Raw genomic sequence first — 222,138 nt, 5'->3', positions numbered from 1 at the left:
ACGATCACGCTCGCCTCGACCGGTGTGCCGTCGACCGTCAGTGTGCCATGGCTGTTGGCGTTCAGCGACACTTTCACCTCGACCTGTCCTTTGGGCAGTTCGGGAATATGCATCCATTCGCCATAAAGCCGGGCCAGTTTCACGCCATTGGCATAGACATGGGCATGACCCTCACCGGGCTGATCCGTAGCCGAGGCATTTTCCGGGGCAAAGCGAAAGTTGGTCGGCGTCACATGCAGGTTCCACCCGGCCATCGGATCCTTGAACACCTCGACCGCCAGACCGGGCGCGTCGGCGCCTGCGGGCAGGTTTACCGCGCTGCCGTGTGAATGCGCGGCAGCCTCGGAATGGCTCGCGCCATGCTGGGCCGGGTCGGCATGGTCATGACCGTCAAAACTGATGCCATAGGCGCCTGCCGTGACGAAGCCGGCACCGCCGCCAAACACCAGTCCGATGGCGAACAGGGCAAGAGAACGGGACATTTCTGTCTCCTCACAAGAAATGGGAAACCCCGCCAGCAATGCCGGCGGGGCGAAAAGGCTGTCACAAGGTTCAGGCGTGCGCTTCGGCGCGCTTGCCTTCGGTCTGCCAGAAGTATCCGGCCAAACCACCCAGCAGCACCCAGGCCGCCATGCCGACACCAAAGGCACGGGCGGCGAACAGGGCACCCAACTCGGTCGGCACCGGGCCGCTGAAGCTTTCAGGCTCGGGCGCTCCGATCAGATGTGGCGCCAGCAGCAACAGCGCGGCGGCGCCATAGGCCATCGCGTTGCCGCCAAAGGCGATCAGCCACATGGCTACACCCGTCGCGGCCACCGTTGCGGTCCACCAGATCTGGCGAACCTCGACATCGGCGGCTGCCACGCCGGGAACCTCGGGCGCCAGAGACAGGCCGGGGGCGAAGTGAAAGGTGATGAACCCCGCCAATCCCCAGAGCAGGCCGGCGCGCGCGGTCACAGCGTGCCCCATCTTATCGGCCGTCGACATCAACGCCACCATGACCAGCGCATAGCCGGTATAGGTGAACATTGTGAACACGACGCTCAAACCATCCCGCATCGGGTCTGCGAAGAGACCGGGCAGTTCGGGACGGGCGCTCACCGCCTCGGCGCCGAAATGCACCAACTCGCCGGATTCATACAGTTCGGCATGCAGCAACACGGGCTGCACGAACACAAACTGCAGCAGGGCGGCAATCAGCCCTGCTGCAGCGCCAGCGAACAACGCGCTGGTCAGAATGCGACTGAACATGGTTCAGTGGCAGGGAAAGCCGGTTGCGTGGCGCACGTCGTGGGCGGCGTCATGCAGTGCGGATGCCTGCACATGGCCAGCCAGAGTGATGATGCCCAGGCCCAGGATCACGGCGAACAGGGCCGGAAGGATCGCGGAACCGGTGGCCGATGCCTTGAGAGTTTTGGTCGTCATGTCTATTCCTCCTTGCCGCCGCACCCGACGGCCGGTGTTTCATTGCCTGTCTGGCAGGTCTCCTGGCTTGCGGGTCAGTGCCTCTGTTCGCCTTCCCCCCGGGGCGAACCCGGGAGTGGCTGGTTGAACAGAGGCTCACCGCTTACAGTCGCGGGGGCGGCTTTGGCCTGAACCGACGGGCGGTCGCACCAAATTCCCTCTTAGCATCCGGATTGCTCCGGCAGGACCAGACCCCTCCATTTAGCCGCGAACGCGCGTCCGGCGCAATCGTCATTTGCGACCTTTCGGGTCAGTTTCCGCGCTTTTTCAAAAGATAGATATCCATGATCCAGCCATGATCGGTCCGCGCGCGGGCGCGGGTTTCGACGATCTGGTCTGCCACCTCGGCCAGCGGTCCGGCCACCAGAATCTGTTCCTCCATACCCACATAGGCGCCCCACCAGATGTGATAATCGGGCATAATCAGCGCCTGGAACGAGCATTCCCCGTCCAGCATCACGGCAGCGGTATCCACGGCGGGCGGCCAGCCTTCGTCCCGAAGGCGCCGCCCGGTGGTGACAAGAAACGGCGCGCCCAACTCGTTGATCGGAATGCCATGTGCCGCCGTCAGCGCCTGTAGCGCGGTGATGCCCGGAATCACCCGCACCTTGGGCTGTGGGTCGAGCCGCGCCGCGATTCGCAGCGAGCTGTCATAGAGCGATGGGTCGCCCCAGATCAGCAGCGCCACCCGGGCCGCGCCGGGGTTTTCCTCCATCGCCGCCTGCCAGCGGAGCGCAATGGCATCGTGCCAGTCGTCGACCCCCTTGAGGTATCCATCCTCGGCCCGGCGCGCGGGGATGTCGAAATAGGCGATTTGCGGCGGCGTGTCGGTCGCCTCGGCGATGATACGCTCACGCAGCCCCGCCAGATCGGATTTGCCTGCCCCCTTGCGCGGGATCAGGATCAGATCGGCGGCGCGAATGGCGGCGATGCCTTCGCGCGTGATATGGTCAGGATTGCCGGTGCCGATTCCGATCAGGAGCAATTCAGTCATCGCCGAACTCTGCCAGCGGACCATAAAGGATCAGGGCGGGTGCGGTGCCCACCTCCTTCGCCAGCTGTTTGGACAGTTCACCCATGGTGGCGCGGGTCAGGCGCTGTTCGGGGGTCGAGACGCTTTCGGCCATCAGCGCCGGTGTCGACCGCGGCAGCCCATTCGCCTCGAGCGCGTCCAGCAGCAGTGGAAAGGTGCGCTTGCCCATGAACACGACCGTGGTGGCCTGCGGATCGGCCAGCGCGGGCAGATTCAGGTCGGGGGGCAATTGGCCGCTGACGTCATGGCCGGTGACAAATTGCACCCGCCGCGCGGTCAGCCTGCGGGTCAGCGGGATGCCCGCCGCTGCTGCCGCCGCTACTGCCGAGGGGATGCCGGGGATGATCTCGTAGCCAATCCCGGCCACGCGCAGGGCGACCAGTTCCTCCTCCAGCCGGCCAAACAGGCCGCCATCGCCGGATTTCAACCGCACGACCCGCGCGCCGGTCTGGGCGTAATCGACCAACAAACGGCTGACGTGGTCCTGCTTGGGAGAAGGGCGGCCCGCCCGCTTGCCCACACCCACGAGGTCGGCATCAGGACGAACATGCGTCAGGATCGGGCCGCTCGACAGATCGTCGAACAGCACTGCATCTGCCTTGCCCAGCCGGTCCACCGCCTTGAGCGTCAACAGTTCCGGGTCGCCCGGCCCCGAACCGACAAAAGAGACAAAGCCGCTCATGATCCCGCCTCCGCGATCAGGTGAAAGAATGTGCCGGTCACATGTCCGCGCAGCGATCCAGTCTGCGGTCCCTCGATACCCTCGGCGTCGAACACCCGCGCCAACGGCGCGTCGGGCTGTTCCAGGATCGAGGAATAATGGAATTCGTGCCCACGCAGGGTGGCGCCGGTGCCATAACCGGGCAGGGGCGCCAGCAGTTCGGCCCGGCGATAGCCCAGGTTGAACTTGCGCTTTTCATAGGATGTGACCAGGCCCAAGAGGCCCGCCATCCGGTGGCGGGTGCCGTCCTTGTCGATCAACGCCTCGCCCAACGCCATATAGCCCCCGCATTCGCCGTGGACGGGCCGGGTCGCGGCATGCCGTCTCAGCCCCGCGCGAAAGGTATCGGCGGCGGCCAGCGTGCCCGCATGCAGTTCCGGATATCCGCCGGGCAACCAGACCAGGTCGGCATCCGGCGCGGGTGCCTCGTCGGCCAGCGGCGAAAACGGCAGGATCTCGGCCCCGCCCGCGCGCCAGCCTTCCAAGAGATGCGGATAGGTAAAGGAAAATGCCGCATCCCGCGCCAGCGCGATACGCTGCGCCGGGGGGGGCGGCAGCGCGGCCGACGATGGCCCCTGCAGGCGTGAGGAGGCCGCCGCCCCCTTGATCGCGTCCAGATCCACATGTTCGCGCAGGAATGCGGCATAGCCCGCGATGGCCGCCTCCAGGTCGGGGTGTTCCACCGCCTGAATGAGGCCCAGATGCCGCTCGGGCAGGGTCAGATCGCCACGCCGGGGCAGCACGCCCAGCACCGGCAGGCCCGCGCGCTCCATCCCCAGCCGCGTCAGCCGTTCGTGCCGGGGGCTGGCGCAGCGGTTCAGGATGACCCCGGCAAAGGGCAGGTCGGGATTGTACATCCGGAACCCCAGCGCCGTGGCCGCCGCCGATTGCGCCTGTCCGCCCACATCGAGGACCAGCACCACCGGCCAGCCCATGCGTAGCGCGGTCTCGGCGCTCGACCCGTGGCCAGTCTCACCCGGTTTCGCCACCCCGTCAAACAGACCCATCGACCCTTCGGCCACCACGATATCGGCGCCCGACGCCTGCGCGGCCACAGCATCCAGCAGACCCTTGCCCATCGCCCAGCTGTCGAGGTTGAACGAGGCCCGCCCCGCGGCCGCCAGATGAAAGGCCGGGTCGATATAATCGGGCCCGCTCTTGAAGGGTTGCACGGTCAAACCGTCCTCGGCCAGCGCGCGCAACAACCCCAGCATCACCGTGGTCTTGCCGGTGCCAGAGGCCGGGGCCGAGATCATCAGGCCGGGAGGGTTAGTCATCGCCATGGCTCCAGCTCGACCAGGGGCTGTCGGCACTTTGCGGCCGGTAACGGCGGTCGTATTCCCGTGAATACAGGCAGCTTTCGTCGAATCCCTCGCCCTTCAGCACCGGTCCCACCAGAATCAGCGCGGTACGCGAGATGCTTTCGTCCAGCGCCTCTTTCAGCGTCTCAAGCGTGGCGCGGATGATCCGCTCGTCTGGCCAGCTGGCGCGATAGACCACCGCCACCGGGCAATCGGCGCCGTAATGCGGGGTCAGATCGGCGATCACCTTGTCCAGATTGCCGATCGACAGGTGAATGGCCAGAGTGGCGCCGGTGCGGGCGAAGTTTTCCAGGCTCTCGCCCTCGGGCATGGACGAGGCGCGCCCGGGCGTGCGGGTCAGCACCACCGATTGCCCCAGCCCCGGCAGGGTCAGCTCGGTCCCCAGCGCGGCGGCGGCGGCGGCAAAGGAGGGCACGCCGGGCGTCACGCTGACCGGGATGCCCATCTGTTTCAGCCGCCGGATCTGCTCGCCCATCGCCGACCAGACCGACAGGTCGCCCGAATGCAGCCGCGCCACATCATGGCCCGCCTTATGTGCGGCCTCGATCTCGGTCATGATCTGATCCAGATCCATCGGCGCGGTGTTGACGATCCTTGCGCCCTCGGGGCAATGGCTCAGGATTTCCTCGGGTACCAGCGACCCGGCATAAAGGCAGACCGGGCAAGAGGCGATGATATCGCGGCCGCGCAGGGTGAGCAGGTCGGCAGCGCCAGGTCCAGCGCCGATGAAATGAACGGTCATGTCTTGTCTCCGATGGCGAGGGCGCAGGTGGCGCGCCGGTCGTCCGATATCTGTCTGGGGGTGATCAGCCGCGCGCCTGGCCCGGCGGCGACCAGCGCCGCGGCCTCGGCCACGCTGCCGGTGCCATAGCTGGCGCGGCTTTGCGGCGAGCAGGTGAGGGTGCGCTGCCCGGCAAGCTCGCTCGCCGGAATCAGGTGCAAGGGCAGCGCCAGCTCTGCCGCTAGTGCCTCCAGCGCCGGGTGCCCGGCCTTGTCGGCGACGGTGGCGAGCGCGGTCACCGCCTGTCCGGTGGCGGCCCTGTCATAGGCCGCGCGCAGGCTGGTCGCCTCTGCCGTGGTGGTAAAGCCCAGTCCCGCGACGATCATAGCGTCACGCTCCACTGCACCACCGGATAGGCCGATTTCCAGCCCCGGCGCGGGCCCAGAGGGGTGGCTTGCGCCAGTTCGATCCGCAGCAGATCGCCACCCTTGTCGGCCTGCCATTGGGCCAACAAAGCCTCGCTTTCCAGCGTCACCGCATTGGCGACAAGCCGGGTGCCGGCGGGCAGTTCGGCAAAGAGCCATTCCAGCAGCGCCGTGCTGAGACCGCCGCCGATGAACACGGCATCGGGTCGGTTGAGGCTGCCCAGAACCTCGGGCGCGCTGCCCTCGACCACGCGCAGGTGGTCCTGCCCCAAGGCGTCGGCATTGGCGCGGATGCGCGCGGCTCGGTCGGCGCGGGGTTCGATGGTGGTGGCGCTCAGCGTCGGATCGCACATCAGCCATTCGATCCCGATCGAGCCGGTGCCGCCGCCGACATCCCACAGATGTTCGCCCCGCTGCGGCGCCAGCGCCGAAAGCGTCAGCGCACGCACCGGGCGCTTGGTGATCTGCCCGTCGGTCTCGAAGATCGCATCGGGCCTGCCGCTTGCCTTGGGGATCGCCCGACCTTGGCCCGCCACTTCGACCCCGACACAGACGGGGTGGGTGAAATCGCCCGCTTGCGCCTCGGCCAGCGACAGGGTTTGCAGGCGCTCGCGCGGCCCCCCCAGCGCCTCCATCACGTGCAGGCGGCTGGCGGCAAAGCCGGTCTGATTCAGATAGCAAGCCAGCTCGGCCACCGCCGCACCGTCGCGCAGCAGGATCAGCGCGCGCAGGCCGGATGCCAGACAGGGCCGCAGCCGCGTCAGGGGCGCGGCATGCAGGCCAAGTGTCAGGGTCTTTTCCAGCGACCAACCCAGCCGTGCCGCTGCCAGCGAAAAGGTCGAGACCCCCGGCAGCGCGCGCCATTCGCCCGCATCGAAATGCCGGGCAATGACCGCGCCCGCGCCAAACCAGAACGGATCGCCCGAGGCGAGCACCGTCACGCGGCGCCCGCGCAGCCCGGAGAGAATCTCCAAGCCGTCGGAATAGGGGACTGGCCATTCGATCCGCTCCTGCGGCCCTCCGGGCAGCAGCGACAGGTGCCGGGGCGGCGCCATGATCACCTCGGCCGCGTCCAGGGCTTGACGGCTTGCGGGCGGCAGGCCATCCAGTCCATCCTCGCCCATGCCGATCACGCTCAGCCACGGAGTATCAGACATGTCCCACCTCCTGATCCTGGGCGGTACCACCGAAGCCAACGCATTGGCGCGCGCCGTGGCCGAAACCGGGCTGCGCGCCACGTATTCCTATGCGGGCCGGGTCGAGGCGCCGCGCGACCAGCCGATCCCGATGCGGGTCGGCGGCTTTGGCGGCGTGACCGGTCTGGTGGATTACATTCACAGTAACAACGTCACGCATCTTGTTAATGCAACACATCCTTTTGCCGCACAGATGAGCGCCAATGCCTGCGCTGCCTGCGCTAAAACGGGTGTGCCGCTGGCCGCGCTGACGCGGCCCGCCTGGCAGCCCGTCGATGGAGACAACTGGCGCCACGTTCCGGATATCGCCGCCGCTGTGGCCGCGCTGGAAGGCGCATCGCAACGTGTCTTCCTTGCGGTGGGCCGGATGCATCTGGACGACTTTGCGGCCCAGCCGCAGCACGACTATCTCTTGCGCCTTGTCGATGCGCCCACCGATCCGCTGCCCTTGCCCAAGGCGCAGGTTGTGGTGTCGCGGGGACCCTTCACAAAAGAGAGGGACAAGGCCCTGATGGAACAGCATAAAACGCAGCTTGTGGTCAGCAAAAACGCCGGCGGTACCGGGGCGCGGGCCAAGCTGGACGCGGCGCACGACCTGGGTCTGCCGGTGCTGATGATCGACCGCCCCGTTCTGCCGCCCCGGACCGAGCTTGCCACCCCCGCCGATGTGCTGCGCTGGCTGCGTCATTCCGGCGTGAACCTCGGCGTGTAAACTATTGGGGTGCCATCTCTTTCGATGATACGGGTGCGGGACGAGCCAACCAGAACCACGGTCTGCATATCAGCCATATCGGGTGTCGCGTCGGCCAGTTGCGCGATGCGCAGCGCCTCGTCCGGGCGCGACACCGCGCGGGCAAACAGGATCAACCGCTCGGGCTCGCATTCCTCACGCAGGATTTGCAACGTCTTTTCAAACCCTTCGGGCCGAGACTTCGAGCGCGGATTGTAGAAGGCCATGGCGAAATCCGCCTGTGCCGCCAGCCGCAGCCGCCGTTCGATCAACGGCCAGGGTTTCAGGTTGTCACTGAGATTGATGCAACAGAAGTCATGGCCCAGCGGCGCGCCCGCCCGTGCGGCGGCAGCCAGCATTGCAGTGATCCCCGGCAGTACCTGAATGTCCAGATCGCGCCAAGACTTCGGCCCGGCCTCGACCGCCTCGAACACTGCCGAGGCCATGGCAAAAACGCCGGGATCGCCCGACGAGACCACGACTACCCGACGTCCCTCGGCGGCCATTTCCAGCGCGTGGCACGACCGGTCGATCTCGACCCGGTTGTCGCTGGCATGCAGCGTCAGGCCGGGCCGCTCGGCCACCCGGGCGACATAGGGGATGTAGCCTACCACATCTGTCGCCTCGGCCAGCACCGCCATCACTTCGGGGGTGACCAGCGCCTCCGAACCCGGGCCAAGGCCTGCGATCCGCAGCCAGCCGCTCATGGCCGCCGCCCCTGTCCATGCACGAGGATGATCGAGAAATAGGGGGTTACATCGGAATGGTTCTCGCTCAGCTTCGACACCCGCTGGTTGGCCATCTGAGCATATTCGACGATCCAGGCCCGCTCATACAGGCCCGCAGTCTTCAGCGCCCGTACCACCTTGTCGAAATTGCGCCCCAGCTTCATCACCACCAGAGCGTCGGTATCGGCCATGCGGCGCGCCAGCACATCCTCGGGCAGGGTGCCGGTCAGAACCGTCAGGATGTCGTCGCCCCAGGTGATCGGGTCGCCGGTGGCCGACCAGGCCCCCGACATGCCGGTGATCGCGGGCACCACCTCGACCGGGGCCAGTCCGCGCAGACGGGTATAGAGATGCATGAACGAGCCGTAGAAGAACGGATCGCCTTCGCACAGCACCACCACGTCCTCGCCCGCCTGAGACAGCGCGTGCAGATGCGCGGCGGCCGCCTCATAGAATTCGGCCAGCAGGGCGTTGTATTGCGGATCGGTCACCGGGATCTCGGTCGTCACCGGGTATTCCATCGGAAACTCGACCGCGCCCTCGGGGATCATCCCGTTGACGATCTTGCGCGCCTGACCGCTGCGGCCGGGCTTGCGGAAATAGGCCACATGGCGGGCGCCGCGCAGCAGGCGGTCGGCCTTGACGCTCATCAGGTCAGGATCGCCGGGGCCAAGGCCCAGACCGTATATGGTGCCCATGCTCATTCCGCCCGGCTCGCGATGGCGTTGATCGCCGCGACGGTGATGGCACTGCCGCCCAGGCGGCCCTTGACGATGCAGCAGGGCACCGGCTTTGCCTCCCACAGGGCGTCTTTCGACTCGACCGCGCCGACAAAGCCCACCGGGCAGCCGATGATCGCGGCGGGGCGTGGGCAGTCGGGGTCCTCCAGCATGTTCAACAGGTGAAACAGGGCGGTGGGCGCATTGCCGATCGCCACCACCGCGCCCGCCAGATGCGGCCGCCACAGTTCCAGCGCGGCGGCCGAGCGGGTATTGCCCATTTCGGCGGCCAGAGGGCGCACGCGTTCGTCATGCAGGGTACAGATCACCTGATTGTCTGCGGGCAGGCGGAACCGGGTCACGCCCTCGCTGACCATGCGCGCGTCACACAGGATCGGCGCGCCCGCCTCCAGAGCGGTGCGTGCGGCGGCGACGAAGCCGGGTGAGAAATGAACGAACGCCTCCAGCCCGACCATGCCGGCGGCATGGATCATCCGCACCGCGACCTGCTCCTCGTCCGCGTCAAAGCGGGCCAGATCGGCCTCGGCCCGGATGGTGGCAAAGGACTGTTTATAGATCGCCGCGCCATCGGTTTCGTATTCATAGGGCATCAGGTCAGGTCCATCGTCTTCAGTGTTTCGGGTGTCAGGCCGCGCTGGCAGGGCTCATCCCCCGCGCGGCCCTGTTTTACAAGGTCAAATCGCCCGCCATTCCCGACCAGCGTGATATCGGCGGCTCCCATTCGGGCGCAGCCCTTGGCGCAGCCAGAGATATGCAGGCTGCCACTCACGCGCCCGGCCAGAACGCGGGCCAGATCGCGGGTTTCGGCCTGGGCCTGCGGGCAATAGGGCGCACCGGGGCAGGCATCGGTGGTCAACAGCGGATCGCTGGCGTGGGTGACGAAATCGGGGGCAGGGACGGCCCGCGCGCCTTCCAGTAGGATCAGCCGCCAGGGCGTGACCCGCAAGCGGGTGGCGCCGCTGTCGCGCAGCAGAGCCGCCAGTGCCTGTGCGGGCAATTGCCCAAAAGCCGCGCCGTAGAGCGGGCCAAGCGCGGTCTCGCCGGGCGCAAGCGGTTCAGCAACCCGCACCGGTTCCACACCCTGCCAAATCGCGGGCAGGGGCACGGCCTGCACGAGCCGCGCCATGCGGCGGGTATCGGGGTCAAATCGGTCGGCAAACCAGCGCGCCAGTTCGATCAGGCGGTCGATCGCCTCGCCCTCGGTCACTTCGCGTCCCGCGGCCTTACCATCGGCGCGCAGGATCAGGCCGTCCATGCTCCGCTCCAGCCGGATATCCGCCGAATCCGTGCTCAGCAGACGGCCCGCCCCGGTGTCGATGGCAAAGCCGAACTTTGCGGGCAGTGCTGGCAATTCGTCCAGTCGCGCGGTCAGTTCGCATCCCAGTCGGTCGGTCATGTCACCGTCGCGGTAGAGCGGCGAGAACAGGATATTGCGCCGCACCTCAATCCCCGGTTCAGCGTCCAAGAGATCGAGCGCCGCCAGTTCCGCCAACAGCGGCTGATGATCCGCCTCAGTCACCCCGCGCAGTTGCAGGTTGGCACGATTGGTCAGGTCGATAGTGCCATTGCCGAACCGGTCTGCCAGCGCGCACAGCCCCAGCGCCTGCGTTACTCGCAGCCGGGCCAGACGCGGGCGCACCCGCACCACCAGCCCGTCACCCGACATCATCGGGCGATGCGCGCCGGGGCACCAGCCCTGAACGATGGGTGCCGTCATGTCAGACCCTCCAGATCGGCCCGGATCGAGTTGCGCCGGGTCTGCCACAGCCCCGCCTCGTACAGCGCGCGGAACCGGTCCAGCATGGCCTGATAGGCCTGCGGGTTGGCCTCTTGCAGGAACGCGGCGACCTCTGCGTCGCCCAAAGTGGCATCGTGGTAGAGGTCAAAGAGATGCGGCGCCACGCTGTCGGCCAGATGCGCGAACGAGGCCATGTGATCGAGCGTCGCCGCAATCTCGGCCGCGCCCCGGAACCCGTGCCGCATCATCCCTGCGATCCAGCCGGGATGGGCCGCGCGGGCGCGCACGACGCGGGCGATTTCCTCGGGCAGGGTGCGGGCGCGCGGGATGTCGGGATTGGTGTTGTCCAGATGATAGAGCTGCGCTTTGCCCCCGGTCACGCGCTTGGCGGCGGCAAAGCCTGCCTCATGCGTGGCATAGTCAGCCGCCAGCAGCAGATCGGTCTCGGCCAGATCCTGCAAATGCACGAACCCGTCGGCATTGGCGACCCGGTCGCGGATGCCTTCGGCATCGCGGGCGATGTTCTCGCCTTCGAGCGCAAAGGAACTGGCGGCCAACCAGGCCTCTCCCGCCTGGTGCCGGGCCTCGTCGGTATAGGTCTCGGGCAGGTGCCCCATGCCCAGCCCATAGCTGCCCGGCGCCGGGCCATAGACGCGCGCGGCGGGCGCGTGCCCGGCATAGGGGTTCCAGTCGGGCGCCTCGTCACGCGCGCTGAGCGCGCGCACCGCCTGACCGAAGAGTGCCGAAAGGGTCGGGAACACATCGCGGAACAGGCCCGAGACACGCAGCGTGACGTCCAGCCGGGGTCGGTCCAGATCGGTGATCGGCAGAACCTCGATGCCCGAAACCCGTTCCGAGCCCTTATCCCACACCGGTTTCACGCCCAGCAGATGCAGCGCCATGGCGAACTCCTCGCCCGCCGTGCGCATGGTGGCCGAGCCCCAGAGATCGACAATCAGCCCCTTGGGGTAATCGCCCTCTTCCTGCAAATGCCGGCGCACCAGCTCCTCGGCCAGTTTCACCCCCTGCGCATAGGCCGCGCGCGTCGGGACCGACCGGGGATCCGTGGTATAGAGGTTGCGCCCGGTGGGCAGCACATCGGTGCGCCCCCGATAGGGCGAGCCGGACGGCCCCGCCGCGATCCGCTTGCCCGCCAGCGCGTCGATCAGCGCGCGCGCTTCGCCCTGAGCTGAAGGGGCCGGATCAAACGCGCCGGTAACCTCGGGCAGGCGGCCATAGACATGCAATCCGTCGCCATACTGGCTTTCCTTCACATCGCAGACAAAGCGGTCGATGCGGGTGATCGCCTCGGCGGTCGAGGTCGCGCGGTCCAGGCCCAGATCCTCCTCGAGCCCCAGCGCCTGTGCCTCGGCCCGGATATCTCCCTGCAAGCGGTCACGGCGCTTGGGGTCCAGCCCGTCGGCATTGGAAAACTCGTCCAGCAGTGCCTCGAGTTGCACCATCCGGTCCGGCGTGCCGCTGACGCGCAGGGCCGGGGGGATATGGCCCAGCGTCACCGCGCCGATGCGGCGCTTGGCCTGCGCGGCCTCGCCCGGATCGTTGACGATGAAGGGATAGATCACCGGCAGATCGCCGATCAGAACCTCGGGCCAGCATTGCCCTGACAGCGCCACCGCCTTGCCCGGCAGCCATTCCAGCGTGCCATGGGCGCCGATATGGATCAGCGCGTCGGCCCCCAGCGCCTGCCGCAGCCAGAGGTAAAAGGCGACATAGCTGTGGCGTGGAGTACGGGAGAGGTCGTGATAGTCGTCGTCGCGCGCCTCGGGCGTGCCCCGTTCCGGTTGCAGGGCGATCAATGCCTTGCCACGCCGGATGGCGCGAAACTGCAAATTGCCTTGCGAAAATGCCGGATCACTCTCGGGTTCACCCCAGACATCTTGCAGATTTTGGCGCAATTGTGGCGGAATGCTGGCCAAAGCTTTGCGGTATTCACTGATTGGCCACGAAATCGACACAATTTGCAAGTCTTCCGCAATTGGCCGCCCCGATGCGATGTCATAGTCTTCATCCTGCAAATCGCTCAGGATCGCCTCGGCCGAGGCCAGCGCGTCCAGACCCACCGCATGGGCCATCTGCCAGTCCTTGCCGGGATAGGTGGACAGAACCAGCGCCAGCACCCGCTCGGCGGCGGGTTTCGCGGCCAGCCGCAGCCAGCTCGACACCCGGTTCACCACCGCCTCGATCCGGTCTGGCTCGGGGCGGTGCGCAAAACGGGAATATTCCAGCGCCGGGTCGCGTTTGCCCGGCTCCTTGAACGAGATCAGGCCTGCGTCGATGCGCCCGTCGACCTCGGGCAGCACCACATGCATGGCCAGATCGGCGGGCGACAGGCCACGTTCGGCCTCGGCCCAGGCCCTGCGGCGCGAGGTGGCCAGCGCCACCTGGAACACTGGTACACCGGCGGCATCAAGCGGCGAGGCGCCATTGGCACCCTTGCCGGAGAAAGAGGTGGCGTTGACGATGGCCGCCGGGGCCAGCCCCGACATCTGCCCGGCAATCCAGTCGGCGGCGGCGGGCGCCTTCAGCGAGGGCGCGAACATGCCCATCGCCTGAAATCCGCGCGACCGAAAGGCCCGGATCAGCGCCGCGACCGAGGCCGTGTCGGCCGAAGTCAGATAGGCCCGGTAAAAGGTCACCAGAATGCGCGGGGCGTCGCCCTCGAACACGGTCTCGGGCGCGATCACGCCGCGCTCGGGGCACCAGAAGCCGCATTCCGGCAGTATCTTTGATCCGATCACCGGCCCGGCATAAAGCCCGGTCGCCAGCGCCATCTGCGCCAGTGCGGCCTGTGCCGCCACCTCGCCGCCGGTATCGCAGAGATGTTGCAGCCGCCGCAGGGTGGACACAGGCAGGGTTGAATAGGCGTCAAGGCGCGTATCCTCGCGCCCATCCGCCGGCAGAACCGCCAGCGCCAGCCCCTTTTCCTGCGCCAGCGCCAGCACCTGTTGCAACCCATAGGCCCAGTAGGGCACCCCGCCGATCAGCCGGATCAGAATGCCCTTGGCCCCTGACAGGGTATTCTCGACATAGGTATCGACGGACAGGGGATGTTTCAGCGCCGTCAGGTTGGCCAGACGTAGGGTGGGCATTCTGCCCACCGCCCCGCCGCCGCGATGCCAGCCCGCCGCAAAAGCCCCCAGGTCACTGTCCGAGAACGACAACACCACCAGATCGGCCGGGCTTTGGCCCAGGTCGGTCGGGGTCTCGGTCTCTTCCAGCCCGTGGCTTTCGCGGAAAACGACATGCATGGCGGGTGCTTACTCCGCAGGCTCGGAAACGCCGGTCAGGATGGCACGGATCGCGGCCTCGTCGATGTCGTGGTGCTCGGCGATCACCACCATGCGCGAGCGGCGCTCCTCGCCCGGCTGCCAAGGGCGGTCATATTGGTGACGCACCCGTGCGCCTACCGCCTGCACCAAGAGGCGCATGGGCTTGCCCGCAACGGCGGCATAGCCCTTGACCCGCAGGATGTTCAGCTCGTTGGCCAGCCGCTCGATCCGCGCGACCAGTTCGGCCGGGTCGGATTGCTCGGGCAGTTCCACCACGATGCTTTCGAAATCGTCATGCTCGTGGTCGTCATGGCCGTCATGATGGCTGGGACGGGCGTCCATGTCGTCCTCGGCGGCGGCGCCAAGGCCCAGGATGACGCGCACATCCACGGCGCCCTCTGCCACTTCGACCACCGGCAGCGGGCGGGGGGCCTCGGCCGCGATCACCTCGCGCGCGCGGGCCACGCCCTCGGGGCCTGCCAGATCGGGTTTGGTCAGCAGGATGATGTCGGCACAGCTGATCTGATCCTCGAACACCTCGGACAGAGGCGTTTCATGGTCGATGGACTCGTCTGCCATCCGCTGGGCATCCACCGCTGCCACGTCGGGTGCGAAACGGCCTGCCGCCACCGCCTCGGCATCGGCCAGCGCGATCACGCCATCCACGGTGATCTTGGACCGGATATCGGGCCAGTCGAACGCCTTCAAGAGCGGCTTCGGCAGCGCCAGGCCCGAGGTTTCGATCAGGATGTGATCGGGGCGCGGCTCCAGCGCCATCAGCGCCTCGATGGTGGGGATGAAATCATCGGCCACGGTGCAGCAGATGCAGCCATTCGCCAGTTCCATGATGTTTTCCGCGGGGCATTCCGGGATGGCGCAGCTTTTCAGGATCTCGCCATCGACACCCACATCGCCAAATTCGTTGACCACCACGGCCAGCCGCTTGCCCTGCGGGTTCTGCATCAGGTGGCGGATCAGCGTGGTCTTGCCCGAGCCGAGAAAGCCGGTGATCACGGTAACGGGAAGTTTTTCAAGGGTGCTCATGGCTCAGGCTCCGATCGGGGGGATGCGCGCGGCGCAGTTCTTGCGGAAATGGACGGGACGCTCGCGCCAGGGGACCAGCCCGTCTGCGGTGGCGAGGTATTTGGTGACGCCCTCGACGATTGTGGCGATATCATCGGTCTCATCAAGGTTCTCATAGACAAAGGTCCAGCGCGCCGGACCGCCGCGCAGCACGATGGAACAGCCCTGATCGCAATTGGACAGACATTCGACCGGTTTAAGAATGACCCCTTCGGGCAACTCGGCCGCGCTCAGCGCGCGGTGCAGCAGGGCGCCGGGGCGCTGGGCATCGTCCTCGACCGGCAATCCGCGGCGGCAGGTGGTACAGACCAGCAGTTCGACTGGTGCAGCTTCGCTCATGTCTCTCATCCCCCCTCGTCAGGTGCGGGGGACGGGGTTTGCGCGGGCCACGCTCTCGGACATGGACCCGACACCGGAACACCCCGTCCGGTCTTGTCTTCGGGTGTTGGCAGGTCTCCCGGCTTGCGGATGTCAGGGTCTTGCCCTGTCGGGCGTCCCGCCTTCCCGGCCTTTCGGCCAGTGGCTTGGGCACCCTCTCCGGTCACGGTCGCGGGGGCGGCTGCGCTTGACGCCCGGCCTCTTGGCCGGTCCGCTGGCACATTCCCTTTTCATCCGGTTTCCCGGACACCAACAGCAGGCACATGCGGCAAGCGCGGGGGACTTGTCAAGCACGCCGGACCGGGGGACACAGGGCTTTGCTGAAAAGCGACCGCTGGGGATCACCCAGCGGCATCCGCCCCGGCCCGCGTCCGCAGCCACGATAGAAAGAGCTGCGCCCGCGCCGGGGAGGCGGCCGCCCGTGGCGGCCGGATCAAGTAATGCGACTGGGAAAAGGGAATCGGTTCGCCCGCCAGGCGCAACGGCATGCCCTGCGAGATGGCATTGCGGGCAAAGCGGGTCAGGATGGTGGCATAGCCCGCCCCGGCGAGCACCAACTGGATGGCCGAGACCGTGGTATCCACAGAAAACAGCGCCGCACGCTCCGCCGGTGGCAGCCCCTGCGCCTCGAACCAGCGCGCCCAGTTGTCCTCGTACCCTAAGATATGGATCTGCGGTGCGGCGCGCAGCGCCTCGGGCGACAGGTGCGGCCCGTCGGCGCGGCCGATCGGCACGATGGTCTCGTCGCACAACTTTTCGGCCAGCAGTCCGGGCCAGTCGCCGTGACCCAGGCGGATGTCCAGATCGACATCCTCGTTTTCGGGTCCGTCGCCCCAGATGTTCGACACCAGCCGCACCGGGATATCCGGATAGGCCGCCGCAAACGCGGGCAATTCCGTGGCAATCCAGTAGGTCGCGGTTGAGATCGGCGCGCGAATCCGCAGGGTCTGACGGGTCGCAGGCCCGAACAGGCTGTTGGTGGACAGGGCGATATCGGCCAGCGCCCGGCGTACGGTCAGCGCATAGGATTGCCCCAGCTCGGTCAGCCCCAGCCGCCGGGCCGCGCGCGAGAACAGTCGCTCGCCCAGGTCGGCCTCGAGCGAGCGGATATGCAGCGACACTGCGGTCTGGGTCAGCCCAAGCTCTCGCGCGGCTTCGGTGAAATTGAGATACCTGGCGGCGGCCTCGAATGTCCGCAGCCAGGTCGGATTAGGCAGCCTGTCCAAATAGGTTCCTCCACTGTCCCTTCGCGCGCCGCCCAGAAAATTTCAAATTTTCTGGACCAAAATTCTGTTCAGAATTTTGTCAGTTTCCGAGGTCAGGTCAATTATCGCAAAAATATTTTTGGTATTTTCCCCGTTATTATTCGTTTCTGTTGGTGTCTCTCTCAGCAGATACTGCGCCCGAAACAAATCATCCGGGGTGTTCCCCGTTGGGAGGACAATATGAAAGTAGGGTTCATCGGACTGGGCAATGTGGGTGGCAAGCTCTCGGGCTCGCTCCTGCGCAATGGCGTCGATCTGACGGTGCATGATCTAAATTCCGACCTCGTCGCGGGGTTCGTGTCCCGTGGCGCCCAGGCCGCCCAAGGTCCGGCGCAGATGATGCGCGATTGCGACGTGGTGATCACCTGCCTGCCGTCGCCCGCCGCCAGTGCTGCGGTGATGCAAGAGATGCTGCCCGAGGTGAAGGACGGCAAGATCTGGCTCGAGATGTCGACCACCGACGAGGCCGAGGTGAAGCGTCTCGGTGCGCAGGTGATCGAACGGGGCGGCGCCGCCGTCGACTGCCCGGTTTCGGGGGGGTGCCACCGGGCCGATACCGGCAATATCTCGATCTTTGCGGGCTGCGACCGCGCCACCTTTGAACGCATCCTGCCCTTCCTCACCATCATGGGCCGCCGCATCCTGCACACCGGCCCGCTTGGCTCTGCCTCGGTGCTCAAGGTGATGACCAATTACCTCGCGACCGCCAACCTGCTGACCTGCTGCGAGGCGCTTGTGACGATGAAGGCCGCAGGAATGGACATGAACACCACCTATGAGGCGATCAAGATCAGTTCCGGTACCTCCTTCGTGCATGAAACCGAAAGCCAGGTGATCCTGAACGGCAGCCGCGACATCAATTTCACCATGGATCTGGTGAAAAAGGATATCGGACTGTTCCAGACCATCGCCGATCGCGCTGGCGTGCCGCTGGAAATCTCGCCGCTGATGATCGAGATCTTCAACGACGGCATCCGCCGCTATGGCGAGCGGGCGCAGTCCGACGATATCATCCGCCGCCTCGAAGAGGCGACCGGCCTGTCGATCCTGGCCCCCGGCTTCCCGGCCGAGATGGTCGATGACGAACCGGAGGAACCCGGTTACGAGGTCGTGCCGCAAGGCGCCGAATTGCGCGCCGCCGAGTAACGGCGGCACCCGGACAAGGTCGCGCCGCCCGCATGTTGATCGGGCGGCGCCAACCACGACGCGTCATTGATTGACGGATCAATATAAAAAACCTAGCCTTTCCCCAGACGTCGGTCGCGGGGCAAGGGAGGGTGCATGCCGAAAACTGGAATGGAGCCGATCCGGCGCGACGCCATCGTCAAGGCGACGATCGCCGAGCTAGGCGTCCAGAAAAGCCTCGACGTGACCGTCAGTCAGATCGCCAAGCGGGCGGGGATATCCAGCGCGCTGGCGCATCACTATTTTGGCGGCAAGGACCAGATCTTTCTGGCCGCCATGCGCCATATCCTGACAGAGTTTGGCGATGAGGCCCGCAGCGAACTGCAAAACAGCGCGACCGAACGGCGGCCGCATGCCATTGTGCGCGCCTGTTTCGCGCATTCCTGCTTTACCCCGGATGTGATTGCCGCCTGGATGACCTTTTATGTGCTGGCCCAGACCAACACGGACGCTCTGCGGCTGTGGCGGATCTATCAGGCGCGGCTCTATTCGAACCTTGTCCATGCCTTGCGGCCGGTCGTTTGCAACCCGCTGGAGGTCGCCCGCGACATGCGCGCCTTGATCGACGGGCTCTATATTCATGCTGCTCTGGATGCGCCCGACGCGCCCGAGATCGCTTGTGACCACGCCTTGCGCGTGCTCGACACCCTGTTAGAGGCCGGTAAATGACCCAACCCAATATCCTGATCCTGATGGTGGATCAGCTCAACGGCACCCTGTTTCCCGACGGACCCGCCGACTGGCTGCACGCACCCAACCTGAAACGGCTGGCGGCACGCTCGACCCGGTTTGCCAATGCCTATACCGCCAGCCCGCTTTGCGCGCCGGGGCGGGCCAGCTTCATGTCGGGGCAGTTGCCCTCGCGCACCGGGGTCTATGACAACGCCGCCGAGTTCCGCAGCGATATTCCGACCTATGCCCATCACCTGCGCCGCGCGGGCTATTACACCTGCCTGTCGGGCAAGATGCATTTTGTCGGCCCCGACCAGTTGCACGGGTTCGAGGAGCGGCTGACCACCGATATCTATCCGGCCGATTTCGGCTGGACGCCCGACTATCGCAAACCGGGCGAACGCATCGACTGGTGGTATCACAACATGGGGTCGGTGACTGGGGCAGGTGTGGCCGAGATCACCAACCAGATGGAATATGACGACGAGGTCGCCTATCACGCCAAGGCCAAGCTTTACGATCTGGCACGCGGCAAGGACGACCGCCCCTGGTGCGTCACTGTCAGCTTCACCCATCCGCATGACCCCTATGTGGCGCGGCGTAAATACTGGGACCTCTACGAGGATTGCGAGCACCTGCTGCCTGAGGTGGGCGATCTGGGCTACGACAATCACGATCCGCACGCCAGGCGCATCTTCGACGCCAATGACTGGCGCAGTTTCGACATCACCGAGGACGACATCCGCAAGTCGCGCCGGGCCTATTTCGCCAATATCTCCTATCTCGACGACAAACTGGGCGAGATCCTCGACGTGCTGGACACCACACGGCAAGAGGCGATCATCCTCTTTGTCTCGGATCACGGCGACATGCTGGGCGAGCGCGGGTTGTGGTTCAAGATGAACTTCTACGAAGGCTCCGCCCGAGTGCCGCTGATGGTGGCCGCGCCGGGCATGGCCCCGGGGCGCATCGATACGCCGGTTTCGACCATCGACGTGACGCCCACGCTGGGCGAACTGGCCGGTGTCGACATGGCTGAGATCGCCCCCTGGACCGATGGCTCCAGCCTGGTGTCGCTGGCCAACGGAACCGAGCGCACCGCGCCGGTGCTGATGGAATACGCCGCCGAGGCATCCTATGCGCCGCTCGTGTCGATGCGCTATGGCAAATGGAAATACAACCGCTGCGCGCTTGACCCCGACCAGCTCTTCGATCTGGACGCCGACCCGCACGAGCTGACCAACCTCGCAGACCACCCCGATCATCAGGGCACGGTGCAAAGCCTGCGCGCCAAGTCGCAGGCCCGCTGGGATCTCGACCGGTTCGATGCCGAGGTGCGCGCCAGTCAGGCCCGCCGCTGGATCGTTTACGAGGCGCTGCGCCTGGGCGGCTATTACCCCTGGGACTACCAGCCGCTGCAAAAGGCCTCGGAACGCTATATGCGCAACCACATGAACCTTGATAATCTGGAGGAAAGCCAGAGGTTCCCGAGGGGGGAATAGGGGCGCGAAAAGGAGGCCTGAATGGCCAAGGTTTACGTGCCATCAACCGGGGTCGAGGACTGGAAACGCTTTCTCGCCAACCCTGAGACCCAATGGCAACGCGGCTATTCTGCCATGGCCGCCGCCCTTTCCTGGGAGGCGGCGCAGGGTTTGCCGCCCGAGATATCGGACCTTGTCGGCGGTTCACCGGAACTGTTGCTGGCGATCCCCGAACACAAGGTCGCCTTGCCCGGTGGCCGTCGCGACAGCCAATGCGATGTCTTTGCCCTTGTCAGGGCCGGCGAGGAAACCCTCGCAATCGCCGTCGAGGCAAAGGTCAACGAGACCTTTGGCCCCACAGTCGGCGAGTGGATGAGCAACGCCAGCGACGGCAAGTTGGAGCGCATGCGCTTCATCCGCGACCTGCTCGGGCTGAGTGCACCGCCGCCTGACGATCTGCGCTATCAGCTGCTGCACCGGACCGCCGCCGCGATTCTGGAAGCCCGGCGGTTCAAGACCGACCGCGCGGCGATGATCGTGCAATCCTTTTCGCAGAATCACCGCTGGTTCGAGGATTTTGCGGCCTTTGCACGGCTGTTCGGGCTCAAAGCCCGGCCAGGGCAGGCTATGAACCACATTCTGCCCTCGAGCATGCCGCTGTTGCTTGGCTGGGCGGTCGGATCGCCGGATTTTCTCTGAGGTACCGTTCGTTTTGGATGTCGTCGTCTCTTTAAGGGCGCATAGCAAACTCTTTGGCTGAAAAAGCTGCCATCCAAGCTTTCAAGCGCTCCACAGGTTGCCGCGGCCATCCAGAGCGTTGCGGAGGAGGTAGTGCTTCGACTTTGGGCACGCAATCGGGGCCCTGATCGGCTAATCTCTTGTCCAAAAGGGGGAGATCATGACGACATCAGAACACATCGCGGCGTTGACCGCTCTTGTCGAAACCTATGTCATAGCGATGACCCGGGGCGACCGGCCCGCGCTGGAACGGATCTTCTTCGACCGGGCCAGCGAGGTGGGCCATTACGAAGGGGAGTTGCTCTGGAACTCCCGCGACGCGTTCATCGCCATGTGCGAGGACGCGGCGGATGCGGAAGCGGCCCCGTTCTGGGCCGTCCGCGCAATCTCGGTTCAAGGCGACATCGCGATGATCCATGTCGAAAACGACTGGGCTGGCATGCGCTTTGACGATTTTCTCACGCTCCTGTTGCACGAGAGCAGCTGGCGCATCGTGTCAAAGGTCTATCGCATCCGCTGAATGGCCCGGATTGCCGGACCTTACCCGTTCAGCAAAGCCTCAACCTCGGCCACACTGGCCGCGCCCTTCAGCATGGTAAAATCGCCGCGCTCCAGCATGGCGCGGGTGCCGTCCAGCAGAATCTGTTGCGTCACCCGGGCCAGCCCGCCACCGATGGAGATCCGGGCAACCCCCAGCGCGCCCATCTGCGCGGCCGTCAGATCCCGCATTTCCCCCGCCGCCAGCAGGTTGACCGGCGTCCCGGTGTCGACCAGTGCGCGGGTGGTGTCCGCATCGACAAGCGGGGCATAGATCACGTCCGCACCCACCTGGGCAAAGGCCAGGCACCGGCGTAAGGCCTCGGCTTGATCATAGTTTCGCATCAGCCAGCCATCGGCGCGGGCGGTCAGCACGATCCCCGCCTGGCGGGCCGCCGTCACCGCCGCTTCGATCCGGGCCAGGGCCAGGTCGAAGGGATACGATCTCTTGGACGGCATTTCGGTATCCTCGATCGACACCCCGGCCAGTCCCGCCTCCGCCGCCAGCCGCACCGTCTCGGCCACGGTTTCGGGACTGTCGCCGAACCCGTTCTCGAAATCGCCATTCACCGGCACATCGACCGCGGCGCAGATATCGGCCGCGTGCAGCAAAGCGACCTCGCGCGCGATTTGCCCGCCATCCGCCAGACCCAGGGTAAACCCATGCCCGGACGAGGTCGTCGCCAGCGCCTGCGCCCCCAAACCGGCCATCACCTTGGCCGACCCGATATCCCAAGGGTTCGGCGTCACCACGGGATTGCCGGGAACATGCAGGGCCCGGAAACGTTCAGTCAGTTCGTCGCGGCGCATGACACGGCCCCTTCCATGATCTCTCCGCTCAACCCCGAGCTTTGCCGAGCATAGCCAAAGTCGGGAGCGAAAGGAAAAGCAATCCTTTCAGAAGGTCGTGATCATCCCTGACGCAACAGTTGGTCTTCCATTCCGTCTCCGGCTCCGATCCAACAGCCCAAGCACGGGCAAATCTGTTCAGAATTCGGTAGATGTGATAGTGTTCACGGGGTCATCCCTGACCAGCCATTTGCGGGAGACTGCCATGCCCCAGGGCTTCTACGACGCAGAAATGAGCCGTAAACAGGAGGCTCTCGCAGCCACGCCCGACATGCAGGCACAGCGCCGGGTCATACTGGATCACCTGGCACTCAAGCCCGGAGAGGCGGTGCTCGACATCGGCTCGGGCAATGGGATCATGGCAAGGGACATGCTCGGCATTGTTGGACACTCGGGATCGGTGACCGGTCTCGATGCGGCGGAGCCGATGATCGCGATGGCCCGCGCGCTGTGCCCCGGTGGCAAATTCGTTCAGGGCGATGCCTGTGAATTGCCGTTCGATGACGACAGCTTTGATGTGGTCACAGCCGCGCAACTTCTCTGTTTCCTGCCCGATCCCGAGGCTGCGTTACGGGAAATGCGCCGGGTGCTGCGCCCGGATGGGCGCCTTGTCATTCTGGATACCGACTGGGGCTCGCTTGTCTGGAACGCCCGGGATCCTGACCTGATGGCAAAGGCGATGCGTATCTATATCCGGCCCTATGCAGACGCCTATCTGCCCCGGACGCTGTCACGGCGACTGAGCGCGGCCGGGTTCGCCGTCACGGCGCGCGAAACCCTGACTGTGCTGAACTGGACGCCCGGTCCGGACAATTATGCCCACCTCACGGCAAGTTTCATGGAATCGATCATGGCGGCGGCAGCAGATTTCTCGGATGAGGACTGGCGACGCTGGCAGGACGATCAGAAAGCCGTGGCAGAGGCCGGAGACTACATGTTCTCGCTCAATCGCTATATCTTCGACGCGCGGCCGATCTGACGCCCAACCATAGTGCGGGTCAGGACCCCAAAGACTGACGGCTCTGGTCCAGCAACAGTTCCGCAAGCGCCCGGGCATCGGCCCGCGCTGCGGCTGCATCCGGCACCGTTTCCCCCTGCGCCGCTTCGATCCAGACCCCGTCCATATAGGCCTGTATCGTCGTCTGCACCCGGTCCAGAACCCGCTCCGGCACCAGTTGCCGCAGTTCCCCGCGAATGTTGCTTGCCACCCGCGCCCGGTTGATCCGGTGCAGCCGGGACAGCGCGGGCGCATAGGGCGCATTGGCCCAGAACTGGATCCAGACGGAACATTGCGCGGGCGTGAACAGCGTATCGTCGAAATTCGCCTCGATCATCGCGATCAACCTGTCGCGCGGCGTCGCGGCCTCGGCCAACCGCGCCAGGGTCGCGACCTTCAGCACCGACAGCAGGCGGCGCATGGTCTCTTCCATCAGCCGGTCCTTGGAGCCGAAGTAGTAATTGATCGACGCCGCCGACGCCCCGGCCTCGCGCGCGATCTCGGCCATGGTCACGCCGGCGAATCCCTTGCCATGGATCGATCGGATCGCGGCCACGACCAATTCGTCATTACGGATATCGCGAATGCGTTTTCGTCCCATGGCGCCATATTGGCCAAACTGAGAGGGCAGGCAAGATTAAAGGGTTACGCAAAAAATTGAATGACCATACAAGAATTTGTTTTGCTGAACAGATAATAGTGGTATCTGCCATGTTCATTCGGCCAACCCCGGAGGAGGGAGGCCGGAAACAACTCCCAGGGAGGGGCAATGATACTGAACGGAATTCTGAGCTTCGGCTTGATCCTGACCTTTGGTCTGGTGGCCTTCTGCGTCATCAAATGGCGCAATGTGACCTGTATCGGCCCGACGCCGGTGCCCCTGTTCACCTTTGTCGCGATCCTGTTCACCTCCGGCCTCGATGTCGGACTGATCATGTTTCCGCTGACCGAATTCGGCGGCTATGCCGAGGATCCGGCCTATGCCTTTGCCAACCCACTGGCGATCGAGTTCGGTTTCTGGGGCTTTCTGATCTGGGCCTTCTACTTCCTGACCGCCTTCTATTTCTGCGTCATCGAACCCCGCGTCGGGTTCTTCGAGATCCCTCTGGTCAAGCTGATCAACAACGTGGTGATTATCGGCACCTGCGCCTTTACCGCCAGCCTGTTCCTGATCTACCTGCCCGGCTATATCCCCGAGATCGGCGATGGGCAGACGGTAGTTACCACCTTCTATCTGATCGTCTTCGTCACCATCCTGGCGGCGGCTTACAGCTCGACCGACCTGAAATATGTCCGCGTGCTGTCGGTGGGCTCGACCCTTCTGTTCATCGCGCTGATCCTGGGCATGTGGGTCTATTCCGGCATGGGGGCCAGCGCCCTGGGGGCCAATGTCGCGCTTCTGGGTGACTACTTCACCAACCTGGACAAGTTTGCCCTTCCGCTGACCGACTATCACGCCTTCTACCTGTTCTGGTGGTTCGCCTGGTCGATCATGATCGGCCAGTTCACCTCGCGCTTTGTCGGTGGGCTGAAGACCTGGCAATTGCTGATCGCGCTTCTGGTGTTCCCCTCGATCCCGCTCGGGATCTGGTTCGCGGTGCTGTACTACTATCACACCGCCGCCATTCCCACCGCCGGGTTGTTGAACCTGGCCATGATCATTGTCGGCGTCACATTCGTGATCAACTCGCTCGACTCGCTGATCCGGCTGTACACCGACAACCTGTCGCTGACGGTCGCGCGGCTGGGCAAGACCCCATATGTGGCGCTGAACGTCGCCGTCCTGTTCACGCTGACCCTGCTGTTCCAGAGCCAGTGGCTCCAGATCCAGTGGATCGGCTCGATCGTGATCGGCCTCTATCTGGCCTGCATCGCCTATATCGCGCTGCGCCACAGGGGCGCGGTCATGGCGATCAGGACATCTCCCGAAGACAACACGCTCGATTTCCACAAGGTCGAAAGCGTGCACTGACACAACCGGACCCGGCCCTCGCGCGCCGGGTTCCTTTCGCGCCACCGGCGCAGACACAAACAGAGAGTAAGACGGATGGAAGCGGATTTTGTCATCGTGGGGGCCGGCAGCGCGGGCTGCGCCATGGCCTACAGGCTCAGCGGGGCGGGGGCCTCGGTGCTGGTAATCGAACATGGCGGTACCGATGCAGGGCCGTTCATCCAGATGCCGGCGGCGCTCAGCTATCCGATGAACATGTCGCGCTATGACTGGGGTTACCTGTCCGAGCCCGAACCGCATCTGAACAACCGCCGCCTGGTCTGCCCGCGCGGCAAGGTGATCGGCGGGTCGTCCTCGATCAACGGCATGGTCTATGTGCGCGGCCATGCGATGGATTTCGACACCTGGTCCGAGATGGGCGCCGATGGCTGGGCCTATGCCGATGTGCTGCCCTATTTCAAGCGGATGGAGACATGGCACGATGGCGGCCATGGCGGCGATGCCGCCTGGCGCGGCACTGACGGGCCGTTGCATGTCACCCGAGGCCCGCGCTCGAACCCGCTGTTCCAGGCCTTTGTCGAAGCCGGGCGGCAGGCCGGTTACGAGGTGACCGGCGACTATAACGGCGAGAAACAAGAGGGCTTTGGCCCGATGGAACAGACCGTCTGGAAAGGACGGCGCTGGTCTGCGGCCAATGCCTATCTGAAACCGGCGCTCAAGCGCGAGAACTGCGACGTGGTGCGCGGCCTGGCCGCCCGCGTGGTGATGGAAGAGGGCCGCGCCACCGGGGTCGAGATCATCCGGGGCGGCAAGGCCGAGGTGATCCGCGCCCGGCGCGAGGTGATCATCGCCGCCTCCTCGATCAACTCGCCGAAACTGCTGATGCTGTCGGGCATCGGCCCTGCGGCGCACCTGGCCGAACATGGCATCGCGGTTGTGGCCGACCGCCCCGGTGTGGGCGCCAACTTGCAGGACCATCTGGAACTTTATATCCAGCAGGCCGCAATCCAGCCGGTGACGCTTTACAAATACTGGAACCTCTTCGGCAAGGCGGCCATTGGCGCGCAATGGCTCTTTACCAAGACCGGCCTCGGCGCCTCGAACCAGTTCGAAAGTGCGGCCTTCATCCGCTCGCAGCCCGGCGTGCCCTATCCGGATATCCAGTATCACTTCCTGCCCATCGCGGTGCGCTATGACGGTCAGGCCGCGGCCGAGGGCCACGGCTTCCAGGCCCATGTGGGGCCGATGCGCTCGCCCTCGCGCGGGGCGGTCACGCTGCGTTCGGACCGGCCCGAGGATGCGCCGGTGATCCGCTTCAACTACATGAGCCATGAAAAGGACTGGGCCGATTTCCGCACCTGTATCCGGCTCACGCGCGAGATCTTCGGGCAGGAGGCGTTCAAACCCTATGCCGGAAAAGAGATCCAGCCGGGTGCTGCGGTGCAGAGCGACGAGGAACTCAATGCCTTTATCGCCGAACATGCCGAAAGCGCCTATCACCCCTGCGGCACCTGCCGCATGGGCCGGGCGGATGACCTGAACGCCGTGGTCGACGGGCAGGGCCGGGTGATCGGGGTCGAGGGGCTGCGGGTGGCCGACAGCTCGATCTTTCCGCAGATCACCAATGGCAACCTCAACGCGCCTTCGATCATGGTGGGCGAGAAGATGTCGGACCATATCCTGGGCCGCGACCCGCTGCCGCGCGCCAATGACATCCCCTGGATCAACCCGCGTTGGGAGGCCTCGCAACGGTAAGGTTGGGGCAGAGATTTTTCGTCGAAAAATCTCGCGCAGGGCCAGCCATTTGATCCCTGTCAATGTCGGTCCCGTGGTGGGCGGCTAGCCTCTGGGCTGACATTGAAAAAGGAGCGAACGGATGTCCCATACCCCGCATGAACTGGCCGAGGAATTTCCCGAAAAAATCGACCTGATGAGCCAGCTCAAGCAGACGGATGCGCATTTTTCCCGGCTGGCGGATGAGTACCACGATGTGAACCGGGCAGTGCACCGGGCCGAGACCAACGTGGAGCCGATGGAGGAACTGGCCGAGGTCGAGCTGCGCAAGAAACGCGCGGCCCTGAAGGATGAGATCTGGGGCATCCTGTCCAAGGCCTGACCCAAAGGGGCGGGGGCGCTGCCCCCGTCGCCTGTCGGCGACTCCCCCGGAGTATTTTCAGCGAAATGAAGATCAGTTGACCTCGTAGGGCAGGGTGCCGCGCCGGTCGGTGTTGATCGTCAGGCGCCGCTCCAGCGGCGGGACAGACCGCTGGTGGCAGGTCTTGCGCTCGCAGATGCGGCAGGAAATGCCGATCGGCTCGAAGGCAGAGGCATTGCTGACATCGAGATTGTCCGCATAGACCAGCTGGTCGGCATGGCGCACCTCGCAGCCCAGACCGATCGCATAACGGCGCACCGGTGCCCCGAACGACCCGCCTGTTTTCGACACGTCACGGGCCAGAGAAATGTAGCGCACGCCATCGGGCGTTTCCGCCAGTTGCCGCAGGAAATGGCCGGGGGTCTCGAACGCGCGATGCACGTTCCAGAGCGGGCAGGCGCCGCCGAAGCGGGCGAATTGCAGCCGCGTGGCCGAGTGGCGCTTGGTGATGGTGCCCGCCTGATCGACCCGGACGAAGAAAAACGGTATGCCCTTGGCGCCCGGCCGCTGCATCGTCGACAGGCGATGCGCCACCTGCTCGATCGAGGCGCCAAAACGCGTGCTCAGCAGTTCCAGATCGTGGCGCGTCTTTTGCGCTGCATCCAGGAACGCGCCATAGGGCATCAGCGCCGCCCCCGCGAAATAGTTGGCAAGCCCGATCTTGGCGATGGCGCGGGCCTCTTCGCTGTGGAACCGGGCAAAATCGAGCGTGGCCTCCAGCAGCGAATTCTGGCTCAGCAGCGCCACCTGCAACAGCAATTGGAACACCTGAGTCTGAGGCGCCGACCGAGAGGACAGACGCAGTTTACGCTCGGCGGCGTCGTACTGGCGCAAGGCTTCGATATCGGCGATTTCGACCGTCACGCCGCGTTCGGTCAGCGCGGCCAGCGCCGCGCCGCGCACACCCTCGGCCTGGGCCCGGGCCGCGAACCGCTCTGCCGCGTGATCGACCGCGTCGATATAGTTGTCGCAATAGTGGAAGAAATCGCGCACCTCTTCCCAGGGGCTGGCCTGGATGCGGGCATCCTCGCGCCCCAGCGCCTCGTCCAGCGAGGCCAGCCGCTCATGTGTCTGCCGGTATGTGCGGTGCAACTCGATAAAGGCGCGCGCCAGCGCCGGTGCGTTCGACGCGGTCAGGCGCAGATCGGCCAGCGGCGGCATCGCATCGGCGAAAATGGGATCGGCCAGCGCCTCACGCATGTCGCTGACCAGCCGTTCGCTGTCGCCGGTGCTGAGCTCGGTCACATCCAGACCAAATTCCTGCGCCAGCGCCAGCACCACCGAGGTCGAGACCGGGCGGTTATTGTTCTCCATCTGGTTCAGATAGGGCAGCGATACCCCCAGCTTGGCGGCGAAATCCTTTTGCGTCAGCGACAGGCGGTTGCGGATCTCGCGCAGCTTGGCGCCGGCATAGAGTTTCTGGGTGGCCATCGGGTGCCGACTCTTTGCAAATTAACCTTGTCGAGAGGTTACGTTTGCAAAGCGCGCGCCGCAAGCTCAACCGGCTGTCCGTCGCGAAAGACCTGGCGCCATTCCAGGATGCTGACGCTCTGGCGCAGGCCCGTGGGCCAGAACGGGTCTTTCTCGACAAGGGTCTGGACATCGGCGCGGGTCGCGGCCTCGACCAGCCACATGCCGCCACGCCCCTGGGTTCCGTCGAGCAACGGTCCGGCGCCAAGAATGGCCGCGCCATGCCGCGCCAGAAACACAAGGTGTTCGGTCATATGCCTTTGGCGCAGATGTTCCTTGCCGGGATTATCCTGAAACGTGACACGGTAGAGCATGATCTGTCCTTTCGGTGCTAAGGCGGACAGGATGGCATGCTGCAAATCTGCTGTTCAGGGTGGAATAATGCAGCCAGGAAATGCAAGATTGCCGCGATGAACTGGGATGACATGCGGTTTCTGCTGGCGGTTGCGCAGGCGGGCAGCCTCAAGGGGGCAGCTCGCTCCCTTGGCGTGGACAAGACCACGGTGTCGCGGCGCCTGCGGGCGCTTGAGGCGGCGTTGGGACGCCAGGTGGTCGAGGTGCGCGGGCAGGGGCTGACCCTCACCGATTTCGGGCGCCGACTGCACCGCCATGCCGAGGTCATGCGGGACGAGATGCAGGCGGTGGATGCTCTGGCCGGGGCGGACACCGGCGGTGCCCTCGGAACGGTGCGCCTGTCGGCGGTGCCCATGGTGATCAACCAAATCCTTGTGCCTGCGCTCGGCACCCTGCGCACGGCGGCTCCGGGACTGCGACTGGAGTTGATTGCCGAGGCGCGGGATCTGAGTCTCTTGCGTGGCGAGGCCGACATTGCCCTGCGCCTCGCGCGCCCGACAGAGGGCGGGCAGGGCGTGCTGGCGCGCAAGCTGGGCGATCTTGACTATGCCGCCTATGCCCTGCGCGGCGCCGCCGGGGATTTGCCCTGGATCGGTTATGAGTCGCGCATGTCCTACCTGCCTCAGGCGGCAGCGATTGCGCGGGCGGCCGCCGCCGAGGGTGCGGCCCATATCTCGGTCAACGATGCCGAGACCCTGTTCCGGCTTGTGTGCTGCGGCCACGGCAAGACGCTGCTGCCCCGGATCGTCGGCGATGCCGAGCCATGTCTGGTCGAACTGCCATTCACACATGGTGCGCTGCCCAAACGTGAGTTTTGGCTGATGGTGCGTCGCGAATTGCGAGAGCTTGAGCGGATCCGTCTGGTCGTGCAGTGGGTCGAGCGCACCCTTGCCCCGCTGCCTTCACAGACCCAGCCGACGCGCCCGCCAGATCACCGCGACAATGGCGGCCACCCCTAGCAGGGCGGTGGCAAACATCAGCCACAAGAGCGGCATCGCCCCGGTTTCAGGTGTGAGCAATGCGCCCGCCAGCGCGCTCAGCGCCGCGCCCAGGCCCAGCATGATCGACCCGTTCAACCCCGAGGCGCTGCCCGCCAGATGCGGGCGCACTGACAGGGCCCCGGCGGTGGCATTGGGAATCGACATGCCGTTGCCGACGCCCACCAGTGTCATAAAGCCAAAGAACGTGTATTCGTTGCCGCCCCCCGCGAGCATGATCACCAGCGACAGGAAGATCCCCAGCGCGTTCATCAAGCTGCCCCCAAGGATCATCCGGTTGACCCCCACCCGGGTAGAAAACGCGCCACTCAGGAAGTTCCCGGCAAAATATCCGATCGCGGGCGCGCCGAAAAACAGGCCCATGCGCCCCGGCTCCATCCCGAACACCTCGGTGCTGACAAAGGGCGCCCCGCCCAGATAGGCAAAGAACGCGCCCGAGGAAAACCCGCAGGCCATCGAATAGCCCCAGAACCGGGGCGAAGTCAGCAGCGCGGGATATTCCCGAAACTGCTGTGCCAGCGTCTTGCCGCTTTTCAGCGCGGTTTCCCCGAAATCGAAATAGGTCAGCGCCAGCGCCAGCCCGCCCAGTGCCAGGAGCAGCCAGAAATTCGCCTGCCAACCAAAGATCTGGTCCAGCTGCCCGCCCACGGCCGGGCCGATCATCGGCACCACCGCCATGCCCATGGTCACCCAGCCCAGCATCGACGCCGCCTGATCCTGCTCGTACATGTCGCGCACCGCGGCGCGGCTCAGCACGATGCCGACCGCGATCACCGCCTGACACATGCGAAAGAACAGAAAGATCTCGGCCGTCGGCGCCACGATGCAGCCCAGCGTCGCCGCCATGAACAGGCCCAGCCCCCACAGGATCACCGGCCGCCGCCCGGCCTTGTCCGCCATCGGGCCGATCACGATCTGCATCGCCGCATTCACCGCCAGGTAAAGCGCGACAGAGAGTTGCATCAGCCGATAGTCGGTTTCGAAATATTCGGTCATGTTCGGCAGGCTGGGCAGAAAGATATTCATCCCCAGCGCCGACAGGCCCGACAGCAGGATCAGCGTCACCAGCTTGGGCGGAGTCCGTTGCGAAGGGGCCGAAGTGAACTGCATGGTTTACATCTATGGCTGCCTACATGGGGAGTCCATGTCGGCCGATAGAGTTAAGGTGTTAATTAACAAGTTTGCATTTAGCAAAACATGTCTTGCCAATACTTTGCAAATTTGCCGAATAACGCTTTGGACAGACGCCCGGACACTCTATTGTCCGTACAAATTTCACAAGGGACAATCGCCATGAAAGACATCCTTTCCGAGCTGGAAACCCGCCGCGAAGCCGCGCGGCTGGGGGGCGGGCAAAAGCGGATCGAAGCCCAGCACGCCCGTGGCAAACTGACGGCGCGCGAACGGATCGAACTCTTGCTGGACGAGGACAGTTTCGAAGAGTTCGACATGTTCGTCAGCCACCGCTGCACCGATTTCGGGATGGAAAAACAAAAGCCTGCGGGCGATGGTGTGGTCACCGGCTGGGGCACGATCAACGGCCGCATGGTCTATGTCTTCTCCCAGGATTTCACCGTCTTCGGCGGCTCGCTCAGCGAAACCCATGCGCAGAAGATCTGCAAGATCATGGATATGGCGGTGCAGAACGGCGCGCCGGTGATCGGGCTGAACGACTCGGGCGGGGCGCGAATCCAGGAGGGCGTCGCCAGCCTCGCGGGCTATGCCGAGGTGTTCCAGCGCAACATCATGGCGAGCGGTGTGGTGCCGCAGATCAGCGTGATCATGGGCCCCTGCGCCGGCGGCGCGGTCTACAGCCCGGCGATGACCGACTTCATCTTCATGGTCAAGGACACGTCTTACATGTTCGTGACCGGCCCCGACGTGGTGAAAACAGTCACCAACGAGGTGGTCACCGCCGAGGAGTTGGGCGGCGCCTCGACCCATACCCGCAAATCCAGCGTTGCCGACGGCGCCTTTGAAAACGATGTCGAGGCGCTGGCCGAGGTTCGCCGTCTGGTCGATTTCCTGCCGCTCAACAACCGTGAAAAGCCGCCCGTTCGCCCCTTCTTCGACGAGCCGGGCCGGATCGAGGCCAGCCTCGACACGCTGGTGCCGGAAAACGCCAACTCGCCCTATGATATGAAGGAACTCATCCTCAAGATCGCGGACGAGGGCGATTTCTACGAGATCCAGGCCGATTACGCCAAGAACATCATCACCGGTTTCATCCGGCTCGAAGGCCAGACCGTGGGCGTCGTGGCCAACCAGCCGATGGTGCTGGCGGGCTGTCTCGACATCGACAGCAGCCGCAAGGCCGCGCGCTTCGTGCGCTTCTGCGATTGTTTCGAAATCCCGATCCTGACCCTGGTCGACGTGCCGGGCTTCCTGCCGGGCACCAGCCAGGAATACGGCGGCGTCATCAAGCACGGCGCCAAGCTGCTGTTTGCCTATGGCGAGGCCACCGTGCCAAAGGTCACCGTGATCACCCGCAAGGCCTATGGCGGCGCCTATGACGTGATGGCGTCCAAGCATCTGCGCGGCGATTTCAACTATGCCTGGCCCACCGCCGAGATCGCGGTGATGGGCGCCAAGGGCGCGACCGAGATCATCCACCGCGCCGACCTGGGCGATGCCGAAAAGATCGCGGCCCATACCAAGGACTATGAAAACCGCTTCGCCAACCCCTTCGTGGCCGCCGAAAAGGGCTTCATCGACGAGGTGATCCTGCCGCGCAGCACCCGCAATCGCGTCAGCCGCGCTTTTGCCTCGCTGCGCAACAAGTCGCTGAAAAATCCGTGGAAGAAGCACGACAACATCCCGCTCTGACCCTGTAGGGTGGGCAATTTGCCCACCCCAACCCGAAAGGTGGGCAAACTGCCCACCCTACGGAACCCGCGCCTGAATGACTTGCCGAAGACGCCTGACGTGCTTTCACTCTGGGAGGAGGTTGAACATGGACAAGACCCACGCCGGTGGATGCCTGTGCGGCGCGCTTCGCTACGAAGTGAGCACACCGCCGCTGCGCCTGACATGGTGTACCTGCCGTTTCTGCCAGAAGATGACAGGGACGCCGATGAACGCGCTGGCCGGTTTCACCCGCAGCGCGCTTCGCCTGGTGCAGGGGACGCCCGCCATCTACACCCATGTCTCCGAAGGCAGCGGCAAGGAGATCCACCTGAACTCCTGCCCGACCTGTTCCACCACCGTGTTTCTGGAGCTGGAGCGGTTCCCCGATTTCCTGGGCGTCATGACCGGCACGCTCGACGATCCAGACTGGTTCGACCGGACGCCGGACAACGCCAAGTACATCTTTACCGAATGCGCGCAAAAGGGAACGCTGGTACAGGCCGGGTTCCCGGTCTACCCGCAACACGCATCCGATACCGAAGGCAACCCGCAAATCCCGGCGGTGTATGACCATCACCATCTGGTGCACCCATGACCCAGCTTTGGAAAAATCAGGCCTTCACCGTCTCCCATGCCGACAATTCCGCCTTCGTCGGGCAGGGGCTGCGCGCCTTCTTCGAATACCGCGACCTGGGTATAAACGACGCCACCAAGGGCAAGTTCGGCGCCCATGTGATCCGCGCGGTGCCGGGTATGGAAAGCCCTGGCGCCTGGCACAGCCACGACCTCGATTTCCAGATGGTCTATGTCACCAAGGGCTGGGTCGTCTTCGAATACGAAGGCCAGGGCGAGCACATCCTGCGGGCCGGATCCTGCGTTCTGCAACCGCCGGGAATCAAGCATCGCGAGGTCCGGCATTCCGACGACATGGAACTGATCGAGATCATCTCTCCGGCTCAATTTGACACAAAGGACGAATCAGCCCCATGATCCGCGCCAGCCGACATGGAACAGCGCACGCCGCGTGCGTCGCGCAAGCAACCCCGGCCGGAGGAGCCCGCTTTGCGTGGGGTCGGGGTTGCATTTATGTCCTGGCATCTCTCGCTACCCTTGCCCTGCCGGTCCGTGCCCAGGCGCTGCTGCCGGTGCCCTCGGGCCAGCCGGTCGAACTGGCCGATGTCCTGCTCGACAACAACCCGGGCGAGTTGTGGGTGCGATTCCGCTTCCTGGCCCCCAGGATCGGCGATCTTGCCGGGCAGATCGGCTATGACGTGGCCGCCATCGACATGGCCCATCTGTGCCAGATCCTGGCGGTTCCCTATGTCGAAACCCGGGGCATCACACCGGCGCGCGTGGTGATCTCGATGTCGGACCGCCCGATCGAGTTCGGCACATCGCAACCGGGCGCCACACAGTATTTTGAGGCCTATCGCCTCCAGGACTCTCGCTGTATCTGGGAGGAGTTTTGACGATGCCACAACATGTTGCGGGTCAATCTTCACACCAGCGGAGTTTTGCGACTTTGGAGTCACAGGCCATGAACTTACCCTATTCCGGATGTATTTCCGGCCCGAATTCAACTATCCTCTGGCACGGTTGCCAACGCGCAACCAACCCCAAAAGGGTGAGGCAATCAGGAGCAACGACTCCTGTAGGTTTCAGTAATGTCAGTAGGAGAAACAGATGTCGAAATGCATCAAGTTCGTGGCAATGGTCGCCTTTGTCGGCGCCGTGGCTGCGTGTGACAACTCGCCGAAAGAAGAATTCGTCATCATCGAGCCCATCTCGACCGAGCCGACCTTCACCGGCAAGTACAAATAAGCTTTCCGCGGGATCGGCTTTCGGGCCGGTTCCGCACCCCGTGGTCCGCTCTGTCCGGGAGGGCGCGCCATGCTGAAACATCGCGGTTTCCCCAGCCGCATGCCCGGCTCCGATCACCAGTTCACGATTCGCCGCGCCAACCCAAAGGGCGTGACGCCGCTCATCCGGCGCGAACGCTACCGCGACCGCAAGGCGGTGGACCGGCGCGCCGACGAGCTGTTCATGCGCGCTCTGTGGGAGCAGTTCGGCGACCAGCCCTTTGAACGCGGCAACCTCGACGCGGGCCGGCTCGGCTGGCTGTTCGGACGCGAGGTTCTGGCCGCCGAAGAGCCGTTCGATCCGGAAAGCTACGAGGCCCTGCTGGTCATTTCGGTCGAGACGGCCCGTGTCTCCTTCCCCGCCGTGTTCGACGAGGATTGATCGGCATGAAACCGCAACAGGTCATCGGTTTTCGGCAGAAAGCAGCCCAATCGTTCCGGGCCCCGAATGAGGGCTTGGCCACGCGTCGCGTTTGCGCCAGCGTGCGGGGTGTGGCCGGCTCCGAACTGCCTGCGTCGGTCACACACCTACTATTCCGTACCCCTTCCCTAAGCAGGCGGTCCGATCCCCCAAGTATCGAACCGCCTGCCTTTTTCCCTGCTGCGCCTCGGGCCGGATCGGCGGAAATCCCCCAGCTTAAGCAACAAGTTGCGCAATCTTTTCAGGCGCAGTTCTTGGGCTTGCGCGCGCCTGCCGTCCGGATAGAAGATCAGTCCGAAAAATCGGAGCAAACCGAAGGAAGGGCAGGATGTACATACCGAAATTCTTTGCCGGCCTGGCGCTGTGCGCAGGCCTTGCCGCTTGTGGCGAAACCCAGACCGAACAGGCGCTTTACGGCGGCAGCGCGGGGTTGCTCACCTCGCTTGTCCTCGATGGCAACCCGGTCGTGGGCGCCGCTGCCGGCGCCGCGGGCAACCTTCTCTATTGCAAGGTGCAAAACACCTGCAACTGATGCCGTAACCATCACCCGGGCCACATCCGGCCCGGCCGCATTCGCGTGGAACGCCGCACCTGACCAAATGGTCCGGGGCGGCGTTTTGCGTTCCGACCTTCCCAAGACAGAGGACATCGCATGTTCAACAAGATCCTGATCGCCAACCGGGGCGAGATCGCCTGCCGGGTCATCAAGACGGCGCGCAAGATGGGTATTTCCACCGTCGCCATCTATTCGGATGCCGACAAGCAGGCGCTGCATGTGCAGATGGCCGACGAGGCGGTGCATATCGGCCCGCCGCCCGCCAACCAGTCCTATATCGTCATCGACAAGGTGATGGCCGCCATCAAGGCGACCGGCGCCCAGGCGGTGCATCCGGGCTATGGCTTCCTGTCCGAGAACTCGAAATTCGCCGAGGCGCTGGATGCCGCTGGTGTCATCTTTGTCGGCCCTCCCAAAGGCGCGATCGAGGCAATGGGCGACAAGATCACCTCGAAGAAGATCGCGCAAGAGGCGGGCGTGTCCACCGTTCCCGGTTACATGGGCCTTATCGCCGATGCCGACGAGGCGGTGAAGATCTCGAACGAGATCGGCTATCCGGTGATGATCAAGGCCAGCGCCGGGGGCGGCGGCAAGGGCATGCGGATCGCGTGGAACGACCAGGAGGCGCGCGAAGGCTTCCAGAGCTCCAAGAACGAGGCGGCGAACTCCTTTGGCGATGACCGGATCTTCATCGAGAAATTCGTCACCCAGCCGCGCCATATCGAGATCCAGGTGCTGTGCGACAGCCACGGCAACGGCATCTATCTGGGCGAGCGTGAATGCTCGATCCAGCGCCGCAACCAGAAGGTCGTCGAAGAGGCACCCAGCCCCTTCCTGGATGAGGCCACCCGCCGCGCCATGGGCGAACAGGCCGTGGCATTGGCCAAGGCGGTGGGCTATGCCAGCGCGGGCACCGTGGAATTCATCGTCGACGGGCAGAAGAACTTCTACTTCCTCGAAATGAACACCCGCCTTCAGGTGGAACACCCGGTGACCGAACTGATCACCGGCGTCGATCTGGTGGAGCAGATGATCCGCGTGGCGGCGGGCGAGCCGCTCAGCATCACCCAGGACGATGTGAAACTCACCGGCTGGGCCATCGAGAACCGGCTTTACGCCGAGGATCCCTATCGCGGTTTCCTGCCCTCGATCGGCCGCCTGACCCGTTATCGCCCCCCGGCGGAAACCGCCGCCGGTCCGATGCTGGTCAATGGCAAATGGCAGGGTGATGCGCCCACGGGTGAGGCAGCGGTGCGCAACGATACCGGCGTCTACGAGGGCGGCGAGATTTCGATGTATTACGACCCGATGATCGCCAAGCTCTGCACCTGGGCACCGACCCGTGCCGCCGCGATCGAGGCAATGCGCATCGCGCTGGACAGTTTCGAGGTCGAAGGCATCGGTCACAACCTGCCCTTCCTCAGCGCGGTGATGGATCACCCGAAATTCATCTCGGGCGACATGACCACCGCCTTTATCGCCGAGGAATATCCCGAAGGCTTCGAAGGCGTGACCCTGCCTGAAACCGACCTGCGCCGCGTGGCCGCCGCCGCCGCCGCGATGCACCGCGTGGCCGAAATCCGGCGCACCCGCGTCTCGGGCCGGATGGACAACCACGAGCGCCGCGTCGGCACCGATTGGGTTGTCAGCCTGCAAGGTGTCGAGTTCCCCGTGCATATCGACGCCGATCACGACGGCTCCACCGTCACCTTCCAGGGCGGCGGCGCGATGCGGGTTACCAGCGACTGGACCCCGGGCGACCAGCTGGCCAAGCTCAGCGTCGATGGCGCGCCTCTGGTGCTCAAGGCGGGCAAGATCCCGGGCGGGTTCCGCATCCGCACCCGCGGCGCCGATCTCAAGGTCCATGTGCGCACCCCGCGCCAGGCGGAACTGGCGCGTCTGATGCCCGAGAAGCTGCCGCCCGACACCTCGAAACTGCTGCTCTGCCCGATGCCCGGCCTGATCGTGAAGGTCGATGTCGAAGTGGGCCAGGAAGTTCAGGAAGGCCAGGCGCTCTGCACCGTCGAGGCGATGAAGATGGAAAACATCCTGCGCGCCGAGAAAAAGGGCGTGGTCGCCAAGATCAACGCGGGCGCCGGCGACAGCCTTGCCGTCGACGACGTGATCATGGAGTTCGAATAACTCCATGACCGGGGCACGCCCATATCCTCGCGGTCTCTGGCGCCCTGCGGCGCTGGCCCTTCTGGGGCTGGCGGCCTGTGCGCTCGACCGCGAGGCCGAGGTGCGTGCCCAGCTCGGCGGCTGGATGCCGTTGGGCGATACGCTCTATTTCGAGTCCAAGCTGGAATGCACCGCCGGGGTCTTCGCGACCCAGGCCGATTTTCTCCAGGGCAAGGTGCGCACCGTTTCGACCCTGCACGACGGTCTGGCCGCCTTGGGAAAAGAGGCTACCGTCGCCTTCGAGCTCGAGGGAATGACCCCCGACCAGGTCTCGCAGGCGGTGATGTCGGCGGATCTGCCCAAGGGGCTGGGTGTCCTCTCCTCGGGTCTCAGCGCCCGGGCCTGCATGGACGAGGACACCAAATCGGCCTATCTGGGCGCCCTTAAATCGCCTGCCGCATTGCTGGTTTTTGCCCCGGAAAACAACGCGCTGGTGATCCTCGATCGGGACCGGCGGCAAGTCTTCTTTGCCCGGGGGGATGTGTGATGACCGCCCGCGCGCCTCAGTTCAGGCCGCGCCGCTCGCGCACTTCCTGCTCGCGGGTCGGCATCTTGTCGATGGTGCGGGTCAGCTCGCGCACGCTCCAGGGCGTGGGCTTGCGCAGCTTCACGCCGCCGTCCTTGTCGATCACCACCAGCGCAAATCCGCGCGGGCGCAGCTTTTGCCGTAGTGGTGCGCGCGCCGACGGGTCGGTATCGGTCAGCACCACGACATCACGCTCCTCCAGCATCGCCAGCCCGTCGCGCAGCATTTCCATCTGCTGGTGGAACCGCGGATCCGCATCGGTATCGGCAAACACGACGATGGGCCGCTTTATCCATAAAAATTCGCTCAAATCGCTGTCACCGGCAGGCCGGATGAGGTCCTGCTCGGCAGGTTGCGCGGCATCCGCGGCCCAACCCGACACCGGAAGTAAGGCAAAGAAAACAAGGGCGAATAGTCGTTTCATGCGGTCTCCTGTCCCGTTCAATATAAACGTGGGCGGGGCGATTGCGACCGTCCAGATGCGCGGGGGCCGCAAAAAGTTTAACGTTAATCGCTTCGTCAGGGGTTCGGCATGACTGTCATCGCATTCCCCAACCCGCGACCGGCCCGTCTGGCCGGCCAGAAAGGCGAAGCCATGGACGTCATCCTGCATCTCGGCGCGCACCGCTGCGCGACCACCACTTTTCAGCATTACATGCGCCAGAACGCCGAGCGTCTGGCCCGCGATGGCACCGGCTTCTGGGGGCCGCACCGCACACGCGCGGGCCTGTTTCGCGGCATCCTGCCCGGACCATCCATCGCCACCGGCCGCGACCCGCGCCGCCGCGCCGTGGGCCGGATCCGCCTGAACCTGACGCGCAGCGCGCTTTCGGGCACCCGGCGGCTCTTGGTCAGCGAAGAGAACATGCTGGGCTCCATGCGCGAGAACCTGCGTCAGGCCGCGCTCTATCCCTCGGCAGGCGAGCGGCTGGCGCGCTATGGCCAGGCCTTTGACGGGCAGGTGACCGATGTGCTGCTCAACATCCGCTCCCAGGACCTGTGGTGGGCCTCGGCGCTGGGTTATGGTCTGGCGCGGGGCTTCGGCCTGCCGTCGCAGGTGGCGCTGGACTGGATCGCGCGCAATCCGCGCGGCTGGCGCGACGTGATCACCGATGTCGCCTGCGCCCTGCCAGGCGCGCGCATCTGGGTCTTGCCGTTCGAGATCTTTGCAGGCCGCCCCGAGGCGCAGCTGGCCACCGTCACCGGCCGCCCGGCGCCGCGCGAACACAGCCGCGAGCGCCTGAACCCCACGCCGGACCTGGCCGCGCTGCGGGGCCTGCTGCCCTCCGCTCTGGCGGCACAACTGCCCAAGGGCGAGGGGCGCTGGACCCCGTTCACCCCGGACCAGGCCACCGCCCTGCGCGAGGCCTATGCCGACGACTTGATGTGGCTGGCCGCCGGGGCTGATGGCCTGGCCTGGCTGGTCGACGATCTGAACAAGAAATCGGCGGGGCAAACCCCGCCAACCCCCGATTTGACAAGAGGAAAACGCAATGACCAAGACCGACGATTGGCGGGCGCTGGCTGAGAAAGAGCTGCGCGGACGCCCCGTTGACGACCTGACCTGGAATACGCTCGAAGGCATCGGGGTCAAGCCGCTCTATACCGCCGAAGACACCGCGGACCTGCCGCACATGGCCTCGCTGCCGGGCTTTGCCCCGTTCACCCGCGGCGTCAAGGCGACCATGTATGCAGGCCGCCCCTGGACCATCCGGCAATATGCCGGTTTCTCCACCGCCGAGGAATCGAACGCATTCTACCGCCGCAACCTGGCCGCCGGTCAGCAGGGTGTCTCGGTCGCCTTCGACCTCGCCACCCATCGCGGCTATGACAGCGATCACCCCCGCGTGGTGGGCGACGTGGGCAAGGCCGGTGTCGCCATCGACAGCGTCGAGGACATGAAGATCCTGTTCGACGGCATCCCGCTCGACAAGGTCTCGGTCTCGATGACGATGAACGGCGCGGTGATCCCGATCCTGGCGAGTTTCATCGTCGCGGGCGAGGAGCAGGGCCATGACAGATCGGTGCTGTCGGGGACCATCCAGAACGACATTCTGAAAGAGTTCATGGTCCGCAACACCTATATCTACCCGCCCGAACCCTCGATGCGGATCATCTCGGACATCATCGGCTATACCTCCGACCACATGCCGAAATTCAACTCGATCTCGATCTCGGGCTACCACATGCAAGAGGCCGGGGCGAACCTGGTGCAGGAACTGGCCTATACCTTGGCCGACGGCCGCGAATACGTGCGCGCCGCCATCGAGGCGGGCATGGACGTGGACAAGTTCGCAGGACGCCTGTCGTTCTTCTTCGCCATCGGCATGAACTTCTTCATGGAGATTGCCAAGCTGCGCGCCGCGCGCACGCTCTGGCATCGCATCATGACCGAGTTCGGCGCCAAATCCGAACGCTCCAAGATGCTGCGCACCCATTGCCAGACTTCGGGTGTATCGTTGCAAGAGCAGGATCCCTATAACAACGTGATCCGCACGGCGTACGAGGCGATGAGCGCGGTCTTGGGCGGCACCCAGTCGCTGCATACCAACGCGCTGGACGAGGCCATCGCGCTGCCCACCGATTTCTCGGCCCGCATCGCGCGCAACACCCAGCTGGTGTTGCAGGAGGAAACCGGCGTGACCAAGGTGGTCGACCCGCTGGCGGGCTCTTACTATGTCGAGAGCCTGACCAACGACCTGATCGAAAAGGCCTGGGCGCTGATCCAGGAGGTCGAGGAGATGGGCGGCATGACCAAGGCCGTAGCCAGTGGCATGCCCAAGCTCAGGATCGAGGAAAGCGCCGCCCGCCGCCAGGCGATGATCGACCGCGGCGAAGAGGTGATCGTGGGTGTTAACAAGTACCGCAAGGACAAGGAAGACCCGATCGACATTCTCGACGTCGACAACATGGCGGTGCGCGACGCCCAGATCGCCCGGCTGGAGCGTATCCGCAGCAGCCGCGACGAGGCGGCCTGTGCTGCCGCGCTGGAAGAGATTAGCCGCCGCGCAAAAGAGGGCGGCAACCTGCTCGAGGCCGCCGTCGAGGCGGCCCGCGCCCGGGCATCTGTCGGAGAGATCAGCATGGCGATGGAAAAGGAATTCGGCCGCCACCGCGCCGAGGTGAAAACGCTCGCGGGCGTGTACGGGGCTGCCTACGAAGGCGATGAAGGCTTTGCCGCCATCCAGCGCGATGTCGAGGCCTTCGCCGAGGCCGAAGGCCGCCGCCCGCGCATGCTGGTGGTCAAGATGGGGCAGGACGGCCATGACCGGGGTGCCAAGGTGATCGCCACCGCATTTGCCGATATCGGCTTCGACGTCGACGTGGGCCCGCTGTTCCAGACGCCCGCCGAGGCGGCGCAGGACGCCATCGACAACGATGTGCACGTGGTCGGTATCTCCAGCCAGGCGGCGGGCCACAAGACGCTGGCGCCGCAACTGGTCGAAGAGCTGAAGAAGGCGGGCGCCGAGGATATCATCGTGATCTGCGGCGGGGTGATCCCGCAGCAGGACTACCAGTTCCTTTACGACAAGGGCGTCAAGGCGATCTTCGGCCCTGGCACCAACATTCCCGAGGCGGCGCGCGATATCCTGAAACTGGTGCGCAGCTGAGGTTATTGAGGGCAGGGAGCGCTCCCGCGCCCGCAGGTGCCTGCCCTGCGGGCAACCCCCCTGGCGGCCTTGGGCCGGGCAGCCGGCTTTGCCGGCTGCGGCATCGCGCGCCAGCGCGATGCCATGCCCAACGGGCGCAGCCATGCCTCTAGCATGGCTGGCGCCGGGCGGGAGGGCCTGTGTGCAGAGAAAGCCTGGGCGATCCCTGCAAGATGACCGCGACACGGGCCCGACCGGTCTTGGCAAAACGCGCGCTCGGTGATTGAGTGGCGCCATGCTGCGATCCAGACGTTCCACGATCCTTGTCGGAATGGCCGCGGGCCTCCTCTGGGCGATTGTCCTGGTGGGCGGTCCGCAATGGGCCGGCTTGCCCTATCTGCCCGCGGCACTTGCCTTGCCCGGGGCCTTTCTGGCACCGGGCCTGGTTCTGGCCCTGATGATCGGGCGACTGGCACAGCGGCGGTTTTTCGACGATGCGATCATCGACGGGCAGCCCTTTGCCCCCGGTTCTGCGGCCGATATCGACCAGCGGGTGCTGGTCAATACTGTCGAACAGTTGGTGTTGGCGCTGGCGATCTGGCCCTTTGCCGCGGTGACCCTGGGGGGCGCGGTGACCATCGCCCTGGGTCTCGGCTTTGCGCTGATGCGGCTCCTGTTCTGGCTTGGCTACCATCTGTCGCCACCGCTCCGAGCGCTGGGCTTTGCTGGAACCTTCTATCCCAGCGTGCTGGCTGGCCTCTGGTCGCTGGTGGCCTGGCTGGTGTAGGGGCAGGGGGCTGTCTGCCCCCTCTTGCCCCTGCGGGGCAATTCACCCCCGAGAGTATTTCCGACCAGAAAGAAGCGCAAAATCTGGCAGACGGCTTGCACCAAGCGCGCGATTGCCGTTTCTGGGGGGCGTGAAACCTGGGGGAGGAGCGGATGGAACTGGATCATTTCGCGGTGGCGGGGACGACGCTGGAGGAGGCTGTCGCCCATGTCGAAGAGGCGTTGGGGGTGGCGATGCAACCGGGCGGCCAGCACGCGCGCTTCGGCACCTGGAACCGGCTTCTGGGGCTGGCGGACGGTCTCTATCTGGAGGCGATCGCCATCGACCCGGCCGCGCCGCCTCCGGACCGGCCCCGCTGGTTCGATCTCGACCGTTTTCAGGGTGCGCCGCGGCTGAGCAACTGGATCTGCCGGGTGCCTAACCTCGACGCCGCACTGGCCGGGATGCCACCGGGGGCGGGCGCGCCGGTGGATCTGGAGCGCGGTGCGCTCCGATGGCGCATGGCGGTGCCCGCAACCGGTATCCTGCCCTATGACGAGTGTTTTCCGGCTCTGATCCAGTGGCAAGGGGCGCTGCATCCGGCGGCGATGCTGGCGCCCTCGGGCTGTGCGCTGGAACGGCTGATCGTCACCCATCCGCAGGCCGCAGACCTGGCGGCGCTCTGCGGGTCGCTGCAACGGGTGGTGTTCGAGCCGGGGGCATCGGGCCTCAGGGCCGAGATCAGGACGCCGCACGGGCTGAGGCATCTCGAATGACCATCCGTCCCGCGACCGTGGAGGACGCCGCAGTGATCGCCGCGATCGCTAACCACTATGTGCGCGACACGCTTGTGACCTTCACCACCGATTTGCGCGCGCCCGAAAGCGTCGCCGCCGATATCGCCGCCCGTGCGCCTGCCTATCTGGTGGCCGAGGCAGAGGGCGGGGTCACCGGCTTTGCCACCTATGGTCTGTTCCGGACCGGCCCCGGCTATGCCCACACCCGCGAGCATACCATCCTGCTGGACCCCGATGCGCGCGGGCGCGGGCTGGGCCGGGCGCTGATGCTGGCATTGGAGCGCACAGCCCGCGAGGCGGATGTGCATGTCCTGGTGGGCGGTGTCTCGGGCGCCAATCCCGAAGGCTTGGCCTTTCACGCGACCATGGGGTATCGCGAAGTGGGGCGCATGCCGCAGGTCGGTCGCAAGGCAGGGCAATGGCTCGATCTTGTGCTGGTGCAGAAAATTCTGCGCCCCAGCGACACCGCGCCCCCTGACACCGGCGGCCACACGGGTTAGGTTGAGCGCATGTCACTCTGGACCCGCATCACCGAGGCGCTGAGCGCGCTGACCCAGGGCGAAAGCCTGAGCGCCGTTTTCGAACGCCTGCGCACGCCGCCCGAGAAATCCGTGGCCTTTGCCATCGCCGTCATCGCGCTGGGCGCCAAGATGGCCAAGGCCGACGGCCAGGTCACCCGCGACGAGGTCACCGCCTTTCGCGAGGTATTCCAGATCGCCCGCGATGACGAGGCCGGCGCCGCGCGCGTCTTCAACATGGCCCGGACCGATGTCGCCGGGTACCAGGATTATGCCCGCAAGATCAAAGGCATGTTCGCCGAGGACAGCAGCGTGCTCTGCGACCTGATGGAGGGGCTGTTTCACATCGCCCTGGCCGACGGGTTCTATCACCCGGGCGAGAACGAGTTTCTCGAGGATGTCGCCCATATCTTCGGCCAGACCGACCAGCAGTTCAGCGCGCTCCGGGCGCGCTTTGTGCCGGACGCACCCAAGGACCCCTATACCGTGCTGGGCGTGTCCCGCGACATGCCGATGGACGAGATCCGCAAGGTCTGGCGGCAGCTGGTGCGCGACACCCATCCCGACGCGATGATGGCGCGCGGCGTGCCCGAAGAGGCGATCCGCCTGGCCGAGAAAAAGATGATCGACATCAACCGTGCCTGGGACGAGATCAAGGGCGCAAGGGTCTAGGGCGATGCGGCTGGCCACCTGGAATGTCGAGTGGTTCGCCAACCTGTTCGATCGCAACGATAAACTGCTGGTGGACGACGAATGGTCGGGTCGCCACGACGTGACCCGCGCCCAGCAGATCGAGGCCATCGCCAAGGTGCTCACCGCGCTCGATGCCGACGCGGTGCTCATCGTCGAGGCGCCCAATACCGGGCGCACCCAGGACAGCGTGCGGGCGCTGACCGGTTTTGCACGCGCCTTCGACCTGCGCACCAGCGCCGCCGTTATGGGGTTCGCCAACGAGACCCACCAGGAACTGGCGCTGCTCTACGATCCGGCCAGGCTGAGTGCGGTACACGATCCGCAGGGTGAAGAGACCGGCAAGCGCGGCAGCGCCACGCCGCCCCGCTTCGACGGCACCTATCGGATCGACCTCGATATCGACGCGACCGAGGATCTGGTGCGCTTCTCCAAACCGCCGCTGGAACTGGCCATCACCAGCGCCACTGGCAACCGCTTTCGCCTGATCGGGGCGCATCTGAAATCCAAGGCGCCGCACGGCGCCGAAACCCGCGACGAGGCGATCCGCATCTCGATCCTGAACCGGCGCAAGCAACTGGCTCAGGCGATCTGGCTGCGCGAACGGGTCGAGGCGCATCTGGCCCAGGGCGAGGATGTCATCCTGCTGGGGGATCTGAATGACGGGCCGGGGCTTGACGAGTTCGAACATCTCTTCGGCCGCTCCTCGGTCGAAATCCTGCTCGACGCCGGGCTCTTTGACCCCAACGCCGACAAGGCGCGGCAGGTACGGCCCGGCGCGCTGCCCAGTACCGCGCGCTTCCAGCTGCCCGGCGATGGGCGTTACCTCTCGGCGCTGCTCGACTATGTGATGATCAGCCCAGGGCTGATGACCCACCGCCCCGCCTGGCGCATCTGGCACCCGTTCGAGGATGCCGAATGCTGGCGGATCGAAGAGTTGCGCGACGCGCTGCTGACCGCGTCGGACCATTTCCCGGTGGCGCTGGATATCGACATCTGAGCTTTGAAATCGCGCGCGCCAATGCCTATCTTGAGCGTATGAGACCGCTCCTTGTCCTCGCCCTGGGCTTCGGCCTGACCGTCCCGCTCTTCGCCACCGCGCAGGAGAAGGACGAAGGCCGCTCGCTGATGGAACGCGGCGCGGAACTGTTCCTCAAGGGCCTGCAACAGGAAATGGAACCGGCGCTACGGGACCTGCGCGACATGGCGGGCACCGTCGGCCCGTCGGTCCTGAGTTTCCTCGAACAGATGGGCCCGGCCATCGCCGACCTCGCGGACCGGGTCGAGGACTGGTCCGTCTACGAGATGCCCGAGATGCTGCCCAACGGCGACATCCTCATCCGCCGCAAACCGCCTGTGCCCGAGGCGCAACCGGAGCAGCCGGTTGAACCCGCGGACCCGACCCCGCCGGGGATGACGGACATCTAACCCAGTATCGGCTAAAACGGACGCTTGCCCATCCGGCGTCATTGACTGTTCTACGGGAAAAACCAGCCACTCGTATGGAAACGATCTTGTCGGCGGCGGCTGCCTGAAGAGAACGGCGCTGTTGTTACCGACCCGGCTGCGGATTGCATTTACGGCGAACTGGATCGAAAGGCCGTCGGTGTCATCCCGGTTTGGGATTTAAAGAATCGCGTGAAATGGGCCTTGTCCGCATAACCCAACTTCGCGCCAATTTCAGCTGCGGTCCTGTCGCTGTTACGCAAGAGGTCTTCGGCAAGATCGATTTTTAGGCGCTTGATTTCGCGAGGCAAGGTCGTGCCATGATGCTTCAGGGCCTTGTGCAAACGATTAGTCTGAATACCCAGAAAACCCGCGATGGCGTCAGCGCTAAGATCTGGCTCATCCAGCTTGTCCCTCAGGATGGACCGCATGGCCGCAACGATCGTTACCTCATCGTCAAGGCCCAGCCGTTTCGACGGCGTGTTATCAGGCATCTTCGACACGTCTCGAAACAGCCAATCGACCGGAAAATTCAGCTGCATGCCAGGGTCAGGCATGAACCGGGTTTGGACGCCGGCATAGCGTGGCGGCAGGCCAGCAATATAGCGGGTTTCCCATACAACCTCTCCGGGGTTCCATGCGTCGCCGGCCACAGATTGCAAAAGCCGTACATATACAGCCGCTCCGAAACCAGTGACTTGGACAGGAGCGACCGCGGGTTCCTGAAGTCGCGCGATGCGGTAGATCGCGCGCTCTGCCTCCACGATCAAGCTATGTCGCACAGAACTCGACTCTTGTGGGACAAGGCGTACAAAACTGGCCATGAACTCGAACAGGGTAGTCGCTGATTGCAGGGATGTCGCGAAAGGAGGCCAGGCTTGCAGGTCGAACGCTTCGCCCACGCGAAGGCCGAGATACCTGTCGCCAGCCAGATCCGAAAACCCGTTCAAGAGCCCGAAGACGAGCTCGGAGTGGACATAAACGCTCGTGTCATTGATTTGATCGGCACTTAATCCAACCGTGTCCAGCGCCGGACGCGGGTCGATACCGCGCTCTTTCAGGTAGTTCAGAAAGGGAGCCACCAGCGCGAGGCGAATGAAGCCTTCCCGGTGCAATTCGTGGTCGGTCTGAAGTGGCATTGGCGTCTCCTAAGCTAAGCCTAGCATGCATGGCTGAAAGAGTGTTGCCACTATTGGGGTCAAGAATCGACTTTTTGGAATCGAAACTGGCAACCGGCTTGAGCGCTTTGTCGTCTATCCTCTTTGGAATTCGCCACAAGGGAGGCCAGAGTCATGTCCAGTTCAATCAAATCTGTTTTGCTCGCGACCGTTTTCGCTTTTTCCCCTGTCGTCGTCGCGCATGCGCAAGAGGGGCCACCGCCGATCCTGTTCACAAATGTGGATGTGTTCGACGGGTTCGGTCCGGACCTGATCGAGGATGCCAACGTGCTTGTCGAGGGTAACGTCATCACGCAGGTCTCGACCGATCCGATCGAGGTCGAGGGCGCGTTCGTCATCGACGCAACTGGAAAGGTGATGACGCCCGGTCTAATCGATATGCACCAACACGTGATGCTCAACCCGCCCGAAGGCACAGCAGCCTATCAGACCCGCTGGGACGGCGCGGCTGGTGGAGCAATAGCCATCCAATACATGAACGATCACATGCTGATGAAGGGGATCACGACGGTTCGGGACATCGCCGGCGATCCGCTGGATGTCGCCAAGGCCATCGACATGGGCCTCATTCGCGGCCCGCGGGTATATTCCTCCGGTGGCGCCATTGGCCAGACTGGCGGTCACAGTGACTGGGCGGGAAGGAACGTACCGCCCCACATACTCGAAAACGGTTTGGATATGGGACAGGCGACCGGCAACACCTGGGTGGTCGACGGAGTGGATGATGTCACGCGTGCTGCGCGTCTGAACTTGCGCCGGGGCGCGGCCTTTCTCAAGGTCATGGGTGGCGGAGGAGTTGCAAGCGAGTTCGATCCACTGGAGATTCTCGGACTTGCCGAGGACGAGGTTGCCCGGGCCGTCGAAATCGCACGTGACAACGGCACTTATGTGGCCGTGCATGCGTACCACGACGAAAGCTACGAGAGGCACCTGAGGCTCGGTACCCGCTCTTTCGAACATGGCTTCCTGATCTCGGAGGACATGGTGAAGAAAATGGTCGCAAAATACAATGAAACCAAAGACATCGTCTGGAGCTTCCAGTGCTTTATGAGCGTCAAGTCCTTCGGTAGCTATGATTCCATGCCGGCATTCTTCACACATGAACAGAAGCTCAAGGGCGTAGCGGCCGGTGAAGGCGTGCGCCGGATGTCCAAGTGGATGAATGAGTACGGCATGTTCATTGTGGGAGGGTCGGACATGTTCAGCCCTGGACTGGTCGAGAAGATCAAGGAGGACATCACCTGCAACGTCGATGCAGGTTTCAGCCCTGCGCAGGCCTTGAAACACTGGACCGGCAACGCTGGGATCGTGCTGAAATGGTCCGGCCCCAAAGATCCTTATTCGACCTATCACCTCGGCCAGATCGCGCCCGACAGCTATGCCGACATCCTGATCTGGGATGGCAACCCGCTTGAGGACATCAACCTGATTCTCGACGAGGACAGGCTGCAACTCGTGATGAAAGATGGCCGCGCCTACAAGAACACGATGGTCGAAAGCGACAGCATCATGTACCGGCCAGCGGTTCGTGAGCCGAAAACTTATCCATGATTGCCTGATCTGGATATTGCGGGGCGGCTTTGTTTACCTCGGGCCGCCCCGTTACACGATAACCTGTAAAAAGACTGGGAGATCGACGTGCGCGCAACGCTCTTGGCGCTACTGGCGTTTATTCCTGCACATGCAGCCACTGCTCAAACACCGATTACCTGGGCCGACCTGATCGACCCAATCGCACAGGTCTATGAAGACCCTTTTCGAGAATTGGGCTACGAACAACTCGAGAAACTGCGTATCGTCGCAAAAGCTCAGCAGCGGCTTGAAGATGACGTTTCTGCGACCAAGACCCGCGATGAGATCGAAGCTCGGCTGAATGCGGCCGAGGCTTCATTGGCTGAACAGGGCATCGACGCCCAAAACCTTCTTTCGCAACGTTGGGCGGTGGCGGAACGCCGCAAAAGAGCTGCGGTTTCCGGAAATACTGAACTCAACGGCAAGTTGGTCGTGCTGACGGGTTACGCCATTCCTGCACCGCCGACGGATGACGGCACGCCGGTGGCGTATCTGGTCCCTGAACGCGGGATGTGCAGCCACACGCCACCGCCCAACCCCAACCAGATGGTGCGGGTATTGATCAAGGGAGGCTGGCAACCGACGACCATGCACGAACCGGTGCGGCTCACCGGACGCCTCAGCCTGTCCGACACAACACATGACATTCAGGTCGTCGACGGCATGGTACCCATGCGCGCCGCTTACGAGATGGAGGCGAACGGGGCTTTGACGACGCAGGATATGCAGGACGCCGCCGGCTCCCGGCAAGAAAACGCGTGGGCAGCGACCATTGCGGAGCGCCTGCGCGCATCGGGAAAACTCCCGCGCAAGGAAATTGGAGAAACGAATTGATGCGTTGCGGAAGCACTGGGCGCGTCGTCTCAGGAATGTCCCACGCCTCCCCTGCAATGCCATGGAATAACCGCGCAATCTGCAAGGAGGCGTTGATCCAATGCTGACAAGACGTCTTTTCCTGTCATCCGCAGCTGCCGCAAGCATGTCTGTGGCCCCGCTTTCCCGAGCCATGGGACAACATGCCAACCAGACGATATCGCGCATTGCCTTTGGTTCATGCGCCAAACAGTGGGAACCGCAGCCGATCTGGAACGCAATCGCGCGTCGCGAGCCGGACCTCTTCCTCTCACTGGGAGACGCGATTTATGGGGACTGGCACGGAGACGAGGTCTTTGAAGCGACGAAAGAAAGTCTCCGTGCAGATTGGGATCAGTTGGCAGCGATCCCGGAATTCGCGGCATTTCGCGAACAGTTTAAGATTCTTGCCACATGGGATAATCACGATTTCGGCAAGCATGACGGCGGCGCCGAGTTCGAACTCAAGGAACAATCGAAGAAGCTTTTCCTCGATTTCTTCGGCGAGCCGCAGAACACGGAAAGACGCAACAGGCCGGGGATTTACGACGCGATGACCTACGGCCCTGAGGGTCGCCGCGTCCAGATCATTCTGCTCGACTCCCGGACGTTCAAATCGCCCTATACCCCTGATCTGCGCAGTGCGGAGGAAAAGGCCGCCATGAATATCCGCGGCCAGTATCTGCCTTCAACCGATACCAACGCGACCCTGCTTGGTGCGGCGCAATGGCAATGGCTGGAAGAACAATTGCAGGAACCCGCAGAGCTCCGATTGATCGCATCCGGCACCCAGATCGTGGCCGACGAGAAGGCGATGGAGGAATGGGGAAATTTTCCTGCTGAGCGTAGGAAACTGTTCGACCTGATCGGAAAAACAGGTGCGGAAGGCGTGATCCTCCTGTCGGGCAATGTGCATTTCAGCGAGGTGTCGAGGACGGATGAAGGTCCTTATCCCCTGACCGATTTCACCTCCAGCGGCTTGACACATTCGACACCGGCCTATGCCGAGCTGAAAAACTCGAGACGGGTGGCCGGTCCATTCACGGGGTTCAATTTCGGAGAGGTAAATATCCGGTGGGAAGACACTGAAGGGACGATTGTCGAATTAAACTGTCTCGATTCTGAAGGCTCAGTCCAGTTCGAACACACAGTGCAACTCTCAGCGCTGAAAGTGACCTAAAACGCCATCGGTCGGAGGAAACACGTTTGAAAGCCATTCGCATCACGGCGTTTATCGTGGCGGCACTCGCGCCAGTAACCGTTTTGGCACAAGGCCTCGCGGGCCCGTCCTCTGCCGCCGCCGAACTGAAACCTGGCGACGGGTTGTCGGACCCGCAACCGCGTTCGGACTTCCCGCGAAACGTGGCGCCGGGCTGGTTTGTCTGGAAGGACGGACTGGCAGAGAACGGGTTCCGCTTCAGCCTTGATTACCTGTCATTGTGGCAAGGCTCCTCCTCAGACCTTGGAGCGGGCGAGGCGGGGGGCGGGATCGCGCGGTTCTATGGCAGCTGGCAAGCGACCGAGCATGGGTCGCTGACCTTCAAGTTGGAAAACCGCCATGCCTACGGCGCCGTAGCGCCGCAATCTCTGGGACTGGACGGAGGTGCGCTCTCTATCACCGGTACCGCGTTCAATGATAACGGTACGATGCTGACCAACCTGTTCTGGACCCAGCGCGCAGCCGACAGTAGCTGGACACTACAAATCGGTCAGATCGACGTGACCGACTTCGTCGACGTTTACGGTCTCGTAAGCCCCTACAGCGCATTCCAGAACCTTGCGTTCAACACCAACCCGACAATTAACGCTCCTAATCCCGGTCTTGGCATCGCCGGAGGCATCAAGCTGGGATCGCATTTCTACGCTGTTGCCAGCGTGGCGGATGCCAACGCAGATCCAACATCGCCAGATTTCGATGTGTTCTCACATGGTAACCTCTTCAAGAGCCTCGAGATCGGCTACACCTCCGGGTTTGACCGACTGTATTTCGACAATGTCCACCTGACGCTCTGGCACGCGGACGCAGCCGAAGACGGCAGCCGGGCCGAGGACTATGGCGCCGCGTTTTCTGCCGCGTGGTTTATCGACAACCGGTGGATGCCGTTTTTTCGGGCCGGGATATCCAAGGGTACGGCGGCGCTATACGAAAAGTCTGTTTCCGCCGGGATCGGCTACTTTGGCCGCAATACAGATCTTGCTGGCCTAGGGCTGAACTGGGCCGAGGCGAATGGTATTCCCGGCAGCCAGACAACGCTGGAAGCATTCTATCGCTTCTCGATTTCCCCTAGCCTCCAGATCACACCGTCGGTCCAGTTCATCAACAATCCGCTGTTCAATCCGGGGCAGTCCAGCATCACGATCGTGGGTCTGCGTGCACGGGTTGTCTTCTAGGGTCAGGATGCATTGATTTCGGTCGCACGGCGTGATTCACGGCTCAGAAAATGGAGCGGTGACATGAGCGACCTTTACTGGCTGACTGACGAGCAGATGGCCAAGCTCGCCCCTTTCTTCCCGAAGTCTCACGGCAAGCCGCGGGTTGATGACAGGCGGGTTCTGAGTGGGATTATCTTCATCAATCGCAATGGGTTGCGCTGGCGGGACGCGCCTGCCGCCTATGGTCCGCACAAGACGCTCTACAGCCGGTGGAAACGTTGGAGAGAGAAAGGAATTTTCGCGCGGATGATGGCGGGGTTGGCTACGAAACACGGTGAGAAGACGGCCGTGATGATCGACGCAACATACCTGAAGGCACATCGAACGGCGACCAACATGGCCGCCAAAAAAGGGGGCGCGGTCGCCTGATCGGTCGCACCAAGGGCGGCATGAACACCAAGCTTCATGCCATCTGTGACAGCCTGGGACGACCGCTCGATCTGTTCGTCACCGCTGGACAGGTGAGCGACTACATCGGCGCGCGGGCGCTTCTCGGTAGCCTGCCAAACGTCAAATGGCTGCTGGGAGATCGCGGCTATGACGCCGACTGGTTCAGGGAAGCGTTGAAAGACAAAGGCATACGCGCCTGCATTCCCGGCCGGAAGCAACGCAAGACGCCGATCAAGTACGACAAGCGCCGCTATAAGCGGAGAAATCGTATCGAGATCATGTTCGGCAGGCTCAAGGATTGGCGGCGTGTTGCGACCCGCTATGACCGATGCCCCGAGGTGTTCCTATCGGCCATCGCCCTCGCCGCGACCGTCATCTATTGGTTATGAATCCTGACCCTACAACTCGTGCCGCAATCGACACTGCCCAAAGTGCCAGGGGGCCGCGTCGCGGGACTGGATGGCGGCGCGCATCGAAGACCTGCTGCCGGTCGAATACTTCCACGTCGTATTCACTCTCCCGGCCGAGGTCGCGCAGATCGCCTATTGGAACAAGGCGGCGGTCTATGGCCTGCTGTTTAAGGCGTCGGCTGAGACGCTCCTGACCATCGCCGCCGATCCGAAGCATCTCGGCGTGCGGATCGGCATGACATCGGTGCTGCACACATGGGGCTCGGCGATGACCCACCATCCGCATGTGCATGTCATCGTGCCAGGGGGTGGTTTGTCGCCTGACGGCACCCGATGGATCGGTTGCCGCCCGGGGTTCTTCCTGCCGGTGAAGGTCATGTCACGGCTGTTCCGGCGCCTGATCCTCGAAGGGCTGATGAGGTTGCACCAGACCGGCAAGCTGCGCTTCTTCGGGGAATTGGGGGGATTAGCTGATCCCAACCCCTTCGCTGCCCATCTCGCGCCACTGCGCAAAACGGAATGGGTCGTCTATGCAAAACCGCCCTTCGGCGGACCCAAAGCCGTGCTGGCCTATCTCAGCCGATATACGCATCGCGTCGCCATCTCCAATCACCGTCTGATCAGCGCCGATGGCAACACCGTGGCCTTCCGCTGGAAGGACTATCGGATCAAGCGGGGAGACCGGATGAAGGTCATGCGCCTGCCCACGGACGAGTTCATCCGCCGGTTCCTGATCCACGTTCTGCCGTCGGGCTTCCACCGCATCCGCCATTCGGGATTCCTGGCCAACGGCATCCGCCGCGACAGGATCGAGAAGATCAGGCGTCTGCTTGATGCGGCACCGGAGCCAGGCCGAACGCCGGATGAACCTGCGGCCGCGGGACCCGACGACCCGAACGCGCGTCAGCCCTGTCCCATCTGCGGCGGCACCGTGATCGTCATCGAGACATTCCTGCGCGGCGAAACTCCGAAATCCCGCGCCCCGCCTTGGGAGGAAGCCGCATGACCTACCGATCCCACCCGGCCCCGCGGTACGCAGGTGTCGGACCGATCACTACGGCCAGACTCATGACGTCGCAGCGAGATGGGCCATCGAAGCCGGAAAGACACACCAACCGGCGGCATCAGACCGTGGAAACCAACTGGCCGGCCCGCCCCGTGACCAACGCGGCCGCCAAACGGTTCCTCGACTGACGCAAAGGTAACGCACAATCCCCATAGCTGCGATAGCCCCCCGTGCTTTCCTCCTTGTCAGATTTGTCGCCGCTGCATGGCGAGCATCCAGCAGCCACAAACCTTGGACAAAGCACCATTTCGCTGCGGTTACAGCAATGACCGCATTGGCGAAACGGCCGAGGTGAGTTTCTTGATCAGCAATCTCATTGGCCAAGATCGACGCCCGGAGCTTAAGGACATCGCTTGCCCGTCAGCTTCGCGATGTCCAAGTGGCTAATCAAGAAGTCCATGAAGCACCTGACTTTCGGGGTAAGCACATTCGACTTCGGGTAGATCAGCCAAAGAACGGATTGGTCGTGCAAGCACCAGTCCGGCAGCACGCGGATCAAACGTCTCGTCTCGATGTCTTCAGCGACGCTCCAGAGCGAGTTTATGGAAATCCCTAACCCCTCCAGCGTCGCCAACCGTTGAGATGTTCCGTCGTCAAGGATCGTTCGACACATCATTTTTGCAGGATCCAGCAGGGCTGTTCGACCATCTGCATGGATGATTTTACGGGGAGCCGTGTTCGCCCATGACAAGAAGTGATGGGCCGCAAGATCATCCGGCGCTGCCGGTTGTCCTGAAAGTTCGAGGTAGGCAGGGGATGCGCACAGAATGCGCGTGTCATCTGCCAGTTTCCGCCCCAAGAGGCTGCTGTCCTCCAGCGGCGCATTGCGCAGGGCCAGATCGAAGCTGCCTTCGATGATGTCCTGACGGGTGTCGGACAGCCGCAGGTCGAGGGTGATGTCAGGATAGAGTGCCTGAAACTCCGGCAAGAGCGGAATGATGTGCAGTTGTGCGAAGCTGCTAGGGGCCGCGAAACGCAGTGTGCCGCTCGGGTGAAGCGTACCTGCGCCCAAGGCGGCGCGACCTGCATCCACTTGGGCGAGAACTTCCCGGGCATAGGGAAGGAACGCGGCCCCCTCCTGGCTGATTGAGATCTTACGCGTTGTGCGATGCAAGAGCTCCGTGCCCAGTTCCCGCTCCAGCTTTGCGAGGCGGTTACTGGCCATAGCGGGGGCAAGGCCAAGATCGCGACCAGCGGCGGTGATGTTCAGCCGTTCAGCGGCGGCGACGAAAAGGCGAAGAGCGTCTGTGTCCATGCACTCTTATTATATAAAAAATCAGAATTCTGAAATAAAAATATCGCTGTTTTTATAAAGAATCATGGTGATATATCAGCTTCAACACAGAATTCTGGAGCATTAAACATGAAATCTATCGGCTACATACGAAACGGTCCTATCGACGCTGAAGGTGCGCTGAGCCTGCTTGATGTGGACAAGCCGACGCTTGGTGCGCGCGATATTCTGGTCGCGGTCAAAGGCATTTCGGTTAACCCCGTTGACGTCAAATTGCGCGCGCTACGTGCGCCTGAAGGCGGTCATGGCATTCTGGGGTATGACGCAGCGGGTAAGGTCGTTGAAACCGGTTCTGACGTCACGGGTTACGCTGTCGGCGACGAGGTGTTTTACGCGGGAGATGTGACCCGCGACGGCACAAACGCAGAGTTTCACGCCGTAGACGAACGCATCGTCGGCAAGAAACCATCGTCTCTTGATTTCGTCGAAAGCGCGGGCCTTCCGCTGACCTCCATCACTGCTTGGGAAATGCTGTTCGACAGTTTCCGCCTGATTGAAGGCCAAGGCGAAGGCCAGAGCCTCTTGGTGATCGGCGGCGCGGGCGGCGTGGGTTCGATCCTGATCCAGCTTGCCAAGACCCTGACGAACCTGACCGTGATTGCGACAGCTTCGCGCCCCGAGACCGAAGACTGGTTGCGCAAGATGGGCGCGGATCATGTGGTCAATCACCGCGGCGATCTGGTGGCGCAAATCAAAGATTTAGGCCTCGCGCCAACCCATGTCGCCGCGCTGACGGCGACGGATCAACACTGGCCTGCGATTGTCGACCTCATCGCGCCGCGCGGCCACGTCTCGCTCATCGACGATCCTGTAAACCTCGATATCTCAATCGCCAAACCCAAGGCGCTGACGATCTCTTGGGAGTTCATGTTCACCCGTTCGATGTTCGCCATGGACGACATCACGGCACAGCGGGATCTGCTGAACCGCGTGTCCCAGATGATCGACGCGGGAACCCTTCAATCCACAGTCACCGAACGCGCCGAGGCGTTGACGGTGGAAACGTTGACCGAAGCGCACAAGCGTCAGGAAAGCGGCCGCGTGATTGGCAAACAGGTCCTTCCTGGACTGTCTTCTTAACCAAACCCTCAAAAGGAAAACCACAATGGCTTATTATTCTGTACTCGACGTAACCCCCACCGACGATGCGTGGATCCCCGGTTACCTGCCAACAGCCAATGAGCGCGTTGCAGCTCATGGCGGCAAATACATCGCTCGCACGGCCAATCACGAGCAGGTGGAAGGCGACACGCAAGATGCCGGTCTGCGCATCATCATCGAATGGCCGTCCAAAGAGGCGGCAGAGGCATTCATGGCCGATGAGGCTTATGCCCCCCATCTTGCAGCACGCACAGCCGGTTCGGTGAGCCATCATTTCCTGATCGAGGGCAAAGACGATCTTGCCTAAATCACTTGTGCCGCCCTCACCGAAGGGCGGCGCATACTTTTCCGGAGAGCAGCCATGCGCGACGAGACCAGTATGCCGTTTGAGCGAATCAATCGCGGCTACAATGCAACGTTTCAGAACGGGCGTCTGAGCATCGGGCTTGTGGTACCAATCGCGCAATACGGGCAGAGCCCTGTGCCCGACATGGCCGACCACCTCGACCGCATTCAACTTGCCGAAAGGCTCGGTTTCAAGGCTGTCTGGCTGCGCGATGTGCCTTTCAACGTCCCAAGTTTCGGCGATGCGGGACAACTTTTTGATCCCTTCGCCTATCTTGGCTATCTGGCGGCTAAAACAACCGATATCGCCTTGGGCGTCGCCAGTATCATCCTGCCGCTACGCCACCCCGCCCATGTGGCCAAGGCCGCAGCAACTGCCGATGTTTTATCAGGCGGTCGGCTGATCCTTGGCGTGGCGTCTGGGGATCGCCCCGAAGAATACCCGGCAATGAACAGCGATTTTGATGCGCGGAGCGAAGCTTTCCGCGACAGCTTTGATTACATTCGAGCCATGGGTACGGGCACCCCGCAGATCGAAAATGGGTTCGGCAAAGTCGACGCATCAATCGATATGCTGCCCAAGCCGGTCGGACCTAAGCTTCCTATGCTGATCACCGGATCAAGCCGCCAGTCGCCTGACTGGATCGCGCGGAATGGCGACGGTTGGATGATCTATCCGCGCCCCGGCGTGGCACAGGATCGCGTGTTGCAGGATTGGCGGGCGCGGTCGGCTGATCTAGGCCAGGCGCCGAAACCTGTCCTGCAACCGCTTTACATCGATCTCGCCGAAGATCCCGACGAACCGCCCAGCCCCATCCATCTTGGATTCCGGTCTGGCCACCGCACGCTCGTGCAATATCTCAGGCAGCTTGAGCACATCGGCGTGAGCCATGTGGCACTCAACTTGCGGTTCAGTGCCAGCCCCGTCGAACAAACTCTTGATGACTTGGCCGAACATGTCCTGCCAGTATTCAAATAAGGAACAGATCATGACAAAGACAATTCTTATTACAGGTGCGACCGATGGCCTTGGCCGTGCAACCGCAATCGCATTGGCGCGCCAAGGGCACAACATCATCGCGCATGGTCGAAATGCTCAGAAACTCGAGCAGCTGAAAGCCGAGGTTGGCGCGACCCTATCAACCGTTCAGGCGGATATGTCGGAACTGTCGCAAGTCGCACTGATGGGGCGTGATCTGATAAAGACCTATGATCGGATTGACGTGGTGATCAACAACGCTGGCGTCTTCAAGACATCGCAGCCGCTTTTGAGCAATGGCATGGACGTGCGTTTTGTCGTCAACGCCTTTGCACCAGCTCTTTTGTCAAACCTCCTGCTGCCGATCATGCCAGAGGACGGCCGTTTGGTGCATCTGTCCTCCGCGGCTCAAGCGCCGGTGGATTTTGACGCCTTGGCAGGCAAGCGAAAGCTGCAAGATATGGAGGCCTATGCCCAAAGCAAGCTCGCTCTGACGATGTGGAGCCAAGAATTTGCATCGAAACATCCCCACGGGCCGGTTTCGGTCGCGGTCAATCCCGGCTCGCTTCTTGCGACCAAGATGGTCCGCGAGGGGTTCGGCACATCCGGCAACGACCTGAATATCGGCGTCGATATTCTCATACGTGCGGCTTTAGCAGATGAGTTCGCGACCGCGTCGGGGCAGTATTTCGACAATGATAGTGGGCAATTCGCCCAGCCCCATCCAGACGCCGCCGTTGCCGCGAAGGTCGCGGGCGTAATTGAGGGTATAGAAGCAGAGATTGCCGATTAGACAGGTCAAAGGTTTGGCTTTCCTCTACCATCTGTCGAAAGCGTAGCGATATCGCGGATGGGCCTCGGCATCACCGACATTCGTGCGCCGCGCAGCATTTGTTACTTTGGGCTCGAGGCCGACTTTCGCGGCAAGTCGCTGCAAGGTCCGCTGTAACGCAATCCGGCCGCGCGGTTCACTGTCCTGGGCGCTCCGGCGTCTCGGCCAAACGCCCCTCACTCCTCGATAAACACCTCGGACGTCGCCCCCAGCGCAGAAACAAGCGACTGGAACCGCGCCTCGGCCACTTCGCCAAAGAGCGCCGCCGCCTCTTTCGGCAGGTGCAGTTCCAGCCTGCGTTTCTTGGGGAACCAGGTCAGCCGCCCCATCCTCGCGTCGCGCTTCAGCCACAACATCGCTCCGAACCGCATCGCCTTGCCCAGGGTCTCCGCCTGGGTCTGGCTCCGCTCGTCCAAGAGCGCATAGATCGGGTCGAACCGGTTGCCCTCGCGCTTGTTGCGATAGCGGTGTTGCAGCGCCAGCCCGATGAACACCCGTTCCGAATGTTTCAGCCCCCCCAAGTTGGCACGGGTGACGTTGTCGAAACAGATCTCGGCGCGGTAATCGGGATGCGCCCGCCAGCTGACATCATGCAGCAGGCAGGCCGCCTTGATCAGCCGCACCTGCGCGGGCGGGGCGGATTTGAACAGCGGCATCACAAATTCGAACAGCTGCTTGCCGAAGCCGGGCAGGCGGGCATCCTTGGCCTCGGCGAAATAGCTCGCCTCGATCAGCGGATCGCGGTCGCGCAGCCGCTGCGGCATCTGCTCGAACAGCAGCCCCTCGCGGATCCCATAAGAGGAAATCGCGATATCCTTCGGCTTGAACTCGCGGATCAACCGGGTCAGCACGTCGATCGCATAGGGCACCAGCGATATCCGGGACGAGGACAGCCCGGTCTTGCTCCGCAGCTTCTCCAGGTCCGAGTTCTCGATGAACTTCACCGTCTCATGCACGTCGCGCACGGTCATGCGGTATTCGTGCAGCACCTTCAGCGGATAGTTGCGCCGCAGCATGTCGATCCGCGCGATCGCCCGCCAGCTGCCGCCGACCAGGAACAGCCGGTCGCGCTGCGGCCCCAGCTGCGCCTTCAACTCGCCCATCACCTGCTTGATATGCGCCTTGCGCCCCTTGCGGCCGCCCTTGATGTCGCGCAGCTTCAGCGGACCCAGCGGCGAGGTCACCCGCCGCCCCACCTGGTTGTTGGCGATCTCGGCCAGTTCCATCGATGACCCGCCGATATCGCAGATAAGCCCATAGGCGCCGGGCCAGCCCAACAGCACCCCCTGCGCCGACAGCCGCGCCTCCTCGTCGCCGTCGATCACCTGGATCTTCAGCCCCGTCTCGCGCAGCACCTCGGCGCAGAAGTCGTGCCCGTCCTCGGCCTCGCGCACCGCTGCGGTGGCCACCGCGGCCAGCGGCGGCAGGTCCAGATCGCCGGCCAGATGCTGGAACCGGCGCAGCGCCGCCAGCGCCCGCACCCGGCCCTCGGGGTTCAGCCTGCCGGATTCGGACAGGCCCGCACCCAGGGCGCACATGATCTTCTCGTTGTAGAAATAGGCAGGCGACCGGGCGGCGCCATCGAACACCACCATCCGGACCGAGTTCGAGCCCACATCGACCACCCCGATTCGCGACAGGGCGCGGGCGCTGGGATCATTGAACAGGGGGCGGCCAAAGGGCCCCCACTCCGGGAGGGTCGCTTCCGTAGGTTGGTTCATCTGGCCCTCAGTCTTGCTTGCCGCAGGATGCGGGATCGCTCCGCCCCGGTCAATTGCGCTCTCCCGCCGCACCTTCGTTCAGCACCCGCACCGCCAGCGCCCGGGTGATCTCGCGCCGCTCGGCCAGCGCCAGCCGGTCCAGCGCCGCGACCGTGCGTGCGGCGGCCTCGAAACTGCGGTCCATGTGCTTGACCAGATAGGCGATCACTTCCGGCCCGGGATAAAGCTGGCGGTCGATGAACAGCTTGGCCAGCACCGCACCCAAAAGTGCATCGTCGGGCGGCTCCAGCGCCACATGCTGGGCGCCCTCGATCCGGCTTGTCAGGTCGGGCAGGGTCAGATTCCAGAACCCCGGCGCCGACTGTCCGGTCATCAACAGCGCATGCCCCTGCGCCAGCGTCATGTTGTGCAGGTGAAACAGCAGCGCCTCGCGCCCCCCGTCCCCGGCAATCGCGGGCACGTCCTCGACCGCGACCGGCCCCGCGGCCAGATCGGGAATCATCTCTTCGGTCAGTTCGGCCGCCGCCACGATCCGACCGCCGGTCTCGGCCGCCCAGACATGCGCCAGATGCGTCTTGCCCGCGCCCACGGGGCCGCTCAGCACCAGCTTGCCGCCGGGCCAGACATGGGCCGAGATCATTGCCACCGCAAGCGCGTTGGCGGGCGAGACGAAAAAATCTTCCCGCCCCAGCGCGGTCATCGCAGGGAGGTCGAAGCTGAGTTGTCGGGCCATCTATTCCGTGTCCTGTCCCGCCAGCCCGCGATACAGGCGGCTCCCCAGATATTGCGCGGTGGCAAAGCGGGCCAGAACGCCCAGCGCGGCGGCCACCGGCACCGCGACCAGCATGCCGACAAAGCCAAAGAGCGCGCCAAATACCGACAGCGCCAGCAATAGCCAGACCGGATGCAGTCCGACCGAACTGCCCACCAGCTTGGGCGTCAGCAGATTGCCTTCGACCACCTGCCCAATGGCGAAAATCGCGGCCACAAGCCCGATGGAAAACCAGTCGCCCCAGAACTGGAACAGCGCCAGACCGATGGCCAGTGCGCCGCCGATCAGTGCGCCCAGATAGGGGATGAAGGTCACCAGACCGGCGATCAGCCCCACCACCAGGCCGAATTGCAGCCCCACCAACATCAGCGCCACCGCATAATAGGTGCCCAGGATCAGACAGACCGTGCCCATGCCGCGCACGAACGAGGCCAGCACCGCGTCGATCTCTCCGGCCAGGCGCCGGATTACCGGCGCATGGTCCAGCGGCAAAAGCTGGTCGATCCGGGCGATCATCCGGTCCCAGTCCAAGAGCAGATAGACCGACACCACCGGCACGATGACCAGCAAGAGCACGACGTTGACCGCAGATCCGACCGATCCGGCGATGGTTTGCAGGAACTCGCCGGTGCGCGATTTCAACATCTCGCCGACCGATGCGATGATCTGATGCGCATTCGACCCCCGGTCCAGGACCGAGGGGAAATGGGTGCTCACAAAAGTGCGAAAATCCTGGAACAGCTGCGGCAGCGTATTCACCAGGTCGATCATCTGCGCCACCAGTACCGGCACGATCATCACCATGGTCAGCACGAACAGCAGGACCGAGGCGATGGTGATCACCGCCGTGGCCGCACTGCGCGACAGGCCCCATTTTTCCAGCCGATCGGCGACCGGATCGACGAAATAGGCGATCGCCCCGCCGATCACGAACGGCAACAGCACGTCGCCCAGCAGATACAGCACCAGGACGATCACCACCGCCACGATGCCCCAGTATCTCAGTTGGTCCTTGACTGGCAAAGACATGCCGCCTCCGGTTCGATGGGTCCGATTTCGGTTTTCGCCGATGCGGGCGGGGCTTGCAAGCATTCCTTCCTTCGGGAACCATGACCCTGGCCGCCCGGATCGCGGCGTTTCGGGTAACGGGTTGAGGAGAGGGAATGAGCAGCCGCGCAGACCGGCAGGCAGAACAGGCGCAAGACGTTCTGGACCAGGTCAACAGGATCGCAATGGCAACCGATATCGGCACCGTCTGGGAACTGCTGGTCGCGGGCCTGCGGCGGTTCGGATTCGAGCGGGTGAACTATGGACTCACCCGGGGCCGGGTGGGCACCAGCATCGGCGATCCGCAGGACGTGCTGTTTCTCAGCACCCACGCGCTGGACCGGGTGCGGGCGCATCACACCTCGGGCCTCTACCGCAGAACCGCCGAATACCGCTGGGTGCTGGAAAACGTGGGTGCGGTGTCGTGGGGCTGGGTCCATGCCGAACGCGCCGCCGGTCGGCTCTCGCCCGATGAATGCGCGGCGATGGACGAGATGGCGACCAGCCGCCGCCGTGCCGGCATCTCGGTCAGCTTCGCCGAGGGCGGCCGCCGCTGCAAGGGCGCCATGGGCCTCGCCGCCGGGGCGGGCGAAAGCCAGGCCGCGCTCGACGCCCGCTGGCCCGAGGTTTCGGCCGCGGTGCTGGCGCTCTGCAACATGGCCCATCTCAAGATCTCGCAACTGCCGCTGCCGGTGCCGGGCGGCCGCCTCAGCCGACGCCAGCGCGAGCTGCTGGACTGGGTGGCCGACGGCAAGACCATGCAGGACATCCAGGTTCTGACCGGCCTGTCGCTCAGCGCCATCGAGAAACACATGCGCAAGGCGCGCGACACGTTGGGGGTCGAAACCACCGCCCAGGCCGTGGGCAAGGCGGCGCTGCTGAATCAGATGTTCGCCGGTCCCGACCATGACCCCGCCCTGTCACGATGAGGATTTCCGCACTCGCCCGGGGCCATGCGCCCATGCACCTTGTCACGGCTTCGTGAGTGAACTCAGGACCCACGGGTGCCCGGCAGGACATTACCGCCTGTCTCCGGGTGCCTTCCCCTTCGGGTCTTGAGAACCGGGACATTTCCCCGGTGAGGCAACAGCGCCGGTCCTTCCCCAGGGACCGGCGCCTTATCCGCCCCGAACCGTGCAAAAAACACCCAAACCCGCGCCCCGAAGTACCGCACGGCGATTGCCTGTCGCGGACCTTTGTCTTAGACCGCTCTGCAACGTTCCTTCACGAAAGACACTGCCCGATGCGCCTGTCGCGATACTTTCTGCCCGTTCTCAAGGAAAACCCCTCCGAGGCCCAGATCGTCAGCCACCGCCTGATGCTGCGCGCCGGCATGATCAAACAGGCCCAGGCCGGCATCTATTCCTGGCTGCCGCTTGGCTTCAAGGTGCTGCGCAAGCTGGAAAACATCGTGCACGAGGAACAGATCCGCGCCGGTCACATCCCGATGCTGATGCCCACGCTGCAATCGGCCGATCTCTGGCGCGAAAGCGGCCGCTACGATGACTATGGCGAGGAAATGCTGCGCATCACCGACCGCCACGGGCGCGACATGCTCTTTGGCCCCACCAACGAAGAGCTGATCACCGACATCTTCCGCGGCCATGTCAGCAGCTACAAGGACCTGCCGCTGACGCTTTACCACATCCAGTGGAAATTCCGCGACGAGATCCGCCCGCGCTTCGGCGTCATGCGCGGCCGCGAGTTCCTGATGAAGGACGGCTACAACTTCGACCTCACCAAAGAGGACGCGCTGCATTCCTACAACCGCCACCTGGTCAGCTATATCCGCACCTACGAGCGGATGGGCCTTCAGGCGATCCCGATGCGCGCCGACTCCGGCCCGATCGGCGGCGACGACACTCATGAATTCCTGGTGCTGGCCGAGACCGGCGAGTCCGAGGTCTTCTATGACAGCAAGGTGACCGATATCCGCCTGGGCGAACGCGAGATCAACTATGACAGCGTCGAGCAGTGCCGCGCGGTGATGGAGGAGTTCACCTCGCTCTACGCCCGCACGGATGAGACCCATGACGAGGCGGTGTTCAACCAGATCCCCGAGGAACGCCGCCGCAGCGCGCGCGGCATCGAGGTTGGCCAGATCTTCTATTTCGGCACCAAATATTCCGACCCGATGGGCGCCACCGTACAAGGCCCCGATGGCAAGCCGGTTCCGGTCCACATGGGCAGCCACGGCATCGGTGTGTCCCGCCTGATCGGTGCGATCATCGAGGCGAGCCATGACGACAAGGGCATCATCTGGCCCGAGGGCGTGACGCCGTTCCATTGCGGCATCGTCAACCTGAAACAGGGCGATGCCGAGGCCGACGCCGCCTGTGATCAGCTTTATGCCGCGCTGACCGCCATCGGGCTCGAACCGCTCTATGACGACACCAACGAGCGGGCCGGGGGTAAGTTCGCCACCATGGACCTGATCGGTCTGCCGTGGCGCATCACCGTCGGTCCGCGCGGGCTGAAAAACGGGGTGGTGGAACTGACCAGTCGCAAGACCGGCGAAAGCGTCGAGCTGAGCCCGGAAGAAGCGGTGAAGAAGGTGGCCGAGATCTATGCGCCGCACCATCCGCATCTCGCGCGCGAGGAACCGATGGCGGGCCGGTCCTTCCACACCTGGCTGTAAAACGCTCAAGAGAAGGGGGCGGGCCGCCAGCGGCCCGGATCCTCAGTGCATTGCGGCGCGGACGGGCGGGTTACGCATCAGGTACCCGTCCGCCGTTCCGCCCGGGGCGGCCTTGACACAAGGCCGGCCCAACCGGTCGATCAGGTGTTCCATGGTCAGGCCCAGAAATCGCAACCCGCACAGACGGGCACCGGTTTCCGATTCAGTGATGCAAAACGCACCTCCACGAAACGCCAGGCCATAGCCGCGTTTCTGCATGGCGTCGATCAGTTCAGGCCAGGATTGCGCGGCCTCGAACAGCGGCAACATCACCGCCCGGATCAGCGCCGCGGTTTCGCAGTCGATCATTGCGGACCCGTTCGGCGCCGCCACTGGCATGGTCTTTATCGCGTTCATGAGCACCTCTCTCGCGATGCCCCCCAAGTCTTGCAATGCTGGCAGTGTTGGATTGCTGATTCAAAACCTGCCTGTCCGGCGTGTTAATTTTGGTTAAAATCCGGGGTATTTCGGTGGCAAATTGCGACTTGTTGGCCACAATGTTTCCAACCCGGAAACGGCCGCCGAACCCCGAACCATGGCTTACGCCGGTAATTCGCGCCGCAGCGGCAGCGATTGCAGGATCGCAAAACTCACTTCGATGACGAGAAACAGCCACAACAGCGGGCTTGCCCCCGCCCAGAGCGCGTTCAGCATCCAGGCCGAAAACAGCCAGCGCCCGGCTGCATCGTACCGCGCAAATCGCGGGTCGTCATGGACCAGCCGCACCAGCGACCAGACCACCACCACGCTGCCAAAGAAGTTTCCAAACAGCACCGCGTAGACGGACAGGGCGGGCAGAGCGGCCAGCCCCAGTTGGTCATGCGCGACGCTCAGCAGGTTCCAGAACAGCGACAGGGTCAGCGGCGTTGCATAGGGCCAGCTGACGGCCAGGTCATACCAGGCCGACAGGCGATAGATGTGGTGGAAACGGGAAGGGGTCAGCATTCGTCAGATCCTTTGCATATGGACGTTGAATGCGCCGGTCTCTAAACCTTGGACCTAGATCCAAGGTCAAGAGGGTTTCATGCGGATCGGAGAATTGGCGGAACGCACCGGCGTCAGCTGTGACGCCTTGCGGCTTTACGAGCGGCAAGGGCTGATCCAGGCCGACCGCTGGCCCAACGGCTATCGCGATTTCTCTGACGAGGCCGAGGCGCTGGTCCGGCTGATCCGCCAGGCACAGGGGCTGGGGTTTTCGCTGGCGGAAATCGGCGGGCTGTTGCGCGGACTTTCCGGTGGATTGAGCAGCGACCAGGTGGCCGAGGTACTGACCGCCAAACTGGCCGAGATCGACGGGCGCATCTCGGCCCTCACCGATCTGCGCGCGCTGCTGGCCGCCCGCCTTGCCGATGCCTGCCCGTTGGGGCTGGACCGGCCGCGCGCGCCCGCTCTCCGCCGCAGGCGCACGTTGCGCGGATGACCGCCGTGGGGCTTTGTGAACCCTGCATTCGCGACGTACAAAACGGCACATTGCGGGTTCAGACCATGTACAAAACGGTCAAAACGCCGTACATCGCCCGCAAACGAGCAGGAGCCAGACATGGCCAGACAACCGGCACCCTTTGCCCCTTTCGAGTGGAAGATCGCCTGGCGCTACCTCCGTGCCCGCCGGGCCGAGGGCGGCGTCAGCGTGATGACCTGGATCAGCCTGATCGGTATCACACTGGCGGTGTTCGCGCTGATCGCGACACTGGCGGTGCGTTCGGGCTTTCGCTCCGATTTCGTGGGCACCATCCTGGGGGCAAATGCCCATGTAACCGTTTATAATGGCGGGGTAATCCGGGAAAATGGCCAGGTCGACCGGACCATTGCCGACTATTCGGAAATGGCCGCGCGGGTAGCTCAGGTGCCCGGCGTGACCCGTGCCGCACCGCTGGTCAAGGGCCAGGTGATGGCCTCGGCCCAGTCCCGCAATGCAGGCGTCGAGGTCTTCGGCATCGCCGCCGCCGACCTCGCCGGCCTGCCCGGCATTGTCGGCAACGACCGCTCCTACGGCGACCTCTCCCGCTTCGATCAAGGCATCGCAATCGGCTCCGGCATCGCCCGCGAACTCGGCATCACCGTAGGCGACCGCATCAAGCTCATTTCGCCCAACGGCGCCCGGACACCGATGGGAACCTCGCCCCGGGTGAATGCCTACGAGGTGGTCTATGTCTTCTCCGCCGGGCGCTATGATATTGATAGAACACGGGTTTATATGCCCTTTGCCGAGGCGCAGAGCTACTTCAACCGCGAGGGCGTGGCCGATGAGATCGAGGTCATGGTGACCGAGCCCGAGGCGCTTGACCGGGTGCTGATCCCGATCCTGACCGCCGCAGGCGAAGGCGCGCAGGTCTGGACCTGGCAGGATGCCTCGGGCGGTTTCCTGCGCGCGCTCGAGGTCGAGGACAACGTGATGTTCATCATCCTCTCGATCCTCGTGCTGATCGCCACCATGAACATCGTCTCGGGCCTGATCATGCTGGTCAAGAACAAGGGCCGCGACATCGGCATCCTGCGCACCATCGGACTGAGCGAGGGTTCGGTCCTGCGGGTGTTTTTCATCTGCGGCGCCTTCACCGGCATCATCGGCACCGCTTTGGGCGTGGCGCTGGGCTGCCTCTTCGCGATTTATATCGACCCGATTTTTTCCTTTGTAAACTATGTTATGGGCGGCGGCGTCTGGGACCCGGCCATTCGCGGGATCTATGCCTTGCCCGCCGAATTGCGGCTTGCCGACGTGCTCAAGGCGGCGGGCCTGTCGCTGGGGCTTTCCTTTGTCGTGACCTATTTCCCGGCCCGTCGCGCGGCCCGGCTGAACCCGGTGGAGGCGCTGCGCTATGAGTGACGTGACCCTGCGCCTGAGCGGTATCGAGAAGACCTATCTGCCCGGCACGCCCGGCGAGGTCCGGGTGCTGCGCGGTGCCGATCTGGAGTTGCACGCGGGCGAAATGGTGGCCCTGGTGGCCCCCTCTGGCGCGGGTAAATCAACCCTTCTGCATATCGCGGGCCTGCTGGATGTGCCTGACGCGGGGCAGGTCGAAATTGCGGGACAGGACATGTCCGGCCGCGGCGACAGGGCGCGCACCATCGTGCGGCGGCAGGACGTGGGCTTCGTCTATCAGTTCCACCACCTGCTGCCTGAGTTTACGGCACTGGAGAATGTGACCCTGCCGCAACTCGCCAACGGGGTCTCGGAACGCGCCGCGCAGGCCCGCGCGACCGATCTGCTGACCCGCGTCGGCGTGGCCGAACGGGCCACGCACCGCCCGGCCGCCCTGTCTGGCGGCGAGCAACAGCGCGTGGCCTTCTGCCGGGCGCTGGCTAATGCACCGCGCCTCTTGCTGGCGGACGAACCCACCGGCAATCTGGATCCTGCGACCTCGGAGCAGGTGTTCGATGCACTGCTCGAATTGGTGCGGGGCACCGGTCTGTCGGCGCTGATCGCGACGCACAACATGGATCTCGCGGCCCGGATGGACCGGGTACTGCGGCTGGACGATGGACGGCTTACGCCTGCTGGGTAAGCCAGACCCCGGCCGCCATCAGGGCGATGCCACCCGCGCGGGTCAGGCCCAGCGGGCTGACTTGAGCGCCGAACAAGCCAAAATGGTCGATGGCGGCGGCCGAGATCAGCTGTCCGAGTAAGACAAAGAACACCGCGTTTCCCACTCCGAAATGTGGGGCGACATGGGTGATCGACAACACGTAAAAGGCCACCAGAAGCCCCGCCAGAAACAGGTGACGCGGCGCGCCGCCCAGTTTGGTCAGCGCCTGCGGCCCGGGAACCAGCAGCATCAGCGCCGCCGATGCGGCAAAGGCCACCGCAAACAGCACGACCCCGGCCGTGGTCGGAGACCCGATGATCTTTCCCAGCGCGGCATTCAGCGCGGCCAGAACCGGGATGCCGATCCCGGCGATCAGCATGAGGGCAGCATAGTGGGGCATGGTTCGTTCCGCGTCTGAGACAGGTGTTGATCTGGATCATTGCCTTGGCAGCAGGGATGCACAAGGCTGAACATGGGTGCGGGCGGAAACGGTATTGCGATGCGGATTGCTGTTCTGATGACAGTCTTGCTTGCGGCCTGCGCGCCCACGCCCGATGATCGTGGCGCACGCCTGTTTGCGCGAAACTGCACCTCCTGTCACGGAGTGACCGGATCGGGAGATGGGCCACAAAGCGCCGGACTGCCGGTTCCTCCGGCAAACCTGCGCGGGTTGGCAGCCGCCAACGAAGGAGTCTTTCCGGCAAAGCGGGTGATGGCGGCGATTTTTGGGTATCCGGGCAAGACGCATACGGAAACCATGCCCGATTTCGCCGGGGAACTGGCGGGGCCGACCGTCTTGTGGGAGGCGCCGGATGGCGAGAGGATCGAAACACCGGTTCCCTTGCTTGATCTGGCGCAATACCTTGAAACGATACAGGACCTGTGATCTCGAAAAGGGAGTGATCTGACCAAATGAAACAAGCTTTGATGGCGGCCTTGGCCGTGATGGTATCGGGGACAGCGGGTCTGGCGCAGGATGCGGCAGAAGGCGAACAGCTCTATCTGCATCACTGTGCAACCTGTCACGGGATCGAAGCGACCGGGCAGGGGCCGATGGCCGGGGTTCTTGTGATACAACCCGCCGACCTCACCGCCCTTCAGGGTGATGGCGCGTTTCCCGTCGCGCGTGTGGTGCGCCGTATCGACGGACGCGATCCGCTGGTCAGCCACGGCAGCCCGATGCCGGTCTATGGCCCCTATTTCGAAGGCCGCGATATCGCGGTAAAGACCGAAACCGGACAGCCGATGTTGACCAGCCAGCCGATTGTCGATCTGCTGGCGTATATCCAAACACTACAAGACCGCTGAAGAGGGGAAACGGATGCGCAGAGTTGTCGGAGTACTGATGCTGACTGCGGCGGTGGCGGCCTGTTCGGTTCAGGATACGATGCCCGGCCCGGCAGAGGGAGAGGCAATTTTTGCCGCCAATTGCGTGGCCTGCCACGACTACCGGGGGCAGGGCGCGACGCTCTCTGGCGGGCAGAGTGCTCCTGATCTGACCGGAATCGCGGCGCGGCGGGATGGCGAGTTTCCGCGTGCCGAGATCCTGTCCAAGATCGACGGCTACGGGCATGGCAAGGTTTCTGCGACCGTGATGCCAGAATTCGGGTCCCTGCTCGAAGGCGAACTGGTGCCCGTCGATATCGACGGGGTGCCGACCCCGACACCCAGACCGCTGGCGGCGCTGCTGGCTTATCTGGAAAGCATTCAGGTCGCAGACGCAGGGTAACAACATCCGCCGGGGGTGGCGCGGGAACCCCGATGACCTCTGCATGGCGGACACGGCTCAAGGCTCAGTCGCAGATTCCTTTGAGCTCCGCCCCCTTCCAGGGCAACAAGACATCGCTTTCACGGGACGACCGCGGCAGGTCGGATACCGGAAAGGCTGCGGACAGCATGCCATGCAGCCGCTTGGTGCGGGCCGCCTCGGGCGCCAGTGCACGACAGCAGACGTATTCTTCGACGATTGCGCCTTGCTGTTCGTACCCGTAGTCCAGAAAATCGGGCGAGGTCTCTAGCTCGAACAGGTAAGGATCGTCACTGGCGCCGTGTTCGGCGGCAGCCCGCAGCGGGTGGTACCCCGTCACATGCCGGTTCTGCCATTGCCAGACATGGGTCAGTTCGTGGGCCAGCAGCATCGCGGCAACGAGGTGCATGCGTTCGGGATAGTTCGGGAGGTAGTCTTCCAGATACCAGTCCTTGGTGAAAAACACCTTCTGGAACAGGGTCACGGCCGCCGGTTTGGCGGTCACGATCTCTTCTTTTGTTGGCGGCAGGATACGTTCACGGCAGGTCACACGGGGACGTGGTTTGCGATGGAAGGTGACCGCGCCCACCGGTGCGCCCTCGACCAGGCGGACCCGGTCCAGATCCAGTGCTGTCCCATGCAGGCGGGACGCAAAATTGCGCTCGGAATCGGTCAGCGGGCGGCCGCAGGCCGCAACCAGAAGGATCAGGAAAAGCGCACGCAGCATCATGGTTCAGACCCTAGTCGCAAGCGTGATCCCTGCAAGATGTTTTTCCATTCCGCTCAAAAAGCAGGCATTGTCGGAAGCCGGACACGTCGGACAAAGGATGCTCCGTCCAGTTTGGTTGGCCTGCCGAAAGGAGACGGAAAATTCTTCTCGTTCCATATGGAAGTCCATGAAGCGTGCGCTAACGTTTTTTCATTGAGCCTCGATTTGATGTCCAAAAACTGAGAGTTATGCCAATGAGAAAGCCGCTTCGAAGTATCGCGACACTGGCCCTGATTTCAATGGTCCACCTGGTTCCCGCGTGGGCACAGGAAAACAGTGCCAAACCCAATATTCTCGTCATCTGGGGTGATGATATCGGATGGCAGAACGTTTCCGCCTACGGGATGGGAACGATGGGATACACTACACCCAACATAGACCGGATCGCCGCAGAGGGAGTTCGGTTTACCGACCATTATGCGCAACCCAGCTGCACGGCTGGCCGCGCCGCATTCATCACGGGCCAATACCCAATTCGGTCAGGCATGACGACGGTTGGCCAGCCGGGCTCTCCGCTGGGGCTTCAAGCTGCCTCGCCGACTTTGGCAGAACAGTTAAAGCAGATCGGGTACCGTACCGGCCATTTCGGCAAGAACCACCTTGGTGACCGTAACGAGCACCTGCCGACGGTCCACGGTTTCGACGAATTTTTCGGCAACCTTTATCACCTGAACACGCAGGAAGAAGCCGAGCAGCGTGACTATCAGCGTTTCGGCAAGGAATTTTCCGGCAGTCTGGAAGAATACGAGGCGCAATTCGGGACGCGCGGCGTGATCCACAGCTTTGCCAGCGAAACCGACGATCCGACGGAACAGCCCCGATTTGGCCGCGTGGGGATGCAGACGATCGAAGACACCGGACCGTTGACCCAGGAACGGATGAAAAACTTCGATTCAGCCGAAGTCATCCCGCTTGCACAGAACTTCATGGCAAGTGCGAAAGAGGCCGACGAGCCGTTTTTTGTCTGGCTGAATACGAGCCGGATGCACCTGTATACCCGGCTGGACGACAAATGGCGGTATGCGGCCGAAGAGTATACGTCGGAATCCGACTACCACGGATCGGGCATGCTTCAGCATGACCATGATATCGGGCTCGTGCTCGACTGGCTCGAAGAGCAGGGCCTCGCCGAGAATACCATCGTCTGGTATTCGACCGATAACGGGCCCGAGCACTCCTCGTGGCCGCACGGTGCGACGACACCATTCCGCGGCGAGAAAATGACGACATGGGAGGGGGGCGTTCGTGTGATCTCGATGCTGCGCTGGCCCGGCGTCATTGAAGCAGGCAGGGTCCTGAACGGTATCCAGGGCCACCAGGACATGTTCACGTCTCTGGCGGCGGCCGCGGGTATGGAAGATGTGGCCGCCGAAGTGATGGAAGAAAAGCAGCAGGTCATCGACGGGGTGAACAACCTGCCGTACTGGACAGGCGAAGCGGCGGCCTCGGCCCGCAACCATATCTTTCACTATTACGAAGGGATGCTGGCAGCCGTTCGGATGGGGCCGTGGAAGTTCCACTTCATCACCCGCGAGGATTATTATGGAGACATCGTCGCCCATTCGATGCCGCGCGTGTTCAACCTGCGTATGGACCCGTTCGAAAGTTATGACAGCACGGATTCCTACGGTCACCTGATCCAAAAGGTTTCGTGGCTGTTCCAGCCCATGAACGTGCTGTTGGGGCAGCATCTACAGTCTCTGGCAGAGTATCCCCCGGTTCAGGGCGGGGCGTCCTTTGACATGTCGAATGTGGTTGAGGATTTCTTGTCCAAGGCGTTGCAGTAAACGCCAATAGAAACAGACAGAAGGGCGGCCAACCTGCGTCCGCCCTTTCTGTTGGTCAGAGGCTCATCGCCAGAACGCGGCTAATCTCGGTCAGCGACCGTCCGGATTGCTCCATCCAGGTGTTGAAGGCCGCTTGCACCTGCGCCATCGCCTTCTTGGAGCTTGGCGGCTTGTCGACCACCCCTTCGGCGAACAGGCGGGCGGTCACGTCCCGCGACAGGATGAAACTGTCGCGGCCGGCAAAGCGCATCGCGTATTGGGCCGTTGTTCCGCCCAGCCGCGCACCGCGGGTCTTGAGCATGTCGAGCAGGCCGACATAGTCAGATGAGGGCCAGGTCCCCAACACCTTGCCCGCGCCGCCGTCCTGGCGCAGCTCAAGGAGAAAGGCGGCGTTGTCCCGCACAGTGGCGATCTTTGTTCCGTTACGCACGATCCGGGAGTCGACGAGCAGCGCATCGAACTTCTCGTCATCCATGAATGCGCACCGGCCGATGTCGAACCCGTCAAAGGCCGCCTCGAACCCGTCCCATTTGGCTTCGATCACTTTCCAGTTGAAGCCAGCCTGAAAGATGCACTTTGTAATGACCGAGAGCCAGCGGTCATCCGGCATTGCGGTCAGCTCATCCGGGCTTTTCGGCTTTTGCAGTCTTCCTTCCAGCGCGGCCTTGCCGCCGTGGCGCGCAGCGGCCAGGTCGTAGATTTCATCGAAATGGTGCATGTCCGATCTCCTTTCCTGCTCTTTTCGCCACAGTGCCGACCGTAGTTCTGCTCAAGGAGCGTAAAAAGTGGCGGTCGCCGTCGCCACAAGCTTGCCGCTGGTCTCTTCGGTCATGTTGGCGCGGGCAAAGACCAGCGCCTTGCCAGCACGCACAACTTCGGCCCGGCACAGGATAGCCGTACCCGTGCCCGGACGCAGAAACTGGGTATGAAGGTCTGTGGTCGCATAGAGTTTGAAGCTATCTCCATGCGCGACTGCGGCCAGCACCATCGTGGTGTCGGCCAGTGCCGCCAGAGCCTGGCCTGACACGATCCCACCCACCCGCGCCAGATGTTCGGCAAGCGGCATCCGCATCAGCGCATGTGTCTTGTCGATGGAGATCACGGTCAGGTCCAGCGCACGGACCCATTTGGCGAAGTTCTCGTCGAGAATTTGTTCGGCGGATTCGACGGTTAGCATACCGTGGGTGTTCCTTTAATCGGGGTCATGTCCTGCCTCTGAAGAGTGACGTTTTGCGCAGGATAGGCGCCCATCGCGATCAAGCCAAGTTGCGTTTCCGGGGTCCTCAAGGCGGGCATCTGCAAAAAAATCTCGACAAAAGTGCCTGAAACCATGTTATTGACTGGTCAATCAATAACCGACTGCAACATCTGGCGTGACAGCTGGCGATGCAGGACGGATACTTAGCGAACCAAAGAAACAGGGAGACTGAGGATGAAGACCATCGGACTGGGAATCGCGCTGACCGCGTTGGCTGGTGCCGTGCAGGCCGCCGACATGGGCGCTGCAGACGAGCCGATCAAGCTGGCGATCAATGAATGGACCGGACAGCACGTCACCACCCATGTCGCGGGCGAGATGCTCAAGGCGGCGGGATACAAGGTCGAATACGTGACCGCAGGCATGATGAACCAGTTCCAGGCGCTGGCGGATGGCGACATTCACGCGACGCTGGAAATCTGGTCGTCGAACGTGTCCGACGAATACGCAAAGAAAATCTCGGAGGGGACCGTTGTCGAAATCGGCGACCTCGGCCTGAATGCGCGCGAAGGCATTGCCTATCCGGCGCATGTTGCCGACCTGTGCCCGGGACTGCCCGCGTGGGAGGCACTGAAGGATTGCGCGCAGGTGTTTGCCACCGCCGAAACTATCCCGATGGGCCGGCTGGTCGACTATCCCGCAGACTGGGGCACGCCGGGGGCTGACCGGATGACCGGGTTCGACCTGCCGATCAAGGCCGTTCCGGCAGGGTCCGAAGGGGCGTTGATTGCCGAGTTGCGCGCCTCGACCGAGCGCAAGTCGCCGCTGCTCATCACCTTCTGGCAGCCGCATTGGGCGATGTCGGCCTATGACGTCAAATTCGTCGATCTGCCGGTGGGCAACGAGGAATGCTTCAACGATCCGGCCTGGGGCCCGAACCCGAATGCCGTGAACGACTGCGACTTCGCGCCCAGCCGTATCTTCAAGGCGTCCTGGTCCGGCTTTGCCGAAAAATGGCCAGCGGCCTATGAAATCCTGTCCAACTATCAGCTGAGCGTCGAGGCGCAGCAGCCGATGATGGGCAAGATCGACGTCGATGGCGGCTCGGTCGAGGATGTGGTCGCCGCATGGATGGCCGAGAACGAGGGCAGCTGGCGCCCCGTCGTCGATGCGGCAACCAAGTGAGCCGCTGACGTGAGTACGTCGGATACGCCGGCCATCGCCTGCCAGAGTCTCTGGCAGGTTTTTGGCCCGAGCGCGGACAAGGCCCTGACCGAAGCGCTGGCCCGGTCAGGGGGCAATGCTGATGCAGCGGCCGAGGATCTGCGCGCACGGGGGTATATCCCTGCGGTGCAGGACGCCAGTTTCGAGGTGCGCGAGGGCGAGCTGTTTGTGATCATGGGCCTGTCCGGTTCGGGCAAGTCCACGCTGATCCGCTGTATCTCGCAACTGTTGCCGGGCACTGGTGGCGAGATCCGCATCGACGGCGAGAACGTCATTGGCGCGAGCAAGCAGAAGCTCACCGAATTGCGGCGGCGAAAGCTGGGCATGGTGTTTCAGCATTTCGGCCTTTTCCCGCATATGACTGTGGCCGAAAACGTGGCCTATCCGCTCAAGGTGCAGGGAGTAGGGCGCAAGGAACGCCGCGCCCGCGCGCAGGAGGTGATCTCGCTGGTCGGGCTGGACGGGCGCGAGGACAGTTTCCCGCGCCAACTGTCGGGCGGACAACGCCAGCGCGTGGGTATTGCCCGCAGCCTGGCGGTGAATCCTGACATCTGGTTCCTGGACGAGCCGTTCTCAGCGCTTGACCCGCTCATCCGGCGGCAGTTGCAGGATGAATTCCTGCGCATTCAGGCGACGCTCAGGAAATCCATCGTCTTTATCACCCACGATATCGCCGAAGCGCTGAAACTGGCCGACCGGATCGCCATCATGCGAGATGGCAAGATCGTACAGATCGGCACGCCGACCGAAATCGTGTTGCAGCCGGTTGACGACTATGTGCGCGAGTTTTCCAAGGATGTGGCCAAGGGCCGCCATGCAAGGGTAGCCTCGGTCATGCAGGCGGGGGATGGTGAGCGTGGTCCTGACGATCCGGGCCTGACCACCAACATGACGCTCGACGCGGCGTTGGCGCGCTGCATGGAGCTTTACCAGCCGGTACCGGTACGGGATGCGGGCGGCGCGATCGTCGGGACGGTCAATCCTTCGGATCTTGCCGCCGCCTTGCAGGTGGACGAGGCATGAGTGCGGTTGCGGATGTTGCGGCACCGCACGCAACGCGACTGACGGTGGGGGCAAAGGCCGCCCTGATCACCGCGCTGGTGGGCGCACTCTGCCTGGCGTTGGAACCGGTCGTGCCCTGGCTTGGCGCCTGGCCCAAGACCTGGGTCTTGCCGATGACCGATTGGGTCGGTACCGCGCTGACCTGGCTGTTGGGCTGGATCAAACCGGTGGCCCGGCTGTTCTCGGACGTCATGGTCTATCCCATGGACTGGGCGAACACCGCCCTGAACGCCACGCCCTGGCCGATGGTGATCGGTATTGTGACCGCGCTGGGCTGGTACCTTGGCGGGCTGTCGATGGCTGCCCTCGGTTTCTTTGGACTGGGGCTGGTACTGGCCTCGGGGTATTGGCACGAGGGCATGAACACGCTGGCGCTGGTCGCCGTGTCGGTGCCTGTGGCGCTGGTTGTCGGTGGCGGTATCGGCATCCTTGCCAACGAAGTGCCGAGGGTTAAGGGTGCGGTTCAGGCGGTGCTGGACATCATGCAGACGGTGCCGACATTCGCCTATCTCACGCCCTTGTTGCTGCTCTTCGGGTTTGGCCCGGTCGTTGGTTTGATCGCCTCGGCGATCTATGCCGCGCCGCCGATGGCGCGCAACGTGATGCTGGGGCTGGAGCGGGTCGAGGCCGAGATCAAGGAAGCCGCGATCATGTCCGGCGGCTCCCGCATGCAGCAACTGTTTCAGGTCGAAATCCCCTCGGCCTCGCGCCAGATCATGGTGGGCTTCAACCAGTGCCTGATGGCCGCGCTCAGCATGGTGATCATCGCCGCCGTCATCGGGGGGTTCAACGACATCGGCTGGGAAGTGCTGTTGACCATGCGCAAGGCACAATTCGGCCCATCGCTGCTGGCCGGCATGGTGATCGTGATCTTTGCCGTGGTGATCGACCGGATGAGCGCGGTGCTGGCGACAGAACGCAAACGATATGACCTGCGGGTTGTCTGGGCGGTTCTGGCCTTTGCCGTGGCATTCACCGTGCTGTTCTGGTCCAGCCTGCCGGGTGCGTCCGAGGTGGCAATGCTCGACGGGGTGGCCGACAGCATGGATCGCGGGCTGACCCGCTTTACCCAAGCCAATGGCATGGCGCTGGAGGCGTTGAAGAACAACACCCTCTTTTACATCCTGCTGCCGCTCAGGATCGGGCTGGATCAGGCTGTTCTACCCTTTACCTGGGGGTTCATGTGGTCCCCGGCGATGAGCGCCCTGGTCTTCGGCCTGGGGGGCGCGCTGGGTCTCTTGCTGGCGTGGCGCGGTAACGTGACAGGCGGCATCGTTGTCCTGATCGCCTTTGGCATGATCGAGACCGGGGTGACCAACCTGCCCTGGCCCTTTGTGCTGACGGGGGCGGCGGCGCTGGGATATGTGGCAGGCGGTCGGCGGCTGGCCATCTTGGTGGTGGTTCTGCTTTGCACGATCCTGGTCTCGGGCCTGTGGGACCGGGCGCTTCTGTCGCTCTACCTCTGTGGCGCCTCGGTGTTTGCCTGTGCTGTTGTGGGCGGGGCTATTGGCGTGGCCAGTGCCATATGGGCACCGGTCTGGCGTGTTGTGCGGCCGATCTGTGACATGCTGCAAACCATTCCACTTTTCGTCTTTCTGATCCCGGTGCTGATGCTGTTCCAGATTGGAGAGTTCTCGGCCTTTCTGGCGATCTGCGCCTATGCCATCGTGCCGATGATCCGCTATACCCGCCACGGTTTGGTGGATACGCCGGATGAGATGATGGAGGCCGCCATCTCCAGCGGTGCGACTGAGTGGCAGATCCTGCGCGATGTGCGCGCCCCCTATGCCGCGCCGACCATCCTGCTGGGGCTTAACCAGACCATTCTCTATGCCTTCTCGATGCTGGTGATCGCGGCGCTGATCGGGACGACCGGTCTGGGCCAGTCGATCTATCTGGCACTGGGGCAGGCGGATGTGGGGCTGGGCATTTCAGCGGGGGCGGCCATGGCCATTCTGGCGCTGATTGCGGACCGGTTGGTGCAGGGCTTTGCCGAGGAGCGGCGCAAGGCGCTTGGCCTGTGATCCCGTCTTGTGGTCCGGCTTGACTTTGCGCAAGGCCGGACCGCAAGCGCCGATCTAGGATCGGTCGGAATGTGACGGAGGCAAGAGATGGGCGGATGGGGTGCGTTTGCGGCGGCTTTGGCCGTGTTCCTGCTCAGCCACGCCATCCCGGTCCGGCCGCCTGTCCGGCCCTGGTTGGTTGCGCGACTGGGGCTGCGTGGCTATCTGGTGGCCTATTCCCTGTTGTCGCTTGCGGTGCTGTATTGGCTGATCGTGGCCGCGGGCGCGGCGCCCTATGTCGAGGTGATCCCGCCCTTGCCCATCCTGCGCTGGGTTCCGATGATCCTGATGCCGGTTGTTTGCCTGATTGCCGTTGCGGGCATGCGCGTCTGCAATCCGCTGTCCTTTGGCGGAATGGGGCCGGGGCCGTTCGACCCGGCCGCGCCGGGCGTTCTGGCGTTTTCGCGCCACCCGCTGCCCTTGGCGCTGGCACTCTGGTCGTTGGCCCACATGCTGGCAAATGGCGATTTGGCACATGTGCTGCTGTTCGGCCTTTTTGCGGGCTTCGCAATGTTGGGCATGCGGCTGATCGACCGTCGCAAGCAGCGGGACATGGGTCGCGACTGGCACCGCCTTGCCGCGAACACACGGCTTCTGTCTCTGCGGCATGGTGCCGAATTGTTGCGCCCGGTCGATATGATGTTGGCCGGGGTGCTGTTTGGCATCCTTCTGTTCGGCCACGCGGCGGTCATCGGCGTGTCACCGATGCCCTGAGGTGGCCGAAAGGGGGAGGGCGTGCTAGATGATGCGTGATGTTGGAAGAAAGGATGGTTGGGAATGAACCTGGCCTATGTAACGACACAGGCGCGCGGCGCCACAGACCGGCTGCTGAGTGCCGTCGCCGAGCGGCTGGAGGCTGAGGGTGTACGCTTGGCCGGTGTGGTGCAGACCAATACCGAATGCGCCGACAATGCCCATTGCGACATGGATCTGCGGGTCATGCCGACGGGTGAAGTGATCCGGATCTCGCAATCGCTGGGGGCCGGTGCGCGAGGGTGCCGTCTGGATCCGGGCGAGCTGGAACGCGCGGTGGGGCTGGTCATGGGCGCCTTGGGCAATGGACCCGATCTGCTGATCGTGAACAAGTTCGGCAAGCACGAGGCCGATGGCCGGGGTTTTCGTCCCCTGATCGCCGAAGCACTGGCGCAAGACATTCCGGTTCTGCTGGGGGTTAACGGTCTGAACGAGGAAAAGTTTCTCGACTTCACCGAAGGGGCTGCGGAAAAGCTTGAACCCGAAATCGACAGGCTCGTCCAATGGATGCGTCGGGTTTTGGCAGAAAGAAGTCAGGCGGCCTGAGCGATACCGGGGCGGGAATTCCTGTCCTGGCGCGTCTGGCTTGGTTGTGTCAGCTTCGATCCCTGCACATGCAGGACGCGCGCGTGTTTCAAACGATGGTTGCCATCCACCATCCGTTCCGTTCATTTGTCTGGAAAGAGATGGTGGGCGACCCTGGAATCGAACCAGGCGTGCGTCTCCGCGAGGGAGTTACAGTCCCCTGCCACACCTTGCGGCCTGTCGCCCACTGTCAGGCGTTGCACCTGACGTGGAGGCGTGATTACAAGCGCGCCAAAGGAGCGTCAACAGGAAAAAACCGCTTTGGCGCAGGAAACTTTCGCAGGCCCCGGAGGGCGCACAAATGAAGAAACCGAAATGGGTTGTCGAGAAGGAACAGGCCCGCAAGGCAGCGGCGGCGGAAACCGTCTGGCTGTTCGGACTGCACGCTGTTCGCGATGCTCTGGAGAACCCTGACCGGGTGAAACTGCGCCTGATCGTGACGCTGAACGCAAAGGACAAACTAGCCGAAGCGATCGCCGCCGCAGGGATCGAGCCGGAGATCGTCGACCCGCGGAAATTCAACGCGCCGATTGATCCGGGCTCGGTTCACCAGGGCGCGGCGCTGGAAGTCAAACCATTGGACTGGGGGCGGCTGGAGGATGTCTGCGTCGGGCAGGAATGCCCCCGGGTGATTCTGCTCGACCGGGTGACCGATCCACACAACGTGGGCGCCATTTTGCGGTCGGCCGAGGTTCTGGGCGCCAGTGCCGTGATCGGGACCCGGCACCATTCGGCGCCTGAAACCGGCGCGCTGGCAAAGACGGCCAGCGGCGCGCTGGAACGCCAGCCCTATCTGCGTGTGCGCAACCTGTCCGAGGCAATCACCGAATTGCAGGGCATAGGTTACATCGTACTGGGGCTCGATGGCGAAGCCGAGGAAACGATCGAGACGGCGCTGGCAGGGCGGCGCGATCGGGCCGTTGCGCTGGTCCTGGGGGCCGAAGGGCCGGGGCTGCGGCAAAAGACCAAGGACACCGTCGACAAACTGGTCAAGATCGACGCAGCGGGCGGATTTGGCTCTCTCAACGTCTCGAACGCCGCGGCGATAGCCCTATATGCGTCAAGAGAACACTAGCCGCACGTGGAGAGTTGCTTGAACGCTGAAATTGTAACCTGTTGCTACTGCGGCAGCCGGATTGGGGTATCGCGCAACGAACCCGGACGGCTGCGGTGCGATAGCTGCGGAGCGCCCGTAAAGCGTCCTGTTGCAGTTTCAGTGGCGCCCGTGGCCAGCGCCGCTTTTCCCTCCATGCGCAACGATGCCCCCAAGCCGGATAACAAGGCTTTAAAGAAGCAGAAGAAAAAGAAGAAGAAAAAGAGCCTGGCCCATCGGCTGTTCGACGGCGTGTCAGATGCTATCGAAGACCTTTTCGACTGATCGCCGCAACCCGATCAGTGCACGTTTCGTTCACATATACGTCAGCGGTCTTTTCCAAAATGGTTGGAAAAGGCATTCTGATCCGATCTTGAATGGGTTCCAAAGGAATGGAGCAGGTCTGTTGCTGAACCGCCGACTTTTCATCACTGGCCTTGCGAGTGTCGCGATCGGCTCCGCCGCCCGGGCAGATGCGCCGATGTTTTTCACTCAGGGCGGGGTTGCGATTCGCGGGTTCGATACGGTGGCGTACTTCCGGAACGGTGCACCGAAACGGGGGTCGCCCGATATCTCGGTCATGTGGAAGGCTGCCTCCTGGCATTTTTCCAGCCACGAGAACCGCGAAGCTTTTGAAGCCAATCCGCGCGCGTTCGCACCCCAGTTCGGCGGGTATTGCGCCTATGCTGTGGGGCGAGGCTATCTTACGGAAACGGACCCTTCGACCTGGCGTATCGTTGAGGACAAGCTGTATCTGGTCCACTCGCCTGACGTGGCCCGCCTGTGGTTGCAAGATATCCCGGGTAACATCGCGCTGGCTGAAGAGAATTGGCCTGGCGTCCTGTTTCATTAGGGGCGGAACGGCGGATTCTTGCCGTGGATCAGCATGTCATCACAAATTTGAGCGGCGCCTCTTTTTTTTCATTCACGCATGCCTAAATGTCACAGTGACCGCGGAACGGAACTGCCGCGGGTCATTTCACTGTCCCTCGTTCCACACCTAATGCCCAGGCGAAAGCCTGGGCTTTTTTTCACGCCTGTCCGGGATGGGGCTCGAAGGGTCGCGAATGTGGCTTGCAGTGCGCGCGTCTGAAACTAATCTGCGGCCATGCAAGAGTATTCCGATGAATTTCTGAAACAGGTTTTGACCAGGACCAAAGTCATCGCGGTCGTGGGTGTCTCGTTGAACCCGGTCCGCCCGAGTTATTATGTGGCGCGATACCTGGGGCTCAAGGGGTACCGGGTGATCCCGGTCAATCCAGGGCATGCAGGGGCGACCTTGTTTGGCGAAACGGTGCGCGGCAGTCTGGGCGAGATCGAAGAACCGGTCGACATGCTGGACATCTTCCGCCGGTCCGAGGCGGTTCCACCGATTGTGGAAGAGGCCCTGAACGTCTTTCCGCATCTCAAAACCGTCTGGATGCAGATCGGGGTCGAGAATGCCGAAGCCGCCGCTATGGCTGAGGCACGCGGGGTGGACGTGGTTCAGAACCGCTGCCCCAAGATCGAGTATCAGCGGCTGTTCGGCGAGTTGCGCATGGGCGGCTTTGCCACCGGTATCATCTCGTCCAAGCTTTGAGGCTCAGGATGGCTGGCGGGCCAGTTTCTCGGCAGCCTTCTCTTCCAGAACTTCGCGTTGCGGACGCCAGTTGTACACGGTGTCGGCGCGTGTCGGGGACCAGAACAACTCTCCCGCATTACGCCACGGGTCGAGCACGACGCCCTCGTACATGTTGTCGCCCCGGCGACTGATGACGACCGTGCTGTGGTCGATGCGCCAGATGTTGTCAGGGGTGGCAATGGCGCGGTGAATGACCAGAGTGCGGAAGTTCTCCTGGTTCAGGCGCTTTTGCATGTCCTGGGCGTAGTGCACGCACAGCCCCCGTTCACGAAAGCCGTTCAGAACCTTGGCGTTATGGATAATAGGGCTGCTGGTGACGTTATATTCGCGCGCCAATTGTCGGCCATAGCTATAGGAGATCTCGGCGGCGCGCTGCGCCTCGGCAGGGTCCACTTCCGGCCCGAGTGCGCGCAATTGTTGCGCCAGAGCGTTCACGTCCTTTTGGCTGACGGCCTGCGTATCCGTGCAGGCCGCGATGAACAACACCGCCAGGATGGCGAGCAAGGCCCGGAATTTGGTCATGGGATGCCTCGGTTGGGTGGTCGGTTCAAGTGGTTGGATCGTACCGCTCAGCGCCGGTGGGTCAACCTTTGGGCCGCGCGGCCTTCTCGGCGATACCGCTCAGACCCTGTCGGCGGGCCAGTTCGGCCAGCACATCGTCGAGCGCCACATCGCGGGCGGCCAGCATGACGAGGAAGTGATACAGCACATCCGCCGCCTCTGAGGTGAGTTTGGCCCGGTCGCCCTTCACCGCTTCTATGATCGCCTCAATCGCCTCTTCACCAAATTTCTCGGCACATTTTTCGGGGCCTTTTGCCAGCAGCTTGGCGGTCCAACTGCTGTCCGGGTCAGCGCCCTTTCGGGCCTCGATAGTTGTGGCAAGGTCGTGCAGGATCATGGATGTAACTCCGTTAGCCGGTCATCTTTCATGAATACCGCATCGAACATGGCAAAGGCTTCGGCAGCGAAACTCGATCCCACCCAATTTTGGCGGTCAAGGTAGGTCGCGCTAGTGCCTTTCTGTTCGAAATCAACGGCATGGAAGCCTTCCAGATCTTTATGGTATTCGACAGCAACAACCCACCTGTCCGAAACATCGGCGGTGTCGGACCAGTTGCCGGTACCGAGGTGAAAAATCGGGAGGACATCCGGGTGACCTTCGGTCCAGCGAACCCAATAAAACCCTATCCATTCGTCTGCCAGGACCAAGTCGCCTTTGACCAGCCGGGTCTTGGTTCCGCAGCAGTCGCAGGGTGTCGTTTCGACACCTCCTTGTTTGACGACGATATCTTCCAAATTCACCATCATGTCAGCCTCATCGGGATGCCGGCGGCGGCCATGTGTTCCTTGGCTTCGCGGATGGTGTACTCGCCAAAGTGAAAGATCGAGGCGGCGAGCACCGCGCTGGCGTGTCCCTCGGTCACGCCCTCGACAAGGTGATCCAGCGTGCCAACCCCGCCCGATGCGATCACCGGCACGTCGACCGCATCGGCGATGGCGCGGGTCAGCGGCAGGTTGAAGCCCGATTTGGTGCCGTCCCGATCCATCGAGGTCAGCAGGATCTCACCGGCCCCCTTTGCAGTGACCAGACGGGCAAACTCTACCGCGTCGATCCCGGTGGGCTTGCGCCCGCCATGGGTAAAGATCTCCCACCGTCCCGGCTCTAACGTCTTGGCGTCGATAGCGCAGACGATGCACTGGCTGCCGAACCGGTCGGCGGCCTCGGCGATGACATCCGGGTTGGCCACGGCGGCCGAGTTGAAGCTGACCTTGTCGGCGCCTGCCAGCAGCAGGGCGCGCACATCCGCATGGGTGCGCACGCCGCCGCCCACGGTGAGCGGCACGAAACACTGTTCTGCCGTACGGCTGACCACATCGAACATGGTGCCGCGGTTTTCATGGGTGGCGTGGATGTCGAGGAAACAGATCTCGTCCGCGCCCGCCGCGTCATAGGCGCGCGCGGCATCCACCGGGTCGCCCGCATCGCGCAGGCCAACGAAATTCACGCCCTTGACCACGCGGCCATCGGCCACGTCGAGACAGGGGATGATGCGGGTCTTCAGCATGGCGGGCTCGCGGGTTGCCGGGGTCGCCCGTCTTTACTGTGCCCCCGGCGTGGATGCAATCGTGCCGCCCTGCCTGGCGATGCGGCGCATGGCCCCGCGCACGATCAGGATATGGAACGGCATCACCACGGTCAGATAGACCCGCCCCAGCAGGTTGTTGCGATGCACCCAGGTCGCCATGTGCAGCCGCCCGGCCTGTTGCATCAGCGAGATGCGAAAGTTCAGGTGGCTGTCATCGGCGCCCAGGATCAGCTCGTCCGCATCCTCGTAGGTGACCGGAAAGATCGCGTTGTCGCCGCTGTCGGATACCTCGGTCTTGAGGCCCAGGGGCCGCACGATCCAGTTGCGCAGGCGCAGCAGAGCATTGGCCCAGCCGGGCAGGGACAGCCCGATCTCTGCCGCCTCGCGCGGCGATATCCGGCTCTCTACCGCATAGCCGTCGATGAAATCGCCGGGTTCTACGGCCCGCCAAAGCTGCGCGGTTGCGGGCAGCGGGGTCTTTTCGACAATAGGGTAGGTGCGGGTCATGGGCGGTCCCCTTGCGGTCTGCCCGGATCACACAGCAAAGCGCCCGGCATAGGAACCGGGCGCGGTGTCGCATTCCTCAGCCCTTGAGCGCGCTCAGCGCCTGTTTCAGGTCTAGCGCCCCGTCATACAGCGCCCGGCCCGAGATCGCGCCGTTCAGCGCAGCGCCACAGTCGCGCAGCGCGATCAGATCCTCCAGCGAGGACACCCCGCCCGAGGCGATGACCGGGATCGACACCGCGCGGGCCAGATCGGCAGTTGCCTCGATATTGGGCCCCTTCATGGCGCCATCGCGCAGAATGTCGGTATAGATGATCGCGGCCACGCCCGCGTCCTCGAACGACTTGGCAAGGTCTGTGACCATCACATCGGTCTCTTCGGCCCAGCCCTTGGTGGCGACGCGGCCATTGCGGGCGTCGATGCCCACTGCCACCTTGCCGGGAAAGGCGCGCGCGGCCTCGCGCACCAGATCAGGGTTCTCGACCGCCACGGTGCCCAGGATCACCCGGGCCAACCCCTTGTCCAACCACCGTTCGATGGTGGCCATGTCGCGGATGCCGCCGCCCAGCTGCGCAGGTACCTTGCATTGTTTCAGGATCGCCTCGACCGGGGCGGCATTGACCGGCTCACCGGCAAAGGCGCCGTTCAGGTCGACCAGATGCAGCCATTCGCAACCAGCCGCCACGAATTCCAGCGCCTGCGCGGCGGGATTTTCATTGAACACGGTCGCCTGGTCCATCTCGCCATGTACGAGACGCACGGCCTGGCCGTCCTTGAGGTCGATTGCGGGGTAGAGGATCATGGGCAAGCGGCTTTCTGCTGAGTGACGGCCGCGATATGGCACAAGACAGCAAGGCGATGCAACGCGACCCAAAGTCAGCCTTGCTCGACTGGCGCCGGGCGCGCCACACTGGCTGCAAACAGGAGGGAATACGAATGAACAGACTGATTCTCGCCGCTGCGCTTGGTCTTGGTGCCGCGAGTGCCGCCCTTGCCGATCCGGCGGCAGGTACCTGGAAAACCGAACCGGGCGATACGGGCGGCTATCTTCACGTTGCTGTCGCGCCTTGCGGTTCGAATGTTTGCGGGACCATCAAGACTGCTTTTGACAAGGATGGGGCCGAGCAGACAGATTACGAACACAAGGGCAAGCGTATGATCTGGGACATGCAGCCGGGTGGCGGCGGGTCCTATTCGGGGGGGCAGATCTGGGCGCCCGATTCCAACAAGACCTACAGCTCCAAGATGTCGCTCGATGGAAACGCGCTGACCGTCAAAGGCTGTGTTGCCGGTGGACTGATCTGTCGCGGCCAGACCTGGAAACGCGTCAACTGATCCTAGTAACAGCAGGGGCTGTTGCCCCTGCCTTCAACGGGCGCATTCAGACGGCGCCGGTGTATTCGCCCCGCGCCGGGTAATTGTTGGGGATTGCGAAATCCAGCGCCGCTACCAGTTCCGCGAAATGCGGACGCACAAAGGGCATGGTCTGCACCGCGCCGTAATAGAGCGTCCGTTCGGGCGTGACCAGGAACAGGCCCGGTTCCGAGAACAGCGCCGGCTCCTCGATCCCGATCGAGGTCTTGCCGCGCGAAGTCGAGATATAAAGCCCCCAGTCGCGTGCTTCGGCCAGGGGCAGGTCATAGGCAAAGCGCAAGGCGCGCTCGCCGCCGACCTTCTCGGCCATCGCCTGCGCCCGCTCTTCGCTGTCCGAGCTGACGGCCACGCAGGCAACCCCGCGTTCGGCGAAATCTGCCACCCGCTTCTCCAGCTCTTTCAGATAGGTGGCGCAGATCGGGCAATGCAGGCCGCGATAGAAACAGATCAGCGTCCCGCGCGTCGAGGTTTCGGCGGACAGATCGAAGCTGCCACCGCCCACCAGCGGCAGCGACAGGGGCGGGGTGGTCTGGCGGGGCATCAGCATCGAAGATCTCCTTGGGATGTGAGTTGCTCCACCTTGTCGCAGGGTTTAGTGTTCGGGAAATCCGAATTTTCTGATAGAGACTCCGATACTCGCATGGACAGGCTGACAACATTGATGGAGCGGTTCCAGCTGCGGGTCGAGGCCGCAGCTCTGGCTGAGGCCAATCTGCTGGCTCTTGCCGGGTCGGACGGAGAACCGACCGAGCTGCTCTTCTTTCCATCTGGCAACTGCACCGAGGGCGATCCGCTGTTTGCGGCGCGCGTGAGCTGGTCGGGAGAGAGCAACCCGTTTCTGGCCGCGCTGCCCGAAGTGGTGCGCTTCGATCTGAGTGCCGATCCCGAGGCGCGCGCGGTGGTCGAGTTGATCCGGGTTGAGGTGGCGGCACGGCGTTGTGGCGCGCAATCGGTGATCAACCGGTTGGGCGAGGTGCTGATGGTCCGTCTGTTGCGGGACCAGATCGCGCAGGGGGCGACCCGCCCGGGCCTGTTGGCCGGGCTCGCCGATCCGCGCCTCAGCCGGGCCATCGTGGCGATGCATGATCACCCGGGCCGGGTCTGGAGCAATGGTGATCTGGCGGCTGAGGCCGGTCTGTCATTGTCACGTTTCGCCGAGCTATTTGCAGCACAAGTGGGCGAGACTCCGATGGGCTATCTCAGGCGCTGGCGGCTGATCCTTGCAGCGCAGGATCTCGGTCGCGGCGACCGGGTCGACCGGGTGGCACGGCGCTATGCCTATGGCTCGCCAGAGGCCTTTGCCCGCGCCTTTCGCCGCGCCCATGGGGTGGCGCCGATGTCGCTGCGCGCCGGGTGAGGCGAAGCCAGTAAAAGGCATCTCTTTCAGGGGCGCCAGGTCAGGAAATTACCGATCATTCGCAGGCCGATGGCCTGGCTTTTCTCGGGGTGGAACTGCAGGCCAACCATGGTGTCGCGCCCGACCACCGCAGTGACAGGCCCGCCATAATCCACATGGGCCAGCCGCTCGGCGGGGTTGGTGACACGGAAGTGATAGGAATGCACGAAATAGACGTGATCGCCTCCGGTGATCCCATCAAAGATCGGGTGCTTTGCCTCGATCACCAGATCGTTCCAGCCCATATGCGGCACTTTCAGCGCCGCATCCGCAGGCGTAATCCGCACCACATCGCCCGCGACCCAGTCCAGACCCGGGGTCTCTTCGTATTCATGACCGGTGGTGGCCATCAGTTGCATGCCGACGCAGATGCCCAGAAAGGGGCGACCCTTCTGCTCCACCGCCTCGACCATCGCGTCATAGAGCCCCTTGTGGCCGCGCAGTTCCGCCGCGCAGGCGGGGAAGGCACCATCGCCCGGCAGCACCAGCCGGTCGGCGCGGGCCACCACATCGGCGTCCGAAGTCACCACCACCTCGCCCGCGCCGGTCTCGCGCGCCATGCGTTGAAACGCCTTTTCGGCCGAGTGCAGGTTGCCCGACTCGTAGTCGATGATGGCGGTCAGCATCAGAGCGTGCCTTTGGTCGAGGGGATGGCATCGCCCTTGCGCGGGTCTGCCTCGGCCGCTTGACGCAGGGCACGGGCCACCGCCTTGAACGCGGCCTCGGCGATGTGGTGGCTGTTCAGCCCGTGCAACTGGTCGACGTGCAGGGTGATGCCGCCATGGGTGCTGAGCGCCTGAAAGAATTCGCGCACCAGCTCTGTATCAAACGTGCCGATCTTGGCTGTCGGCAGGTCCACGTTCCATACGAGGAAGGGCCGCCCCGACAGGTCGAGCGCGCAGCGCACCTGCGCATCGTCCATCGGCAGGTGGCATTCGCCATAACGGCGGATGCCCCGCTTGTCGCCCAGGGCGGCGCTCAGCGCCTGACCCAGCGCGATACCGGTATCCTCGACCGTGTGGTGGTCATCAATGTGATAGTCGCCCTTGGCGCGGATCGTCATGTCGATCAGCGAATGGCGCGCCAGTTGGTCCAGCATATGGTCGAAGAAGCCGACACCGGTCTGGTTGTCATAGGCTCCGGTCCCGTCGAGATTGATTTCGACCGAGATCTCGGTCTCGGCGGTCTGGCGGCTGATGCTGGCACGGCGCATGGGCGGGTTCCTTCTGGTCTCGGCTGGCTTTTGGCACGGGGCGCGCGCAAATGCCAGAGTGCCGCGACACGGGCACGGCGATCTGTTGCGCGAAAACAGGGGATTGCACCCGGTCGCAGCGCGTGTCAGCCTTTGGGCGAACCAGCTTAAGTGAGGCGGCATGACCACCTGTGTATTCATCCAGATCCGCTGCAAGCCCGGCAGCACTTACAAGGTGGCCGAAGATATCGCGCTGCGCGAAATTCATTCCGAGCTTTATTCAACCAGCGGCGAATACGACTTGTTGATGAAGCTCTACATTCCGGCGGGTGCGGATGTGGGCAAATACATCAACGACCATCTGCTGGTGATCCCCAATATCGAACGCTCGCTGACCACGATGACCTTCAAGGCGTTCTGATCGGCGCCAGTGCCCCGTAAAGCGGGCAACCCAGCGTCTGGTTCAGGGCGCGGATCAGCTCTTCGACGGTCTCGGTCGAGACATACTCGCCACCAGTGGCCTGAGCCAAGCATTCGGCCGGGCTGATCGTCTCGGGCACGGTGGGGTTGCCGTCGCCCCCTTCCCAGCCAAAGAATTTCGAGCGTACGCGGAAACCGATCACATGCACGGTCAGGCCGGGCGCGGTACGGGCCAGATCGGCCGCCAGCGCGCAGGGCGTGCCGCCGCAGGTCTCTTCGCCATCGGTGACCAGCACGATGACGCCGGGGCGGGGGGGCTGCTCAAACACGCGGGCGGCCAGGTCGACGGCATCGGTCAGCGCCGTGTTGCCGTCGGGTTCGATCCCGTCGATGAGATTCAAGATGGGTCCCGCCGCGTTGGGGCTGGGCGTGAATGGCATCGTGACCCGCTTGCAGAGATCTCCGTCCGCTTCGCCGTTGATGGCGGCACCATATGTGACCAGACCCAGCCGGCGCAGCGCGGCAATCCGGGGCAGGGTGTCATGCATCGCCTCGCGCGCATCCAGGATTCGGGGCCGGTCGAGGCCATTGTACCCCATCTCGGCCATCGAACCTGAGGCGTCGAACACGATCATCGCATCGCTGGTGCAATCGACCTCGCCAGTTGCTGACGCGGGAAGCAGGCCAGCAAAAAGAAGCGCCGCCACAAGGGCGGCGCGTCCAGGAGTCCTGGTTGCCGGGATGTCAGATCCGCGCGCCATGCCTCAGCTTGGCCGGGCGCGCGCGATCTGTCCATGCGCCAATGGTCGAAGGGTCAGGCGGCGAGCAGCCCCTTGTCCTTCAACTCGGCATAGGCGCTGTCCACGGCTTTCTTGAGGCGGCGCAGCATCTCGTCCACCTCTTCCTTGGTGATGATCAGCGGCGGGCAGAGCGCGGCAGAGTTCCCCGCGACCGCGCGGATCAGCAGACCGTTCTCCTGTGCCAGCCGCTGCACTGTGGCGCCGCCCGCGCCCTTTTCGATGGTGGCGCCAGTGGTCTTGTTCGACACCAGTTCCAGCGCCGCGATCAACCCCTTGCCGCGCACCTCGCCTACCAGCGGGTGGTCGGTGAAAATGGCGCGCAGCTGTTCCTGCATATAGGCGCCCACCTCGGCGGCATGTTCGAAGGTCTTGTCGCGTTCGTAGATCTCCAGCGTTTTCAGCGCCGCGGCACAGGCCACCGGATGCCCGGAATAGGTATAGCCATGGCCGAACACGCCAACCGCCGCCGAAGGTGCGATCATCTTTTCATACATCCAGCCGGGGATGACCGAGGCCGAGATCGGGAAATAGGCCGAGCTGAGCTGCTTGGCAAAGGTCATCAGGTCGGGCTTGATCCCCATGGTGGTACAGCCGAAATCGGCGCCGGTGCGGCCAAAGCCACAGATCACCTCGTCCGCCCAGACCAGAATGTCATGCTTGCGCAGTAGCGCCTGGAGCTTTTCGTAATAGCCCTCGGGTGGCACGATCACGCCCGAGGCGCCGGTGATAGGCTCGACGATCATCGCGGCAATGGTATCGGCGCCCTCGGCCAGGATCTGCTGTTCTAGATTGTCGATGATGCGGTCGACGAACTGCGCCTCGGTCTCGTTGCCCTGACGCCCGGTATAGTAATGCGGCGCGTCCGAGCGCAGGATGTGCAGCGCCTCGACCGGCGCATCGAAATGCGCCAGGTTCGCCGGCAGCGAGGTCAGCGAGCCGGCGGCCACGGTCACGCCGTGATAGCCGCGCTCGCGGGTGATGATCTTGCGCTTTTCCGGCTTGCCGATGGCGTTGAAGTAATAACGCAGCATCTTGTAATGGGTGTCGTTGGCATCAGAGCCTGAGTTGCCGAAGAAGAAATAAGCATCCTCGACCGGCACCATCGCCTTGAGCTTTTCGGCAAGCTTCATGATCGGTTCATGGGTCTTGCCGCCAAAGGTGTGCGAGAAGGGCAGCTTGTTCAGCTGATCGGTGATCGCGCCGATCACTTCGGCATTGTCATAGCCGAGCGAGGTGCACCAGAGACTGGCCAGCCCTTCGATGTATTCGTTGCCGTCAGCGTCGTAGACATAGATGCCCTTGCCGTGGTCCAGCACAAGCTGTTCGGTGGCGGAAAGGTTGGTGGTGGGATAGATCACAGGGGCCATGGCCAGATACCTCCGGTTAGCCGCGTGGCGCGGCGATTCAGTTGCGCCAAGCATTGCCGCAGATCGCGGGCCGCGTCAAAATTTTTGATCAAAAAAAATGCGCGACGGAAAGACGGGCCGGAACGCGAAAGGCCGCCCATCGGGCGGCCTTGTCGGTGTATCTGGAGCGGGCGATGAGATTCGAACTCACGACCCTTACCTTGGCAAGGTAATGCTCTACCCCTGAGCTACGCCCGCATCCGTTTTGCGGTCAATAGTCGGGCCTTCTTCGCCCTGCAAGGGAAAACATGCTTTGAACCGGAGCGCCACTGGCCCTCTTTCCGGCCATGTTGTTGAAAAACATTGATGCAGTGCCACAACGCGGACCATGCTGGAGGGGACAAAGGGGGAGGTCCAAATCATGAAACTTGCCGCAATTGCGCTGGCGCTCGGGTCGGTGGCCTATGGTCCTGTTCTGGCTCAGTCGCTGGAACACTGGGGCTCGTCGGATTATTGGGACGTGCTGATCGATCCGACATTGGGAAACGGGTGTCTGATCCAGTCCACATTCACCGACGGCTCGACCGTGCGTATCGGGTTCGACCGGGTGCAGGGGGCGGGATACGTGACCGCTTTCAACGAAGCCTGGGGAGATATCGTCGAAGGCGAGTGGTATCCGGTCCTGTTTGCGCTCGACGGTGAGGAATATGAGGCCGAGGCCCGTGGGATGTATCTCGAAGGCGTGCCAGGTGCGGATATTCTATTCGACAATCCCGATTTCCTGTATGACATCGCGGCCAAGTACACGATGACGCTGTACAACGAAAACGGTGAGGTGATGTCGATCGACCTGACCGGCAGCATGGCCGCGCTTGAGGCGGCGATCGCGTGTCAGGAAGAAATGGGGTAGTCCCCTTCCGGGACGGATCGTTCCCATTCCACAGAAGAATGAACCGTTCCGAAGAAATCTGGAGCGGGCGATGAGATTCGAACTCACGACCCTTACCTTGGCAAGGTAATGCTCTACCCCTGAGCTACGCCCGCATCCGTTTGGCCATCCGGCCTGAGGTCTCAATCTGGAGCGGGCGATGAGATTCGAACTCACGACCCTTACCTTGGCAAGGTAATGCTCTACCCCTGAGCTACGCCCGCCCCGTTTGAGTGAGGAGGGAGATATAAACTACTGTCGGGGCCTGCAAGTGGAAAATGCGGGCGGGGCGGAAAATTCTTTGTCCGGTTTTCCGGGCCGTGGCGCCGGCAGGGGCGGGCACGAAAAAGCCGCGCCCCGGGTGAGGGCGCGGCCTGTTTCCGATGGTGGAAGTTTGCTTATTCCAGCTCGACCAGAAGGTCCTTGGCGTCGATCTGGCCGCCGGGCTGGACATGCACCGCCTTGACGGTGGCGTCGCGCTCGGCATGGATGCCGGTTTCCATCTTCATCGCTTCGATGGTCAGCAGCAGATCCCCCGCCTTGACCTTTTGCCCGGCCTGCACCGCGACCGTGGCCACCACGCCGGGCATCGGTGCGCCCAGGTGGTTGGCATTGCCCGGTTCGGCCTTGGGTCGCTGCATGGTGGTCGATTTCACCAGCCGGTTCGGCACCCGGATCACCCGGGGCTGGCCGTTGAGTTCAAAGAACACCTTGACCTCGCCATTCTCGTCGGTCTCGCCGATGGCCTGGCAGCGGATTTCCAGCGTCTTGCCAGGGTCGATCTCGGCGGCGATCTCCTCGCCCGGTTCCATCCCGTAAAAGAAGGTGCGCGTGGGCAGGGTGCGGACGGGGCCGTATTGGCGGTGGCGACCCATGTAATCCATGAACACCTTGGGATACATGAGGTATCCGTTCAGGTCCTCGTCATCGACCTCCTTGCCCTCCAGCTCCTTGGACACCTGGGCGCGGACGGCTTCCAGGTCGACAGGCGGCAGATGTGCGCCGGGGCGTTCGGTATTGGGCGCCTCGCCCTTCAGAACCTTGGACAGGATCGCGGCGGGGAAGCCGCCCGGCGGCTGGCCCAGATTGCCCCGCATCATGTCGATGACCGAATCCGGGAAGGCGACGTCGGTCTTGGGGTCTTCGACCTGGGTGCGGGTCAGGCCCTGGCTGACCATCATCAGCGCCATGTCGCCCACCACCTTGGAGCTGGGGGTGACCTTGACGATATCGCCGAACATCTGGTTCACGTCGGCATACATCTGCGCCACCTCGTGCCAGCGCTCCTCCAGCCCCATCGAGCGCGCCTGCGCCTTGAGGTTGGTGAACTGGCCGCCCGGCATCTCGTGCAGATAGACCTCGGAGGCCGGGGCTTGAAGCCCGCTTTCAAAGGCCGCGTATTGCGCACGCACCGCCTCGAAATAATCGCTGATCTCGCGGATGGCCTTGACGTCCAGCCCGGTGTCGCGGTCGGTATGGCGCAGCGCCTCGACCACGGTGCCCAGCGTCGCCTGGCTGGTATTGCCCGAGAAACTGTCCATCGCGCAGTCGACCGCATCCACCCCGGCCTCGGAGGCGGCGAGAATGGTGGCGCAAGCGATGCCGGCGGTGTCATGGGTGTGGAAATGGATGGGCAGGCCCACCTCTTCCTTAAGCGCGCGGATCAGCACCCGTGCGGCGGCGGGTTTCAACAGGCCCGCCATATCCTTGAGGCCCAGCACATGGGCGCCCGCGTCGCGCAACTGCTTGCCCATCGCCACATAGTATTTGAGGTTATACTTGGCCCGATCGGGGTTCAGGATATCACCGGTGTAACAGATTGTGCCTTCGCAAATCTTGTTCTGCTCGACCACCGCATCCATGGCGACGCGCATGTTCTCGACCCAGTTCAGGCTGTCGAACACACGGAACACGTCGATCCCCGTGGCTGCCTGGCGCACGAATTCACGCACCACGTTGTCGGGATAGTTGGTGTAACCCACCCCGTTGGCACCGCGCAGCAGCATCTGGGTCATCAGGTTGGGCATCGCCTCGCGCAGATCGCGCAGGCGCTGCCACGGGCATTCCTGGAGGAAGCGGTAGGCCACGTCAAAGGTCGCGCCGCCCCAGCATTCGACACTGAAGAGCTGCGGCAGGTTGGCGGCATAGGTGGGCGCCACCCGGATCATGTCGATCGAGCGCATCCGGGTCGCCAGCAGCGACTGGTGCCCGTCGCGCATGGTGGTGTCGGTGATCAGCAGCTGGCGCTGCGCCTTCATCCAGTCGGCCACGGCCTGCGGGCCCTTCTGCTCCAGCAGGTTACGGGTGCCCATGCGCGGCTCGCCGCGCTTGGCGGGCGCTTTCGGCGCGCGCGCCTCGGCGGCGGGCATAGGGCGGTCACGGGTCTCGGGATGCCCGTTCACCGTGATGTCGGCGATATAGGTCAACACCTTGGTGCCCCGGTCGCGCCGCTTCTTGAACTGGAACAGGTCCGGCGTCGTGTCGATGAACTTGGTGGTGTATTCGTTCGACAGGAAAGTCGGGTGTTTCAACAGGTTCTCGACAAAGGCGATATTGGTGCTGACCCCGCGGATGCGGAATTCGCGCAGGGCGCGGTCCATCCGGGCGATGGCCTTTTCCGGCGTCGGTGCCCAAGCCGTGACCTTGGTCAGCAGTGAGTCATAATAGCGCGTGATCACGCCCCCCGCATAGGCCGTGCCGCCATCCAGCCGGATGCCCATGCCGGTGGCCGAGCGATAGGCGGTTATGCGGCCATAATCGGGGATGAAGTTGTTGAGCGGATCCTCGGTGGTGATCCGGGTCTGCAACGCGTGGCCGTTCAGCGCAATCTCGTCCTGGCTGGCCTTGCCGGTGGCCTCGGCCAGGGACTTGCCCTCGGCGATCAGGATCTGGGCCTGCACGATGTCGATGCCGGTGACCTCTTCGGTCACCGTATGTTCGACCTGCACGCGCGGGTTGACCTCGATGAAGTAGAAATTGCCGCTGTCCATATCCATCAGGAATTCGACGGTACCGGCGCATTCATAGTTCACATGGGCGCAGATGCGGCGGCCAAGCTCGCAGAGCTCTTCGCGCTGGGCCTGGCTCAGATAGGGGGCGGGGGCGCGTTCGACCACCTTCTGGTTGCGGCGCTGGACCGAGCAGTCGCGCTCCCAAAGGTGATAGATCTCGCCATGCTTGTCGCCGAGGATCTGAACCTCGACATGACGGGCGCGGATAATCATCTTTTCCAGATAACCCTCGCCATTGCCGAATGCGGCCTCGGCCTCGCGGCGGCCTTCCATGACCTTTTCGGCAAGTTCCTTTTCGCTGTTGATCGGGCGCATGCCGCGCCCGCCGCCGCCCCAGGACGCCTTGAGCATCAGCGGATAGCCGATTTCGGCGGCCTCCTTGCGGATCGCGTCCATGTCATCGCCCAGAACCTCGGTCGCGGGGATCACCGGCACGCCTGCGGCAATGGCCACCCTGCGGGCGCTGGCCTTGTCCCCCAGCGACCGCATGGTCTCGGCGCGCGGCCCGATGAATGTAATACCGTTCTGAACACAGGCATCCACAAAATCAGGGTTCTCGCTGAGCAGGCCATAACCCGGGTGGATCGCGTCGGCGCCACATTCCTTGGCCACCCGGATGATCTCGGGGATCGAGAGATAGGCCGCGACCGGCCCCATGCCTTCGCCAATGCGATAGGCCTCGTCGGCCTTGAACCGGTGCAGGCCCAGCTTGTCCTCTTCGGCATAGACGGCAACCGTCTTCTTGCCCATCTCGTTGGCGGCGCGCATCACCCGGATGGCGATTTCGCCCCGGTTTGCGATGAGGATCTTCTTGAATTCGGTCATGGCGGGTCCCGGTGTCTGGTCAATTGGCCGTGGGTTTTAGGCGGACAATAGCGGCATGAAAATTGGTAGTTCTGGGTAGAACCGGCATGTTACCGCTCGCAACCGCCTCTTTTCGAGCTTTCTGTTTTCACATCTGGATACTGGGCGGCGGCAGCCCCCGGATCGGAGGCAGGTCGTGCAGCGTACGCGCGCCCAGTTGCCCCATGTTCGCTTCCATATCCTTGCGCAGGACGTCTATCACATGTTCAGGTCCGGCCGCTCCAAGCGCGGCCAGTCCAAAGTGGAACGCGCGCCCCAGCATGACGAAATCGGCACCAAGCGCCAATGCCCGCAAGATATCGAGACCGCCTTCGACGCCACTGTCAAAGACCAGCGGCAGGCGCGTCGCGTCGCGGATCTCGGGCAGGGTTTCGACCGTCGCCGGTGCGCCGTCAAACTGGCGCCCGGCGTGATTCGACACCCAGATGGCATCGGCGCCCAGCCGCTCCAGCCTGTCGGCGTCTTCTGCCCGCGACACACCCTTGACGATGAACGGACCCTGCCAATGATCGCGCAGCCATTTCACGTAGTCTGCTGTCGGCGATGTCCGCAGGATATAGCCGATATGGGCGGTGGGCGGCAGGTTGGCGATTCCTTGGGTGTACTTGTCGAGAGTTCGCATGTGCGGCATTCCTGCCCACGCCATGCCCAGTGCCCAGGCGGGACGCAGTGCCACCTGCGCCAGCAGGCGAGGTGTCAGTTTCGGGGGCTGTGTCAGACCGGACCGGATCTGCCGCTCGCGCCGCGAGGCGACCGGAACGTCAACGGTCAGGACCAAGGTTTGAAAGCCCGCGTCCCGCGCGCGATCCAGCAGGTCCTTGCGAATACCTTCGTCTTTTGGCGGGTATAGCTGGAACCAGGCTTTCGGGCCGATATGCGGGGCAAGATCCTCGGGGCTTTGGCTGGCGACCGTGGACAGGCAATAGGGAATATTGGCTGCCGCAGCCGTGCGGGCCAGGTGCCCCTCGGCGTCCGGCCAGATCAGCCCGGACATGCCAACGGGAGCAACCCCGAATGGAAGGTTGTATCGCGTTCCCAAGAATTCGGTTGCCAGATCGTATTCAAGCGGACCGTGCAGGATTGATGGCAGGAACCCGACCTGATCCAGCGCCGCGCGATTGCGGGCCTTCGTGGCCTCGACTCCTGTACCGCTATCCAGATACTCCCAAACGAATTTGGGCAGGCGCCGCTTTGCGCGCCACTTCAGATCCATGATGCCGGGATAAGTGCTGTGCAGATCCATGCGGCGCATTAACCTGTGACGTTGCGTAATTGTCCAGTCCTGCCGGGCATCCTTGACAAAAAATTCTGCAACGCAGCGAATGCACTGTGTTTGCGGGAATTTTCGGGAACTTGCGAACAAGTCGTGAACGTCCTCTTTTATTTCGCGCGGGCCCGAAGTAGTTTGGTGCCATGAGCAGTTACGACGAAATGGACGCCTTTGAAGGCGCATCATTGTCGGCACGGGCCATGGCGGCGCGGCCGACCCCTTATCTTGACGACCTGAATCCGGCCCAGCGCGAGGCGGTGGAGCGGCTGGACGGTCCTGTCCTGATGCTGGCGGGCGCGGGCACCGGCAAGACCAAGGCGCTGACCGCGCGCATCGTGCATCTGCTGATGACCGGCCGCGCCCGGCCCAACGAGATCCTTGCCGTGACCTTCACCAACAAGGCCGCGCGCGAGATGAAGAACCGTGTCGGCCGCCTGCTGGGCCAGCCCGCCGAGGGCATGCCCTGGCTGGGCACCTTTCATTCGATCTGCGTCAAGCTGCTGCGCCGTCATGCGGAACTGGTCGATCTGAAATCGAACTTCACCATTCTCGACACCGACGACCAGCTGCGCCTGCTCAAGCAACTGGTGCAGGCCGCCAATATCGACGACAAACGCTGGCCCGCGCGGCTGTTGGCGAACATCATCGACGGCTGGAAGAACAAGGCGCTGACGCCCGACAAGCTGCCCGCCGCCGAGGCCGGCGCCTATAACCATCGCGGGCCCGAGCTGTATGCCCAGTACCAGACCCGCCTGCGCGAGTTGAACGCGGTCGATTTCGGCGACCTGCTGCTGCATATGGTGACCATTTTCCAGACCCATCCGGATGTGCTGGCACAATATCAGCGCTGGTTCCGCTATGTGCTGGTGGACGAGTATCAGGATACCAATATCGCCCAGTATCTGTGGCTGCGGCTGCTGGCGGGCGGGCATCGCAACATCTGCTGTGTCGGCGATGACGATCAGTCGATCTATGGCTGGCGCGGCGCCGAGGTGGGCAATATCCTGCGGTTCGAAAAGGATTTTCCCGGCGCTCATGTGGTGCGGCTGGAACAGAATTACCGCTCGACCCCGCATATCCTAGCAGCGGCGTCCAACGTCATTCGTGGCAACGAGGGGCGGTTGGGCAAGGAGCTGTGGACCGATGCGCAAGAGGGCGAAAAGGTCCGCCTGATCGGCCATTGGGATGGCGAGGAAGAGGCCCGCTGGATCGGTGAAGAGATCGAGGCAATGCAGGGCGGCACGCGGGGCGTGCGGCCGATCTCGCTAGATGAAATGGCGATTCTGGTGCGCGCGGCGCATCAGATGCGCGCGTTCGAGGACCGGTTCCTGACCATCGGCCTGCCTTACAAGGTGATCGGCGGCCCGCGCTTTTATGAGCGGATGGAGATCCGCGATGCCATGGCCTATTTCCGGCTGGTCACCAGCCCCGAGGACGATCTGGCCTTTGAGCGGATCGTGAATACCCCCAAACGCGGCCTTGGCGACAAGGCACAACAGGCCATTCGTGCCGTCGCGCGCGAAAACGGGGTGTCGCTGGTCGAAGGCGCCCGGATCGCGGTGGAGAACGGCCTGATCAAGGGCAAGGGTGGCAAGGCGCTGGGCGAGTTGACAGACGGGCTGGCCCGCTGGGCCGCACTGACGCGCGGACCCCGGATCGAGATCGACGACGACTCGGTGATTGAGGACGGCGCCGCACCGATGCAATTCGCTGCGCCCGAAGTGTCGCATATCGAGCTGGCGCAGATCATCCTGGACGAATCCGGCTATACCGCCATGTGGCAGAACGACAAGACGCCCGAGGCGCCGGGGCGGCTGGAAAACCTCAAGGAACTGGTAAACCAGCTCGACAATTTCGAGAACCTGCAAGGGTTTCTGGAACATGTCAGCCTTGTCATGGACAATGAGAAGGACAGCGATGGCGCCAAGGTCTCGATCATGACGCTGCACGCGGCCAAGGGGCTGGAGTTTCCCGCCGTCTTCCTGCCGGGATGGGAGGACGGGCTGTTCCCTTCGCAGCGTTCGATGGATGAAAGCGGCCTCAAGGGGCTCGAAGAGGAGCGGCGGCTGGCCTATGTGGGCATCACCCGCGCCGAAGAGGTCTGTACCATCTCCTTTGCCGCCAACCGGCGGGTGTTCGGCCAATGGCAGAACGCGTTGCCTTCGCGGTTCATCGACGAACTGCCCGAGGATCATGTCGAAGTGCTGACGCCACCGGGCCTCTATGGAGGCAACATAGCCTCATCTCAGGGCATCGAGAGCCGCGCCGCAGCGGCCGATGGCTATAACTCTCCGGGATGGAAGCGGTTACAGGCACGGCAAGGGCAATATGGCCTGTCGCAGCCGCGTGAGACCAGACATACGGTCATCGATCTCGACGCGGTTGCCAGTTTTGTTCTGGGGGAACGCGTGTTTCACCAGAAATTCGGCTATGGCAAGGTAATCGGCATCGAAGGCGACAAGGTCGAAGTCGATTTCGACAAGGCCGGCCTGAAAAAGGTCGTGGCTCGCTTCCTCTCTGCAAAGGATGACGTGCCGTTCTGAGCGCGACCGCGCCTTCTGCTTCTTTCTGGTTGAAAGCACTTCGGCGGAGCAGCCACCGCCGTCGGGGGGCAGCGCCCCCAGTTTTCCATGTCCTGTGACAAAAAACAAAAACGGCGGTTCCCAGGGAGGAGAAGGGGAACCGCCGTTCTTTGCAACACCGGAGCAGGGAGGAGGAGGCCCCGATGTATCCGAACCCGGGATCGACGCCCGGTATGAGGGTCGCGGCGGTGCAGGGAGGAGGAGAGCACCGCCGCGCGCTTTCTACACCAGGCAGGGAGGAGGAGAGCCCGGTGTATCGGCATCCGGCTTTCTTTGCCGGTATTGATGCGGCGGCATCAGGGAGGAGGAGGATGCCGCCGCCTTGTTTCAGGCCCCAGGGAGGAGGAGAGAGGCCTGATCCGTAAAACTCTTGCGCTTAGCGCGCGGTGTATTCTTGCGCCGCCTGAAGAGCGACGCGTTTGATCATCGACCGGTGAAGGCCAAGATCCGCCAATTCACGGCCGGAGAGTTTCGACAACTCATTGACCGTCTCGCGGTACACGCGGTACCGGGCGAAGCGCGCCATCGCTGCTTCGATCATCGCCGAAATGCCGAACCCTTGTTCGACCTTCACTGCGGTATGTTCGCTTGCCATCGCCATCGTCGTATTCCGTATCTGTTCCTTGAGCGCCTCGTGGTGGCGCCCTGTTGAGAACGAAGATAGGCGAATGCTGCATCTGCACAATAGTTTTTCGGATCAATGCTGCTATGCAGCAAACGCATACTTGCCACGAAACCCTATGGAATCGCGTAATTTTCCTTTTTTCATTGACGTTTCTGCGGTGCCGGTATGGAGCGTCGGCCATGCTGGAATGAACGTTAAAGCTTTGGCGCCCGAAAGTTACGCCACGTGACTTATTTTGCGGCGCAAAAAAATGACGGGCAATGACGAGATCCATGGCGAGTATGGGATCACTCCGTTGGAACGCCCTGGTGAACTCCAAAGATTCGGTCGCGGACGTCGCGCCTCTTTCATGCGCGTCACGCGGGTAGGGTCATTCCATGGGAAATCGTGGGTCGCTGCGAGGGGCGCGTCAAATTCGGTCCATAGCCTCAGGTATAAAATGGTGATTCGGAGTAGAAAATCTGGAACATTTAGTGAACATGTGCTGAAGTGGAACAGCCATTGAAAATTTTCTGGGAATTTCTGGGAAATCGGGGGGACGAATTTTTGACACTACATATGGTTAGTGAGAGAAAATAACTTCCAACTTATGGTGAAGAACCTGCCTTTCACATGATATTGTGTGTGTCTCTCCGTTGTTGATTCCAGAAAAGGGCCGCAGAATGCTGTTGATTTCCATGAATTCCCATGGCATCCCTTGTTCATCCGATGAGGACGAGGCGACAGGGGCACCAAACGACCCCAACCAATAAAAACAAGGTTTCATACAGGCATCTCGCTTTCATCGAACCAAGAGATCCGGCGCGCGAGCGAGCAGACATCCCCCCAGGTGGCGCGCGCAGTCGGACACCCCGCAAGGCGGGCAAAGTCGGCGGGTTGATCAGTGGCAGCAGATCAACCCGCCGTTTTCATTCTGGGGGACGGAAAGACAATGGGGGCGCAAGCGAAAGGGACAGTCAGCTTGGCGCGCAGGTTCAGAGGCGAAAGCCACCACAAGGTGGATGCTAAGGGGAGGGTGTCGATACCCGCCTCGTTTCGTCGTGTCCTGGAGGCAGGTGACCCCAACTGGCAATCCGGCGGCAACCCCGAACTGGTCATTGTCTATGGCGACCATCGCCGCAAATACCTTGAGTGCTATACCATGGAGGCGATCGACGAGGTCGATGCTAAGATCGACGCGCTGCCGCGCGGCTCGATGGAGCGCAAGATGCTCCAGCGCATGTTCCACGGTCAGTCCTTTCCGACCTCGGTCGATGAAACCGGTCGCCTGGTTCTGCCCGCCAAGCTGCGCCAGAAGATCGAGCTGAACGACGAGGCGTTCTTTATCGCCGCGGGTGACACGTTCCAGATCTGGAATCCCGCGACCTACGAAGCCGAAGAGCTGGCGGCGGCCGAGGAATGGCTCGATGAGTTGCCAGACGACTTCGATCCGATGCAGTTTCTCGACGGGGCCGGGGGCACCTGAGGTCATGTCCGCTGCCGCTGCCCCCCCTTCCAACGATCCCCACATTCCGGTTCTGCTGCGCCCCCTTCTGGCGGCGGTGGCACCGGTGTCCGGCGTCTGGCTGGACGGTACCTTTGGTGCTGGCGGTTACACGCGGGGCCTGCTCGCGGCCGGGGCCGACAAGGTCATCGCGGTCGACCGCGACCCGCTGGCCTTCACAATGGCCGCCGATTGGGCCGCCCAGTATGGTGACCGCCTGGTGATGCAGCCCGGCGTGTTTTCGCGTCTGGACGAATACGCCTCGGAGCTGGATGGGATCGTGCTGGATCTCGGCGTCTCCTCGATGCAGCTCGATCAGGCGGAACGCGGGTTTTCGTTCATGAAAGAGGGTCCGCTCGACATGCGGATGAGCCAGGACGGGCCAAGTGCCGCCGATCTGGTCAATTCCGCCGCAGAAAGCGACCTGGCCGACATCCTGTTTCACTATGGCGAGGAACGCGCCAGCCGCCGCATCGCACGCGCAATCGTCAGGGCCCGGAGCGAAGCTCCGATCGAAACCACATTGCAACTGGCGGGGATCGTCGAATCCTGCCTGCCGCGCGCCAAACCGGGCCAGTCGCATCCGGCGACCCGCAGCTTTCAGGCGCTCAGGATTGCCGTGAACGCCGAGTACGAAGAGCTGTTCCAGGGCCTGATGGCTGCTGAACGCGCCTTGAAGCCCGGCGGTAAACTGGCTGTGGTGAGCTTTCATTCGGTCGAGGACCGGATGGTCAAGAGGTTCCTCCAGGACCGTGCCGGGCGCACCGGTCGCGCAAACCGGTATGCACCCGAGACAATCGAGGATCTCCCGCGGTTCGTGCTGCTGACCCGCAAGGCGGTTGGTCCCGACGATCAAGAGCTGTCGGAAAACCCAAGGTCGCGCTCGGCCAAGTTGCGGGTCGCGGTGCGCACCGAAACCCCGGCCGGGGAAATCGACGCAAGGGCCATTGGAATGCCGCAACTCAAGGGGGCGACGCGGTGAAAAGCGTGATCTATGTGCTGACCGCATTGGCGGTTCTGGGATTGGCGCTCTGGGCTTATCAAGAGAATTACCGGACGCAGGAAGTGCTTAACGAGACCCAGCGGCTTCAGCGCGAGATTGGCGCGGCGCAGGTGCGCCTGAGCGTTCTGCGGGCAGAGTGGGCCTATCTCAACCGCCCGGACCGGCTGCGGGAACTGGCGGATCTGAATTTCGAAAGCCTAGGCCTGTTGCCGATGCGCCCGGACCAGTTCGGCCGGGTGGCCGATATCATGTTTGCCGTCGATCCCGAATTGCCGATTGTCGACGGTGTCGATGTGTCGAACTTCTCCGATCTCGGAACCCTGCCGCCGGAGCAACAACCATGATCCGCACGCCCCTCCGCCCGCTTGCCCGTATTCTGGATGCCCGCGCCAAGGGGGAGAACCCCGACCTGATCGAGCGCGAGAACATCCGCCGCAGGCATGACGAGATGCAGGACCGCGCCCGCGCCCGCGCCGAAGGCCGGCTTCTGGTTCTGGGGGTCTTCTTCTTCTGCGCGTTTTCCGTGGTGGGCGCCCGCATGGGAATTCTGGCCTCGTCCGAGGCGCAGGAACCGATGGCCAGCGCGACCGGGGCGGCAATCGCGACCCAGCGCGCCGATATCATCGACCGCGAAGGGCGGCTTCTGGCCACGAATTTCGAGACCCATTCGCTCTATGCCCAGCCGCCCCTGATGGTCGATCCTGTGGCCGCAGCCGAAGGCCTGGCAAGGGTGTTTCCCGATCTCGACAAGGAGCGGTTGATCCGCGATTTCACAGGCAAGCGGAAATTCATCTGGATCAAGAAACGCATCAGCCCCGAGCAGAAGCAGGCGGTGCATGACATCGGCGATCCGGGCCTGTTGTTCGGCCCGCGCGAGATGCGGCTTTATCCCAATGGCCAGCTTGCCGCGCATATCCTGGGCGGGGCCGGGTTCGGTCGCGAGGGGGTCGAGGCCGCCGAAGTGATCGGTGTTGCCGGCGTGGAGAAGCAGTTCGACGGCTATCTGCGCGATCCGGCAAATGGTGACAAGCCGCTGCAACTGTCGCTGGACCTGACCGTTCAGGCCGCGATGGAGCAGGTCCTCTACGGTGGCATGAAGATCATGAACGCCAAGGGTGCCTCGGCGGTCCTGATGAACGTTCACACGGGCGAAGTGGTTGCGGCGGCATCGCTGCCTTCGTTCGACCCCAACGACCGGCCGCGTCCGCCCGCCACCGGGTTCGATCCCTCGGACAGCCCTCTGTTCAACCGCTATGTGCAGGGGGTCTATGAGTTGGGTTCGGTGTTCAAGATATTTGCCGCGGCGCAGGCGGTCGACCTTGGGCTGGTCAATTCCGAAACCGTAATCGACACCTCGGGACCGATGCGGATCGGCAAGTTCCCCATCGGCGAGTTCAACAACAAGAACTATGGCAAGATCAGCGTCGCGGACGTGATCGTACACAGTTCGAACCGGGGCACCGGGCGGCTGGCGCTTCAGATCGGGTCTGAACGCCAGCAGCAGTTCCTTGGCAGCCTGGGCATGTTCGATCCCACCCCGTTCGAAATCGTAGAGGCTGCCGGTGGGCAGCCTTTGAAACCAAAGAATTGGGGCGAGCTCAGTACCGTGACCATCTCTTATGGCCATGGCCTGTCGACCAGCCCGATGCACCTGGCTGGGGGCTATGCGGCGATTGCCAATGGCGGGCAATATGTCAGCCCTACGATCCTGAAGCAGAAAGGGCCGCAATACGGCCCGCGCGTGATGTCGGAAAACGCGGCGCAGCAGGCGCGCATGATGCTGCGCAAGGTCGTCACCAGCGGCACGGCCAGCTTTGGCGAGGTGCCTGGATACGCTGTCGGCGGCAAGACCGGCACCGCCGACAAACCCAAGCCGCGCGGCGGATACTACGAGGACAAGGTGATCGCGACCTTTTCCAGCATCTTCCCGGCCAACGATCCGAAATACGTTCTGGTGGTCACGCTGGATGAACCCTGGATCGTGGCCTATGGCGAAAAGCGCCGCACCGCCGGTTGGACCGCGGTGCCCGTCGCCGCGGAACTCATCGGCCGGGTCGCACCGTTGCTGGGTCTCAGGCCACAGCTTGAGCCCGGCCAAGGGGCTGGCTATACGCTCACCTCGAACTGAACAGGGGTAGGTGCGCCATGGGCGATACGGCAAAGACACTCGGTCAACTGGCCCTGACCGCGCGGGGCGGCCGGGATCCGGCGATTACCGGGCTGGCGGTGGACAGCCGCCAGGTCAAGGATGGCTATCTTTTCGCCGCTCTGCCCGGGACCCGCATCCATGGCGGGGAATTCATACAATACGCGCTGCGCATGGGCGCGAGCGCCGTGCTGACCGATGCCGAGGGCGCCCGCATCGCCGCCGATGAACTCGCCGCCTCGCAGGCCGCGCTGGTGGTGGTCGAGGATCCGCGCCAGGCGCTGGCGCTGACGGCGGCGTTGTGGTTCGGGGCGCAGCCCGCCACCATGGTCGCGGTCACCGGCACCAATGGAAAGACGTCGGTCTCGACCTTCGTGCGCCAGATCTGGACCGAGCTGGGCCATGACGCCGTCAACCTTGGCACCACCGGGGTAGAGGGCGCCTGGACCGCGCCGCTGGCCCATACTACGCCCGAGCCGATTACCCTCCACCGTTGTTTGGCCGAGGCGGCGGCAAACGGCGTCACCCATGCGGCGATGGAGGCCTCCAGCCACGGGTTGGAACAGCGGCGGCTCGATGGCGTGGTGCTCAAGGCTGCCGGGTTCACCAATTTTACCCAGGACCATCTGGATTATCACGCCACCTTCGAGGCCTATTTCGCCGCCAAGGCGGGGCTGTTCCGCCGGGTGCTGCCACCTGACGGTGTGGCGGTGATCAACATGAACGACCCAAAGGGCGCCGAGATGCGTGCCATTGCCGCCGCGCGCGGTCAGGATGTGCTGACCGTGGGGCGTGGCCCCTGCGACCTGAGCCTGACCAACCAGCGGTTCGACGCCACCGGTCAGGACCTGCTGTTTTCCTGGCGGGGCAAGCCCTATCAGGCGCGGCTTGACCTGATCGGTGGTTTCCAGGCGGAAAACATCCTTTTGGCCTGCGGGCTGGTCATCGCCAGCGGCGATGCACCCGAGCGCGTCTTTGAAACCCTGCCGCATCTGGGTACGGTCCGGGGTCGGATGCAGCTGGCCGCGACCCGTGCCAATGGTGCGGCGGTCTTTGTCGATTACTCCCATACCCCCGATGCTGTGGCCACTGCGCTCAAGGCGCTGCGCCCGCATGTGATGGGTCGGCTGGTGGCCATTGTCGGGGCCGGTGGCGACCGTGACCCCTACAAGCGTCCGCTGATGGGCAAGGCGGCGGTGGAAAATGCCGATATCGTCATCATCACCGATGACAATCCGCGCAGCGAGGACCCCGCCCTGATCCGCGCCGCCGTGATGCAGGGCGCGCCCGGTGCGACCGAGGTCGGCGATCGGGCCGAGGCAATTCTTCGCGGTGTCGATACGCTGGAACCGGGCGATGCTCTGCTGATCTGCGGCAAGGGGCACGAGACCGGGCAGGTGGTGGGCGACCAGGTGCTGCCCTTTGACGATGTGGAACAGGCCAGCATCGCCGTGGCCGCGCTGGAAGGACGGCTGGCATGACGCTCTGGACCGCAGCCGAGGCCGCCGAGGCCACAGGGGGCCGCGTCACCTGCGACTGGCAGGTCACCGGCATCTCGATCGATACGCGCACCATTGCGCCCGGCGATCTCTTCGTTGCACTGACCGCCACCCGCGACGGGCACGACTTCGTGGCACAGGCGCTGGAAAAGGGCGCGGGCGCCGCGCTGGTCTCGCGCATTCCCGAGGGGGTATCCCCGGATGCGCCACTATTGCTGGTCGAAGATGTTCAGACCGCGCTTGAGGCTCTGGGCCGCGCCGGGCGCGCCCGTACGCAGGCGCGGGTGGTGGCAGTGACCGGCAGTGTCGGCAAAACCTCGACCAAGGAGATGCTGGCCGCCATGCTGGGCGCGCAGGGCCGCACCCATGCCAGCGTCGCCAGTTACAACAACCATTGGGGCGTGCCGCTGACCCTGGCGCGGATGCCGCGCGACACCGATTACGCGGTGATCGAGATCGGCATGAACCATCCCGGCGAGATCGCGCCGCTGGCCCGCCAAGCCCGCCCGCATGTGGCGATGGTCACCACCGTCGCGGCGGTACATCTCGAGGCCTTTGACGATGTGGCCGGTATAGCCCGCGAAAAGGCGGCCATTATGGAAGGGTTGGAACCCGGCGGCGCTGCGGTGCTGAATGCCGATATTGCCGAGGCAGATATCCTGCGACAGGTCGCCACCAGCGTCGGCGCGCGTCAGGTCACCTTTGGCCGTACCGCCCGGGACTATTGCCTGAACGCAGCCGAAGTTGCGGGAACCGAGACGCGAGCAGAGGCAAAAACGCCCGAGGGTGGCATCCGCTTCACCCTGCAATCGGCGGGCGCCCATTTTGCGATGAACGCCCTGGGCGCGCTGGCCTGTTGCGATGCAATGGGCGCGGATCGGGCGCAGGCGCTGACAGGTCTCGAAAGCTGGACGCCCTACAAGGGACGCGGCGCACGCGAGAGCATCGCGCTGGAGGGTGGCGCGATCACCCTGCTTGACGACAGCTACAACGCCAACCCGACATCGACAGGGGCGGCTTTGGACGTCCTGGCCTTGGGTTCCGGCTCGCGCCGCATCGCCTTTCTGGGCGATATGAAGGAGTTGGGCCCCGAAGCTGAAGCATTGCATGCAGAATTGTCGATGCATCCCGCGATGGCGCAGATCGACCGCGTGCATTGCATCGGCCCGCTGATGCAGGCCCTGCACGCAGCGCTGCCCGAAGGCAAACGCGGGCTGTGGTCCGAAACCAGCGCCGAGATGGCGGTCAAGGTACCGGACCTGGTTGCGGTCGGCGATATCGTGCTGATCAAAGGGTCGCTCAGCATGGGATTGGCGCGGCTTGTTGACGCGCTGCGTGAAATCGGCCATGGGGCCAGATCGAAAAAATCGGCAAACGATTAGGGACAGCGGCGCATGTTGTATTGGTTGACGGCCTTGTCGGACGGGGGGGATGTCTGGAACCTCTTCCGCTATATCACCTTCCGGGCGGGCGGCGCCTTTATGACAGCGCTGATCTTCGGCTTTCTGTTCGGACGTCCGCTGATCAACGTGCTGCGCCGCAAACAGGGCAAGGGCCAGCCGATCCGCGATGACGGTCCCGAGGGGCATTTTTCGAAGGCGGGGACGCCTACTATGGGGGGGTTGCTGATTGTCGGGGCTTTGATGACTTCGACGCTCCTTTGGGCGCGTTGGGACAATCCGTTTGTCTGGATGGTACTTTTCGTCACGCTGGCCTATGCGCTGATCGGCTTTGCCGACGATTACGCCAAGGTCTCGAAACAGAACACCAAGGGTGTCTCGGGCCGCATGCGGCTGGCGCTGGGCATCATCATCGCGGTGATCGCCGCCCTCTGGGCGAGCTACAACCACCCCGAGGCGCTGCAAAACCAACTGGCCCTGCCGGTCTTCAAGAACACCTTGATAAACCTCGGCTATTTCTACGTCCCCTTCTCGATCTGCGTGATCGTCGGCGCCGCCAACGCGGTCAATCTGACCGACGGTCTGGACGGTCTGGCGATCATGCCGGCGATGATCGCGGCCTCGACCCTGGGCGTCATTGCCTATGCGGTGGGGCGGGTCGATTTCACCGAATATCTCGATGTACATTATGTACCGGGGACCGGAGAGATCCTGATCTTCACCGCCGCGCTCTTTGGCGCCGGGCTGGGCTTTTTGTGGTATAACGCGCCGCCTGCGGCCGTGTTCATGGGCGATACCGGCTCGCTGGCGCTGGGCGGCGCGCTGGGCGCGATTGCGGTGGCCACCAAGCACGAGCTGGTGCTGGCCATTGTCGGCGGGCTTTTTGTTGTGGAAGCTCTAAGTGTTATCATCCAGGTGCTCTATTTCAAACGGACCGGCAAGCGGGTCTTCCTGATGGCCCCGATCCATCACCATTACGAGAAAAAGGGCTGGGCCGAACCCACCATCGTGATCCGCTTCTGGATCATCTCGCTGATCCTGGCGATGATCGGGCTGGCCACACTCAAGGTCCGCTGAGGCGGGCCTTTCGTACTCCGAATTGACCGTTTTGTACCCGCTCCGAGAGGGGGATTGACCGTTTTGTACGGGGTGGTAGGGGGTGTTTTTCGGTTTCCTTGGTCTTCTCTCAGGTCGTACTGCCGAGGCGGCCGACCCTCGGCGCCACGCTGATGGGCGATGGTGTGAAGGTTGATCATGGCCACTGGTTAGGGACGTGGTTTTGATGGCAGTTAAGCGGACTTTGCTGCTGTTCGAATCTGTCAGGTCAAACTCCGCTTTTTTAAGCCGGCAGCGAATAGAGTGAAACCTGCACCGCCTTCATGCACCATGTGCAGCTAGTTGCATTGTCCACAAACTGCTCGCTTGATACCCAAGGGCTGCGGTGCCCGAAAAGAGGGAAAAATACCGAGAAGGAACTACTCCCATCAGCGTTCTCCCGCAACGTCTGCCAATGCTGCCTTTAACACTTGGAAGCATACCTTGGCCGTGTGCTGGTCTGGAGTGAAACCAGAGGTGAGTTGCTGATATGGGTGAATGTAGTTGCGGAAATCACGAAGACCGTGCCCAAACTTTTTCACATCGGGCTTGAGCAGCCCGATTTCACAAGCTACGTCGATGAATTGCGCAAGGTTCCATTCATAGAACTTCTTCACGCTACCTGTGTTATCTGTTGGACTGGCCTTCGCATTATTGAACTTAGCCGGGTGTTTTTGCGCAGCGCCTAGTAAAACAGCTTCTAAGACGCTGCCGCAAAGGAATATTACAGACAGGTATGCTCCAGCTTTCAAGGCTGCCCGTGCTTCTGTAAGCCGTTTTTCGATGATCGGCACAACAGGCGCATCGACAGGCAGCTTGTGGATGTTTGGGATCGAAAACTCGGTGTCAAGGAAACTGCTTTCGGTAGGCGAACTCTTTGGCTTTGTTGACTTGCTCAAAAGACGATCAACAGCAGCACGCCCTTTTTCAAATACCGGTTTGTCGACTTCAGTGCCACCAAGCTCGCAACTCGCGACATAGGAATCCAGCATCTCAGAAAGGACCTTGCCAACGATCGGATCGGGTTCCTGATCCCAGAAGGCACGCATCTTCTTGGCCTTAGAGGTGCCATAGAATTGGTATTTCGGACCATGAATATCAATGCCGTGTTTATTGAAAAACGCGCCATAGTTCACGTCCGAGTAGTCCAACACGTACCCGCTGCCCATCTCAAGCAAGCGTTCCAAGTATCGTTTTTCGATGTCCGTAAGACTGCTCATCGTCAGCTTTATTGTACCGAAAACGATGACATTTCAACCTTGCGAATAAATGTTTGTGAACTTCGACAAAACGCACACAAGACCTTTCTATCGGAAGCCTCGGCGGGTTACTCCAAAGGCGTCATTCGTGACTTCGCAGTATTTGGTCACTCAGGCTCGATGCAGACATTCTCCGCTTGCGGAAACGATCGGCTGATGCCCGCCGCAAGTGAAATCATCCTCGCTGTGTTCCGTGCATGGTTCTTGGCAAAGTAAGGCAGCGCATGTTTCGTGAATAAGTACGGGAACGCGGGTTTGGCTCTCTCCCCGTACTGTAGCTAGCCCCGCTTGCAATCCGCCAGAGCCTCGGTACAGGGTGGCGGCATATGGGTTTGAGGGGGAGCAGGCATGATCCCGGTCAGAGGCTTGCGGTTGGGTCAGTGGAGCTTGCCACCATACTCCTTCCTTGCTCGGTGACCCAAGCTGTTGCAGACTTTCGCGCGGAAAGGGACGCGTGTTTCGAGCCCGGGGTCGCGTGAGGGGCGGGCCGGGGCGATGCCTTGGTTTGGGAGGAGGGAGATATGACAACCGGTACGCCGGACCTTGCACCACCGGACGAACCGGCGCCGCGGCAGCCGGCGCCGCCCGAGGTCAACAGGCTGACGGCCGATGATATCGCCGCCTCGCTGAAGGCGGGGTTTGCCGACTTTCTGGCGCGGCCTGTGATGAGCGGGTTCTTTGGCCTGTTCTATGCGGTGTTCGGAATCCTGTTCGTCTGGTGCCTGGTCTGGCTTGGGGCGGTCTGGATGGTCATTCCCGCCGCCATCGGCTTTCCGCTGGTGGCGCCTTTTGCCGCCGCAGGGCTTTACGAGATGTCGCGCCGGCTGGCGCGGGGGGAAGCTTTTGGCTGGAGGGACATCCTTGGCGTGATGACCGCGCAGCGCAATCGCGAAATGGGATGGATGGCCTTTGTCACCCTGTTCATCTTCTGGGTGTGGTTCTATCAGTTCCGAACGGTTCTGGTGATCGTCCTTCAGGATGCGTCGTTTTCCAGTCTGGACGGGTTTCTGAACACCGTGTTCTTCACGCCCGAGGGCTGGATATTCCTTGCGATCGGGACCTGTGTCGGTGGCTTTCTGTCGGCGGTGCTGTTCACGGTGACGGTTGTTGCCATGCCCATGCTGCTGGACCGGGAGGTGGATTTCATTACCGCGATGCTCACCTCTGTACGCGTGGTGCGGGAGAACCCGGCGGTGATGCTGGGGTGGGCGGCGATCATCACGGTGACGATGGCGGTGTCGCTGGTTCCGGCGTTTCTGGGGCTGGTGTTTACCCTGCCGATCCTTGGCCACACGACATGGCATCTCTATCTGCGGGCGGTGGCGCCGGTGGAGGGGTGATTGTCCGGTCGTCCGCCTGGGCGGTCGGGGGACGGTCCGGCGGGCGGGCAAAGCCGGTATCAGTCAGAGCATCGCCCAAGAAAGGCCGGCCGGCCTTTTCCTGTTGTCTGCGGGCGCTTTTCAGGCGTCGCATCGCCCGGATCGAGCCGGTATCACAGGTCCATGGACATCTCGTGCCAGGCCATGCCGCCGTGGTCGGAGGCTGACGGCCTGATGTATCCGTATCCGAACTTCTCATAGAGCGGCACATGATGTTCCTTGCACATGAGATGGATCGTGGTCTTGCCCATCCGTTTCATCCGCTCGACAAACTCGACCATCAACGCCTTTGACAGACCCTTGCCCTGGTGCGCGGGGGCAACGACGACGGACATGATCACGACGTTCGACGCTTCGGGGTCGTGTCCAACAAGCTCCTTGAACTCTTCGTCGGACATTTCGACCTCATGCGCACAGCCGGAATTGATGAACCCGACCAGCTCTCCGTCTGCCTCTATGACGAGGAACCCCTGCGGATAGCTTTCGATCCTTTTGGCGATTTTCTCGCGGGTCGCCGCTTCGTCCCCTTCGTAGGCTGAAGTCTCGATCTCAAAGCAGCGATCTGCATCACACGGGCGGGCATTTCGAAACATGTGCATGGTCCGACACTAGTCCGGTCCTGTCCTGATTTCCACTTCGTTGCGATACACACGCCTGGGTTCGCATGTGAAAAGCGATGCGAGACGTGCGGCAGCTTTATGATCAGGGACGACCAAACATAACATCTCGTCAGATAGCATGGTGTAGAGTAGCATCCCCGAATGTCGTCAAAACCATCTGATCTGGCGCCGCAGGCCGATCGTCTTGTGTTCTCGCGTTTCACACAAACCGACGCGCCCGCGTTTGCGTGTGTGCTGTCTGACCCCGAGGTGACGCGGAGCATCATGGCCAAGGCGACGACGCCGGAGCAATGCCTGGAATGTGCGCAGCAAAGGATCGCCTGGCACAACTCGAACTGGGACACAGAGGGTTATGGCGTTTGGGCGCTTCGTGAACAGCTGCCGGATGGTTCGCCGTCGGACACGATAATCGGCTGGTGCGGCCTGACTTCGACATCCCATGGGCCGACGCCGGAGATCCTCTATGGCTTTGCGCGAAGCCATTGGGGAGGCGGGTTGGCGACCGAGGCTGCGCGGGCAACGATCAACTGGGCCTTTGAAGGCGACATCTGTGACAATATTGATGCGGTGATCTTCGGCGTGTTGAATCCGGGGTCCTCTGCCGTTGCCGGAAAGCTTGGCATGACTCGGACCGGAAAGATGCGGTTCGCTGACTTCCTGCCAGAGCAGCAACTGGGCCGGGATGTTCTTGATTACGAGATATGGAGGCTGGGCAAGGGCGCTTGTCTGGATTTCCGGTCCCTGTTGTTTCAGGCGCCGTTCAAGGCCGGTCTGTTGGTGAGCGCAGGTGTGGCGGGCGAAACCGGGACTCTGACCGACTTGCTGGCCGCGGCCCATAAGCATCCAGATGGCGGCGATGTCGATGACACCGAGATCGACCGGATTGTCTCTGAGGCTTTCGGGCGCGGCATCAGGGACTGCGACCTTGATGTCTTTCGTATCTCGCGTCTGGATTGGGCCGAAGGGCGCGGTGTCTGACGAGATCGCACCTGCGCCGAGCGGCGCTCTGGTCGAACGGGAAAGGCGGCAGAACCGGCCGGGTATCGACACCGCCGCCAACCGGGCGTGAAAAGACGGGGAGCAGCCGGAGGGCAGATACCGGCAGTCTATTGCCGCCAGAAATTGCGATGCGGCGCGACAAGCTCGTCTTCGATTTCCGGGAAGGGCCCGTGCACCTCGATCTTCTTTTGCCCGGATGCGAGCACGGTCCGCGAGGGCATGTTCAGGGTCGGATTCTCGGCGTGGTCTCCGGTAAGGGCAAGAAGCGTGGTCTCTTCAAAACCGTAGATCAGCCGTCCGATATTGGCCCAATAGAGCGTACCGGCACACATGGCGCAGGGCTCGGCTGTGGTGACCAGCGAGCAGGTCCAGAGAAACTCTGGCGTATAGGCCGACGCGGCACGCCGGGCGAGTTCGGTTTCGGCATGGTGGACGGTGTCGATATTGCCCTGGCGCATGAGGATCGTATCGTCGGGACCGACGAGCACCGCGCCGAAGGGGTGATGGCCATGTTCAGCGGCGCCTTTGGCAACGGCATTGGCGGCGAGAATATGGGCGATCATCTGATCTCGAGTCATGACGAACGACCTTTGCTGGAGCGGGTGAGACGGGGGGCGTGCCTGTGCCGAATGAAAATGCGATCAGGTCCATCATTCTGGGTTCAATATCACGGCCCGGTCTGTCCCGCACTGGAAAACGACCGTGTGCGTCGAGATCATGGCTCGACCGCACGGACCGGAACAGGTTCCTTTTCCGGATCCCCGACAGGCCCCGCTTGCAAATCGGCAAGGCCTGGGTACAGGGTGGCGGCGGATGGATTTGAGGGAGAGCAGGCATGATCCCGGTCAGAGGATTTGCGGGCGCGAAGGTGGCGGTATTGGGCTTGGGCCGGTCGGGGCTGGCCACGGCGCGGGCCTTGCGCGCGGGGGGCGCCGAGGCGCTGTGCTGGGATGACAGTCCCGCTGCGCGCGAGACGGCCGAGGGCGAGGGGTTTGGCCTGCGCGATCTGCGCAAGGCAGGCGTCTGGGACGACGTCGCCTGCCTGATCGTGTCGCCGGGCATTCCGCATCTTTACCCCACGCCGAACCCGGTGATTGCCGCCGCGCTGGAGGCCGGGGTGCCGGTGGATAACGATATCGGCCTCTTCTTCCGGTCCTTCGCGGGCCCCGAGTGGGACGGGTTCGACACGCTGCCGCGGGTGGTGGCGGTGACCGGGTCGAACGGCAAGTCGACCACCTCGGCGCTGATCCACCACATCCTGAGCGAGGCGGGGCGGCCCTCGCAACTGGCGGGCAATATCGGGCGCGGGGTGCTGGATATCGAGCCGGGCGAGGAGAGCTCGGTCGTGGTGCTGGAACTGTCGAGCTATCAGACCGATCTGGCCCGGGCGCTGACCCCGGATGTGGCGGTGTTCACCAATCTCTCGCCCGACCACCTGGACCGGCATGCCGGCATGGGCGGCTATTTCGCGGCCAAACGGCGGCTCTTTGCCGAAGGCGGGCCGGATCGGGCGGTGATCGGGGTGGACGAGACCGAAGGGCTGTACCTGGCCGGGCAGATGTCCGAGGGGCCGGGCGATGACCGGGTGATCCGGGTGTCGGTGAGCCGCAAGCTGACCGGGCCGGGCTGGCAGGTGTTTGCGCGCAAGGGGTATCTGAGCGAGTACCGCAAGGGGCGGCAGGCGGGGGCGATCGACCTGCGCGACATTCGCGGGCTGCCGGGGGCGCACAACCACCAGAACGCCTGTGCGGCTTATGCCGCCTGCCGGGCGCTGGGGCTGAGTCCCAAGGCGATCGAGGCGGGGATGCGCAGCTATCCGGGCCTGCCGCATCGCAGCCAGATCGTGGCCGAGGCGGGCGGGGTCACCTATGTCAACGACAGCAAGGCCACCAATGTGGACGCGGCGCTCAAGGCGCTGGGCGCGTTCAAGCGGATCCGCTGGATCTGTGGCGGCTTGCAGAAAGAGGGCGGCATCGCGGCGCTGAACGATGGGCTGGGCGAGGTGCTGAAGGCCTATGTGATCGGGCGTGAGGCGGCGCAGTTTGCTTTGCAGCTGGAGGTCGAGGCCGAGGTCTGCACCACCATGGCGCAGGCGGTCGAGCGGGCGATGGAAGAGGCGGAGCCGGGTGATACGGTGCTGCTGGCGCCTGCGGCGGCGAGTTTCGACCAATACGACAATTTCGAGCGGCGCGGCGAGGATTTCATGGCCGAGGTGCGGGGGCGGCTGGGGGGGTAGGGGGCGCTGCCCCCGTCACCTGCGGTGACTCCCCCGGGATATTTGGGGCAAGAGGAATGAGCGCAGGCCTGCTCCTTCATTTCGCCGCAAATACTCCGGAGCGCGAGGCAGCGCCTCGCATCTGCGCTTGCGGTCAGCGTTGCTCTTTGGCGATCGCGGTGCCGGCGGCGTGGCCCGAGGACCAGGCCCATTGGAAATTGTAGCCGCCGAGCCATCCGGTGACATCCACCGCCTCGCCGATGGTGTAGAGGCCGGGGAGGGATTTTGCCGCCATGGTGCGGGCGTCGAGCGTGTCCGTGTCGATGCCGCCGAGCGTGACCTCGGCCGTGCGATAGCCCTCGGTGCCCGAGGGGGTCAGGCGCCAGTCGTGCAGCGCCTCGGAGAGCGCGCGGAGCGCGCTGTCGGACTGGTCGGCGAGTCGGCCTGACAGGCCCAGGTGCGGCGCCAGCGCCTCGACCAACCTTGCGGGCAGGAGGCGGGCCAATTCGGTGCTCAGGTCGCGGCGGCCCGAGGTCTGCCGCTGGTCTCGCAGCGCGGTGTAAAGGTCGCGGTCGGGGGCGAGATCAACCCGGATCTCCTCGCCCTCGCGCCAGTAAGAGGAGAGTTGCAGCACCGCCGGGCCACTGAGGCCGCGATGGGTGAAGAGCAGCGCCTCGTCAAACGCGGCGCGTGCGTTCGACAGGCGGGCGGGCAACGAGAGACCTGCGAGCGGGGCAAACCGCCCCTCGGGGAAGGTGAAGGGGACAAGGCCCGCGCGGGTCTCAATCACTGTCAGGTCGAACTGCCGGGCAATGTCATAGGCCAACCCGGTGGCGCCCATTTTGGGGATCGACTTGCCGCCGGTGGCCAGCACGAGATTACGGGCGGTGAGGCGTTCCGTCCGGCCCTCGCGTTCGACCGTCAGCGCGAACCGCCCGTCGGCATGGGACAACTCCCTGAGACTGGTGTTCAGCCAGAGGGTCGCGCCCGCGTGCTCCATCTCCGAGAGCAGCATGGCGACGATCTGTTTCGCCGAACCGTCGCAGAAGAGCTGGCCCAGCGTCTTTTCATGCCAGGCGATGCCGTGGCGGTTCACCAGGTCGATGAAATCCCATTGGGTGTAGCGGGCCAGCGCCGATTTGCAGAAATGCGGGTTTTGCGACAGGAAGTTCTCGGGGCCTGCGTACATATTGGTGAAGTTGCAGCGGCCACCGCCCGAGATGCGGATCTTTTCTCCCGGCGCGCGGGCGTGGTCGAGCACCAGCGTGCCCGGTCCCGCATGGGCCGCGCACATCATGCCGGCGGCACCGGCGCCCAGGATGATCGTGTTCAATTGCATCCGTCGGGGGTGCCGTACCGCGCGCGATTTGGCAAGGGGGCAGCTGAATGGGGGGTCAGGCCATCGGCGGCATCACCGGTTTGCGCCGCATGCCGCTGACTGCGTTGAGCGCCACGGCGGCGAGGATGATCGCGCCGCCCCAGAGGGTGCCTGCGCTGGCCTCTTCGCCAAGGACCAGCCAGACCCAGACCGGCGCCAGCATGGATTCGATCATGGTGATCAGCGTCAGTTCGGCGGCGGGCACAACCTGGCTGCCGAGCGTGTAGAGCGCCATGCCCACGGCCAGCAGGCCCGCGCCCATCGCCATGGCAATGGCGATGTCGCGCGAGGGCACCAGGAGCGGCTGGCCGGTGAACCCGAGCATTCCCAGCGCCACGACCATCGACAGCATGCCGCCGATGGCGACGGCGGGCATCATGTCGCCCAGCCGCCCCCAGCGCAGCGACAGGGTGAAAAGCGCAAACCCCATGGCCGAGGCAAGCGCCGCCAGATTGCCCGCCAGCGCCCCCAGCGCCAGCCCTTCGCGCACCATCACCACCAGACCGACCAGGGCGATGGCGATGGCGGCCCAGGTGGCGCGCCGCACGCTTTCGCGCAGCACCACCCAGCTGAGCGCGGCGGCGAGAAAAGGGGAGGCCGCGAAGAGGAACACGGCATTTGCCACGGTGGTGGACTGGATGGCAAAGATCGCGCCCGCAAAGGCGACCACAAGGCCGAGGCCCGCCATCAGCCCGGCCCGGCCGGTGGCGCGCAGGGCGGGCAGGATGGGCTTGCGCCTGCGCCAAGCGAAAAAGGCCAGAAGCGCGGGCACCATCGCCGCCGAGCGCCAGAACAGGATCGCCCAGGTGCCGGCCTCGTGGATCTCGCGGATGGCGAGGCCCATGAGCGACCAGAGCACGGCGGCGGTCGCCACCAGAATGACACCTGTCGAATAGCTCATGCGCCGCGCCCTCTGCCCGATTTTCCGGGCGATGGTGGCGGCGGGGCAAGGGCGCGTCTGTTCCGTTCGCGACGCGATGCGCCGCAAAAGGCTGGTGTCTCAGGCGGTTGCGCCGTCCCGCTTCTTGAGCCGGTGGCCCACGGCGACGATCGCCTCGATCGCGGGAACCAGGTCCTGGCCGAGGTCGGTGAGGGAGTATTCGACCGAGGGCGGCGAGGTGGGCCGCACCTCGCGCAGGATCACGCCCTTGTCTTCGAGCTCGCGCAGGCGGGTGGTCAGCATCTTGGCCGAGATGCCGGGAATGTCGGTCTTGAGCTCGTTGAAGCGGCGCGCGCCGCCGCTGAGATACCAGATGACATTGGGCGTCCAGGCGCCGCCGAGAATGGCCATGCATTCGCTGAGCGGGCAGGTTTCGGGCAGCGGGGCGGCCTTGTTGCGGGTGATCTTGAGCGCCATGGGAGTTTACCTGGTAACCATGGGGTAACCCGATAATTCAGTTACAAGTAGAAATCAAGTTTACTTTGGTAACTGCATTCTTACCTGTTGCCCACGGAGCTTTCCGAAACAGGAGAATGACAGATGAAACTCTACTACAAACCGGGCGCATGTTCGCTGGCCAGCCATATCGCCCTGATCGAGGCGGGCGAGAAATTCGAGCTGGAACAGGTGGATACGGCTGAGGGCAAGACCGCATCGGGCGGCGATTTCCGGGCGATCAACCCCAAGGGATATGTGCCCGTGCTGACGCTGGACGGGGGCGAGACGGTGACCGAGGGCGCGGCCATCCTGCAACTGATCGCCGAGCGCAACCCGGACGCCGGGCTGGTTCCGGCGGCCGGTGGGCTGGGGCGCACGCGGGTGCAGGAGCAGCTGAACTTCATCGCGTCCGAGCTGCACAAGGCGTTTGGGCCGTTCTTCTCGGGCAAGCCGCTGGAGGGCGAGGCGCGCGACGCGGCGGTCGAGCGGGTCAATGGCCGGATGCAGCTGGTCGAGGCGATGCTGGGCGATGGCCGCGCCTATCTGAACGGGGCGCAGTTCAGCGTGGCCGATTCCTATCTGTTCGTGGTCACCAACTGGGCCAATTTCCTGGGCCTGTCGCTGGACGGCGTGCCCAACCTCAAGGCGCTGGTGGCCCGGGTGGCCGAGCGCCCCGCGGCCCGTGCCGCGATGCAGGCCGAGGGGCTGTTGGGATGAGCATGACGACCGGAGAGGCGCCCTTTGCCGCCGTTCAGGCGGTGATTGGGACCTATTTCGACGGGCTGCACCATGCCGACAGCGCCCGGCTGCGGCAGGTGTTCCACCCGCAGGCGATCTATGCCTGTGCCAGCGGCGGAGACTGGCTCTATCGCGACATGGAGACCTATTTCGGGGTGGTCGATCAGCGGGTGTCGCCTGCCAGCAAGGGCGAGGCGCGGCGGGATCGTATCCAGTCGATCGACTTTGCCGGGCCGGATACGGCGCGGGCGGTGGTGAACTGTGCCATCGGCGACAGCTATTTCACCGATTTCCTGACCTTTGTGCGGCAAGGCGGGCGCTGGCAGATCCTGGCCAAGGTGTTTCATGCCGAGCCGCTGACATAGTGCTCTGAACAGGCGGGCGGCGCGTCCCGGCGCGCCGTTCCTTAGAACCTAGAGGAGGGTTTTCATGCCTTACGTCAATATCAAGATCACCCGCGAAGGGGCCACGCCCGCGCAAAAGGCCGAGCTGATCGCCGGTGTCACCGACCTGCTCAAGCAGGTGCTGGACAAGAACCCCGAGACCACGGTTGTCGTCGTCGACGAGGTGGAGATGGAGCATTGGGGGATCGCCGGGCTGCCGGTCGAGGAGTACCGCCGCCGCAAGGCGGTCTGACCCCCGGTTTCCGCCCCGGTTGCCCCGGGGCGGAGATATGCCGCCTGCCGACAAAGAGGCTGGCACGATTGGCGCCTTTGCAGTACTCTGCCCCCAGATCCGGCGCGAACCGGGCACGAAGACCCCGAACAGGGGCGCGAACGAGGCAGCAAACGGCAGTGGTGTCATGACCGACATGGTGTATGGGGCCGTCCCGGAACGGGGCGGCGAACCGATTCTTCCCAAGTGGTGGCGGACGCTCGACAAATGGTCGATGTCCTGTGTGCTGATCCTGTTCGGGATCGGGCTGCTGCTGGGGCTCGCGGCCTCGCCGCCGCTGGCCGCGCGCAACGGGTTCGACCCGTTCCATTACGTGCAGCGGCAGGCGTTCTTTGGCGGGCTGGCCATTGTGGCGATGCTGCTCACCTCGATGATGTCGCCCACGCTGGTGCGGCGGCTGGCGGTGCTGGGGTTCCTGGGCGCTTTCGTTTCACTGGCGCTGCTGCCGGTCTTTGGCACCGATTTCGGCAAGGGCGCGGTGCGGTGGTACAGCCTGGGTTTTGCCTCGGTGCAGCCGTCGGAGTTCCTCAAGCCCGGGTTCATGGTGGTGGCGGCCTGGCTGTTTGCCGCCGCGCAGGAGATCAACGGTCCGCCGGGGCGGCTGTGGTCCTTTTCTCTGTGCATGGCGATTGTGCTGATGCTGGTGATGCAGCCCGATTTCGGCCAGGCCTGTCTGGTGCTGTTCGGCTGGGGCGTGATGTATTTTGTCGCCGGGGCGCCGATGCTGCTGCTGGTGGTGATGGCCGGTGTGGTGGTTCTGGGCGGCATGGTGGCCTATTCCAATTCCGAGCATTTCGCCCGCCGCATCGACGGGTTTCTGAACCCCGATGTCGATCCGACGACCCAGTTGGGCTATGCCACCAACGCGATCCGCGAGGGCGGGCTGTTCGGCGTCGGCGTCGGCGAGGGGCAGGTCAAGTGGTCGCTGCCGGACGCGCATACCGATTTCATCATCGCGGTGGCGGCCGAGGAATACGGGCTGGTGCTGGTGCTGATCATCATCGCGCTCTATGCCTCGATCGTGGTGCGTTCGCTGTTGCGGCTGATGCGCGAGCGGGACATGTTCATCCGTCTGGCCGGAACCGGGCTGGCCTGCACCTTTGGCGTGCAGGCGATGATCAACATGGGGGTGGCGGTGCGTTTGCTGCCGGCCAAGGGCATGACGTTGCCATTTGTCAGCTATGGCGGCTCGTCCCTGATCGCGGGCGGTATTGCGGTGGGCATGCTTCTGTGTTTCACCCGCTCCCGCCCGCAAGGAGAGCTTGGCGATCTGTTGCGCGGGCGCGGATAGACAGGCGGTTGAGATGACGCGGAAATACCTGATGATCGCGGCGGGCGGAACCGGGGGGCATATGTTCCCCGCGCAGGCGCTGGCCGAGACGATGCTGCGCAAGGGCTGGCGGGTGCGCCTGTCGACCGACGAGCGCGGCGCGCGCTATACCGGCGGGTTTCCGCATTCGACCGAGATCGTGCAGGTGTCGAGCGCGACATTTGCGCGGGGCGGTCTGCTGGCCAAGGCGATGGTCGCGCCCCGGATTGCCGGGGGCGTGCTGTCGATGGCGATGCAGATGCGGCGCGACCGGCCCGACGTGGTGGTGGGCTTTGGCGGTTATCCGTCGATCCCGGCGCTGGCGGCGGCGACGCTGCTGGGCGTGCCCCGGATGATCCATGAACAGAACGGCGTGCTGGGTCGGGTGAACCAGATCTTTGCCAAACGGGTGGCGCAGGTGGCCTGCGGTGTCTGGCCGACGGATCTGCCCGAGGGCGCCAAGGGGATCCATGTGGGCAACCCGGTGCGGGGCGCGGTGCTGGAGCGCGCCGGTGCGGCCTATATCGCGCCCGGTCCCTATCCGATGTCGGTTCTGGTGATGGGCGGCAGTCAGGGCGCGCGCATTCTGAGCGATGTGGTGCCCGAGGCCATCGCGGCGCTGCCCGACGAGCTGCGTCAGCATATCCGGGTATCGCATCAGGCGCGGGACGAGGACGGTCAGCGGGTGACCGAGTTCTATGCCGCCCATGGGATCGACGCCGATGTGCAGCCTTTCTTCAAGGATATTCCCCGGCGCATGTCCGAGGCGCAGCTGGTGATCAGCCGAGCGGGCGCGTCGAGCGTGGCCGATATCAGCGTGATCGGGCGGCCGTCGATCCTGATCCCCTATGCGGCGGCGGCGGGCGATCACCAGACCGCCAATGCGCGCGGGCTGGCGGGCGCCAATGCCGCGATCCTGATCCCCGAAAGCGCGCTGACGCCTGCGGCGCTGGCCGAACAGATCACGGCGGTGCTGTCGAACCCGGATGCCGCCTTGCAGATGGCGAATGCGGCCCTGTCGGTGGGCGCGCCGGACGCGACCGAACGATTGGTGCGGCTGGTCGAAGAGCTGACCGGGAAGGAGACATGATGAGCGCAGCGACCAAACTGCCGCCCGAGACCGGCCCGATCCATTTCGTGGGCATCGGCGGTATCGGCATGTCGGGCATTGCCGAAGTGCTGCTGCGGCTGGGGTACCAGGTGCAGGGTTCGGATCTGAAGGCGTCGAAGATCACCGATCGTCTGGCCGAGCTGGGGGCGCAGATCTTTGTCGGCCAGCGCGCCGAAAACCTGGGGCAGGCGGAGGTTGTGGTGGTGTCATCGGCGATCAAGCCGGGCAACCCCGAGCTGGACGAGGCGCGCAAATGCGGTCTGCCGGTGGTCAGGCGGGCCGAGATGCTGGCCGAGCTGATGCGGCTGAAATCCAACGTCGCCATTGCCGGAACACATGGCAAGACCACGACGACGACGATGATGGCCGAACTGATGGTGGCGGGCGGGTTCGATCCGACCGTGGTCAATGGTGGCATCATCCATGCCTATGGTTCGAACGCGCGGCTGGGGCAGGGCGAATGGATGGTGGTCGAGGCCGACGAAAGCGACGGCTCGTTCAACCGGCTGCCGGTGACCATTGCCATCGTGACCAATATCGACCCCGAACATATGGAGCACTGGGGCTCTATCGAGGCGTTGCGGCAGGGGTTTTTCGATTTCGTGTCACATATCCCGTTCTATGGGCTGGCGGTGTGCTGCACCGATCATGCCGAGGTGCGGGCGCTGGTGGGCCGGGTGACCGACCGGCGGGTGCGCACCTATGGGTTCAACGAAGAGGCCGACGTGCGCGCGGTGAACCTGCGCTACCAGGGCGGGGTGGCGCATTTCGATGTGGCGCTGCGCTACGAGGGCGCGGTGATCGAGGGCTGTACCCTGCCGATGCCGGGCGATCACAACGTGTCGAACGCGCTGAGCGCAGTGGCGGTGGCCCGTCATCTGGGGATGAGCGCCGAGGATATCCGCACGGCGCTGGCGGCCTTTGGCGGCGTCGGGCGCCGGTTCACCAAGGTGGGCGAGGTCGGCGGCGTGACCATCATCGACGATTACGGCCATCACCCGGTCGAGATCGCAGCCGTGCTGAAGGCGGCGCGGCAGGCCAGTTCGGGCCGGGTGATCGCGGTGCATCAGCCGCATCGCTATACGCGGCTGCATAACCTGTTTCAGGAGTTCTGCGCCTGTTTCGACGCCGCCGACGTGGTGGCGATTGCCGAGGTCTATGCCGCGGGCGAGGACCCGATCGAGGGCGCCGACCGCGACGCGCTGGTCGCCGGGCTGATCCGTCGGGGCCACAAGCATGCCAGCGCGCTCCTGAGCGAGGATGACCTGGAGCGGCTGGTACGCGAACATGCGCGCTCGGGCGACATGGTGGTTTGCCTGGGGGCTGGTACAATCAGCGCATGGGCCAATAACCTGCCGGAGCGCTTGAAAGGATAGCGAGATGACGGAACCCCCGCTGAAACGCCGCATCGGTCTGGGATTGCTGACCGCCTATGGCGTCGGCGTGATGGTGGGGGCCGGGATCTATGTGCTGGTGGGCGCGGTGGCGGCGGATGCCGGGATCTGGGCGCCGCTGGCCTTTGTCGTGGCCGGGCTGATCGCGGCGCCGACGGCGCTGAGCTATGCCGAATTCTCGACCCGGCTGCCCGAGGCGGCGGGCGAGGCGGCCTATGTCGGGACCGGGCTGAACAGCCGGGCGCTGGCCCTGCTGGTGGGGCTGGCGGTGGTCTCGGCGGGGACGATATCGGCGGGGGCGGTGTTGCGCGGCGGGGTCGGGTACCTGACCGGGATCGTCGCGATCGATCCGGTCTGGGCGATGGTGGGCCTGGGCGTGGCGCTGATGCTGGTGGCAGTGGCAGGCGTGCTGGAGAGCCTGGCGCTGGCCGCCGTGTTCACCGCGATAGAACTTGGCGGGCTGATGCTGGTGATCTGGGCCGGGCTGGGAGCCGAGGCCTCGCCCGACTGGGTGATGCCGGTGGCGCCGGTCTGGAGCGGCATCGGGCTGGGCGGCATCCTGGCGTTCTTCGCCTTTATCGGCTTCGAGGATATCGTCAACATGGCCGAAGAGGTCGAGGACCCCGAGCGCACCCTGCCTCGGGCGATCCTGATCTCGTTGGTGATCACCTCGCTGCTTTACGGTCTGGTGGCGCTGGCGGCGGTGCGGGCGGTGCCGCTGGATCAGCTGGGCGGGTCGCGCAGCCCGCTGGCGCTGGTCTGGCAGACCGCGCGGGGCGGCGATGCGGCGTTTCTGTCGGCCATCGCGGTCTTTGCCGCGCTGAACGGGATCCTGGCGCAGATCGTCATGGCGGCGCGGGTTCTTTACGGGCTTGGTGGGCGGTACCCGGCGCTGGGCCGGTTCCACCATGCGCATCCGCGCTTTGGCACACCGGTGCTGGCGACGGTGCTGGTCGGGGCGGCGGTGATCCTTTGCGCGCTCTACGTGCAGCTTGAGACCCTGGCGGGGACCACCTCGTCGATCCTCTTGGCGGTGTTTGCGCTGGTCAACGCGGCGTTGATCGTCCAGAAAAGACGCGAGCCCGAGGCCCGGTTCCGGGTGCCGATGGCGGTTCCGGTGGTGGGGTTGGTGCTGTCGCTGGCGGCGCTGGCGGTTGCTTTGAAAGGGATGACATGAGCTGGTCAATCATTCTGGGCGCGTTCTGGGTGCTCGCTTCGACCGTGGTCGCGATGCTGCCGCTGCGGCGGCAATATGTGCCGGGAGTTGCGCTCTTGATCCTGGCACCGGTGCTGATCGTTCTGATCGGGTATGAGCACGGGGTGCTGCCGGGGCTGCTGGCGCTGGGGGCTTTTGTGTCGATGTTCCGCAACCCGTTGCGGTACCTCTGGCGCAAGGCCACGGGCAGAAGCCAGGAAGCGGCGGAATGAGCCTGTCGCTGATCCTGGCCTGTGTCTGGGCGGTGGCCGCGAATGTCATCGCGATGCTGCCCAGCCGCGACCATCATTGGCGCAATGCCTATATGCTGATCGCGCTGGGCATTCCGATCCTGGGCTATGTCACCTATGAGAACGGGCCGTGGATCGGGCTGATTGTGCTGGCGGGCGGCATGTCGGTGCTGCGCTGGCCGGTGATCTATCTGGGCCGCTGGCTGCGGCGCCCAAGGCCCTGAGCGGTGGAGCCGGAGTTTCTGATACCGGTCGGTTTGCTGGCGCTGGGCCTTGCGGCGGGCGTTCTGCTGGCGCGGATCGGGGCAGCGATCTGGGCGGTGCTGGCCGCGCTGGCGGCGGTGGTGATGGCCTGGTTGCTGCTGTTCCATTCGCAGCTTTTCGGCTGGGAGGGCATGGGCCCCGGTATCGTGGGCGTCCTGTTCTGCCTGCCGTTGGCGCTGGGGCTGCTGGGCGGCGCGGGTTTCGGCTGCTGGAGGCGCAGGCGTGGGTGACAATCTGCTGCTCTATATCGTGCCGCTGACGATCTTTGGCGGCGCGGCCTGGTTGGGCCATTGGCTGGGCCGGACCGGGCGGATGCGGCGGGTGTTGACGCTGGGCCTGATGTCGAGCGCCGCGCTGGCGCTGTTGCTGCTTTACGCCGAGGCGATGGACGATCCCTGGGCCGGGATCGCAACCGCGGCGCTGACGGTTCTGGGGCTGGGGCCTGTGGTGGTCGGTGTTCTGGTCGGCGGGGCGCTGGGCTGGCTCAGGGCGCGGCGCTGAGCTTTGCCGTTGTTCGCGGAGGGCGATCCGGGTTACATGCCCGGTGCGAACAAGACGGGCGGGCAGAGATGATCGACACCAGCAACATCAGGGGCAGGCTGACCCCGAACCGGGCGCTGTCGGAGCTGACCTGGCTACGCGTGGGCGGACCGGCGGACTGGCTGTTTCAGCCGGCCGATGTGGCGGACCTGCAAACCTTTCTGCGGCTGCTTCCGCCGGATGTGGCGGTGTTCCCGATCGGGGTCGGGTCCAACCTGATCGTGCGGGATGGGGGCATTCGGGCCGTGGTGATCCGGCTGGGGCGCGGGTTTAACATGATTGAGGTGGCGGGCGACACGGTCACCGCCGGGGCGGCGGCGCTGGATGCGCATGTGGCGAAGAAGGCGGCGGATGCGGGCATTGACCTGACGTTTCTGCGGACCATTCCCGGATCGATCGGCGGGGCGGTGCGGATGAACGCGGGCTGCTATGGCAGCTATGTGGCGGATGTGTTCCGCAGCGCGACCGTGGTGATGCGCGATGGCGAGCTTGCGGAACTGGGCGCCGGGGATCTGAATTTCCGCTATCGCCAGTCGGACCTGCCCGAGGGCGTGGTGCTGGTCTCGGCGGTGCTGCACGGGCCCGAGGGCGACCCCGAGGAGCTGCATGCGCGGATGGAGGCGCAGTTGCAAAAGCGCGACGAAACCCAACCGACCAAGGAGCGCAGCGCCGGATCGACCTTTCGCAATCCGGCCGGGTTTTCCTCGACCGGGCGGTCGGATGACACGCATGAGCTGAAGGCGTGGAAGGTGATCGATGACGCCGGGATGCGCGGCGCGCGCAGGGGCGGGGCGCAGATGAGCGAGAAACACTCGAACTTCATGATCAACGCCGGTGGCGCCACCGCCGCAGATCTGGAAGGTCTGGGCGAAGAGGTGCGAAAAAAGGTTTACGACAACAGCGGCATAACGCTAGAGTGGGAAATCATGCGGGTCGGTGATCCGTTACAAGACTAAAACCCCGAAACCGTTAACCCTTTCAGGCAAGTACAGGGGCGGATTCCGGGGATCAGGACAGCAACGGGTCACACAATAAGACCCGGAAAACACTGAGGCACTGAGTTGGGTAAGTCGAGCGGGACACACCCCAAGGTGGCGGTATTGATGGGCGGACCTTCGGCCGAGCGCGAGGTTTCGCTTGTCAGCGGGCGTGAATGCGCCACTGCGCTGCGGGGAGAAGGGTTCGAGGTGGTCGAACTGGATGCGGGACCGGACCTGTGCGACCGGTTGCGCGCGGTCGCGCCCGACGTCGTGTTCAACGCATTGCATGGCCGCTGGGGCGAGGATGGCTGCGTTCAGGGGCTGCTGGAATGGCTGCGCATTCCCTATACGCATTCCGGTGTGCTGGCGTCGTCGCTGGCGATGGACAAGCAGCGGACCAAGGACGTGTACCGCGCCGCTGGCCTGCCGGTGGTCGAGAGCATCATCGCGGAACGGGAGGCCGTCGAGGCCGCGCATGTGATGGCGCCGCCCTATGTGGTGAAGCCGAATAACGAGGGATCCTCGGTCGGGATCTATATCGTGCAGGAAAGCGCCAACCGGCCGCCGCAACTGTCGCAGGAGATGCCGGCGCAGGTGATGGTCGAGCAATATGTGCCGGGGCGCGAGATGACGACCACGGTGATGGGCGACCGGGCGCTGACAGTGACCGATATCATCACCGATGGCTGGTATGACTATCACGCCAAATACGCGCCCGGCGGTTCGCGCCATGTGGTGCCCGCGGAAATTCCGCAGGAGATTTTCGACCTCTGCCTTGACTATGCGCTGAGGGCGCATCGGGCGCTGGGGTGCCGGGGGGTCAGCCGGACCGATTTCCGCTGGGACGAGGCGCGCGGCGCCGAGGGGCTCTACCTGCTTGAGACCAACACGCAGCCGGGCATGACGCCCACCTCGCTGGCGCCGGAACAGGCGGCGGCGCTGGGCATGACATTCGGCCAGCTTTGCGCCTGGCTGGTGGAGGACGCCTCGTGCAATCGCTGAAGCGTGTCCTTTTGCCGGTGCGGTTCCGGCCGCAGCTGCCCGCGGGGCAGGATGCCGCGTTCGAGGCGGCGGGCGGGGTGCCGCCCACGGGAACCGGGATTCGGCTGGAGGGGTTGTCGCGGCTGAAGCAGAGCCCGAAGAAATCCGACCCGGCGCCGTCGCGGCTGAGCTACCGGATGCAACGCTGGATGCTGACGCCAGGGATCCGGCTGGGCATGCGGATCGGGGTGCCGTTCTGCCTGGTGTTCGCCCTGGGCAGCGGCTTTCTGGCCAGCGAAAAACGCCGCGATGCGCTGAACGCCTTTGTCGCTGACGTGCGCGCCTCGATTCAGGAGCGGCCTGAGTTCATGGTCAAGCTGATGGCGATCGACGGGGCGGGGACCAACCTGGCCGAGGATATCCGCGAGGTGGTGCCGCTCGACTTTCCTGTCAGCTCGTTCGATCTGGATGTGGAGCAGATCCGGCAGGTGATCACCGGGCTGGACCCGGTCAAGAGCGCTACGGTCCGGATCCGGCCCGGCGGCGTGTTGCAGGTGGATGTGGTCGAGCGCCAGCCCGCCGTGACCTGGCGGACACGCGGAGGGCTGGAAATGCTGGACGAGACCGGCGCCCATGTGGACGACCTGGCCAGCCGGGCCGAGCGGCCAGACCTGCCGCTGATTGCTGGCGAAGGCGCGGACAAGCATGTGGACGAGGCGCTGCGGCTGATCCGGGCGGCGCGGCCGCTGGGCGAGCGGATGCGGGGCCTGGTGCGGATCGGCGAGCGCCGCTGGGATGTTGTGCTGGATCGCGGACAACGGATCCTGCTGCCTGTGGAACGGCCGGTTCAGGCGCTGGAGCGGGTGCTGGCGGTGAACGAAGTGCAGGACCTGCTGGAACGCGGCGTGGCGGATATCGACATGCGGCTGGGCGCGCGGCCCACGATCAAGATGACAGAGGCGGCCGCCACCGAGTGGTGGCGGGTGAGAAGTACGAGCGGAAACGGGCAGTAAGACAGATGATGACGGATCTTTATCAGTCGCAGCGTGCGATGCGTCAGATGCGCCAGCAGGCCATTCAGCGGGGCGTGGTGGCCATTCTGGATGTCGGAAGTTCAAAGATTTCCTGTCTTGTCCTGCGGTTTGATGGAACCGGACGGCTCAGTGACGACGCCTCGGTGGGCTCGATGGCGGGGCAGACCGGGTTCCGGGTGATCGGCGCCGCGACCACCCGGTCGCGCGGGGTGCAGTTTGGCGAGATCACCGCCATGCAGGAGACCGAGCGTGCCATCCGTACCGCGCTTCAGGCGGCGCAGAAGATGGCCGATATCCGGGTCGATCACGTGATCGCCTGTTTCTCGGGGGCGAACCCGCGCTCGTACGGGCTGGATGCCAAGGTCGAGCTGGAAACCCAGGTGGTGACCGAGGCCGAGATCGGCCGGGTGCTGAACGCGTGCGAGGTGCCGGAATATGGCGCCGGGCGCGAGGTGCTGCATGCGCAGCCGGTGAATTTCTCGCTCGACAACAGGTCGGGCCTGATCGATCCGCGGGGACAGCTGGGTCAGACCCTGTCGGTGGACATGCATATGCTGACGGTGGATTCCACCGCGATCCGCAATCTGGCCCATTGCATCAAGCGTTGTGACCTGGAACTGGCAGGGGTTGCCAACTCGGCCTATGTGTCGGGGGTTTCGGCGCTGGTCGAGGACGAGCAGGAGCTGGGCTCGGCCTGTATCGACATGGGCGGCGGCACCACCAGCGTGTCGATCTTCCTCAAGAAACACATGATCTATGCCGATTGTGTGCGCATGGGTGGCGATCATGTGACCGGCGACATTTCCATGGGGCTGGGCGTGCCGATGGCGGCTGCCGAGCGGATCAAGACCTTTTCCGGCGGGGTGCATGCCACTGGTGCGGACGACCGCGAGATGATCGACATCGGTGGCGATACCGGCGATTGGGAGCATGACCGCCGTTCGGTCAGCCGGGCGGAACTGATCGGCATCATGCGGCCCCGGGTCGAGGAGATCCTGGAAGAGGTGCGGGTGCGGCTGGATGCGGCCGGGTTCGACCATCTGCCCAGCCAGCAGATCGTCCTGACCGGGGGCGGCAGCCAGATCATGGGGCTGGACGGGCTGGCGAGCCGGATCCTGGGGCAGCGGGTGCGCCTTGGCCGGCCGCTGCGGGTTCACGGGCTGCCGCAATCGGCGACCGGGCCGGGGTTCTCCTCGGTGGTGGGGCTGAGCCTGTTTGCCGCCCATCCGCAGGATGAGTGGTGGGATTTTGAAGTGCCGGTGGATCGCTATCCGGCCCGCTCGCTGCGGCGGGCGGTGAAGTGGTTCCGCGACAACTGGTAAGGTGTCTTCGGGGGCTTTTGCTGCGATTTGTGCGGGAAAACGGCCCCACTTGCCGGTGACAAACGATCCGGGCCGTGATAGATTGAATACAAGCGCCCGGCACGTGGCGCCATATGGGGCGAGCAGGTCCCTCGGAACTATCAAACTTGTGATTCCCGCCGTCGGACGGCGTGCGGGGATCGGCTTTGTTGTGTCTGTCCGACAGTTTTCCGCAATATCTGTGACGATCGGCGAAATACCGCGTCCGAGCGAAGAATCTTTCCATATTTTGTATTGATTTTACGTTTTGCAGGTGACGAAGCCGGTCGAGAACGGTAGGATTGCCTGTGGATAGGTAAAAAAAATCCCGCAAAGGCGGGGTGTAGAACAGGCGGACAGAGCATGACATTGAACCTTTCGATGCCCGGACAGGACGACTTGAAGCCGCGGATCACCGTTTTCGGGGTCGGGGGCGCTGGTGGCAACGCTGTCAACAACATGATCGAGAAACAGCTGGAGGGCGTCGATTTTGTCGTCGCCAACACCGACGCGCAGGCGTTGCAGCAAAGCCAGGCGCCGTTGCGGATCCAGTTGGGTGTCAAGGTCACCGAAGGGCTGGGCGCGGGCGCACGGGCCTCGGTCGGGGCTGCTGCCGCCGAGGAGAGCATCGAACAGATCGTCGATCATCTGGCGGGCGCGCATATGTGTTTCATCACCGCCGGCATGGGCGGTGGCACCGGCACGGGGGCGGCCCCGATCATCGCGCAAGCCGCGCGGGAGCTGGGTGTGCTGACCGTCGGCGTGGTGACCAAGCCGTTCCAGTTCGAAGGCGCCAAGCGGATGCGCCAGGCCGAGGACGGTGTCGACGCGCTGCAAAAGGTGGTCGATACGCTGATCATCATTCCGAACCAGAACCTGTTCCGCCTGGCCAACGAAAAGACCACCTTTACCGAGGCGTTCTCGATGGCCGACGACGTGCTGTACCAGGGCGTCAAGGGCGTGACCGACCTGATGGTGCGGCCCGGCCTGATCAACCTCGACTTTGCCGACGTACGCGCGGTGATGGACGAGATGGGCAAGGCGATGATGGGCACCGGCGAGGCCGAGGGCGAAGACCGCGCGGTGCAGGCGGCCGAAAAGGCCATCGCCAACCCGCTGCTGGACGAAATCAGCCTGAACGGCGCCAAGGGCGTGCTGATCAACATCACCGGCGGTCATGACCTGACCCTGTTCGAACTGGACGAGGCGGCCAATATCATCCGCGAGAAAGTCGACCCGGACGCAAACATCATCGTCGGCTCGACGCTCGACACCTCGATGGAAGGGGCGATGCGGGTTTCGGTGGTTGCCACCGGGATCGACGCGGTCGACGTGAATGCCGACATGCCGGTACCGCGCCGGTCGATGAACGCGCCGCTCAAGCAGAAGGTCGCCGCCGAAGAGAGACCGGCGCCGCTGACCCTGGAACAGCCGGCGCTGGCCCCGGTTGCCGAAGCGGCGGAGGAACCGACGCTGTTTGCCGGAATGGAAGTCGAGCAGGTCGCCGCCCATGATCTGGGCGAGGATATCTTTGAGGCCGATGAGCCGGAGCTGCTGGATGACGACGGTCTGCCGCCGCCGGCCTATCAGCCGCAGGTGCCCGAGTTTGCGCCGCGCGCCTACGAGGAAGAGGAACTGCCGGCCGAAACCTTTGTCGCACCGCGCGCCCCGGCGCCCGGCACGCCCTCGCCCGAGGCGCTGCGCCGTCTTCAGGCCGCCGCCCAAAAGGCGCCGCAGGCGCCGCAACAAGGCCAGCGCCCGGCACCGCATGGGACAGCCGAAAAGCCGCGGTTCGGCTTCAACCGGCTGATTGACCGGATGACCGGACATGCCGCCGACGTACCGCCCGAACGCGCCGCCGCACCGGCGCGGCAGCAGCCGATGATGCGCCAGACTGACGCTACGGCACCCGCGCGGGCAGAGAGCGACCCGGACCAGGAGCGCATCGAAATTCCCGCCTTCCTGCGCCGTCAAGCCAACTGATAGCGGTCACAATACTTCAGGATAGGGTCGCCTCTGGGCGGCCCTTTTCTGTTGTAAAACAGTGGATTGCAAGGTAACGGGCGGAGTTTTGCCGATCTGTTACAGACTTGTTTCAATCGGTTACAAAGATTGAGTTGAGCCTTTGGGGGTGGTCGCTTACCTGAGATGCAACACAGCTCACAGAGGCTGTAAACAGCTGGCAGAGGCCTATCTTGCAACATACGCTGAAAACCTCGGTGACCTTTCAGGGGAATGGTCTGCACAGCGGAGCCCCCGCGAGACTGACCCTTCGCCCTGCCGCCGCCGGCCATGGAATCTGGTTCAAGCGGACGGACATCGAGATCGGCGACTCCATGATCCCTGCGATCTATGATCTGGTGGAGCGCACGCCGCTCTGCACCCGTCTGGTCAACGAGGCCGGTGTTTCGGTTTCGACGGTCGAGCATATCATGGCGGCGCTGGCGGGATGTGGCGTCCACAACGCGCTGATCGAGATCGACGGGCCCGAAGTGCCGATCATGGACGGATCGGCCGTGGAGTTCGTGCGCGGCATCATGGCGCGCGGTGTGCGGCGGCAAGCGGCGCCGGTGCTGGCCTATCAGGTGCTCAAGACGGTGACGGTCGAGAAGGATGGCGCCCGGGCGACCCTGATGCCGTCGGACCGGTTGGAGATCGAATTCACCATCGACTTTGCCGATGCGGCGATCGGTCGCCAGACCCGCCGGATGGACATGCGCAACGGCAGTTTCGCCCGCGAGCTGAGCGACAGCCGCACCTTCTGCCGCCGGGCCGATGTCGAGGCGATGCGGGCCAACGGGCTGGCCCTGGGCGGCACGCTGGACAACGCGGTGGTGGTCGATGGCGCCGAGGTACTGACGCCGGGCGGGTTGCGCCATGCCGACGAGGCGGTGCGCCACAAGATGCTGGACGCGCTGGGAGACCTCTATATGGCCGGTGGTCCGATTCTGGGCCGTTATGTGGGTGAAAAGGCGGGGCATTCGCTGACCAACACCTTGCTGCGGACGCTGTTCGAGGAGCCGGGCGCGGTGCGCCCGATCCTGTGCACCCCGGAACAGGCGGCGCTGTTGCCGGGCCAGGGGCTGGTTTGGGCTGAAATTCCCCAGGTTGCCTGAGTTCTTGTCCATGCGGGGCATGGTACGAACGAAATTCGCGAACGCCCGGCCAACAGGCCGGGCGATGCGTTTAGGGCGTTTTGCAGCGGAAATTAATGTGCTAGACCGAGGCGCAACCGGGGGACACACTCCGCTCGCAAGACGACAAGGACAAGCGGCATGATGGGCATCAGGGCAGGGGCCAGGATATTCGGCGCGTTACTTCTGGCGACGGTTCTGGCGGCATGTAGCGGAGGCGGATTCCGCCCTGCGGCGGATCGGACCCAGAACCTTGAAACCTATACGCCGGAACAGATTTTCGAGCGTGGTGAATACGAGCTGTCGCAGAAGCGCACCGACGACGCCGCCTTTTACTTCTCTGAGGTCGAGCGGCTTTATCCCTATTCCAACTGGGCCAAGCGGGCGCTGATCATGCAGGCGTTCTCGTTCCATGCGGGCAAGGATTATCCCGAAAGCCGGGCCGCCGCGCAGCGCTATATCGACTTTTACCCGGCGGACGAGGATGCGGCCTATGCGCAGTACCTGCTGGCGCTGAGTTATTATGACCAGATCGACGAAGTGGGCCGCGATCAGGGCCTGACCTTCCAGGCGCTGCAAGCGTTGCGGACGGTGATCGAGGTCTATCCGGACAGCGAATACGCGACTTCGGCGATTCTGAAATTCGACCTGGCCTTTGATCACCTTGCGGCGAAAGAGATGGAGATCGGCCGGTATTACCTGCGCCGTCAGCATTATACCGCCGCGATCAACCGGTTCCGCGTCGTGGTCGAGGATTTCCAGACCACCACCCATACCGCCGAGGCGCTGCACCGTCTGGTCGAGGCCTATCTGTCGCTGGGGCTGGTGAACGAGGCGCAGACCGCGGGCGCCATCCTGGGCTACAACTATCAGTCCTCGGAATGGTACGAGGCCAGCTACAAGCTGTTGACGGCGCGGGGCCTGAAGATGCGCGATCCTGGCAATAACTGGCTGAGCCAGATCTATCGCCAGTCGATCAAAGGGCAGTGGTTGTAAGGGAATGGCGGGCCGTCCGGCCCGCCTTGCGAGGCTGCCGATGCTTCGGGCGCTTGAAATCAGGGACATGCTTATCATCGACCGGCTGGAGCTTGAGTTCCAGCCGGGTCTGAACGTGCTGACCGGCGAAACCGGGGCGGGCAAGTCGATCCTGCTGGACAGTCTGGGGTTCGTGCTGGGCTGGCGCGGTCGCGCGGAACTGGTGCGGCAGGGCGCGGCGCAGGGCGAGGTGACGGCGGAGTTCCATCTGTCGGACGGCCATCCGGCGCATGAGATCCTGGCCGAGGCCGGGTTGCCGGGTGGCGACGAGCTGATCCTGCGGCGGGTGAACACGGCGGATGGCCGCAAGACTGCCTGGGTCAACGATCGGCGCTGTTCGGGCGAGGTGCTGCGGGCGCTGTCCGAGACGCTGGTGGAACTGCATGGCCAGCACGACGATCGCGGGCTTCTGAACCCGCGCGGTCATCGCGCGATGCTGGATGCCTATGCCGGTCATTCCGAGCTGACGGAGGCGGTGCGCCGGGCCTGGACCGCGCGGTCGCAGGCGCGGCGCCGGGTCGAGACGGTAGAGGCCGAGCTGGCGGCGGTGCGGGCCGAGGAAGACTTCCTGCGCCACGCGGTGGCAGAGCTGGACAAGCTGGAGCCGCAGCCGGGCGAAGAGGCGGCACTGGATGCGCAGCGCCGGATGATGCAGGGAGCCGAGCGCATTCGCGACGACGTGGCCCGCGCTTTCCAACTGCTGGGGGCCGAGGGGGCCGAGGGGGCGATGGGCGATGCCCTGCGCTGGCTCGAAGGGGTGAGCGACAAGGCGGGCGGCAGGTTGGAAGCGCCGGTCGCGGCGCTGGCGCGCGCGATGATCGAACTGGGAGAGGCGCAATCGGGGGTCGAGGATTGCCTTGAGGCGCTCGATTTCAACCCTGTCGAGCTGGAACAGGCCGAGGAGCGGCTGTTTGCCATCCGGGCGCTGGCGCGCAAGCACGAGGTGTTGCCAGACGAATTGGCGGGTTATGCCGATACGCTCCGTGGCAAGCTGGCGGCGCTGGATGCGGGTGATGCCGACCTGGCGGATTTGCAGAAGGCGCTGGCGCAGGCCGAGGCGGAGTATGACACCTCTGCCGGGGTGCTGTCGCAGGCGCGGCTGGTCGCGGGCCGGGAGCTGGATGCGGCGGTGATGGCGGAACTGGCGCCGCTGAAGATGGAGCGCGCGGTGTTCCAGACCCGGATGGAACCGACAGAGCCGGGCCCGGAGGGGCGGGACACGGTGACCTTCGAGGTGGCGACCAACCCCGGTGCGCCTGCGGGGCCGCTCAACCGCATTGCCTCGGGCGGCGAGCTGAGCCGGTTCCTGCTGGCGCTTAAGGTCTGCCTGCATGGCGATGACCGGGGCGTGACCATGATATTCGACGAGATCGACAGGGGTGTCGGCGGCGCGACGGCAGATGCGGTCGGGCGGCGGCTGGCGGCGCTGGCCGAGGGCGGGCAGGTTCTGGTGGTGACCCATTCGCCCCAGGTGGCCGCACGTGGCGGGCATCATTGGCGGGTGCAAAAGGACGTCGCCGAAGGCGCCACCCTGTCGACGGTGGTGCCGCTGGACGCCGAGGACCGCGTTGACGAGATCGCCCGCATGGTGGCCGGAGACACGATCACCGAGGCGGCCCGGGCCGCGGCCCGGGCGCTGCTGACCTCCTGACCCGGGCGCAACACCTGGGCACTTGCAGGTGAGCCGAGGGGCAAAGCGTCTTTCCTGACGGGGCTGGCTGTCCTACTAAGGGGAAAAGGCATCCCGGGCGCAGAATGATCCAGTCCATCCGTACCGTTCTGGTGCAGCAGATGATGCAGGCAAAGGCGGAACTCGCCGATGCCTGGAAAGTGCTGCGCCATCGTGGCCCGAGCCAGGTGCAGTTCTGGTTCATCGCCCTGGCCATCGGTGTTGCCGCCGGGGCGGCGGCGGTTGCCTTTCGCAAGGGGATCAACGGGTTGCAGGCGGCGCTTTACGGCACCGAGGATGTGCATTTCCTGCACAGTTTTGCCGAGCATCTGCACTGGTCCTGGATCCTGCTGATCCCGACCGTTGGCGGGCTTGTGGTGGGTGTGGTGTTGCACTGGACAACGCCCGATGGGCGGGTTCGCTCGGTCGCGGATGTGATCGAGGGCGCCGCGCTGAGCGATGGCCGGGTCGAGGTGCGCGCCGGGATCGGGTCGATGATCGCCTCGCTGATCACGCTTAGTTCCGGCGGGTCGTCCGGTCGCGAGGGGCCGGTGGTGCATATGGCGGGGGTGATCTCGACCTGGGTCTGCCGCAGGATCGACGCCGACGGGATCACCGGGCGCGACCTGTTGGGCTGCGCGGTGGCGGCGGCGGTGTCGGCCAGTTTCAACGCGCCGATCGCGGGGGCGCTGTTTGCGCTGGAAGTGGTGTTGCGCCATTTCGCGGTGCACGCCCTTGCCCCGATCACCATCGCGGCAGTGGCGGGGACGGTGGTCAACCGGCTGGAACGGGGCGATGTGACCGAGTTCGTGCTGGAGACGCCGGGCTCGCTGCAATTCTATGTGGAACTGCCCGCCTTTCTGTTGTTGGGGCTGATTTGTGGCCTGGTTTCGCTGGCGCTGATGCGGGCGATCTTTTTTGCCGACAGTTTCGGCACCCTGGTGCAGAACCGGCTGCGGTTTCCCCGCTGGCTGCGCCCGGCCGTGTCGGGCGCGCTGCTGGGGCTGATGGCGATCTGGTTCCCGCATATCATCGGTGTGGGCTACGAGACCACGATCCTGGCGCTGAGCGGCGAGCTGGCGCTGGGCACGGCAATCCTGTTTGCAGTGATGAAGACGGCGGCGCTGGCGATCACCATGGGCGGGCGGATGGGCGGCGGCGTGTTCTCGCCCTCGCTGATGATCGGGGCGCTGACCGGGCTGGCCTTTGGCCTGATCGCCACCAGCCTGCTGCCGGATGTGTCTGGCACGCACGTTCTCTATGCCTTTGCGGGCATGGGGGCGGTGGCGGCCGCGGTGCTGGGGGCGCCGATCTCGACCACGCTCATCGTGTTCGAACTGACCGGGGACTGGCAGATCGGGCTGGCGGTGATGGTTGCGGTCAGCATGTCGACGGCGCTGGCCTCGCGCCTTGTGGACCGGTCGTTCTTTCTGACGCAACTGGAGCGGCGCGATGTGCATCTGGCCGCCGGTCCGCAGGCCTATCTGCTGGCGTTGCTGCGGGCAGGTGCGGTGATGCGGCCGCTGGGCGATGCGCGCTGTATCTCGCGCGAGGAATGCGAGGCGCTGATGGCCGATGGTGTGTCGATCCTGGCAGGCGCGACGCTGGAGGCGGCGATGCCCTGGTTCGACCGGGACGAGATGCGATGCATTCCCGTGGTGATCCGGGACGAGGATGGCGGTGAAACCCCGGTCGGGGCGCTCTATCACGTGGACGCGCTCAAGGCCTATAACCGGGCGCTGGCGGCGACTGCGGCAGAGGAACATTCCTGACAAAGGTGCCTGCCAATGCGCCGGGGTCCGGTCTTGTAAGGTTGGCGTAAGCGGATTTGTGCATCTGGGGGCATCCGGAACTCCTCAACCGCAAAGGAAACTCTCGTGCGCGCTCTCATACCTCTCGCCCTTCTGGCTCTTTTCGCCGCCGCCGCGCCTGCGTTGGCGTCTTCGCTGCCCGATCAGGGCAAGCTGCGGTTCGATGTCATTCGCAAAGGCAAGGACATCGGCGATCATAGCTATGTCTTCTCCGGTTCGCCCGCGCATTATTCCGTGCAGGTGGCGACCAGGATCGCGGTCAAGGTGCCGCTGATCCAGCTCAACGCCTATGTCTTTGAACAGCAGAGCACCGAGACCTGGGCGGGCGGCAAGATGACCGCGATCGCCTCGGACACCAATGACAACGGCACGCCGCACCAGTTGAGCCAGCCGGGACAGGGCCTGTTGCCCGCCAGCCTGTGGAACGATGACATCGTCCACAGCCGCAAGCTGCTCAACACCATCGACGGCAAGGTGATGTCGGTGCGGGTGACGGATCTGGGCATGCAGGCGGTGCCCTCGGGCAAGGGCGAGGTCAACGCGCATCATTTCCGCATCTCGGGCGATCTGGAGCGCGATGTCTGGTATGACGACGCGGGCAATCTTGCGCATGTTTCGTTCAAGGCAGATGATGGCTCGACTGTGACTTACGTTCGCAAATAAGGCGGGGCCATGCGGCTTCTTTATGTGGAAGACAATGACAGGCTGGCGCGGAACACCTGTGCCAGTCTTCAGGCGCATGACTTTGTGGTCGATGCGGTGTCGACCGGGGCCGACGCGGTGCATTCGGCGCAAAGCTATCTCTATGACGCGATCATCCTGGATCTGGGACTGCCGGACATGGATGGGCTGGAGGTGCTGGACAGTCTCAAGCGGGTAAATGCCGATACGCCAGTGATCATCTGCACCGCGCGGGACACGCTGGATGAAAGGATCACCGGGCTGGACGCGGGATCGGACGACTATATCGTCAAGCCCTTCGATGTGAGCGAGCTGATGGCGCGCATCCGTGCCGTGTTGCGGCGGCCGGGTGGGGCGCTGGGCGTGCAGCTTGTGGTCGGCAATATCCGGTTCGACAGTGCAGACCGGTCGGTTCTGGTGGCGGGGCAGCCAGCGAAATTCTCGCGCCGCGAACTGGCCTTGCTGGAGCTGTTCATGCGGCGCAAGGGGCGCATCCTGTCCAGGGATGTGATCGATAACGCGCTTTACGGCTTCGACGAGCCGCCGACCCCCAATGCGATCGAGGTAGCGATCCACCGTCTGCGCAAGAAACTGGCGGATATCGGGGCTTCGAGCACCATCCACACCCTGCGCGGTATCGGCTATCTGATGGAAGATGACGGCCAATGAGGCACGTGCTGGCGATCCTGAAGGCGCCGGTCGGGGCGGCGGGATCGCTGCAACGCAAGCTGACGGTCAATATCCTGGCAGCGCTGCTGTTGACCATCCTGATGTCGGTGACAGTGCTGATCTTTGAATTCTTCGAGCATCTGGAGGAAAACCAGGAAGAGGCACTGTACGGCGAAGCAAAGGAAATCCTGGTCCAGATCGACCCGGACCTGCCGGGCCTCGGTTTTGATCCGCAGGCGCTGCGGTTTCGCGGGGTCGAGGGGGCCTATCGCTATACGATCTTCGGGCCCGCAGGACATGCGGTAGTCGGCGGCGAGGACATGGCGACGCTGCGCGCGCAGATCGCGCAGCTCGCCCTTGGGCAGGCGGCCGAGATCGCGGTTCCCAATGCGCGCCGGGGCGTGGCGCTTTGCGGGTTGATCAAGGCGGAGCGATATTGCGTACTGGCCTCGGCCTATCTGCCGTCGACGGACCGGCCGGTGCTGGATACCATGTGGCACGAGGTGCAGGAACAGACCCAGTGGATCCTGCTGGGCTCGCTCATCGTGTTCGCGGCGGCGGTCGGTGCGGTGCGCCTGTCGCTCTCCTCGCTCGACAAGGTGCGCCGCGAGGCGCTGGAGATCGGGCCGGATGCGCCGGACGGAAGGTTGAGCGCGGATGATCTTCCCGCCGAGCTGGTGCCGCTGGCACAGGCGGTGAACACCGCCTTTGCGCGGCTGCAACAGGGCTACAAGGCGCAACGTGCCTTTGCGGCGAACGTGGCCCACGAGGTGCGGACGCCGCTGGCGGTGCTGCATTCCAGTGTCGACACGATTCACGATGCGGCGCTGCGGGAGAGCCTGAAACCGGATGTCACCCGGCTGGAAGCGATCTTTGAACAGCTTGTCGATCTGGCGCGGGCGGATGCGCTGATGCCGGAGGCGTTTTCCAAGGTCGAATTGTGCAAGCTTGCGCGCCAAGTGTCCGGGGCACGTGCGATGGCGGCGCTGAAGGCGGGCAAGATGCTGGCAGTGACGGGCGCCGACACCGCGACGGTCGCCGGGCACGAGGGCTTGCTGGCAATTGCGCTGGACAATCTGGTGCGCAACGCGCTGGCGCATGCGCCAGCGGGCAGCGAGGTGGAGATCGACGTGCGGGACAACCCGCCCGTCCTGCGGGTGCAGGACCGGGGGCCAGGGGTTGCGGCCGAGGATCGCGATGCGATCTTTGAACCGTTTCACCGTGGGCGGCGCCCGTCGGGCGATGGGTCGGGTATCGGGCTGGCCATCGTGCGTGCGGTGGCGGCGGCGCATGGGGCCGATGTACAGGTCGAGGACCGGCCCGGTGGCGGCAGCGTGTTCTCGATCGCGTTCAGGTGACGGGCCGGGATCGCGCCGGGTGTCGAGATTTCGCCCGGCTGTAAGCGAACTGTAAGCCGGGGCGGGCATCTCCATGGGCAAGCAAACAACGCGAGGCAGCCCATGCGATTCGAGTTTCTTCCGGCGGACGATCCGCAGCGGTCCCAAGCCGAGAGGCATATCGCCGAGGTTTATCGCCGCTGTTACGGCGCCGAGGTGACGCAGTTCGCCCCGCTGCTGGCGGCGGCCTTTGGCGCCGATGGCCAGGTCCTGTGCGCGGCCGGGATACGCACAGCGCAGGACGGGTTCTTTTCCGACTGCTATCTGGAGAGCGGCTTTCCGGCGGCGCTGGCCGAGGCAACCGGTCTCGACATCGGGGCCGGGCAGATCATGGAGGTCACCTCGCTGGCCTCGATCTCGCCCTTTCCGGTACTGCCGCTCTTGGACTGGATGATCGGCTGGGGCCGGGCGCGCGGCATCGTCTGCGGTGTCTTTACCGCAACCCATCCCCTGCGCCGGCTGCTGACTCGGGCCGGGCTGGGGTATAGCGCGCTCTGCGCCGCAACGGTGGACAAGGTGGCGGCGCCGGATGCCTGGGGCCGGTATTACGAGGCCGATCCCTGGGTCTGCGCCTTTGTCGAGGGGGAGGGTCGGCGCGCCGACCTGGTGCCGGGCCGCAAGCCTGCCGGATTGCGGGAGGCGATGGCATGAAGGGCGTCTTTGACACTTTGCGGCACCATGCCCGGACGCGGCCCGATGCGCTGGCGTTTTCCGGCGACGGCGCGGCCCTGACATGGGCACAGCTTGCGGGCCGGGTCGCGGATATGGCGCGGCGTTTGGAGGGGGCGCCGCGCCGTATCGCCATCGGTCTTGCGGGCGGGTGCGACTATGTGGTGGCCGATCTTGCGCTGGCGCTGACCGGGCGTCGACAGGTGCCGCTGCCGTTCTTCTTTGTGGCCGAGCAGTTGGGCCATGTGCTGGCCGATGCGCGGGTGGAGGCGGTGATCACGGATCGGCCAGAGGCATTTGCCGATGCGCCAGGGCTGCGGGTGATTTCATCGGCAGCCGAAGGGGGCGAGAGGCTGGAGTTGCCGCGTTACCAGCCCGGCGGGGACCGGGTGATCTATACCTCGGGGTCGTCGGGGCGGCCCAAGGGCGTGGTGATCGGCGCGTCGCAGATGGCGGCCTCGCTGGCGGCGCTGATGCCGCTGGTAGGGGCGACCGAGGCGGACCTGCACCTGTCGGTGCTGCCGCTGGCGCAGCTTCTGGAACAGATCTGCGGTATCTACCTGCCGGTCCTCGCCGGGGCCGAAACCCGGTTCGACTTTGCTGCCACCCGGACCCTGTTTCAGGCGGATATCGCGCCCCTGACCGAGGCCTTCGCGCGGGTGCGGCCGACAACAAGCCTGTTGGCCCCCGGTATTCTGGGGCGGTGGGTTGCCGATCTGGGCCAACGCGGTTTGCACGCCCCCGCCAACCTGCGCTTTGTCGCTGTCGGGGGGGCGGCCAGCGCGTCGGCCCTGCTGGAAGCGGCCTGGCGCCTGGGCATCCCGGTGCACGAAGGATACGGGCTGTCGGAATGTTGCGCGGTGGTGGCGATGAACCGGCCCGGCGCCAATGTGATCGGCAGCGCGGGCGAGATCCTGTCCGGTCTCGATGTACGGATCGAGGCGGGCGAGATCACGGTCGCCGGGCCAACGGTGATGACGGGCTATCTGAACGGCGATCCCGCGCCTGCGCGCTGGCGCACGGGCGATCTGGGCCGGATCGAACAGGGCCGCCTGATCGTGGAGGGTCGAAAGGATGCGCTTTTGGTCACGCCGAACGGGCGCAATATCTCGCCCGAATGGATCGAGCAGCGGGTGAACGCCGATCCGCGGGTGCTGAGTTCTGGTCTGGGCCTGCGGGCAGACGGGGCGTTGGTGCTGGTCGTGGCAGCGGTTGCGCTGGTCACTCCGGACGAGATTGCGCGCCTTGTGTCCGATCTGCCCGCCTATGCGCGGCCTGTCGGGATGATCGTGACTTCGCCGTCCGAGCCGGGGCTGCTGTTCCCGGCCGGAACCCCGAACCGCAAGACCGTGGCAGCGCTGGTCAATGAGCGCGCGGCGGTTCCCCTGTTCCCTACAATCGAAAGCCTTGCCTCATGACCGACCCCAAATCTGTCCTTATCACTGGCGCCGGGTCCGGCATCGGGCGGGACCTGACCATCGAGGCCGTGCGCCTGGGCTATGCGCCGTTGATTGTCGGGCGCACCTGGTCGTCTCTGGAGGAAACGGCACAGATGGCCGGTTCGGACAAGGTTGCCATTCTGACCGCGGATGTGACGCGGCCCGAGGACAGGCGGCGCATCGCCGAGGCCGTGGGCGGCCGTCTGGACGTGCTGATCAACAATGCGGGTTGCCTGACGGTCGGCCCGGTGGGCGATCTGGATGACGATGCGCTGGAGCGGATGGTGCGGACCAATCTGCTGGCGCCGATGGCGCTGACCCGCGAGATGCTGCCAGCGTTGCGGGTGGCGCGGGGGCGGATCGTCAATATCGGTTCGGTGTTCGGGGATATCGCCTATCCCTATTTCGCTGCCTATTCGGCGACGAAATTCGGTCTGCGCGGGTTTTCCGACGCGATCCGGCGGGAATTGTCGGGAACTGGCGTGGGCGTGACCTATGTGGCGCCGCGCGCCACCCGGACGGCCGCCGAGGCGGAATTCGGGGCGTTGATCGAGCCGCTCGACATGGTGCTCGACAGCGCCGAGCGTGTCGCGACCGAGGCCTGGGAAGCGATCCAGGCCGGGCGGCGCGAAAGCTTTCCACGGGGCAAGGAGCGGTTCTTTGTCAAGGTGCAGCGCCTGTTCCCGTCGCTGGTCGACCGGTCCGTGGGGGCGCAGGCACGCGCCGAAAACACCCTTCAAGCCATCGAAACACTGCGCCGAGCGTGAGCCCGGGCAATCGGATCAACAAGGATAAGAGCATGACGTATAATATCGTTCGGGCAGAGATGCCGCGGGCCGCCATTGGCGCGGCGGAAATGGATGCGGTGCGCAGCCATCTGGAACGCGACGGCTGGGCGCTGTTGCGCGGGTTCGAGGTGGACATGAGCGTTTTCAGCGCGCTGACCGCGCAGTTCTGCCGCACGATCACTTTTGACCCGGCGCGCGCCTTCTCGGAGAAGAACACGCAGAAGGTCGATGCCGGAACCGGGCCGATCGGGTTGCATATCGAGAACGGCAACACGCCTGTCTGCCCCGATCTGGTCGCCTTTTACTCTGCCCGCGCGGCGTTCGAAGGATCGCAGACCACGGTCTGTGATGGCCGCAAGGTTCTGGATGCCATGAACGAGGCCCAGCGGGCGCGCTGGAGCCAGCCGATGACCGTGTCGCGCCGTCTGCCCGAGGAATTGTGGAAACGCTACCTGGCCAATGAGCACCCGGCGATTTCCGGCCCCGAAGAGGTGACTGAGGAGCATATCCTGCAATTCAAGGCGGCAATCCCGAACCAGGATTTCGAACTGCATGAAGACGGGTCGCTGACCTATCACATCACGCTGAACCCGGTGCGGCCCTCGGCCTTTTCCGGCGGGGCCGGGTTTGCCAACGCCGTTCTGGGGCCGTCGCACAATTACGAGGCGCCGGTCTATCGCTTTGCCGATGGGTCGGTCGTGACGGCGGAAGAGATCGAGGAAATGCGGGCGCTGGCCGAGACCTGCACCACCGAGATCAACTGGCAGGACGGGGACGTCGCGATCCTCGACAATACCCGCGTGATGCACGGCAGGCGCGCGATCAAGGATCAGGACCGCCAGTTGTTCATCGGGATGGGACGGGTCTAGGTCATCGGCCCCGAGCCGCGTCGGCAATCCCTGGTGTCGAACCGTTTGGCCGGGGGGCGTCCATTGATGGCACCCCCTCCAAGTTTCCGGATCTGGCACTAAGTGATTGCGAAGGAAGCCTTGTTGCCCGATGATACCGGGACAGTTTGGCAACCACGGCAGGTTCGGGGCACAGAAATGAAGGTTCTGCTGGCAGACGATCACGATCTGGTTCGGGACGCTTTGAAGGCATACCTGGAAAGCGAGAAGGACATTGCCGTCACGACTGTGCCGGACTTGTCCTCGGCCTGTGAAGCGGCCCGCAAAACATTGTTCGACGTGGTTCTGCTGGACTATGCCATGCCCGGGATGAATGGCCTGGAAGGAATGAAAAAGGCGATGGAGGCCGGGGACGGGCGCCCGGTTGCGATCATGTCCGGCACCGCCAGCAAATCGGTCGCGCAGGATGCGCTGGCCGCTGGTGCGGCGGGCTTTCTACCCAAGACGATGGGGGCGAAATCGCTGGTCAATGCCGTCCGTTTCATCGTAGCGGGAGAGACTTACGTTCCGGTCGATTTCCTGAATTCGGCCGATGTCGAGCGGAATCATCCGCTCGCGGCAGGTCTCAGCAGTCGCGAACTGGAGGTTCTGGAACGGCTGTGTCTGGGGCTGGCCAACAAGGAAATCGCCCGGGAGCTTGATCTTCAGGAGGTCACGATCAAGCTGCATGTGAAAACTCTGTGCCGCAAGCTGAACGCCAAGAACCGGACACAGGCGGCCCTGATCGCAAAAGATGCAGGGTTGTTCTGACGGGCCGGGACGGGCGCGTGATCCTTGCCGGTAAACCGGACATTCCACCGGTCCGGGCGCGGCTGCGGCGGACACTTGGACCTATTCTTTGGGATAGGACAAATACCTGAAAGGGCTGCTTTCGGAAAATCAGGATATATCCATAATTTTCCAGACATGTTTGGGTGACGAGGGGGAGAAAAGCTTGAAACGCGCGAAGGGGATCCTGTGGCTTGCGCTTGCCCTGTTTGGGGCTGGTTCGGTCTCGGGTGGAGAGCTTCCGGTTCCATCTCAGGACGTGGTGCTGGTGATATCGGGCAATATCGGGCAGACGAATTCGGGGGAAGACGCCCAGTTCGACATGGCGATGCTGCGAGACATGCGGCAGGTTTCCTTTGAGACAACGACCCTGTGGACAGATGGCGTCATGCGGTTCACCGGGGTGCCTTTGGCGGATATCCTCGAACGTGTTGGCGTGACTTCGGGGACGGTCCGGGCCCAGGCGCTGAACGATTACATCGTTCACATCCCCGTCGCTTCGGTCGAACCGGACGCGCCGGTGGTGGCTTATGAGATGGACGGGCAACCCATGTCGCGCCGGGACAAGGGGCCGTTGTGGATCGTCTATCCATACGATTCCTCCGATCGTTTCAGGACGGAAACGATCTATACCCGCAGCATCTGGCAGCTGGACCGGATGGAAATCACCGAATAGGCCTGTTTCCGGGGCCGCTCAGAGACCCGATACGGGGAGACAGATTGCGCGTTTGTACAGGACCTCGTAAACCGAAAGAATGATGTTCCAGCGCAAACGAGAGCGTGGCAGCACCGTTCTGGGTGTGATTGTCGGCGGTGGACTGGCGGTACTGGTCCTGCTGGTGGCGTTGCTGACCAGGCAAGCTTTGCGGGATGTCGAAAGCCTGAAATCCGCCATGTCCGACAATGTTCAATGGACGCTGTCGCAGACCGAGGTCGATCACGTACATCTGGTGATTGCGCTGAAGAACGCCCTGGCAGTTCAGGGGCGCGACCTGACCGCCGCCGAGGTGGAGGAGATCCGCAAGGGTTTTGACATCTTCTTCAGCCGCAGCGACATGCTGAAAGACGGCAGGCTGTTCGCGACGCTCAATTCCCAACCCGAATTCGCCGTCCCTCTGCGCCGGATCCAGTCTGTGCTGACCGCGAATCTGCCGGTGATCGACGGCCCGGATGATCGTCTGATAGAGGCGCTTCCGGGCCTGATGGCGGAAATCGACGAGCTGCGCCCTCAGGTGCGCGAGATTTCGGTTCAGGGTCTTGCGTTGCTTGCCCGGCAGTCGGACATGCGCAGAGAAGCGCTGGTCACCACGATTACGCGTTTGATGGCATTGGTTGCGGGGCTGTCGGTGGCGCTGGTCACGGTCAGTACATATCTGCTGATCGTCAATCGAAAGACGCACAAGCGGGGGATTCAGATCCAGCAGGTCAGCGAACGGATCAAGACCGTTCTGGCCACGTCGCAGGATGCTGTCGTGGTGCTCGACATTTCGTGGAAAGTGACCGAGTTCAACGCGGTGGCAGAGCGGATGTTCGGGTTCCGCGCCGGCGATGTGATCGGACGGCCGGTGTCAGAGAACGTCATTCCGCTGAACATGCGGGATCTGCTGCACCAGAGAGACCGACGCAGTGCCGGCAAGAAACAGATTGTGACCGCCGGGCCCAGGCTGGAGCAGTATTCCGCCACGCGCAAGGACGGCACTGTGTTTCCGGCGGAATTGACCCTGCAATCGGCCTTTGACGGGACCGAAGAGATCATCGTCGGGTTTATCCGGGACATCTCGCGCCAGGTCGCGGACGAACAGGAACTTGTCGAGGCGCGCGACCGGGCCCTGACCGGTGAAAAGGTGAAAGCCGAGTTCCTGACGGTGATGAGCCACGAAATCCGCACGCCGCTGAACGGGATCCTTGGAAATCTCTCGCTTCTGGAAGAGACGGAACTGTCCGAAGAGCAGTCCGCGTTTGTCCGCAGTATGGAGATATCGGGAAAGCTGCTGATGGGGCATGTCAATGCCGTGCTGGACATCGCCAGTCTCGAGGCGGGCAAGATGGCGGTTGTGCTGAGCACGGTTAATATCAACGAGGTCTTGCAGGAATGCGTCGAAAGCCAGTTCGGGAGCGCCGCCGCCCGCGGCAACAGCCTGGAATGGCATTGGGTCGGCGAGCGCAGGCCCTGGGTGATCACTGACCGGCGACATCTGCAACAGATCCTGTTGAACCTGCTGGGCAACGCGATCAAGTTCACCGAAAACGGCCATATCGCAATCGAGGTGGAGCAGAGCCCGCTGCCATCGAACGGGACGCAGGCACAACCGGGGCTGGAGTTCCGGGTGGTCGACACGGGCATGGGTATTCCCGAAGAGCAATTTGACCTGATCTTTGATGATTTCCGGACAACGGATGCCTCGTTCAGGCGGTCGGCGGGGGGGACCGGCCTGGGGCTGGGGATTGCCAGACGGTTGGCGCGCAACCTCGGTGGCGAGATCGCTGTCGAAAGCATGCTGGGTGAGGGCAGCGTCTTTCATTTTCACATCCCGGTGAAAATTGCCGCGGCGCCGGATGCGCACGGGGGCGAGGACAACAGGGTCTCGGACTCGGCGACGCTCGATATCCTGGTTGTCGAGGACAACGAGATCAATTTGCAGGTCGTGAGTACCATGCTTAGAAAGCAGGGGCACCGGGTGGCGGCCGCGGTGAACGGGCAGGCGGCTGTCGAACAGGCGGCCGACCGGCGTTTCGATCTCATCCTGATGGATATCAGCATGCCGGTCATGGACGGGTTGGAGGCAACCCGGTTGATCCGCAGGGGTACCGGCGCCTCGCGCGATTCCGTGATCGTTGCGTTTTCGGCCAATGTTCTGCCCGGTGACAGGCAGAGCTTTCTTGCCGAGGGCATGAACGGATTTCTCGGCAAGCCGCTGGTTCTGAAGGACTTGCGCCGCCTTTTGCTGGAACATGTGCCAAAGGCGCGTGCAAGGCGGGCAAACGGTGCGGCGGATGTGGCGGAGACGCACGGATCCGAGCTGGTTCGGACCCGGATCTCAGAAATGCGCGAGGTACTGGGGGACGACGGGACCGGACAGCTGTTGCAGCGTCTCACCTGCGAGTTCGACGATCTTCTCGCAGGTATCGAGGACGATTTGCGGGCTGGTGGCGGATGGCCCGCGCTGGCGGACAGCATACACAAGGCAGCGGGCAGCGCGGGGGCGTTCGGGCTGGTCGAGATGCAGACGCTGCTGGCCGAGATGGAGGATGCGGCGAAGGCATCGGATGCCGCAGCGATCCGTGTGGGCAAGGCGCGGCTAGAGGGCGCGTGGTCGGAAAGCCGCCCGTTGCTGCGGCTCTGACGCGAGAGGCCCGGTGGCACCGGGGCGCCGGTGCCGGTCAGATGTGGTTCAGACGATGGCGTTCGAGCAGCGCGACCATCATGTCGCCGGCGGCCCGGCGGTGCTGGTGGTGGATGTCACCCGCCAGATAGGGGTGGCCGGCGCGGATGGCCTCGTAGACGCGGCGGTGATCGGCGTTCGATTGCACCGGTTTGGGCCGCATGAACAGGGTGACCGCACGCGCCCGGCGCACCTGGTCGGTCATCAGCATGACCATCGCGCTGAGGCGGGTGTTGCCCCCGAGACGGACCAGTTCCAGGTGAAACCGGTCGTCCGCCTCGGCCCAGGCGTCGAGTTCGTTCCTGTCGAGCGCCGCGTCCATATCCGAGATCGCCTTTGCCAACCCGGCCAGTTCCGCGTCGTCGGGCCGCCGCTCGGCGGCGCGCCGTGCGGCGAGGCTTTCAAGCTCGGTGAGGATGTCATAGATCTCGCGCATGTCGGCGGGGGAGACGGGCAGGATGCGCACCCCCTTGCGCGGGCGCAGTTCCAGCAGGCCCTGGCCTTCGAGCAACAGGGCGGCTTCGCGCACCGGGGTGCGCGACATGCCCAGCCGGTCGGCCAGTTCGGTTTCCAGATGGTCGGACCCTGCGGCAAGGGTGCCGTCGAAGATCATCCGGCGCAAGTCCTGCACGGCGCGCTGGGTGTTGGACAGAGGTTTGGCGTCGGGCTGTTTCACGGGGTCTCCAACGTGATCTTGCGGCCGGTTTCGGCCGAGGTGTAAATCGCGGCTTCGATTTCGAGCACGCGCAGATAGTCGCGGGCGCGGTTTTCCGGCGGGGTTTGGGCCAGAAGGCTGGATACGACATGGGTTTGCAAGGCGTGCACACAGTCGCCGCCGAACCCGGTCCAGTTGTCGGGGGGCAGGATACAGGTGAGGTCCCGCGCGCCGAAGCGGCGATGCCAGAGGGAACCGTCGCCGCGCAGGGACAGGCTGCCGCCCGCGCCTTCGGTCAGCGCCTCTCCCATGGTGCGACGCAGGTTGTCGGCGGCATGATCCAGGCAGCGGTTTCCGTCAAAGAGCGCCCGCACGCCGTCGGGATGGTCGAAGAAGATCAGGCCTGCATCCTCGCCCGCGATCACCGGGTTGACGCGGCGCAGGTCGGCGTAGACGGCTGTTGGCTCGCCAAGCAGGTAGCGGAACGTGTCGATCCAATGCACGGCGGTTTCATGGATCAGGAAGCGCTTCATCGTCTGGAAATAGGGTTGCCGGTCCAGATAGGCATCGGGCCCCTGTCCGTCGCCGGGACGCAGGCGAAACGTGACCTGCTGCACCGGGCCGATCAGCCCATCGTCGAGCGCCCGTTTAGCGGCGCGGTACCAGGGCTGGAACCGGAAGTTTTCATGCACCACGAGCAGGGCGTCGGCGGCTTCGGCCTCGGCCGTGATTTGTCGCGCCTCGGCCAGATCGCGGCAAAAGGGTTTCTGGCAGATCATCGTCTTGACCCCGTGCGCCAGCGCGGTGCGGATCGCTTCGGCCTGAGCCTCGGGCGGCAGGATGATGTCGAGCAGATCCGGTTGCGTTTCGGTCAGCATCCGGGCGAGGTCATCAAAGGCGGGCAGGCCGGTGGCCCGGGCGCGCGCGATATCGCGGTCGCAGGTGCCGACGAGGTCGACATTGTCCATCCGCGACCAGCTGCCAAGATGGTACTGGCTGAAATATCCGGCACCGGCACAGGCGACGCGCAGCCGGGTCATGGCAGAGACAAAGCTCGGGCGACCGCATCCGCCGCAGCCCGCGTTCCGGCGGTGCCGCGCAAGTCGCGGGTCAGGGCAGCCCCCTCGGCGATCACCTGTTCGACCGCCTGACGCAGGCGATTGCCATCGCGGCGCAGTCCGTCATTGTCGTGTTTGTCGCCCAGCCAGTCGAGCATCATCGCCGCCGACAGCAGCATGGCAAACGGGTTGGCAAGACCCTGGCCCGCAATGTCGGGCGCGGTGCCATGGCAGGGCTGGAACACCGCATGCTCCAGCCCGATATCGGCCGAGGGTGCCATGCCCAGGCCCCCCATCAACCCGGCGCCAAGGTCGGACAGGATGTCGCCGAACATGTTCTCTGTGACCAGAACGTCGAAATCCCAGGGCCTCTGCACCATCCACAGCGCCATCGCGTCGACATAGGCGTGATCTGCCGTCATGTCCGGGTGGCGTGCGGCCTCCTCGTCAAAGATCTTGCGGAAGAAGGCGAAGGCGCGGAACACGTTGGCCTTGTCGACGCAGGTGACCCGCCCCTTGCCGCGCCCCGATGCCTTGCGCCGGGCGGCCAGGTCAAAAGCAAAGCGGAACAGTTTTTCGGAGGTGTCGCGGGTGATGCGCAGGGTTTCGCGGGCCTCGGTGTCGGTGACCTCGCCCCGGCCCTTGGTAAAGAACAGCCCCTCGGTGCTTTCCCGGATCAGGACAAAGTCGATGGTCTTGCCCGGCGGCAGGGTCAGCGGCCCGGGCTGGCCCGGGCGCAGCGTCACCGGCCGCACCCCGGCAAAGAGCGACAGCTCCATCCTGAGGTCGATCTGCGGAGTGATCTCGGTGCCGTCGGGATAGCGCACGTCGGGCAGGCCCATCGCCGACAGCAAGATCGCATCCGAGGCGCGGGCCAGCGCCAGCGATGAAGCGGGCAGGGCGGTGCCGGTGTCGCGATAATGGCCTGCCCCGGCGGGCGCCTCGGCAAAGTTGAGCGCGTAGTCGGGGGCGGTATCGGCAAGCGATTGCAGGATCTCCACGGTTGGGGCGGTGATCTCAGGGCCGATACCGTCGCCCGGAAAGACCGCGATCTGATAGGAGTTTCGCATCTGGGTTCGGTCCCTTTCTGACGGCGTCCGCGACAGGGGCGCGGGTGGTTTTCTGAAATGTTGACAATGTATACGTTAACGCATACGAAAAGAAACGCGGTATGTCTACCGTCAATCGACAAGACAAAAGCTTTGCCAGGCCGGAGCGGGGAGGCGGGATGTTCGCTGTCACTGTAACCTTCAGGATTCATCTCGAGAGGATGGCTGCCTTTCTGCCCCTGATGATCGAGAATGCGCGCGCGTCGCGGACACTGGAGCCGGGGTGTCGCCAATTCGACATCTGCCGCGACGGCGGCGAGATATTCCTCTATGAAATCTATGACGACCGGCGCGCCTTTGACGCGCATCTGGTCAGCGCGCATTACATGGCCTTCGATGCCGCCGTCGCGGGCATGGTGGCCGAAAAGACGGTGCGGTTCTACGAGGAGGTGATCCGATGAGCGATTGGGAAGTGCATGCGGTGAAATACGCCGATCGCGACAACCGGACCCGCGCGGACAGCTTCATCTTTGACGACAATCACGATGCGCCGCATGCGATGGACTATTACATGTGGCTGCTGCGGCGCGGCGACCGGGTGATCCTGGTCGATACCGGCTATGACGATGGCGAGGCGCGCGACCGGGGCCGACCGATCAGGATCGACCCCCGCGCGGCGCTGGCGCCGCTGGGGGTCCGCCCCGACGAGGTGGACGAGGTCATCGTGACCCATCTGCATTACGACCATGCGGGCGGGTTGGCGCTGTTTCCCAATGCGCATCTGCATCTGCAAGCGGCCGAGATGGCCTATGCCACCGGACCCTGCATGTGCCACGACACGCTGCGCATGCCCTTTACCGCCGGTCACGTGTGCGAGGCGGTGACGCGGCTCTATCGCGGCAAGCTGAGTTTTCACGAGGGCGATGCCGAGATCGCCGATGGTGTAACGGTGCATTGCATCGGCGGCCATTCGCGCGGGTTGCAGGCGGTGCGGGTGCGCACCACCGCCGGATGGCTGGTGCTGGCCTCGGACGCGGCGCATTTCTACGAGAACCTCTGGCTGAGAAAACCCTTTCCCATCGTGGTCGACATGGAGGACATGCTGGAGGGATTCACCCGGCTGGAAAAACTGGCCTCGCGCCGGGAGTTGATCGTGCCGGGGCATGACCCACTGGTGCGCAAGGTGTTTCCATCCGGGGTGGCAGCGCATATCACCAGACTGGACAAGGGACCGGATCGGGAGATCAGCATATGAAGATCGGCGTCATCGCGGATGACTTTACCGGCGCGTCCGACATTGCCCTGACACTGGCCGAGGCCGGGTTTCGCGTGGCGCAGTTCATCGGTGTGCCCGATGGTCCGGCGGAGGGGTCGCTGGATGCGGGCGTGGTGGCTTTGAAATCGCGCACGGCCCCGGTGGAGGAGGCTGTCCGCGACAGTCTTGCCGCCTGCGACTGGCTGTTGGCGCAAGGATGTCAGCAGATCGTTTCCAAGGTGTGTTCGACCTTCGACAGCACGCCCGAGGGCAATATCGGCCCGGTGCTGGAGGCGCTGGCCGAGCGACTGGGGGCGCGGCATGTGCTGGTTTGCCCCGCCTTTCCTGAAAATGGGCGCTCGGTCTATCAGGGGCATCTGTTTGTCGGCGACCGGCTGTTGAACGAAAGCGGGATGCAGGATCATCCGCTGACCCCGATGACAGACGCCGATCTGCGCCGGGTTCTGGCGGTGCAGACCACCTGGCCTGTCGCGCACGTTCCGGCGCAGGTGGTGGCGCAGGGTAGTGAGGCGATTGTCGCGGCCCTGCCCGAGGCGCGCGCGATGGTGATCGTCGATGCGATCCGCGATGCGGATCTCTTTGCCATCGGTCAGGCGGCGCGGGGGCAGGTGTTGATCTGCGGCGGTTCGGGGATTGCGCTGGGCCTGCCCGCCAATCATGGCGCGACACCGGCGCAGCCGGGCTGGCAGGTGGTGACGGGGCCGGGGGTTGTCTTGTCGGGTTCCTGTTCGCGAGCGACGCGGGCGCAGGTGGCAAGATACGCCGCCGCACATCCGGCATTTGAGGTGACCGCCGAGGCGGTGGTTTCCGGGGCGGTCACGGCGGCGCTGCTGGCCGATTGGGTTGTGGCGCAAGAGGGGGGCCCACTGGTCTATTCCTCGGCCGACCCGCAGGTTGTGCAGGCCGCGCAGGAGACATATGGGCGCGAGGTTGCAGCACATGCCATCGAGGGGCTGTTTTCGCAACTGGCCGCCGCGCTGGTGGAACGCGGGTACAGCCGGATTGTGGTGGCGGGCGGCGAGACCTCGGGCGCGGTCGTTTCGGGGCTGAAGGCCGGGGTTCTGAACATCGGCCCCCGGATCGCGCCGGGCGTGCCGGTGGTGCGGATCGAGGGGCGAAATGTCGCCTTGGCGCTGAAATCGGGGAATTTCGGGGACGAAGATTTCTTTGAAACCGCGCTGGCGCTGATGGAGGGCCGGGGATGAGCGAAGAGGCGCGCGCCCGCGAGGATATCTGCCGCATCGCCAAGTCGATGTTCGACCGCGGGCTGACCTGCGGTGCCTCGGGCAATATCTCGGTTCGATTGTCCGACGGGCGCCTGCTGGTGACACCCACGGGCAGTTCGATGGGCTTTCTCGATCCGGCCCGTATCAGCCTGTTGTCCGGGGATTTCCGCCATCTGGGCGGCGATGCGCCGACCAAGGAAATCCCGCTGCATTCGGCGTTTTATGACACGCGGGCCGGGACGGGCGGGGTGGTGCATCTGCACTCGACCCATTCTGTCGCGCTGTCGATGCTGCCCGAGGTTGATCCCGACAATGTGCTGCCGACGCTGACACCCTATGCGCTGATGCGACTGGGCAAGGTGCAGCTGTTGCCGTTCTTTCTGCCCGGTGACGCAGGCATGGGCGCGGCGGTGCGTGGGCTGGCGGGCAAACGCTCGGCGGTGCTGCTGGCCAACCATGGGCCGGTGGTGGCGGGCAAGGATCTGTGGGCGGCGGCCTATGCCATCGAGGAGCTGGAGGAGACCGCCAGGCTGGCCCTGCTGACCCGGGGGATGAACCCGCGCGCCTTGAGCGAAGAACAGGTTCGCGCGGTGGTGCGCGCCTTTGACGTCGACTGGTGACGGGCGCGCCGCAGGTTACGTGGCGGCAAAGGGCTTCCTGCCTGCTCCGGCGCTGTTGAAAGGATTGGCCAGGCGCCGAAAATCCTTACAGTCGATTTCGGAGAGGGAGGACATGACGATGATCGCAACCCCGTACCGCCGTGCGGTCATGGCAGAGGTCCACCGGGGCACAAAGGGAGATGCCGCATGACCGACCAGACGCCCCCCAAACGCCTTGGCATGACCCTGCGCGACCGGCTGCACCAGGACGAGGGCTGGGTCTATATGACCGGGATGCAGGCGCTGGTGCGGCTGCCGATCCAGCAGCACCGGCGCGATGCGGCGGCGGGGCTGAATACCGGCGGCTATATCTCGGGCTATCGCGGCTCGCCCATGGGCACCTATGACATTGCGCTGTGGCAGGCCGAGAAAGAGCTGAAGGCGCATAACATCCATTTCCAGCCGGGGGTGAACGAGGATCTGGCCGCCACCGCGACCTGGGGGTCGCAGATGGTGGGCCTGTTCCCCGGCGCGCGTGTGGATGGGGTGTTCTCGATCTGGTACGGCAAGGCGCCGGGCATGGACCGGTCGATGGATCCGCTGCGGCATGCGAACCTGTCGGGGACCAATCCCAAGGGCGGCTCGCTGATGCTGGTGGGCGATGACCACGGGGCCAAATCCTCGACCGTTGCGTGCTATTCCGACATGAACTTCGCCTCGCTGGGCGTGCCGCTTCTGGCGCCTGCGAATGCGCAGGACGTGCTCGACATGGGGTTGCACGGGATCGCGATGAGCCGGTTTTCGTCGACCATCGTCGGCATGAAGCTGGTGACCGATGTGGTCGAGGGCGGCGGCTCGGTCTATGTGGCGCCGGACAGCCCGGCCATCGTGCTGCCCGAGGACGGCGGCCCGGACACCTCCATCAAACCCTTTGTGCCGATACTGGAGCAGGAGCGGGTGCTGTGGGACGTCAAGCTGCGCAAGGCGCTGGATTACGCCCGGGTGAACGGGCTGAACCGGATCAGCGGCGCGTCCGATGCGCGGATCGGCGTGGTCGCGGCTGGCAAGGCCTGGCAGGACCTGAACCAGGCGCTGTCGGGGCTTGGCTATCGCGACGGGAAACTGGGCGGGATGCCGGTGCGGCTGTTGAAGGTCGGCATGATCTGGCCGCTCGACGATACGGTGATCAGGGAATTCGCCGAAGGGCTCGACGCAATCGTCGTGGTCGAGGAAAAACGCGGAATGCTGGAGGATCAGATCCGCGCCAGCCTTTATGGAACGGCGCGCGCGCCCCGGATCGTGGGCAAGACATTCTCGGGCCGGGCCTATGACCCGCAGGCGGGCGATACGGCCTTCCCGGGGTTTGGCGAGATCGATCCGAACATGGTCACCCGCATTCTGGTGCGGGTGGCGCAGGAAACCGACCCCGACTGCGGCCTGTCGATGCCGAACCATCCCAACCGGCCACCGGCGCTGGCGGGCGGGGTGATCCGGGCGCCGTCATTCTGTGCGGGCTGCCCGCACGGTCGCTCGACCCAGGTGATCGACGGCAGCCGGGCGCTGGCCGGGATCGGGTGCCATACGATGGCGATGATGCGGGACCCGGCCAAAACCAACTCGGTCAGCCATATGGGCGGCGAGGGTGCGATGTGGCTGGGGCAATACCCGTTCACCGACGAGACGCATGTGTTCGCCAACATGGGCGACGGGACCTATTTTCATTCTGGTCTGATGGCCATTCGCGCGGCGGTCGCGGCCAAGGCCACGATGACCTACAAGCTGCTGCATAACGGGTTTGTGTCGATGACCGGCGGGCAGCCACATGATGGCGAGGTCAGCCCGGAACAGATGGTGCGCCAGCTTAAGGCCGAGGGCGTGGGGCGGGTCGCGCTGGTGTCGGACGAGCCCGAGAAATACGAGGGCAAGGCGCTGGGCGAGGGGGTCACCCTGCATCCGCGCACCGAACTGGCGGTGGTGCAGGGTGAGATGCGCAAGCTGCCCGGCGTCACCGTCATCATCTATGACCAGCCCTGCGCCACCGAGCGGCGGCGCCTGCGCAAGCGCGGCAAATGGGTCGACCCGGACAAGCGGGTGTTCATCAATCCTGAGGTCTGCGAAGGCTGCGGCGACTGTTCCACCGTCTCGGCCTGCATGGCGATCGAGCCGCTGGAAACCGAGTTTGGGCGAAAGCGGATGATCAACCAGTCGTCCTGCAACAAGGATTTCTCCTGCGTCGAGGGGTTCTGCCCCTCTTTCGTGACCGTCACCGGCGCGACCCCGCGCAAGGTGCAGGCGGCCGAGGTCGAGATCGACGTGAGCCACCTGCCGGCGCCGCGTCCACGTGCCATCGACGGGTCGTGGTCGATTCTTGTTTCGGGTATCGGGGGCGCCGGGGTTGTGACCGTGGGCCAGACGCTGGCGGTTGCGGCCCATGCCGACGGTTTCTATTCCTCGAACCTCGACATCACCGGGCTGGCGCAGAAATACGGCGCGGTCCACAGCCACATCAAGATCGCGCTCAGCCCCGAGCAGATGCGCGCGACGCGTATCGCGGCAGGCGAGGCGGATGCGCTCATTGGCTGCGATCTGGTGGTGGCGGCGGGCGACGAGGCGCTGTCGAAACTGACGCCGGGCAAGTCGGTGGCGGTCAGCGATACGACCGTGGTGCCGACCTCGGAGTTCTCAAGGAACCCCGACTGGCAATTGAACGGTGCGGAACAGGCCGCCCGCCTGACCGGGCTGTTGGGGACCGATGCGCTGGTATTGGAGGCTCAGCATCTGGCCGAACGGGTCATGGGCGACCGGGTCTTTGCCAATATGGTCCTGATGGGCGCGGCCTGGCAGCAGGGCGGTATCCCGCTGTCGATCGAGGCAATTCACCGCGCGATCGAGCTGAACGGCGTGGCGGTTTCGCGCAACAAGCAAGCCTTTGATCTGGGACGGCTGGCGCTGGCCGATCCGGGTGCCGCCCGGCGGTTGGCGGGCGACGATGCCCCTGTCGATTTGGCCGAACGCCGCCAACCGACGCCGGAGGAGACGGTTGATTTGCGCGTGGCGGAACTGACCGCCTATCGCGATGCCGCGCTGGCCAAACGCTATGCCGACATGGTGGCTCGGGTTCGCGCCGCCGGGCTGGAGGCCGGTGCGGTGGGTGCGGTGGCGCGGGGGTACTACAAGCTGCTGGCGGTCAAGGACGAGTGGGAGGTCGCCCGGCTTTACAGCAAGCCGTCCTTCCGCAAGGCGCTGGGCGAGAGTTTCGAGGGTGACATGGAGCTGACATTCTATTTCGGCGCCTGGCCCTTTGGCGGGACCGATCCCAAGACCGGTAAGCCGGTCAAGGGCGCGATCAGGGGCAAGATGGCGATGCGGGCCTTTGGCCTGATGAACCGGCTGCGGTTCCTGCGTGGAACGCTCCTCGACCCGTTCCGCAATTCCGACGAGGCGCGTCTGGCCCGCCGGTTGCTCGCCGAGTACGAGGCCGATATCGACTTTGCCATCGCCCATGTCTCGGCCGGAAAACCGGGGCTGATCGCCGAGTTGCTGGACCTGCCGGAACATATCCGGGGTTACGGACATGTTCGCGAACGCCACGCAAAGGCGGTTGCGCAGAAGCGCGAGACCTTGCGGGCCGGAATCCTCGCCGCCAAGCCAGAGGCCGCCTGAGCGAAGGGCTGAGCAGGTGCCTGCCTAGAACCCGCTCAGCCGCTCGATCACCCAGAAGGCCGCGATGCTGCCGATCCCGTAGCTGGTCAGCCGGTGCAAGGCGGGTGCGCCCGCCACCAGCGCAGGAAGCAGCCGTTTCAGGGCCCAGCCGAGCGCCAGTACCGCGCCGATAAACAGAAGCTGGCCCATCTCGACACCGATATTGAAGGAAAACAGCGCCAGCGGGATATCATTCTGCGGCAGGCCGATTTCGCGCAGGGCACCGGCAAAGCCCAGGCCATGGATAAGGCCAAAGCCGAAGGAGACAATCGCCGGGTAGCGTTCCGTCAGGGGATCCCGCCGGTCCGGGGGCAGCGCCAGTTCATAGGCGAGAAACACGATCGAAAGTGCGATTACGACTTCGACCGGGACAGAGGGCACCGCGACCCACCCCAGCGATGCTGCCGCCAGCGTGATACTGTGCGCCAGCGTGAAGGCGGTGACGGTCCAAAACAGGCGCCGGGTGTCGCGCACCAGCAGAAGCAGCGCCAGAACGAAAAGCAGGTGATCGACCCCTTCGAGGATATGCGACACACCCAGTGAGACATAGCTGGTCAGAACCTCGAGGTTTCCCGGGTCGGCCGGAACGATGAATTCGGGCGTGCCTGGGGTCAGCCGTTGGGTCTGCGGGCGGTTTGGTGACAACTCGTAGCGGACCAGGACATCGGTCCGGGTTTCCTCCAAGCCATCTATGCGCAGGGTGCCGCCCGCCAGGCCTCCGGGGCAGCTTGCAAGACCGCTGGTGACCCAGGCGCGCCCATCAAAGGCGGGCGGCGCGAACCCGTTGGTTTCACAAGCCTCAGGGAGCACCACCGCAAGTTTCATCGGTCGCCCGCCCACATCCGGCGCGCGCCAGAAGATGCGCCAGCGATCCTGATCCAGATAGGACAGTTCCAGATATCCGGGGTCGAGCGCATGGGCAGCGACAGGCGCCGGGGTCAGGGTCGAAAAAAGGGCAAGGACAAGGCCGATAAGCACCCTCATTGGCCAAGAACCTCCTGCACCTGCGGCAGCTCGATCGTATAGCGATCCAGTACCGCTTCGGAGAATCGCTCCTGCACCTCGCGCATTTGTACAGTGCGCCATTCGCTCAGCACCCGGTCGCGCACATCGTCGAGGGGCGGCAGGGCTGGCGGTGTCAAAGCGGCGAGCCGGACCAGGTGGTACCCGTAGCCGCTTTGAACAGGGCCACTCCATGCGCCGACGGGCAGTCTGGAAATCGCATCGCCCGTGCCGGCCCCGAAAACCCTGTCCACGCCCAAAACATCAAGCGCCTCGATGGTCTGGGGCAGCAAGCTTGTCTGGCCGATCTGGGACGGTGGCGCGCCTGCCTCAAGCGCTGCCAGCATTGCCTGAGTGTCACCCTTTCCGGCATCCGGCGGCAACAGCACCTGCTGGAACGAAAGCCGGGCGGGCCTGGTGAAGCGCGCGGCGTTTTCCTCGTAAAACGCCAGCAGGACCTGGTCTTCCGGGGTGGCCGTTGCGGCCGGTGCCTCTGCCAGGAACAGCATTTTCTGCCGTAACCGGTTGCGGATGACGCTGTCGTCCTGATCAAGACCCAGCAGTCTGGCTTCGCGCACCATTGCCTCTTCCAGTGCCCAGTTCTGCATCACCGTTTCCATTTCGGTGGCTGTGGGCGGACGGTTCCAGGTGGCCGAGAACTGGCCGGCCAGGCCACGCGCCTGCTGCGGCGTCAGGTGCAATACGGTGTCGGCATTCCGCGACGTATCTGCGGGGTTGAGACCATCGTAAAGCGCGAAAATCGCGCCCCCGAGCAGGAAGAAATGCACCAAGGGAGACCGAAGAACTGTACCGAATTTCATTTTGAACCGATGGGTAAGGATGACTTGCCCGCGGATGTTAGCCTCCGGCAGTTCCGGAGGCCACGGCTAACCTTGCGCGAGGGGCGCTGGGAGCGGGGATAATTGCCCTTTCTCAGATTTGCAGCGAGCCCACGCTGGCGCCGCCGCAGACATAGAGCGTCTGGCCGGTGACAAAGCTGTTTTCGGGGTCGCAAAAGAACAGAAAGGCGCGGGTGACGTCGTCGACCCGGCCAAGGCGGCCCATGGGAATGCGCTTGGCCAGCGCCTCTTGCTGTGGGCTGTCCTTGTCCACGATGCCCCAGAAATTGTCGGTCAGAATAGGGCCGGGCGCCACCACGTTGACGGTTATGCCATGCGGCGCCAGCTCCAGTGCCCAGGTGCGGGCCATGCCGATCATGCCCGCCTTGGTGGCGCCATAGGCGGTGCGTGTGGGTGCGCCAAGGGCGGCGCGCGAGCCGTTGAACATCACCCGCCCGAAGGCCCGCGCCTTCATCGCGGGCAGAAACGCTTTGAGCAGGGTCAGCGCGGACCCCAGATGCAATTGCGCCAGCCCGGTGATGTCCGAAGGCTCGGCCTCTTCGATCAGGTTGGGCCAGATCAGGCCCGCATTGTGGATCAGGTGGGTGACTTCATGTGTGGATGCCACTTGCGCAGCGGCTTCGGCCACAGCTTGTGGGTCCAGGAGATCGGCCTCGACCGAGTGGAGGCGCGGGTGGGTGACCTCGGGCGCGTGGCGCGAGATCGACACGACCGTGTAGTCGCGCGCCAAGAGCGCTTGCGCCAGATCGGCGCCGATGCCCTTGTTGCCCCCGGTTATGACGGCGGTATGGGTCATGTCTCCTCCACCAGCGCCAGAACCCTCAGCGGGCTGCCGGTGCCGTTCTTGATCTTGAGGGGGGCTGCGATAAGCACCGCGCCGGTCGGCGGTAACTGATCAAGATCCGACAGGCATTGCAGCCCGAACCGCCCCGCGCCGTGCAGGTAGTAATGCGCCGGGTAGGGCGGGATATAATGGTTGCCCTGACCGGCATCGGTGCCCACGGTTTCGACGCCAAAGCCGCGAATATCGCGCTGCTCGATCAGGAAGCGGATAGCTTCTGGCGTCGGCCCCGGCGAATGCGGCCCGTCCTCGCGCATGTTGAGGTATTCCGCGCCGCGTCGTTTCGACCAGTCGGTGCGCATCAGCACCCAGGCCCCGGCGGGGATGCGGCCATGGGCGGCTTCCCAGCCTTCGATCAGGGGAACGGTCAGTTCGAAATCCTCGTCCTCTGCCGCGCCGTCGGAACAGTCGATGACACAGACCGGGCCGATGAAATTGGCCGGGTCGATCTCGTCCACCGCCGCGCGCGGCAGGTCACGGCCCGAGATCCAGTGCGCGGGCGCGTCGAAATGGGTGCCGGTATGTTCGGACATCGAGATATTGTGCCATTTCCACGCCGGGCCGCGATGGTCATAGGCGCTGATTTCCTCCATCCGGAAGCGGGCGCATTGGCCGAATTCGGGCGGCAGGATGATCACCGGGAAATCGGGGTCGAGCGTGTGGGTCAGGTCGACCACACGTATCTCTCCGGTGGCGATGCGGGTGGCGAGATTGGCCAGAGTGCTCATGCGCCTTCTCCTCCCAGCGTCATTTCGCGTTCCAGCACCTTTGGGTCGCGGCGGAAACGGTCGCGCAGGTCCTGGGCGATGTCGCCGCACCAGACGTCTTCCAATCCCCGTTGCAGCCCATCCACGACCGAGCGGGCCAAGGCGGAGGCTGTCACGCGCGGTGGCGGCAGCGGCTGGTACCAGTCGTCTTCTTCGGTGGGACCGAAGAACACGTTCATCACCCTGAGGCCCGAGGGGCGAAACTCGGCGCGCAGCGACTGGCTGAGGGAATAGGCCCCCGCCTGGCTGGCGGAATAGGCACCGAAGGGGCGCGCGTTGCTCAGCGCGCCGACACTCAGCAGGTTGACCCATGCGGCGGCGGCGTTCACCCCGTCCGAGGCGCGCGCGCACATGCCGGGGCCGAATGCCTGCGCCAGCCGCATCAGGCCGAGGTAATTCACCTCCAGCTCGTCGCGGGCAAAGCCGGTATCGCCCCGGTCCAGCACGCCGCCGGGGCGCAGGAACCGGGCGGTGTTGATCAGGATATCGGTCTTGCCACCGATCTCGCCTGCCAGTTTCTTCACCGATGCGGTATCAGTCACGTCCATCGGCAGGATCTGAACCCCCAGCGCCTCCAGTTCGGCGCGCTGCGGATAGGGCCGCCAGCTTTCCGGCTCGCCCGCGAAAATGATCGCGGCACCCGCCTTTTGCAGGGCGCGCGCCAGCGCGAGGGCCTGGGCGCTGCGGGCGTCGGTGATCAGCACGCGGCGGTGTTTGGGATCGGCAGAGAGGGCACGCATCAGCGGATCGTCCTTCATGTTCGGGGTATCGGTTTCGGGCAGGGCAACCAGCACGCCCTGGCCTGCCTGATCGAGCCGGGCGGTGACGCGCACGCGGGCGTGCCGCGCCACGTCGCCATGGATATGGGCCAATACGGTCGGGCCCGCATCGAGCTGCACGGTGCCCGCGCGCCATGGCATCCGCTCGCGGAAGTAAAGGCGGGGCGAGGTCTGTACCGTGGTCTCGGCGATCAGGGTGCCGCCCGGCGCCATGTCCTGCCACGGCAGGTCGGTGCTCAGGCAGGCGGAACAGGCATCGCGCGGCGGGTATTGCACCTTGCCGCAGTCGGCGCAGCGTTGCAGGGCGAAGCGGCCTTCGGCGGCGGCGGCGGTGAGGTGGAGGGCGGCGCGTGAGCGCACTTCGGGCGGGCGCGTCGGTGAAACCGACCGTTTCTGCGGGTCTTTCTTGGGCGGCGGGGACAGCGGATGGGTCATGCGCGCGCTCCGGTCGTGAGGACGGCGGCGCTGGAACAGAGGCCACGGTCGAAGTTGATCATGCCAAAACCCGAAACCAGCGCCCGTTCAGCGCCCGCCACCTGAGTGCCGCCCGCCTGTCCGGTGACCTGGCGGATTGCCTCGACCATGCCGATAAAGCCGCCCGCCGCCCCGGCCTGACCACCAGAAAGCTGTCCGCCCGAGGTGTTGTGGGGGAAATCGCCCGACACGGTCAGATCCTTGTCGCGCAAGAAGGCTGGGCCTTCGCCCTTGGCGCAGAACCCCAGATCCTCGATCTGTAACATCGAGATCACCGGATAGTCGTCATAGGTCTGCACCAGATCCATGTCCTGCGGTGCCATCCCGGCCTGATCCCAGAGCACATCCACATCCATCGTCCAGCCGCCGCGCAGCTGGATCGGGTCGTCGGCATGGGCATTGTGCCGCTCGATCGCGGCGGCCAGCCGGGCGTAGGGCAGGTTCAGCGCCCGCGCCCGATCCTCGGACATGACCAGAAACGCCTCGGCCCCAGCGCAGGGCATCACGCAGTCAAACAGCGCAATCGGGTCGGCGATGGGGCGGGCATCCAGGTATTGCTCCATCGTCAGCGGTTTCTTCATCACCGCGTTTGGGTTCTTCAGCGCATTGGCGCGCTGGGCCACGCAGAGGCGCCCGAAATCCTCGCGCGTGGCGCCGTATTCGGTCATGTAGCGGTCGGTGAGCAGCGCAAAACTCGCATTCGGGCCGCCATAGCCATAGGGATAGCTGGCATCCATGGCAAAGCGCGAGAAGCTCGACAGGAGTTGTCGGAAACTGTCGATATGGTTGGTGTCGCCAGCCACGCAGGCAATGATTTCGGCGTCACCCGCCTGCACAGCGCGCGCCGCGCGGCGCAGGGCCACCCCGGCCGAGGCGCCGCCCATCGGGATATGATCAAGCCAGCGCGGGCAGAGGCCCAGATGCTGGGTCAGCCCCACAGCGGTATCGGGGAACAGCGTGAAGGACGCGACCTGGAACCCGTCCAGATCGCCGGGCTTCAGCCCCGCCGCCCGCAACGAGCCGCGCAAAGCGGTGGCAATCCAGTGATGCGCGGTGTCGATGGAGTAACGCTGATAGGGCGTCGAGAAGGGCGCAACCAGCGCCACGCCCTCATAGCTGGCAGGTCGCGCCATCACGCCACCTGCCGTTTCTTGAGATGGGTCAGCGTCACCGTGGCCGGGTCCGACAACAGCGCCTCGGCCATCTCCTTCAGCGCCTTGCGCTGGATCTTCTGGGTCGGGGTCATCGGCAGGTTGTCCACAAAGGCAATATAGCCCGGCACCTTGTAATAGGCCATCTGGGTCAGCCCCCACTCTGCAATCTGGTGGGCGAGATCGGGCGAGGGCGTATCGACGCGAAGACAGGCAAACACCTCGTCCCCGCGCACCGGGTCGGGCACGGCGGCGACGCCCGCCGCCCGGATAGACGGGTGGCGCATCAGCACGCTTTCCACCTCGACCGCGGCGATATTCTCGCCCGAGCGGCGGATCACGTTCTTCTTGCGGTCCACGAAGAAGAACCGCCCCTCACCATCGCGGCGCACGATGTCGCCGGTGTGGAACCAGCCGCCTTCCCAGGCCTCTGCCGTTGCCTCGGGGTTCTTGTCGTAATTCGAGAAGAAGCCGTAGCGCGGGTCGGGACCGGAATTGCGGACCAAAAGTTCGCCCGGCTCGTCGGGAGCGGCATCCTGTCCGGTATCGGTGACCACGCGGGCCGCGACCCAGCCCTCGGCCCGGCCCAGACAGGATTGGCCGATCAGCCGATCATGCGTATGGGCGGCGATCACCGCGCCCGCGCCGGTTTCGGTCATCGCCCAGGCCTCGATCAGGGGAAAGCCGAAACGCGCCTCGAACCCCGCCTGCAATTTCGGGTCGATGCCCGCGCCAAATCCAAAGCGCACCTGATGCGCGCGGTCCTGTGATCCCTCGGGCAGGGACATCAGGATCGAAGGCATGACGCCTAGATAATGCAGGCAGGTGGCGCGCGCCCCGGCCACATCGGCCCACCAGCTCGACGGATGGAACCGGTCGAGCGCGATCAGGCAGCCGCCAACGGTGACCATCGCCATGAAGGAATAGGCCATGGCGTTCATGTGAAAGATCGGCAGGGGGGTGATCATCCGCTCGCCCGTTTCGGTCAGCGAGGCGACCCCGCCCAGGTCGGCATACCAGCGCCCGGCCAGCAGGAAATAGGCATTTGGCAGCACGCAGCCTTTGGGGTTGCCGGTGGTGCCCGAGGTATAGAGCAGCGCCGCCTCGCGGGCCTCGCCTATGCGCGGCAGGGTCACGGTGGCCTGGGCGCGGGGTGGAGGTGGCGCGTCCCCGGTCCCGATGACCGGAGCTGTGACGTCTGCCGCCATGGCCGCCGCGCGCAACTCGTTCGCGCGGGCAGGCAGGGCGACGATCAGCGACGGTTGCGCATGGCCGATCAGGTATTCCAGTTCGGCTGCCCGCAGGTCGGGATTGATCGGTACGATCGAGGCGCCGATGCAGTTGAGCGCGGCAAAGAGCTCGAAGAACACGGGCCGGTTTTCCAAAAGCGCTGCCACCCGCATCCCAGCGCCATAGCCCGCCTGTTTCAGCGCCTCGGCCCGCGCATCCACGCGCGCAAGGAAGGTGCCATAGCTGACCGGCCCGGCCGCGATGTCATAGGCCGCCGCAGTGCCGGGCAAAACGTCAAGCAGCGGGCGATCCGGCCAGCGTGCCGCTGTGGCCGCGATGGCGGCGTAAACCGTCTCGGCGCTCACGGCAGCAGCTGGATATTGCCAAAGGCGGCGTCGCAATTAAGCAGCTCCACCTTCTTGCCCGCGATGCGGAAGGCACCGTCCACCAGTGCCAGATCATGGGTCACGGTGAGGGCCAAAAGCTGCTGTTCGTCCAGCCGCGTCTCGACATAATGCATGTTGGTCACGGTCTGGAACTTGCCCGCCTCGGGGTCGAAGACATCGACAAAGGGCCGCTGGATCACGTGGTTGCAGCGCGATTTGGGTTTCTGCGAGAATGTCCGCTCGCCATTCAGCCGCTCGACCCTGAGGCGCAGCATGAAATTGTCCTCGTAGAGGAACGAGGTGGCGTTGACCGGATCGGCCTGCTTGTAATCGAGCGGCATCCAGTAGACGGCATCGGGCATCCAGAGGTCGAGCCATTCGGTATAGCGGCCCTCGTCCAGCATCCTTGTTTCGGCGTAGATGAAGTCGATCACGTCGTCGCGGGTGATCATTGCTGCATTCCCCTCGCTCATTCGGCGGCGACGCCGGCGGCGCCCTCCATCGACATGGTCATGAACTTGGCCCAGGCGTGGAACTGGTTGCGCATCTGCCGTTCGGTGGTTCCGTTTTCGACCGCTTCGGTCTCGAAATCCTCTGGCCCTGTATGCAACCGCCGGATATCGACCCATTGCATGCCCTCGGCGTGCAGCCCCTCTTGCGCGCGTTCGTACATCTCCAGATCGTCATGACCCACGATCGAAGTGGGGGCGTTGATCATCCGGTTGTACATAGCCGACATGGCGGTCAGCTGCTCGGGCGCGCCGACCAGCCGGTAGACATAGCTTTCCACCAGCGTCCGGTCCGCCCCCAGCGGGATGAAGTTGCGCAACTGCGTCAGCGGCGCCTTGATCATGATGTTGGGGAAATAGACGGTGTTGTGCCGGTTCTCGTCCAGGATCGCCTTGGCGCGCTTTTCGCCATAGGCTTCGACCATCGCTTCGAAATAGCCGGGGATGGCATCGTATTTCGAATGGATCGACATGTTGACGCCGGTATGGCCGTGGCCATTGGGCCAGGTGCGGATGCCCATATCCTCAAAGAATTCATAAGGGCTCATGAACGGCGCGATGATCTGCATCGCGGGCGGGCGCGGTTCGGGGTTGCCCATCTGCTCATAGATCTTGACCGCCGTCCCGGCCGAGCTTTCATGCGCCACCATCGGATGACAGGTGTCGGTCTGGTTCTCGACCAGCATCTTCCAGTTGCACTTGTGCATGTAGCGCAGCGGCGGGCCGGAGATTTCCACGCGGCCTTCAGGCGCGCGGTCGACCATGTTGTCGATGGAACTGAGAGAGCCGCCAAAGAACTCGTCGAATCCGATCCCGTCTTCGGCCAACCGGGCAAAGACAAAACCACGATAGTTGTGCACCGCACCCACCGCCTGCATGCCCTTGCCGTTCTGCGACTCGGACAAGCCGGTGCCCTCGTATCCCTTCTTCAGCGGAATGGCGAGCAGGCAGCCGTCGGTCTTGAAGCTCCAGGCGTGATAGGGGCAGCGAAAGAACTTGCCGGTATTGCCAGCCCGGTCGATGGCGATCTTGGTGCCCTTGTGGGGGCAGCGGTTGTAAAGAACCTTCACCTCGCCATCGGTGTGGCGCACCATGATCACTGGCTGGTCGCCCACCTGCGTGGTGATGTAATCGCCCTTGTTCGGGGTCTGGCTGTCATGGCCGACAAAGATCCAGGCATTGGTGAAAAGGTGGCGCATTTCCAGCTGATAGACCGCATCGCTGATATAGACGTCGCGATGGACCTGAGCGGGCTGGATCATCGCCCTGATATCGTTCGCGTTCATGCCTTCCTCCCTTACAGATCGAGCACGAGGCGCGCGCTGAGCGCCCGGCTGACACAGATTTGCATGACCTTGCCGCTGTCGCGTTCGGCCTGGCTGAGCACCACGTCGCGGTGATCGGGGGTGCCCGCGATCACCTCGGTCTGGCAGATGCCGCAATCGCCGCGTTGGCAATCATAGAGCGGGTCGAGGCCAGCGGCCTCCAGCGCCTCGATGATGGTCTGGTCGGGCGCGATGGTGATGACCTGGCCTGACGAGGCGATCTCGATCTCGAACGCGCTGTCGGCCGCGCTGGGCGCGGCATTGGTGAAGAGTTCCACATGAATGTCTGCGGCGGCGATACCCGCTGCTTCGGCGGCGGTTCGGGCGGCTTCGATCATGCCTTTTGGCCCACAGATATAGAGGGCGTGGCCGGTGAGATCGGCCATCAGCGTGTTCAGGTCCAGCGGCGCGGTATCGTCGAAATGGGCGTGGAAATTGCCCCCGAATTCGTCGCGCAACCGGTTCAGCCAGGCCATGACATCGGCGCTGCGGCCGGAATAGTGAAAGACAAAGGGCCGTGATTGCGCCCGGAGTGTGGTGGCCATCGAGATCAGCGGTGTCACGCCGATGCCGCCCGCCAGCAGGGCTACGGGCTTGTCCTCGGTCCGCAGCTCAAAGTCATTCTTCGGTTCGGCCGTGGTGATCGCGTCACCTTCGGACAAGGCATGCATGGCCTTGCTGCCGCCATCGCCCGCGTCCTCGCGCTGGACCGCGATGGTATAGGCGCCGGGCGTGTCACCGGGCCAGTCGATCAGCGAATAGCTGCGTGGTCCGGCGACGGTTTCGACGGCGATATGGGCCCCGGCGGTGTAGCCGGGCAGGGCTTCACCACCGGCCGCAACCAGGGTGAATGCCGAAATCCGCTTGGTCACGGCCAGTTTCTGCGCAATTGTCAGCTTGAGCATCTCGGCGCCTCCCTGCTGAAAATATGAAAAATCATATAAATCGAGTCAAGACAAATTCAGACCTCATGAGTGAAACCCAGAACGACACCTTTGTGACCGGATATCTGCTGTACCTTCTCGCGGCGTCCAGCGAGCAGGCCAGCGCGCAGTTTCATGACCATGTCCGCGCGCGCGGCCTGCGGGTGCCCGAATGGCGGGTGCTGGCCTGTCTGGTGGACAATGATGGTATGATGATCACCCGTCTGGCCCGTCTGTCGCTGATGGAGCAGTCGCGGATGACGCGAATCGTTGATCAGATGGATGCGCGCGGGCTGGTGAGCCGGGTTGCCGATTCCAATGACAAGCGGCGCGTGCGGGTGCGTCTGACCGCCGAGGGCAGGGACCTGGCCGAAGCGCTGGTCAAGGATGCGCGGCGGCACGAAACCCGGTTGCTGTCAGCGCTGGCCGATACGGATGCCGCCCGTATCAAGGGGGTTTTGCGCACGTTGCTGGACGTTCTGGACCGGCCCGATGCGACCTGATCGCCGGAATACATGCAATTTCATATTTCTTGACAACTGCCGAGGCGCGGTGTGATGCTTGCGCCGGGATCACTAGTTCCGGTCACGCCGGGCACAGCATCACGAGGGAGGACTACATGAAGCATTTTGCACGCCTTGCCGCCGCAGCGGTCGTCTGCGCCAGCACCAGCATGGCCGCCTGGGCCGCTGACACCACCTTGCGCGTCTCTACCTGGCTGCCGCCGACCCACGGCATCAACACCGAGATTTTTGCTGGCCTGATCGGCATGATCGAAGAGGCCAGCGGCGGGCAGGTCAGCGGCGAGCTGGTCTTTGGCCTGGCGCCGCCGCCCGCGCAGATGGATCTCATTCAGGACGGTGCGGCCGATATCGCGATCATCTTCCACGGCTACCAGCCGGGCCGGTTCATCGGCACAAAGCTGATCGAACTGCCGGGCTTTGAGGGCAATGCCGAGGCCGCCTCGGTCGCCTATTGGCGTGTGCACGAGGCGCATCTGGCCAAGCTGGATGAACACCGGGGCGTCAAGCTGATCTCGCTGAACACCCATGGTCCTGGCCAGATCCACACCAGCAAGGATGTGGCCTCGCTGGCCGACCTGAACGGGCTCAAGACCCGGATCGGCGGCGGCGTTGCGGGCGATGTCGGCGCGGCGCTGGGGCTGGTGGGGATCAACGTGCCCGCGCCCAAGGTCTATGAGACGCTGGAATCCGGTGCCGCCGACGCGGTGGCGATGAACGTGGGCGAGCGTGTGGGCTTCAAGCTGAACGAAGTGGCCAAGAACCTCTACGACATGCCCGGCGGTTTCTATCGCGGGTCTTTCGCCATCATCATGAGCCAGGAGACCTTTGACAGCCTGCCCGCCGATGTTCAGGCGGCGCTGGATGAAAAGGTGTTTGGTGAGCCAGCCAGCCGGATGGCAGGCGCGGCCTGGGACAAGTCGGACATGATCGGGTACGAGGCCACCAAGTCGGCCGAGGGGACCAAGATCGTCGACGCTTCGGCCGAGGATCAGGCCAAGTTTGCCGCGATTGCGGCAGAAGTGACCGCCAAGGTCCTGGCCGAACTCGAAGGGGCGGGCGTGGATGCGCAGGCCGCCTATGAGATGGTCAAGGCCGAGATGGCCGCGAACTGACATGCAAGCATGTGCCGCCCCGATCCTTGGGGCGGCACGTTTGCGATTGACCATATGATGCGCTTTTTCTCCCTTTCCGTCTGGCTGCCCGGTCTTCTGGCCTCGGCCGCGCTGTTCGTCCTTATGGTGATGACCTTTGCCGACGTGGTCCTGCGCTCGGTCTTCAATGCGCCAATCGAGGTGGCCGCCGACCTGACGCGCCTGTTGATGGCGGTGATGGTTTTTTCGGTCATGCCGGTCCTGTCGGGCCGGAATGCCCATGTAAGCGTGGATCTCCTGGATGCCCCATTTGCCCGGTTCCGCCTGTCGCGCTGGCGCGATGCGGCGGTCTGTCTGTTCTGCGGCGCGATCCTGTTCCTGCCCGCGCAGCGGGTGTTCGACCTGGCTGAGCGGTCGCGGTCTTATGGAGATGTCATGGAATACCTGCGCCTGCCGCTGCACGTGGTCGGCTGGTTCATCGCGGCGATGACGCTGGTCACTGCGGTGGTGCTGGTGGTGCGCGGCGTGCTGCTGATCGTGGCGCCGCGCCTGGCGGGGAGTGCGCCATGACCGCATCGCTTATCGGTTTTGCCGCAGTTCTTTTCCTGATCCTCGTGCGCGTGCCCATCGCCTTTGCCATGGGATTTGTCGGCATGGTGGGTTTCATGGCCGAAAGCAATTTCCGCGCCTCGATCTCGATGGTGGCGCGGCTGATCATCGACACCAGCCAGGACTATGGCCTGTCGGTGGTGCCGCTCTTCATCCTGATGGGGCTGTTCGTGAACAAGGGCGGCATCAGCCGCGAGCTTTACGCCGCCTCGAACGCCTTTCTCGGTCACCTGCGCGGCGGTCTGGCGATGGCCACTATCGTGGCCTGCGGCGGGTTTGCCGCGATCTCGGGCTCGTCGCTGGCAACGGCGGCCACCATGGCCAAGGTCGCCATGCCCGAAATGCGCCGGTTCGGATATTCCGACGAGCTTTCCACCGCGTCCATCGCGGCGGGGGGCACATTGGGCATCCTGATCCCGCCCTCGGTGATCCTGGTGATCTATGGCCTCTTGACTGAGACCTCGATCGGCAAGCTCTTTGTCGCGGGCATCGTGCCGGGAATGCTGGGCATCCTGCTTTATCTCTGCGCTGTGCGCTGGACGGTCTGGCGCACACCCGAGGCCGGTCCCGCCGGTCCTCGCGTGCCGCTGCGCGGACGGCTTGCGGCCCTGCACGAGGTCTGGGCCGTGGTGCTGCTGTTCTTTCTGGTGATCGGCGGGCTTTATGGTCTCTTCGATATTCCTCCGCTGAACCTGAACTTTTCACCGACCGAGGCGGCGGGGATGGGCGCGATGGGCGCCTTCCTGATCGCGCTGGCGCGGCGGCGGCTCAGCCTGAAGGACACGCTGGAGGTTCTGCTGGAAACCTCGATCACGGCGGCCAGCCTGTTTGCGGTGCTGATCGGGGCTTGGATATTCTCGAACTTCGTCAATGTGGCGGGGCTGCCTGCGGCATTGAGCGACCTGATCACCGCCTATGATCTGAAGCCCTGGCAGGTGATGGCGGTGATCCTGGTGATCTACATCGCTCTGGGCTGCGTGTTCGAGTCGCTGTCGATGCTGCTACTGACGGTGCCGATCTTCTTTCCGCTGGTCACCTCGCTCGGCTATGATCCGATCTGGTTCGGTATCATTGTTGTCGTGGTGACCGAGATCAGCCTGATCACCCCTCCCGTGGGATTGAATGTCTTTGTTCTCAAGGGCGTGGTGGGCGACGTGACCACCGGCACCATCTTTCGCGGGGTCACGCCGTTCTGGGTGGTGGATATTGTCCGGCTGGCGCTGTTGCTTGCCGTGCCGGCGCTGGCGCTCTATCTGCCGGCGCAGATGTAGGATCTAGAACCCAAGCTCTTCTGGGGTGGCGAGGCGCGTCTCCAGCGCCTCGCGCATCGCATCGGGCCAGGCAATCGAGATGTGCTTGTCCAGATCGCTGGCGGCCAGAACCTGGGTCGAGGACCAGCGGATTTCCTCGCCACAGCTGATCCGGTGCCGCACGGTGACCGAGGAACGGCCGACCTTGACCACGCCGAGCTCAAACCGCAGCGTTTCGCCAAAGAACGAGGGTTTCGAGAAGTCGCAGCTGAGGTGCACGGTGGGCGTGCCCCAGCGCTCGTTCCAGATGATGTGGTGCCAGGGAAAGCCCATGACGGCCCAAAACTCCTCGTTCACGCTGTTGAGGATATCGAGGTAAGAGGGGAAATAGGCGGTCCCGGAAATGTCGCAGTCGCCAAAACGAAGCTCGCGTTCGGTGGTGAAGATCTTGTCCATGATGCGGGTTCGCCCTTTCTCTGGTCCCTTTGTGTCCGTTCCGTGATTGCCGGGCTGGACAGGTTTGACAAGCCCGAAGCTGGAAAACCGGCAAGATGCTCCCCCACCGGGATCAACTTACTTGCATTTGCATATAATTTCGGGAACTCTGGAACATAGAAACGACCGAAAGACCCAGATGGCCGAATCGACCGATCACAGCGAACATCTCAGGGAGTTGGCCGAAATCGGCCTTGATGGCTATGCGCCCTACCTGATGAACCGGATCATGGGGCGGTACAACGCCAACCTGCGCAAGGAGATGACCGCGCTGGGGCTGAGTACCGCCAAGATGCGGGCGCTGGCAATCCTGTCGGCCAAGGATGGCCTGCCCATCGGGATGCTCGGCATCTATGCGGTGGTCGAACAGTCCACCCTGTCGCGGGCGCTGGACGGGTTGCAGGCCGACGGGCTGGTGCGCCGCGAGGTCGACAGCGACGACCAGAGATCGAGCCGCGTGTTCCTGACACAAGAGGGGCGGGCGGTCTATGACCGGCTCTGGCCGCATATGCGGGCCAGCCATGACCGGATGTTCAAGGGCATCTCCTCGGCAGAGCGGCATGCCTTGCTGGCGACGCTGCACAAGATGCTCGCCAATATCCGCATCCACGAGATCTGACGTAAGATGGCAGAGCGATCCTTCAAACGCGAGGTGCAGGACCTCAAGCTGGGGGCGGGTGAGACCTTCACCGGCGAGGGTATTCTGGCGATCACCAAGGCCTTGCTGGAATCGGGCGTGGGCTATGTCGGCGGCTATCAGGGGGCGCCGATCAGCCACCTGATGGATGTGCTGGCCGATGCGCAGGACTTGCTGGGCGAGCTGGGTGTGCGGTACGAGGCGAACGCCTCCGAGGCCGCCGCCGCCGCGATGCTGGCGGCCTCGGTTCATTACCCGATCCGCGGCGCGGTCACCTTCAAGGGTGCGGTGGGGGTCAACGTCGCCTCGGACGCGCTGGCCAATCTGGCCTCGTCGGGCGTGACCGGTGGCGCGCTGGTGATCGTGGGAGAGGATTATGGTGAAGGCTCCTCGATCATGCAGGAACGAAGCCATGCCTTTGCGATGAAATCGCAATTCTGGCTGCTTGACCCGCGCCCGAACCTGCCCTCGATCGTGCAGGCGGTGAAACAGGGGTTCGAACTGTCCGAGGCGTCGAACACGCCGGTGATGTTGATGGTGCGGATCCGGTCCTGTCATGTGACCGGCCAGTTCGCGTGCTCCGAAAACCAACGCCCGCCGCTCAGCGTGCGTGAAGCGCTGTCAGAGCCACGCCGCGATTTCGCCCGTGTGGTGCTGCCGCCGATGTCCTATCAGCACGAGCGCGACAAGGTGGAAAACCGCTGGCCCGCCGCCGAGCGGTTCATCACAGAGCGGGGGCTGAACGAGGTGTTTGGCCCCGACACCGCGCCCGTGGGGCTGGTGGTGCAGGGCGGCATGTATAACGGCGTGATCCGTGCACTCCAGCGTCTGGGTCTTGCCGATATCGAGGGGCGTTCCGCCATCCCGCTCTATGTGTTGAATGTCACCTATCCGCTGGTGAAGGACGAGTTTCTGGCGTTTGCCAAGGGCAAGGAGGCGCTGCTGGTCGTCGAAGAGGGGCAGCCCGAGTTCATCGAACAGGGGCTGGCGGCGATGCTGCACCGGGCTGGGTCGCCGGTGCGTCTGTTTGGCAAGGGCCTCTTCCCCATGGCGGGCGAATACACCGGTCAGATCATGCGCGACGGGATCGCGGGTTTTCTCAAGGAGGCCGCGCCGCAACTGTTGCCGGGGCAGGTGATCGCCCCCAACGCGCCGCCGCCCGAGATGCCCGACCTGTCGCAGACCGTGCCGATCCGGCCGCCGGGCTTCTGCACCGGCTGCCCGGAACGGCCCATCTTTGCCGCGATGAAGCTCGTCGAGCAGGAGCTGGGCAAGCACCAGATCACCGGCGATATCGGCTGTCACCTCTTTGCCGCCCTGCCGCCGTTCGAGATCGGCGGCTCTACCATGGGTTACGGGCTTGGCCCGGCCTCGAACGCGGCGTTTGATGGCGGCGGCGCGCGGCGGGCGGTCTCGTTCATCGGCGATGGCGGGTTCTGGCATAACGGGCTCAGTTCCTCGATCGGCAACATGGTGTTCAACCGGTCTGACAGCGTGGCCATCGTGGTGGACAACTTTTATTCGGCGGCCACCGGCGGGCAGGATGTGCTGTCTTCCCGCGCCAAGAACCCCTCAAAGGCGACCGGCAACCCGATTTCCAAGGCGCTGGAAGGGGTGGGGGTGAAATGGGTGCGCCAGATCGACCGCACCTATGACGTGGGCCATATGCGCGACACCATCCGCGAGGCGCTGACCTCCGATTATGACGGGCCGAAACTGATCGTGGCCTCGTCGGAATGCATGCTGAACCGGCAGCGGCGCGAGAAACCGTTGCGTACGCAGGCGATCCGCGACGGGCGCCGCGTCGAGGCGCCGCGCTTTGGCGTCGACGCCGATATCTGCACCGGCGATCACGCCTGTATTCGTCTCTCGGGCTGTCCCTCGCTGTCGCTCAAGGTGCTGGACGACCCGCTGCGCGACGATCCGGTCGCCAGCATCGACCAGACCTGCGTCGGTTGCGGCAATTGCGGCGAGGTGGCGGATGCCGCCGTTCTGTGCCCCTCGTTCTATCGCGCCGATCTGGTGCACAATCCGGGGCGGTGGGAGCGGCTGTTGGCAGGCTGGCGCAGCCGCATCATCACCTGGCTGCAAGCGCGCCGCGCCCGGCGGGCGCTCGATTTCGGAGAGGCGTCATGACCCGGATGGACAGCGTGATGACCCCGCAGGGCGCCGACAGCGCCCGCGCGATCACCAAGCTGGTGGTCATGGCCGTGGGCGGGCAGGGCGGTGGCGTGCTGACCGGCTGGATCGAGGCGGTGGCCCGCGCCGCGGGCCGCGCGGTACAGGCGACCTCGGTCGCGGGGGTGGCGCAGCGCACCGGCGCCACCATCTATTACATCGAAATCGCGCCCGAGGGTGTGGCGGCGCCGGTGTTTTCGCTGGCCCCAGCCGCAGGGGATGTGGACATCCTGATTGCGGCAGAGCTGATGGAGGCGGGCCGCGCCATCCAGCGCGGCTTTGTCACCCCGGACCGCACCGTGCTGATCGCCTCGGAACACCGGGCTCTGGCGGTGTCGGAAAAAATGGTGCCGGGCAACGGTATCGCACGGGCCGAAGAGGTGATGGCCGCAGCCGGTATCGCCGCACAGCGGTTTCTGAGTGCCGATATGGAGCAGCTGGCGGTCGACAAGGGGTCGGTCATCTCGGCCAGCCTGTTTGGCGCATTGGCGGGATCGGGCGCGCTGCCATTTCCGCGCGAGGCGTTCGAGGCAGCGATCCGCGCCTCGGGCAAGGGGGTGGAGGCAAGCCTTGCCGCCTTTGCCGCCGGGTTCGATGCGGTCCAGGGGGCGGTTTATGTCCCGCAGGCGAAAGCGCCAAAACGCGCGCCCGAGGTAACCGGTCCGGCTTCGGCTTTGATCGACTGGGCCCTGCTCATGGACCGGGTGAAGGCGCTGCCGAAACCTGCTGGCGACATCGCCTGCGCCGGGTTGCAAAAGGTGGTGGCGTTTCAGGATTGCGCCTATGGCACCGCCTATCTGGATCATCTGGAGCGGATCGCGGCCATGGACGACCCGGCGCGCGACCATGTGCTGACCCGCGAGGCGGCCAAACATATTGCCAATGCGATGGCCTATGACGATGTGATCCGGGTGGCCGAGCGCAAGACCCGCGCCGCCCGGCGGGGGCGTATCGACGCGGAGATGGGGCGATCCTCAGGACAGGGGATGCAGGTGACCGAGTTCCTGCACCCGCGCGCCGACGAGATCGCCTCGATGCTGCCCGCAGGCCTGGGGGCAAAGGTGCAGGCGTCCGAGGCATGGATGGCGCGGCTGGATCGTTGGTTCAACCGGGGCCGCCGCATCCGCAGCGACCGGGTGAGCGGGTTCTTGCAGCTCTACTTGCTGGCCGGTCTGCGCGGCTATCGCCGACGCACCCTGCGGCACGCGCAGGAACAAGCGCATCTGGCGGCCTGGCTGGTCCGTGTGACCCAGGCGCGACAGGCCGATTACGATCTGGCGGTGGAACTCTTGCGCTGCCGCCGTTTGATCAAGGGCTATTCCGACACCCATGCGCGGGGACTCTCCAAGTTCGATCGTGTGATGGCGGGGGCCGGAATGGTCGCCGGGCGAGCCGATGCCGCCGACTGGGTGCGGCGGCTGCGCGAGGCGGCGTTGCAGGACGAGGAAGGCAAGGCGCTGGAAGGGGCGCTGCGGACGGTGCGGTCCTTCGCGGAGTGATGGCCAGGGTGGGGCGAGGCTGCGCCTCGCGATCCTTGCATAGTGAACTGGAAGGGCAAGGGCGCGGTTCGGCGCGGCAGGACAGGGAGGACGGCGATGAAACTCTGGTATCAGAGCTATGTGGATTACGAGAACGGCGCGGAGTACTGGGACATGCTCCAGCCGCATCTCGATGCGGTGTCAGGACCCGGGACACAGGTCGACATCCGGGGCATAACGCCCTTTGACAGCTACGCGCATCCGCTGGTGGAATTCCGATGCGCACGCGAGATGATCTGCAATGCGATCCGGGCCGAGCGCGAGGGCTATGATGCGTTTATCGTCGGCCATTTCCAGGATGCGGGCCTCTACGAGGCGCGCTCGGTCGTGGATATCCCGGTCATCGGTCTCGGTGAAGCGACCATGCTGTGGTGCTGCCAGATGGGCCAGCGGCTGGGGATCGTCACCATCAACCCGCGCTTCATCCCGTGGTTCCATCACCAGATCGGCAAATACGGGCTGCGTGAACGGGTGACCGGAGTACATGCGATGACTTTCGAGCCGGGGCAGATCCTGGGCGCTTATGGCGACGCCGCCAAGGCGGCCGCGGTCAAGCGCCTGTTCGAGGAGCAGGGCCGTCCGCTGGTGGCGGCGGGCACAGATGTGCTGATCCCCGGCGGCGGCATCCCGATGCTGCTGTTCTCGCAGTTCCACGACCATCAGATCGACGGCGCGCCGGTGGTCAACGGCATTCCGATCGCGGTCAAGATGGCCGAGATGGCGGTGGACCTGAAACGGCTGACCGGGCAGGGGGTGAGCCGGGTGGGCGACTATACCAAGGCGCCCGAGCACATCATCGAAGAGTTCCTGACCCATCCCAAGGGGCTTTGAGGCCGCCGGGGGGGCTTGCCGAGGGCGACAGTTTACTATCCCGGTATCGTGCCACAGGTTCTCTGCCCCTTGGCAGATCTCGACCCCTCGTGCAGTGAAGCGCGGGTTCGAGCCCAAAGTACAGGATACCGCAGAGTGGATTTTCGTCCATTCTGCGGTTCGGTCGAAGTACACGCGAGCGGCTAGACAGTGCTTGCCGACTCGACACCGAGAGCAAACGGTGTGCCATCTGGGTCGCGAAGAACGAGGCTCTGGCTTCGGGCCACGCGATCGCCCCCTACAGAAGCCGGGTGCGCGCCGCATGTTTCGGCCACGCGACTGGCATCTGACACAGACGCGACCCTGATGCTCGGCACCCAAGCTGCGTTTGCACTGATTGGCCATACTGCGGGATGTTGGACGGCAACAGGACCGCCCGAAGGCCCGAGAAGCGTAGCGCCTTCCCTGTCTTGCTTCGGAGAGACCCGCCATCCAAGCAACTCGGCATAAAACACATCCGGGAAATCATTACCGTTGCCGAGATACACCTCTGGGCCGAATTGCCGGCGGGGTACGGGAAAGCGGTGCCGTGACAGGGAAAGCCCGAACAGCGCGCCGAGCGGATCACGGACAAGCGCGTTGCGACCGACGCCCGGGACCTCGAATGGATCACGAATGAGTTTGCCTCCAAGCGTGTCAACACGCTGGACTGCGGCATCCACGTCGGCGACCTCGATGTAGGCGATCCAGCCATTGCTCTGGCCCGGCGGTGTCTCGGCCAACCCGGCGCCCGCTTCGTCGCCGGATTGGGCAAGGACGAAGTCCTTTTCACCGCCGCCCCAGGCAAAATCCTTTGCCCGCTCGACCTGGTACGACCAATTGGCGACGCGGGCGTAGAAAGCCATCGAGCGTTCTCTGTTCGGCGTGAAAAGGTCGTGCCATACGACTTGACCGGCTTTTGACTGAGTCATCGTATTACCTCCTGACATCTTTGAGTTTCTTGACGTCGCGAACCATCTTGCCGAATGCCTTGTCACGCGACCTGCGTTCGGCAAGGCTGGCCGAATTGAAGGCATCTTCGGCCAGAAGTTTCCGCCATCGCCCTAGCCGAGCAGGGGCGAGGGCACCTGCCTCGACAGCGGCCAGAACAGCGCATCCCGGCTCGGTCTCGTGCTGACAATCGTTGAAGCGGCAACCTGTAGTCAGGTCCCGAATATCGGCGAAAAGGTCATTGATCCCCTCGGCCGCATCGGTCAACTGCAGTTCCCGCATACCGGGGGTGTCGAGGATCAGACAGCCATTGGGCATCGTATGAAGCTCACGCCGCGTCGTGGTGTGCCGACCTTTCGCATCGTCTTCGCGTATGGCCTGGGTCTCGATGGAATTGTTTTCGAGCAGCGCATTGGTCAGCGTCGATTTTCCAACGCCAGATGAGCCGAGGAAGGCAACTGTCTTGCCAGGCTTGCACCACGGGGCAAGCTCTGACAGAGCCGAATTTCCGCGGGCGTCAAGTGCCACCACGTCGATCAGGGCGGACATCGAGCGGGCCGCGTCGATGTAGCTTTGCGCGTCCTCGACAAGGTCGGTCTTTGTGACCACGATGACAGGCGTGATCAGCGCCTCGAACGCCACGGCCGCATAGCGTTCCAGCCGGGCCAGGTTGAAGTCCTGATTGCACGACGTGACGACAAAAACCGTATCAATGTTGGCGGCGATCAGCTGCTCTTGCCGGTCTGTTCCAGGAGCGCGCCGCTTGATGAGGCTGGTGCGCTGAAGTGCCCGACTGGAACGCGGGCGCGCGGGATCCAGCATCAGCCAGTCCCCGACGGTCACATCCGACCTGGGGGGAAGTGTCGTATCGACGCTTTCGCCGAGGACGTGTAGCCCATTGCGATGCACTTCGACGACCCGAACGGGCGGCGTCGCGGTCAGTTCGTCCGCGCTGATCTGTTGGGCGAAAAAGGGTTGCCATCCCAGTGCCTGAAGAGGGTTGATAGTGGCGCGAGGTTCGGCGGCACGCGCGCGCGTCGGAAGGAAACTCGAATAGTCCCGTGTCATGGGTGTCTGCTTTCATGTCTCTGGCCCAGGTAAGACTTGGGCGCTGAAGGTAGGGAGCAAGCGTGCACATCAAAAACGTCCGTCAGAATCGAAGTGACGGAGCGGAATTAAATGTTCAATGTGCACCGGGAGGCGCGCTGCCTCCCTTCCTTACCGGGACATGAAATCTCCATTTCAGATAGTCGGGACATAGGGTGAAAGAATGCGAAATACAACCTCTGGCAACAGATATGGAACCGATTGTCGGCTAACAAATGCGGCCCTCTGTTTCCCGACCTACGAATGTCGGGTTCTCACTCGGTGCGACAAGGCTTCTGCCAGAATCCAGCGCCGGACATGGGGCTGAGTCCACCGGTTACTCCTGACTTCTGGGATGCCGGGCCTGGCGGCTATTGCCCCAGCCCGGGAAGCCACAGCGCGATGCCGGGGAACACGATCAGCAGCGCCACCAAGAGCATCGAACAACCGATGAACGGGATCGCCGACACATAGATATCGCGCATGCTGGTGCCCGGCGCCGAGACCCCTTTCATCACAAAGAGCAGCAGGCCGAAGGGCGGGGTGGTGAAGCTGATCTCGAGCGCCAGCAGCACGATCACCCCGAACCAGATCAGATCGAACCCCAGCGTCTGCGCTAGCGGAAAGAAGATTGGCACAGTCAGCAGCATCATGCTGAGCTGGTCCATGAACATGCCCAGAACCAGCAGGATGGCGAACATGATCAGGAGCATCGTGGTGGGTTCCAGGTCGAATCCCGTGGCCCAGCGGATCAGCCCCGAGGAGGCGCCGGAGAAGGCGAGCAGGGCTGAGAAAGTGGCCGAGCCAAAGATGATCAGGAGCGCCATGGTGGTCACCTTGAGCGCGCCGGCCACCGATTTCACGATCCCCTCCCAGGTCAGCGAGCGGTAGAGTGCGGCCAAGACCACCACGCCGAGACAGCCAAAGGCGGCGCTTTCCGAGGGCGTGGCGATGCCGAACATGATCACCAGGATCACGCCGATCACGATGGAGACCATCGGCAGGATATCGACGAAAAGCAGCCGCAGTTTCTCTGTCCAGTTGGAGCTTTCCACCTCATAGGCGGGGGCGGCGCTGGGATCGTAGAGCGCCATGCCGAGGATCAGGATTGCGTAGAAGATAGCCAGCATCAGCCCGGGCATGATGCCTGCGATCAGCAGGTCGCCGATGTCGAGTTCCGCCAGCGTCGCCAGCAGCACCGCCAGCGCCGAGGGCGGGATCAGCATCGCGAGGCCCCCGGTGCCCAGGATCGGGCCGATGGCCATGTGCTTCTTGTAGCCGCGTTTCTGCATCTCGGGCACCATCAGCGAGCCCAGAAGCGCGGTGGAGCCCATCGAGGATCCCGACAGCGTGGCAAAGGCGGTGCCGCCTGCGACGGTGACAAAGGACAGGCGCGCGGGCAGCTTGCCCATCAGCCGGTCGACCGCGCCGAACATGCGGTTGGCGAGCCCGGTAAAGAAGAAGATCTCGCCCATCAGCAGGAACATCGGCACCGGCATCAGATTGAACGAGGTGACGGTGGGAATCGCGTTGTTGGCCAATTGCCCTATACCGCGTGCCATCTGGCTGGCGATATCGCCGCGCCCGCCCATGAAATAGGCCGCACCGATCATGTTGGCGGCGAGAAAGGCCAGCGCCACCGGTATCCCGAGCGCCATGAAGAACAGGATCATCCCCAGCAGGAAGACGAGCGCCTCATACCATTCCATTGCCTGCGCCTCTTGTATTCTTGATTTTCATTCGTGCACGCCCGCTTCGCCGGTGTGCATGGTCTCGGGGCCAAAGACGAAGCGGAGAAACTGTGCCGCCATCAGGCCGAACCCGATCGGCATGGCGCCCAGAAGCAGGTATTTCGGCATGTCGAGGCTGCGCATTTCGGCATCGCCGAACTTCCAGGCCCGGGCCGTGGCCCCCCAGGTGTACCAGACCAGCACAAGGCAGATCACGACACAGAGCGCCGAGATCACCCGGCTATAGGAACGCTGCATCCGGAGCGGCAGGGCCGCGCTCAGAAGCTCAATGAACACATGGCCCCGATGGCGCACCAGCCAGGGCGAGGCAGCCATCACGATATAGAGCAGGCCAAATTCGGTGAAGGTGAAGATATGGCTGGACCACGAACCGGACAGGTTCAGCGTGCGGGCCAGCGCGCTGATCACGATCCCGAACATGATCCCTACCAGATAGATACCGGCCAGTATGGCCAGCAGGTCGCAAATACGGTCGATCAGGCGCATCATTTCTTGGCTCTGTTTGCTGGGGCAGGCCACGGCGTCACAGCCGCGGCCTGCCTTCAGGCTGTGTTACTCGTCCAGAGCATAGGTCTTGCGCAGGGCCTTGTAGGTCTCGGCACCGGCGCCGCCCCCTTCAATGCGCTCGTACATCCGCGCCCAGGCGGCATCGTCGGCCATCTTGCGATAGACCTCGCCCGCTTCGGCGGAATGGGCCACGAAGGTCATACCGCCATCGGCCAGGGTCTTGGCGTCGGCCGCAACTTCAGCCTGACGGTCGGCATAGGATTTGCCTTCCCACTCGATCACGACCTCTTCGATCAGCTTCTGGCTTTCCGGGGAAAGCGCGTTCCATGCGTCGAGGTTGAAGATCACGCCGATATCGGTGTTGTAGAAGGTCGGGTCCACCCGATATTTGAGGAACTCGTTCCACTTCAGCTGCGGAATGCCGATCTCGGTCCAGGCCGCCGCGTCGACGACGCCTTTTTCCAGCGCCGAATAGACTTCGGTCGCCGGCATGGAGGCGGTGGTCGCGTTCAGTTGCTCGAAGAACGCATGATAGATCGGGTTGTCGCGCAGCTTGACACCGGTGAGATCCAGGATGCCATCGTCACGGAACTTGGGCTCGCTGTTCATATAGATGTGGAACTTGATCCCGCCGTCGATCCAGCCCAGGTGACGGACGTTGAAGCGCTCTTGATGCGCCTTGTCCATCAGTGCCGCGCCGCCATTGGCCCGGGCCTCCATCGGGGTCACGCGCGAGGCGACCATCGCGTCGATCTCGGGCACGTTGGCACCATAGAAACTGCCCGGCGTGTGTACCATGTCGACCACGCCGTCACGGACTGCGGCGGGTTGCTCGAACATGCCGATCGCCTCGGGGCCGCCGCGAACGTCAATCTGCACGATGCCCTTGCCGCGTTCGTTGATGTCCGCGACCATCGCGAGAAAGGTCTTTGTGTAAACCAGGAACTCGGGGAACGCATGTACCGCGCTGACCCGGTCCTCGGCCTTGGCCGACATCGGGGCAGCCATGACGGCGAGTGCTGTCGCCGCCATCAGATAAGTGGCTTTTCTGGAAAGCCCGCTGAAGATCTTCATGTCACAACTCCCTGTTGATCCGACGGAGGATGAGCCGCCTTCTGTCGGGCGGTCATTCCCTCAGGTGAAGTTAGGTCGGTCTGTCCCGACTTCTATGCATTTTCATGTAAGACCGCCCGGTAGGGGCAATGCAATAGAAATATCCTTGATATATGATTTTTCATGTATGTAATCTGTTCCCAAGGCATTTGGTGCGGGAGAGGGCGATGGAAATTGCGGTTCTAGGCGGCGGAAACGGTTCGACCGCCGCAGCGGTTGATCTGTCGATGCAGGGGCACAACGTACGGTTCTGGCGACGGAATGCGCGCGCGCAAGAGGAGCTCAGGGCGCGCGGCAACGTCATCACGCTCAAGGATTTCGAGGGCGCGCGTCCGATTCGCATTTCAATGGTCACGGATGACATCGGCGAAGCGATCCGGGGCGCCGAACTGATCGTCTGCCCGACGCCGGCCACAGCCCAATCCGACATCGCGGCAGCCATGGCTCCTTACCTGACAGACGGGCAGGTGGTCTTTCTGCCGCCGGGCAGCTTTGGCAGCTGGATGATGGCCGATATCGTCCGCAAGGCGGGAAACCACGCCGATGTCAGTTGGGCCGAAACCGGCACTCTGCCATACCTCACGCGGTTGCACGGGGCCGATACCGTCGCGATCACCACCCGCGCCACCCGCCTGCCGACCGGGGTTTATCCGTTCCGCAACGCAGTGCATGCGCTGGCAGTCCTGGCGCGCGCCTATCCATCGGTCGAACCGGCGGGTGATGCGTTGTCGGGGGCGCTGATGAACGCAGGACCAATCATCCACCCACCGCTGATCACGATGAACGCGGGCCCGATCGAGCATTTCGACCATTGGGACATCCACAACGAAGGCACCCAGCCCGCCATTCGCCGGGTCACCACGCGGCTTGATGCCGAGCGGATGGCGCTGCGCGAGGCGCTGGGTTACGGCGCGCCGCATTTTCCGCTGGCCGATCACTACGAGACCTCGGACTGGATGTACGGCAACCTCGCCCATGACAAGCTGGTCGACAGTGGCGACTGGCGCGAGCATCTGGTGCTGACCCAACACCGCTACATGCGCGAGGATGTCGCGGTGGGGCTGGCCTTGCTGGTCTCGGTCGCCGATTGGGCCGGGGTGCCCGCGCCCACGGCGACGGGGCTCCTAGCGCTGGGGTCTGCCATCTGCGACGACGATTTTCGCCAGAGTGGCCGGACGCTGGAAAGCCTCGGGCTGGCCGACATGGACCGCGCCGGTTTGCAGGCCATGCTGCGGGACGGGGCCTGAGATGGCGGCACGGGAAACCATCGCCGCCGTGGGCGCCGGGCGAATGGGGCGTGGCATGGCGGTGGCCTTTGCCTATTCCGGCCATCCGGTCCGCCTGATCGACGCCAAGCCGCGATCCATGGCAGAGTTCGACCGGCTCAAGGCCGAAACCCTGGCCGAGCTGCGAAGAACCTTCGCGCTGATGGCCGATGTGGGGCTGATGCAGGCGGATGAGATCGACGCGATGCTGGACCGGGTCCAGGTCACCGGGCAGGACGATCTGGCGGCGGCGCTGGCGGGCGTACCCTTCATCTTCGAAGGCGTACCCGAGACGCTGGAGGCCAAGCGCGAGGTTTTCGATTTGCTGTCGCGCCATGCCGACGCGGATGCGGTGATCGCCTCGACCACCTCGACCATCCTGTCAAACGACCTTCAGGGGTTTGTCACCCCGCCCGAACGCTTCCTGAACGCCCACTGGCTCAACCCCGCCTATCTGGTGCCACTGGTAGAAGTCTCGCCAGGCGATGCAACCGATCCGGCGGTGACGGTGCGGCTCACTGCCCTGCTGGAAGGTATCGGCAAGGTGCCCGTCACCTGTGCCGCCAGCCCCGGCTATATCGTGCCGCGCATCCAGGCGCTGGCGATGAACGAGGCTGCCCGTCTGGTCGAGGAAGGCGTGGCCAGCAGCGCCGATATCGACAAGGCCACGAAATACGGGTTCGGCTTCCGTTTCGCGGTGCTGGGCCTGTTGGAATTCATCGACTGGGGCGGAGGTGATATCCTCTACCACGCCAGCCGCTACATGACCCGCGCCACCGGACAGGACCGGTTCGCCGCGCCCGATATCATCGAGGCGAACATGACCGAGGGCCGGCGCGGTCTGCGCGACGGGCGCGGATTTCTCGACTATGACGGCCTTGACGTTGGCGCCTATCAAAAGGAGCGTATCGGCGCCTTCGCCGCCATGCTGCGCCATCTCGACAAGATGCCGGTCAAGGGCGACTAGATCGGAGTTTGCACCCCAGCTTCTGCTTCTTTCTGGTGAAAAATACTCAAAGAGCACCGGTGCCGCCCGCGCCACCATTCCCGGTTTATCCCTGCCCGATGAACCTGCGCACACTGTCCAGCAGCAGATCGTTCTGTGCGGGCAGCGACAGCGAGAAGCGGAAGAACGCTTCCAGCCCCGCCTCGCGGGTGCGGTTGACGACGATTCCCGCATCCGCGAACAGATGCTCGACCAGCGCCTCGGTCCGGGCCGTATCGCCGTCCCGGAAACAGACCATCAGGAAGTTGGTGCGGCTGGGTACGACGACCAGACCCAGTTGCCCCAGCGCACCGGCCAGACGCGCGCGTTCGGAAACGATCTCATCTACCCGCGCCTGAATGGCGGCAGGGTCTGCAAGACCCGCCACCGCCCCGGCCTGCGCCATCGCGTTGACGGTCCCCATGCCGCGCGCGGCATAGAGAACTGGCACCATCCATGCGGGCGCGTGGCACCAGCCGACCCGCGCCCCGGCCAGGCCATAGGCTTTGGAGAAGGTCCGGGTGACAACGATGTTCTCGCGACCGGCGGTCAGCCTGTGCACCGCCGCGCAATAGCCGGGCGCGGCAAACTCGCCATAGGCGAGGTCAAGCACCAGCACGACCTGCGCAGGCAGGTCGTGAGCCAGCCGGGAGAGTTCGTCCATTTCCAGCATTGTGCCGGTCGGATTGTTTGGATTGGCCAGGAACAAGAGCCGGGTGTGGTCGGTGACCGCCGCCAGCAGGGCGTCGACATCGCTGGTATAGTCACGCTCGCGGGCCTTCACCAGCGTGGCGCCGACGCGGTTGGCGGTCAGGGCGAACTGGATATAGCCGAACTCCGAGATCAGGATCTCGTCCCCGGGCCGCGCAAAGCAGCGGGCGATGACGTCGAGCAATTCCTCTGACCCGTTGCCGCAGACAATATGCTCGGGGTCCAGCCCATGCGCTGCGCCCAAGGCATCGCGTAGCGCGTCACAATGTGGGCTGCCATAGGACTGGGCCCGCGCGGCGGTCTCCTCCATCGCGACGCGGATCGCGGGCAGGGGGGGATAGGGCAGCTCGTTGAAGCCCATGTTGATGATCGGCAGCCCCTTGGGCTGCGGCCTGCTGATGCGGCCGCGCAGGGGCATAGGGGCGAGATAGGGCGTCGGGCGCATGGTATCCTCGGCGTTGGTCCGTGACATGAGAGGGTGATTTACGGGCAGGTTCAAGACGGAGGCTCACTACACGATCCCGCGATCCGGCCCAGAACGACCGCGCTCAGCAAGCCGTTGCCGGAGAGATATCCGCTGTCGCCGTTGCCCGAGACGCCACAGGCCGCGCCGCCGCCCGCGTAAAGGCCCGGCACCGGCGTGCCATCGCGGCGCAGCACGCGCGCCTGCGTATCGGTGCGCAGCCCGCCCTGGGTGTGAAACAATGCGCCCGTCACTCGCACGCCGCAATAGGGCGGGGCAAGCGGTGGAGGCTGAAACACCCGCCCGTAGGCATCTATCCCTTTACGGGGCAGGTCGCGCAAGGTTTGCGCCAGAGCGTCGGGCGGCAGGCCGAGCAATCGGGCCAGTGCCTCGGGCGTATCGGCTTGCCGGATCGCGCCCGCGGCTTCCGCGCGGCGAAAATCCTCGAACTGCCGGGCGATATCCGCGATGCGCGCGTCGAAGACCGCAAATGCCGCGCCCCCTGGCTGTGCCATCACCGCGCGGGCGGCCTCGGAATAACCTTGGCTTTCATCCCAGAACCGCAGGCCTTCGCGGTTGACCTGCACCCCGCCCGAGGTGATCACCGCCCAGGTGATCAGGATGCCGTGCGGGTGGGCCACATTGCCATGCCCCTGATAGGCCCCGAGGTGGCGCAGATCGGCCCCCAGTGCTTCACCCCACAGCACCGCCTCGCCCCGATTGCCGTCATGTCCGAACCAGAGCGCCTCGCCGATCTCGGGCATGTGGTCGGTGACCAGGTGCCGGTTGCCGCCGAACCCGTTGCAGGCCAGGATCAGCCGGTCGCAGGTGATGCTTTCGCCGGTGCCATCGGGGCCAAAGACCGTGACACCGCGCACCCGGCCGTTTTCCATATGCAGGATGTGCGCCCGCCGGGAACAGACGATGTCGATCCCCTGCGCCTCGCATGCGTGGCGCAGCGCGTCGATCAGCTCTTCGCCCGAGCGGCCGGGCAGGCCATGCATCCGGCGGCGGCTATGGCCGGGATAGTCGAAATCGGTGACAACCGAAAAGGGCAGACCATGGCGCTCAGCCAGCCAGTCGATGACCGGTCCGGCCCCGGCGGTCAGGGTCTCTACCAGATCCGGGTCGTTCTGCCCTTTGGCCTTGGATTGAATGTCCTGCGCGAAGAGCGCGGCGCTGTCCTCGATCCCCGCCGCGCGCTGCATGGTGGTGCAGGGCGCAGGGATCAGCCCAGCCGAGAGCGCGGTCGAGCCGCGCGGCAACGCGTCGGCCTCGACCACCAGCACCTCTTGCCCCGCCTCCCGCGCTGAAAGCGCGGCCACCAACCCGCAAGCGCCCGCGCCGATGATCAATGTCTGGCAGGCTATGTCGAAGCGCGCGGGCGGCGGCGCGATATGCGGTTCACTGTCCGGGGTCATAGCGCTTGCCCCGCTCCAGCATCTCATTGGTCCCGATCACCTCGTTCAGACCGGCAAAGTCGTACATCCGGTCCCGGAACGGCGCGGTTGTGCCATGCGCGCGCAGGCTGGTGTAATAGTCGCGCGCGGTATGGGCGAGCGCCCGCACGATGCCGCCGGGAAAGATCACAAGGCGGAAACCCAGCGCCTGCAACGCCTCGGCTGGCCGGATCGGCGTCGCGCCCCCCTCGACCATATTGGCCAAGAGCGGCACACGTGCCGCGAACCTGTCCGCGATACCGGCGAGCTCTGCCTCGGTCTGCGGCGCCTCGACGAACAGAACATCGGCTCCGGCGGCGAGATAGGTCTCGGCCCGCTCCAGCGCGGCATCGAACCCTTCGACCGCGATCGCATCGGTGCGGGCGATGATCAGCGTGTCGGCCGAGCGGCGGGCGTCCGCCATGGCGGCGATCTTGCCCGCCATCTCGGCGGCCGGGATCAGCGCCTTGTCCTTCAGGTGGCCGCAGCGCTTGGGATAGGTCTGGTCCTCGACCTGCAACGCTGCCGCGCCTGCCCGTTCATAGAGCCGCATGGTGCGCTGGGCGTTCAGCGCGTTGCCGAAGCCGGTATCGGCGTCGATGATCACCGGCAGGGTGGTGCGGTCGGCGATAAGCGCCATGGTCTCGGCCATTTCCGTGACCGAGGTGAGGCCGATATCAGGCCTGCCAAGGCGCGTATAGGCCACTGCCGCGCCGCTCAGGTAAAGCGCCTCGAACCCCGCCTGTTCGGCGATCAGCGCGGTAAGCCCATCATAGATGCCGGGCGCCAGAACGATGCCATCTCTGGCCAGTCTTGCCTTGAGTGTCATGACGCGCCCTCCATCCAGCTAAGTGCCTCGGCGCAGGTCATCTGATGCGTGACGGTGCCGAGCGACAGCAGGGTAGCCTCGTGCACCTCGCCCTTGAAGGCGGCGCAGCCGTCGGTCAGCATCACGGTGGCGATGTCGCGCAGATGCGCATCGCGCAGGGTCGAAGCGACGCCGCCATTAGTGACGATGCCGCCGACGATCAGCTGGCGGATGCCCATCGCGCGCAGGATGTATTCCAGCCGGGTCTGGTAGAAGGCGGAATAGGCCACTTTCTCGACCGTGAAATCGGCAGGTTGCAGCGTATCGACCAGCTGATGCCCGAAACTGCCGGGCGCGAAATCGCCCCTAGTCAGAAAGGGCCGCAGCGCCTTGAGATGCGGCGAGATCAGCGGCGCGCCGCCGGGGCCTGGCACCAGCGTGAACTGGGCCGAGATGTATAACCCGCCCTTGGTCCGCAGCGCCGCAACCAACGGCGCGATGCGGGCGGGAAGCGCGGCGATGGCCGCCGCCCCCTGTCCGGCCCGGCCATAGGCCCCTTCGGGGTGAAGAAAGTCGTTTTGCAGGTCGATGGTCAGCAGCGCGGTCTGCGCCAGGGTCCAGCCTTGTGGATCGCTCATGCGCCTGCCTCCGGTCCGGTTTCGATGATGACATTGCCCAGCGGGTCGACCCGGCCCAACAGCCCGGGTTCGATCAGCACCGTGGTATCGGGCTGTTCCAGGATCGCGGGCCCGGTGATCACGGATCCGACCGGCAGCGACAGCCGGTCATAGATCGCGGTTTCATGCCAATCGGTGCCGAAATGGACCTTGCGGGTGGATTTCGGCCGGGCCGGGTCGGTCACCGTGGGCGCAAGCGTGGCCAGGTCGAACTTGGGCCGCTTGCCGGTCACGGCGCTGCGCAGGTTCAGGATGCGCCGCACCCCGCCAGGCAAAAGCCGCCCGAACGTGTCGCGATAAACGGTGTCAAAGGCGGCGGCGATCTGGGCTTGCATAGGCGGCTGTACCTTGCCCTCGGTCACGCTCACCGGGATCGGCACCGAAACGGTATGGGTCTGGCCGATATAGGCCATGTCGAGCGCGAATGTCGCCTCGCGCGCCTCGAACCGGGTGCCGGCGGCCTCTAGCATCGCCATGCCGCGGTCATGGTGATCCTGCATCACCGTGCCCAGCATATCGGTATCCAGCCCGTCGAGCATCGCGTTGAGGGTCTGCACGAAATCCTGCCGCATGTCCGCGATCACGCAACCCAGTGCCGAGGTCACGCCCGGATAGCGCGGCACGATGGCGCGGGCGATCCCCACCTCGGCCAGCATGGCGCCTGCATGTAGCGCGCCGCCGCCGCCAAAGGGCATGAAGGCGAATTTCTTGGGGTCGAAACCGCGCTCGATGCTGACCAGCCGCAGGGCGCCTGCCATGCGTGAATTGGCCACCCGCAGGATCGCCTCGGCGGCGGCTAGAGTATCGAGTCCCAGCGGCTGGCCGACATGGGTGTCGATGGCCCGTGCCGCTGCCTCGACATCCAACCGCGCAAGCTTGCCGCCAATGGGATTCTCGGGGTCGATGCGGCCCAGTACCACGTTGGCGTCGGTCACGGTGGGGCGGTCGTTACCCAGCCCATAGGCCACCGGCCCCGGGTCCGACCCCGCGCTTTCCGGGCCGATGTTCAAAAGACCCCCCTTGTCCACCCAGGCGATGGAGCCGCCGCCCGCGCCGATGGTGGTGATCTCGATCATCGGGGTCCGCACCACCATGCCAAACTCGATCGAGGTCTGCGGCGCCAGCATCGAGCGCCCTTCGGCGATCAGCGAGACATCGAAACTGGTGCCGCCCATATCGCCTGTGATCACGTTGTCGAACCCGGCCGAACGGGCGATATAGCCCGCCGCGATCACCCCCGCAGCAGGGCCCGAGAGGGCGGTTCGGATCGGAAAGCGGCAGGCGGTGTCCACATCCATCACGCCGCCATTGGACTGCACGATCATGAATTCGCCGCCGAACCCGCCCTTGTCCAGCGCCGCCCTCAGCCGGCCCAGGTACCCCGAGACCTCGGGTTGCAGATAGGCGTTGAGCGCGGTGGTCGAGAACCGCTCGTATTCACGGATTTCCGGCAGGATCTCGGATGAGGCCGAGACATGTTCGTTGGGCCAGATCTCGCGCAGGGCGGCCACGGCGGCGGCTTCGTTGGCGGGGTTGGCATAGGCATTGGCAAACAGGATCGCGACGGCGACACAGCCCTGATCCTGCAATTGCCGGGCAGCGGCGCGAACCGCCTCCAGGTCGACGGGCGTGCGGATGGTGCCATCGGCAAGGGTGCGCTCTGGCACCTCCAGCCGGTCGCGGCGGTCGACAACCGGTTCGAAATCGCCGCGCAGGCCCCAGGTGCGGGGCCGGTCGCGGCGGCGCATCTCCAGCACGTCGCGCAGGCCTTGGGTGCAGATCACACCTGTCCGCGCGCCCTTGCGCTCCAAGAGCGCATTGGTGCCCGCCGTGGTGCCGTGCACCACCACGCCGACACTGCCGATATCGGCAACCGCCTCGGTGATCCCTTGCAGGAAGCCCGTGGACTGGTCGGGACGCGAGGTCGGCACCTTGCCGACGCGTGCGGTGCCGTCACTTTCGTCCAGAACAAAGATATCCGTGAAGGTGCCGCCGACATCGACACCGATCATCTTGCCGCTCATCGCATGCCCTCGCGCCAGGTTGGGCCATAGAGGCGGTCGGCCTCGGCCGCGCTCAGATAATCGCGCGCCACATCCAGCGCCACGGCACCGGCGTCGCGTTCAGACGGCGGCCCATAGCCGCCGCCGCCCGGGGTTTCCAGCCGCACCGCCTCGCCCTGTTTCAGCCGGATGCCACGCATCTTCGACACCAGCGGCGGGTGCGGCCACTCCGCGCCCTGCCGATAGGAGAACACGTTCAGCGCGCCCTCCTGCCCACCTGCCACGCCCTTGGGCGCAAAACGCCCGCGCTCGCCGAACAGGAAGCCCTCGGCGCCGTTCTCCTCCAGCACCTCGATCTCATAGACCGCGCCCAAGCCGCCGCGATGCCGCCCAGCGCCTGCGCTGTCGCGCCTCAGCGCCCACTGCCGGAACATCACCGGATAGGCGGCTTCGAGGATTTCCAGCGGCGGGATGGTTGCCGTGGAAATCGGCGCATTGCCATGGTTCAGCCCGTCGCTTTCGGGCGATCCGCCATGGCCGCCGCCGTAAAAGCTGAACATCACCCAGGGCTTGCCATTGCTGCGCCGCCCGGCGATGGAAAGCGCGTTTATGGTGCCATAGGCATTGGCCACCACCCGGTCCGGCACTGCTTGTGCAAAGGCACAGAACACCACGTCGATCATCCGCAAGATAGTTTCGGTATAGCCGCCGGTGGGCGCGGGAAACTCCGCCGACAGGATCGAGCCCTCGGGAACCGTGACCTCGATAGGCCGCATCACACCCGCATTTGCGGGCAGCAGCGGAAAGATGTGCTTGATCGCGACATAGACGGTGGCGATCGTGGTGGGCAGCGCGATATTGACGGGGCCTGCGCATTTCGGGGCCGAACCGGTGAAATCGAGATGCATCCGGTCGCCCGAGATGCTCAGCGCCACGCGGATCGGCAGCGGGGTGTCGGCAATGCCATCGTTGTCGAGGAAATCCTCGGCTTCCCAGCGCCCATCGGGGATGGCCGCAAGCTCCGAGCGCATCAGCCGCTCGGCCCGGATGCCCAACGCGTCGAGCGCCGCATCGACCGTGTCCGCGCCATATTCGTCCAGCAACTCGTCCATCCGCCGCACGCCCAGATCCAGCGCGCCCAACTGGCCGTTCAGATCGCCCTGCGCCGATTGCGGCAGGCGGGTGTTGCGCAGCAGGATGTCGATGATGTCCTGGTTGACCACACCCGCGCGGGCCATCCGCACGGGCGGCAGCACAAACGCCTCCTGGAACACCTCGGTGGCGGCGGGGTTGTAGTTGCCCGGCACCGCGCCGCCCACATCGTGCCAATGCCCGACCGAGGCCAGCCAGCAGAACAGTTTCCCCTCCCGGAAATAGGGCCGCACAAGGCGCATGTCGCTCAGATGCGTGCCGCCGATATGAGCGTCGTTGAAGATGAAGATATCGCCATCGGCAAGGTCACCGTCCGCGGCGACTTTCTCAATCACCGCCTTCACGGCAAAGGACATGACACCGACAAAGATCGGCAGGCCCGATTTGCCTTGCACCAGCGTGTCACCCGTTTCGGCGTGATAGAGACCATGGCTGGCATCATGTGCCTCGGCGATGATCGGGTTGAAGGCGGCGCGGAACAGGGTGGCGTCCATCTCGTCGGCGATCTGTTCCATGCGCCCGGCCAGAACCGAAAGCGTGATCGGGTCGATATCGCTCATGTCCGCCCCCGCACTTCGCCCATGTCGTTCCACACGTCCTGCCGGGTGATCCGGCCCGCCACCAGTTCGAACCGGTCAATGAAGCGGATGCCGGAAAAGGCCGTGCCATCAAGCCATTCGCCTGACAGCGTGCCACGGCAGTAAACGACCGAGATGTCGCCCGCACCGGGCATGGCGTCGAACCCGTCATAGGTCTTGGTCACGAAACTATAGCGGGGACGCGCCCAGTCGATCAGTTCGGACAGTTCGGTCATCGGGCCGGTGCCGGGGAAATACATGGTGAACCCGTCACCTTGCATGGCGCGGGCGGCGTCCAGATCGCGCGCTTCCATCGCGGCCAGATAGGCATGCACGACTTCGGCCGGGTTGGGCAGGGCGGGGGCAGGGGTCTTTGTGTTGCGCCCTCGGTAATAGGCATCGGGTGCCATTTCGTGGATCATGACCACGACACCTTCGGGTGCAGCAGGCACGACGAACCGCACCGCATCCGTCAGCGCATGGCCCAGGCGGCGCTTGTCCTCTTCGCCGTACCCTTCGATCAGGTGCAGTTCGACCACCGGCATCGCATCCCTCCCCCGTATGAAAGCTGTATCATTGATAATACATTTAACCGGGATATAGTCAGAGGCAATTCTTTCCTTTCGAACGGGTCGAAAATGACAGAGCCGGGGATGCAGATGGGGGGCGGGGCGCGGATGCCCGCGGGCGCGAAATCGCGCCGCGTCTACCTGTCCTTGCTGGAACAGATTTCCGCCGGACGGCTGGAGCCGCGCCAGAAACTGCCGGGCGAAGAACAGCTGGCCGAGGATTACGGTGTGTCCCGCGTCACCGTGCGCCGGGCGCTGGATGCATTGGCGGAAAACGGGTTCCTGTCGCGGCGCGCGGGCAGCGGCACCCGGGTGCGGCCTCGGCCATCCGCGCCACAGCCGGTGACGATGGATTTCTCGACCCTGCTGCCGCAACTGGTGGAAATCGGGCGCAGCACCGAGGTACGGCTGTTGTCGAGCCGTATGGACGCGGCCCCCGAGCATGTGGCGCGGGCGCTGGACCTGGCACCGGGCGAGACGGTGCAGATCGCACAGCGGACCCGCAGCATCGGTGGAACGGCCTATTCGCATCTGACCACCTATGTGCCGTCGCGCATCGCGGTGGGCATCTCGGACGAGGACCTTTCGCGAGAACCGCTGCATGTACTGCTGGAACGCAATGGCGTGCAGATCGCCGATGCGCGGCAGTCGGTTTCGGCCACCCTTGCGGGCCCCGAGGTGGCCTCGGCTTTGGGCCTGCCCGAAGGCGCGGCCTTGCTATCGCTGGACCGGGTCGTGCGCGACACCGAGGGGCGGGGGGTCGAGTTTCTGACCGGGCTTTACCGGCCCGACATGTTCCGTCTCGACATGAGCCTGGCGCGGGTCGATCATGGCCAGGGCCGCCATTGGGAACCGGCCATCACCCCGCTGAAGGATACGCCCCGATGAGCGCGCCGCTGACTTTGCTGGACAGGCTCTGGTCGATGCACGAAGTGCTGCGTCGAGAGGATGGCAGCGCGCTCCTTTGGGTCGACCGGCATCTTGTGCACGAGGGGTCGCACCACGCCTTTGCGCGGCTGGCCGAGCGGGGCCTGCCGGTGGCAGAACCCGGCCTGACATTTGCGGTGGTGGACCACTATGCGCCCACGCGCCGGGCGGGCCCGATCGCCGATCCGGCAATAGCCCGCATGATCGAGACCCTGCGCGGCAACGCCGCCCGGCATGGGGTGCGCCTTTTTGATCTGGATGACCCCGATCAGGGGATCGTGCATGTGGTCGGTCCGGAACAGGGGCTGACACTGCCCGGCCTGCTGATCACTTGCGGCGACAGCCATACCTCGACCCATGGGGCATTTGGTGCGCTGGCCTTTGGCATCGGAGCGACCGAGGTGGCGCATGTGCTGGCGACCCAGACCATCTGGCAGCGCAAGCCGCGTGCAATGCGGATCACCGTTGACGGTACATTGCCACTGGGCGTGTCGGCCAAGGATATCGCGCTGAACTGGATCGCGCGGTTTGGCGCCGACGGGGCACAGGGCCATGCGGTGGAATATGCCGGCAGCGCCATTCGTAACCTGTCGATGGAGGGGCGGATGACCCTGTGCAACCTGACTATCGAAGGGGGTGGGCGCATGGGCATGGTGGCCCCGGACGAGGTGAGCTTTGCCTATCTGCGCGACAGGCCGCAGGCGCCCCGTGGCAATGATTGGACCCGCGCACTCGACAACTGGCAGGCCCTGGCCAGCGATGCTGATGCCCGGTTCGACCGCGACGTCGTCCTGTCAGCCGAGGAAATCGCGCCCATCGTGACCTGGGGCACCAGCCCCGAACAGGCCCTGCCCATCGACGCGTCCGTTCCCATCCCCGAAACACTGCCACCCGCCAAGGCACAGGCCGCCCGCGCCGCGCTCGACTATATGGGGCTGGTGCCGGGCCGCCCTTTGGCGGGCACACCGGTCGATCAGGTGTTCATCGGCTCCTGTACCAATGGCCGGATCGAGGATCTGCGCGCCGCTGCCGCGGTTCTGGCCGGGCGGAAAGCGCGCGTGCCGGGGCTGGTCTCACCCGGCTCGGCACGGGTCAAGGCGCAGGCCGAGCAAGAAGGGTTGGACCGCGTGTTCACCGAGGCGGGGCTGGATTGGGTCGCCTCGGGCTGTTCCATGTGCGTCGGCATGAATGGCGATCTGGTCGCGGCGGGCAAGCGATGTGCCTCCTCCACCAACCGCAACTTCCGCGGCCGCCAAGGTAAGGGCGCGCGCACGCATCTCATGTCACCGGCCATGGTGGCGGCGGCGGCCGTCACCGGCACGCTGTGCGATGTCCGGCCCTTGTTGAAGGGGAGGCCGGTCTGATGGCGGGGTGGAGCGAACAGCGGGGCAAGGCGGTGCTGCTGGCGATGGCCAATATCGACACCGATCAGCTGATCCCGGCGCGGTTCATGTCAACACCGCGCGCGCAGGGCTATGGCCGGTTCCTGCTGCACGATGTGCGGCGCACATCCGAGGGCACGCTGGACCCGGCGTTTCCGCTCAATGCCCATCCGGATGCCTGCATTCTGGTTGTGGGACGCAACTTCGGCAGCGGCTCGTCGCGCGAGGCAGCGGTCTACGCCCTTGTCGATGCCGGGATACGCGTCGTCGTGGCGCCCAGTTTCGGCGATATCTTTGCCGGAAACGCGGTGAATAACGGCCTGCTTCCGGCCCAGGTGACCGAGACGGATGCAGAGCTGTTGACCAAGGCGCTCTCTTCGGGCCCGGCGCAAGGCAGCGCTGATCTGGCATCCCGACTGTTGAGTATCGCGGGCGTGTCAGTGCCATTCCAATTGGATGAGGTCTGGCGGACCAAGCTGCTGAATGGCTGGGATGATATCGATCTCACGCGTCAGCACGCCGCCGACATCGCGGCCTACCGCGCACGCCTTGTCTCGGAACCCGGCCGGTTTCCGTTTGACAGGGCATCCTGAGACATAGGCCAGTGCCAGCGAATAATCACCCGAGACAGCGGGCCCGTCCTGCGGACGGAGATCCCGTTGCTCCCGACCATGATCGATGTGTTGACCCGCTCGCCACATTCAGGAGCGCCGCCTGGGTCCTCCTTCGGTCACGAGCCCGGTTTCGGGGGACCGGCCCGGATGTGCGGTGTATCGACGCCATCCGCGTGGACGCCGGCCCGCGAACCTTGCTGAAACACGCTATGCGGTCCTAGATTGAGCCCGGGCCCGGACTTGTCGCAGGACAAGGGAATGGCCCGGGAATAGTCGAAAGGTGCGGTCTTGACCGGGAACACGTATACCATTCGAAACCTCAAGAAGATCTACGGTCACGGGGAAGCCGCCGTACATGCCCTGCGGGGTGTCGATCTCGACATTCCGGCGGGGGAATTCGTGGTCCTGCTGGGCGCGTCGGGCAGCGGAAAGTCGACACTGCTCAACATCATCGGGGGACTGGACCGGGCCAGCGAAGGCACCGCGCTGTTCCGCGACCGTGAATTGACCACCATGTCGGACAGCGAGCTGACGCGATACAGGCGCGACCACGTGGGCTTTGTCTTTCAGTTCTATAACCTGATGCCCAGCCTGACCGCGCGTGAGAATGTCGAGCTGGTGACCGAGATCTCGCAAAACCCTATGGACCCGGACAAGGCGCTGGCGCTGGTGGGCCTGTCCGAGCGGGCCGATCATTTCCCCGCCCAGCTTTCGGGCGGCGAGCAGCAGCGGGTGGCGATTGCCCGGGCGGTTGCGAAGCAGCCCGATGTCCTGTTCTGCGACGAGCCGACCGGCGCGCTTGACAGCACGACCGGACGGGCGGTTCTCAAGGTACTGCGCGATGTCAACGAAACACTCGGTGCGACGGTTCTTGTCGTGACCCATGCCGCATCGCAGGCTGCGATGGCCGACAGGGTGATCCGTTTCAGCGACGGACAGGTGATCGAGGTCAGGGAGAACGAGACCAAGCTGAACCCCGAGGAGATCGAATGGTAGGGGGCATATGTCACCGCTGACGCGCAAACTGGGCCGGGATCTGCGGCGGATCCGCGGACAGGCGATCGCAATCGCCCTGGTGATCGCGGTTGGCGTGCTGCTTCAGGTGATGCAAAGCGGTCTGGTGGTCAGCCTCGAGGAGACGCGGCGCGCCTATTATGACAGGTACCGCCTGGCCGAGGTCTATGCGCCGGTGACCCGCGCGCCCGAGCGCCTGTTTCGGGATCTCCAGAAAATACCGGGCGTGGCCGCCGCCGAAACGCGGGTCGCGGGCGCGGCGCTGATCGACCTTCCGGGGTTGGAGGTTCCGGTGCGGGCGCTGGCCCTGTCCTTGCGACATGAGCCTCGGCTGAACGCGGTTCTGCTGACCGAAGGCCAAAGACCGGCTGGAGGCAGAACGGATCAGGTTCTGCTGTTGGACAGTTTCGCAAAGGCGCACGGGCTGGGTCCGGGCGACCGGATCAGCGCTACGATGAACGGGGCCCGGCACGAATTCTCGATCGCCGGTCTCGCGATGTCGCCCGAGTTTCTGTACAGCACCGCCCCGGGCGAGATGGTGCCGGACGATGCGCGTTTTGCCGTCCTCTGGATGGCGCCGAGCGCGATTGCCTCGATGTTCGACATGGATGGCGCCTTCAACGAGGCGTTGATGTCGCTGGAGCGCGGCGTGGATGTGGCCGGGGTGATCGCCGAAGCGGATCGGTTGCTCGACAGCTATGGGGGCGCTGGCGCATATGCGCTGGCGGATCTTCCGTCGAACACGTTCATAACCCAGGAAATCCAGGGGTTGCGTCAGGTTTCGGCGGTGGTTCCGCCGGTGTTCATGGCGGTGGCGGCGTTCTTGCTCTACATCGTCATCTCGCGCCTGGTCGAATCCGAGCGGCGCGAGATCGGGTTGATGAAGGCGTTCGGCTATACCGATTGGGAAGTCGGGGCGCATTACCTCAAGCTGGTTCTGGTGATCAGCCTCGGCGGGGCGGCTCTGGGCAGTGTGCTAGGCATTCTGGCCGGGCGGGCTCTGATAGATGCCTACCTGATCTACTACAAGTTTCCCTTTCTCGTCTTTCGTCTGGACCCGTCCAGTTTCGCCATTGGGTTCGGCGCCAGCGTGACGGCCGCATCCGCCGGTGGCCTGCTGGTCCTGCGCCGGGTGTTCGCGCTGACACCGGCGGTTGCGATGCGCGCGGCGGCACCCGCCGACTTCCACCGTGCACGCCCGTTCCACGGGGTGCTGGCGCGCTGGCTGGACCAACCCACGCGCATGGTCTTGCGCCGCCTGGCGCGCGAGCCGCTTCGTATGGCAGGCGCGGTCGCGGGGGTGGGCGCCGCGACCGCGCTGGCCGCTGCGATGGCATCGCTGCTGGCCAGTTTCGACGACATGGTCGCAGTGTCGTTCAGCGACATAGACCGCAGCGATCTGATGGTGTCGTTCACCCATCCGGTCGCCGGTCAGGTGCGCTTCGACCTGGAGGCGCTGCCCGGTGTGATCGAGGTGGAACCGGTCCGCGTGGTCGATACAGTGTTCCGCAATGGACGCTACAGCCATCGCGGCGCGGTCAGCGGGCTGGTCTCTGCGCCGCGCCTCTACCGCGCCGTCGATGCCGAGACCAATTCGATTGCCATCCCGGACCACGGGCTGATCCTGTCGACCGGACTTGCCCGCAAACTCGGGGTTGTCCCCGGACAGCGCGTGACGCTCGATGTGCGCGAAGGCCGCCGCCCAAAGGTCGAGGTGCAGGTGGCCGCCGTCGCCGAATCCCTGATCGGGTCGCCGGCTTTCATGCAGTTCGAGGCCCTCAATCAGGTGTTGTCCGAACCGGGGCGGATATCGGCAGCTTATCTGCGCGTCGACGCAAACAGCGCCGGAGAGATCTATCGCCGCCTCAAGGACATGCCACAGGTCGCCGGTGTCTCGATCAAGGACGAAAGCCGGTCGGCCATGCGCAAGATGATGGACCAGGGCGCGGGCGCGACGCGCTATGTGATGGCAGTGATCGCGGGCGTGATCACCTTTGGTGTCATCTACAACGCCGCCCGTGTGGCGCAGGCTGAACGCGAACGGGATCTGGCAGGGCTGAGGGTTCTGGGCTTCACCCGGGCCGAGGTCGCCTTTGTCCTGCTCGGGGAACTGGCCGTTGTGACCCTACTGGCCATTCCGATCGGGGCGCTGGGCGGCTATGGCCTCAGTTTTGCGATTTCCGCAGGTTTCAGTACCGATCTATACCAGATACCGGCCAGTTTCGGCCTTGCAAGCTTTGGTCAGGCGGCGGCGGTTGTTGTCGCGGCAGCCTTGATATCGGGCTGGGTGGTGAAACGAGATATTGACCGGACCGATCTGGTTCTGGCGTTGAAGAACAGAGAGTGATGAACGTGCCCCGGCAAAACAGCAGAAGATCCCGTTCCGTCCTTACCGCAGGTGCCATTGTTTTGGTGGGCGGTTTCCTGGCTCTGGCGTTCTGGCCCCGGTCGGTTCTGGTCGACATGGCCGAGGTGGGGCGCGGGCCGATGATGGTCACCATCGACGAGGAAGGACGGACCAGGGTCAAGGAACCCTATGTGGTCTCCTCGCCCGTCGCCGGAGAGTTGCAACGGGTGACCGTGCTGCCCGGCGAACGGGTCGTGGCCGGTGAAACCATCGTCGCCCAGATGCGCCCGGCGAAACCATCGGTTCTGGATGTGCGCACGCGCGAGCAAGCCTATGCGGCCGTGACCGCAGCCGAGGCCGCGCTGCGGCTGGCACATGCCGACCTGAACGCGGCGCAGGCAAAGTTCGATTTTGCAGAAAGCGATCTGGAACGGGCAAAAACACTGGTCGAACGGGGGGTTTCCAGCGCGGTGACGATGGAACGCGCCGAACAGGCCGCCCGTGTCGCCCGCGCCAACCTGGACACGGTGCAGGCCGCCATTGCCATGCGCGAGGCGGAACTGGCCAACGCCCGCGCGCAGCTGATCGGCTTTGACGATTCTGGGCTGGCCACCGCGCTGGCCGACAGCGTTCCGGCGGATATTGGCATTCCGCTGCGGGCGCCGATCGACGGCACCATCCTGAAGGTCTTCAAGAAGAGCGAAACCACCCTGCCTGCGGGCGAGCCGATCCTCGAAATCGGCGACATTCAGGGCGATCTGGAAGTGATGGCCGAACTGCTGTCCTCGGACGCGGTACGGGTCACGGTGGGCGATCCGGTGATCATCACCAGCTGGGGCGGTGACACCGATCTGAATGGCACCGTCCGCCGGATCGATCCCTATGGGTACACGAAATTCTCGGCCCTCGGTGTCGAGGAACAGCGCGTGGAGGTGACGGTCGACATCGGAACTCCGGCGACCGAGCGGCTTTCGCTGGGGCATGGCTACCGGGTCGAAGTGCGCATCGTTGTCTGGAACAGCGAAGATGCGCTGGTGGCGCCTTCGGCTGCGCTGTTCCGGCATGGCGGGGAATGGGCCGTCTTTGCCGTGCGCGATGGCCGGGCAGTTCTGACCAAGGTGGAGGTGGGGCAGAACAACGGGCGCGAGGCCGAGATCCTGTCGGGCATTGGCGAAGGCGATCGCTTGATCCTGTTCCCTTCAGCGGAACTCAAGGACAACGACCGGGTGGCGCAACGCCAGTTCGACTGAAAAAGCCGCCCGGATCCTGACCGGGCGGCATTCGTGTTTCTTAGCCTGCGGCGACAGGGCTACGCCGCCATTTGGCGGGGCCGGTGATATGGATCGAGTTTCCTTCGGTGTCGACGGCAACGGTCACCGGCATGTCCTCGACCTTCAGCTCATAGATGGCTTCCATCCCGAGATCCTGGAAGGCGACCGGCGTGGCCGCCTTGATCGCCTTGGACACCAGATAGGCCGCGCCGCCAACGGCGATCAGATAGGCCGCCTTGTGCCTGGCAATCGCCTCCAGCGCCACCGGACCGCGTTCCGCCTTGCCGATCATCACCTTCAGACCGGTGTCCGCCAGGATACGGTCGGTGAACTTGTCCATCCGGGTCGAGGTGGTGGGGCCTGCCGGGCCAATGGCCTCGTCGCCCACGGCATCCACCGGACCCACATAATAGATCGCCTTGCCCTTCAGATCGACCGGCAGCGGCTCGCCCCGGTCCAGCATCTCGATCATCCGCTTATGCGCCGCGTCGCGCCCGGTATAAAGCGTGCCTGACAGCAGCAGCGTCTGGCCGGGTTCCAGCGTGGCCAGAACCTCGTCCGTCAGATCGTCGAGGTTCAGTTTGGTCGCCTGCGCGCCTGCCTTCTCCAAGAGGATCTCAGGATAGAGATCCATCGGCGGCGGAGTGAATTCGGCGGGGCCCGACCCGTCGAGCGTGAAATGTACATGCCGGGTGGCTGCGCAATTGGGGATCAGGCCCACAGGCAGCGAGGCCGCGTGGGTCGGAAAGCTCTTGATCTTGACGTCGAGCACCGTGGTCACGCCGCCCAAGCCCTGTGCGCCGATCCCCAGCGCGTTCACGCGGTCATAGATTTCCAGCCGCAACTCCTCGGTTTTGTCCGAGGGGCCACGGCGCAGCAGATCGGCCATATCCAGCGGCTCGTTCAGTGCCTGTTTGGCCAGCGCCATCGCCTTGTCCGCATTGCCGCCCACACCGATACCCAGCACGCCCGGCGGGCACCATCCTGCGCCCAGCGTCTCGACCGTCTGTACCACCCAATCGGCCACATTGCCCGAAGGGTTCAGAGTGGTGAATTTCGACTTATTCTCGGACCCGCCGCCCTTGGCTGCGACCTCAACGTCGATCTGGTCGCCCGCCACCATCTCGACAGTCAGCATGCAGGGCGTGTTGTCGCCCGAATTCTTGCGGCTGCCGAAAGGATCGACCACCACCGAGGCGCGCAGCGGATTGGTGTCGCGCTGGTACCCCTGCCGGGTGCCCTCGTCGCAGATCTCTTGCAGCGAGCGGGTGAAATCGGTCTTGGCCTGCACGCCGATCTTGACATGGATATTGGCCGCGCCGGTGTCCTGACAGATCGGGCGACGGCCCATGGCGCACATGCGCGAATTCACGAGGATCTGTGCCATCGCGGCCTTGGCACCGGGGTTTTCCTCACGCTCCCAGGCACTGGTCATGGCGCTGATGAAATCGGTCGGATGATAGTACGAGATGTATTGCAGCGCCTCGGCGATGCTTTCGATCAGGTCGCTTTCGCGGATAACGCCCATGACGATCCTCCTGGGTCTGCCGGGGTGTGCCAGCCTCGGCGCTGCCCGGATTGCCTGTTTCTCCTGTCGCGCGGATGCGGAATGGTGCGGAACAGGGGGTTCCCGCGGGGTTTAGCGCGATTCCGGTATGCACTGCCATACCGTTTCACGCGGTGCGGCTTCGCGCCCTAGGCCGGGCTTGCCAGAGGCACGGATGTTTCGCAGTCTGCCTGGACAGGACGACATCTGGAGGTTGGAGAGTTGCAAAGCAAATCGGTCAGGGCAGGGGTTCTGGAGATTACCTATCTGGAGACCGGCCCGGCAGACGGCTGGCCCTGTATCCTGAGCCATGGCTTTCCCTATGACGTGGAAACCTATGCCGAGACCGCCACGCTGCTGGCGGATGCCGGAGCACGGGTGATCCTGCCCTACCTGCGCGGCTATGGTCCGACGCGGTTCCTGTCGCCGGACACGCCCCGTTCGGGCGAACAGGCGGCGCTGGCCGCCGATCTGTTGGCGCTGATGGAGGCGCTGCGGATCGGGCGCGCGGTTCTGGGCGGGTATGACTGGGGCGGCCGGGCATCCTGCATCCTGTCCGCCCTCTGGCCGGAGCGGGTGGTGGCTCTGGTCACCGGCAACTCCTACAACATCCAGAACATCCCCCGGTCGGGCGAGCCGGAAGCGCCCGAGATCGAGGCAACCTATTGGTACCAGTACTATTTCCATTCCGAGCGGGGCCGCCGGGGGTTGCAGCAGGACCGGCGCGCCATCGCGCGCACGCTCTGGCGGATGTGGTCGCCGAAATGGGCGTTCAGCGACGCGGTCTTCGACCGCAGCGCGCCCGCCTTCGACAATCCCGATTTTGTCGAGGTGGTGATCCATTCCTACCGCCACCGGTTCGGGCTGGTGCCCGGAGATCCCGCCTATGCCCATATCGAAACGCAACTGGTGGCCCAGCCGCCGATTGGTGTGCCGACCGTGGCAATCGACGGGGACAGTGATGGGGTGAGTGCGGGAACCGCCGGGCATCGCAGCCGGTTCACCGGCCCGTTCGACTACCGCGTTTTTCGCGACGCGGGCCACAACCTGCCGCAGGAAAGGCCAGTTGAATGGGCGCAGGCTGTGCTGGACGCCCGTGCAATGGGGCTGACCGGGACCGGCAACAAGGAGCAACACGGATGAACCTTGCACGACTGGCCATAGAGCGCGCCGAAACCGGAAAACCCGTGACCGCCGCCCTGATCGGCGCAGGCAAGTTCGGCTCAATGTTTCTCAGCCAGGTGCCGACAATCGCGGGCCTCCGGGTGAGCGCCATCGCAGATCTCGACCCGGACCGCGCTCGCGCGGCCTGCCGCGCCGTGGGCTGGAGCGAGGAGCGCATCGCCGATACCGCTTTTGTCGAGGATGGTCGCGCCCTTGCGGTACGGGACGATGTCGAGGTGATCATCGAGGCCACCGGTGATCCGCGCGCGGGCATCGCTCATGCACAGGCCGCCATTGCCGGGGGCAAGCATGTCGTGATGGGCAATGTCGAGGCGGATGTTCTGGCGGGTCCCGCACTGGCGCGCGCCGCGCGACAGGCCGGTACGATCTATTCCATGGCTTATGGTGACCAACCGGCGCTGGTTGCGGAAATGGTCGATTGGGCGCATGCTGCGGGGTTTCGGGTTGCGGCGGCGGGCAAGGGTACAAAATACCTGCCTGCCTACCATAATGTTACTCCGGATGAGGTCTGGGACCACTATGGCCTGACCGCCGAGGAGGCGGCGCGGGCGGGCATGAATCCCAAGATGTTCAACTCTTTCCTGGATGGCACCAAAAGCGCCATCGAGATGGTCGCCATCGCCAATGCCTGCGGGTTGGATGTGCCGGATCAGGGACTGTCCTTTCCACCCTGCGGGGTCGACGACCTGGCGCATGTGCTGCGCCCACGCGAGTTGGGCGGGCAACTGGATCGCGTCGGCATGGTCGAGACGATCTCCTCGCTCGAACGGGACGGGCGGCCGGTCTATCGCGATCTGCGCTGGGGCGTCTATGTGGTGCTTGAGGCGCCAAACGACTATGCAGCCGCCTGTTTCCGACAGTACGGGTTGCCCACGGACAGCACGGGGCGTTTTGCGGCGATGTACAAGCCCTTTCACCTGATCGGGCTGGAACTGTCGGTCTCGGTCCTCTCGGCGGCGCTGCGGGGCGAACCTACCGGCATGGCGCGCGAAATGCGGGGAACGGTTGCCAGCGTCGCCAAGCGGGGGCTGAAAGCGGGCGAGATGCTGGATGGCGAAGGCGGCTATACCGTCTGGGGCAAGGCGCAGCCGATCGCACGGGCGGCGGATGCCTTGCCGATCGGGCTGGCCCATGGGCTGCGGTTGCGCCGCGATGTTGCGGCGGGTGAGGTCCTGAGGCTGGCGGATGTTGACCTTGCCGACGATCCCGTGCTCGACCTCTACCGGAGCTGCAAGAGCGGCTAGCAGACGTCAGCGCGGGGCGACGCGATAGGTAAACCCCGCTCCTTCGGCGTCGCGCATGGCGTCCTCCAGCATCGTGGTGACCCGGTGGTGATCCGGCGATTTGCGGCAGACCGGATCGGTGGCCGCCGCATCCCCGGCGATGGCCAGCGCCTGGCACCGGCATCCGCCGAAATCGACGGTCACGCGTTCGCAACTGCGGCAGGTCTCGGGCAGGAAGTCCGTGCCGCGATAGGCGTTGAACGCCGCGCTGTCATACCAGATGTCGCGCAGGCTCCGCTCGGTGATGCGGTCGAACCGGAGGTGCGGAATGGTCTCGGCGGCGTGGCAGGGCAGGACCTTGCCGTCCGGCGCGATGTTCAGCCCCGCCGATCCCCAGCCTCCCATGCAGGACTTGGGGAAGTCCGAATAGTAATCCGGCGGCACGAAATCAAACGCCAGCGTGCCGCGCAAGCGCGCCTCGGCCTCGGTCACCTTGCGCTTGGTCGCCTCTGTTTGTTTGCGAGTGGGCAGCAAGGCGGCACGGTTCCGGGTAGCCCAGCCGTGAAACTGGACACAGGCCACTTCAAGCCGCCGCGCCCCCAGTTCGACCGCCATCTCGATGGTGCGGTCGAGATCGTCCAGATTGTGCCGGTGCATCACCGCGTTGAGCGTCAAGGGGATGCCCCGCGCCTTGATCTCCTGCGCAACGGCCATCTTGCGCGCAAATCCGCCCTTGTAGCCGCCGATCCGGTCGGCCAGATCGGCCCGCGTCCCTTGCAGCGACAGCTGGATATGATCCAGCCCCGCCGCCTCCAGCGCGTCGAGCCGGTTGGGTGTCAGCCCGATCCCGCTGGTGATCAGGTTGGTGTAAAGCCCCGCCTCATGCGCCGCGCGGGTCAGCTCGGGCAGATCGGGGCGCGAGGCCGGCTCGCCACCTGACAGGTGCAGTTGCAGCACGCCCAGTTCCGCCGCCTGGCGGAACGCGTCGGCCCAGACCTCGGTGGCCAGTTCCGCCTGGCGGCTAACCATCTCGACCGGGTTCGAGCAATAGGGGCAGGAGAGCGGGCAGCGGTGCGTCAACTCGGCCAGCATCGCGATGGGGGGCGGTGCTGTCATGGCCGCACCATCAGGAACACGCGGGCGCGCAGCCCTTGCAGAAAGGTCTGCACGTCGCCCTCGATCTGCGCGCGGGGCGCGCTGTATGTCGCGGCCAGGTCATCGACGATCTCGGCAAAACTTGCCTGGCCGTTTACCCGGCTCAGGATCGCCTCGCCGATGGGGTCGAGCGCCACCGCCTTTTCCGGGGCCAGCAGCACCTGACCGCCGCGCACGTGATCGGGCCGCATCCGGACGCCGCGCGGCAGGTACGGTCGGTCACCTGGAGCAAGCGCCAGTGTCATGCCATGCCCTCGCCGGGGCGCCAGGCCCCAGGTGGCACATGACCGTCGACATAAGCGCCCCAGAGTGCGTCGAGCTGCGCCCAGAGCACATCGGTCTTGAAGATCAGCGCCGCGCAGGCCATGTCCTCCTTCTCGGGCGTGTCGGCATGGTCCAGCACCCATTTTAGCCCATAGGCCACGTCTTTCGGTGCTTCGGTCAGGCGTTTGCGAAAGTAGCTGAGGCTGCTGTCATTGGCGAAGTCATAGTGTTTCAACAGACCCTCGATCCGGTTCTCGTGGATCTTCGGAGCAAAAAGCTCGGTCAGCGAGGAGGCGACCGCCTGAAGCAAGGGCTGTTCGCGGACATAGTGAACATAGGCTTCGACCGCGAAACGGGTGGCGGGCAGGATGCCCGCGCCAGAGGCCACGTAATCAGGGTCGAGCCCCACAGCCTCGGCCAGTTTCAACCAGCGCCTGAGGCCGCCGCCCTCGGTGACACCGCCATCGTGATCCTCGATCCGCGAGCGCCATTCGCGGCGGATATCGGGGTCGGTGCAACGCGACATGAAGGCCGCGTCCTTCATCGGGATTGCCGCCTGATAGGCCCAGCGGTTGATCACCCAGGCGCGCACCTGATCCGGTGTGCATTGACCGCCATGCAACCGGTGATGAAACGGATGCCTGTCGTGATACCGTTCGGCGCCGATGGCGCGCAGGCGGGCTTCAAGGCTTTCGCGGCTCATGTCAGAATCTCCATTCCATCCTGCGCGACTTGCCAGCCGTGACGTTCCACATGGGCCCGTTCGTCGCTGCCGGGGCGCCAGACCGGGTTGGTGTTGTTGATATGCACAAAGGTCTTGCGCGCGGGGATAGTCGCGAGCCGGGTGATCGACCCTTCGGGGCCGGAGATCGAGATATGGCCCATCCGGCGTCCGGTCTTGACCCCGGTACCGCTGCGGATCATCTCGTCATCGTCCCAGAGCGTGCCATCGAACAGAAGGTGATCGGCATCCGACAGCCGGGTCAGCAGGTCGTCGGGCACATAGGCGCAGCCGGGGATGTAATAGGCGACAGATCGCCCGTCGGACAGGCGCAGCCCGACCGTCTGTTCGCCGATTAGGCCAGTGTCGACGCTTTCACCCTCCAGGAACAGCGGAACCTTGCCCGGGACCGCGAACAGTGTCGCCTCAAGCCCCTTGTGAAGGGCAAACGGCATGTCGAGGGATACGGAATGGCGGGGAACATTGTCATGCGAGACCGCGTCGAAGATGCGGTTCCCGTCCAGGATCGCGTGAATCTCGCCGGTGGCGAACAGGCTAAACGGCGTCTGTTCGCGCAAAGACAGAAGGCCCGCGATATGGTCGATGTCGCCGTTAGTGACAAGTACCGAAGCCACCGGAGACCCCCTGAGACCCCATGGATGCAGGGCAGGGGTGTCCAGCATCTGCTGCCGGATGTCGGGCGAGGCGTTCAGGATCGACCAGTGTTCGCCATCGGCGGATACCGCCAAAGACGATTGGCCGGACGGCCTGAGCCGTCCGGCGCGCGCATCGTTGCAATTGGCACAACCGCAATTCCATTGCGGCAGGCCACCTCCGGCCGCGGCACCCAGTACGATGATGTGCATCTGCCCGGGCCTCCGCAGTCGGAATGTTTAGAACAGGGGGTCGGCGCCGCGGCCGCCTTCGTCCTCTGCCGGGGCGTACATGTTGATTTCCATGCCGCAGTTCACTTCGCGAATCTTGGGCGCTGTCCAGGCCATTTTTCACCTCCACTGGCTGGTTGTCTCACCTCAGACTAGCCCAGCATCCCCCTCGGGCATATTCTCCTTTGGTCTTAGGGCAGAGGCTAGCGGATGGACTGGGACACCGAGGACAGAAAGGACCGCAGGGCTTCGGCCGCCACCGGTTTGTGAAACAGCTGCCAACCCTGCCTGGCGCAGGTCTCGATGATCGTGGGGGTTCGCGACGCCGTGATAACGCAGGACGGCACAGCACCGATTTGCGTCTCGATCCGGGCCAGGACATCGGTCCCCAACGCACCGCTGTCCAGTTGCCAGTCCGCGATGATCGCATCCGGCAGGATACCTTCGGTGCCGATAAGGTCCGTCGCCTCGTCGCCGCTTGCGACCGGCAGGACACAGACATCCCAGGCTTCCATGGCAACCGTCATGGCATTGCGCAAATCGCTGTCGTTTTCGATCAGCAGCACGATCAGCCCGCCAAGGCCGGTTTCATTCCTGCTGCCGTTGCGGTTCGAAACCAGACCGCTGAAATCCGGCGCGTGCGAGATCGCAAGCTCGACCAGAAATCCCGACCCGCGATCGACGGTCGAGACAAGATCCAGCGGGTGCCCCAGCAGGGCACAGGCCCGTTCGACGATGGCCAGCCCCAGCCCCATGCCCTCGGCGGCCGAGGCGGCGGATTCCAGGCGTTGAAACTCTCGAAAAATGATGTCGCGCTGTTCCGGGGCAATGCCGGGGCCGGTATCCCAGATCTCAAGCCGCACCGAATGCGCCCTGTGCCGCACGCCGACCAGGATCTTGCCGCGCGAGGTGTAGCGGATCGCGTTGCCGATCAGGTTCTGAGCGATGCGGCGCAGATAGGTGTAATCCGACAGAACAACGGCGTCGGTCGGAACCACCCGCAGATCCAGCCCCTTGGCCCGCGCCGTCGGTCCCAGCTCCTCGGCCAGTTGGGCCAGGATATGGCCCAGCGAGACCGGCGCGCGATGGACTTCGGCCTTGCCTGAATCCAGCGTCGAGATGTCCAGCAGCGCCTCGAGTATCGTCTCGACGCTGTCCAGCGAGCGGCGCGCCTTTTCGGCGATCACATGGGTCTGGTCCGGGTTCTGGCCCGGCTCGATCGACGCGATATAGAGCTTGGCCGCCGACAGCGGTTGTAACAGGTCATGGCTGGCCGCCGCGACGAACCGCGATTTCGACGCATTCGCCCGCTCTGCCTCGGACAGGGCATCGGCCAGTTCAAGGGTGCGCTCGGCTACCCGCGCCTCGAGCATTTCATTCGCCTGCTGGATTGCCCGCACGGCTGCCCGTTCCGCCGAAACATCGCTGAATGAAATCACGAACCCCTTGTCCGGCATCTCCTGTGCGTGAACTGACAGGGTCTTGTTCTGCCCCTGCCAGATCTCAAAACTGATCGCGGGGCGGGTTTCGGTCGATGTCACCCACGCCCGGATATCTTCTTGCGTGATGCCGCTGGAATAGGACGACACCTGTGCGAATCCCTCGAACAGCGAAAAGAACCCCATCCCCATCGAGAACTTGCGCGCCGGGATCGACAGCATCTCGCCCACGCGCTGATTCCAGCCCGCCAGACGCGCCTGGTTGTTGAAGATGCAGACGCCCTGGTCGAGATGCTCCAGCGTGGCGCGGATCAACCGTGCCTGATCGTCCAGCATCCGTTCGCGTTCCAGCCGCTCCAGCCGCATGATGTCGCTGATGTCGGTTTGCAGGATCACGGTGCCGCCGTCCGGGGTCCGGTGCTCGCTGACCTGGACCCAGCGGCTGCCCACCATCCGCACGTTGAAGATGACGTGATCGTCCTGGTGGCGGCGCATCCGGCCCTCGGCCCATTGTGCCGAGGTCATGTTCTCGGGCAGCGACAGGTAGCGAGAGCCACTGACAAGATCGACATACTGGCGGAACGAGATGCCGGGGCGGAACCCGTCGCGGATATCGGGCATGTGCAGGCCAAAGCGCGAGTTGCACATCACCAGCCGCTCGTCGGGATCGAACAACGCAAACCCTTCCTGCACCGTCTCGATCGCGTTGGCCAGGTTCGAACGGGCCTCTTCCGTGGCGCGGTTGGCCTCGGCCAGCCGGGCGTTCGAGTCGTTGAGCAGGTCCAGCGCCCGCTCCAGATCCCGGGTCCGGTTGCGGACCTCCTCCTCCAGCAGGGCGGCGCGTTCGAACTGCGCATAGGCGGCCCCGGACGCGTCCACCGCCTGTTCGACCCGGCGCATCAGGGCGGCGTTGATCTTGGCCAATTTCTCGATCTGCCGTTCCGGCGTGTCGTTGGGATTGATCAGGGACGCGGTCATGCCGGTTCAAACCTCTTCGGGCGGATAGATCGCAACTCCGGTCAGTGTCTGGTTGACATGCATGGAATTGAACTGTTCGCCATAGGTCGAAAAGCCGACAACCTTGTTTGCGCGCAGGATTTCCGAAAGCTTGTTGATCACCTGATTTTCCTGGGCTTCCAGCCGGCGCAGCAGGCAGTCGCAGCCCAGAATGACAGCGGGCGCGCCATCCCTCGACAATCGCGCCATTTCCTCGCCCAGGTGCTCGGGCATGTCGCGGGCATGGGCCAGCGTCAGGACCAGCCCTTCGTCTATGGCCGAAAAGAACACCAGATCGCCGTTCTCGGCCACTCGCTGGATCGACCGGACGTGATGCTGGCCGCCGATGCGTACTACGACCGGATGCGCCGCGAAGGTAAACGTGGTCAACTGCTCGGGGTCCTTGCCCAGAATGCGCGCGTATTCACGCGCGGCGGGTTCGGCGTTGATTTCATGCACCGTGCGGCGCACCGGGTCTGCGCCCGTCACGACCATGCGCTGCTCGGACGGGATCAGGTGATCGGTCTTGAACACCTGGATCGGGCAGCGGGTGCGCACCTGCATCAGCACCGCCGCATCGCTGTGCGCCTGACCTTCGTGGAATACCAGGGTCCTTTGAAAGGTCTCGCCATCCCCTGCGGACCCCCCGAACATCTGGACCGGGCCCAAACCCATGGCAAGATCGGAGGCCAGCTTGTCCTCCAGCGTGGACAGGCCATCGACCAGAAGGAAGTTGAACTCGTACCGCCAATCCGGGCGCGAGGCCGCCAGATCGTTGCGCGTCTGGATCATCCGGTCGACCATCGACTGGACGTCATAGTCGGACAGTTTCGCGACAATCCCGGTTTCGATCCGAAAATTCTCTTTGGGAAATCCGATAGCGACGATTTCGCCTTCGGTATATCCCTCGGCCGAAATCTCGCCCGCAGTGGTGCAGCCGACGACCCGTATCCCGGGCAGGGCTTCGGCCGCATCCTTGAGAACCTGGCGCGCGTCGGCCTCGGGGCTGACAAACAGAATGACCAGCTCCAGATCGCCATCGTCGATCCTGTCCGCCAGCACGCGAAGCGGTTCGGGAACGTCATGCCGAACCGAAGCGGTGCGCAAAACCGCCCGCCCGGCCCGTGCCTCCGGTTCAGGACCTTGCGTTAGGTCCAATGGCTCCTCCCTGGTAACCTGCTAGGCAGGTTACGCGTGTTTCCATCACTCTGACAAGAAACTCGAAAAACTGGTTTTCTTGGCGATAAGCACCGCCTGCGTGCGGCTTTGAACGCCCAGTTTGCGCATGATCGCGGTGACATGCGCCTTGACCGTTGTCTCGGCAATCGACAGGTCATAGGCAATCTGCTTGTTCAGCTTGCCCTCACACACAAGCTGCAAGATCCGGGCCTGCTGGTTGGTCAGCGCCGAAAGCCGCTCGATCGCGTCGTCGACGGCGGGGCCTTCTGCATCCTCTCTGGCAACCTTCTGATACCCATCGGGGACAAAGACCTCGCCTTGTGCCACCGTTTCGACGGCGATGCGGAACACATCGCGCTGGGAATGTTTGGGAACAAAACCAGAGGCGCCCGCACTGACAACACCGGATATCACCCGGCTGTCGGTCAATGAGGAAACCACGATCACCGGCGCCTTGGCCGCGTTGCGCATTCGCACCACGCCCTCCAGCCCGTCCACGTCCGGCAGGTTGAGGTCGAGGATGATGAGATCCGGCTTGCCCCTGCTGGCCAGATACTCCAGCGCGTCTTCAAGCCGCGATTCCGTATCCACCTTGCGGATGCCCGATACCGCTTGCAGCGTCATCGACAGCGCATCGCAGAACAGCGGATGATCGTCGACGATCAATGCCGAGGAGAAAGTACGCGCCGCAGTGGAATAAGCTGGGATCTGCATGGGACTGGCCATAGGTCTGTTCATATCCCGAGTGTACCAAGGCGAGGCGGAATGACCATTGGCCAAAGGTCGAATGTTCGGATTGTCGGCGGGCAAAAGTAAACGCGCGCCTCGGTCGGCGCGCGGTCCTGTTCTTTTATCGCGTGTGGCTCAGTTGGCCGCGGCAAGCTGCTTGGGCAGCTTGAATGTCCAGAGCATGCCGCCCTGGTTGAGATAGTTCACCTTCTTGGCGACCTCGCCACCCCAGAGCGGCACCGCGCCACCCCAGCCGGAGATGACCGAGACATATTGCTCGCCGCCCATCTCCCAGGTCACCGGCTGGCCCACGATGCCCGAGCCGGTCTGGAACGACCACAGGATCTCGCCTGTCTCGTCGTCAAAGGCGATGAACTTGCCCTCGGGCGTACCGGTGAACACCAGCCCGCCGGCAGTGGTCATCACGCCGGCCCAGAGCGGGGCGTCGTTCTTGAACTCCCACTTCACCTCGCCGGTATCCGGGTCTATCGCCTTGAGGCTGCCGATATGGTCCTCGTAGTTGGGCTTGATGGTAAAGCCCGCGCCCAGATAGGCAGCGCCCTTCTTGTAGGTGATCGGCTCGTTCCAGATGTCCATCCCCCATTCGTTCGAGGGCACATAGAAATTGCCGGTCTTCTGGCTGAAGGCCATCGGCATCCAGTTCTTGCCGCCCAGGAACGAGGGAGAGGCAAAGATCACTTCGCCCTTGGCACCATCGGCCGCCGCTGCCGGGTTGCCCGGGCGGTTGTCTTCGTTGAAGATCGGGCGGCCGTTCTCATCCAGGCCCGAGGCCCAGGTGATATCCTTGACGAACGGTGCGCCGCGCACGAACTTGCCATCCTCGCGGTTCAGCACGTAGAAGAACCCGTTGCGGTCGGCGGTGGCCCAGCGCTTGTTGCCGTCGCGGTCGGTATAGGCCACGACCTCGTTCACACCGTCATAGTCCCAACCCTCGCGCGGGGTGGTCTGGAAATGCCACTTGATCTCGCCGTTGTCGGGGTTGATGCCGATGCGGCTGGCGGCATAGAGGTTATCACCCTTGCCGGAATTGTCCTGACCCGCATCGCGCAGCCAGCTGTTCCAGGGCGCCGGGTTGCCCGCGCCAAAGACCAGCGTGTCGGTCTCGGCGTCATAAGAACCGCCCAGCCAGGTGGCGCCGCCGCCGGTTTTCCACATATCGCCCGGCCAACTGGCGTTCAGCGTGCCGGTCATGGTGCTTTCCTGGCCCTTGAAGGTGCCCATATGGCCTTCGATCACTGGACGGGTCCAGACCATCTCGCCGGTCTCGGCGTCGCGCGCCTGCACTTCGCCCACGATGCCGAACTCACCGCCCGAGTTGCCGGTGATCACCAGCCCCTTCACGATCAGCGGCGCGGCGGTATAGGAATAGCCCGCCTTGTAATCGGCGATCTTCTTGTTCCAGACGACATCGCCGGTTTTCAGATCCAGCGCCACGATGCGGGCGTCGAGCGTGCCGAAATAGATCTTGTCGCCATAGATGGCGCCGCCCCGGTTGATCACGTCGCAACAGGGCAGGATGCCCTCGGGCAGGCGGGCATCGTATTGCCAGAGCTCGTCGCCGGTGTTGACGTCGATGGCATACATGCGGCTGTACGAGCCGGTGATGTACATCACCCCGTCATGGATCAGCGGCTGGGTTTCCTGCCCGCGCTGTTTCTCTCCACCCAGGCTGAAGGCCCAGGCGGGCATCAGGTTCTTGACGTTGCTCTTGTTGAGCGTGTCGAGCGGGCTGTAGCGTTGCAGGTTGCGCCCCATCCCGTTGGTCAGCACGCTGGCGGTGTTGGCCTGGTCGTTGGCCAGGTCCTCTTCGGTGACACCGGCCAGTGCGCCGGACTGCCAGCCAGCGGCCACGATCAGCCCTGCGGCTGCGGCCATGACAAAACGATTCATCATTATCCTCCCTTGCATCCTCTCCTAGCCGGATCACCCCGAGAGACCGGGCGTTTGGCTGTCCGGCATTATTGGAACGAACGGGCTCGCGCGAAATTGAACAAAGGTCGTAGGGTCAACTTGGGGCGGTTACTCGGCGGGCGAAAAGGCACGGCCGATGCGCGTGCTTCGGTCGTCGGATGTGCTCTCGAAAGTTTAAGTGGCGAGTAAAGTATGACCTGTAGTGATTAGATATAAATAAGATAAATAAATTGCGGCGGCGCCTTTTGGCGCCGGCCGTTTCGTGCATATCAGTCCGAGATCTTCTTTGGATCGCGTTGCGAGATACTGCCCAGATAGGCCAGGATAAAATCCTGCACGGTGCGGTCTTCGATCCCGACGTGGCGCATCTTGGTGCCGGGCATAAAGCCGGTGTTGTCTTCCATCCAGGCGCGCAGGGCGGCCGGAGTCCAGACGATGCCCGAAGCTTCGAGCGCAATGGAATAGTCGTAGTCGGGATAGGTGCCAGCACCGCGCCCGATTACGTTTTCCAGCGGCGGGCCATAGCTGTCATGGGTGGCGTCCGAGGCGTGGCAGCGGCGGCACTCGGTATCGAACAGGGCGGCACCGGCGCCAATCTTGATCTGTTCGAATTTGGTATCGGCAAAGCCGGGGGTCGCCAGCAGCAGGGCGGCAAGCGCGAAAGGAACGGATTTCATCTGACTCTCCTGAATGAAGTCTCCGCCAAGGCGGTCCGTGTCGCGCGTTTCCGTCCCGATCCATAGCAACAGGGGCTGAAACTTTCCTTTGTTCTTTGGTCGTAGCCCGGCGCTCAGCTCTTGCGCCGCAGCAAGCCGCGCGCCGGGTCATAGCCCCAGACCGCCAGGAGAAAGAAGATCGCCCCGGCCACAACGGTCCAGCCAAGCGCCGGGCCGTTGAACTGGCCATAGAGCGCAAAGCGAATGAACTCGACCGCGTGGGTAAACGGGTTGACGGCGCAGATGTCCCGCAACATTGTCGAGCTTTCGGCCATCTTCCACAGCGGGTAAAGCGCGGTGGACAGAAAGAACATCGGAAAAATCACAAAGTTCATCACCCCGGCGAAATTCTCCAGCTGCTTAATCAGCGAGGACAGCGCCAGCCCCAGCGCGCCCAGCATGATGCCCGCCACCGCCAGCGCGGGCAGCACCGCCAGATAGCCCACTACCGGCATGCGGATGCCAAATGCCGCCGCGACGGCCAGAAACGTATAGGCTTGCAGGATCGAGATTGCCGTCGACGCCACCAACCGGCAGAACAGCAGCCACCAACGCGGCAGCGGTGCCGTCAGCAACAGCCGCATCGAGCCCATCTCGCGGTCATAGACCAGGCTCAGGCTGGATTGCATGCCATTGAACAGCAGGATCATGCCGCACAACCCCGGCACGATGTAAACCTCGTAGGTGATGTAGGTCTGATAGGGCGGCGCGATCGACAGGCCCAAGGCCGCCCGGAACCCCGCCGCAAAAACCAGAAGCCAGATCAGCGGCCGCACCAGCGCCGCCACGAACCGGCCCCGTTGCCGGACGAACCGCTGCGCCTCGCGCAGGACGATGGCGTTGAGGGTGATAAAAGCATGCCTCATGGCGGGCCTGCGGTCTGTTTCAGGAAATGATCCCGCAACCCCTGCGAGCCGCGCAGCTCACCGGCCAGACCCTCCTGCAACAGCCGTCCGTGATGCAGGATCAGCAGGTGGTCGCTGTCCTCGATCTCGTCGGTCAGATGCGTGGCCCAAAGCACGGTCAGACCGCTATCGCGCGACAGGTCGTGTACATGATCGGTGATCGCCTTGCGGCTGGCCGCATCCAGTCCCACGGTCGGCTCGTCCAACAGCAGAACCGAGGGCGCGTGGATCAGGCAGCGCGCGATCTCGGTCCGCCGCCGGTGGCCGCCATTCAGGTCGCGCGCGCGCTCCTGCGCGCGCTCGGCCATGCCCAACCGTTCCAGCGCCGCGTCGATGCGGCTGCCCGCTTCGCGCCCGGACAGCCCGTGCAGCGCCGCGAAATAGCTGAGATTGCGCCGCACCGTCAGGTCGAGATCCAGCGTGGGCTGCTGAAACACGACACCGATCCGGGCCAGCGCCGCGCGCGGATTGCGCGCCAGATCGTGGCCGGCAATCTCGATTCCGCCCTCCCGCGCTGTGAAAAGCCGCGTCAGCAGGGAAAACAAGGTCGATTTACCGGCTCCGTTCGGCCCCAGGAGTGCCGCGAACCGGCCCGGCCCGACGTCAAAGCTCACGTCGTCCAGCGCCCGCCGGGACCCGTAGCTGTAGCTCAGGTTGCGGACCGTCAATCCTGTCACTTGATGGTGATCTCCAGCCTTTGGGTGTCGCCGGTGCTGCCCGGCACTTTCAGGTAATACTGCCCCGGCTTGATCGCGACAAACCCAATCTCCATCACGCCCGCCTCGTCAAACTCGATCGAATCGAGCCCCAGCGGGCGAATTTCCAGCCCCTCGACCACGATCTCGTCGATCCAGATGGCGCGAAAGAAATCGGGCCCGACCAGGCCGAGCTCCTGGCTGCCGTCGCCCTGAATCTCGAACTCGTAGTATTTGCCCGAACGCAACTCCCACGGCACCTCGGACAGCGGCTCCCCAGCCGAGAGGATGATCGGCGGCAGGTCCTCCTTGTTCGAGGCCGACAGGATACCGGCCAGGCCATAGCCACGGTCGTCACCATCCGCGAGGGCCGGGGCAACCACGGCACAGGTAAGGGCAAGAGCGCAAAGTAGGCGTCTGATCATCGGCTGTCCTTTCGTTACGGGCGCAAAGCGGCGCCCCAGGGGAACCGCCCGACCTTGATGGTCTTGACAGGTGCGCGCCGGGCGACGTCGATCACGGTCACATCCCCCGACACGCCATTGGTGGTGAAGAGGAGCGATTTGTCGCTGTTGAACGCCATATGCCAGACGCGGCGGCCCACCAGGATGTACTCTTTGACCTCATAGGTGGCGGTATCCACCACCGCGACATGGTTCGACGGCCCCAGCGCGACAAAGGCGGTCTTTTCGTCCGCCGTCACCTCGAAACCTACCGGCTGCACCCGGTCCGGGTGCACACCACGGATGTCAAAGCCAATCTTGGCCTTCTCGGTCTGGGTGGCGACGTCGAACACGGTCACGGTGCCACCGATTTCCGAGCTGACCCACAATTCGGCCCCGTCATGCAGGAACTCGGCATGGCGCGGGCGTGCATCGACCAGCGTGTTGGCGAACAGCTCATGGGTCTCGGTGTCGATCCAATGCGCCATATTGGTGGTCTCGGATGTGGTGATCACGATCCGCCCGTCCGGGCTGACCGCCATGCCCTCGGGCTCGATGCCGACGTCGATCTGGGCCACCACCGTGCGGCTCTGGGTATCGACCACCGTTGTCACCGCGTCATCCTCGTTGGCGATCCACAGATGGCGGTCGTCGGGGTGCAGCACGAATTGTTCCGGGTCCTCGCCCGAGGGCAGGTCAAACAGGATCTGCCCGGTTTCGGGGTCCATCACCTGCACCGTGTCACTGTCGGACGCACAGATATAGACCCGGCTGAAATCGCGGGAAAAAGTGATCCCGCGCGGCCGCTCTCCGGTCGAGATGGTGCGCGTCACCTCCAGGGTGGCGACATCGATCACGCTGATGGTGTCATCCTTTTCATTGGTCACCCAGATCTCTTCGGCGGCCAGGGGGGCGGCAAGGGACAGCGACAAGAAGAGGGGGGCAAGCCTCATGGTTCACTCCTGAAAGGCGGTGCAGCGGGATTCGGGCGCATCGAGGCCCAATGTGTCGAGTTCGTTGCGCTGGTGCAGGAAGCCCTCGACCGGGGCCTGCATCACCACCGCGCGGTCGGTGACCAGCGGAATGGGCTGGCGCAACTGGCCATTCCAGGTGCGAAAGCTCATCGGGCGGCCCTTGAACCCGGCCAGTTCAAAGGCATCGGACAGGATATAGGCGCGCAAGGTTGCGGGATCGGCGCTGTTGGTGCGGGTGACCGCCTCGCCCAGCACCCGCATGGCGGCCCAGGCGGCATAGTCGCGGTCCCGCATGTCGCGCCGGGTGAGTTTTTGGAACCGCGATTGCAATTGCGCCGCGCCCCATTGTTCGACCACCCGCGACCAGGCCACCGGCACCAGCCCCTCGGACCCGGCGACGGGACGCGGCAGCCAGGTGTTATAGGCGATATAGCGGCCGAAATCCCCGGTCTCATCGGCCACCAGCAGCACGTCATGCTCGGGCAGGTCCTGAGTGAACAGCGGCACCTCCTGGCTGGCGTTGCGCCGCATGTCGGCATCAAAGCGCCACTCGCGTTCCCCCACCAGCTTCAGCCCGAACTTCTGTGCCGAGCGCCGCAGGGCATCGGCAAAGGCGCGGTCCACCGCATGTTCGCCCGCGACCAGCGCAAGCCTGGCAAAACGCTTGCGAAGCAGCACCTGCATCAGCGCATCCGCCCGCATCGCGTCGGATGGGAGGGTATGGAACAGGTTCGCCCGACAATCGGCATCCCGCAAGCGCGTGTCCGGCGCCGAGACGTTGAAGATCATCGCGCCCGCCGCCTCGGGAAGGTCGACCACCCGCAGGAGATCCTCGGCGGGGGCATCAAGCAGCAGGAACGGGGACGCGGCCAGCATGTCCCGCGCTGCCGCCAGCAGGTCGCCGCCCGGGGTGATCTCGGCAACCTCCAACGCATAGGCATGCCCCAGAAACCGGCCGCTGCTCTGGTTGTCGGCCAGGCCCAGTTGCGCGCCATCCACGCCTTGCGTCTCCGGTGCCGGGTCGAGGTTCGACAGGACCGCAGGCGCCTCGACCTCCTGTTTCAGATAACCGACAGACAAGGTCACCTCGGCCTGAGCCGCACCGGACATCAGGCCAAACACCAAACCGGCGGCGCATCTCGCAAGCTGTTTCATCGGTCCAGTCCTCTCCCAAAGGAAAGCTATTCCCCCGGCGCGCCCCGCGCCTATTCGACCAAAGTCCCAATTCCCCGGTGGATCAAACCAAGGTCGAATACCGGCATTGGAATTCAGGCGCTATCACCAGCCCCGAGTGAGGATACTGGAGGAACCAAGATGCTTGACGCAATCAAGGTCAGCACGATCGCGATGGTCCTGGGGGCGGGCATGGCCTGGGCGCATGGCGATGTCGCACCACAGCCCGTCAACACCGACGCCCTGCCGGATGTGGGCGAGGAGTGGTTGATCGAGAACCCCTATCGGGCCGAGGCCGCCGGCGAAGAGGTCTGGCGGACCGCGATCAAGATCGGGGACTCGGGCTACAACCAGAACTGCGCCCGCTGTCATGGTCTGGGCGTCGTGTCCGGCGGTTTGGCACCGGATCTGCGTTACCTGGAGGCCGCCGAATATGGCGATGAATGGTTCGTGGAACGGTTCCGTGACGGCTATACCCAGAATGGCACTACCAAGATGCCCGCGTTTGGAGAGCTTTTGGGGCAAAAGGCGGCCTGGGCCATCCGTACCTATATCGAGACCCGGCCCGATGATGGGGCGCTTGACGAATACACCCCGCGGCTCAAGGAAATCCGCGATGTGCTTGCGGCCGGTGGCGGCGATACGGCGACCCTCTCCGAAGAGCTGTGGCAGATCGCCGGCAAGGTCGAGACCGCGTCGGGTGCGCCAGTCGCCGACAGCGCGGCCTCGCGCGCGGCGGAACTGATCTCGGGCGCCAGCCCGGATTTCACCGGCGCGGCCGAGGCGCTGACCATCGGCCTGTCGGCCGCGCACTGACGGGCGGTCGCGGATGATCGGACGGCGCGTCTTTCTGGGCTTGCTGCTGATCGGGCTCTCCGGCCCGGCCTTGGCCGAAACGCGCTGTTCGGATGTGGTACCGCAGGCCCGGCCGCAAAACACCTCCCGGGATATCGTCGGCGCCGACCTCGACCAGATTCAGGAACGCGGCTGGATCGAGTTCGCTGTCTACGAGGATTTCCCGCCCTGGAGCTGGGAGCAAAACGGCAAGCCCCGGGGCGTCGATATCGAGATCGGCCGCCTGATCGCCGAGAGCCTTGGGGTCGAGGCCCGCTTCAACCTGGTCGCCGCCGGAGAGAACCTCGATGCCGACCTGCGCAACTGGGTCTGGAAAGGGCCGGTCGTCGGTGGCCGGGTGGCGAATGTCATGCTGCATGTCCCCTATGACAGCACCTATGCCTGCCGGGTGGAACAGGTCGTGTTCACCGGCCAGTACCATGTCGAGAAAGTGGCAATCGCCTATCGGACCGATGCCTATCCCGAGGAAAAGCCGGTTCCGGCCTATTTCCGCTTCGACACGGTAGCGGTCGAGAACGACTCGATCTCGGATTTCTACCTGACCTCCTTTCCGGGCGGGCAGCTGGGCGGCAACATCCACCGCTATCCCGACATGGCGGCGGCAATGGCGGGGCTGGCAGCGGGCGAGACCAAGGCCGCCATGGGGCCGCTGGCCCAGCTTGAATTTGGCGCCACCGAAGGGGTCGGGGTGCACACGCCGCCGCTGCCGGGATTTGGCATCGGCAACTGGACCGTCGGAGTGGCCGTGCATTTCGCCTATCGCCCGCTGGCCTATGCGGTGGACGACGCGATCCTGTCCGGTCTTCAGGACGGGCGGATCGCCCGGATCTTTCAGGCCCACGGGCTGACATTCTCGGCCCCCCAGCTGCGCTAGATCAGGCGCATCTACACCCAAGGTCGAATGGAACAATCAGGCCGCGCCGCATAGCGTAGGCCATAACAGACGGAGACGGAACGACATGGAACTGAGCGACTCGAAGGTGATCGCGGCCGATCGGGCTACGGTTTGGGCCGCACTGCTGTCCCCCGAAGTGCTGAAGGACTGCGTGCCGGGCTGCCAGGAGATGTCCGGCAATGCCGCGGACGGGTTCGAGGCCACCGTGGTGCAAAAGGTCGGCCCGGTAAAGGCGACCTTCAAGGGCACGGTTGTCCTGTCGGATATGGTGGAACCCGAAAGTCTGACGCTCTCGGGCGAGGGCAAGGGCGGCGCCGCCGGATTTGCCAAGGGTGTCGCAAATGTGCGGCTCGAAGAGAACGCGGACGGCTCCACGACCCTGCACTATGTCGTCGAGGCCAAGGTCGGCGGCAAGCTGGCGCAACTGGGCAGCCGCATCATCGACGGGTTCGCCCGCAAGATGGCGGATCAGTTCTTCACCCGCTTTCAGGAGGTGGTTGAGGGGCCGGGCGCGCCCGATGCTGATGCGCCGGATGGTGAAAAGAAGAAAGGCTGGCTCAAACGCGTGATTGGCGGTTGAGCCGGGCAAAGGCATCTCGAAGGGAGGAAGGAATGGCTTCAATTTCGATGACTGTGAACGGTCGTGCTGTTGTAGGTACGGTTGAGGGTCGTGAGTTGTTGAGTGGATTTTTGCGGGATCA

222 protein-coding genes, 4 tRNA genes, 1 pseudogene and 2 riboswitches (1 of these 229 only partly in view) are annotated in these 222,138 nt (G+C 64.1%); of the genes and pseudogenes, 127 read left to right on the top strand and 100 right to left on the bottom strand.

Translation table 11 applies throughout. The features are described 5' to 3' along the window. From G0P99_RS18440 to cbiE, 9 genes are all read right to left on the bottom strand, one after another. A protein-coding gene (locus tag G0P99_RS18440; RefSeq protein WP_164131950.1) for a hypothetical protein crosses the window boundary here: on the bottom strand, nt 1–482 show its 5' portion. It extends 13 nt beyond the left edge of the window; only the first 482 of its 495 coding nucleotides appear in the window; its start codon is at nt 480–482; its stop codon lies off the left edge, out of view. 70 nt (nt 483–552) lie between these two features. Next, the gene (locus G0P99_RS18435) at nt 553–1,251 is read right to left on the bottom strand and encodes a CbtA family protein (RefSeq protein ID WP_164131949.1); all 699 of its coding nucleotides are present in this window, start codon (nt 1,249–1,251) and stop codon (nt 553–555) included. Between the two features lie 3 nt (nt 1,252–1,254). After that, the gene (locus tag G0P99_RS18430; RefSeq protein WP_164131948.1) at nt 1,255–1,425 is read right to left on the bottom strand and encodes a CbtB domain-containing protein; all 171 of its coding nucleotides are present in this window, start codon (nt 1,423–1,425) and stop codon (nt 1,255–1,257) included. A gap of 34 nt (nt 1,426–1,459) precedes the next feature. Further along, nucleotides 1,460–1,671, bottom strand: a riboswitch (cobalamin riboswitch). 43 nt (nt 1,672–1,714) lie between these two features. Continuing rightward, nucleotides 1,715–2,458: a precorrin-6A synthase (deacetylating) gene (gene cobF, locus G0P99_RS18425; protein WP_164131947.1), complete on the bottom strand. Its 744-nt coding sequence runs from the start codon at nt 2,456–2,458 to the stop codon at nt 1,715–1,717. Next, the gene (gene cobA, locus G0P99_RS18420) at nt 2,451–3,179 is read right to left on the bottom strand and encodes a uroporphyrinogen-III C-methyltransferase (RefSeq protein WP_164131946.1); all 729 of its coding nucleotides are present in this window, start codon (nt 3,177–3,179) and stop codon (nt 2,451–2,453) included. Before cobA ends, cobF begins: the two co-directional genes overlap by 8 nt. Then, nucleotides 3,176–4,501 carry a cobyrinate a,c-diamide synthase gene (locus tag G0P99_RS18415; protein WP_164131945.1) on the bottom strand — a complete coding sequence of 442 codons (1,326 nt, stop codon included), beginning with the start codon at nt 4,499–4,501 and terminating at the stop codon, nt 3,176–3,178. Before G0P99_RS18415 ends, cobA begins: the two co-directional genes overlap by 4 nt. Then, nucleotides 4,488–5,282: a precorrin-4 C(11)-methyltransferase gene (gene cobM, locus G0P99_RS18410; RefSeq protein ID WP_164131944.1), complete on the bottom strand. Its 795-nt coding sequence runs from the start codon at nt 5,280–5,282 to the stop codon at nt 4,488–4,490. Before cobM ends, G0P99_RS18415 begins: the two co-directional genes overlap by 14 nt. Next, entirely contained in the window at nt 5,279–5,647 is a 369-nt protein-coding gene (locus G0P99_RS18405) for a cobalamin biosynthesis protein (protein ID WP_164131943.1), read from the bottom strand. Before G0P99_RS18405 ends, cobM begins: the two co-directional genes overlap by 4 nt. Further along, complete coding sequence (cbiE, locus tag G0P99_RS18400; protein WP_164131942.1) at nt 5,644–6,843, bottom strand: precorrin-6y C5,15-methyltransferase (decarboxylating) subunit CbiE; 1,200 nt, start codon at nt 6,841–6,843, stop codon at nt 5,644–5,646. Before cbiE ends, G0P99_RS18405 begins: the two co-directional genes overlap by 4 nt. On the opposite strand from cbiE, the gene G0P99_RS18395 reads away from it, so the two are divergent. Beyond that, nucleotides 6,842–7,594: a cobalt-precorrin-6A reductase gene (locus G0P99_RS18395; protein ID WP_164131941.1), complete on the top strand. Its 753-nt coding sequence runs from the start codon at nt 6,842–6,844 to the stop codon at nt 7,592–7,594. The genes cbiE and G0P99_RS18395 overlap by 2 nt on opposite strands. On the opposite strand, the gene cobJ is transcribed toward G0P99_RS18395, so the two are convergent. The 8 genes from cobJ to G0P99_RS18355 form a co-directional block, all read right to left on the bottom strand. Then, nucleotides 7,567–8,319 (bottom strand): precorrin-3B C(17)-methyltransferase, encoded by a 753-nt coding sequence (cobJ, locus tag G0P99_RS18390; protein WP_164131940.1) that lies wholly within the window; start codon nt 8,317–8,319, stop codon nt 7,567–7,569. The genes G0P99_RS18395 and cobJ overlap by 28 nt on opposite strands. Further along, nucleotides 8,316–9,044, bottom strand: a complete 729-nt coding sequence (locus G0P99_RS18385; RefSeq protein ID WP_164131939.1) for a precorrin-2 C(20)-methyltransferase — start codon at nt 9,042–9,044, stop codon at nt 8,316–8,318. Before G0P99_RS18385 ends, cobJ begins: the two co-directional genes overlap by 4 nt. Further along, on the bottom strand, nt 9,041–9,670 hold the full coding sequence (locus G0P99_RS18380; protein ID WP_164131938.1) for a precorrin-8X methylmutase: 630 nt from the start codon (nt 9,668–9,670) through the stop codon (nt 9,041–9,043). The genes G0P99_RS18385 and G0P99_RS18380 overlap by 4 nt, the downstream gene beginning before the upstream one ends. After that, nucleotides 9,670–10,797 (bottom strand): cobalamin biosynthesis protein CobG, encoded by a 1,128-nt coding sequence (locus G0P99_RS18375; protein WP_164131937.1) that lies wholly within the window; start codon nt 10,795–10,797, stop codon nt 9,670–9,672. The genes G0P99_RS18380 and G0P99_RS18375 overlap by 1 nt, the downstream gene beginning before the upstream one ends. Then, entirely contained in the window at nt 10,794–14,087 is a 3,294-nt protein-coding gene (gene cobN / locus G0P99_RS18370; RefSeq protein WP_164131936.1) for a cobaltochelatase subunit CobN, read from the bottom strand. The genes G0P99_RS18375 and cobN overlap by 4 nt, the downstream gene beginning before the upstream one ends. A 9-nt stretch (nt 14,088–14,096) precedes the next feature. Then, nucleotides 14,097–15,152, bottom strand: coding sequence for a cobalamin biosynthesis protein CobW (gene cobW, locus G0P99_RS18365; protein WP_164131935.1), 1,056 nt, complete (start codon nt 15,150–15,152; stop codon nt 14,097–14,099). A gap of 3 nt (nt 15,153–15,155) precedes the next feature. Next, complete coding sequence (locus G0P99_RS18360; protein WP_164131934.1) at nt 15,156–15,530, bottom strand: DUF1636 domain-containing protein; 375 nt, start codon at nt 15,528–15,530, stop codon at nt 15,156–15,158. 90 nt (nt 15,531–15,620) lie between these two features. Then, nucleotides 15,621–15,838, bottom strand: a riboswitch (cobalamin riboswitch). Nucleotides 15,839–15,910: 72 nt separating this feature from the next. Continuing rightward, a complete protein-coding gene (locus G0P99_RS18355; RefSeq protein WP_164131933.1) occupies nt 15,911–16,795 on the bottom strand; it encodes a LysR substrate-binding domain-containing protein in 885 nt (294 codons plus the stop codon). A gap of 219 nt (nt 16,796–17,014) precedes the next feature. Here G0P99_RS18355 and G0P99_RS18350 point away from each other — a divergent pair, with 219 nt between their 5' ends. The 5 genes from G0P99_RS18350 to G0P99_RS18330 all read left to right on the top strand — a co-directional run bounded on the left by G0P99_RS18350 (nt 17,015) and on the right by G0P99_RS18330 (nt 21,430). Further along, a complete protein-coding gene (locus tag G0P99_RS18350; RefSeq protein ID WP_164131932.1) occupies nt 17,015–17,980 on the top strand; it encodes an NAD(P)-dependent oxidoreductase in 966 nt (321 codons plus the stop codon). A 135-nt stretch (nt 17,981–18,115) separates the two neighbouring features. Continuing rightward, on the top strand, nt 18,116–18,688 hold the full coding sequence (betI, locus tag G0P99_RS18345; RefSeq protein WP_164131931.1) for a transcriptional regulator BetI: 573 nt from the start codon (nt 18,116–18,118) through the stop codon (nt 18,686–18,688). Next, a complete protein-coding gene (gene betC / locus G0P99_RS18340) occupies nt 18,685–20,193 on the top strand; it encodes a choline-sulfatase (protein WP_164131930.1) in 1,509 nt (502 codons plus the stop codon). Before betI (G0P99_RS18345) ends, betC begins: the two co-directional genes overlap by 4 nt. A gap of 21 nt (nt 20,194–20,214) precedes the next feature. Then, nucleotides 20,215–20,871, top strand: coding sequence for a hypothetical protein (locus G0P99_RS18335; RefSeq protein ID WP_164131929.1), 657 nt, complete (start codon nt 20,215–20,217; stop codon nt 20,869–20,871). A 199-nt stretch (nt 20,872–21,070) separates the two neighbouring features. Next, nucleotides 21,071–21,430, top strand: coding sequence for a nuclear transport factor 2 family protein (locus G0P99_RS18330; RefSeq protein ID WP_164131928.1), 360 nt, complete (start codon nt 21,071–21,073; stop codon nt 21,428–21,430). 20 nt (nt 21,431–21,450) lie between these two features. On the opposite strand, the gene G0P99_RS18325 is transcribed toward G0P99_RS18330, so the two are convergent. Beyond that, nucleotides 21,451–22,257, bottom strand: a complete 807-nt coding sequence (locus G0P99_RS18325) for an isocitrate lyase/phosphoenolpyruvate mutase family protein (protein ID WP_164131927.1) — start codon at nt 22,255–22,257, stop codon at nt 21,451–21,453. A gap of 244 nt (nt 22,258–22,501) precedes the next feature. On the opposite strand from G0P99_RS18325, the gene G0P99_RS18320 reads away from it, so the two are divergent. Continuing rightward, entirely contained in the window at nt 22,502–23,275 is a 774-nt protein-coding gene (locus G0P99_RS18320; protein ID WP_164131926.1) for a methyltransferase domain-containing protein, read from the top strand. A gap of 19 nt (nt 23,276–23,294) precedes the next feature. On the opposite strand, the gene betI (G0P99_RS18315) is transcribed toward G0P99_RS18320, so the two are convergent. After that, nucleotides 23,295–23,894 (bottom strand): transcriptional regulator BetI, encoded by a 600-nt coding sequence (gene betI, locus G0P99_RS18315; protein ID WP_164131925.1) that lies wholly within the window; start codon nt 23,892–23,894, stop codon nt 23,295–23,297. 174 nt (nt 23,895–24,068) lie between these two features. Between betI (G0P99_RS18315) and G0P99_RS18310 the strand changes: the two genes are divergently transcribed. From G0P99_RS18310 to G0P99_RS18300, 3 genes are all read left to right on the top strand, one after another. Next, on the top strand, nt 24,069–25,265 hold the full coding sequence (locus G0P99_RS18310; RefSeq protein WP_164132018.1) for a BCCT family transporter: 1,197 nt from the start codon (nt 24,069–24,071) through the stop codon (nt 25,263–25,265). A 75-nt stretch (nt 25,266–25,340) separates the two neighbouring features. Beyond that, nucleotides 25,341–26,999, top strand: a complete 1,659-nt coding sequence (gene betA / locus G0P99_RS18305) for a choline dehydrogenase (RefSeq protein ID WP_164131924.1) — start codon at nt 25,341–25,343, stop codon at nt 26,997–26,999. Between the two features lie 121 nt (nt 27,000–27,120). After that, entirely contained in the window at nt 27,121–27,360 is a 240-nt protein-coding gene (locus G0P99_RS18300) for a YdcH family protein (protein WP_164131923.1), read from the top strand. 72 nt (nt 27,361–27,432) lie between these two features. Here the strand turns inward: G0P99_RS18300 and G0P99_RS18295 are convergent, their stop codons facing one another. Further along, a complete protein-coding gene (locus tag G0P99_RS18295) occupies nt 27,433–28,830 on the bottom strand; it encodes a short-chain fatty acyl-CoA regulator family protein (RefSeq protein WP_164131922.1) in 1,398 nt (465 codons plus the stop codon). 38 nt (nt 28,831–28,868) lie between these two features. After that, a complete protein-coding gene (locus G0P99_RS18290) occupies nt 28,869–29,183 on the bottom strand; it encodes a YciI family protein (protein WP_164131921.1) in 315 nt (104 codons plus the stop codon). A 96-nt stretch (nt 29,184–29,279) separates the two neighbouring features. Between G0P99_RS18290 and G0P99_RS18285 the strand changes: the two genes are divergently transcribed. Then, the gene (locus G0P99_RS18285) at nt 29,280–30,182 is read left to right on the top strand and encodes a LysR family transcriptional regulator (protein ID WP_164131920.1); all 903 of its coding nucleotides are present in this window, start codon (nt 29,280–29,282) and stop codon (nt 30,180–30,182) included. Here the strand turns inward: G0P99_RS18285 and G0P99_RS18280 are convergent. Beyond that, the gene (locus G0P99_RS18280; RefSeq protein WP_164131919.1) at nt 30,126–31,331 is read right to left on the bottom strand and encodes a multidrug effflux MFS transporter; all 1,206 of its coding nucleotides are present in this window, start codon (nt 31,329–31,331) and stop codon (nt 30,126–30,128) included. The two genes, G0P99_RS18285 and G0P99_RS18280, sit on opposite strands and share 57 nt — an antisense overlap. 183 nt (nt 31,332–31,514) lie before the next feature. On the opposite strand from G0P99_RS18280, the gene G0P99_RS18275 reads away from it, so the two are divergent. The 9 genes from G0P99_RS18275 to G0P99_RS18240 all read left to right on the top strand — a co-directional run bounded on the left by G0P99_RS18275 (nt 31,515) and on the right by G0P99_RS18240 (nt 38,572). After that, nucleotides 31,515–33,047 (top strand): acyl-CoA carboxylase subunit beta, encoded by a 1,533-nt coding sequence (locus G0P99_RS18275; RefSeq protein WP_164131918.1) that lies wholly within the window; start codon nt 31,515–31,517, stop codon nt 33,045–33,047. Between the two features lie 127 nt (nt 33,048–33,174). After that, complete coding sequence (locus G0P99_RS18270) at nt 33,175–33,663, top strand: GFA family protein (RefSeq protein WP_164131917.1); 489 nt, start codon at nt 33,175–33,177, stop codon at nt 33,661–33,663. Beyond that, nucleotides 33,660–34,058: a cupin domain-containing protein gene (locus G0P99_RS18265; RefSeq protein WP_164131916.1), complete on the top strand. Its 399-nt coding sequence runs from the start codon at nt 33,660–33,662 to the stop codon at nt 34,056–34,058. Before G0P99_RS18270 ends, G0P99_RS18265 begins: the two co-directional genes overlap by 4 nt. Continuing rightward, entirely contained in the window at nt 34,055–34,537 is a 483-nt protein-coding gene (locus G0P99_RS18260) for a DUF6497 family protein (protein ID WP_164131915.1), read from the top strand. Before G0P99_RS18265 ends, G0P99_RS18260 begins: the two co-directional genes overlap by 4 nt. A gap of 214 nt (nt 34,538–34,751) precedes the next feature. Next, nucleotides 34,752–34,889, top strand: a complete 138-nt coding sequence (locus G0P99_RS24585; protein WP_203583153.1) for a hypothetical protein — start codon at nt 34,752–34,754, stop codon at nt 34,887–34,889. Nucleotides 34,890–34,958: 69 nt separating this feature from the next. After that, entirely contained in the window at nt 34,959–35,309 is a 351-nt protein-coding gene (locus tag G0P99_RS18255) for a hypothetical protein (protein WP_164131914.1), read from the top strand. Nucleotides 35,310–35,676: 367 nt separating this feature from the next. After that, nucleotides 35,677–35,880 (top strand): hypothetical protein, encoded by a 204-nt coding sequence (locus tag G0P99_RS18250; protein WP_164131913.1) that lies wholly within the window; start codon nt 35,677–35,679, stop codon nt 35,878–35,880. A gap of 120 nt (nt 35,881–36,000) precedes the next feature. Further along, nucleotides 36,001–38,046 (top strand): acetyl/propionyl/methylcrotonyl-CoA carboxylase subunit alpha, encoded by a 2,046-nt coding sequence (locus tag G0P99_RS18245; protein WP_164131912.1) that lies wholly within the window; start codon nt 36,001–36,003, stop codon nt 38,044–38,046. Between the two features lie 4 nt (nt 38,047–38,050). Continuing rightward, on the top strand, nt 38,051–38,572 hold the full coding sequence (locus G0P99_RS18240) for a hypothetical protein (RefSeq protein ID WP_164131911.1): 522 nt from the start codon (nt 38,051–38,053) through the stop codon (nt 38,570–38,572). A gap of 16 nt (nt 38,573–38,588) precedes the next feature. Here the strand turns inward: G0P99_RS18240 and G0P99_RS18235 are convergent, their stop codons facing one another. After that, nucleotides 38,589–39,035, bottom strand: a complete 447-nt coding sequence (locus G0P99_RS18235; protein ID WP_164131910.1) for a DUF4174 domain-containing protein — start codon at nt 39,033–39,035, stop codon at nt 38,589–38,591. A 108-nt stretch (nt 39,036–39,143) separates the two neighbouring features. Between G0P99_RS18235 and G0P99_RS18230 the strand changes: the two genes are divergently transcribed. The 8 genes from G0P99_RS18230 (at nt 39,144) to G0P99_RS18195 (ending at nt 46,400) form a co-directional block, all read left to right on the top strand. Beyond that, a complete protein-coding gene (locus tag G0P99_RS18230) occupies nt 39,144–40,139 on the top strand; it encodes a hypothetical protein (protein WP_164131909.1) in 996 nt (331 codons plus the stop codon). Next, nucleotides 40,105–42,222 carry a methylmalonyl-CoA mutase gene (gene scpA, locus G0P99_RS18225; protein WP_164131908.1) on the top strand — a complete coding sequence of 706 codons (2,118 nt, stop codon included), beginning with the start codon at nt 40,105–40,107 and terminating at the stop codon, nt 42,220–42,222. The genes G0P99_RS18230 and scpA overlap by 35 nt, the downstream gene beginning before the upstream one ends. A 274-nt stretch (nt 42,223–42,496) precedes the next feature. Beyond that, nucleotides 42,497–42,988, top strand: coding sequence for an MAPEG family protein (locus G0P99_RS18220; protein WP_164131907.1), 492 nt, complete (start codon nt 42,497–42,499; stop codon nt 42,986–42,988). A gap of 152 nt (nt 42,989–43,140) precedes the next feature. Next, nucleotides 43,141–43,743 carry a VOC family protein gene (locus tag G0P99_RS18215; protein WP_164131906.1) on the top strand — a complete coding sequence of 201 codons (603 nt, stop codon included), beginning with the start codon at nt 43,141–43,143 and terminating at the stop codon, nt 43,741–43,743. Further along, a complete protein-coding gene (locus tag G0P99_RS18210; RefSeq protein ID WP_164131905.1) occupies nt 43,740–44,264 on the top strand; it encodes a GNAT family N-acetyltransferase in 525 nt (174 codons plus the stop codon). The genes G0P99_RS18215 and G0P99_RS18210 overlap by 4 nt, the downstream gene beginning before the upstream one ends. A 9-nt stretch (nt 44,265–44,273) precedes the next feature. Next, entirely contained in the window at nt 44,274–44,954 is a 681-nt protein-coding gene (locus tag G0P99_RS18205; RefSeq protein WP_164131904.1) for a molecular chaperone DjiA, read from the top strand. A 4-nt stretch (nt 44,955–44,958) separates the two neighbouring features. Further along, on the top strand, nt 44,959–45,972 hold the full coding sequence (locus G0P99_RS18200) for an endonuclease/exonuclease/phosphatase family protein (RefSeq protein ID WP_164131903.1): 1,014 nt from the start codon (nt 44,959–44,961) through the stop codon (nt 45,970–45,972). 38 nt (nt 45,973–46,010) lie between these two features. Continuing rightward, nucleotides 46,011–46,400, top strand: a complete 390-nt coding sequence (locus G0P99_RS18195) for a hypothetical protein (protein ID WP_164131902.1) — start codon at nt 46,011–46,013, stop codon at nt 46,398–46,400. A gap of 149 nt (nt 46,401–46,549) precedes the next feature. On the opposite strand, the gene G0P99_RS18190 is transcribed toward G0P99_RS18195, so the two are convergent. Then, the gene (locus tag G0P99_RS18190; protein WP_164131901.1) at nt 46,550–47,557 is read right to left on the bottom strand and encodes an AraC family transcriptional regulator; all 1,008 of its coding nucleotides are present in this window, start codon (nt 47,555–47,557) and stop codon (nt 46,550–46,552) included. A 153-nt stretch (nt 47,558–47,710) separates the two neighbouring features. On the opposite strand from G0P99_RS18190, the gene G0P99_RS18185 reads away from it, so the two are divergent. The 6 genes and pseudogenes from G0P99_RS18185 to G0P99_RS18160 form a co-directional block, all read left to right on the top strand. Next, a complete protein-coding gene (locus tag G0P99_RS18185; RefSeq protein WP_164131900.1) occupies nt 47,711–49,147 on the top strand; it encodes an amidohydrolase family protein in 1,437 nt (478 codons plus the stop codon). Between the two features lie 87 nt (nt 49,148–49,234). Next, nucleotides 49,235–50,002, top strand: coding sequence for a DUF3299 domain-containing protein (locus tag G0P99_RS18180; protein WP_164131899.1), 768 nt, complete (start codon nt 49,235–49,237; stop codon nt 50,000–50,002). Between the two features lie 100 nt (nt 50,003–50,102). Next, nucleotides 50,103–51,200: an alkaline phosphatase D family protein gene (locus G0P99_RS18175; protein WP_164131898.1), complete on the top strand. Its 1,098-nt coding sequence runs from the start codon at nt 50,103–50,105 to the stop codon at nt 51,198–51,200. Nucleotides 51,201–51,226: 26 nt separating this feature from the next. Next, nucleotides 51,227–52,411, top strand: a complete 1,185-nt coding sequence (locus G0P99_RS18170) for a carbohydrate porin (protein ID WP_164131897.1) — start codon at nt 51,227–51,229, stop codon at nt 52,409–52,411. A gap of 63 nt (nt 52,412–52,474) precedes the next feature. Continuing rightward, nucleotides 52,475–53,232 (top strand): IS5 family transposase gene (locus G0P99_RS18165; RefSeq protein ID WP_164131896.1). Its coding sequence is split into 2 segments (ribosomal slippage): nt 52,475–52,811 and nt 52,811–53,232, totalling 759 coding nucleotides; the frame shifts between segments, so codons are not numbered across the junction. Between the two features lie 13 nt (nt 53,233–53,245). Next, a pseudogene (locus tag G0P99_RS18160) lies at nt 53,246–54,259 on the top strand (IS91 family transposase); the annotation flags it as partial. Between the two features lie 400 nt (nt 54,260–54,659). On the opposite strand, the gene G0P99_RS18155 reads toward G0P99_RS18160, so the two are convergent. Next, a complete protein-coding gene (locus G0P99_RS18155) occupies nt 54,660–55,574 on the bottom strand; it encodes a LysR family transcriptional regulator (RefSeq protein WP_164131895.1) in 915 nt (304 codons plus the stop codon). A 108-nt stretch (nt 55,575–55,682) separates the two neighbouring features. Here G0P99_RS18155 and G0P99_RS18150 point away from each other — a divergent pair, with 108 nt between their 5' ends. From G0P99_RS18150 to G0P99_RS18135, 4 genes are read left to right on the top strand one after another with little or no spacing between them, the layout of a single operon-like run. Continuing rightward, a complete protein-coding gene (locus G0P99_RS18150; protein ID WP_164131894.1) occupies nt 55,683–56,693 on the top strand; it encodes a zinc-binding alcohol dehydrogenase family protein in 1,011 nt (336 codons plus the stop codon). A 25-nt stretch (nt 56,694–56,718) separates the two neighbouring features. Continuing rightward, a complete protein-coding gene (locus G0P99_RS18145) occupies nt 56,719–57,021 on the top strand; it encodes a DUF1330 domain-containing protein (RefSeq protein ID WP_164131893.1) in 303 nt (100 codons plus the stop codon). A 54-nt stretch (nt 57,022–57,075) separates the two neighbouring features. Further along, on the top strand, nt 57,076–58,038 hold the full coding sequence (locus G0P99_RS18140) for an LLM class oxidoreductase (RefSeq protein WP_164131892.1): 963 nt from the start codon (nt 57,076–57,078) through the stop codon (nt 58,036–58,038). A gap of 10 nt (nt 58,039–58,048) precedes the next feature. After that, on the top strand, nt 58,049–58,831 hold the full coding sequence (locus tag G0P99_RS18135; RefSeq protein ID WP_164131891.1) for an SDR family NAD(P)-dependent oxidoreductase: 783 nt from the start codon (nt 58,049–58,051) through the stop codon (nt 58,829–58,831). Nucleotides 58,832–59,046: 215 nt separating this feature from the next. Here the strand turns inward: G0P99_RS18135 and G0P99_RS18130 are convergent, their stop codons facing one another. Genes G0P99_RS18130 through G0P99_RS18120 form a run of 3 tightly spaced genes read right to left on the bottom strand, consistent with a single transcriptional unit; the run spans nt 59,047 to nt 62,392 of the window. Further along, on the bottom strand, nt 59,047–60,591 hold the full coding sequence (locus tag G0P99_RS18130) for a Ppx/GppA family phosphatase (RefSeq protein WP_164131890.1): 1,545 nt from the start codon (nt 60,589–60,591) through the stop codon (nt 59,047–59,049). Between the two features lie 49 nt (nt 60,592–60,640). Next, entirely contained in the window at nt 60,641–61,324 is a 684-nt protein-coding gene (locus G0P99_RS18125; RefSeq protein WP_164131889.1) for a chromosomal replication initiator DnaA, read from the bottom strand. Continuing rightward, a complete protein-coding gene (locus tag G0P99_RS18120) occupies nt 61,325–62,392 on the bottom strand; it encodes an AI-2E family transporter (protein ID WP_164131888.1) in 1,068 nt (355 codons plus the stop codon). A gap of 134 nt (nt 62,393–62,526) precedes the next feature. Here G0P99_RS18120 and G0P99_RS18115 point away from each other — a divergent pair, with 134 nt between their 5' ends. Both G0P99_RS18115 and proS read left to right on the top strand, forming a co-directional pair. Further along, nucleotides 62,527–63,339, top strand: a complete 813-nt coding sequence (locus G0P99_RS18115; RefSeq protein ID WP_164131887.1) for a helix-turn-helix domain-containing protein — start codon at nt 62,527–62,529, stop codon at nt 63,337–63,339. A 314-nt stretch (nt 63,340–63,653) separates the two neighbouring features. Further along, nucleotides 63,654–65,048 carry a proline--tRNA ligase gene (gene proS / locus G0P99_RS18110; protein ID WP_164131886.1) on the top strand — a complete coding sequence of 465 codons (1,395 nt, stop codon included), beginning with the start codon at nt 63,654–63,656 and terminating at the stop codon, nt 65,046–65,048. 42 nt (nt 65,049–65,090) lie between these two features. Here proS and G0P99_RS18105 read toward each other — a convergent pair whose 3' ends face one another. Beyond that, on the bottom strand, nt 65,091–65,444 hold the full coding sequence (locus G0P99_RS18105; RefSeq protein ID WP_164131885.1) for a hypothetical protein: 354 nt from the start codon (nt 65,442–65,444) through the stop codon (nt 65,091–65,093). 183 nt (nt 65,445–65,627) lie between these two features. Next, nucleotides 65,628–66,032, bottom strand: coding sequence for a hypothetical protein (locus tag G0P99_RS18100; protein ID WP_164131884.1), 405 nt, complete (start codon nt 66,030–66,032; stop codon nt 65,628–65,630). Between the two features lie 79 nt (nt 66,033–66,111). Between G0P99_RS18100 and G0P99_RS18095 the strand changes: the two genes are divergently transcribed. From G0P99_RS18095 to G0P99_RS18085, 3 genes are all read left to right on the top strand, one after another. Next, nucleotides 66,112–66,507, top strand: coding sequence for a MerR family transcriptional regulator (locus G0P99_RS18095; RefSeq protein WP_164131883.1), 396 nt, complete (start codon nt 66,112–66,114; stop codon nt 66,505–66,507). Nucleotides 66,508–66,627: 120 nt separating this feature from the next. Further along, nucleotides 66,628–67,914, top strand: a complete 1,287-nt coding sequence (locus G0P99_RS18090; RefSeq protein WP_164131882.1) for a lipoprotein-releasing ABC transporter permease subunit — start codon at nt 66,628–66,630, stop codon at nt 67,912–67,914. Beyond that, nucleotides 67,907–68,593, top strand: coding sequence for an ABC transporter ATP-binding protein (locus G0P99_RS18085; RefSeq protein ID WP_164131881.1), 687 nt, complete (start codon nt 67,907–67,909; stop codon nt 68,591–68,593). Before G0P99_RS18090 ends, G0P99_RS18085 begins: the two co-directional genes overlap by 8 nt. Here the strand turns inward: G0P99_RS18085 and G0P99_RS18080 are convergent. Then, nucleotides 68,577–69,014, bottom strand: a complete 438-nt coding sequence (locus G0P99_RS18080) for a DMT family transporter (protein ID WP_164131880.1) — start codon at nt 69,012–69,014, stop codon at nt 68,577–68,579. The two genes, G0P99_RS18085 and G0P99_RS18080, sit on opposite strands and share 17 nt — an antisense overlap. Before the next feature lie 117 nt (nt 69,015–69,131). Between G0P99_RS18080 and G0P99_RS18075 the strand changes: the two genes are divergently transcribed. The 3 genes from G0P99_RS18075 to G0P99_RS18065 are packed head-to-tail and all read left to right on the top strand — an operon-like array spanning nt 69,132 to nt 70,343. After that, complete coding sequence (locus G0P99_RS18075; protein ID WP_164131879.1) at nt 69,132–69,500, top strand: cytochrome c; 369 nt, start codon at nt 69,132–69,134, stop codon at nt 69,498–69,500. Nucleotides 69,501–69,526: 26 nt separating this feature from the next. Continuing rightward, nucleotides 69,527–69,922 carry a cytochrome c gene (locus G0P99_RS18070; protein WP_164131878.1) on the top strand — a complete coding sequence of 132 codons (396 nt, stop codon included), beginning with the start codon at nt 69,527–69,529 and terminating at the stop codon, nt 69,920–69,922. 13 nt (nt 69,923–69,935) lie between these two features. Then, on the top strand, nt 69,936–70,343 hold the full coding sequence (locus G0P99_RS18065; protein WP_164131877.1) for a cytochrome c: 408 nt from the start codon (nt 69,936–69,938) through the stop codon (nt 70,341–70,343). Nucleotides 70,344–70,407: 64 nt separating this feature from the next. Here G0P99_RS18065 and G0P99_RS18060 read toward each other — a convergent pair whose 3' ends face one another. Continuing rightward, the gene (locus tag G0P99_RS18060) at nt 70,408–71,088 is read right to left on the bottom strand and encodes a hypothetical protein (protein WP_164132017.1); all 681 of its coding nucleotides are present in this window, start codon (nt 71,086–71,088) and stop codon (nt 70,408–70,410) included. Nucleotides 71,089–71,324: 236 nt separating this feature from the next. On the opposite strand from G0P99_RS18060, the gene G0P99_RS18055 reads away from it, so the two are divergent. Continuing rightward, nucleotides 71,325–72,917 (top strand): arylsulfatase, encoded by a 1,593-nt coding sequence (locus G0P99_RS18055; protein ID WP_164131876.1) that lies wholly within the window; start codon nt 71,325–71,327, stop codon nt 72,915–72,917. A gap of 55 nt (nt 72,918–72,972) precedes the next feature. On the opposite strand, the gene G0P99_RS18050 is transcribed toward G0P99_RS18055, so the two are convergent. Beyond that, entirely contained in the window at nt 72,973–73,635 is a 663-nt protein-coding gene (locus tag G0P99_RS18050) for a DNA-3-methyladenine glycosylase I (protein WP_164131875.1), read from the bottom strand. Nucleotides 73,636–73,686: 51 nt separating this feature from the next. Further along, on the bottom strand, nt 73,687–74,094 hold the full coding sequence (locus G0P99_RS18045; RefSeq protein ID WP_164131874.1) for a PaaI family thioesterase: 408 nt from the start codon (nt 74,092–74,094) through the stop codon (nt 73,687–73,689). 255 nt (nt 74,095–74,349) lie between these two features. Here G0P99_RS18045 and G0P99_RS18040 point away from each other — a divergent pair, with 255 nt between their 5' ends. The 5 genes from G0P99_RS18040 (at nt 74,350) to G0P99_RS18020 (ending at nt 79,763) form a co-directional block, all read left to right on the top strand. After that, on the top strand, nt 74,350–75,300 hold the full coding sequence (locus G0P99_RS18040) for an ABC transporter substrate-binding protein (RefSeq protein WP_164131873.1): 951 nt from the start codon (nt 74,350–74,352) through the stop codon (nt 75,298–75,300). 9 nt (nt 75,301–75,309) lie between these two features. Beyond that, nucleotides 75,310–76,362 (top strand): betaine/proline/choline family ABC transporter ATP-binding protein, encoded by a 1,053-nt coding sequence (locus G0P99_RS18035; protein WP_164131872.1) that lies wholly within the window; start codon nt 75,310–75,312, stop codon nt 76,360–76,362. After that, on the top strand, nt 76,359–78,425 hold the full coding sequence (locus tag G0P99_RS18030) for a proline/glycine betaine ABC transporter permease (RefSeq protein WP_164131871.1): 2,067 nt from the start codon (nt 76,359–76,361) through the stop codon (nt 78,423–78,425). The genes G0P99_RS18035 and G0P99_RS18030 overlap by 4 nt, the downstream gene beginning before the upstream one ends. A gap of 87 nt (nt 78,426–78,512) precedes the next feature. Next, nucleotides 78,513–79,178, top strand: coding sequence for an NnrU family protein (locus tag G0P99_RS18025; RefSeq protein ID WP_164131870.1), 666 nt, complete (start codon nt 78,513–78,515; stop codon nt 79,176–79,178). Between the two features lie 63 nt (nt 79,179–79,241). Further along, nucleotides 79,242–79,763: a DUF2478 domain-containing protein gene (locus G0P99_RS18020; protein WP_164131869.1), complete on the top strand. Its 522-nt coding sequence runs from the start codon at nt 79,242–79,244 to the stop codon at nt 79,761–79,763. 141 nt (nt 79,764–79,904) lie between these two features. Here G0P99_RS18020 and G0P99_RS18015 read toward each other — a convergent pair. Then, nucleotides 79,905–79,988 (bottom strand) — tRNA-Tyr (locus G0P99_RS18015). Nucleotides 79,989–80,103: 115 nt separating this feature from the next. Between G0P99_RS18015 and rlmB the strand changes: the two genes are divergently transcribed. From rlmB to G0P99_RS17995, 4 genes are all read left to right on the top strand, one after another. Then, nucleotides 80,104–80,877: a 23S rRNA (guanosine(2251)-2'-O)-methyltransferase RlmB gene (gene rlmB, locus G0P99_RS18010; RefSeq protein ID WP_164131868.1), complete on the top strand. Its 774-nt coding sequence runs from the start codon at nt 80,104–80,106 to the stop codon at nt 80,875–80,877. Nucleotides 80,878–80,895: 18 nt separating this feature from the next. After that, nucleotides 80,896–81,180: a hypothetical protein gene (locus tag G0P99_RS18005; RefSeq protein ID WP_164131867.1), complete on the top strand. Its 285-nt coding sequence runs from the start codon at nt 80,896–80,898 to the stop codon at nt 81,178–81,180. After that, on the top strand, nt 81,155–81,748 hold the full coding sequence (locus G0P99_RS18000; protein WP_239059865.1) for a YHS domain-containing (seleno)protein: 594 nt from the start codon (nt 81,155–81,157) through the stop codon (nt 81,746–81,748). Before G0P99_RS18005 ends, G0P99_RS18000 begins: the two co-directional genes overlap by 26 nt. Before the next feature lie 255 nt (nt 81,749–82,003). Next, nucleotides 82,004–82,474 carry a CoA-binding protein gene (locus tag G0P99_RS17995; RefSeq protein WP_164131866.1) on the top strand — a complete coding sequence of 157 codons (471 nt, stop codon included), beginning with the start codon at nt 82,004–82,006 and terminating at the stop codon, nt 82,472–82,474. 3 nt (nt 82,475–82,477) lie between these two features. Here G0P99_RS17995 and G0P99_RS17990 read toward each other — a convergent pair whose 3' ends face one another. The 6 genes from G0P99_RS17990 to hisA form a co-directional block, all read right to left on the bottom strand. Beyond that, nucleotides 82,478–83,038 carry a hypothetical protein gene (locus G0P99_RS17990; protein ID WP_164131865.1) on the bottom strand — a complete coding sequence of 187 codons (561 nt, stop codon included), beginning with the start codon at nt 83,036–83,038 and terminating at the stop codon, nt 82,478–82,480. Nucleotides 83,039–83,099: 61 nt separating this feature from the next. Continuing rightward, complete coding sequence (locus G0P99_RS17985) at nt 83,100–83,414, bottom strand: phosphoribosyl-ATP diphosphatase (RefSeq protein ID WP_164131864.1); 315 nt, start codon at nt 83,412–83,414, stop codon at nt 83,100–83,102. Next, nucleotides 83,411–83,824 carry a hypothetical protein gene (locus G0P99_RS17980; RefSeq protein ID WP_164131863.1) on the bottom strand — a complete coding sequence of 138 codons (414 nt, stop codon included), beginning with the start codon at nt 83,822–83,824 and terminating at the stop codon, nt 83,411–83,413. The genes G0P99_RS17985 and G0P99_RS17980 overlap by 4 nt, the downstream gene beginning before the upstream one ends. Then, nucleotides 83,821–84,582 (bottom strand): imidazole glycerol phosphate synthase subunit HisF, encoded by a 762-nt coding sequence (gene hisF, locus G0P99_RS17975; RefSeq protein ID WP_164131862.1) that lies wholly within the window; start codon nt 84,580–84,582, stop codon nt 83,821–83,823. Before hisF ends, G0P99_RS17980 begins: the two co-directional genes overlap by 4 nt. A gap of 33 nt (nt 84,583–84,615) precedes the next feature. Further along, nucleotides 84,616–85,110, bottom strand: coding sequence for a DUF2867 domain-containing protein (locus G0P99_RS17970; protein WP_164131861.1), 495 nt, complete (start codon nt 85,108–85,110; stop codon nt 84,616–84,618). A 76-nt stretch (nt 85,111–85,186) separates the two neighbouring features. Then, nucleotides 85,187–85,909: a 1-(5-phosphoribosyl)-5-[(5-phosphoribosylamino)methylideneamino]imidazole-4-carboxamide isomerase gene (hisA, locus tag G0P99_RS17965; RefSeq protein ID WP_164131860.1), complete on the bottom strand. Its 723-nt coding sequence runs from the start codon at nt 85,907–85,909 to the stop codon at nt 85,187–85,189. A 134-nt stretch (nt 85,910–86,043) separates the two neighbouring features. Between hisA and G0P99_RS17960 the strand changes: the two genes are divergently transcribed. Then, nucleotides 86,044–86,442 carry a DUF2147 domain-containing protein gene (locus tag G0P99_RS17960; protein ID WP_164131859.1) on the top strand — a complete coding sequence of 133 codons (399 nt, stop codon included), beginning with the start codon at nt 86,044–86,046 and terminating at the stop codon, nt 86,440–86,442. Between the two features lie 46 nt (nt 86,443–86,488). On the opposite strand, the gene G0P99_RS17955 is transcribed toward G0P99_RS17960, so the two are convergent. Continuing rightward, entirely contained in the window at nt 86,489–87,028 is a 540-nt protein-coding gene (locus tag G0P99_RS17955) for a peroxiredoxin-like family protein (protein WP_164131858.1), read from the bottom strand. Nucleotides 87,029–87,121: 93 nt separating this feature from the next. Here G0P99_RS17955 and G0P99_RS17950 point away from each other — a divergent pair, with 93 nt between their 5' ends. After that, entirely contained in the window at nt 87,122–87,838 is a 717-nt protein-coding gene (locus G0P99_RS17950) for an AraC family transcriptional regulator (protein WP_164131857.1), read from the top strand. 26 nt (nt 87,839–87,864) lie between these two features. Here G0P99_RS17950 and hisH read toward each other — a convergent pair whose 3' ends face one another. Together hisH and hisB are read right to left on the bottom strand one after the other, a co-directional pair. Continuing rightward, nucleotides 87,865–88,503, bottom strand: a complete 639-nt coding sequence (gene hisH, locus G0P99_RS17945; protein WP_164131856.1) for an imidazole glycerol phosphate synthase subunit HisH — start codon at nt 88,501–88,503, stop codon at nt 87,865–87,867. Next, the gene (hisB, locus tag G0P99_RS17940) at nt 88,503–89,090 is read right to left on the bottom strand and encodes an imidazoleglycerol-phosphate dehydratase HisB (protein ID WP_164131855.1); all 588 of its coding nucleotides are present in this window, start codon (nt 89,088–89,090) and stop codon (nt 88,503–88,505) included. The genes hisH and hisB overlap by 1 nt, the downstream gene beginning before the upstream one ends. A gap of 160 nt (nt 89,091–89,250) precedes the next feature. On the opposite strand from hisB, the gene G0P99_RS17935 reads away from it, so the two are divergent. Next, nucleotides 89,251–89,490, top strand: a complete 240-nt coding sequence (locus G0P99_RS17935) for an Lrp/AsnC ligand binding domain-containing protein (RefSeq protein ID WP_044029069.1) — start codon at nt 89,251–89,253, stop codon at nt 89,488–89,490. Here G0P99_RS17935 and G0P99_RS17930 read toward each other — a convergent pair. The 3 genes from G0P99_RS17930 to G0P99_RS17920 form a co-directional block, all read right to left on the bottom strand. Continuing rightward, complete coding sequence (locus tag G0P99_RS17930; protein WP_370462830.1) at nt 89,477–90,196, bottom strand: VWA domain-containing protein; 720 nt, start codon at nt 90,194–90,196, stop codon at nt 89,477–89,479. The two genes, G0P99_RS17935 and G0P99_RS17930, sit on opposite strands and share 14 nt — an antisense overlap. Nucleotides 90,197–90,303: 107 nt before the next feature. Beyond that, on the bottom strand, nt 90,304–91,656 hold the full coding sequence (locus G0P99_RS17925; protein WP_164131853.1) for an aminotransferase: 1,353 nt from the start codon (nt 91,654–91,656) through the stop codon (nt 90,304–90,306). A 162-nt stretch (nt 91,657–91,818) separates the two neighbouring features. Next, nucleotides 91,819–91,893: transfer RNA gene (locus G0P99_RS17920), tRNA-Gly, on the bottom strand. A gap of 163 nt (nt 91,894–92,056) precedes the next feature. On the opposite strand from G0P99_RS17920, the gene G0P99_RS17915 reads away from it, so the two are divergent. Continuing rightward, nucleotides 92,057–92,545, top strand: a complete 489-nt coding sequence (locus tag G0P99_RS17915) for a hypothetical protein (RefSeq protein ID WP_239059864.1) — start codon at nt 92,057–92,059, stop codon at nt 92,543–92,545. Between the two features lie 59 nt (nt 92,546–92,604). Here the strand turns inward: G0P99_RS17915 and G0P99_RS17910 are convergent. From G0P99_RS17910 to G0P99_RS17895, 4 genes are all read right to left on the bottom strand, one after another. Continuing rightward, nucleotides 92,605–92,679, bottom strand: a tRNA-Gly gene (locus tag G0P99_RS17910). A gap of 33 nt (nt 92,680–92,712) precedes the next feature. After that, nucleotides 92,713–92,787, bottom strand: a tRNA-Gly gene (locus G0P99_RS17905). Between the two features lie 174 nt (nt 92,788–92,961). Then, complete coding sequence (locus G0P99_RS17900) at nt 92,962–96,399, bottom strand: pyruvate carboxylase (protein ID WP_164131851.1); 3,438 nt, start codon at nt 96,397–96,399, stop codon at nt 92,962–92,964. 127 nt (nt 96,400–96,526) lie between these two features. Continuing rightward, nucleotides 96,527–97,690, bottom strand: a complete 1,164-nt coding sequence (locus G0P99_RS17895; RefSeq protein WP_164131850.1) for an alpha-hydroxy acid oxidase — start codon at nt 97,688–97,690, stop codon at nt 96,527–96,529. Nucleotides 97,691–97,851: 161 nt separating this feature from the next. Here G0P99_RS17895 and G0P99_RS17890 point away from each other — a divergent pair, with 161 nt between their 5' ends. Further along, nucleotides 97,852–100,251: an ATP-dependent helicase gene (locus G0P99_RS17890; RefSeq protein ID WP_164131849.1), complete on the top strand. Its 2,400-nt coding sequence runs from the start codon at nt 97,852–97,854 to the stop codon at nt 100,249–100,251. Between the two features lie 415 nt (nt 100,252–100,666). On the opposite strand, the gene G0P99_RS17885 is transcribed toward G0P99_RS17890, so the two are convergent. Next, on the bottom strand, nt 100,667–100,891 hold the full coding sequence (locus G0P99_RS17885; RefSeq protein ID WP_164131848.1) for a DUF1127 domain-containing protein: 225 nt from the start codon (nt 100,889–100,891) through the stop codon (nt 100,667–100,669). A 985-nt stretch (nt 100,892–101,876) separates the two neighbouring features. Here G0P99_RS17885 and mraZ point away from each other — a divergent pair. The 7 genes from mraZ to mraY are packed head-to-tail and all read left to right on the top strand — an operon-like array spanning nt 101,877 to nt 109,523. After that, the gene (gene mraZ, locus G0P99_RS17880; protein WP_164131847.1) at nt 101,877–102,380 is read left to right on the top strand and encodes a division/cell wall cluster transcriptional repressor MraZ; all 504 of its coding nucleotides are present in this window, start codon (nt 101,877–101,879) and stop codon (nt 102,378–102,380) included. A gap of 4 nt (nt 102,381–102,384) precedes the next feature. Next, nucleotides 102,385–103,380, top strand: a complete 996-nt coding sequence (gene rsmH, locus G0P99_RS17875; RefSeq protein ID WP_164131846.1) for a 16S rRNA (cytosine(1402)-N(4))-methyltransferase RsmH — start codon at nt 102,385–102,387, stop codon at nt 103,378–103,380. Further along, nucleotides 103,377–103,745 carry a cell division protein FtsL gene (locus G0P99_RS17870; protein WP_164131845.1) on the top strand — a complete coding sequence of 123 codons (369 nt, stop codon included), beginning with the start codon at nt 103,377–103,379 and terminating at the stop codon, nt 103,743–103,745. The genes rsmH and G0P99_RS17870 overlap by 4 nt, the downstream gene beginning before the upstream one ends. Next, entirely contained in the window at nt 103,742–105,529 is a 1,788-nt protein-coding gene (locus G0P99_RS17865; protein WP_164131844.1) for a penicillin-binding protein 2, read from the top strand. Before G0P99_RS17870 ends, G0P99_RS17865 begins: the two co-directional genes overlap by 4 nt. Before the next feature lie 17 nt (nt 105,530–105,546). After that, nucleotides 105,547–107,028, top strand: coding sequence for a UDP-N-acetylmuramoyl-L-alanyl-D-glutamate--2,6-diaminopimelate ligase (locus G0P99_RS17860; protein ID WP_164131843.1), 1,482 nt, complete (start codon nt 105,547–105,549; stop codon nt 107,026–107,028). Next, nucleotides 107,025–108,428, top strand: a complete 1,404-nt coding sequence (gene murF / locus G0P99_RS17855; protein WP_164131842.1) for a UDP-N-acetylmuramoyl-tripeptide--D-alanyl-D-alanine ligase — start codon at nt 107,025–107,027, stop codon at nt 108,426–108,428. The genes G0P99_RS17860 and murF overlap by 4 nt, the downstream gene beginning before the upstream one ends. 12 nt (nt 108,429–108,440) lie before the next feature. Beyond that, nucleotides 108,441–109,523 carry a phospho-N-acetylmuramoyl-pentapeptide-transferase gene (mraY, locus tag G0P99_RS17850; protein WP_164131841.1) on the top strand — a complete coding sequence of 361 codons (1,083 nt, stop codon included), beginning with the start codon at nt 108,441–108,443 and terminating at the stop codon, nt 109,521–109,523. 407 nt (nt 109,524–109,930) lie between these two features. Here mraY and G0P99_RS17845 read toward each other — a convergent pair whose 3' ends face one another. After that, the gene (locus G0P99_RS17845) at nt 109,931–110,761 is read right to left on the bottom strand and encodes a hypothetical protein (protein ID WP_164131840.1); all 831 of its coding nucleotides are present in this window, start codon (nt 110,759–110,761) and stop codon (nt 109,931–109,933) included. 560 nt (nt 110,762–111,321) lie between these two features. On the opposite strand from G0P99_RS17845, the gene G0P99_RS17840 reads away from it, so the two are divergent. Beyond that, complete coding sequence (locus tag G0P99_RS17840; RefSeq protein ID WP_164131839.1) at nt 111,322–112,140, top strand: DUF2189 domain-containing protein; 819 nt, start codon at nt 111,322–111,324, stop codon at nt 112,138–112,140. Between the two features lie 152 nt (nt 112,141–112,292). On the opposite strand, the gene G0P99_RS17835 is transcribed toward G0P99_RS17840, so the two are convergent. After that, the gene (locus tag G0P99_RS17835) at nt 112,293–112,772 is read right to left on the bottom strand and encodes a GNAT family N-acetyltransferase (protein WP_239059863.1); all 480 of its coding nucleotides are present in this window, start codon (nt 112,770–112,772) and stop codon (nt 112,293–112,295) included. Nucleotides 112,773–112,940: 168 nt separating this feature from the next. Between G0P99_RS17835 and G0P99_RS17830 the strand changes: the two genes are divergently transcribed. Beyond that, entirely contained in the window at nt 112,941–113,777 is an 837-nt protein-coding gene (locus tag G0P99_RS17830; RefSeq protein ID WP_164131837.1) for a GNAT family N-acetyltransferase, read from the top strand. A 128-nt stretch (nt 113,778–113,905) separates the two neighbouring features. Here the strand turns inward: G0P99_RS17830 and G0P99_RS17825 are convergent, their stop codons facing one another. Next, complete coding sequence (locus G0P99_RS17825) at nt 113,906–114,376, bottom strand: nucleoside deaminase (protein WP_164131836.1); 471 nt, start codon at nt 114,374–114,376, stop codon at nt 113,906–113,908. Between the two features lie 257 nt (nt 114,377–114,633). On the opposite strand from G0P99_RS17825, the gene murD reads away from it, so the two are divergent. Further along, nucleotides 114,634–116,034 (top strand): UDP-N-acetylmuramoyl-L-alanine--D-glutamate ligase, encoded by a 1,401-nt coding sequence (murD, locus tag G0P99_RS17820; protein WP_164131835.1) that lies wholly within the window; start codon nt 114,634–114,636, stop codon nt 116,032–116,034. A 133-nt stretch (nt 116,035–116,167) separates the two neighbouring features. Here the strand turns inward: murD and G0P99_RS17815 are convergent, their stop codons facing one another. From G0P99_RS17815 to G0P99_RS17805, 3 genes are all read right to left on the bottom strand, one after another. Further along, complete coding sequence (locus G0P99_RS17815; protein WP_164131834.1) at nt 116,168–117,352, bottom strand: NAD(P)/FAD-dependent oxidoreductase; 1,185 nt, start codon at nt 117,350–117,352, stop codon at nt 116,168–116,170. A gap of 55 nt (nt 117,353–117,407) precedes the next feature. Beyond that, on the bottom strand, nt 117,408–118,292 hold the full coding sequence (locus tag G0P99_RS17810; protein WP_164131833.1) for a DMT family transporter: 885 nt from the start codon (nt 118,290–118,292) through the stop codon (nt 117,408–117,410). 99 nt (nt 118,293–118,391) lie between these two features. After that, the gene (locus G0P99_RS17805; RefSeq protein ID WP_164131832.1) at nt 118,392–118,748 is read right to left on the bottom strand and encodes a helix-turn-helix domain-containing protein; all 357 of its coding nucleotides are present in this window, start codon (nt 118,746–118,748) and stop codon (nt 118,392–118,394) included. Between the two features lie 123 nt (nt 118,749–118,871). Here G0P99_RS17805 and gstA point away from each other — a divergent pair, with 123 nt between their 5' ends. The 30 genes from gstA to G0P99_RS17655 all read left to right on the top strand — a co-directional run bounded on the left by gstA (nt 118,872) and on the right by G0P99_RS17655 (nt 148,893). Further along, on the top strand, nt 118,872–119,486 hold the full coding sequence (gene gstA, locus G0P99_RS17800) for a glutathione transferase GstA (RefSeq protein ID WP_164131831.1): 615 nt from the start codon (nt 118,872–118,874) through the stop codon (nt 119,484–119,486). Next, nucleotides 119,483–119,872 carry a nuclear transport factor 2 family protein gene (locus G0P99_RS17795; RefSeq protein WP_164131830.1) on the top strand — a complete coding sequence of 130 codons (390 nt, stop codon included), beginning with the start codon at nt 119,483–119,485 and terminating at the stop codon, nt 119,870–119,872. The genes gstA and G0P99_RS17795 overlap by 4 nt, the downstream gene beginning before the upstream one ends. 64 nt (nt 119,873–119,936) lie before the next feature. Then, entirely contained in the window at nt 119,937–120,143 is a 207-nt protein-coding gene (locus G0P99_RS17790) for a 2-hydroxymuconate tautomerase family protein (protein WP_164131829.1), read from the top strand. 166 nt (nt 120,144–120,309) lie between these two features. Next, nucleotides 120,310–121,473 carry a putative lipid II flippase FtsW gene (gene ftsW / locus G0P99_RS17785; protein ID WP_164131828.1) on the top strand — a complete coding sequence of 388 codons (1,164 nt, stop codon included), beginning with the start codon at nt 120,310–120,312 and terminating at the stop codon, nt 121,471–121,473. Between the two features lie 13 nt (nt 121,474–121,486). Further along, complete coding sequence (murG, locus tag G0P99_RS17780) at nt 121,487–122,581, top strand: undecaprenyldiphospho-muramoylpentapeptide beta-N-acetylglucosaminyltransferase (RefSeq protein ID WP_164131827.1); 1,095 nt, start codon at nt 121,487–121,489, stop codon at nt 122,579–122,581. Next, nucleotides 122,581–123,978 carry a UDP-N-acetylmuramate--L-alanine ligase gene (gene murC, locus G0P99_RS17775; protein WP_164131826.1) on the top strand — a complete coding sequence of 466 codons (1,398 nt, stop codon included), beginning with the start codon at nt 122,581–122,583 and terminating at the stop codon, nt 123,976–123,978. Before murG ends, murC begins: the two co-directional genes overlap by 1 nt. A gap of 4 nt (nt 123,979–123,982) precedes the next feature. After that, a complete protein-coding gene (locus G0P99_RS17770) occupies nt 123,983–125,173 on the top strand; it encodes an APC family permease (protein ID WP_164131825.1) in 1,191 nt (396 codons plus the stop codon). Beyond that, on the top strand, nt 125,170–125,424 hold the full coding sequence (locus G0P99_RS17765) for a DUF2484 family protein (protein ID WP_164131824.1): 255 nt from the start codon (nt 125,170–125,172) through the stop codon (nt 125,422–125,424). Before G0P99_RS17770 ends, G0P99_RS17765 begins: the two co-directional genes overlap by 4 nt. Then, on the top strand, nt 125,421–125,666 hold the full coding sequence (locus tag G0P99_RS17760; RefSeq protein ID WP_164131823.1) for a DUF2484 family protein: 246 nt from the start codon (nt 125,421–125,423) through the stop codon (nt 125,664–125,666). Before G0P99_RS17765 ends, G0P99_RS17760 begins: the two co-directional genes overlap by 4 nt. Before the next feature lie 3 nt (nt 125,667–125,669). Next, on the top strand, nt 125,670–125,936 hold the full coding sequence (locus tag G0P99_RS17755) for a hypothetical protein (protein WP_164131822.1): 267 nt from the start codon (nt 125,670–125,672) through the stop codon (nt 125,934–125,936). Then, complete coding sequence (locus G0P99_RS17750; RefSeq protein ID WP_164131821.1) at nt 125,929–126,207, top strand: hypothetical protein; 279 nt, start codon at nt 125,929–125,931, stop codon at nt 126,205–126,207. The genes G0P99_RS17755 and G0P99_RS17750 overlap by 8 nt, the downstream gene beginning before the upstream one ends. Nucleotides 126,208–126,275: 68 nt before the next feature. Further along, entirely contained in the window at nt 126,276–127,202 is a 927-nt protein-coding gene (gene murB, locus G0P99_RS17745) for a UDP-N-acetylmuramate dehydrogenase (RefSeq protein ID WP_164131820.1), read from the top strand. A gap of 105 nt (nt 127,203–127,307) precedes the next feature. Beyond that, complete coding sequence (locus G0P99_RS17740) at nt 127,308–128,228, top strand: D-alanine--D-alanine ligase (RefSeq protein ID WP_164131819.1); 921 nt, start codon at nt 127,308–127,310, stop codon at nt 128,226–128,228. Next, entirely contained in the window at nt 128,216–129,220 is a 1,005-nt protein-coding gene (locus G0P99_RS17735) for a cell division protein FtsQ/DivIB (protein ID WP_370462829.1), read from the top strand. The genes G0P99_RS17740 and G0P99_RS17735 overlap by 13 nt, the downstream gene beginning before the upstream one ends. Nucleotides 129,221–129,228: 8 nt before the next feature. After that, complete coding sequence (ftsA, locus tag G0P99_RS17730) at nt 129,229–130,563, top strand: cell division protein FtsA (protein WP_164132014.1); 1,335 nt, start codon at nt 129,229–129,231, stop codon at nt 130,561–130,563. Nucleotides 130,564–130,944: 381 nt separating this feature from the next. Then, a complete protein-coding gene (gene ftsZ / locus G0P99_RS17725) occupies nt 130,945–132,564 on the top strand; it encodes a cell division protein FtsZ (RefSeq protein ID WP_164131818.1) in 1,620 nt (539 codons plus the stop codon). A 212-nt stretch (nt 132,565–132,776) separates the two neighbouring features. Further along, nucleotides 132,777–133,697, top strand: coding sequence for a UDP-3-O-acyl-N-acetylglucosamine deacetylase (lpxC, locus tag G0P99_RS17720; protein WP_164131817.1), 921 nt, complete (start codon nt 132,777–132,779; stop codon nt 133,695–133,697). Nucleotides 133,698–133,856: 159 nt separating this feature from the next. Continuing rightward, the gene (locus tag G0P99_RS17715; protein ID WP_164131816.1) at nt 133,857–134,711 is read left to right on the top strand and encodes an outer membrane protein assembly factor BamD; all 855 of its coding nucleotides are present in this window, start codon (nt 133,857–133,859) and stop codon (nt 134,709–134,711) included. Nucleotides 134,712–134,751: 40 nt separating this feature from the next. After that, nucleotides 134,752–136,401 carry a DNA repair protein RecN gene (gene recN, locus G0P99_RS17710; protein WP_164131815.1) on the top strand — a complete coding sequence of 550 codons (1,650 nt, stop codon included), beginning with the start codon at nt 134,752–134,754 and terminating at the stop codon, nt 136,399–136,401. A 104-nt stretch (nt 136,402–136,505) separates the two neighbouring features. Continuing rightward, on the top strand, nt 136,506–138,191 hold the full coding sequence (locus tag G0P99_RS17705; protein ID WP_164131814.1) for a chloride channel protein: 1,686 nt from the start codon (nt 136,506–136,508) through the stop codon (nt 138,189–138,191). 105 nt (nt 138,192–138,296) lie between these two features. Continuing rightward, a complete protein-coding gene (locus G0P99_RS25080; RefSeq protein WP_164131813.1) occupies nt 138,297–138,893 on the top strand; it encodes a DUF6134 family protein in 597 nt (198 codons plus the stop codon). 9 nt (nt 138,894–138,902) lie between these two features. Further along, nucleotides 138,903–139,580, top strand: a complete 678-nt coding sequence (locus tag G0P99_RS17695; protein WP_164131812.1) for a response regulator transcription factor — start codon at nt 138,903–138,905, stop codon at nt 139,578–139,580. After that, complete coding sequence (locus G0P99_RS17690) at nt 139,577–140,938, top strand: HAMP domain-containing sensor histidine kinase (protein ID WP_164131811.1); 1,362 nt, start codon at nt 139,577–139,579, stop codon at nt 140,936–140,938. Before G0P99_RS17695 ends, G0P99_RS17690 begins: the two co-directional genes overlap by 4 nt. Nucleotides 140,939–141,040: 102 nt before the next feature. Further along, on the top strand, nt 141,041–141,628 hold the full coding sequence (locus tag G0P99_RS17685; RefSeq protein WP_164131810.1) for a thermostable hemolysin: 588 nt from the start codon (nt 141,041–141,043) through the stop codon (nt 141,626–141,628). After that, nucleotides 141,625–143,064: an AMP-binding protein gene (locus G0P99_RS17680; protein WP_164131809.1), complete on the top strand. Its 1,440-nt coding sequence runs from the start codon at nt 141,625–141,627 to the stop codon at nt 143,062–143,064. The genes G0P99_RS17685 and G0P99_RS17680 overlap by 4 nt, the downstream gene beginning before the upstream one ends. Further along, nucleotides 143,061–143,852, top strand: coding sequence for an SDR family NAD(P)-dependent oxidoreductase (locus G0P99_RS17675; protein ID WP_164131808.1), 792 nt, complete (start codon nt 143,061–143,063; stop codon nt 143,850–143,852). The genes G0P99_RS17680 and G0P99_RS17675 overlap by 4 nt, the downstream gene beginning before the upstream one ends. 32 nt (nt 143,853–143,884) lie before the next feature. Further along, a complete protein-coding gene (locus G0P99_RS17670) occupies nt 143,885–144,742 on the top strand; it encodes a TauD/TfdA family dioxygenase (RefSeq protein WP_164131807.1) in 858 nt (285 codons plus the stop codon). A 177-nt stretch (nt 144,743–144,919) separates the two neighbouring features. Next, nucleotides 144,920–145,531 carry a response regulator transcription factor gene (locus tag G0P99_RS17665; RefSeq protein ID WP_164131806.1) on the top strand — a complete coding sequence of 204 codons (612 nt, stop codon included), beginning with the start codon at nt 144,920–144,922 and terminating at the stop codon, nt 145,529–145,531. A 184-nt stretch (nt 145,532–145,715) separates the two neighbouring features. After that, the gene (locus tag G0P99_RS17660; RefSeq protein WP_164131805.1) at nt 145,716–146,225 is read left to right on the top strand and encodes a molybdopterin-dependent oxidoreductase; all 510 of its coding nucleotides are present in this window, start codon (nt 145,716–145,718) and stop codon (nt 146,223–146,225) included. An 82-nt stretch (nt 146,226–146,307) separates the two neighbouring features. Then, nucleotides 146,308–148,893, top strand: coding sequence for an ATP-binding protein (locus G0P99_RS17655; RefSeq protein ID WP_164131804.1), 2,586 nt, complete (start codon nt 146,308–146,310; stop codon nt 148,891–148,893). A gap of 37 nt (nt 148,894–148,930) precedes the next feature. Here the strand turns inward: G0P99_RS17655 and G0P99_RS17650 are convergent, their stop codons facing one another. The 3 genes from G0P99_RS17650 to G0P99_RS17640 are packed head-to-tail and all read right to left on the bottom strand — an operon-like array spanning nt 148,931 to nt 151,715. Continuing rightward, entirely contained in the window at nt 148,931–149,608 is a 678-nt protein-coding gene (locus G0P99_RS17650) for a GntR family transcriptional regulator (protein ID WP_370462827.1), read from the bottom strand. After that, on the bottom strand, nt 149,605–150,627 hold the full coding sequence (locus G0P99_RS17645; protein ID WP_164131803.1) for a Gfo/Idh/MocA family protein: 1,023 nt from the start codon (nt 150,625–150,627) through the stop codon (nt 149,605–149,607). Before G0P99_RS17645 ends, G0P99_RS17650 begins: the two co-directional genes overlap by 4 nt. Further along, on the bottom strand, nt 150,624–151,715 hold the full coding sequence (locus G0P99_RS17640) for an isocitrate/isopropylmalate dehydrogenase family protein (protein ID WP_164131802.1): 1,092 nt from the start codon (nt 151,713–151,715) through the stop codon (nt 150,624–150,626). The genes G0P99_RS17645 and G0P99_RS17640 overlap by 4 nt, the downstream gene beginning before the upstream one ends. Nucleotides 151,716–151,816: 101 nt before the next feature. Between G0P99_RS17640 and G0P99_RS17635 the strand changes: the two genes are divergently transcribed. From G0P99_RS17635 to G0P99_RS17615, 5 genes are all read left to right on the top strand, one after another. Then, entirely contained in the window at nt 151,817–152,155 is a 339-nt protein-coding gene (locus G0P99_RS17635) for a putative quinol monooxygenase (RefSeq protein WP_370462826.1), read from the top strand. Next, a complete protein-coding gene (locus G0P99_RS17630) occupies nt 152,152–152,949 on the top strand; it encodes an N-acyl homoserine lactonase family protein (protein ID WP_164131800.1) in 798 nt (265 codons plus the stop codon). The genes G0P99_RS17635 and G0P99_RS17630 overlap by 4 nt, the downstream gene beginning before the upstream one ends. After that, the gene (otnK, locus tag G0P99_RS17625) at nt 152,946–154,175 is read left to right on the top strand and encodes a 3-oxo-tetronate kinase (protein WP_164131799.1); all 1,230 of its coding nucleotides are present in this window, start codon (nt 152,946–152,948) and stop codon (nt 154,173–154,175) included. Before G0P99_RS17630 ends, otnK begins: the two co-directional genes overlap by 4 nt. Continuing rightward, nucleotides 154,172–154,816: an aldolase gene (locus tag G0P99_RS17620; RefSeq protein ID WP_164131798.1), complete on the top strand. Its 645-nt coding sequence runs from the start codon at nt 154,172–154,174 to the stop codon at nt 154,814–154,816. The genes otnK and G0P99_RS17620 overlap by 4 nt, the downstream gene beginning before the upstream one ends. Nucleotides 154,817–155,002: 186 nt before the next feature. Then, entirely contained in the window at nt 155,003–158,458 is a 3,456-nt protein-coding gene (locus tag G0P99_RS17615) for an indolepyruvate ferredoxin oxidoreductase family protein (protein WP_164131797.1), read from the top strand. Nucleotides 158,459–158,482: 24 nt separating this feature from the next. Here G0P99_RS17615 and G0P99_RS17610 read toward each other — a convergent pair whose 3' ends face one another. From G0P99_RS17610 to G0P99_RS17565, 10 genes are all read right to left on the bottom strand, one after another. Continuing rightward, nucleotides 158,483–159,481, bottom strand: coding sequence for a HupE/UreJ family protein (locus tag G0P99_RS17610; RefSeq protein WP_164131796.1), 999 nt, complete (start codon nt 159,479–159,481; stop codon nt 158,483–158,485). Further along, nucleotides 159,478–160,320, bottom strand: coding sequence for a peptidyl-prolyl cis-trans isomerase (locus G0P99_RS17605; protein ID WP_164131795.1), 843 nt, complete (start codon nt 160,318–160,320; stop codon nt 159,478–159,480). Before G0P99_RS17605 ends, G0P99_RS17610 begins: the two co-directional genes overlap by 4 nt. A gap of 112 nt (nt 160,321–160,432) precedes the next feature. Continuing rightward, entirely contained in the window at nt 160,433–161,155 is a 723-nt protein-coding gene (locus tag G0P99_RS17600) for an SDR family NAD(P)-dependent oxidoreductase (RefSeq protein WP_164131794.1), read from the bottom strand. Beyond that, nucleotides 161,152–161,928, bottom strand: coding sequence for a cyclase family protein (locus G0P99_RS17595; protein ID WP_164131793.1), 777 nt, complete (start codon nt 161,926–161,928; stop codon nt 161,152–161,154). The genes G0P99_RS17600 and G0P99_RS17595 overlap by 4 nt, the downstream gene beginning before the upstream one ends. After that, on the bottom strand, nt 161,925–163,181 hold the full coding sequence (locus G0P99_RS17590) for an SDR family oxidoreductase (protein WP_164131792.1): 1,257 nt from the start codon (nt 163,179–163,181) through the stop codon (nt 161,925–161,927). The genes G0P99_RS17595 and G0P99_RS17590 overlap by 4 nt, the downstream gene beginning before the upstream one ends. Continuing rightward, complete coding sequence (locus G0P99_RS17585; protein ID WP_164131791.1) at nt 163,178–164,353, bottom strand: thiolase family protein; 1,176 nt, start codon at nt 164,351–164,353, stop codon at nt 163,178–163,180. Before G0P99_RS17585 ends, G0P99_RS17590 begins: the two co-directional genes overlap by 4 nt. Beyond that, a complete protein-coding gene (locus G0P99_RS17580) occupies nt 164,353–166,002 on the bottom strand; it encodes an AMP-binding protein (RefSeq protein ID WP_164131790.1) in 1,650 nt (549 codons plus the stop codon). The genes G0P99_RS17585 and G0P99_RS17580 overlap by 1 nt, the downstream gene beginning before the upstream one ends. Then, nucleotides 165,963–166,439 carry an aromatic-ring-hydroxylating dioxygenase subunit beta gene (locus G0P99_RS17575; RefSeq protein WP_164131789.1) on the bottom strand — a complete coding sequence of 159 codons (477 nt, stop codon included), beginning with the start codon at nt 166,437–166,439 and terminating at the stop codon, nt 165,963–165,965. The genes G0P99_RS17580 and G0P99_RS17575 overlap by 40 nt, the downstream gene beginning before the upstream one ends. Nucleotides 166,440–166,456: 17 nt before the next feature. Beyond that, complete coding sequence (locus G0P99_RS17570) at nt 166,457–167,782, bottom strand: Rieske 2Fe-2S domain-containing protein (RefSeq protein ID WP_164131788.1); 1,326 nt, start codon at nt 167,780–167,782, stop codon at nt 166,457–166,459. A gap of 11 nt (nt 167,783–167,793) precedes the next feature. Further along, entirely contained in the window at nt 167,794–168,726 is a 933-nt protein-coding gene (locus G0P99_RS17565) for a PDR/VanB family oxidoreductase (RefSeq protein ID WP_164131787.1), read from the bottom strand. A gap of 65 nt (nt 168,727–168,791) precedes the next feature. Here G0P99_RS17565 and G0P99_RS17560 point away from each other — a divergent pair, with 65 nt between their 5' ends. From G0P99_RS17560 to G0P99_RS17545, 4 genes are all read left to right on the top strand, one after another. Next, on the top strand, nt 168,792–169,247 hold the full coding sequence (locus G0P99_RS17560; RefSeq protein ID WP_164131786.1) for a MarR family winged helix-turn-helix transcriptional regulator: 456 nt from the start codon (nt 168,792–168,794) through the stop codon (nt 169,245–169,247). Nucleotides 169,248–169,363: 116 nt separating this feature from the next. After that, a complete protein-coding gene (locus G0P99_RS17555) occupies nt 169,364–170,380 on the top strand; it encodes a TRAP transporter substrate-binding protein (protein ID WP_164131785.1) in 1,017 nt (338 codons plus the stop codon). A gap of 57 nt (nt 170,381–170,437) precedes the next feature. Continuing rightward, nucleotides 170,438–170,929: a TRAP transporter small permease gene (locus tag G0P99_RS17550; protein WP_239059861.1), complete on the top strand. Its 492-nt coding sequence runs from the start codon at nt 170,438–170,440 to the stop codon at nt 170,927–170,929. Further along, a complete protein-coding gene (locus G0P99_RS17545; RefSeq protein ID WP_164131783.1) occupies nt 170,926–172,239 on the top strand; it encodes a TRAP transporter large permease in 1,314 nt (437 codons plus the stop codon). Before G0P99_RS17550 ends, G0P99_RS17545 begins: the two co-directional genes overlap by 4 nt. A gap of 3 nt (nt 172,240–172,242) precedes the next feature. On the opposite strand, the gene G0P99_RS17540 is transcribed toward G0P99_RS17545, so the two are convergent. After that, on the bottom strand, nt 172,243–172,674 hold the full coding sequence (locus G0P99_RS17540; RefSeq protein ID WP_164131782.1) for a thioesterase family protein: 432 nt from the start codon (nt 172,672–172,674) through the stop codon (nt 172,243–172,245). Nucleotides 172,675–172,852: 178 nt separating this feature from the next. Here G0P99_RS17540 and G0P99_RS17535 point away from each other — a divergent pair, with 178 nt between their 5' ends. The 4 genes from G0P99_RS17535 (at nt 172,853) to G0P99_RS17520 (ending at nt 177,897) form a co-directional block, all read left to right on the top strand. Further along, nucleotides 172,853–173,332, top strand: coding sequence for a MarR family winged helix-turn-helix transcriptional regulator (locus tag G0P99_RS17535; RefSeq protein WP_164131781.1), 480 nt, complete (start codon nt 172,853–172,855; stop codon nt 173,330–173,332). 6 nt (nt 173,333–173,338) lie between these two features. Beyond that, on the top strand, nt 173,339–175,486 hold the full coding sequence (locus G0P99_RS17530) for an indolepyruvate ferredoxin oxidoreductase subunit alpha (RefSeq protein ID WP_164131780.1): 2,148 nt from the start codon (nt 173,339–173,341) through the stop codon (nt 175,484–175,486). After that, entirely contained in the window at nt 175,483–177,027 is a 1,545-nt protein-coding gene (locus tag G0P99_RS17525) for an indolepyruvate oxidoreductase subunit beta family protein (protein WP_164131779.1), read from the top strand. Before G0P99_RS17530 ends, G0P99_RS17525 begins: the two co-directional genes overlap by 4 nt. A gap of 96 nt (nt 177,028–177,123) precedes the next feature. Then, on the top strand, nt 177,124–177,897 hold the full coding sequence (locus tag G0P99_RS17520; RefSeq protein WP_164131778.1) for an aspartate/glutamate racemase family protein: 774 nt from the start codon (nt 177,124–177,126) through the stop codon (nt 177,895–177,897). Between the two features lie 182 nt (nt 177,898–178,079). Here the strand turns inward: G0P99_RS17520 and G0P99_RS17515 are convergent, their stop codons facing one another. From G0P99_RS17515 to dctP, 5 genes are all read right to left on the bottom strand, one after another. Then, nucleotides 178,080–178,847 carry a VOC family protein gene (locus G0P99_RS17515; RefSeq protein ID WP_239059860.1) on the bottom strand — a complete coding sequence of 256 codons (768 nt, stop codon included), beginning with the start codon at nt 178,845–178,847 and terminating at the stop codon, nt 178,080–178,082. A 4-nt stretch (nt 178,848–178,851) separates the two neighbouring features. Then, nucleotides 178,852–179,688: a ribosome small subunit-dependent GTPase A gene (gene rsgA / locus G0P99_RS17510; RefSeq protein ID WP_370462825.1), complete on the bottom strand. Its 837-nt coding sequence runs from the start codon at nt 179,686–179,688 to the stop codon at nt 178,852–178,854. A 635-nt stretch (nt 179,689–180,323) separates the two neighbouring features. Beyond that, on the bottom strand, nt 180,324–181,661 hold the full coding sequence (locus G0P99_RS17505; protein WP_164131775.1) for a TRAP transporter large permease subunit: 1,338 nt from the start codon (nt 181,659–181,661) through the stop codon (nt 180,324–180,326). A 27-nt stretch (nt 181,662–181,688) separates the two neighbouring features. Next, entirely contained in the window at nt 181,689–182,192 is a 504-nt protein-coding gene (locus G0P99_RS17500) for a TRAP transporter small permease (RefSeq protein WP_164131774.1), read from the bottom strand. A 63-nt stretch (nt 182,193–182,255) separates the two neighbouring features. Beyond that, nucleotides 182,256–183,284, bottom strand: coding sequence for a TRAP transporter substrate-binding protein DctP (gene dctP, locus G0P99_RS17495; RefSeq protein ID WP_164131773.1), 1,029 nt, complete (start codon nt 183,282–183,284; stop codon nt 182,256–182,258). A gap of 206 nt (nt 183,285–183,490) precedes the next feature. On the opposite strand from dctP, the gene G0P99_RS17490 reads away from it, so the two are divergent. Further along, nucleotides 183,491–184,570 carry an NAD/NADP-dependent octopine/nopaline dehydrogenase family protein gene (locus tag G0P99_RS17490; RefSeq protein ID WP_164131772.1) on the top strand — a complete coding sequence of 360 codons (1,080 nt, stop codon included), beginning with the start codon at nt 183,491–183,493 and terminating at the stop codon, nt 184,568–184,570. A gap of 1 nt (nt 184,571) precedes the next feature. Next, complete coding sequence (locus G0P99_RS17485; RefSeq protein ID WP_164131771.1) at nt 184,572–185,555, top strand: 3-hydroxybutyryl-CoA dehydrogenase; 984 nt, start codon at nt 184,572–184,574, stop codon at nt 185,553–185,555. Between the two features lie 85 nt (nt 185,556–185,640). On the opposite strand, the gene G0P99_RS17480 is transcribed toward G0P99_RS17485, so the two are convergent. Genes G0P99_RS17480 through G0P99_RS17450 form a run of 7 tightly spaced genes read right to left on the bottom strand, consistent with a single transcriptional unit; the run spans nt 185,641 to nt 193,949 of the window. Then, the gene (locus tag G0P99_RS17480) at nt 185,641–186,756 is read right to left on the bottom strand and encodes a histidinol-phosphate transaminase (RefSeq protein WP_164131770.1); all 1,116 of its coding nucleotides are present in this window, start codon (nt 186,754–186,756) and stop codon (nt 185,641–185,643) included. A gap of 23 nt (nt 186,757–186,779) precedes the next feature. Next, nucleotides 186,780–188,168: an FAD-dependent oxidoreductase gene (locus G0P99_RS17475; protein ID WP_164131769.1), complete on the bottom strand. Its 1,389-nt coding sequence runs from the start codon at nt 188,166–188,168 to the stop codon at nt 186,780–186,782. Beyond that, nucleotides 188,152–189,015, bottom strand: coding sequence for an oxaloacetate decarboxylase (locus G0P99_RS17470; protein WP_164131768.1), 864 nt, complete (start codon nt 189,013–189,015; stop codon nt 188,152–188,154). The genes G0P99_RS17475 and G0P99_RS17470 overlap by 17 nt, the downstream gene beginning before the upstream one ends. After that, nucleotides 189,012–189,632 carry a cysteine hydrolase family protein gene (locus tag G0P99_RS17465; protein ID WP_164131767.1) on the bottom strand — a complete coding sequence of 207 codons (621 nt, stop codon included), beginning with the start codon at nt 189,630–189,632 and terminating at the stop codon, nt 189,012–189,014. Before G0P99_RS17465 ends, G0P99_RS17470 begins: the two co-directional genes overlap by 4 nt. Beyond that, the gene (locus G0P99_RS17460; protein WP_164131766.1) at nt 189,629–191,695 is read right to left on the bottom strand and encodes a hydantoinase/oxoprolinase family protein; all 2,067 of its coding nucleotides are present in this window, start codon (nt 191,693–191,695) and stop codon (nt 189,629–189,631) included. Before G0P99_RS17460 ends, G0P99_RS17465 begins: the two co-directional genes overlap by 4 nt. Continuing rightward, on the bottom strand, nt 191,692–193,386 hold the full coding sequence (locus tag G0P99_RS17455; protein ID WP_164131765.1) for a hydantoinase B/oxoprolinase family protein: 1,695 nt from the start codon (nt 193,384–193,386) through the stop codon (nt 191,692–191,694). The genes G0P99_RS17460 and G0P99_RS17455 overlap by 4 nt, the downstream gene beginning before the upstream one ends. Beyond that, entirely contained in the window at nt 193,383–193,949 is a 567-nt protein-coding gene (locus G0P99_RS17450; protein ID WP_164131764.1) for a tautomerase family protein, read from the bottom strand. The genes G0P99_RS17455 and G0P99_RS17450 overlap by 4 nt, the downstream gene beginning before the upstream one ends. Before the next feature lie 93 nt (nt 193,950–194,042). Here G0P99_RS17450 and G0P99_RS17445 point away from each other — a divergent pair, with 93 nt between their 5' ends. From G0P99_RS17445 to G0P99_RS17420, 6 genes are all read left to right on the top strand, one after another. Continuing rightward, a complete protein-coding gene (locus G0P99_RS17445) occupies nt 194,043–194,861 on the top strand; it encodes a GntR family transcriptional regulator (protein ID WP_239059859.1) in 819 nt (272 codons plus the stop codon). Next, nucleotides 194,858–196,264 carry a 3-isopropylmalate dehydratase large subunit gene (leuC, locus tag G0P99_RS17440; protein ID WP_164131763.1) on the top strand — a complete coding sequence of 469 codons (1,407 nt, stop codon included), beginning with the start codon at nt 194,858–194,860 and terminating at the stop codon, nt 196,262–196,264. Before G0P99_RS17445 ends, leuC begins: the two co-directional genes overlap by 4 nt. After that, nucleotides 196,264–196,875: a 3-isopropylmalate dehydratase small subunit gene (gene leuD, locus G0P99_RS17435; RefSeq protein WP_164131762.1), complete on the top strand. Its 612-nt coding sequence runs from the start codon at nt 196,264–196,266 to the stop codon at nt 196,873–196,875. Before leuC ends, leuD begins: the two co-directional genes overlap by 1 nt. A 309-nt stretch (nt 196,876–197,184) precedes the next feature. Beyond that, on the top strand, nt 197,185–197,892 hold the full coding sequence (locus G0P99_RS17430; protein ID WP_164131761.1) for an ABC transporter ATP-binding protein: 708 nt from the start codon (nt 197,185–197,187) through the stop codon (nt 197,890–197,892). A 7-nt stretch (nt 197,893–197,899) separates the two neighbouring features. Then, nucleotides 197,900–200,257 (top strand): ABC transporter permease, encoded by a 2,358-nt coding sequence (locus G0P99_RS17425; protein ID WP_164131760.1) that lies wholly within the window; start codon nt 197,900–197,902, stop codon nt 200,255–200,257. 65 nt (nt 200,258–200,322) lie between these two features. After that, nucleotides 200,323–201,507 carry an efflux RND transporter periplasmic adaptor subunit gene (locus G0P99_RS17420; protein ID WP_370462843.1) on the top strand — a complete coding sequence of 395 codons (1,185 nt, stop codon included), beginning with the start codon at nt 200,323–200,325 and terminating at the stop codon, nt 201,505–201,507. 40 nt (nt 201,508–201,547) lie between these two features. Here the strand turns inward: G0P99_RS17420 and G0P99_RS17415 are convergent, their stop codons facing one another. Further along, a complete protein-coding gene (locus tag G0P99_RS17415; RefSeq protein ID WP_164131758.1) occupies nt 201,548–203,056 on the bottom strand; it encodes a fumarate hydratase in 1,509 nt (502 codons plus the stop codon). 240 nt (nt 203,057–203,296) lie between these two features. On the opposite strand from G0P99_RS17415, the gene G0P99_RS17410 reads away from it, so the two are divergent. Together G0P99_RS17410 and G0P99_RS17405 are read left to right on the top strand one after the other, a co-directional pair. After that, on the top strand, nt 203,297–204,217 hold the full coding sequence (locus G0P99_RS17410; RefSeq protein ID WP_164131757.1) for an alpha/beta fold hydrolase: 921 nt from the start codon (nt 203,297–203,299) through the stop codon (nt 204,215–204,217). Further along, nucleotides 204,214–205,503 carry an NAD(P)H-dependent oxidoreductase gene (locus tag G0P99_RS17405; RefSeq protein ID WP_164131756.1) on the top strand — a complete coding sequence of 430 codons (1,290 nt, stop codon included), beginning with the start codon at nt 204,214–204,216 and terminating at the stop codon, nt 205,501–205,503. Before G0P99_RS17410 ends, G0P99_RS17405 begins: the two co-directional genes overlap by 4 nt. 6 nt (nt 205,504–205,509) lie before the next feature. Here the strand turns inward: G0P99_RS17405 and pqqE are convergent, their stop codons facing one another. The 15 genes from pqqE to G0P99_RS17330 form a co-directional block, all read right to left on the bottom strand. Beyond that, on the bottom strand, nt 205,510–206,598 hold the full coding sequence (gene pqqE, locus G0P99_RS17400) for a pyrroloquinoline quinone biosynthesis protein PqqE (RefSeq protein ID WP_164131755.1): 1,089 nt from the start codon (nt 206,596–206,598) through the stop codon (nt 205,510–205,512). Next, on the bottom strand, nt 206,595–206,882 hold the full coding sequence (gene pqqD / locus G0P99_RS17395; protein WP_164131754.1) for a pyrroloquinoline quinone biosynthesis peptide chaperone PqqD: 288 nt from the start codon (nt 206,880–206,882) through the stop codon (nt 206,595–206,597). The genes pqqE and pqqD overlap by 4 nt, the downstream gene beginning before the upstream one ends. Then, nucleotides 206,879–207,604 (bottom strand): pyrroloquinoline-quinone synthase PqqC, encoded by a 726-nt coding sequence (gene pqqC, locus G0P99_RS17390; protein WP_164131753.1) that lies wholly within the window; start codon nt 207,602–207,604, stop codon nt 206,879–206,881. Before pqqC ends, pqqD begins: the two co-directional genes overlap by 4 nt. Further along, a complete protein-coding gene (gene pqqB, locus G0P99_RS17385; protein ID WP_164131752.1) occupies nt 207,601–208,488 on the bottom strand; it encodes a pyrroloquinoline quinone biosynthesis protein PqqB in 888 nt (295 codons plus the stop codon). The genes pqqC and pqqB overlap by 4 nt, the downstream gene beginning before the upstream one ends. Nucleotides 208,489–208,515: 27 nt before the next feature. After that, entirely contained in the window at nt 208,516–208,623 is a 108-nt protein-coding gene (pqqA, locus tag G0P99_RS17380) for a pyrroloquinoline quinone precursor peptide PqqA (protein ID WP_164131751.1), read from the bottom strand. 86 nt (nt 208,624–208,709) lie between these two features. Further along, the gene (locus G0P99_RS17375; RefSeq protein WP_164131750.1) at nt 208,710–210,923 is read right to left on the bottom strand and encodes a PAS-domain containing protein; all 2,214 of its coding nucleotides are present in this window, start codon (nt 210,921–210,923) and stop codon (nt 208,710–208,712) included. Nucleotides 210,924–210,929: 6 nt separating this feature from the next. Beyond that, nucleotides 210,930–212,099, bottom strand: coding sequence for an FIST N-terminal domain-containing protein (locus G0P99_RS17370; RefSeq protein ID WP_164131749.1), 1,170 nt, complete (start codon nt 212,097–212,099; stop codon nt 210,930–210,932). A 45-nt stretch (nt 212,100–212,144) separates the two neighbouring features. Then, nucleotides 212,145–212,834 (bottom strand): response regulator transcription factor, encoded by a 690-nt coding sequence (locus G0P99_RS17365; protein WP_164131748.1) that lies wholly within the window; start codon nt 212,832–212,834, stop codon nt 212,145–212,147. Nucleotides 212,835–212,984: 150 nt separating this feature from the next. Then, on the bottom strand, nt 212,985–214,760 hold the full coding sequence (locus G0P99_RS17360; protein ID WP_164131747.1) for a PQQ-dependent methanol/ethanol family dehydrogenase: 1,776 nt from the start codon (nt 214,758–214,760) through the stop codon (nt 212,985–212,987). A gap of 290 nt (nt 214,761–215,050) precedes the next feature. After that, on the bottom strand, nt 215,051–215,458 hold the full coding sequence (locus tag G0P99_RS17355) for a cytochrome c family protein (protein ID WP_164131746.1): 408 nt from the start codon (nt 215,456–215,458) through the stop codon (nt 215,051–215,053). Nucleotides 215,459–215,571: 113 nt separating this feature from the next. Next, complete coding sequence (locus G0P99_RS17350) at nt 215,572–216,363, bottom strand: ABC transporter permease (protein WP_164131745.1); 792 nt, start codon at nt 216,361–216,363, stop codon at nt 215,572–215,574. Beyond that, nucleotides 216,360–217,079, bottom strand: a complete 720-nt coding sequence (locus tag G0P99_RS17345) for an ABC transporter ATP-binding protein (protein ID WP_164131744.1) — start codon at nt 217,077–217,079, stop codon at nt 216,360–216,362. The genes G0P99_RS17350 and G0P99_RS17345 overlap by 4 nt, the downstream gene beginning before the upstream one ends. After that, nucleotides 217,076–217,522 carry a hypothetical protein gene (locus G0P99_RS17340; RefSeq protein WP_164131743.1) on the bottom strand — a complete coding sequence of 149 codons (447 nt, stop codon included), beginning with the start codon at nt 217,520–217,522 and terminating at the stop codon, nt 217,076–217,078. The genes G0P99_RS17345 and G0P99_RS17340 overlap by 4 nt, the downstream gene beginning before the upstream one ends. A 14-nt stretch (nt 217,523–217,536) precedes the next feature. Further along, nucleotides 217,537–218,493: a YVTN family beta-propeller repeat protein gene (locus G0P99_RS17335; protein ID WP_164131742.1), complete on the bottom strand. Its 957-nt coding sequence runs from the start codon at nt 218,491–218,493 to the stop codon at nt 217,537–217,539. A 3-nt stretch (nt 218,494–218,496) separates the two neighbouring features. After that, the gene (locus tag G0P99_RS17330) at nt 218,497–219,669 is read right to left on the bottom strand and encodes an ABC transporter substrate-binding protein (RefSeq protein ID WP_164131741.1); all 1,173 of its coding nucleotides are present in this window, start codon (nt 219,667–219,669) and stop codon (nt 218,497–218,499) included. A 159-nt stretch (nt 219,670–219,828) separates the two neighbouring features. Here G0P99_RS17330 and pedF point away from each other — a divergent pair, with 159 nt between their 5' ends. From pedF to G0P99_RS17315, 3 genes are all read left to right on the top strand, one after another. Then, nucleotides 219,829–220,503, top strand: coding sequence for a cytochrome c-550 PedF (pedF, locus tag G0P99_RS17325; RefSeq protein WP_164131740.1), 675 nt, complete (start codon nt 219,829–219,831; stop codon nt 220,501–220,503). Between the two features lie 13 nt (nt 220,504–220,516). Beyond that, nucleotides 220,517–221,416, top strand: coding sequence for an ABC transporter substrate-binding protein (locus G0P99_RS17320; RefSeq protein WP_164131739.1), 900 nt, complete (start codon nt 220,517–220,519; stop codon nt 221,414–221,416). 85 nt (nt 221,417–221,501) lie between these two features. Next, on the top strand, nt 221,502–222,017 hold the full coding sequence (locus tag G0P99_RS17315; protein WP_164131738.1) for a CoxG family protein: 516 nt from the start codon (nt 221,502–221,504) through the stop codon (nt 222,015–222,017). Nucleotides 222,018–222,138: the final 121 nt, after the last annotated feature.

The organism is Ruegeria sp. PrR005 (assembly GCF_010500245.1).
In the GTDB taxonomy this organism is placed as follows: Bacteria; Pseudomonadota; Alphaproteobacteria; order Rhodobacterales; family Rhodobacteraceae; genus Ruegeria_B; species Ruegeria_B marisflavi.
Note: the sequence above shows the minus strand (reverse complement) of the source record. Positions and strands in the feature narration are given on the sequence as shown.

What these genes read in the sequence shown, in the direction of transcription:
- G0P99_RS18435 (WP_164131949.1), bottom strand. Translation starts at nt 1,251, where the DNA reads ATGTTCAGTCGCATTCTGACCAGCGCGTTGTTCGCTGGCGCTGCAGCA.
- G0P99_RS18430 (WP_164131948.1), bottom strand. Translation starts at nt 1,425, where the DNA reads ATGACGACCAAAACTCTCAAGGCATCGGCCACCGGTTCCGCGATCCTT.
- cobF (WP_164131947.1), bottom strand. Translation starts at nt 2,458, where the DNA reads ATGACTGAATTGCTCCTGATCGGAATCGGCACCGGCAATCCTGACCAT.
- cobA (WP_164131946.1), bottom strand. Translation starts at nt 3,179, where the DNA reads ATGAGCGGCTTTGTCTCTTTTGTCGGTTCGGGGCCGGGCGACCCGGAA.
- G0P99_RS18415 (WP_164131945.1), bottom strand. Translation starts at nt 4,501, where the DNA reads ATGGCGATGACTAACCCTCCCGGCCTGATGATCTCGGCCCCGGCCTCT.
- cobM (WP_164131944.1), bottom strand. Translation starts at nt 5,282, where the DNA reads ATGACCGTTCATTTCATCGGCGCTGGACCTGGCGCTGCCGACCTGCTC.
- G0P99_RS18405 (WP_164131943.1), bottom strand. Translation starts at nt 5,647, where the DNA reads ATGATCGTCGCGGGACTGGGCTTTACCACCACGGCAGAGGCGACCAGC.
- G0P99_RS18395 (WP_164131941.1), top strand. Translation starts at nt 6,842, where the DNA reads ATGTCCCACCTCCTGATCCTGGGCGGTACCACCGAAGCCAACGCATTG.
- cbiE (WP_164131942.1), bottom strand. Translation starts at nt 6,843, where the DNA reads ATGTCTGATACTCCGTGGCTGAGCGTGATCGGCATGGGCGAGGATGGA.
- cobJ (WP_164131940.1), bottom strand. Translation starts at nt 8,319, where the DNA reads ATGAGCGGCTGGCTGCGGATCGCAGGCCTTGGCCCGGGTTCGGAGGCG.
- G0P99_RS18385 (WP_164131939.1), bottom strand. Translation starts at nt 9,044, where the DNA reads ATGAGCATGGGCACCATATACGGTCTGGGCCTTGGCCCCGGCGATCCT.
- G0P99_RS18380 (WP_164131938.1), bottom strand. Translation starts at nt 9,670, where the DNA reads ATGCCCTATGAATACGAAACCGATGGCGCGGCGATCTATAAACAGTCC.
- G0P99_RS18375 (WP_164131937.1), bottom strand. Translation starts at nt 10,797, where the DNA reads ATGACGGCACCCATCGTTCAGGGCTGGTGCCCCGGCGCGCATCGCCCG.
- cobN (WP_164131936.1), bottom strand. Translation starts at nt 14,087, where the DNA reads ATGCATGTCGTTTTCCGCGAAAGCCACGGGCTGGAAGAGACCGAGACC.
- cobW (WP_164131935.1), bottom strand. Translation starts at nt 15,152, where the DNA reads ATGAGCACCCTTGAAAAACTTCCCGTTACCGTGATCACCGGCTTTCTC.
- G0P99_RS18360 (WP_164131934.1), bottom strand. Translation starts at nt 15,530, where the DNA reads ATGAGCGAAGCTGCACCAGTCGAACTGCTGGTCTGTACCACCTGCCGC.
- G0P99_RS18350 (WP_164131932.1), top strand. Translation starts at nt 17,015, where the DNA reads ATGAAAGTAGGGTTCATCGGACTGGGCAATGTGGGTGGCAAGCTCTCG.
- betI (WP_164131931.1), top strand. Translation starts at nt 18,116, where the DNA reads ATGCCGAAAACTGGAATGGAGCCGATCCGGCGCGACGCCATCGTCAAG.
- betC (WP_164131930.1), top strand. Translation starts at nt 18,685, where the DNA reads ATGACCCAACCCAATATCCTGATCCTGATGGTGGATCAGCTCAACGGC.
- G0P99_RS18335 (WP_164131929.1), top strand. Translation starts at nt 20,215, where the DNA reads ATGGCCAAGGTTTACGTGCCATCAACCGGGGTCGAGGACTGGAAACGC.
- G0P99_RS18330 (WP_164131928.1), top strand. Translation starts at nt 21,071, where the DNA reads ATGACGACATCAGAACACATCGCGGCGTTGACCGCTCTTGTCGAAACC.
- G0P99_RS18325 (WP_164131927.1), bottom strand. Translation starts at nt 22,257, where the DNA reads ATGCGCCGCGACGAACTGACTGAACGTTTCCGGGCCCTGCATGTTCCC.
- G0P99_RS18320 (WP_164131926.1), top strand. Translation starts at nt 22,502, where the DNA reads ATGCCCCAGGGCTTCTACGACGCAGAAATGAGCCGTAAACAGGAGGCT.
- betI (WP_164131925.1), bottom strand. Translation starts at nt 23,894, where the DNA reads ATGGGACGAAAACGCATTCGCGATATCCGTAATGACGAATTGGTCGTG.
- betA (WP_164131924.1), top strand. Translation starts at nt 25,341, where the DNA reads ATGGAAGCGGATTTTGTCATCGTGGGGGCCGGCAGCGCGGGCTGCGCC.
- G0P99_RS18300 (WP_164131923.1), top strand. Translation starts at nt 27,121, where the DNA reads ATGTCCCATACCCCGCATGAACTGGCCGAGGAATTTCCCGAAAAAATC.
- G0P99_RS18295 (WP_164131922.1), bottom strand. Translation starts at nt 28,830, where the DNA reads ATGGCCACCCAGAAACTCTATGCCGGCGCCAAGCTGCGCGAGATCCGC.
- G0P99_RS18290 (WP_164131921.1), bottom strand. Translation starts at nt 29,183, where the DNA reads ATGCTCTACCGTGTCACGTTTCAGGATAATCCCGGCAAGGAACATCTG.
- G0P99_RS18285 (WP_164131920.1), top strand. Translation starts at nt 29,280, where the DNA reads ATGAACTGGGATGACATGCGGTTTCTGCTGGCGGTTGCGCAGGCGGGC.
- G0P99_RS18280 (WP_164131919.1), bottom strand. Translation starts at nt 31,331, where the DNA reads ATGCAGTTCACTTCGGCCCCTTCGCAACGGACTCCGCCCAAGCTGGTG.
- G0P99_RS18275 (WP_164131918.1), top strand. Translation starts at nt 31,515, where the DNA reads ATGAAAGACATCCTTTCCGAGCTGGAAACCCGCCGCGAAGCCGCGCGG.
- G0P99_RS18270 (WP_164131917.1), top strand. Translation starts at nt 33,175, where the DNA reads ATGGACAAGACCCACGCCGGTGGATGCCTGTGCGGCGCGCTTCGCTAC.
- G0P99_RS18265 (WP_164131916.1), top strand. Translation starts at nt 33,660, where the DNA reads ATGACCCAGCTTTGGAAAAATCAGGCCTTCACCGTCTCCCATGCCGAC.
- G0P99_RS18260 (WP_164131915.1), top strand. Translation starts at nt 34,055, where the DNA reads ATGATCCGCGCCAGCCGACATGGAACAGCGCACGCCGCGTGCGTCGCG.
- G0P99_RS24585 (WP_203583153.1), top strand. Translation starts at nt 34,752, where the DNA reads ATGTCGAAATGCATCAAGTTCGTGGCAATGGTCGCCTTTGTCGGCGCC.
- G0P99_RS18255 (WP_164131914.1), top strand. Translation starts at nt 34,959, where the DNA reads ATGCTGAAACATCGCGGTTTCCCCAGCCGCATGCCCGGCTCCGATCAC.
- G0P99_RS18250 (WP_164131913.1), top strand. Translation starts at nt 35,677, where the DNA reads ATGTACATACCGAAATTCTTTGCCGGCCTGGCGCTGTGCGCAGGCCTT.
- G0P99_RS18245 (WP_164131912.1), top strand. Translation starts at nt 36,001, where the DNA reads ATGTTCAACAAGATCCTGATCGCCAACCGGGGCGAGATCGCCTGCCGG.
- G0P99_RS18240 (WP_164131911.1), top strand. Translation starts at nt 38,051, where the DNA reads ATGACCGGGGCACGCCCATATCCTCGCGGTCTCTGGCGCCCTGCGGCG.
- G0P99_RS18235 (WP_164131910.1), bottom strand. Translation starts at nt 39,035, where the DNA reads ATGAAACGACTATTCGCCCTTGTTTTCTTTGCCTTACTTCCGGTGTCG.
- G0P99_RS18230 (WP_164131909.1), top strand. Translation starts at nt 39,144, where the DNA reads ATGACTGTCATCGCATTCCCCAACCCGCGACCGGCCCGTCTGGCCGGC.
- scpA (WP_164131908.1), top strand. Translation starts at nt 40,105, where the DNA reads ATGACCAAGACCGACGATTGGCGGGCGCTGGCTGAGAAAGAGCTGCGC.
- G0P99_RS18220 (WP_164131907.1), top strand. Translation starts at nt 42,497, where the DNA reads ATGCTGCGATCCAGACGTTCCACGATCCTTGTCGGAATGGCCGCGGGC.
- G0P99_RS18215 (WP_164131906.1), top strand. Translation starts at nt 43,141, where the DNA reads ATGGAACTGGATCATTTCGCGGTGGCGGGGACGACGCTGGAGGAGGCT.
- G0P99_RS18210 (WP_164131905.1), top strand. Translation starts at nt 43,740, where the DNA reads ATGACCATCCGTCCCGCGACCGTGGAGGACGCCGCAGTGATCGCCGCG.
- G0P99_RS18205 (WP_164131904.1), top strand. Translation starts at nt 44,274, where the DNA reads ATGTCACTCTGGACCCGCATCACCGAGGCGCTGAGCGCGCTGACCCAG.
- G0P99_RS18200 (WP_164131903.1), top strand. Translation starts at nt 44,959, where the DNA reads ATGCGGCTGGCCACCTGGAATGTCGAGTGGTTCGCCAACCTGTTCGAT.
- G0P99_RS18195 (WP_164131902.1), top strand. Translation starts at nt 46,011, where the DNA reads ATGAGACCGCTCCTTGTCCTCGCCCTGGGCTTCGGCCTGACCGTCCCG.
- G0P99_RS18190 (WP_164131901.1), bottom strand. Translation starts at nt 47,557, where the DNA reads ATGCCACTTCAGACCGACCACGAATTGCACCGGGAAGGCTTCATTCGC.
- G0P99_RS18185 (WP_164131900.1), top strand. Translation starts at nt 47,711, where the DNA reads ATGTCCAGTTCAATCAAATCTGTTTTGCTCGCGACCGTTTTCGCTTTT.
- G0P99_RS18175 (WP_164131898.1), top strand. Translation starts at nt 50,103, where the DNA reads ATGCTGACAAGACGTCTTTTCCTGTCATCCGCAGCTGCCGCAAGCATG.
- G0P99_RS18155 (WP_164131895.1), bottom strand. Translation starts at nt 55,574, where the DNA reads ATGGACACAGACGCTCTTCGCCTTTTCGTCGCCGCCGCTGAACGGCTG.
- G0P99_RS18150 (WP_164131894.1), top strand. Translation starts at nt 55,683, where the DNA reads ATGAAATCTATCGGCTACATACGAAACGGTCCTATCGACGCTGAAGGT.
- G0P99_RS18145 (WP_164131893.1), top strand. Translation starts at nt 56,719, where the DNA reads ATGGCTTATTATTCTGTACTCGACGTAACCCCCACCGACGATGCGTGG.
- G0P99_RS18140 (WP_164131892.1), top strand. Translation starts at nt 57,076, where the DNA reads ATGCGCGACGAGACCAGTATGCCGTTTGAGCGAATCAATCGCGGCTAC.
- G0P99_RS18135 (WP_164131891.1), top strand. Translation starts at nt 58,049, where the DNA reads ATGACAAAGACAATTCTTATTACAGGTGCGACCGATGGCCTTGGCCGT.
- G0P99_RS18130 (WP_164131890.1), bottom strand. Translation starts at nt 60,591, where the DNA reads ATGAACCAACCTACGGAAGCGACCCTCCCGGAGTGGGGGCCCTTTGGC.
- G0P99_RS18125 (WP_164131889.1), bottom strand. Translation starts at nt 61,324, where the DNA reads ATGGCCCGACAACTCAGCTTCGACCTCCCTGCGATGACCGCGCTGGGG.
- G0P99_RS18120 (WP_164131888.1), bottom strand. Translation starts at nt 62,392, where the DNA reads ATGTCTTTGCCAGTCAAGGACCAACTGAGATACTGGGGCATCGTGGCG.
- G0P99_RS18115 (WP_164131887.1), top strand. Translation starts at nt 62,527, where the DNA reads ATGAGCAGCCGCGCAGACCGGCAGGCAGAACAGGCGCAAGACGTTCTG.
- proS (WP_164131886.1), top strand. Translation starts at nt 63,654, where the DNA reads ATGCGCCTGTCGCGATACTTTCTGCCCGTTCTCAAGGAAAACCCCTCC.
- G0P99_RS18105 (WP_164131885.1), bottom strand. Translation starts at nt 65,444, where the DNA reads ATGAACGCGATAAAGACCATGCCAGTGGCGGCGCCGAACGGGTCCGCA.
- G0P99_RS18100 (WP_164131884.1), bottom strand. Translation starts at nt 66,032, where the DNA reads ATGCTGACCCCTTCCCGTTTCCACCACATCTATCGCCTGTCGGCCTGG.
- G0P99_RS18095 (WP_164131883.1), top strand. Translation starts at nt 66,112, where the DNA reads ATGCGGATCGGAGAATTGGCGGAACGCACCGGCGTCAGCTGTGACGCC.
- G0P99_RS18090 (WP_164131882.1), top strand. Translation starts at nt 66,628, where the DNA reads ATGGCCAGACAACCGGCACCCTTTGCCCCTTTCGAGTGGAAGATCGCC.
- G0P99_RS18085 (WP_164131881.1), top strand. Translation starts at nt 67,907, where the DNA reads ATGAGTGACGTGACCCTGCGCCTGAGCGGTATCGAGAAGACCTATCTG.
- G0P99_RS18080 (WP_164131880.1), bottom strand. Translation starts at nt 69,014, where the DNA reads ATGCCCCACTATGCTGCCCTCATGCTGATCGCCGGGATCGGCATCCCG.
- G0P99_RS18075 (WP_164131879.1), top strand. Translation starts at nt 69,132, where the DNA reads ATGACAGTCTTGCTTGCGGCCTGCGCGCCCACGCCCGATGATCGTGGC.
- G0P99_RS18070 (WP_164131878.1), top strand. Translation starts at nt 69,527, where the DNA reads ATGAAACAAGCTTTGATGGCGGCCTTGGCCGTGATGGTATCGGGGACA.
- G0P99_RS18065 (WP_164131877.1), top strand. Translation starts at nt 69,936, where the DNA reads ATGCGCAGAGTTGTCGGAGTACTGATGCTGACTGCGGCGGTGGCGGCC.
- G0P99_RS18060 (WP_164132017.1), bottom strand. Translation starts at nt 71,088, where the DNA reads ATGCTGCGTGCGCTTTTCCTGATCCTTCTGGTTGCGGCCTGCGGCCGC.
- G0P99_RS18055 (WP_164131876.1), top strand. Translation starts at nt 71,325, where the DNA reads ATGAGAAAGCCGCTTCGAAGTATCGCGACACTGGCCCTGATTTCAATG.
- G0P99_RS18050 (WP_164131875.1), bottom strand. Translation starts at nt 73,635, where the DNA reads ATGCACCATTTCGATGAAATCTACGACCTGGCCGCTGCGCGCCACGGC.
- G0P99_RS18045 (WP_164131874.1), bottom strand. Translation starts at nt 74,094, where the DNA reads ATGCTAACCGTCGAATCCGCCGAACAAATTCTCGACGAGAACTTCGCC.
- G0P99_RS18040 (WP_164131873.1), top strand. Translation starts at nt 74,350, where the DNA reads ATGAAGACCATCGGACTGGGAATCGCGCTGACCGCGTTGGCTGGTGCC.
- G0P99_RS18030 (WP_164131871.1), top strand. Translation starts at nt 76,359, where the DNA reads ATGAGTGCGGTTGCGGATGTTGCGGCACCGCACGCAACGCGACTGACG.
- G0P99_RS18025 (WP_164131870.1), top strand. Translation starts at nt 78,513, where the DNA reads ATGGGCGGATGGGGTGCGTTTGCGGCGGCTTTGGCCGTGTTCCTGCTC.
- G0P99_RS18020 (WP_164131869.1), top strand. Translation starts at nt 79,242, where the DNA reads ATGAACCTGGCCTATGTAACGACACAGGCGCGCGGCGCCACAGACCGG.
- rlmB (WP_164131868.1), top strand. Translation starts at nt 80,104, where the DNA reads ATGAAGAAACCGAAATGGGTTGTCGAGAAGGAACAGGCCCGCAAGGCA.
- G0P99_RS18000 (WP_239059865.1), top strand. Translation starts at nt 81,155, where the DNA reads ATGCTATCGAAGACCTTTTCGACTGATCGCCGCAACCCGATCAGTGCA.
- G0P99_RS17995 (WP_164131866.1), top strand. Translation starts at nt 82,004, where the DNA reads ATGCAAGAGTATTCCGATGAATTTCTGAAACAGGTTTTGACCAGGACC.
- G0P99_RS17990 (WP_164131865.1), bottom strand. Translation starts at nt 83,038, where the DNA reads ATGACCAAATTCCGGGCCTTGCTCGCCATCCTGGCGGTGTTGTTCATC.
- G0P99_RS17985 (WP_164131864.1), bottom strand. Translation starts at nt 83,414, where the DNA reads ATGATCCTGCACGACCTTGCCACAACTATCGAGGCCCGAAAGGGCGCT.
- G0P99_RS17980 (WP_164131863.1), bottom strand. Translation starts at nt 83,824, where the DNA reads ATGATGGTGAATTTGGAAGATATCGTCGTCAAACAAGGAGGTGTCGAA.
- hisF (WP_164131862.1), bottom strand. Translation starts at nt 84,582, where the DNA reads ATGCTGAAGACCCGCATCATCCCCTGTCTCGACGTGGCCGATGGCCGC.
- G0P99_RS17970 (WP_164131861.1), bottom strand. Translation starts at nt 85,110, where the DNA reads ATGACCCGCACCTACCCTATTGTCGAAAAGACCCCGCTGCCCGCAACC.
- hisA (WP_164131860.1), bottom strand. Translation starts at nt 85,909, where the DNA reads ATGATCCTCTACCCCGCAATCGACCTCAAGGACGGCCAGGCCGTGCGT.
- G0P99_RS17960 (WP_164131859.1), top strand. Translation starts at nt 86,044, where the DNA reads ATGAACAGACTGATTCTCGCCGCTGCGCTTGGTCTTGGTGCCGCGAGT.
- G0P99_RS17955 (WP_164131858.1), bottom strand. Translation starts at nt 87,028, where the DNA reads ATGCTGATGCCCCGCCAGACCACCCCGCCCCTGTCGCTGCCGCTGGTG.
- G0P99_RS17950 (WP_164131857.1), top strand. Translation starts at nt 87,122, where the DNA reads ATGGACAGGCTGACAACATTGATGGAGCGGTTCCAGCTGCGGGTCGAG.
- hisH (WP_164131856.1), bottom strand. Translation starts at nt 88,503, where the DNA reads ATGCTGACCGCCATCATCGACTACGAGTCGGGCAACCTGCACTCGGCC.
- hisB (WP_164131855.1), bottom strand. Translation starts at nt 89,090, where the DNA reads ATGCGCCGTGCCAGCATCAGCCGCCAGACCGCCGAGACCGAGATCTCG.
- G0P99_RS17935 (WP_044029069.1), top strand. Translation starts at nt 89,251, where the DNA reads ATGACCACCTGTGTATTCATCCAGATCCGCTGCAAGCCCGGCAGCACT.
- G0P99_RS17925 (WP_164131853.1), bottom strand. Translation starts at nt 91,656, where the DNA reads ATGGCCCCTGTGATCTATCCCACCACCAACCTTTCCGCCACCGAACAG.
- G0P99_RS17915 (WP_239059864.1), top strand. Translation starts at nt 92,057, where the DNA reads ATGAAACTTGCCGCAATTGCGCTGGCGCTCGGGTCGGTGGCCTATGGT.
- G0P99_RS17900 (WP_164131851.1), bottom strand. Translation starts at nt 96,399, where the DNA reads ATGACCGAATTCAAGAAGATCCTCATCGCAAACCGGGGCGAAATCGCC.
- G0P99_RS17895 (WP_164131850.1), bottom strand. Translation starts at nt 97,690, where the DNA reads ATGCGCCGCATGGATCTGCACAGCACTTATCCCGGCATCATGGATCTG.
- G0P99_RS17890 (WP_164131849.1), top strand. Translation starts at nt 97,852, where the DNA reads ATGAGCAGTTACGACGAAATGGACGCCTTTGAAGGCGCATCATTGTCG.
- G0P99_RS17885 (WP_164131848.1), bottom strand. Translation starts at nt 100,891, where the DNA reads ATGGCGATGGCAAGCGAACATACCGCAGTGAAGGTCGAACAAGGGTTC.
- rsmH (WP_164131846.1), top strand. Translation starts at nt 102,385, where the DNA reads ATGTCCGCTGCCGCTGCCCCCCCTTCCAACGATCCCCACATTCCGGTT.
- G0P99_RS17865 (WP_164131844.1), top strand. Translation starts at nt 103,742, where the DNA reads ATGATCCGCACGCCCCTCCGCCCGCTTGCCCGTATTCTGGATGCCCGC.
- G0P99_RS17860 (WP_164131843.1), top strand. Translation starts at nt 105,547, where the DNA reads ATGGGCGATACGGCAAAGACACTCGGTCAACTGGCCCTGACCGCGCGG.
- murF (WP_164131842.1), top strand. Translation starts at nt 107,025, where the DNA reads ATGACGCTCTGGACCGCAGCCGAGGCCGCCGAGGCCACAGGGGGCCGC.
- mraY (WP_164131841.1), top strand. Translation starts at nt 108,441, where the DNA reads ATGTTGTATTGGTTGACGGCCTTGTCGGACGGGGGGGATGTCTGGAAC.
- G0P99_RS17845 (WP_164131840.1), bottom strand. Translation starts at nt 110,761, where the DNA reads ATGAGCAGTCTTACGGACATCGAAAAACGATACTTGGAACGCTTGCTT.
- G0P99_RS17840 (WP_164131839.1), top strand. Translation starts at nt 111,322, where the DNA reads ATGACAACCGGTACGCCGGACCTTGCACCACCGGACGAACCGGCGCCG.
- G0P99_RS17835 (WP_239059863.1), bottom strand. Translation starts at nt 112,772, where the DNA reads ATGTTTCGAAATGCCCGCCCGTGTGATGCAGATCGCTGCTTTGAGATC.
- G0P99_RS17830 (WP_164131837.1), top strand. Translation starts at nt 112,941, where the DNA reads ATGTCGTCAAAACCATCTGATCTGGCGCCGCAGGCCGATCGTCTTGTG.
- G0P99_RS17825 (WP_164131836.1), bottom strand. Translation starts at nt 114,376, where the DNA reads ATGACTCGAGATCAGATGATCGCCCATATTCTCGCCGCCAATGCCGTT.
- murD (WP_164131835.1), top strand. Translation starts at nt 114,634, where the DNA reads ATGATCCCGGTCAGAGGATTTGCGGGCGCGAAGGTGGCGGTATTGGGC.
- G0P99_RS17815 (WP_164131834.1), bottom strand. Translation starts at nt 117,352, where the DNA reads ATGCAATTGAACACGATCATCCTGGGCGCCGGTGCCGCCGGCATGATG.
- G0P99_RS17810 (WP_164131833.1), bottom strand. Translation starts at nt 118,292, where the DNA reads ATGAGCTATTCGACAGGTGTCATTCTGGTGGCGACCGCCGCCGTGCTC.
- G0P99_RS17805 (WP_164131832.1), bottom strand. Translation starts at nt 118,748, where the DNA reads ATGGCGCTCAAGATCACCCGCAACAAGGCCGCCCCGCTGCCCGAAACC.
- gstA (WP_164131831.1), top strand. Translation starts at nt 118,872, where the DNA reads ATGAAACTCTACTACAAACCGGGCGCATGTTCGCTGGCCAGCCATATC.
- G0P99_RS17795 (WP_164131830.1), top strand. Translation starts at nt 119,483, where the DNA reads ATGAGCATGACGACCGGAGAGGCGCCCTTTGCCGCCGTTCAGGCGGTG.
- G0P99_RS17790 (WP_164131829.1), top strand. Translation starts at nt 119,937, where the DNA reads ATGCCTTACGTCAATATCAAGATCACCCGCGAAGGGGCCACGCCCGCG.
- ftsW (WP_164131828.1), top strand. Translation starts at nt 120,310, where the DNA reads ATGACCGACATGGTGTATGGGGCCGTCCCGGAACGGGGCGGCGAACCG.
- murG (WP_164131827.1), top strand. Translation starts at nt 121,487, where the DNA reads ATGACGCGGAAATACCTGATGATCGCGGCGGGCGGAACCGGGGGGCAT.
- murC (WP_164131826.1), top strand. Translation starts at nt 122,581, where the DNA reads ATGAGCGCAGCGACCAAACTGCCGCCCGAGACCGGCCCGATCCATTTC.
- G0P99_RS17770 (WP_164131825.1), top strand. Translation starts at nt 123,983, where the DNA reads ATGACGGAACCCCCGCTGAAACGCCGCATCGGTCTGGGATTGCTGACC.
- G0P99_RS17765 (WP_164131824.1), top strand. Translation starts at nt 125,170, where the DNA reads ATGAGCTGGTCAATCATTCTGGGCGCGTTCTGGGTGCTCGCTTCGACC.
- G0P99_RS17760 (WP_164131823.1), top strand. Translation starts at nt 125,421, where the DNA reads ATGAGCCTGTCGCTGATCCTGGCCTGTGTCTGGGCGGTGGCCGCGAAT.
- murB (WP_164131820.1), top strand. Translation starts at nt 126,276, where the DNA reads ATGATCGACACCAGCAACATCAGGGGCAGGCTGACCCCGAACCGGGCG.
- ftsA (WP_164132014.1), top strand. Translation starts at nt 129,229, where the DNA reads ATGACGGATCTTTATCAGTCGCAGCGTGCGATGCGTCAGATGCGCCAG.
- ftsZ (WP_164131818.1), top strand. Translation starts at nt 130,945, where the DNA reads ATGACATTGAACCTTTCGATGCCCGGACAGGACGACTTGAAGCCGCGG.
- G0P99_RS17715 (WP_164131816.1), top strand. Translation starts at nt 133,857, where the DNA reads ATGATGGGCATCAGGGCAGGGGCCAGGATATTCGGCGCGTTACTTCTG.
- recN (WP_164131815.1), top strand. Translation starts at nt 134,752, where the DNA reads ATGCTTCGGGCGCTTGAAATCAGGGACATGCTTATCATCGACCGGCTG.
- G0P99_RS17705 (WP_164131814.1), top strand. Translation starts at nt 136,506, where the DNA reads ATGATCCAGTCCATCCGTACCGTTCTGGTGCAGCAGATGATGCAGGCA.
- G0P99_RS17695 (WP_164131812.1), top strand. Translation starts at nt 138,903, where the DNA reads ATGCGGCTTCTTTATGTGGAAGACAATGACAGGCTGGCGCGGAACACC.
- G0P99_RS17690 (WP_164131811.1), top strand. Translation starts at nt 139,577, where the DNA reads ATGAGGCACGTGCTGGCGATCCTGAAGGCGCCGGTCGGGGCGGCGGGA.
- G0P99_RS17685 (WP_164131810.1), top strand. Translation starts at nt 141,041, where the DNA reads ATGCGATTCGAGTTTCTTCCGGCGGACGATCCGCAGCGGTCCCAAGCC.
- G0P99_RS17680 (WP_164131809.1), top strand. Translation starts at nt 141,625, where the DNA reads ATGAAGGGCGTCTTTGACACTTTGCGGCACCATGCCCGGACGCGGCCC.
- G0P99_RS17675 (WP_164131808.1), top strand. Translation starts at nt 143,061, where the DNA reads ATGACCGACCCCAAATCTGTCCTTATCACTGGCGCCGGGTCCGGCATC.
- G0P99_RS17670 (WP_164131807.1), top strand. Translation starts at nt 143,885, where the DNA reads ATGACGTATAATATCGTTCGGGCAGAGATGCCGCGGGCCGCCATTGGC.
- G0P99_RS17665 (WP_164131806.1), top strand. Translation starts at nt 144,920, where the DNA reads ATGAAGGTTCTGCTGGCAGACGATCACGATCTGGTTCGGGACGCTTTG.
- G0P99_RS17655 (WP_164131804.1), top strand. Translation starts at nt 146,308, where the DNA reads ATGTTCCAGCGCAAACGAGAGCGTGGCAGCACCGTTCTGGGTGTGATT.
- G0P99_RS17645 (WP_164131803.1), bottom strand. Translation starts at nt 150,627, where the DNA reads ATGACCCGGCTGCGCGTCGCCTGTGCCGGTGCCGGATATTTCAGCCAG.
- G0P99_RS17640 (WP_164131802.1), bottom strand. Translation starts at nt 151,715, where the DNA reads ATGCGAAACTCCTATCAGATCGCGGTCTTTCCGGGCGACGGTATCGGC.
- G0P99_RS17635 (WP_370462826.1), top strand. Translation starts at nt 151,817, where the DNA reads ATGTCTACCGTCAATCGACAAGACAAAAGCTTTGCCAGGCCGGAGCGG.
- G0P99_RS17630 (WP_164131800.1), top strand. Translation starts at nt 152,152, where the DNA reads ATGAGCGATTGGGAAGTGCATGCGGTGAAATACGCCGATCGCGACAAC.
- otnK (WP_164131799.1), top strand. Translation starts at nt 152,946, where the DNA reads ATGAAGATCGGCGTCATCGCGGATGACTTTACCGGCGCGTCCGACATT.
- G0P99_RS17620 (WP_164131798.1), top strand. Translation starts at nt 154,172, where the DNA reads ATGAGCGAAGAGGCGCGCGCCCGCGAGGATATCTGCCGCATCGCCAAG.
- G0P99_RS17615 (WP_164131797.1), top strand. Translation starts at nt 155,003, where the DNA reads ATGACCGACCAGACGCCCCCCAAACGCCTTGGCATGACCCTGCGCGAC.
- G0P99_RS17610 (WP_164131796.1), bottom strand. Translation starts at nt 159,481, where the DNA reads ATGAGGGTGCTTATCGGCCTTGTCCTTGCCCTTTTTTCGACCCTGACC.
- G0P99_RS17605 (WP_164131795.1), bottom strand. Translation starts at nt 160,320, where the DNA reads ATGAAATTCGGTACAGTTCTTCGGTCTCCCTTGGTGCATTTCTTCCTG.
- G0P99_RS17600 (WP_164131794.1), bottom strand. Translation starts at nt 161,155, where the DNA reads ATGACCCATACCGCCGTCATAACCGGGGGCAACAAGGGCATCGGCGCC.
- G0P99_RS17595 (WP_164131793.1), bottom strand. Translation starts at nt 161,928, where the DNA reads ATGAGCACTCTGGCCAATCTCGCCACCCGCATCGCCACCGGAGAGATA.
- G0P99_RS17590 (WP_164131792.1), bottom strand. Translation starts at nt 163,181, where the DNA reads ATGACCCATCCGCTGTCCCCGCCGCCCAAGAAAGACCCGCAGAAACGG.
- G0P99_RS17585 (WP_164131791.1), bottom strand. Translation starts at nt 164,353, where the DNA reads ATGGCGCGACCTGCCAGCTATGAGGGCGTGGCGCTGGTTGCGCCCTTC.
- G0P99_RS17575 (WP_164131789.1), bottom strand. Translation starts at nt 166,439, where the DNA reads ATGATCACCCGCGACGACGTGATCGACTTCATCTACGCCGAAACAAGG.
- G0P99_RS17570 (WP_164131788.1), bottom strand. Translation starts at nt 167,782, where the DNA reads ATGAACGCGAACGATATCAGGGCGATGATCCAGCCCGCTCAGGTCCAT.
- G0P99_RS17565 (WP_164131787.1), bottom strand. Translation starts at nt 168,726, where the DNA reads ATGCTCAAGCTGACAATTGCGCAGAAACTGGCCGTGACCAAGCGGATT.
- G0P99_RS17560 (WP_164131786.1), top strand. Translation starts at nt 168,792, where the DNA reads ATGAGTGAAACCCAGAACGACACCTTTGTGACCGGATATCTGCTGTAC.
- G0P99_RS17555 (WP_164131785.1), top strand. Translation starts at nt 169,364, where the DNA reads ATGAAGCATTTTGCACGCCTTGCCGCCGCAGCGGTCGTCTGCGCCAGC.
- G0P99_RS17550 (WP_239059861.1), top strand. Translation starts at nt 170,438, where the DNA reads ATGCGCTTTTTCTCCCTTTCCGTCTGGCTGCCCGGTCTTCTGGCCTCG.
- G0P99_RS17545 (WP_164131783.1), top strand. Translation starts at nt 170,926, where the DNA reads ATGACCGCATCGCTTATCGGTTTTGCCGCAGTTCTTTTCCTGATCCTC.
- G0P99_RS17540 (WP_164131782.1), bottom strand. Translation starts at nt 172,674, where the DNA reads ATGGACAAGATCTTCACCACCGAACGCGAGCTTCGTTTTGGCGACTGC.
- G0P99_RS17535 (WP_164131781.1), top strand. Translation starts at nt 172,853, where the DNA reads ATGGCCGAATCGACCGATCACAGCGAACATCTCAGGGAGTTGGCCGAA.
- G0P99_RS17530 (WP_164131780.1), top strand. Translation starts at nt 173,339, where the DNA reads ATGGCAGAGCGATCCTTCAAACGCGAGGTGCAGGACCTCAAGCTGGGG.
- G0P99_RS17525 (WP_164131779.1), top strand. Translation starts at nt 175,483, where the DNA reads ATGACCCGGATGGACAGCGTGATGACCCCGCAGGGCGCCGACAGCGCC.
- G0P99_RS17520 (WP_164131778.1), top strand. Translation starts at nt 177,124, where the DNA reads ATGAAACTCTGGTATCAGAGCTATGTGGATTACGAGAACGGCGCGGAG.
- G0P99_RS17515 (WP_239059860.1), bottom strand. Translation starts at nt 178,847, where the DNA reads ATGACTCAGTCAAAAGCCGGTCAAGTCGTATGGCACGACCTTTTCACG.
- rsgA (WP_370462825.1), bottom strand. Translation starts at nt 179,688, where the DNA reads ATGCTGGATCCCGCGCGCCCGCGTTCCAGTCGGGCACTTCAGCGCACC.
- G0P99_RS17505 (WP_164131775.1), bottom strand. Translation starts at nt 181,661, where the DNA reads ATGGAATGGTATGAGGCGCTCGTCTTCCTGCTGGGGATGATCCTGTTC.
- G0P99_RS17500 (WP_164131774.1), bottom strand. Translation starts at nt 182,192, where the DNA reads ATGATGCGCCTGATCGACCGTATTTGCGACCTGCTGGCCATACTGGCC.
- dctP (WP_164131773.1), bottom strand. Translation starts at nt 183,284, where the DNA reads ATGAAGATCTTCAGCGGGCTTTCCAGAAAAGCCACTTATCTGATGGCG.
- G0P99_RS17490 (WP_164131772.1), top strand. Translation starts at nt 183,491, where the DNA reads ATGGAAATTGCGGTTCTAGGCGGCGGAAACGGTTCGACCGCCGCAGCG.
- G0P99_RS17485 (WP_164131771.1), top strand. Translation starts at nt 184,572, where the DNA reads ATGGCGGCACGGGAAACCATCGCCGCCGTGGGCGCCGGGCGAATGGGG.
- G0P99_RS17480 (WP_164131770.1), bottom strand. Translation starts at nt 186,756, where the DNA reads ATGTCACGGACCAACGCCGAGGATACCATGCGCCCGACGCCCTATCTC.
- G0P99_RS17475 (WP_164131769.1), bottom strand. Translation starts at nt 188,168, where the DNA reads ATGACCCCGGACAGTGAACCGCATATCGCGCCGCCGCCCGCGCGCTTC.
- G0P99_RS17470 (WP_164131768.1), bottom strand. Translation starts at nt 189,015, where the DNA reads ATGACACTCAAGGCAAGACTGGCCAGAGATGGCATCGTTCTGGCGCCC.
- G0P99_RS17465 (WP_164131767.1), bottom strand. Translation starts at nt 189,632, where the DNA reads ATGAGCGATCCACAAGGCTGGACCCTGGCGCAGACCGCGCTGCTGACC.
- G0P99_RS17460 (WP_164131766.1), bottom strand. Translation starts at nt 191,695, where the DNA reads ATGAGCGGCAAGATGATCGGTGTCGATGTCGGCGGCACCTTCACGGAT.
- G0P99_RS17455 (WP_164131765.1), bottom strand. Translation starts at nt 193,386, where the DNA reads ATGAGCGATATCGACCCGATCACGCTTTCGGTTCTGGCCGGGCGCATG.
- G0P99_RS17450 (WP_164131764.1), bottom strand. Translation starts at nt 193,949, where the DNA reads ATGCCGGTGGTCGAACTGCACCTGATCGAAGGGTACGGCGAAGAGGAC.
- G0P99_RS17445 (WP_239059859.1), top strand. Translation starts at nt 194,043, where the DNA reads ATGACAGAGCCGGGGATGCAGATGGGGGGCGGGGCGCGGATGCCCGCG.
- leuC (WP_164131763.1), top strand. Translation starts at nt 194,858, where the DNA reads ATGAGCGCGCCGCTGACTTTGCTGGACAGGCTCTGGTCGATGCACGAA.
- leuD (WP_164131762.1), top strand. Translation starts at nt 196,264, where the DNA reads ATGGCGGGGTGGAGCGAACAGCGGGGCAAGGCGGTGCTGCTGGCGATG.
- G0P99_RS17425 (WP_164131760.1), top strand. Translation starts at nt 197,900, where the DNA reads ATGTCACCGCTGACGCGCAAACTGGGCCGGGATCTGCGGCGGATCCGC.
- G0P99_RS17415 (WP_164131758.1), bottom strand. Translation starts at nt 203,056, where the DNA reads ATGGGCGTTATCCGCGAAAGCGACCTGATCGAAAGCATCGCCGAGGCG.
- G0P99_RS17405 (WP_164131756.1), top strand. Translation starts at nt 204,214, where the DNA reads ATGAACCTTGCACGACTGGCCATAGAGCGCGCCGAAACCGGAAAACCC.
- pqqE (WP_164131755.1), bottom strand. Translation starts at nt 206,598, where the DNA reads ATGACAGCACCGCCCCCCATCGCGATGCTGGCCGAGTTGACGCACCGC.
- pqqD (WP_164131754.1), bottom strand. Translation starts at nt 206,882, where the DNA reads ATGACACTGGCGCTTGCTCCAGGTGACCGACCGTACCTGCCGCGCGGC.
- pqqC (WP_164131753.1), bottom strand. Translation starts at nt 207,604, where the DNA reads ATGAGCCGCGAAAGCCTTGAAGCCCGCCTGCGCGCCATCGGCGCCGAA.
- pqqB (WP_164131752.1), bottom strand. Translation starts at nt 208,488, where the DNA reads ATGCACATCATCGTACTGGGTGCCGCGGCCGGAGGTGGCCTGCCGCAA.
- pqqA (WP_164131751.1), bottom strand. Translation starts at nt 208,623, where the DNA reads ATGGCCTGGACAGCGCCCAAGATTCGCGAAGTGAACTGCGGCATGGAA.
- G0P99_RS17375 (WP_164131750.1), bottom strand. Translation starts at nt 210,923, where the DNA reads ATGACCGCGTCCCTGATCAATCCCAACGACACGCCGGAACGGCAGATC.
- G0P99_RS17365 (WP_164131748.1), bottom strand. Translation starts at nt 212,834, where the DNA reads ATGCAGATCCCAGCTTATTCCACTGCGGCGCGTACTTTCTCCTCGGCA.
- G0P99_RS17360 (WP_164131747.1), bottom strand. Translation starts at nt 214,760, where the DNA reads ATGAATCGTTTTGTCATGGCCGCAGCCGCAGGGCTGATCGTGGCCGCT.
- G0P99_RS17355 (WP_164131746.1), bottom strand. Translation starts at nt 215,458, where the DNA reads ATGAAATCCGTTCCTTTCGCGCTTGCCGCCCTGCTGCTGGCGACCCCC.
- G0P99_RS17350 (WP_164131745.1), bottom strand. Translation starts at nt 216,363, where the DNA reads ATGAGGCATGCTTTTATCACCCTCAACGCCATCGTCCTGCGCGAGGCG.
- G0P99_RS17340 (WP_164131743.1), bottom strand. Translation starts at nt 217,522, where the DNA reads ATGATCAGACGCCTACTTTGCGCTCTTGCCCTTACCTGTGCCGTGGTT.
- G0P99_RS17335 (WP_164131742.1), bottom strand. Translation starts at nt 218,493, where the DNA reads ATGAGGCTTGCCCCCCTCTTCTTGTCGCTGTCCCTTGCCGCCCCCCTG.
- G0P99_RS17330 (WP_164131741.1), bottom strand. Translation starts at nt 219,669, where the DNA reads ATGAAACAGCTTGCGAGATGCGCCGCCGGTTTGGTGTTTGGCCTGATG.
- pedF (WP_164131740.1), top strand. Translation starts at nt 219,829, where the DNA reads ATGCTTGACGCAATCAAGGTCAGCACGATCGCGATGGTCCTGGGGGCG.
- G0P99_RS17320 (WP_164131739.1), top strand. Translation starts at nt 220,517, where the DNA reads ATGATCGGACGGCGCGTCTTTCTGGGCTTGCTGCTGATCGGGCTCTCC.
- G0P99_RS17315 (WP_164131738.1), top strand. Translation starts at nt 221,502, where the DNA reads ATGGAACTGAGCGACTCGAAGGTGATCGCGGCCGATCGGGCTACGGTT.